222 protein-coding genes, 2 tRNA genes and 3 pseudogenes (2 of these 227 running past the window's edge) are annotated in these 226750 nt (G+C 62.7%); 86 read left to right on the top strand and 141 right to left on the bottom strand.

Features of this window, described 5'->3' with window-relative positions:
- From KF794_04445 to KF794_04430, 4 genes are all read right to left on the bottom strand, one after another.
- Positions 1 to 477: the 5' portion of an aquaporin family protein gene (locus KF794_04445; GenBank protein ID QYK45949.1), read on the bottom strand. It extends 186 nt beyond the left edge of the window; only the first 477 of its 663 coding nucleotides appear in the window; the start codon lies at positions 475 to 477; its stop codon lies off the left edge, out of view.
- On the bottom strand, positions 474 to 998 hold the full coding sequence (locus KF794_04440; GenBank protein QYK45948.1) for an arsenate reductase ArsC: 525 nt from the start codon (positions 996 to 998) through the stop codon (positions 474 to 476). The genes KF794_04445 and KF794_04440 overlap by 4 nt, the downstream gene beginning before the upstream one ends.
- Positions 991 to 1350, bottom strand: coding sequence for a winged helix-turn-helix transcriptional regulator (locus KF794_04435; protein QYK46588.1), 360 nt, complete (start codon positions 1348 to 1350; stop codon positions 991 to 993). Before KF794_04435 ends, KF794_04440 begins: the two co-directional genes overlap by 8 nt.
- Before the next feature lie 158 nt (positions 1351 to 1508).
- Positions 1509 to 2738, bottom strand: a complete 1230-nt coding sequence (locus KF794_04430) for an alpha/beta fold hydrolase (GenBank protein QYK45947.1) — start codon at positions 2736 to 2738, stop codon at positions 1509 to 1511.
- Between the two features lie 116 nt (positions 2739 to 2854).
- Here KF794_04430 and KF794_04425 point away from each other — a divergent pair, with 116 nt between their 5' ends.
- Positions 2855 to 3487 carry a TetR/AcrR family transcriptional regulator gene (locus KF794_04425; GenBank protein QYK45946.1) on the top strand — a complete coding sequence of 211 codons (633 nt, stop codon included), beginning with the start codon at positions 2855 to 2857 and terminating at the stop codon, positions 3485 to 3487.
- 272 nt (positions 3488 to 3759) lie between these two features.
- Here the strand turns inward: KF794_04425 and KF794_04420 are convergent, their stop codons facing one another.
- Both KF794_04420 and KF794_04415 read right to left on the bottom strand, forming a co-directional pair.
- Positions 3760 to 4194 (bottom strand): hypothetical protein, encoded by a 435-nt coding sequence (locus KF794_04420; GenBank protein QYK45945.1) that lies wholly within the window; start codon positions 4192 to 4194, stop codon positions 3760 to 3762.
- 107 nt (positions 4195 to 4301) lie between these two features.
- Positions 4302 to 4550: a hypothetical protein gene (locus KF794_04415; protein ID QYK45944.1), complete on the bottom strand. Its 249-nt coding sequence runs from the start codon at positions 4548 to 4550 to the stop codon at positions 4302 to 4304.
- Positions 4551 to 4680: 130 nt separating this feature from the next.
- Here KF794_04415 and KF794_04410 point away from each other — a divergent pair, with 130 nt between their 5' ends.
- Positions 4681 to 6102 (top strand): MFS transporter, encoded by a 1422-nt coding sequence (locus KF794_04410; protein ID QYK45943.1) that lies wholly within the window; start codon positions 4681 to 4683, stop codon positions 6100 to 6102.
- Positions 6103 to 6118: 16 nt separating this feature from the next.
- Here the strand turns inward: KF794_04410 and KF794_04405 are convergent, their stop codons facing one another.
- From KF794_04405 to KF794_04390, 4 genes are all read right to left on the bottom strand, one after another.
- The gene (locus KF794_04405; protein ID QYK45942.1) at positions 6119 to 6802 is read right to left on the bottom strand and encodes an RlmE family RNA methyltransferase; all 684 of its coding nucleotides are present in this window, start codon (positions 6800 to 6802) and stop codon (positions 6119 to 6121) included.
- A complete protein-coding gene (locus tag KF794_04400; GenBank protein QYK45941.1) occupies positions 6799 to 7887 on the bottom strand; it encodes a Ppx/GppA family phosphatase in 1089 nt (362 codons plus the stop codon). Before KF794_04400 ends, KF794_04405 begins: the two co-directional genes overlap by 4 nt.
- Positions 7888 to 8030: 143 nt before the next feature.
- Positions 8031 to 8624, bottom strand: coding sequence for a pyridoxamine 5'-phosphate oxidase family protein (locus tag KF794_04395; protein ID QYK45940.1), 594 nt, complete (start codon positions 8622 to 8624; stop codon positions 8031 to 8033).
- 72 nt (positions 8625 to 8696) lie between these two features.
- A complete protein-coding gene (locus KF794_04390) occupies positions 8697 to 8870 on the bottom strand; it encodes a hypothetical protein (GenBank protein ID QYK45939.1) in 174 nt (57 codons plus the stop codon).
- Between the two features lie 278 nt (positions 8871 to 9148).
- Between KF794_04390 and KF794_04385 the strand changes: the two genes are divergently transcribed.
- The 4 genes from KF794_04385 to KF794_04370 all read left to right on the top strand — a co-directional run bounded on the left by KF794_04385 (position 9149) and on the right by KF794_04370 (position 11385).
- The gene (locus KF794_04385; protein QYK45938.1) at positions 9149 to 10231 is read left to right on the top strand and encodes an AI-2E family transporter; all 1083 of its coding nucleotides are present in this window, start codon (positions 9149 to 9151) and stop codon (positions 10229 to 10231) included.
- 97 nt (positions 10232 to 10328) lie between these two features.
- Entirely contained in the window at positions 10329 to 10664 is a 336-nt protein-coding gene (locus tag KF794_04380; GenBank protein ID QYK45937.1) for a DUF883 family protein, read from the top strand.
- A gap of 41 nt (positions 10665 to 10705) precedes the next feature.
- Positions 10706 to 11170: a hypothetical protein gene (locus tag KF794_04375; protein QYK45936.1), complete on the top strand. Its 465-nt coding sequence runs from the start codon at positions 10706 to 10708 to the stop codon at positions 11168 to 11170.
- 141 nt (positions 11171 to 11311) lie between these two features.
- Positions 11312 to 11385: transfer RNA gene (locus KF794_04370), tRNA-Gln, on the top strand.
- On the opposite strand, the gene KF794_04365 is transcribed toward KF794_04370, so the two are convergent.
- From KF794_04365 to KF794_04295, 15 genes are all read right to left on the bottom strand, one after another.
- Entirely contained in the window at positions 11371 to 12945 is a 1575-nt protein-coding gene (locus KF794_04365) for a recombinase family protein (GenBank protein ID QYK45935.1), read from the bottom strand. The two genes, KF794_04370 and KF794_04365, sit on opposite strands and share 15 nt — an antisense overlap.
- A 116-nt stretch (positions 12946 to 13061) precedes the next feature.
- On the bottom strand, positions 13062 to 14888 hold the full coding sequence (cadA, locus tag KF794_04360) for a cadmium-translocating P-type ATPase (GenBank protein ID QYK45934.1): 1827 nt from the start codon (positions 14886 to 14888) through the stop codon (positions 13062 to 13064).
- A gap of 58 nt (positions 14889 to 14946) precedes the next feature.
- Entirely contained in the window at positions 14947 to 15399 is a 453-nt protein-coding gene (locus KF794_04355) for a tryptophan-rich sensory protein (GenBank protein ID QYK45933.1), read from the bottom strand.
- Positions 15400 to 15418: 19 nt separating this feature from the next.
- Positions 15419 to 17131, bottom strand: a complete 1713-nt coding sequence (locus tag KF794_04350) for a restriction endonuclease subunit S (GenBank protein ID QYK45932.1) — start codon at positions 17129 to 17131, stop codon at positions 15419 to 15421.
- Positions 17128 to 18585 carry an SAM-dependent DNA methyltransferase gene (locus tag KF794_04345; protein QYK45931.1) on the bottom strand — a complete coding sequence of 486 codons (1458 nt, stop codon included), beginning with the start codon at positions 18583 to 18585 and terminating at the stop codon, positions 17128 to 17130. The genes KF794_04350 and KF794_04345 overlap by 4 nt, the downstream gene beginning before the upstream one ends.
- 3 nt (positions 18586 to 18588) lie before the next feature.
- Positions 18589 to 21024, bottom strand: a complete 2436-nt coding sequence (locus tag KF794_04340; GenBank protein QYK45930.1) for a DEAD/DEAH box helicase family protein — start codon at positions 21022 to 21024, stop codon at positions 18589 to 18591.
- Positions 21025 to 21347: 323 nt separating this feature from the next.
- Positions 21348 to 22019 (bottom strand): hypothetical protein, encoded by a 672-nt coding sequence (locus KF794_04335; protein QYK45929.1) that lies wholly within the window; start codon positions 22017 to 22019, stop codon positions 21348 to 21350.
- The gene (locus KF794_04330; GenBank protein QYK45928.1) at positions 22019 to 22522 is read right to left on the bottom strand and encodes a hypothetical protein; all 504 of its coding nucleotides are present in this window, start codon (positions 22520 to 22522) and stop codon (positions 22019 to 22021) included. Before KF794_04330 ends, KF794_04335 begins: the two co-directional genes overlap by 1 nt.
- Positions 22519 to 24471 (bottom strand): hypothetical protein, encoded by a 1953-nt coding sequence (locus KF794_04325; GenBank protein QYK45927.1) that lies wholly within the window; start codon positions 24469 to 24471, stop codon positions 22519 to 22521. The genes KF794_04330 and KF794_04325 overlap by 4 nt, the downstream gene beginning before the upstream one ends.
- Positions 24468 to 25364 carry a toprim domain-containing protein gene (locus tag KF794_04320; protein ID QYK45926.1) on the bottom strand — a complete coding sequence of 299 codons (897 nt, stop codon included), beginning with the start codon at positions 25362 to 25364 and terminating at the stop codon, positions 24468 to 24470. Before KF794_04320 ends, KF794_04325 begins: the two co-directional genes overlap by 4 nt.
- Positions 25361 to 25594: a hypothetical protein gene (locus KF794_04315; GenBank protein QYK45925.1), complete on the bottom strand. Its 234-nt coding sequence runs from the start codon at positions 25592 to 25594 to the stop codon at positions 25361 to 25363. Before KF794_04315 ends, KF794_04320 begins: the two co-directional genes overlap by 4 nt.
- Before the next feature lie 138 nt (positions 25595 to 25732).
- Complete coding sequence (locus KF794_04310; protein ID QYK45924.1) at positions 25733 to 25954, bottom strand: hypothetical protein; 222 nt, start codon at positions 25952 to 25954, stop codon at positions 25733 to 25735.
- Positions 25947 to 26213 (bottom strand): hypothetical protein, encoded by a 267-nt coding sequence (locus tag KF794_04305; GenBank protein ID QYK45923.1) that lies wholly within the window; start codon positions 26211 to 26213, stop codon positions 25947 to 25949. The genes KF794_04310 and KF794_04305 overlap by 8 nt, the downstream gene beginning before the upstream one ends.
- Before the next feature lie 24 nt (positions 26214 to 26237).
- Positions 26238 to 27014, bottom strand: a complete 777-nt coding sequence (locus KF794_04300) for an ImmA/IrrE family metallo-endopeptidase (GenBank protein QYK46587.1) — start codon at positions 27012 to 27014, stop codon at positions 26238 to 26240.
- A 45-nt stretch (positions 27015 to 27059) separates the two neighbouring features.
- Positions 27060 to 27413, bottom strand: a complete 354-nt coding sequence (locus KF794_04295) for a helix-turn-helix domain-containing protein (protein ID QYK46586.1) — start codon at positions 27411 to 27413, stop codon at positions 27060 to 27062.
- Between the two features lie 309 nt (positions 27414 to 27722).
- Here KF794_04295 and KF794_04290 point away from each other — a divergent pair, with 309 nt between their 5' ends.
- A complete protein-coding gene (locus KF794_04290) occupies positions 27723 to 28985 on the top strand; it encodes an FAD-binding oxidoreductase (GenBank protein ID QYK45922.1) in 1263 nt (420 codons plus the stop codon).
- Positions 28986 to 28988: 3 nt separating this feature from the next.
- Here KF794_04290 and KF794_04285 read toward each other — a convergent pair whose 3' ends face one another.
- Entirely contained in the window at positions 28989 to 30806 is a 1818-nt protein-coding gene (locus KF794_04285) for an alpha-keto acid decarboxylase family protein (GenBank protein ID QYK45921.1), read from the bottom strand.
- A 98-nt stretch (positions 30807 to 30904) separates the two neighbouring features.
- On the opposite strand from KF794_04285, the gene KF794_04280 reads away from it, so the two are divergent.
- Positions 30905 to 31165 (top strand): hypothetical protein, encoded by a 261-nt coding sequence (locus KF794_04280; protein QYK45920.1) that lies wholly within the window; start codon positions 30905 to 30907, stop codon positions 31163 to 31165.
- Positions 31166 to 31171: 6 nt separating this feature from the next.
- Here the strand turns inward: KF794_04280 and KF794_04275 are convergent, their stop codons facing one another.
- The 7 genes from KF794_04275 to KF794_04245 all read right to left on the bottom strand — a co-directional run bounded on the left by KF794_04275 (position 31172) and on the right by KF794_04245 (position 39406).
- Positions 31172 to 32581 (bottom strand): MBOAT family protein, encoded by a 1410-nt coding sequence (locus KF794_04275; GenBank protein ID QYK45919.1) that lies wholly within the window; start codon positions 32579 to 32581, stop codon positions 31172 to 31174.
- Positions 32562 to 34118, bottom strand: coding sequence for a lipolytic protein G-D-S-L family (locus KF794_04270; GenBank protein ID QYK45918.1), 1557 nt, complete (start codon positions 34116 to 34118; stop codon positions 32562 to 32564). The genes KF794_04275 and KF794_04270 overlap by 20 nt, the downstream gene beginning before the upstream one ends.
- 35 nt (positions 34119 to 34153) lie before the next feature.
- Positions 34154 to 34957: a DUF459 domain-containing protein gene (locus KF794_04265; GenBank protein ID QYK45917.1), complete on the bottom strand. Its 804-nt coding sequence runs from the start codon at positions 34955 to 34957 to the stop codon at positions 34154 to 34156.
- A gap of 4 nt (positions 34958 to 34961) precedes the next feature.
- Positions 34962 to 35609 carry a hypothetical protein gene (locus tag KF794_04260; GenBank protein ID QYK45916.1) on the bottom strand — a complete coding sequence of 216 codons (648 nt, stop codon included), beginning with the start codon at positions 35607 to 35609 and terminating at the stop codon, positions 34962 to 34964.
- Positions 35610 to 35958: 349 nt separating this feature from the next.
- Complete coding sequence (locus KF794_04255; GenBank protein ID QYK45915.1) at positions 35959 to 37158, bottom strand: CoA transferase; 1200 nt, start codon at positions 37156 to 37158, stop codon at positions 35959 to 35961.
- 14 nt (positions 37159 to 37172) lie between these two features.
- The gene (gene bioB / locus KF794_04250) at positions 37173 to 38168 is read right to left on the bottom strand and encodes a biotin synthase BioB (protein ID QYK45914.1); all 996 of its coding nucleotides are present in this window, start codon (positions 38166 to 38168) and stop codon (positions 37173 to 37175) included.
- A gap of 20 nt (positions 38169 to 38188) precedes the next feature.
- Positions 38189 to 39406 (bottom strand): acyl-CoA dehydrogenase, encoded by a 1218-nt coding sequence (locus KF794_04245; GenBank protein QYK45913.1) that lies wholly within the window; start codon positions 39404 to 39406, stop codon positions 38189 to 38191.
- 156 nt (positions 39407 to 39562) lie between these two features.
- Between KF794_04245 and KF794_04240 the strand changes: the two genes are divergently transcribed.
- On the top strand, positions 39563 to 40930 hold the full coding sequence (locus KF794_04240; protein ID QYK45912.1) for a flagellar biosynthesis protein FlgA: 1368 nt from the start codon (positions 39563 to 39565) through the stop codon (positions 40928 to 40930).
- On the opposite strand, the gene KF794_04235 is transcribed toward KF794_04240, so the two are convergent.
- The 7 genes from KF794_04235 to KF794_04205 all read right to left on the bottom strand — a co-directional run bounded on the left by KF794_04235 (position 40931) and on the right by KF794_04205 (position 49869).
- Positions 40931 to 44065, bottom strand: a complete 3135-nt coding sequence (locus KF794_04235; protein ID QYK45911.1) for an efflux RND transporter permease subunit — start codon at positions 44063 to 44065, stop codon at positions 40931 to 40933.
- A 2-nt stretch (positions 44066 to 44067) separates the two neighbouring features.
- Positions 44068 to 45222: an efflux RND transporter periplasmic adaptor subunit gene (locus KF794_04230; GenBank protein QYK45910.1), complete on the bottom strand. Its 1155-nt coding sequence runs from the start codon at positions 45220 to 45222 to the stop codon at positions 44068 to 44070.
- A 209-nt stretch (positions 45223 to 45431) separates the two neighbouring features.
- Complete coding sequence (locus KF794_04225) at positions 45432 to 46001, bottom strand: urease accessory protein UreE (protein QYK45909.1); 570 nt, start codon at positions 45999 to 46001, stop codon at positions 45432 to 45434.
- A gap of 92 nt (positions 46002 to 46093) precedes the next feature.
- Entirely contained in the window at positions 46094 to 46282 is a 189-nt protein-coding gene (locus KF794_04220; protein ID QYK45908.1) for an AbrB/MazE/SpoVT family DNA-binding domain-containing protein, read from the bottom strand.
- A 52-nt stretch (positions 46283 to 46334) separates the two neighbouring features.
- The gene (locus KF794_04215; protein QYK45907.1) at positions 46335 to 47486 is read right to left on the bottom strand and encodes an aminotransferase; all 1152 of its coding nucleotides are present in this window, start codon (positions 47484 to 47486) and stop codon (positions 46335 to 46337) included.
- A gap of 38 nt (positions 47487 to 47524) precedes the next feature.
- On the bottom strand, positions 47525 to 47956 hold the full coding sequence (locus KF794_04210; protein ID QYK45906.1) for an OsmC family peroxiredoxin: 432 nt from the start codon (positions 47954 to 47956) through the stop codon (positions 47525 to 47527).
- A 23-nt stretch (positions 47957 to 47979) separates the two neighbouring features.
- The gene (locus KF794_04205) at positions 47980 to 49869 is read right to left on the bottom strand and encodes a potassium/proton antiporter (GenBank protein QYK45905.1); all 1890 of its coding nucleotides are present in this window, start codon (positions 49867 to 49869) and stop codon (positions 47980 to 47982) included.
- Between the two features lie 486 nt (positions 49870 to 50355).
- Between KF794_04205 and KF794_04200 the strand changes: the two genes are divergently transcribed.
- The 6 genes from KF794_04200 to KF794_04175 are packed head-to-tail and all read left to right on the top strand — an operon-like array spanning position 50356 to position 55649.
- Positions 50356 to 50637 (top strand): acyl carrier protein, encoded by a 282-nt coding sequence (locus KF794_04200; GenBank protein QYK45904.1) that lies wholly within the window; start codon positions 50356 to 50358, stop codon positions 50635 to 50637.
- 10 nt (positions 50638 to 50647) lie between these two features.
- The gene (locus tag KF794_04195; protein ID QYK45903.1) at positions 50648 to 51112 is read left to right on the top strand and encodes a beta-hydroxyacyl-ACP dehydratase; all 465 of its coding nucleotides are present in this window, start codon (positions 50648 to 50650) and stop codon (positions 51110 to 51112) included.
- A 4-nt stretch (positions 51113 to 51116) separates the two neighbouring features.
- Complete coding sequence (locus tag KF794_04190; GenBank protein QYK45902.1) at positions 51117 to 52307, top strand: beta-ketoacyl-ACP synthase; 1191 nt, start codon at positions 51117 to 51119, stop codon at positions 52305 to 52307.
- A 10-nt stretch (positions 52308 to 52317) separates the two neighbouring features.
- The gene (locus KF794_04185) at positions 52318 to 53598 is read left to right on the top strand and encodes a beta-ketoacyl-ACP synthase (protein ID QYK45901.1); all 1281 of its coding nucleotides are present in this window, start codon (positions 52318 to 52320) and stop codon (positions 53596 to 53598) included.
- 33 nt (positions 53599 to 53631) lie between these two features.
- The gene (locus KF794_04180; GenBank protein QYK45900.1) at positions 53632 to 54654 is read left to right on the top strand and encodes a zinc-binding dehydrogenase; all 1023 of its coding nucleotides are present in this window, start codon (positions 53632 to 53634) and stop codon (positions 54652 to 54654) included.
- Entirely contained in the window at positions 54654 to 55649 is a 996-nt protein-coding gene (locus tag KF794_04175; GenBank protein QYK45899.1) for a lipid A biosynthesis lauroyl acyltransferase, read from the top strand. Before KF794_04180 ends, KF794_04175 begins: the two co-directional genes overlap by 1 nt.
- Positions 55650 to 55661: 12 nt before the next feature.
- Here the strand turns inward: KF794_04175 and KF794_04170 are convergent, their stop codons facing one another.
- From KF794_04170 to KF794_04155, 4 genes are all read right to left on the bottom strand, one after another.
- Complete coding sequence (locus tag KF794_04170) at positions 55662 to 56765, bottom strand: polyamine ABC transporter substrate-binding protein (protein ID QYK45898.1); 1104 nt, start codon at positions 56763 to 56765, stop codon at positions 55662 to 55664.
- 82 nt (positions 56766 to 56847) lie between these two features.
- Positions 56848 to 57171, bottom strand: a complete 324-nt coding sequence (locus tag KF794_04165; protein QYK45897.1) for a rhodanese-like domain-containing protein — start codon at positions 57169 to 57171, stop codon at positions 56848 to 56850.
- A 62-nt stretch (positions 57172 to 57233) separates the two neighbouring features.
- Positions 57234 to 58070 carry a flagellar motor protein MotB gene (locus KF794_04160; protein ID QYK45896.1) on the bottom strand — a complete coding sequence of 279 codons (837 nt, stop codon included), beginning with the start codon at positions 58068 to 58070 and terminating at the stop codon, positions 57234 to 57236.
- 29 nt (positions 58071 to 58099) lie between these two features.
- Entirely contained in the window at positions 58100 to 58870 is a 771-nt protein-coding gene (locus tag KF794_04155; GenBank protein ID QYK45895.1) for a MotA/TolQ/ExbB proton channel family protein, read from the bottom strand.
- Between the two features lie 223 nt (positions 58871 to 59093).
- Here KF794_04155 and KF794_04150 point away from each other — a divergent pair, with 223 nt between their 5' ends.
- Together KF794_04150 and KF794_04145 are read left to right on the top strand one after the other, a co-directional pair.
- Positions 59094 to 60590: a CoA-acylating methylmalonate-semialdehyde dehydrogenase gene (locus tag KF794_04150; GenBank protein ID QYK45894.1), complete on the top strand. Its 1497-nt coding sequence runs from the start codon at positions 59094 to 59096 to the stop codon at positions 60588 to 60590.
- 122 nt (positions 60591 to 60712) lie between these two features.
- Positions 60713 to 61354, top strand: coding sequence for a glutathione S-transferase C-terminal domain-containing protein (locus tag KF794_04145; protein QYK45893.1), 642 nt, complete (start codon positions 60713 to 60715; stop codon positions 61352 to 61354).
- A 58-nt stretch (positions 61355 to 61412) separates the two neighbouring features.
- Here KF794_04145 and KF794_04140 read toward each other — a convergent pair whose 3' ends face one another.
- The 5 genes from KF794_04140 to KF794_04120 form a co-directional block, all read right to left on the bottom strand.
- The gene (locus KF794_04140; GenBank protein QYK45892.1) at positions 61413 to 62189 is read right to left on the bottom strand and encodes an SDR family NAD(P)-dependent oxidoreductase; all 777 of its coding nucleotides are present in this window, start codon (positions 62187 to 62189) and stop codon (positions 61413 to 61415) included.
- Between the two features lie 53 nt (positions 62190 to 62242).
- Entirely contained in the window at positions 62243 to 62971 is a 729-nt protein-coding gene (locus KF794_04135) for an SDR family oxidoreductase (protein QYK45891.1), read from the bottom strand.
- Between the two features lie 83 nt (positions 62972 to 63054).
- The gene (locus tag KF794_04130; protein ID QYK45890.1) at positions 63055 to 64101 is read right to left on the bottom strand and encodes a TRAP transporter substrate-binding protein; all 1047 of its coding nucleotides are present in this window, start codon (positions 64099 to 64101) and stop codon (positions 63055 to 63057) included.
- A gap of 106 nt (positions 64102 to 64207) precedes the next feature.
- Entirely contained in the window at positions 64208 to 65617 is a 1410-nt protein-coding gene (locus tag KF794_04125; GenBank protein ID QYK45889.1) for a TRAP transporter large permease, read from the bottom strand.
- Complete coding sequence (locus KF794_04120) at positions 65604 to 66140, bottom strand: TRAP transporter small permease (GenBank protein QYK45888.1); 537 nt, start codon at positions 66138 to 66140, stop codon at positions 65604 to 65606. Before KF794_04120 ends, KF794_04125 begins: the two co-directional genes overlap by 14 nt.
- A gap of 278 nt (positions 66141 to 66418) precedes the next feature.
- On the opposite strand from KF794_04120, the gene KF794_04115 reads away from it, so the two are divergent.
- Positions 66419 to 66634, top strand: a complete 216-nt coding sequence (locus tag KF794_04115; protein QYK45887.1) for a hypothetical protein — start codon at positions 66419 to 66421, stop codon at positions 66632 to 66634.
- Here KF794_04115 and pssA read toward each other — a convergent pair.
- Entirely contained in the window at positions 66631 to 67482 is an 852-nt protein-coding gene (gene pssA / locus KF794_04110) for a CDP-diacylglycerol--serine O-phosphatidyltransferase (protein QYK45886.1), read from the bottom strand. The genes KF794_04115 and pssA overlap by 4 nt on opposite strands.
- Positions 67483 to 67537: 55 nt before the next feature.
- Positions 67538 to 68236, bottom strand: a complete 699-nt coding sequence (locus KF794_04105) for a phosphatidylserine decarboxylase (protein ID QYK45885.1) — start codon at positions 68234 to 68236, stop codon at positions 67538 to 67540.
- Positions 68237 to 68356: 120 nt separating this feature from the next.
- Between KF794_04105 and KF794_04100 the strand changes: the two genes are divergently transcribed.
- On the top strand, positions 68357 to 69379 hold the full coding sequence (locus KF794_04100) for an FkbM family methyltransferase (protein QYK45884.1): 1023 nt from the start codon (positions 68357 to 68359) through the stop codon (positions 69377 to 69379).
- Between the two features lie 12 nt (positions 69380 to 69391).
- Here KF794_04100 and KF794_04095 read toward each other — a convergent pair whose 3' ends face one another.
- Positions 69392 to 71338, bottom strand: a complete 1947-nt coding sequence (locus KF794_04095) for an ABC transporter ATP-binding protein/permease (protein ID QYK45883.1) — start codon at positions 71336 to 71338, stop codon at positions 69392 to 69394.
- 196 nt (positions 71339 to 71534) lie between these two features.
- On the opposite strand from KF794_04095, the gene KF794_04090 reads away from it, so the two are divergent.
- Both KF794_04090 and KF794_04085 read left to right on the top strand, forming a co-directional pair.
- Positions 71535 to 72077 carry a hypothetical protein gene (locus KF794_04090; GenBank protein ID QYK45882.1) on the top strand — a complete coding sequence of 181 codons (543 nt, stop codon included), beginning with the start codon at positions 71535 to 71537 and terminating at the stop codon, positions 72075 to 72077.
- Positions 72078 to 72118: 41 nt separating this feature from the next.
- Positions 72119 to 72733, top strand: coding sequence for a TIGR00730 family Rossman fold protein (locus KF794_04085; GenBank protein QYK45881.1), 615 nt, complete (start codon positions 72119 to 72121; stop codon positions 72731 to 72733).
- 12 nt (positions 72734 to 72745) lie between these two features.
- On the opposite strand, the gene cimA is transcribed toward KF794_04085, so the two are convergent.
- The 3 genes from cimA to cysS form a co-directional block, all read right to left on the bottom strand.
- The gene (cimA, locus tag KF794_04080; protein ID QYK46585.1) at positions 72746 to 74341 is read right to left on the bottom strand and encodes a citramalate synthase; all 1596 of its coding nucleotides are present in this window, start codon (positions 74339 to 74341) and stop codon (positions 72746 to 72748) included.
- Positions 74342 to 74620: 279 nt separating this feature from the next.
- Positions 74621 to 74836 (bottom strand): hypothetical protein, encoded by a 216-nt coding sequence (locus tag KF794_04075; GenBank protein QYK45880.1) that lies wholly within the window; start codon positions 74834 to 74836, stop codon positions 74621 to 74623.
- Complete coding sequence (gene cysS / locus KF794_04070; GenBank protein QYK45879.1) at positions 74833 to 76248, bottom strand: cysteine--tRNA ligase; 1416 nt, start codon at positions 76246 to 76248, stop codon at positions 74833 to 74835. Before cysS ends, KF794_04075 begins: the two co-directional genes overlap by 4 nt.
- A 363-nt stretch (positions 76249 to 76611) precedes the next feature.
- Here cysS and KF794_04065 point away from each other — a divergent pair, with 363 nt between their 5' ends.
- A complete protein-coding gene (locus KF794_04065; protein ID QYK45878.1) occupies positions 76612 to 76917 on the top strand; it encodes a hypothetical protein in 306 nt (101 codons plus the stop codon).
- A gap of 136 nt (positions 76918 to 77053) precedes the next feature.
- On the opposite strand, the gene KF794_04060 is transcribed toward KF794_04065, so the two are convergent.
- The 7 genes from KF794_04060 to hmgA all read right to left on the bottom strand — a co-directional run bounded on the left by KF794_04060 (position 77054) and on the right by hmgA (position 83489).
- Positions 77054 to 77914 carry a TorF family putative porin gene (locus KF794_04060; protein QYK45877.1) on the bottom strand — a complete coding sequence of 287 codons (861 nt, stop codon included), beginning with the start codon at positions 77912 to 77914 and terminating at the stop codon, positions 77054 to 77056.
- Between the two features lie 303 nt (positions 77915 to 78217).
- Complete coding sequence (locus tag KF794_04055) at positions 78218 to 78412, bottom strand: DUF2783 domain-containing protein (protein ID QYK45876.1); 195 nt, start codon at positions 78410 to 78412, stop codon at positions 78218 to 78220.
- Between the two features lie 12 nt (positions 78413 to 78424).
- Positions 78425 to 80029, bottom strand: a complete 1605-nt coding sequence (locus tag KF794_04050) for an FAD-dependent oxidoreductase (protein QYK45875.1) — start codon at positions 80027 to 80029, stop codon at positions 78425 to 78427.
- A 40-nt stretch (positions 80030 to 80069) separates the two neighbouring features.
- The gene (locus tag KF794_04045; GenBank protein QYK45874.1) at positions 80070 to 80537 is read right to left on the bottom strand and encodes a hypothetical protein; all 468 of its coding nucleotides are present in this window, start codon (positions 80535 to 80537) and stop codon (positions 80070 to 80072) included.
- A gap of 158 nt (positions 80538 to 80695) precedes the next feature.
- Positions 80696 to 81157, bottom strand: coding sequence for a hypothetical protein (locus KF794_04040; GenBank protein QYK45873.1), 462 nt, complete (start codon positions 81155 to 81157; stop codon positions 80696 to 80698).
- A complete protein-coding gene (locus KF794_04035; GenBank protein ID QYK45872.1) occupies positions 81154 to 82101 on the bottom strand; it encodes an MBL fold metallo-hydrolase in 948 nt (315 codons plus the stop codon). The genes KF794_04040 and KF794_04035 overlap by 4 nt, the downstream gene beginning before the upstream one ends.
- Before the next feature lie 14 nt (positions 82102 to 82115).
- The gene (gene hmgA / locus KF794_04030; GenBank protein ID QYK45871.1) at positions 82116 to 83489 is read right to left on the bottom strand and encodes a homogentisate 1,2-dioxygenase; all 1374 of its coding nucleotides are present in this window, start codon (positions 83487 to 83489) and stop codon (positions 82116 to 82118) included.
- 104 nt (positions 83490 to 83593) lie between these two features.
- Between hmgA and KF794_04025 the strand changes: the two genes are divergently transcribed.
- The 5 genes from KF794_04025 (at position 83594) to KF794_04005 (ending at position 88014) form a co-directional block, all read left to right on the top strand.
- Positions 83594 to 84073 (top strand): MarR family transcriptional regulator, encoded by a 480-nt coding sequence (locus KF794_04025; protein QYK45870.1) that lies wholly within the window; start codon positions 83594 to 83596, stop codon positions 84071 to 84073.
- Positions 84074 to 84136: 63 nt separating this feature from the next.
- Entirely contained in the window at positions 84137 to 85375 is a 1239-nt protein-coding gene (locus tag KF794_04020) for a DUF3419 family protein (GenBank protein QYK45869.1), read from the top strand.
- Positions 85372 to 86013 (top strand): class I SAM-dependent methyltransferase, encoded by a 642-nt coding sequence (locus KF794_04015; protein QYK45868.1) that lies wholly within the window; start codon positions 85372 to 85374, stop codon positions 86011 to 86013. The genes KF794_04020 and KF794_04015 overlap by 4 nt, the downstream gene beginning before the upstream one ends.
- Before the next feature lie 51 nt (positions 86014 to 86064).
- The gene (locus KF794_04010; GenBank protein ID QYK45867.1) at positions 86065 to 86706 is read left to right on the top strand and encodes an FMN-binding negative transcriptional regulator; all 642 of its coding nucleotides are present in this window, start codon (positions 86065 to 86067) and stop codon (positions 86704 to 86706) included.
- Positions 86707 to 86790: 84 nt separating this feature from the next.
- Positions 86791 to 88014, top strand: a complete 1224-nt coding sequence (locus KF794_04005) for a DUF2865 domain-containing protein (protein QYK45866.1) — start codon at positions 86791 to 86793, stop codon at positions 88012 to 88014.
- Between the two features lie 6 nt (positions 88015 to 88020).
- Here KF794_04005 and KF794_04000 read toward each other — a convergent pair whose 3' ends face one another.
- Positions 88021 to 89367 carry a glutamate--tRNA ligase gene (locus tag KF794_04000; GenBank protein ID QYK45865.1) on the bottom strand — a complete coding sequence of 449 codons (1347 nt, stop codon included), beginning with the start codon at positions 89365 to 89367 and terminating at the stop codon, positions 88021 to 88023.
- 188 nt (positions 89368 to 89555) lie between these two features.
- Between KF794_04000 and KF794_03995 the strand changes: the two genes are divergently transcribed.
- A complete protein-coding gene (locus KF794_03995; GenBank protein QYK45864.1) occupies positions 89556 to 90074 on the top strand; it encodes a pilus assembly protein in 519 nt (172 codons plus the stop codon).
- Between the two features lie 2 nt (positions 90075 to 90076).
- Complete coding sequence (locus KF794_03990) at positions 90077 to 91756, top strand: hypothetical protein (protein QYK45863.1); 1680 nt, start codon at positions 90077 to 90079, stop codon at positions 91754 to 91756.
- On the opposite strand, the gene KF794_03985 is transcribed toward KF794_03990, so the two are convergent.
- Positions 91757 to 93496, bottom strand: coding sequence for an NAD+ synthase (locus KF794_03985; protein ID QYK45862.1), 1740 nt, complete (start codon positions 93494 to 93496; stop codon positions 91757 to 91759).
- A gap of 97 nt (positions 93497 to 93593) precedes the next feature.
- On the opposite strand from KF794_03985, the gene KF794_03980 reads away from it, so the two are divergent.
- Positions 93594 to 94148, top strand: coding sequence for a hypothetical protein (locus tag KF794_03980; protein ID QYK45861.1), 555 nt, complete (start codon positions 93594 to 93596; stop codon positions 94146 to 94148).
- Positions 94149 to 94197: 49 nt separating this feature from the next.
- On the opposite strand, the gene KF794_03975 is transcribed toward KF794_03980, so the two are convergent.
- Positions 94198 to 95583, bottom strand: coding sequence for a 3-deoxy-7-phosphoheptulonate synthase class II (locus KF794_03975; GenBank protein ID QYK45860.1), 1386 nt, complete (start codon positions 95581 to 95583; stop codon positions 94198 to 94200).
- Positions 95584 to 95783: 200 nt separating this feature from the next.
- On the opposite strand from KF794_03975, the gene KF794_03970 reads away from it, so the two are divergent.
- The gene (locus tag KF794_03970; protein QYK45859.1) at positions 95784 to 96650 is read left to right on the top strand and encodes an alpha/beta fold hydrolase; all 867 of its coding nucleotides are present in this window, start codon (positions 95784 to 95786) and stop codon (positions 96648 to 96650) included.
- A gap of 164 nt (positions 96651 to 96814) precedes the next feature.
- Positions 96815 to 97786 carry an AraC family transcriptional regulator gene (locus tag KF794_03965; protein QYK45858.1) on the top strand — a complete coding sequence of 324 codons (972 nt, stop codon included), beginning with the start codon at positions 96815 to 96817 and terminating at the stop codon, positions 97784 to 97786.
- On the opposite strand, the gene KF794_03960 is transcribed toward KF794_03965, so the two are convergent.
- From KF794_03960 to rpiA, 6 genes are all read right to left on the bottom strand, one after another.
- A complete protein-coding gene (locus tag KF794_03960; GenBank protein ID QYK45857.1) occupies positions 97783 to 98496 on the bottom strand; it encodes a porin family protein in 714 nt (237 codons plus the stop codon). The two genes, KF794_03965 and KF794_03960, sit on opposite strands and share 4 nt — an antisense overlap.
- A gap of 1 nt (position 98497) precedes the next feature.
- Positions 98498 to 99172 (bottom strand): porin family protein, encoded by a 675-nt coding sequence (locus KF794_03955; GenBank protein QYK45856.1) that lies wholly within the window; start codon positions 99170 to 99172, stop codon positions 98498 to 98500.
- A 145-nt stretch (positions 99173 to 99317) separates the two neighbouring features.
- Positions 99318 to 100658: an FAD-dependent oxidoreductase gene (locus KF794_03950; protein QYK45855.1), complete on the bottom strand. Its 1341-nt coding sequence runs from the start codon at positions 100656 to 100658 to the stop codon at positions 99318 to 99320.
- 19 nt (positions 100659 to 100677) lie between these two features.
- The gene (gor, locus tag KF794_03945) at positions 100678 to 102036 is read right to left on the bottom strand and encodes a glutathione-disulfide reductase (protein QYK45854.1); all 1359 of its coding nucleotides are present in this window, start codon (positions 102034 to 102036) and stop codon (positions 100678 to 100680) included.
- Positions 102037 to 102134: 98 nt separating this feature from the next.
- Positions 102135 to 102635, bottom strand: coding sequence for a DUF2059 domain-containing protein (locus KF794_03940; protein ID QYK45853.1), 501 nt, complete (start codon positions 102633 to 102635; stop codon positions 102135 to 102137).
- 22 nt (positions 102636 to 102657) lie between these two features.
- Entirely contained in the window at positions 102658 to 103356 is a 699-nt protein-coding gene (gene rpiA / locus KF794_03935) for a ribose-5-phosphate isomerase RpiA (protein ID QYK45852.1), read from the bottom strand.
- Positions 103357 to 103445: 89 nt separating this feature from the next.
- Here rpiA and gph point away from each other — a divergent pair, with 89 nt between their 5' ends.
- Complete coding sequence (gene gph, locus KF794_03930; GenBank protein QYK45851.1) at positions 103446 to 104129, top strand: phosphoglycolate phosphatase; 684 nt, start codon at positions 103446 to 103448, stop codon at positions 104127 to 104129.
- A 37-nt stretch (positions 104130 to 104166) separates the two neighbouring features.
- A tRNA-Val gene (locus KF794_03925) sits at positions 104167 to 104241 on the top strand.
- 66 nt (positions 104242 to 104307) lie between these two features.
- Here the strand turns inward: KF794_03925 and KF794_03920 are convergent.
- Entirely contained in the window at positions 104308 to 105543 is a 1236-nt protein-coding gene (locus KF794_03920; GenBank protein ID QYK45850.1) for a Tad domain-containing protein, read from the bottom strand.
- A gap of 651 nt (positions 105544 to 106194) precedes the next feature.
- Here KF794_03920 and KF794_03915 point away from each other — a divergent pair.
- Positions 106195 to 106785, top strand: coding sequence for a L,D-transpeptidase (locus tag KF794_03915; GenBank protein ID QYK45849.1), 591 nt, complete (start codon positions 106195 to 106197; stop codon positions 106783 to 106785).
- A 61-nt stretch (positions 106786 to 106846) separates the two neighbouring features.
- On the opposite strand, the gene KF794_03910 is transcribed toward KF794_03915, so the two are convergent.
- Positions 106847 to 107242 carry a DUF971 domain-containing protein gene (locus KF794_03910; GenBank protein ID QYK45848.1) on the bottom strand — a complete coding sequence of 132 codons (396 nt, stop codon included), beginning with the start codon at positions 107240 to 107242 and terminating at the stop codon, positions 106847 to 106849.
- Positions 107243 to 107394: 152 nt separating this feature from the next.
- Between KF794_03910 and moaA the strand changes: the two genes are divergently transcribed.
- The 4 genes from moaA to KF794_03890 all read left to right on the top strand — a co-directional run bounded on the left by moaA (position 107395) and on the right by KF794_03890 (position 112300).
- Positions 107395 to 108432, top strand: coding sequence for a GTP 3',8-cyclase MoaA (gene moaA, locus KF794_03905; GenBank protein QYK45847.1), 1038 nt, complete (start codon positions 107395 to 107397; stop codon positions 108430 to 108432).
- A 34-nt stretch (positions 108433 to 108466) separates the two neighbouring features.
- Positions 108467 to 109396 carry a DMT family transporter gene (locus KF794_03900; protein ID QYK45846.1) on the top strand — a complete coding sequence of 310 codons (930 nt, stop codon included), beginning with the start codon at positions 108467 to 108469 and terminating at the stop codon, positions 109394 to 109396.
- A gap of 211 nt (positions 109397 to 109607) precedes the next feature.
- The gene (locus KF794_03895; protein ID QYK45845.1) at positions 109608 to 110195 is read left to right on the top strand and encodes a TRAP transporter small permease subunit; all 588 of its coding nucleotides are present in this window, start codon (positions 109608 to 109610) and stop codon (positions 110193 to 110195) included.
- Between the two features lie 26 nt (positions 110196 to 110221).
- Positions 110222 to 112300, top strand: a complete 2079-nt coding sequence (locus KF794_03890) for a TRAP transporter large permease subunit (protein ID QYK45844.1) — start codon at positions 110222 to 110224, stop codon at positions 112298 to 112300.
- Positions 112301 to 112361: 61 nt separating this feature from the next.
- Here the strand turns inward: KF794_03890 and KF794_03885 are convergent, their stop codons facing one another.
- The 3 genes from KF794_03885 to KF794_03875 all read right to left on the bottom strand — a co-directional run bounded on the left by KF794_03885 (position 112362) and on the right by KF794_03875 (position 115784).
- Positions 112362 to 113447, bottom strand: coding sequence for a TRAP transporter substrate-binding protein (locus tag KF794_03885; protein ID QYK45843.1), 1086 nt, complete (start codon positions 113445 to 113447; stop codon positions 112362 to 112364).
- A gap of 190 nt (positions 113448 to 113637) precedes the next feature.
- The gene (locus KF794_03880) at positions 113638 to 114723 is read right to left on the bottom strand and encodes a TRAP transporter substrate-binding protein (protein QYK45842.1); all 1086 of its coding nucleotides are present in this window, start codon (positions 114721 to 114723) and stop codon (positions 113638 to 113640) included.
- Between the two features lie 197 nt (positions 114724 to 114920).
- On the bottom strand, positions 114921 to 115784 hold the full coding sequence (locus KF794_03875) for a hypothetical protein (protein ID QYK45841.1): 864 nt from the start codon (positions 115782 to 115784) through the stop codon (positions 114921 to 114923).
- A 90-nt stretch (positions 115785 to 115874) separates the two neighbouring features.
- Here KF794_03875 and KF794_03870 point away from each other — a divergent pair, with 90 nt between their 5' ends.
- Positions 115875 to 116537, top strand: a complete 663-nt coding sequence (locus tag KF794_03870; GenBank protein QYK45840.1) for a Fe2+-dependent dioxygenase — start codon at positions 115875 to 115877, stop codon at positions 116535 to 116537.
- Between the two features lie 6 nt (positions 116538 to 116543).
- Here the strand turns inward: KF794_03870 and apbC are convergent, their stop codons facing one another.
- From apbC to KF794_03855, 3 genes are all read right to left on the bottom strand, one after another.
- On the bottom strand, positions 116544 to 117674 hold the full coding sequence (gene apbC, locus KF794_03865; GenBank protein ID QYK45839.1) for an iron-sulfur cluster carrier protein ApbC: 1131 nt from the start codon (positions 117672 to 117674) through the stop codon (positions 116544 to 116546).
- 65 nt (positions 117675 to 117739) lie between these two features.
- The gene (locus tag KF794_03860) at positions 117740 to 118534 is read right to left on the bottom strand and encodes an enoyl-CoA hydratase/isomerase family protein (protein ID QYK45838.1); all 795 of its coding nucleotides are present in this window, start codon (positions 118532 to 118534) and stop codon (positions 117740 to 117742) included.
- A gap of 5 nt (positions 118535 to 118539) precedes the next feature.
- The gene (locus KF794_03855) at positions 118540 to 119151 is read right to left on the bottom strand and encodes a glutathione S-transferase (protein QYK45837.1); all 612 of its coding nucleotides are present in this window, start codon (positions 119149 to 119151) and stop codon (positions 118540 to 118542) included.
- A 247-nt stretch (positions 119152 to 119398) separates the two neighbouring features.
- On the opposite strand from KF794_03855, the gene KF794_03850 reads away from it, so the two are divergent.
- From KF794_03850 to KF794_03840, 3 genes are read left to right on the top strand one after another with little or no spacing between them, the layout of a single operon-like run.
- The gene (locus tag KF794_03850; GenBank protein QYK45836.1) at positions 119399 to 120958 is read left to right on the top strand and encodes a HAMP domain-containing histidine kinase; all 1560 of its coding nucleotides are present in this window, start codon (positions 119399 to 119401) and stop codon (positions 120956 to 120958) included.
- A gap of 45 nt (positions 120959 to 121003) precedes the next feature.
- Positions 121004 to 121732, top strand: coding sequence for a hypothetical protein (locus tag KF794_03845; protein ID QYK45835.1), 729 nt, complete (start codon positions 121004 to 121006; stop codon positions 121730 to 121732).
- The gene (locus KF794_03840; protein QYK45834.1) at positions 121668 to 122468 is read left to right on the top strand and encodes a TIGR02281 family clan AA aspartic protease; all 801 of its coding nucleotides are present in this window, start codon (positions 121668 to 121670) and stop codon (positions 122466 to 122468) included. The genes KF794_03845 and KF794_03840 overlap by 65 nt, the downstream gene beginning before the upstream one ends.
- Positions 122469 to 122474: 6 nt before the next feature.
- Here KF794_03840 and KF794_03835 read toward each other — a convergent pair whose 3' ends face one another.
- Together KF794_03835 and dusA are read right to left on the bottom strand one after the other, a co-directional pair.
- Positions 122475 to 123317 carry a sulfite exporter TauE/SafE family protein gene (locus KF794_03835; GenBank protein QYK45833.1) on the bottom strand — a complete coding sequence of 281 codons (843 nt, stop codon included), beginning with the start codon at positions 123315 to 123317 and terminating at the stop codon, positions 122475 to 122477.
- A complete protein-coding gene (gene dusA / locus KF794_03830; protein ID QYK46584.1) occupies positions 123314 to 124294 on the bottom strand; it encodes a tRNA dihydrouridine(20/20a) synthase DusA in 981 nt (326 codons plus the stop codon). The genes KF794_03835 and dusA overlap by 4 nt, the downstream gene beginning before the upstream one ends.
- 160 nt (positions 124295 to 124454) lie before the next feature.
- Between dusA and KF794_03825 the strand changes: the two genes are divergently transcribed.
- Positions 124455 to 125069 (top strand): glutathione S-transferase family protein, encoded by a 615-nt coding sequence (locus tag KF794_03825; protein QYK45832.1) that lies wholly within the window; start codon positions 124455 to 124457, stop codon positions 125067 to 125069.
- 33 nt (positions 125070 to 125102) lie between these two features.
- Here the strand turns inward: KF794_03825 and KF794_03820 are convergent, their stop codons facing one another.
- Positions 125103 to 125540 (bottom strand): helix-turn-helix transcriptional regulator, encoded by a 438-nt coding sequence (locus KF794_03820; GenBank protein ID QYK45831.1) that lies wholly within the window; start codon positions 125538 to 125540, stop codon positions 125103 to 125105.
- A 165-nt stretch (positions 125541 to 125705) separates the two neighbouring features.
- Here KF794_03820 and KF794_03815 point away from each other — a divergent pair, with 165 nt between their 5' ends.
- The 6 genes from KF794_03815 (at position 125706) to KF794_03790 (ending at position 134925) form a co-directional block, all read left to right on the top strand.
- A complete protein-coding gene (locus KF794_03815) occupies positions 125706 to 126596 on the top strand; it encodes an SDR family oxidoreductase (GenBank protein ID QYK45830.1) in 891 nt (296 codons plus the stop codon).
- Positions 126597 to 126731: 135 nt separating this feature from the next.
- The gene (locus KF794_03810; protein ID QYK45829.1) at positions 126732 to 127091 is read left to right on the top strand and encodes a YbaN family protein; all 360 of its coding nucleotides are present in this window, start codon (positions 126732 to 126734) and stop codon (positions 127089 to 127091) included.
- A gap of 102 nt (positions 127092 to 127193) precedes the next feature.
- Positions 127194 to 128156, top strand: a complete 963-nt coding sequence (locus KF794_03805; protein ID QYK45828.1) for a nitronate monooxygenase — start codon at positions 127194 to 127196, stop codon at positions 128154 to 128156.
- A gap of 36 nt (positions 128157 to 128192) precedes the next feature.
- Positions 128193 to 129731 carry an acyl--CoA ligase gene (locus KF794_03800; protein QYK46583.1) on the top strand — a complete coding sequence of 513 codons (1539 nt, stop codon included), beginning with the start codon at positions 128193 to 128195 and terminating at the stop codon, positions 129729 to 129731.
- A 104-nt stretch (positions 129732 to 129835) separates the two neighbouring features.
- Positions 129836 to 132466: an aminopeptidase N gene (gene pepN, locus KF794_03795; GenBank protein QYK45827.1), complete on the top strand. Its 2631-nt coding sequence runs from the start codon at positions 129836 to 129838 to the stop codon at positions 132464 to 132466.
- A 194-nt stretch (positions 132467 to 132660) separates the two neighbouring features.
- A complete protein-coding gene (locus tag KF794_03790) occupies positions 132661 to 134925 on the top strand; it encodes a PAS domain-containing protein (protein QYK45826.1) in 2265 nt (754 codons plus the stop codon).
- On the opposite strand, the gene KF794_03785 is transcribed toward KF794_03790, so the two are convergent.
- From KF794_03785 to KF794_03685, 21 genes and pseudogenes are all read right to left on the bottom strand, one after another.
- Positions 134922 to 137897, bottom strand: a complete 2976-nt coding sequence (locus KF794_03785) for a bifunctional [glutamine synthetase] adenylyltransferase/[glutamine synthetase]-adenylyl-L-tyrosine phosphorylase (GenBank protein ID QYK45825.1) — start codon at positions 137895 to 137897, stop codon at positions 134922 to 134924. The two genes, KF794_03790 and KF794_03785, sit on opposite strands and share 4 nt — an antisense overlap.
- Positions 137894 to 139291 (bottom strand): HAMP domain-containing protein, encoded by a 1398-nt coding sequence (locus tag KF794_03780; GenBank protein QYK45824.1) that lies wholly within the window; start codon positions 139289 to 139291, stop codon positions 137894 to 137896. Before KF794_03780 ends, KF794_03785 begins: the two co-directional genes overlap by 4 nt.
- Positions 139288 to 139959 (bottom strand): response regulator transcription factor, encoded by a 672-nt coding sequence (locus tag KF794_03775; protein ID QYK45823.1) that lies wholly within the window; start codon positions 139957 to 139959, stop codon positions 139288 to 139290. The genes KF794_03780 and KF794_03775 overlap by 4 nt, the downstream gene beginning before the upstream one ends.
- 145 nt (positions 139960 to 140104) lie before the next feature.
- Entirely contained in the window at positions 140105 to 141676 is a 1572-nt protein-coding gene (locus tag KF794_03770) for a Do family serine endopeptidase (GenBank protein QYK45822.1), read from the bottom strand.
- Positions 141677 to 141768: 92 nt separating this feature from the next.
- Positions 141769 to 142230, bottom strand: a complete 462-nt coding sequence (locus tag KF794_03765) for a cytochrome c-type biogenesis protein CcmH (GenBank protein ID QYK45821.1) — start codon at positions 142228 to 142230, stop codon at positions 141769 to 141771.
- A gap of 3 nt (positions 142231 to 142233) precedes the next feature.
- Positions 142234 to 144225: a heme lyase CcmF/NrfE family subunit gene (locus KF794_03760; protein QYK45820.1), complete on the bottom strand. Its 1992-nt coding sequence runs from the start codon at positions 144223 to 144225 to the stop codon at positions 142234 to 142236.
- Positions 144222 to 144668 carry a cytochrome c maturation protein CcmE gene (ccmE, locus tag KF794_03755; protein ID QYK45819.1) on the bottom strand — a complete coding sequence of 149 codons (447 nt, stop codon included), beginning with the start codon at positions 144666 to 144668 and terminating at the stop codon, positions 144222 to 144224. The genes KF794_03760 and ccmE overlap by 4 nt, the downstream gene beginning before the upstream one ends.
- Position 144669: 1 nt before the next feature.
- Positions 144670 to 145503, bottom strand: a complete 834-nt coding sequence (gene ccmI / locus KF794_03750; GenBank protein QYK45818.1) for a c-type cytochrome biogenesis protein CcmI — start codon at positions 145501 to 145503, stop codon at positions 144670 to 144672.
- A 77-nt stretch (positions 145504 to 145580) separates the two neighbouring features.
- Positions 145581 to 146054 carry a hypothetical protein gene (locus tag KF794_03745; protein QYK45817.1) on the bottom strand — a complete coding sequence of 158 codons (474 nt, stop codon included), beginning with the start codon at positions 146052 to 146054 and terminating at the stop codon, positions 145581 to 145583.
- Between the two features lie 88 nt (positions 146055 to 146142).
- Complete coding sequence (locus KF794_03740; protein ID QYK45816.1) at positions 146143 to 147522, bottom strand: HAMP domain-containing histidine kinase; 1380 nt, start codon at positions 147520 to 147522, stop codon at positions 146143 to 146145.
- On the bottom strand, positions 147512 to 148186 hold the full coding sequence (locus KF794_03735) for a response regulator transcription factor (protein ID QYK45815.1): 675 nt from the start codon (positions 148184 to 148186) through the stop codon (positions 147512 to 147514). The genes KF794_03740 and KF794_03735 overlap by 11 nt, the downstream gene beginning before the upstream one ends.
- Positions 148187 to 148316: 130 nt before the next feature.
- Entirely contained in the window at positions 148317 to 148994 is a 678-nt protein-coding gene (locus tag KF794_03730; GenBank protein QYK45814.1) for a nitroreductase, read from the bottom strand.
- Positions 148995 to 149043: 49 nt separating this feature from the next.
- Entirely contained in the window at positions 149044 to 149286 is a 243-nt protein-coding gene (locus KF794_03725) for a hypothetical protein (GenBank protein QYK45813.1), read from the bottom strand.
- Positions 149283 to 149510, bottom strand: a complete 228-nt coding sequence (locus KF794_03720; GenBank protein ID QYK45812.1) for a hypothetical protein — start codon at positions 149508 to 149510, stop codon at positions 149283 to 149285. Before KF794_03720 ends, KF794_03725 begins: the two co-directional genes overlap by 4 nt.
- Entirely contained in the window at positions 149503 to 149946 is a 444-nt protein-coding gene (locus tag KF794_03715; protein ID QYK45811.1) for a hypothetical protein, read from the bottom strand. The genes KF794_03720 and KF794_03715 overlap by 8 nt, the downstream gene beginning before the upstream one ends.
- Positions 149947 to 150075: 129 nt before the next feature.
- Entirely contained in the window at positions 150076 to 150705 is a 630-nt protein-coding gene (locus KF794_03710) for an SH3 domain-containing protein (GenBank protein ID QYK45810.1), read from the bottom strand.
- Positions 150680 to 150913 (bottom strand): annotated as a pseudogene (locus KF794_03705) (phage major tail protein, TP901-1 family). The gene KF794_03710 and the pseudogene KF794_03705 overlap by 26 nt, the downstream one beginning before the upstream one ends.
- Positions 150914 to 150924: 11 nt before the next feature.
- The gene (locus KF794_03700) at positions 150925 to 151335 is read right to left on the bottom strand and encodes a DUF3168 domain-containing protein (protein QYK45809.1); all 411 of its coding nucleotides are present in this window, start codon (positions 151333 to 151335) and stop codon (positions 150925 to 150927) included.
- A gap of 3 nt (positions 151336 to 151338) precedes the next feature.
- Positions 151339 to 151680 carry a hypothetical protein gene (locus tag KF794_03695; protein QYK45808.1) on the bottom strand — a complete coding sequence of 114 codons (342 nt, stop codon included), beginning with the start codon at positions 151678 to 151680 and terminating at the stop codon, positions 151339 to 151341.
- Positions 151677 to 152000: a phage head closure protein gene (locus KF794_03690; GenBank protein QYK45807.1), complete on the bottom strand. Its 324-nt coding sequence runs from the start codon at positions 151998 to 152000 to the stop codon at positions 151677 to 151679. The genes KF794_03695 and KF794_03690 overlap by 4 nt, the downstream gene beginning before the upstream one ends.
- Complete coding sequence (locus KF794_03685; protein QYK45806.1) at positions 151997 to 152557, bottom strand: head-tail connector protein; 561 nt, start codon at positions 152555 to 152557, stop codon at positions 151997 to 151999. Before KF794_03685 ends, KF794_03690 begins: the two co-directional genes overlap by 4 nt.
- Before the next feature lie 62 nt (positions 152558 to 152619).
- Here KF794_03685 and KF794_03680 point away from each other — a divergent pair, with 62 nt between their 5' ends.
- Complete coding sequence (locus KF794_03680) at positions 152620 to 153405, top strand: trypsin-like serine protease (GenBank protein QYK45805.1); 786 nt, start codon at positions 152620 to 152622, stop codon at positions 153403 to 153405.
- A gap of 58 nt (positions 153406 to 153463) precedes the next feature.
- Entirely contained in the window at positions 153464 to 154186 is a 723-nt protein-coding gene (locus KF794_03675) for a trypsin-like serine protease (GenBank protein ID QYK45804.1), read from the top strand.
- On the opposite strand, the gene KF794_03670 is transcribed toward KF794_03675, so the two are convergent.
- From KF794_03670 to KF794_03625, 10 genes are all read right to left on the bottom strand, one after another.
- A complete protein-coding gene (locus tag KF794_03670; GenBank protein QYK45803.1) occupies positions 154173 to 155438 on the bottom strand; it encodes a phage major capsid protein in 1266 nt (421 codons plus the stop codon). The two genes, KF794_03675 and KF794_03670, sit on opposite strands and share 14 nt — an antisense overlap.
- 3 nt (positions 155439 to 155441) lie before the next feature.
- On the bottom strand, positions 155442 to 155987 hold the full coding sequence (locus KF794_03665) for an HK97 family phage prohead protease (GenBank protein QYK45802.1): 546 nt from the start codon (positions 155985 to 155987) through the stop codon (positions 155442 to 155444).
- A 161-nt stretch (positions 155988 to 156148) separates the two neighbouring features.
- Positions 156149 to 156331, bottom strand: a complete 183-nt coding sequence (locus KF794_03660; GenBank protein ID QYK45801.1) for a hypothetical protein — start codon at positions 156329 to 156331, stop codon at positions 156149 to 156151.
- Positions 156332 to 156349: 18 nt separating this feature from the next.
- The gene (locus KF794_03655; GenBank protein QYK45800.1) at positions 156350 to 156727 is read right to left on the bottom strand and encodes a hypothetical protein; all 378 of its coding nucleotides are present in this window, start codon (positions 156725 to 156727) and stop codon (positions 156350 to 156352) included.
- 616 nt (positions 156728 to 157343) lie between these two features.
- Positions 157344 to 157589: a hypothetical protein gene (locus KF794_03650; GenBank protein ID QYK45799.1), complete on the bottom strand. Its 246-nt coding sequence runs from the start codon at positions 157587 to 157589 to the stop codon at positions 157344 to 157346.
- Between the two features lie 8 nt (positions 157590 to 157597).
- A complete protein-coding gene (locus tag KF794_03645) occupies positions 157598 to 159361 on the bottom strand; it encodes a phage portal protein (GenBank protein QYK45798.1) in 1764 nt (587 codons plus the stop codon).
- A gap of 14 nt (positions 159362 to 159375) precedes the next feature.
- A complete protein-coding gene (locus KF794_03640) occupies positions 159376 to 160689 on the bottom strand; it encodes a DNA-packaging protein (protein QYK45797.1) in 1314 nt (437 codons plus the stop codon).
- Entirely contained in the window at positions 160643 to 161185 is a 543-nt protein-coding gene (locus KF794_03635; GenBank protein QYK45796.1) for a hypothetical protein, read from the bottom strand. Before KF794_03635 ends, KF794_03640 begins: the two co-directional genes overlap by 47 nt.
- Before the next feature lie 141 nt (positions 161186 to 161326).
- Positions 161327 to 161854 (bottom strand): YcgN family cysteine cluster protein, encoded by a 528-nt coding sequence (locus KF794_03630; protein ID QYK45795.1) that lies wholly within the window; start codon positions 161852 to 161854, stop codon positions 161327 to 161329.
- A 23-nt stretch (positions 161855 to 161877) separates the two neighbouring features.
- Positions 161878 to 162969 carry a hypothetical protein gene (locus tag KF794_03625; protein ID QYK45794.1) on the bottom strand — a complete coding sequence of 364 codons (1092 nt, stop codon included), beginning with the start codon at positions 162967 to 162969 and terminating at the stop codon, positions 161878 to 161880.
- A gap of 380 nt (positions 162970 to 163349) precedes the next feature.
- Between KF794_03625 and KF794_03620 the strand changes: the two genes are divergently transcribed.
- The 3 genes from KF794_03620 (at position 163350) to KF794_03610 (ending at position 166681) form a co-directional block, all read left to right on the top strand.
- Positions 163350 to 165491, top strand: a complete 2142-nt coding sequence (locus KF794_03620) for a PBP1A family penicillin-binding protein (GenBank protein ID QYK46582.1) — start codon at positions 163350 to 163352, stop codon at positions 165489 to 165491.
- 78 nt (positions 165492 to 165569) lie between these two features.
- The gene (locus KF794_03615; GenBank protein QYK45793.1) at positions 165570 to 166142 is read left to right on the top strand and encodes a DUF1214 domain-containing protein; all 573 of its coding nucleotides are present in this window, start codon (positions 165570 to 165572) and stop codon (positions 166140 to 166142) included.
- Complete coding sequence (locus tag KF794_03610; protein ID QYK45792.1) at positions 166139 to 166681, top strand: DUF1254 domain-containing protein; 543 nt, start codon at positions 166139 to 166141, stop codon at positions 166679 to 166681. The genes KF794_03615 and KF794_03610 overlap by 4 nt, the downstream gene beginning before the upstream one ends.
- Before the next feature lie 3 nt (positions 166682 to 166684).
- On the opposite strand, the gene KF794_03605 is transcribed toward KF794_03610, so the two are convergent.
- The 5 genes from KF794_03605 to KF794_03585 all read right to left on the bottom strand — a co-directional run bounded on the left by KF794_03605 (position 166685) and on the right by KF794_03585 (position 170554).
- Positions 166685 to 167440, bottom strand: coding sequence for a hypothetical protein (locus KF794_03605; GenBank protein ID QYK45791.1), 756 nt, complete (start codon positions 167438 to 167440; stop codon positions 166685 to 166687).
- On the bottom strand, positions 167440 to 167640 hold the full coding sequence (locus KF794_03600; GenBank protein QYK45790.1) for a hypothetical protein: 201 nt from the start codon (positions 167638 to 167640) through the stop codon (positions 167440 to 167442). Before KF794_03600 ends, KF794_03605 begins: the two co-directional genes overlap by 1 nt.
- A gap of 104 nt (positions 167641 to 167744) precedes the next feature.
- Positions 167745 to 168092 carry a DUF1491 family protein gene (locus KF794_03595; GenBank protein ID QYK45789.1) on the bottom strand — a complete coding sequence of 116 codons (348 nt, stop codon included), beginning with the start codon at positions 168090 to 168092 and terminating at the stop codon, positions 167745 to 167747.
- Positions 168093 to 168102: 10 nt separating this feature from the next.
- Positions 168103 to 168822, bottom strand: a complete 720-nt coding sequence (locus KF794_03590) for a peptidoglycan-binding protein (protein ID QYK45788.1) — start codon at positions 168820 to 168822, stop codon at positions 168103 to 168105.
- Positions 168823 to 168826: 4 nt separating this feature from the next.
- Positions 168827 to 170554, bottom strand: coding sequence for a PAS domain S-box protein (locus tag KF794_03585; GenBank protein ID QYK46581.1), 1728 nt, complete (start codon positions 170552 to 170554; stop codon positions 168827 to 168829).
- 400 nt (positions 170555 to 170954) lie between these two features.
- Between KF794_03585 and KF794_03580 the strand changes: the two genes are divergently transcribed.
- Both KF794_03580 and KF794_03575 read left to right on the top strand, forming a co-directional pair.
- Positions 170955 to 171350 carry a DUF5330 domain-containing protein gene (locus tag KF794_03580; protein ID QYK45787.1) on the top strand — a complete coding sequence of 132 codons (396 nt, stop codon included), beginning with the start codon at positions 170955 to 170957 and terminating at the stop codon, positions 171348 to 171350.
- A gap of 47 nt (positions 171351 to 171397) precedes the next feature.
- Positions 171398 to 171823 (top strand): SufE family protein, encoded by a 426-nt coding sequence (locus tag KF794_03575; GenBank protein QYK45786.1) that lies wholly within the window; start codon positions 171398 to 171400, stop codon positions 171821 to 171823.
- Here the strand turns inward: KF794_03575 and KF794_03570 are convergent.
- Both KF794_03570 and KF794_03565 read right to left on the bottom strand, forming a co-directional pair.
- Positions 171820 to 172419: a DNA replication protein gene (locus KF794_03570; protein ID QYK45785.1), complete on the bottom strand. Its 600-nt coding sequence runs from the start codon at positions 172417 to 172419 to the stop codon at positions 171820 to 171822. The genes KF794_03575 and KF794_03570 overlap by 4 nt on opposite strands.
- A gap of 1 nt (position 172420) precedes the next feature.
- Positions 172421 to 172648 carry a hypothetical protein gene (locus KF794_03565; GenBank protein ID QYK45784.1) on the bottom strand — a complete coding sequence of 76 codons (228 nt, stop codon included), beginning with the start codon at positions 172646 to 172648 and terminating at the stop codon, positions 172421 to 172423.
- Positions 172649 to 173005: 357 nt separating this feature from the next.
- On the opposite strand from KF794_03565, the gene KF794_03560 reads away from it, so the two are divergent.
- From KF794_03560 to KF794_03545, 4 genes are all read left to right on the top strand, one after another.
- Entirely contained in the window at positions 173006 to 173269 is a 264-nt protein-coding gene (locus KF794_03560; protein ID QYK45783.1) for a hypothetical protein, read from the top strand.
- Between the two features lie 103 nt (positions 173270 to 173372).
- A complete protein-coding gene (msrB, locus tag KF794_03555; protein QYK45782.1) occupies positions 173373 to 173804 on the top strand; it encodes a peptide-methionine (R)-S-oxide reductase MsrB in 432 nt (143 codons plus the stop codon).
- On the top strand, positions 173794 to 175914 hold the full coding sequence (locus tag KF794_03550; GenBank protein ID QYK45781.1) for a S9 family peptidase: 2121 nt from the start codon (positions 173794 to 173796) through the stop codon (positions 175912 to 175914). The genes msrB and KF794_03550 overlap by 11 nt, the downstream gene beginning before the upstream one ends.
- Entirely contained in the window at positions 175911 to 176816 is a 906-nt protein-coding gene (locus KF794_03545; GenBank protein ID QYK45780.1) for a DMT family transporter, read from the top strand. Before KF794_03550 ends, KF794_03545 begins: the two co-directional genes overlap by 4 nt.
- On the opposite strand, the gene KF794_03540 is transcribed toward KF794_03545, so the two are convergent.
- Entirely contained in the window at positions 176813 to 177892 is a 1080-nt protein-coding gene (locus KF794_03540; GenBank protein ID QYK45779.1) for a hypothetical protein, read from the bottom strand. The genes KF794_03545 and KF794_03540 overlap by 4 nt on opposite strands.
- A gap of 173 nt (positions 177893 to 178065) precedes the next feature.
- On the opposite strand from KF794_03540, the gene KF794_03535 reads away from it, so the two are divergent.
- The 3 genes from KF794_03535 to KF794_03525 all read left to right on the top strand — a co-directional run bounded on the left by KF794_03535 (position 178066) and on the right by KF794_03525 (position 181288).
- Positions 178066 to 178668: a superoxide dismutase gene (locus tag KF794_03535; GenBank protein QYK45778.1), complete on the top strand. Its 603-nt coding sequence runs from the start codon at positions 178066 to 178068 to the stop codon at positions 178666 to 178668.
- 269 nt (positions 178669 to 178937) lie between these two features.
- Positions 178938 to 180614: a glycosyltransferase family 39 protein gene (locus KF794_03530; GenBank protein ID QYK45777.1), complete on the top strand. Its 1677-nt coding sequence runs from the start codon at positions 178938 to 178940 to the stop codon at positions 180612 to 180614.
- 8 nt (positions 180615 to 180622) lie between these two features.
- Positions 180623 to 181288, top strand: a complete 666-nt coding sequence (locus KF794_03525; protein QYK45776.1) for a haloacid dehalogenase type II — start codon at positions 180623 to 180625, stop codon at positions 181286 to 181288.
- Between the two features lie 3 nt (positions 181289 to 181291).
- Here the strand turns inward: KF794_03525 and KF794_03520 are convergent, their stop codons facing one another.
- The 3 genes from KF794_03520 to KF794_03510 form a co-directional block, all read right to left on the bottom strand.
- On the bottom strand, positions 181292 to 182674 hold the full coding sequence (locus KF794_03520) for a M20/M25/M40 family metallo-hydrolase (GenBank protein QYK45775.1): 1383 nt from the start codon (positions 182672 to 182674) through the stop codon (positions 181292 to 181294).
- 58 nt (positions 182675 to 182732) lie between these two features.
- Complete coding sequence (locus KF794_03515) at positions 182733 to 183200, bottom strand: hypothetical protein (protein QYK45774.1); 468 nt, start codon at positions 183198 to 183200, stop codon at positions 182733 to 182735.
- Positions 183201 to 183332: 132 nt separating this feature from the next.
- Positions 183333 to 184904 (bottom strand): DUF853 domain-containing protein, encoded by a 1572-nt coding sequence (locus KF794_03510; protein ID QYK45773.1) that lies wholly within the window; start codon positions 184902 to 184904, stop codon positions 183333 to 183335.
- A gap of 401 nt (positions 184905 to 185305) precedes the next feature.
- Here KF794_03510 and KF794_03505 point away from each other — a divergent pair, with 401 nt between their 5' ends.
- From KF794_03505 to KF794_03485, 5 genes are all read left to right on the top strand, one after another.
- The gene (locus KF794_03505; protein QYK46580.1) at positions 185306 to 185707 is read left to right on the top strand and encodes a DUF4332 domain-containing protein; all 402 of its coding nucleotides are present in this window, start codon (positions 185306 to 185308) and stop codon (positions 185705 to 185707) included.
- Between the two features lie 69 nt (positions 185708 to 185776).
- On the top strand, positions 185777 to 186616 hold the full coding sequence (gene folP, locus KF794_03500; protein ID QYK45772.1) for a dihydropteroate synthase: 840 nt from the start codon (positions 185777 to 185779) through the stop codon (positions 186614 to 186616).
- Positions 186613 to 186981, top strand: a complete 369-nt coding sequence (gene folB, locus KF794_03495) for a dihydroneopterin aldolase (protein QYK45771.1) — start codon at positions 186613 to 186615, stop codon at positions 186979 to 186981. The genes folP and folB overlap by 4 nt, the downstream gene beginning before the upstream one ends.
- Complete coding sequence (gene folK / locus KF794_03490; GenBank protein ID QYK45770.1) at positions 186974 to 187456, top strand: 2-amino-4-hydroxy-6-hydroxymethyldihydropteridine diphosphokinase; 483 nt, start codon at positions 186974 to 186976, stop codon at positions 187454 to 187456. Before folB ends, folK begins: the two co-directional genes overlap by 8 nt.
- Before the next feature lie 74 nt (positions 187457 to 187530).
- Positions 187531 to 189363 (top strand): methylmalonyl-CoA mutase small subunit, encoded by a 1833-nt coding sequence (locus KF794_03485; GenBank protein QYK45769.1) that lies wholly within the window; start codon positions 187531 to 187533, stop codon positions 189361 to 189363.
- 1 nt (position 189364) lies between these two features.
- Here KF794_03485 and KF794_03480 read toward each other — a convergent pair whose 3' ends face one another.
- A complete protein-coding gene (locus KF794_03480) occupies positions 189365 to 190255 on the bottom strand; it encodes a DUF817 domain-containing protein (GenBank protein ID QYK45768.1) in 891 nt (296 codons plus the stop codon).
- A 70-nt stretch (positions 190256 to 190325) separates the two neighbouring features.
- Between KF794_03480 and scpA the strand changes: the two genes are divergently transcribed.
- The 5 genes from scpA to KF794_03455 all read left to right on the top strand — a co-directional run bounded on the left by scpA (position 190326) and on the right by KF794_03455 (position 196370).
- Positions 190326 to 192485, top strand: coding sequence for a methylmalonyl-CoA mutase (gene scpA / locus KF794_03475; protein QYK45767.1), 2160 nt, complete (start codon positions 190326 to 190328; stop codon positions 192483 to 192485).
- Positions 192486 to 192489: 4 nt separating this feature from the next.
- Complete coding sequence (locus tag KF794_03470; GenBank protein QYK45766.1) at positions 192490 to 193260, top strand: class I SAM-dependent methyltransferase; 771 nt, start codon at positions 192490 to 192492, stop codon at positions 193258 to 193260.
- Between the two features lie 9 nt (positions 193261 to 193269).
- Entirely contained in the window at positions 193270 to 194265 is a 996-nt protein-coding gene (gene meaB, locus KF794_03465) for a methylmalonyl Co-A mutase-associated GTPase MeaB (protein QYK45765.1), read from the top strand.
- A complete protein-coding gene (locus tag KF794_03460) occupies positions 194265 to 194933 on the top strand; it encodes a pyroglutamyl-peptidase I (protein ID QYK45764.1) in 669 nt (222 codons plus the stop codon). The genes meaB and KF794_03460 overlap by 1 nt, the downstream gene beginning before the upstream one ends.
- 75 nt (positions 194934 to 195008) lie before the next feature.
- Positions 195009 to 196370 carry a TIGR03808 family TAT-translocated repetitive protein gene (locus KF794_03455; GenBank protein ID QYK45763.1) on the top strand — a complete coding sequence of 454 codons (1362 nt, stop codon included), beginning with the start codon at positions 195009 to 195011 and terminating at the stop codon, positions 196368 to 196370.
- Here the strand turns inward: KF794_03455 and KF794_03450 are convergent, their stop codons facing one another.
- From KF794_03450 to mdoH, 8 genes and pseudogenes are all read right to left on the bottom strand, one after another.
- Positions 196371 to 197729, bottom strand: a complete 1359-nt coding sequence (locus KF794_03450) for an amidase (GenBank protein ID QYK45762.1) — start codon at positions 197727 to 197729, stop codon at positions 196371 to 196373.
- A gap of 284 nt (positions 197730 to 198013) precedes the next feature.
- Positions 198014 to 199657, bottom strand: a pseudogene (locus tag KF794_03445) (TRAP transporter large permease subunit).
- A gap of 29 nt (positions 199658 to 199686) precedes the next feature.
- Positions 199687 to 200403, bottom strand: coding sequence for a TRAP transporter small permease subunit (locus KF794_03440; protein QYK46579.1), 717 nt, complete (start codon positions 200401 to 200403; stop codon positions 199687 to 199689).
- Positions 200404 to 200789: 386 nt separating this feature from the next.
- The gene (dctP, locus tag KF794_03435; GenBank protein ID QYK45761.1) at positions 200790 to 201923 is read right to left on the bottom strand and encodes a TRAP transporter substrate-binding protein DctP; all 1134 of its coding nucleotides are present in this window, start codon (positions 201921 to 201923) and stop codon (positions 200790 to 200792) included.
- Between the two features lie 300 nt (positions 201924 to 202223).
- Positions 202224 to 202865, bottom strand: coding sequence for a protocatechuate 3,4-dioxygenase subunit alpha (gene pcaG, locus KF794_03430; GenBank protein ID QYK45760.1), 642 nt, complete (start codon positions 202863 to 202865; stop codon positions 202224 to 202226).
- Positions 202799 to 203503 carry a protocatechuate 3,4-dioxygenase subunit beta gene (pcaH, locus tag KF794_03425; GenBank protein QYK45759.1) on the bottom strand — a complete coding sequence of 235 codons (705 nt, stop codon included), beginning with the start codon at positions 203501 to 203503 and terminating at the stop codon, positions 202799 to 202801. The genes pcaG and pcaH overlap by 67 nt, the downstream gene beginning before the upstream one ends.
- A gap of 88 nt (positions 203504 to 203591) precedes the next feature.
- Entirely contained in the window at positions 203592 to 204368 is a 777-nt protein-coding gene (locus KF794_03420) for an FkbM family methyltransferase (protein QYK45758.1), read from the bottom strand.
- Between the two features lie 6 nt (positions 204369 to 204374).
- Positions 204375 to 206228, bottom strand: coding sequence for a glucans biosynthesis glucosyltransferase MdoH (mdoH, locus tag KF794_03415; protein ID QYK45757.1), 1854 nt, complete (start codon positions 206226 to 206228; stop codon positions 204375 to 204377).
- Positions 206229 to 206347: 119 nt separating this feature from the next.
- Here mdoH and KF794_03410 point away from each other — a divergent pair, with 119 nt between their 5' ends.
- Genes KF794_03410 through KF794_03395 form a run of 4 tightly spaced genes read left to right on the top strand, consistent with a single transcriptional unit; the run spans position 206348 to position 209674 of the window.
- A complete protein-coding gene (locus KF794_03410; GenBank protein ID QYK45756.1) occupies positions 206348 to 207343 on the top strand; it encodes a zinc-binding alcohol dehydrogenase in 996 nt (331 codons plus the stop codon).
- Between the two features lie 30 nt (positions 207344 to 207373).
- Entirely contained in the window at positions 207374 to 207772 is a 399-nt protein-coding gene (locus tag KF794_03405; protein QYK45755.1) for a 6-carboxytetrahydropterin synthase, read from the top strand.
- Positions 207773 to 207776: 4 nt separating this feature from the next.
- Entirely contained in the window at positions 207777 to 208835 is a 1059-nt protein-coding gene (locus tag KF794_03400; protein QYK45754.1) for a glycosyltransferase family 4 protein, read from the top strand.
- Complete coding sequence (locus tag KF794_03395) at positions 208832 to 209674, top strand: hypothetical protein (GenBank protein ID QYK45753.1); 843 nt, start codon at positions 208832 to 208834, stop codon at positions 209672 to 209674. Before KF794_03400 ends, KF794_03395 begins: the two co-directional genes overlap by 4 nt.
- A 9-nt stretch (positions 209675 to 209683) precedes the next feature.
- Here KF794_03395 and KF794_03390 read toward each other — a convergent pair whose 3' ends face one another.
- Complete coding sequence (locus KF794_03390) at positions 209684 to 210226, bottom strand: cytochrome b (protein ID QYK45752.1); 543 nt, start codon at positions 210224 to 210226, stop codon at positions 209684 to 209686.
- Between the two features lie 226 nt (positions 210227 to 210452).
- On the opposite strand from KF794_03390, the gene KF794_03385 reads away from it, so the two are divergent.
- From KF794_03385 to KF794_03365, 5 genes are all read left to right on the top strand, one after another.
- Positions 210453 to 210674: a hypothetical protein gene (locus KF794_03385; protein ID QYK45751.1), complete on the top strand. Its 222-nt coding sequence runs from the start codon at positions 210453 to 210455 to the stop codon at positions 210672 to 210674.
- Positions 210675 to 210856: 182 nt separating this feature from the next.
- Positions 210857 to 212038, top strand: a complete 1182-nt coding sequence (locus KF794_03380; protein ID QYK45750.1) for an acyl-CoA dehydrogenase family protein — start codon at positions 210857 to 210859, stop codon at positions 212036 to 212038.
- Between the two features lie 29 nt (positions 212039 to 212067).
- Entirely contained in the window at positions 212068 to 213177 is a 1110-nt protein-coding gene (locus tag KF794_03375) for an acyl-CoA dehydrogenase (GenBank protein QYK46578.1), read from the top strand.
- A 35-nt stretch (positions 213178 to 213212) separates the two neighbouring features.
- Positions 213213 to 214139 (top strand): SDR family NAD(P)-dependent oxidoreductase, encoded by a 927-nt coding sequence (locus KF794_03370; GenBank protein ID QYK45749.1) that lies wholly within the window; start codon positions 213213 to 213215, stop codon positions 214137 to 214139.
- 36 nt (positions 214140 to 214175) lie between these two features.
- Complete coding sequence (locus KF794_03365) at positions 214176 to 216038, top strand: acetyl-CoA hydrolase (protein QYK45748.1); 1863 nt, start codon at positions 214176 to 214178, stop codon at positions 216036 to 216038.
- On the opposite strand, the gene KF794_03360 is transcribed toward KF794_03365, so the two are convergent.
- Entirely contained in the window at positions 216035 to 217399 is a 1365-nt protein-coding gene (locus KF794_03360) for a hypothetical protein (protein QYK45747.1), read from the bottom strand. The genes KF794_03365 and KF794_03360 overlap by 4 nt on opposite strands.
- Positions 217400 to 217505: 106 nt before the next feature.
- Between KF794_03360 and KF794_03355 the strand changes: the two genes are divergently transcribed.
- Both KF794_03355 and KF794_03350 read left to right on the top strand, forming a co-directional pair.
- On the top strand, positions 217506 to 219002 hold the full coding sequence (locus tag KF794_03355; protein ID QYK45746.1) for a 1-acyl-sn-glycerol-3-phosphate acyltransferase: 1497 nt from the start codon (positions 217506 to 217508) through the stop codon (positions 219000 to 219002).
- A 224-nt stretch (positions 219003 to 219226) separates the two neighbouring features.
- Positions 219227 to 221308 (top strand): annotated as a pseudogene (locus tag KF794_03350) (TonB-dependent receptor).
- A 234-nt stretch (positions 221309 to 221542) separates the two neighbouring features.
- On the opposite strand, the gene KF794_03345 reads toward KF794_03350, so the two are convergent.
- The 6 genes from KF794_03345 to KF794_03320 are packed head-to-tail and all read right to left on the bottom strand — an operon-like array spanning position 221543 to position 225531.
- On the bottom strand, positions 221543 to 221908 hold the full coding sequence (locus KF794_03345) for a LysR family transcriptional regulator (GenBank protein ID QYK45745.1): 366 nt from the start codon (positions 221906 to 221908) through the stop codon (positions 221543 to 221545).
- Between the two features lie 7 nt (positions 221909 to 221915).
- Complete coding sequence (locus KF794_03340) at positions 221916 to 223154, bottom strand: TIGR03862 family flavoprotein (protein ID QYK45744.1); 1239 nt, start codon at positions 223152 to 223154, stop codon at positions 221916 to 221918.
- Between the two features lie 6 nt (positions 223155 to 223160).
- Positions 223161 to 223430 (bottom strand): GIY-YIG nuclease family protein, encoded by a 270-nt coding sequence (locus KF794_03335; protein QYK45743.1) that lies wholly within the window; start codon positions 223428 to 223430, stop codon positions 223161 to 223163.
- An 8-nt stretch (positions 223431 to 223438) separates the two neighbouring features.
- Positions 223439 to 223939: an NUDIX hydrolase gene (locus KF794_03330; protein QYK45742.1), complete on the bottom strand. Its 501-nt coding sequence runs from the start codon at positions 223937 to 223939 to the stop codon at positions 223439 to 223441.
- Positions 223867 to 224871 (bottom strand): inorganic phosphate transporter, encoded by a 1005-nt coding sequence (locus tag KF794_03325; GenBank protein ID QYK45741.1) that lies wholly within the window; start codon positions 224869 to 224871, stop codon positions 223867 to 223869. The genes KF794_03330 and KF794_03325 overlap by 73 nt, the downstream gene beginning before the upstream one ends.
- Before the next feature lie 12 nt (positions 224872 to 224883).
- Entirely contained in the window at positions 224884 to 225531 is a 648-nt protein-coding gene (locus KF794_03320) for a DUF47 domain-containing protein (GenBank protein QYK45740.1), read from the bottom strand.
- A 179-nt stretch (positions 225532 to 225710) separates the two neighbouring features.
- Between KF794_03320 and KF794_03315 the strand changes: the two genes are divergently transcribed.
- Positions 225711 to 226750 carry the 5' portion of an MASE1 domain-containing protein gene (locus KF794_03315; protein ID QYK45739.1) on the top strand. Its footprint extends 604 nt past the window's final position, so only the first 1040 of its 1644 coding nucleotides appear in the window; the start codon lies at positions 225711 to 225713; the stop codon falls past the right edge of the window.

Here is a 226750-nt window from a genome sequence, read left to right as displayed (position 1 = left end):
GCCGGTGATGTAGAGCGCCACCGCCGCTGGAATCCGCGTCGCATCCCTGTCCTTCAAACCGAAGATCGTCAGCACAAGACCAAACGTTGCCACGGCCTCGCCAAGCGCCGTTCCAAACGCCACGCGGTTCGTTGTCGAGACCTGAAGAACCGGAAGATCGAACATCGCATGCGCCAGCGCCACGCCGAAGATCATTCCCGCGGTTTGCGAGACGATAAATAGTAAACAATTCCGCCAAGGCAGTTCGCCCTGCCCTGCGAACGCAATACTGACGGCAGGATTGAAATGCGCTCCCGACAACCGCGCAAACAACGATATGATAACAAAGAGGATACAGCCGGTAGCAATGGCGTTTGCGAGTAGCGCAATCGCGACATTGCCGCCGGAAAGATTTTGCGCGGCGATGCCGGAGCCGATTACGGTCGCGGCGAGAAAGGCGCTGCCGGTAAACTCCGCCGCAAGCGCGCGCAGCTTCACGTCGCACTCATTGCTTTTTCGGTCGCGCCCTCTTCGCGGCCGATCGCGCGCAGCCGCGCCTTCAGCGTCATCGTATCCAGCCCGCGAATGGGCAGCGCCGCGAACAGTTGGATGCGGCGATACAGCAGCCGATAGGCTTCCTGAAACGCGAGCGCGACTTCGAGTTCGCTTCCCTTCACCGCGGAAGGATCGGCCACGCCCCAATGCGCGGTCAGCGGTTTTCCCGGCCAGACCGGGCAAACCTCTCCCGCCGCGTCGTCGCAGACGGTGAAGATGAAGTCGATTTCGGGCGCGCCCGGCTTCGCGAATTCGTCCCACGATTTCGAGCGGAAGTTGCTCGTATCGTAGCCGAGCTTGTTCAGCAGATTGAGCGTATTCGGATTGATCGCGCCGCGCGGCTGGCTGCCCGCGCTGTAGGCCACGAATTTGCCGGCGCCGATCCTGTTCATGATCGCTTCCGCGATCACCGAGCGCGCCGAATTGTGCGTGCACAGAAACAATACGTTGTAAGGCTTATCCACGCAGACGCTCCGTTTTCCGCGCGGGCGCGCAGGTGGCGCCCGCAAATACTTCGCCGCAAATTTTCGGGCGGCCGCCGCAACAGCCCTTGGCGAGATAATTGACCAGACCGCGCAGGCCGGAAATGTCGGCGGAGTAGATCACTTCCCGTCCTGCCTTTTCGGAATCGACCAACCCTGCGCGTTCGAGAATGGCGAGGTGCGTGGACATGGTGTTGTGAGGCACCTTGCAGTGCCGCGCGACCTCGCCCGCGTTCCTCCCCTTCGGCGAGCAATTCACCAGATACCGGAACGCGGTCAGCCGCGTGTCCTGCGCCAGCGCGGAGAAACCTTCGATTACCGCTTTCTTGTCCATAATTCTCGACATATCGACTTATTACGACAGGCAGATGACTGCGACAAGTGTGGGTGGCACTTGGTTTCGTGACCGAGGCACCCCCACGCGAGGATGGCTTAAGACAAAATAAAACAGGCTTCGCGATGAAGCGAAGCCTGTCTGTTTTCCGCTCCGGTTCACGAAGCGAAGATTTCATCCATCCAGCCGACGCTTTCCTGTACGAGACGCAGGCGATTATTGACCTGCACATGTCCGTCCGCGCCGGAAGCGGCATCGAGCAGCACGAAACGCTTGCGCTCCGATAGAATGTCGCGGTGCCAGCCTCTCGCCTGCGCCGCGAACACCGGCGAGTCGCCGCCGCCAAGAACAGAAAGAAACGGCACGCTTACCAGCTTCGGGTCCGCATTCATCCCGGACGAAAGCTGCAGGAAATCCTGCGCCATCTTCGCTCCGATCTTCCAGAACGTAACCTGACGGCTGCGGGTCGCGGCTTGCGAAGGCGTTTGCTTCTCACTCATCGCCGACTGTGCCGAGAGAGAGAACAGTTGCGCCGGGCTTGGGAACGGCGTGCTCGCGATCACGGTTGCGAAACGCTTTTCGTAGCCGGCTGCGCGTGCCGCGAAGTATCCGCCGAGGCTCATGCCGATCATCGCAATGCGTCCCGGCTTCGCACCGAAGCGCTCGATCAGGAGATCGACGGTCGCAGAAACCGGCTTCTCGGCTTCCACTTCCCAATGCAAGCCTTCAGCCTGCGTGATGCCCTGCCCAGGCAGGTCGACGAGCGCGACCGAATAGCCGCGGTCGAAAAAGCTGCGGCCAACCGTCAGGAACAGATCTTCCATGCACGTGTCCGCACCGCCAACGACCAGCACGACCGGCGCCGACTTGTTCGGGTTCTGATAGAACACGCCCGGCAACTGCTTGCCCTTGTACGGCACCTGAAAGAACGACGCAGGCAATTCAAGTTCTGCCATCGCCGCGCCAAATGCGGCCTTGTGTTTCGCGAACAGCGACTTGAACACATCGGTCGGGCCAGCGAACTGCCAGGCAGAGCGGTAGCTTGCGAAGGCCTTGAGCCTCGTCTCGGCGGCCGCGCGCTTCCATCCGCGCACCTTCCACTCGTCTGCCTGCTTATTCAGGAGATCGCCGTAATTCGAGAAAGCCTGCACCCAACTATCGGCATCGCCGTCCTTGATCTGCGAAGCCACGTAGAACGCCTGTCCGATATCCAGCCCGCCGGTTGGTCCCCAGCCCAGCGCCGCCACGAAAAACAAATCCATATCCGGATCATCGAAGCGGTATTTGGTCCCCAGCCGCTGATCGGGGCGCTTTTCTTCTTTCGTCTGTGCATTAGCGGTGGCGGCAACCAGCGCAACGGCAGCAACACTCGCACTACTCAACAACATCGTCGTCTATTCATTTTCCCCTCCATTTCCCGCCGTCAGCCCGATTGCCGAACGCCGCTGACGCTGTAATATGAGCAATACTCATGTTTTAATACTCGCGTTTCCGGAGGCACCGAATGCCGAAAAAAAGCAAAGCAAATCAGGCTATTACTCGTCGAAAGCCGCAACAAAAACGCTCGCTGGAGAAGATCGAACTCATATTGGAAGCCGCCATGCGCCTCATCGAAAGAGCGGGAAGTGTGGAAGCCCTGACCACAAACGCGATCGCAGAGAAGGCCGGCGTGAGCATCGGCACGCTGTATCAGTACTTCGATGACAAGCAGGCCATTCTTAAAGAACTGATCGACCGCGAAATGGGCGGTCTTGGTGCGCGAGTGATGGAAGCAATCAAAACAGCGCCGCCCGATGTTCTCGGCGGACGGATTCCAGCGCTGGTAAGCGCCGTGCTGAGCAGCTACGGCGGCCGCCGGGACGTTCATCGAATTCTGCTGGAGTATTCACTCTCGCGCGGACCGGGCACGCGGCTCAACGCGCTCATTCAAATGATGACGGCGATGCTCGCGTCGCAGGGAGTTACTACCAAGAACGCGCCGATCAAAGTTCGGCAGGCAGATGCTTTCGTGCTGACCTATGCGTTTCACGGCGTGATGCGTGGCTTCATTGCTGGAGGAACCCACAACATCCAACGTCACGAAGTGGAAGAAGCGCTTACAAGAATGATGGTGAGCTTTGTAAAGTCGGCCGCGTGACCAAGGCTGCGGCTGCGGTGATGGCGGCATTTGCCGAGAATGCGGAATGCTGCTTGCTGTTTGAAAAACTATCGCGACAGAGCCGCGCGTTCAGGCACATGCATGGGCGGCGGAAACCAGCGGAGGAACTGCCCGGCTCCCGGCCTCTCGTCGTGAAGAAATTGTCCCGGTTCGCACAGCCACTGGCGAGGGGTAGAAAGAAGTCGCCCTGTTTCGATCCGGTCAAAATGCCGGATTCTTACGGCGCAAATCCCTAAGTTTGACGAGGCGGCTCAGAACAGCGTGTTGCTGCCGGAGAAATGATGCGCGTAGACCCAGATCATGAATCCGATCGCGATGTAGCCGATCACGTTGCAAATGCGGCGATAGCGCCTGCTCTCCTCCGCGAACGCGGCTTTGAACGAAGGCTCGGCAATGCTGTCGAGCGCTTCCGATCCATAGGACTGAACGAGGAGCGTGTATTTTTCTGCGAGCGTATAGAGGCCGGGGAATTGCCGGTGCAGCTTTCGCGCGTAATAGAGCGCGCTGGCAAACGTCTGCACCAGAATTACGGAGAACAGCGCAAGCAACTGGATGCCACCATGTTGCCAGCCGCGTTGCGCCCAGAACACCAGCCAGATCAGCAGGCCAGCCGTTGCGAGCGCGATCAGGATTTGCCCCGGAATGAGGTAGCTCTTGCGCGGAACGGTGGGTATCTGGGCTTGCATGCGCAAACCCTAGCGCCGTCCCCCGTTACACAGAAATCACGCCCGCGAGAGGCTAATCACACGGGCGCGACCTGAGTTCCGCCGGGAGTTCCGCTGTAAGGCGTGGCTTACGGCTGCCAGCCCGGCGGAGGGCCATGGCGCTTCACGGCATCCACCATCTCCTGATGGCGGCGGGAATCGTTGCGGACCGCGATGGCGACGATGGCGATGGCCGAAGGGATCAGCCAGACCGCCGGCGAGAAGAAGCCGAAGAAGAAGCAGATTGGCCAGATGACCGCCGTAAAGATCGCGGCAAAAGGCTGCCCGTTGAACAGGAGCGCCAGCGGCGGAAGGAAAAATGCGATCACATAGATCATCTAAGGGAGCCTCCTCTGCCCCGCGCTAACACATAGGGGGTACTGACGGTTCCGCAAGGCAGCATCACGCAAGCGGGGATGACGCAGCCACCAAGCAAGGCTATCCCTTGCCGCCGGAATCGCCCCACCCATGCGCCGCCAGATCCTCGTTCCGCTGATCGTCGCCACCGCGCTCTTCATGGAGAACGTGGACGCGACCGTGATCGCCACCGCGCTCCCCGCCATCTCGCGCGACCTGCAGGTGGACCCCATCGCGCTGAAGCTGGCGCTGACCTCCTACCTGCTCTCGCTCGCGGTGTTCATCCCCATTTCCGGCTGGATGGCGGACAAGTTCGGCGCGCGCACGGTGTTCCGCGCGGCTATCGTGGTCTTCACGCTCGGTTCGCTGGCTTGTGGCTTCGCGGCCGGCCTGCCCGACCTGGTGCTGTACCGGGTCATTCAGGGCATGGGCGGCGCGATGATGACGCCGGTCGGGCGGCTGGTGATCCTGCGCCTGATCCCGAAGCACGAACTGGTTTCCGCGCTGGCATGGCTCGTGGTGCCTGCGCTGATCGGGCCGATGGTAGGCCCGCCGCTCGGCGGCTTCATCGCCACCTATTTCCACTGGCGCTGGATTTTCTGGATCAACATTCCCATCGGCATCATCGGCTTCTGGCTTGCGACGAAATACATCGAGGATATCCGCGAGGACAACGTGCCGCCGCTGGACGTCAAAGGCTTCATCCTGTCGGGACTTGGTTTGTCGGGCCTCGCCTTCGGGCTGACCACGGTGGGACAGGAGCTGCTGCCGGTGTGGTTTTCGCTGAGCCTTTTGTTCGGCGGCGCGGTCATCATGTATTTCTATGTGCGCCATGCGAGGAACGCGCCCGCTCCTGTCCTCGATCTGAAGTTGCTTTCGGTGCCGACGTTCCGGGCCAGCGTAGTCGGCGGGTCGCTGTTCCGCATCGGCATCGGCGCGATCCCCTTCCTGTTGCCCTTGATGTTCCAGATCGGATTCGGGTTCTCGCCGCTGCAATCCGGTTTGCTTACCTTCGCGGGCGCTGCGGGCGCTATTCTAATGCGCGCGAGCGCCGCGCCGGTGTTGCGGCGCTTCGGCATCAAGCGCGTGCTGCTGGTCAATACCGTGATCGCGTCGGCCTTCATCGCGTCGAGCGCGCTGTTCACGCCGACAACGCCATTCGCCGTCATCATCGCGGTTTTGCTGTTCGGCGGTTTCTTCCGCTCGCTGCAATTCACGAGCCTGAACTCGCTCGCCTTCGCCGACATCGGCTCCAGCACCATGAGTCAGGCAACCAGTTTCACCAGCGTCGCGCAGCAAATTTCGGTTTCGGCGGGTGTCGCGGTCGGGGCCATCGTGCTGGAATCGATGCGGCTCTGGCGCGGCACGAACGAAATCCTTGCAAGCGATTTCGTGCCTGCGTTCCTCGTCGTTGCGGCGATTTCATGCACGGCGATCTTCGCGCTGCTAAGGTTGCCGATGGATGCGGGCGCGTCGCTCGTCGCCGCGCCGCCGCCCGCCGCGGAAGACAGCGAGCGCGGGCCGCAGGTCTGATTATTTCTTATTCCGATTACTTCGCGCCGCGAAAGCCGGTCGCCAGCACGTAAAGTTCGGCGGAGTCTTTCCGGCTTGCAGGCGGCTTGATGTGCTTCACGCTTGCGAAGTCGCGCTTCAGCATCGTGAGCAGATCGCCTTCGGTGCCGCCTTGTAAAACCTTCGCAAGAAATGCGCCTCCCGGCGCCAGCACTTCCTTGGCGAACTCCGCCGCGGCCTCGACCAATGCGATGATCTTCAGGTGATCGGTCTTGCGGTGACCAGTCGTATTCGCGGCCATGTCGGAGAGCACGAGATCGGCTTCGCCGCCGAGCATTTCCTTCAAGCGATCCGGCGCGTCCTCATCAAGAAAATCGAGCTGCGCGAATTCAACTCCCGCAATCGGCTCGATGTCGAGAAGGTCGATGGCGACGACCTTGCCTTTCCCATCGGCGCTTCCCGTCTTCTCCGCCGCGATCTGCGCCCAGCCACCGGGCGCCGCGCCGAGATCGACCACGCGCAATCCGCGCTTCAGGAGCTTGTGCTTCTCGTCGATCTCAAGAAGTTTGTATGCAGCGCGCGAGCGGAAGCCTTCCGCGCGCGCCTTTCGCACATAAGGATCGTTGAGTTGGCGCTCCAGCCAGCCGCGCGAGGAATGAGAACGGCCGCTGCGTGCGCGCACGCGAATGCGGCCCCGGTCCGGCGTCTTCTCGCGGGTCATGCGCGGCTCCATACGCCGTCGGCGCGCATCAGTTCGACCAGCATCCCTTCGCGCAGGCCGCGGTCGGCCACGCGCAGGCGTTCACACGGAAACACGCGCCGGATCGCTTCGAGGATCGCGCAACCCGCGAGCACAAGGTCCGCGCGCTGCACGCCTATGCAGGGATTATCGACACGCTCCTGATAAGTCGTCGCGCAAAGACGCCGCATCACCACCGTCACTTCCGATTCAGTCATCCACATACCATCGACGCGGCGGCGATCGTAGCGCGGCAGGTCGAGATGCAGGCCGGCAAGCGTGGTCACGGTGCCGGACGTGCCGAGGAGATAAAGGCCGTCGCGCGAAACGTCGCCCGCGCTTGCCTTGAAGCGCTCGACCAAGGGCATCACTTCTTCGACCATCGCCTCGAATACTTCCGGCGGCACCGTTTCGCCGCCATGTCTTTCGGCCAGCGTCACCACGCCGAGCTGTAACGAATCCCACGCCCGCACCGGCGCGACCGGCGGGCCGCCATCCAGATCGTCCGCCTTGCCGAGCCATGCCAGTTCCGACGAGCCGCCGCCGATGTCGAACAGGATCGCACCGGAAGCATGGCGGTCGAGTAGCGGCGCGCAGGAATTGGCGGCAAGCTTCGCTTCCGTTTCGCGGTTGACGATTTCGAGCGACAGCCCGGTTTCCCGTTGCACGCGATTCAGAAATTCCTGGCCGTTCACGGCAGCGCGACAGGCTTCGGTGGCAATGAGGCGCGTACGGGTGACATTGCGGACAGAGAGCTTCGCGGCGCAAATCTTCAGCGCGGCAATCGCGCGTTCGATTGCCGGCGCCGCGAGCGTGCCAGTGCGCGACAGCCCTTCGCCGAGCCGCACGATCCTCGAAAACGCATCGACCACGCGAAAGGAATCGCCGGTCGGCTGCGCAATCAGCAGGCGGCAGTTGTTGGTGCCGAGATCGAGCGCGCCATAAAACGCATCGCGCCGCGGCTGGATTTGCGCGGAACGTCTGCGGCCGCGTCTGCGGCGGCGCCTGCGGCCGGATTTCGCCGGCTGTTGCGGTCCGGGCGCGCTTTCGCGCGGCTGGTCCGCCATGACTGGCCTTTCCCCGCCATGCCGGAGCGCGCGAACGCGCTCGACGGCAAGAAGCGGTATCCGAATTATACGTTGCCGCCAGTCTACGGCACGACGCGCGGGCCGCGCAAATCACGTCCGCGCAACTGCAATGCGGTATAAATTTACGCCGTCGGATGACGCGGCGGAACGAAATCCTTGAACTCCGGAAATGTCTTCCAGACCGGCTCCTCGGGGATCACACCCGCCACCGGCGTATACTTGGAAGGCGCTTCCAGCTTCATCGCCGGAATGTAGCGCGGGCAATTGGGGAAGATCGCCGTGGCGCTGACGCGGACGATCAACTGCGCTCCGGCAGTATGAGTGAGCAAAGGATCGTCGCGCTTGACGGAGGCCGTGCCGTTTACCCGCAGCCGCCGCGGCTTCTCAAGGTCGATGAACAGCAACGCGATATTCGGATTGGCGTCGATGTTGCCGAGGCTCTTGAACATGCCGTTGCCGTCGTAGTCGGGAAATACCAGTTCGTTCTTCCCGGTCACGCGCACGAAGCCACGGGGGCCACCCTTGAACGAGCAATCGGGCCTGCCCTCCGCATCGGCGGTGGCGATGAAAAACATGAACACGCTTTCGATATACGAACGGTCGTCGTCGCTGAATTCAGTGCGTACGAGTTCTTCCAGCCGGTCTGCAATGCCCCGGCTGCCGAAACGATCCTGCAATGCGCGATTGGCTTCGTGGTAAAGGATTGAGTCAGACATGGCTGCCCCCGCTCCAAGCCTGCACCCTTATAGCGCATCGGAATGGAGCGGGCTATCAGCCGTTTCGATTGGCTAGATAATGATCGGACCCGCGGTAAGCGCCCGCAGCAAATAGAGAATACCGATAATGATGACGATGATACGGATGATCTGCTTCGCGCGCCCGTCTACCGGAAGCATGTTCACGAGATAAAGGACCAGAATAACGATCAGGAATGTAACGAGAATGTTGATCAGCAACGCCATCGGCGAACTCCCAGCTTAATGCGGCGCGCAAGATCGCGCCCCCGCTCCGGAACAAGAACGTTCGATGCGCGTCATTGGTTCCAGCATGGCGAAGGGATGACGGATGTGAATGACCAGTAATCCTAAGCCGGCCCGTCAAAGGCGCTTCCCCGAAAAACGCCGTCTATCCGGTAATGCCGTCCAGAACCATTAACCGGAACGGCCTCTTTTCCTCCCGGCTTGCCTGCGCCACGATACAAGCCGATACCGTCTGCACTGCCCTCACCGGACCCCCGTTCATGGACGACCATACCGCCGAAGACGATCTTGGGATCATTTCGCAGGGCACGGGCATGCGCACGAAGCTGGCGCAAATCGCCGTCATTGGAATCTTCGTGATCCTGGCCGCCGCGATCCTGAGCTATGCGCGCGGCATCTTTCTTCCCGTCGTGCTGGCGCTTGTCATCGGGACCATTCTCGGCCCGATCACCAACCTCGCAAAACGCGCGAACATTCCGCATACGGCCAGTGCCGCGCTGCTGGTGCTCGGCACGGTCGGCTTGCTGTCCTGGGCTGTCGTGCTGCTGGCCGATCCGGTACGCGACTGGATCGCGCGTGCGCCTGAGATCGGCGCGAACCTTCGCGAAAAGCTCACCATCTTCGATACGCCGCTCGAAGCGCTGAACCGCCTGCGCGAGTCTTTCGGCGCGCAGCCCACGCAAGGCCCGAAGGGACTGGCGCTCGACCTCAACATGAGCCTGCTGCAACCGGCATTTTCAGCGCTGACCCCCGCGGTCGGGCAGCTTTTGATATTTTTCGGCACGCTGTTTTTCTTTCTCGCGCATCGCAACCGGCTGAAAGAATCGATCATCCGTTTCGGTGCAAACCGGGACTCGCGCCGCCGCGTGCTGCGTATCTGGAACGAGGTGGAAACCAGCCTCGCCGCCTACATAGCAACGGTTGCCGCGATCAACTTCACTGTCGGCGTCATCGTCGCCATCGTCTGCGCGGTGATCGGGCTGCCCAGTCCGCTGGTCTGGGGCGTGCTCGCATTCCTGCTTAACTTCGTGCCGTATATCGGCCCCGCCACCATGATCGTGACACTGCTCGGCGTCGGGCTGGTGTCGTTCCCATCCTTCTATCAGGCGCTGGTGGCACCACTGGTTTTCATCGGCCTGTCCACCATCGAAGGACAGTTCGTGACGCCGACCATTCTCGGTGCGCGGCTGACGCTGAACCCGCTTTTCATCTTCCTCTCCATCGCCTTCTGGGCATGGCTCTGGGGACCATTCGGCGCACTGCTGGCGGTGCCCCTTCTCATCGTGGCGATGGTGGTGCTCAACCAGTTCGCCCCGAAAGACGAAATGAAGCTGCCCGGCTGAGGGAACTTTTCGCGGCTCCCGCGGTTTAGCTCTCGATCATTCCATCCAGCAGGACGCGGCGGGGTAATGCCTCGCGCGCATGACGAGGGCTTTTCTCATGGCGACAGTGCAACCTTCCACGAACGGCTCGCACACCAAGGAAACTCTGGACCGCGAGATGCAGGGACTGAAAGACGATCTCAGCAAGCTGACCGCGCAGGTTTCGGATCTGCTTTCCAACTCCGGCTCCGCTGCATGGCGGCGCGCCAAACGCGCGGCCGACGGCGTAATCGCCGATGCCAGCGGTAAGGGTCAGGAAGCGGTCGACGCGGTGCGCGACGTGACCACGACGGTCGGCGATGCGCTGGAAGATGCCGTCTACAAGCGTCCTGTGACTACGCTCGCTATGGCGGCTGGCATCGGCTTCCTGATTGGCGCGATCTGGCGGCGATAAACGACACGATTTCCGAAGGCGCAGATTTCGGGAGGGCATCCGTGTTTTCCGGATTGATCGAAGACTTCAAGACTCGGCTCGACCTGACCCTGCACGCCATGATCGCCGGTGCGATCATGGCGTTCGCGGGGGTGGCTGCCTTCGTATGCGGCCTTGTCGTCCTGTTCCTGTGGACGATGCAGACCTACGGAGTCATGCAGGCGTGGGGCGCTATTGCAGCCGTACTCGGCGTAATCGCTTTCATCGCGCTGCTGTTTCTGCTGTCCGCTTCGCGGAAGCGCCGCCGCCTCGCGCTGGTGGAAAAAGCCGAACGCGAAAAGAAGGAGCGCGCGCAGCCGGACTGGTGGCAGGACCCCGCCACGCTGCTCACCGCATTTCAGGTGGCGCGCACCATCGGCTTCAAGCGGATGCTTCCGCTGCTTGCAATCGGCGCGGCGGCCATCGGCTTCCTCGCTACCCGCGAAGGAGCCACGGAAGAAAAGCCCGACCTTCAGCCTGCCGAATAGCAAAGCCGTATCCCCATACGCCCGCCCACGGCGCGGTTGCCCCCGGCAAAAGCCTCGGCTAGAACAACGGCGCGCTGCTTCGCGGGCCGTGGCCGATGTGAAAAAGCGTAAGCTTTTCAGGCACTTCGCTTGAAGCACCGTTGGGGGATAGTTCAACGGTAGAACTGCGGACTCTGACTCCGTCAATCTAGGTTCGAATCCTAGTCCCCCAGCCAAATCTCACTTTTCGTCGATCTGGCCTTCTCGCCCGCCTCGACGCGGGCAGCGGCAGTTGCCGTTTCCGCAAGCATGTCAAACGGTTGGCGGAAAGTGGCGACCACTTCGCCATCCTCCCAGGTGCAGTTCGATAGCAGGAAATTGAGCAGGCGGCGTTTTTCGCGTGGCTTTTGCTTTGCGAACAGCCTTTGCGCGTTGCGGGCGAGTTCGAGAAGCGCGACGCCTTCGTCCAGATAGGATTTATCGGCGTTCTGGTGGCGTTCGATCTCGCGCTGGCAGCGCGCCTGCTCCTCGCGCCACTGGTTCGACATTCGATCGTAAAAGGCCGTGTCCACCAGCCCGTCGAGCTTATCGACATACATGGCATGAATGCGCTCATCGAGCCGCTTGTATTCGGCCTGATGCCGCCTGATAGCCTCCTCATGCTCGCGGCGCTCGTCGGCGTGGCTCGCGTGCAATGCCTCTTGCACCCATTCCAGCACCTCGTCGTCGAACCGCAGCCGCCCGAGCAATTCTGTGAACTGCGCTTCGAGCGCTTCCTCGCGCACATGCTTGCGGCGGCAGGAGGCCGGGTTGCCCTGGCACTTATCCGCATAGCCGGTGCAATGATAATAGACGTAGCGCTGCTTCTTGATCTCGCCGACCACAGCGCAGCCGCAAGCATGGCAGGCGATCAGGCCCGAGAAGGCGAAGTCATGCCGGCCGCGCTTGGCCTTCCTGGCGAAGCGGCCGTCGAGCACGCCCTGCACGCGCTCCCATAGTTCGACCGGCACCAGCGCCTCGTGCTTGCCCTGAATGAGCTTGCCGTTCCATTCGAACCAGCCGGTATAAAGCCGGTTGCGCAGGATGGTGTGAACCGTGCTCACCGGCACCTTGGCGCCGCTCTTGGGATAGGTGAGGCCCGCCGCGTGCGCCTTGCCGGCCGCTTCCTTCAGCGAAATGTCGCCGCGCGCGTACCATTCGAACAGCTTGCCGATGAGCGGTGCGATCGCGGGATCGGTGGCGATGATCTTCTTGCCGTCCGGGCCGGTGACGTTGCGATAGCCGAGCGGAGTCTTGGTCGGCCAGATGCCCTGTTCGGCCTTCTCCTGCATACCCTTGCGGGCTTCCTCGGACAGGTTGTCGATGTAGTTCTTCGCCATCAGCACCTTGATGCCGTGCATGAACTTTTCCGAGGACCGCGACTCGCGAGACAGCACCACGCCTTCCTTTGGAAAGTGCATTTCCACGTCGAGTTCATCGACCGTCACCCAGTCTTTGAGGTTGCGATAAAGCCGGTCGGTCTTTTCGACCAGCATCACGCGGACGGACGGGTGCGCCTTCAGATAGGCGACCATCTCGCCGAAGGCGGCGCGGCCGGTCTGCTTCGCGGTTTCAACGTCGATGTATTCCTGCGCCACCGCGAAGCCGTTCGTCGCCGCGTATTCCTTGAGCAGCTTCAACTGCGCCGGGATCGAGAAGCCTTCCTTCTCCTGTTCCTTGGAGGAGACGCGGGCATAGATCACCGCCTGCTTGCGGGCGGGATCGGCGGCAGGTGCGGTTTTCGCGGCTCTTTTCATGTCGTTTAGTGTAACCTAAACACAATCGGATCGCAAGCATTCAGCGTGGTGGAATCATTGCGCCCTTGGCCGCACGGATCAAGCCGGGAACCGGACCGATCGCGAAGCTGTCCCGACTATCGCAAGGCCCGAAGGGCGTTCAGTATCACGGCCACGTCGATCGCTTCCTGAAAAAGAGCGCCCTGCACGGGCGGCAAATAGCCGAACGCCGCGACGATCATACCTGCGATGGAAAGCCCCAAGCCAATGAACACGCTTTGAAGGGCGATGGCGCGCGTTCGCCGGGCAATATTGAGCGCCGTGGCGAGCGGATAGAGTTCATCCACCAGAAGCACGACGCTTGCGGCTTCGGAAGACGCAGCCGCGCCGCGCGCGCCCAAGGCAACGCCAACCTCGGCGGTGGCAAGCGCTGGCGCATCGTTGACGCCGTCGCCCACCATCATGACGGGCCGCGTTGCCGCTTCGCGACGGACCGCGATCACTTTGCCTTCCGGTGTCAGATCACCAAGGATTTCGTCAACGCCAAGGGACCGACCGACCGTTTGGGCGATGCGGTCCATATCCCCTGACGCCAGCACGATCCGCTCAATTCCCGCCGCCCGGAGCGCATCGAGCGTAGCGCGCGCATCCTCGCGCAACTGATCCTGAAGCAGGATGACGCCCGCGACCGCGCCATCGACGGCCACCGCCACGAACTGCACGCCGTCATGATCCTCCATCTCATGGAGCATCGCATGGGCGCTGGTGCTTCGATTGCGCACATAGGTGTCGCCACCAATCGCGACGCGCCGCCCGCCCACCGTTCCCTCGATGCCCTTGCCGGGAAGTTCGGCGATGTTCGAGGGGGGCAGAAGCGTAAGGCCGGCGTCGGTCGCCGCCTGAATGAGCGATGTCGCCATGACGTGCGCCGACGCCTGATCGAGGCTCGCGGCGAGGCCGAGCACGTCATGCTCGGTGAACCCTTCGCCCGTTCTGATGTTGGTGATCGTGGGGCGCCCCTGTGTCACCGTTCCCGTCTTGTCCAGGATCGCCGTTCGCACATGCGCCAGCGCTTCAAGGGCAGCGCCATCCTTCACCAGCGCTCCCAATTTCGCGGTTCGTGAAATTCCCGAGATGATGGCGACGGGGACGGCAAGGATCAGCGGGCATGGCGTCGCGACGACGAGCACGGCCAAGGCGCGGATCGGATCATCGCTGAGGAGCCATGCGGCACCCGCCAGCGACACCGTGAGCGCCAGGAACCACATCGCGTAGCGATCGGCGAGCCGCGCCATCGGCGACTTGCTGGCTTGCGCCGCCTCGACGAGGCGAACGATCCCCGCATACGTGCTTTCGGCGGCGGGTCGGCTGGCGATCAGGTCGAAGGCGGCGCCAACAAGCGTAGAGCCGCTCATCACTTCGCCGCCGGGCGAAAGGCTCTTGGGGATCGACTCGCCGGTCAGCGCCGAAAGATCGAGCACCGCGACGCCACCGGCGACGTGGCCATCCACCGGAACGACATCGCCCTGCCGGACCAGCAGCCGGTCGCCCTGGCGAATGTTCGCGATCGGCACTTCTTCGAGGGTATGGTCGCGATAGCGCATGGCGGTGAAGGCGACGCGGCCAAGCAGAGCCGTCATTTCGCGGCGCGCCCGTCCTTCCGCGAAGGATTCGAGCAACTGGCCGCCCGCATACATCAACGCGACGACGTTGCCGGCGAGGCTTTCCCCGAAGACGAGTGCCGCAGACATCGACAGCGCCGCAACGACATCGAGCCCGACATCGCCGCGGCGCAACGATGCGATGATCTGGCCGAACAGGGCGAGCAGAACCGGAAGGGTCCCGAGCGTCCAGGCGAGATGGGATGATCGGGCTTCGCCACGCCACCAGAACCAGCCGCCGAGCGCGAGGCCGAGCAGCGCGATTCCGACGAGCACGCGCGGCGCAAAGCGCCGATAGGCCACTCCAAGGGTCAATCGTGGCTGAACGCGCTCTGCATCTGTTGCTCGGGTCTCCGCCACCTCAGTTCAACATCCAGATCGAGCCGTTCAGCAGCGAGGCGAACGCCACCCAGGCGGCGTAGGGCACGAACAACCACGCCGCTCCGCGATCCAGCCGCCACGCGGCGGCGATGAAGGCGAGAATGGCGGCGAGCATCAGCAGGATGACGACGAGCGCGAGCCCGAGTTGGTGAGCGCCGAAGAACACCGGCGTCCACAGGAAGTTCAGCGCCATCTGCGCCCACCACAGCTTCATCGGCCAGCCGGAACGGTCGCGCTGCCAGACACGCCAGCCGGCGATGGCGATAAGGACATAGAGCACCGTCCACACCGGCCCGAACAGCCAGGCGGGCGGGTTGAAGGACGGCTTGACGAGCCCGGCATACCAGCCGCCCGGCACGGTCAGCCCGCCGAGCGCGAGGCCGCCGCCGAGCACGAGTACGAGGAACAGGATCAGCGAGACATAGCGGTTCATGGCCTGGGGTTTCCTTCCATCATTCCGCCGCCTCCAATTCGCGATCCTCGGCCGGCGCCAGCGCCTCGGCGAGCAGCGCGTCGAGCAGGCGGCGGCTTGTGGCGGCGGTGGCGGTGAGGCTCGCTTCGAGCCGGCCGCACAGACCCATCAGTTCATCGACCTTGGCGACGATGCGGTGCTGTTCGGCAAGCGGCGGGAGAGGAAAGGGCGAATGGGCGAAATACTCGGTTGGCACGCGCTTCTGGCCGGCCGTGCCCGTCATCTTCGGGATGCCGGCTTCGATGAAATGCGGGCTCTTGAGGAACAGCAGAATGTAATCCTGATCGACGAACAGCGGGCGGACAATATGCAACTCGGTCGTGCCGGCGCCGATTCCGCCAGTCAGCTTTCGGAACACGGTCGATTTGCCGTTCTCGAAGCACGGCGTGATCTTGGCCAGGCCAACGTCACCCTCGGTAAAGTGTGTGTATCCCTTTTTGATCTCGCCCCATCGGCGAACCTCGTGCTGGTTCGCCGCACCGTACTCGACAGCGATCAGCGGCATAGGCACGAAGGAAGCTTCGAGCGTATCGGGCGCTTCGTTGCGTGGGCTCAAAATTCCGATCTCGGCAAGCTGCGACCAACGCCAATTCGACGGGATCGCGAACGGTGCTTCCGATTGAGCCGGGATCGCTTTTTGCTTCCTGATCTCCCCCGCCTTGACCAGCCGCGCCTTTTCCTTCGCGATCCGCTTCAGCAATTCCGCCGCCGGCTCGTCGTTCGCGTCCTGCGGCACCAGCTTCCCCCGCACGGCAAGGTTGAGGATTGTTTGGCGCAGGCGCTTGATCTGGTCGGGGCGCGTGGTGAGGGCGGGCAGCGCGTCGAGGGCGAAGCGGGCGTCGTCTTGGAATGTTTCGGGATCGGGAGCGTTGAGGCTGGCGAGGCTCGCCGCCGCCAGCCGGTCGCGCGTTGCCTCGCGGTCCACCCGCGCCGCCTCCAGTCGGTCGCACAGGCCCATCAATTCATCGACCTTGGCGACGATGCGGTGTTGCTCGGCGAGGGGTGGAAGAGGAAATGGCGTCCAAACAATTTTCACTTTCGAAATGTTTGGTTGTGCACCGCCTTCGCTCGCCGAATGGAATTGCTTGCGCTGTGACAGCAGAAACAAAAACAGGAACTGATTGGATATGCCCTCAAATGGGGTGCAGCCGCAAACCGCCTGATTTGTGACGGCAATTTCGGCCAAAATGGCTACCTTGCCTATTGTTGCGCCATACATCGCGATTAGCACGTCGCCGGGATTGTTTATGCGAAATGATCCCTTTTCAATCGCAAGCGGAGTGACAGTTTCCTCGGAGCCAGCCAAGGCCCGCTTGTCGTTCAGTTCGCCAGATTTCAGCCAGGTGATGCCACCACCATAGAAATCCAAATTGTCCCGCGGTGGCGTAGAGCCAGAACCCCAATCAGCGATTGATCCGAGGCGGGTCCATTTCCAGTTCGAAGGGATTAAATATGGTGCGTCTGCGGGGCCAACGGGGCCAACTTCTAGTCTTCGCGCTTCGCCGGTCTTAACGAGCCGCGCCTTTTCCTTCGCGATCCGCTTCAGCAGTTCCGACGCCGGTTCGTCGCCCGCGTCCTGCGGCACGAGCTTGCCGCGCACGGCCAGATCGAGAATGAAACGGCGCAGCCTCGCAATCGCGTCGGGCGCGTCGGCGATCTGCTCGTAATGCGCCAGCAGGCGTTCGGCATTCATCGGGCCAGCGCCTCGGCGAGGATCGCCTTCAACTGATCGCGATAGGTGGCCGTCTCCTTTTCCGCGCGTGCGAGGTCTTTCAGCAGCGTTTCCGGGTCGCCGTGATCGTCCGCCACCGCGTGCGGGTTCTTGATGTCGAGATTGTAGCCGCGCGCCTTCACATCCTCGGCCTTGACGCGCCACGCCTGCGGCGTCTCCTCGCGGCCAATCCGATCCTTGCCGCCCCACCACTCGATGCAGCCCTGAAAATGCTCCAGCCGGATCGGCCTGGTCATCGAATAGGCTTTCTGGCCCTCGGGCACGCGGTGCTCATAGAACCAGATGTCGCGCGTCGGCGTGCCCTTCTCGAAGAACAGCAGGTTGGTGCCGATCGAGGCATAGGGCTTGAACACCGAATTGGGCAAACGAACGATGGTGTGGAGGTTGCACTCCTCCATCAGATGTTCCTTGAGCCGCGTCTTGACGCCCTCGCCGAACAGCGTGCCGTCCGGCAGCACCACGGCGGCGCGGCCATCGGTCTTGAGCAGCCGCACGATCAGCGCCAGGAACAAGTCGGCGGTTTCCTTGGTGCGGAAGGTCGGAAAATTGTTCTCGATGCCGTCCTCCTCCTTGCCGCCGAAGGGCGGATTGGTGACGACGATATCGACGCGTTCGTCCTTGCTCCACGAAATCAGCGGCCGGGCCAGCGTGTTGTCGTGCTTGACGAAGCTCGGGTCCTCGATGCCGTGCAACAGCATGTTGGTGACGCACAGCATGTGCGGAAGCTGCTTCTTCTCCACCGCGCGCAGGCTCGCCTGCATGGTCTCGCGCTGCTTCGGCGTGCGGACATAGCCCTTGGCTTCCATGTGGCGGATGGCGCAGGTGAGAAACCCGCCCGTGCCGCAGGCGGGATCGAACAGGATTTCGCCGGGATGCGGATCGATGCGATCGACCATGAAGGCGGTCACGGCGCGCGGCGTATAGTACTCGCCGGCATTCCCGGCCGATTGCAGGTCGTTGAGCAACTGCTCGTAGAACTCGCCGAAGTGCCGCCGCTCGTCGAGATTGTTGAAATCGACCTGATTGATCTTGTTCACCACCTGCCGCAGCAACTGGCCGGATTTCATGTAGTTGTAGGCGTCCTCGAACACGTCGCGCACCACGCGGCGGCGGTCGCCCGGCTTGGCGGAAACCTGCAATCCCTTCAGCGCCGGAAACAGCTCGTCGTTGACGAAATCGAGCAACGCTTGCCCGGTGATGCCTTCCGGGTCCGCCGCCCAGTTGCGCCACTGGAAACGCTCGGGGATCGGCGAGCGATAGCCGTCCTTGGTGATTTCGAGTTCCTGATCCTGATCGTCGATGATCTTGAGGAAGAACAGCCAGGTGAGCTGACTGATGCGCTGCGCATCGCCATCCACGCCCACGTCCTGGCGCATGATGTCCTGAATGGATTTGACGGTGGTGCGGACGATCATGGCTCAAGCGGTCTCCTGATAGAGCGCGTCCTGCATCTCGTGGACGGCCTTTTCGAAACCCTCCTTGCCGCCGAACGCCTTGATGAGTTGCAAGGGCGTGCCCATGGCGGTGAAGGGCGTCACCTTCAGCACGTTGGCGTCGTCGAGATTGAGCACGCCCTCGTCGCGATACTTCTCCAGCAGCGCATCGAGCACGGCGCGGGCTTGCGGCCCGTATTTGGTGAACACGTCGCGCTTCCTGACGTTCTCGGCCCGCTCGCGACGGGTGAGCGGCTTCTTGTCGAAGGCGACGTGGCAAATCAGATCGAAGGGATCAAGGTTCTTGCCGAGTTCGTCCGCCACGGCGTCGAGCGCCAGGCCCTCGGCTTCCAGTTCCTCGATGATCGCCTGCTTGCGCTCCGCCGATTTCCAGCGCTTGAGGAAATCGTCCAGGCTGGCGAAGCGCTTCTTCAGCGCCGTCTTGGTGAAGTCGCGCAGGGATTCGGTGACGAGCTTGCCGTTCTCGTCGAGATATTCGACGCGCTCGGCGAGGATGCGGGCGCCGACGCCATCGACATAAATCTTTCGGATCGGGCCACCGGGCGGCAGCGGCAGGCCCGGCTGATCGACCACCGTTTCGTCGTCGCCGGGTTTCGGCGGGATGGTGTCGTCGCCCTGCGCCGCGTCGTCGGGCGGCGTGATCGGGTCGCCTTCGCCCGGCTCGTAAATCTGCACCGGATCGCCGTCGAAATCCGGGTCGGCGAAATGGCTGGTCGCGCCGCGAAAGTCGATCAGCGTGAAGAAGAACTTCTTGGTGTCTTCGTGGACGCGCGTGCCGCGCCCGACGATCTGCTTGAACTCGGTCATCGAGCCTACCGCGCGATCGAGTACGATCAGCTGGCAGGTCTGCGCATCGACGCCAGTCGAGAGAAGCCGCGAGGTTGTCACCAGCACGGGATATTTCGATTCCGGGTCGATGAAGTTGCCGAGCTGGTCCTGGCCTTCCTTGTCGCTGCCGGTGATGCGCATGACATAGCGCGCGTTTTCCGCGACCAGGTCGGCGTTCTCGTTGACCAGCGCTTGCCGCATCCGCGCCGCGTGTTCCTCATCGACGCAGAACACGATGGTCTTCTGGAAGCGGTCGCCGCTCTCCTTCAGGAACTCGGTGATCTTCTTGGCGGTCAGCACCGTGCGGTCATCGAGCACGATGTTCCGGTCGAAATCCTTCGTGTTGTAGATGCGGTCCTCGACCTCGTTGCCGTCGCGGTCGAGCTGGCCGAGTTCCGGGCGATAGCCTTCCACGTCGCGGTCGATGTGAACCTTGATGACCTTGTAGGGCGCGAGGAAGCCGTCGCTGATCCCCTGCTTCAGCGAATAGGTGAAGACCGGCTCGCCAAAATAATCGGTGTTGGAGACGTATTCGGTTTCCTTCGGCGTGGCGGTGAGGCCGATCTGCGTCGCGCCGGAAAAGTGCGTCAGGATTTCCCGCCAGGCCGAATCCTCGGCCGCGCTGCCGCGATGGCATTCGTCGATCACGATCAGGTCGAAGAAGCCGGCCGAGAACTCGCGATAGAGCTTCTGCCGCTCCTCCGGCCCGGTGATCGCCTGATAGAGCCCGAGATAGACCTCAAAGGCGGTGTCGATGCGCCGCTTCCGGTCGAGCGCCAGCGTCAGATCGACCGTGGTGCCGTCCTGCCGCTCGATCGTCTTGGCATTTGTCGAAAGCTTCGCCATCGCAGCGCCGAACGGGCGGAAGTCATTGACCATCGTCTGGTCGATCAGCACGTTGCGGTCGGCGAGGAACAGGATTCGCTTCTTGCGGCCCGCCTTCCACAGGCGCCAGATGATCTGAAACGCGGTGTAGGTCTTGCCGGTGCCGGTCGCCATCACCAGCAGCACGCGGTCGCGGCCCTTGGCGATGGCCTCGATCGCGCCGTTGACGGCGTTCACCTGATAATAGCGCGGCGCCTTGCCGCTGCCGTCGTCAAAATAGTCCTGAAGCACGATCTGTTCGGCTTCGGCGTCGAGGCCCTTCCAGGCGCGATAGCGCGCCCACAGATCGGCGGGTGACGGGAAGGCGTCGAGCCCGAGATTGGTTTCGATCGGGACGCTCCGGCCGGTGCGGTCGTGGAACACGAAGCCGTCGCCGTTCGAGGAAAACACGAACGGGATATCCAGCGTCGCGGCGTAGTCGAGGCCCTGCTGGATGCCGTGGCCGACCGCATGCGTGTTGTCCTTGGCCTCGATCAGCGCGATCGGGATATTCGGCTTGTAGTAGAGAACGAAGTCGGCCTTCTTGGCCTTGCCGCGCGTCACCAGCTTGCCGCGCACGATGATCCTACCCTTGGTGAAATAGACCTCCTCCCGAACCTGCACCATCTCGTCCCAGCCGGCGCGCTTGACGGCCGGCAGGATGAACTTCGTGCAGATATCGCGTTCGGTGAGGCTCCGTTTATCCATCGTCGCGGGCGAATCCTTCAATCGTTCAAGTCAAAATTGAGTACTGGCACGGATGCGCACCGTTTGCATCCGGGTGCGAACCCGCGAACCCAGGGGTGCGCACCCGGTTCGCACCCCTGCCGCTGGCGGCGGGACGCGCTTTTGCCGCCCGCATGCGTATTGCGCCGGAAAGAACCTATGGCCGCCCCCCCGGTCGCCCGAGGGTTTAATCCGTCTCGTCGGCTGCGTCGGCGAGCCCTTTCATGGCGCGGATCAGCGCCGCGACCTCGCGCCGGCTCGCGACCGCCTCGGCGGTATAGCGGCCGTGCTTTAGCGCGTTCCTGTTACCCTTCGGCGCGCCCGGCGACAGGCCGCCGTGCAGCCGGCAGCGACCGTTCGGCATCGCCGGCGACCGGCACCGGCTCCCGTTCCGCGTCCGCGCGCCGCATCGTGGGCTGCGGTGCATGGGCAATTGCTTTTGCATGGGGTTGATCCTCTGATTTCGCGCGATCCCCACCCCCCGCCGGCTCGACCACGCCCACCATGGCTTGCCCACCGGAATGGACGTGGACGTGCTCAACCGTGACCTTCTGCTGGCCCTTGCCGCGGTGGCGGTTGAGGGCTTCGAGCAGCGTGGCGAAGCTGCGGGAAAGTTTATTGGCCTGGGCGAGGTTCTCGCGCCGGCCCTCGAAGGTCTGTTCGCCGATCATGGCGCGGCGGTAGCATTCCATCGCGGCGTTGTGGGCGGCGATCAGTTGGGCCGCCATCATGCCTTCCAGCTCGTCCTTCGGCCCGATGCCGACCAGCGCCGCAACCGTGGCGCTCAATTGCTTGTCACGTTCTTCCGGGCTTGAGTTCTTCAGCCACAGCGCCTGCACGGCCTGATTGGCAAGAATGTTGTTCCAATGGTCGGAACGCGAGCCGCCGATGTTCTTCAGCGTTCCCTTCAGATCGTCGGGATCGTTGGCGACCACCGTTGATGGCTTGTTTTCCTTGGCAGTCTTTTTTCCGGTCATCAATGTGCCCTCGGTTGGTCGATTCCCATCGTCGCCAGTGCGGCAATTGCCTCGGCTTTGCGCGCGGCGTGCCATGCCGGCCAGCAGCGCGAATGCAGCCAGGCATGTCCCGTCGGTTCGATGCCGAACGGCAGCAGCTTGTCGTGAGCGTGTTCGCTTCCACCACAGCCCAGGCAGCGGCCGGACGGCGAGCGCACCGGATTGCGGTTGAGCCATTCGACCACACAGCACTCGAAGGCGCGGGCCTCTGCTGACGAGCGCGGCAGCCCGCCCTCAAACTCGGCGATTGCCGCCCGTTCGTCGAACAACGTCCACCAGTCCTCGCCCGACCATCCGTCGTTGCCGGTGCGCAGCAGCGCCATCACGCCCGCCTTGTGACGCGAAAGCAGGTCCAGCACGGCGGCATCCGGCGCGGCGTCGGCGTCGAGCGTGAGGGCATCGCCATCGACGCCGATCCGAACGCCGGCATTGCGGGCCGCCTTGAGGGCTTGGACGGCGCTCATAGCCGCGCCCTCCAGCCCGTGTTTTCGGGTGCGGATTGAGGCGGGCAATTTGCGTCCGCACCGTCCGCATCGGTCTCGCCGTTGGATTTCAACGGGTTGCTGCGGACGATCGGGCCGTTGCCACTCCTCGAACCGTCCGCATTGCCGCCGACCGTCTGCAAGCCTTGGGATGCAAAGCCCTTGGCGGGAATAAGCTTCGGCTGATTGGCGGACGGTGCGGACGATGCGGACGGTCGCGCCCCTCCGGTTTCTGACGCGGATAATGGCCCGGTGGTGATGCGGATGATCCGCGTCCGCGCACGGCCTTCGCGCTCGAAGCCGATGTCGATGCTGACCTTGCGCAGGAAGGTTGCGGCCCGGCGCAAGCGGCCCGCCAGCGCCCGAGGACTATCGGGCCAGGTCTTCGACTTGGCGACGCGCTCGCCCGCCATTTCGGCAAGGGCGCCCAGGAGCTCCGAGGCAGTTCCCGTCCACTCCGTCCGCGTGGTCATCACAGCGCGCACGGCGGCGGCGATCGGATCGGCGTCGATCACGCCGTCCACCGCCTCGTCGCGATTGCCACAATAGGCCGACCAGAATGTGCCGGCGGGCCACAATGCTGTCTCGCAGGCCGTCGCCCACAGCGCGAAATCCGCCATGCGCGGCAGCCTGTCGAGCCGCGTTTGCGGCAGCATCGCCAGACCCTGCGCCACCGCGTCAAGCAGCGCGCCAAGGATACGCGGGCGTTCGGCGTCGAACGCCGCCCACAATTCCTGCTCGGGCCGGCGGCGTTCCTCCGGGATGGGCTCCAGCGTGAGAAACAGAGCGCGGTCGGCGAGGTCCGGCCGCGTCACGATGTCCTCGATGCCATTGAGGATCACCGGCCGGGCCGCGTCGAACAGCACTTCATCCTGATCGGAATAGAGCTGGCGCACCGCGAAGCCGCCACCGGTGGCAAGGCGGCATAGCGTGTCGGATATCCATGCCGGCAGGCCCGACACATTATCGAAGGCCAACACATGGCCGTTGCTGGCGGCGATGAACAGATCGCGATCCTCGCGCGGCAAGGCGCGCAGCGGCGCGGTGTTGGGATCTAGCAGTGCCCGCAGGATCGCAGAAAAGGTGGACTTCGCCGAACCCTGCTCGCCCGACAGCACGATCACCGGATAAGGCCCGCGATTGCGTAAGCAGGCCAGTGCCCAGGCGACCACCAGCACGAAATCGGCGCCGGAGCGGACATTGAGGAACGATCGCAGCGCCTCGACCGAACCGCCGGCAATCGGCGCCGGCAATCCCTGCATCCCGGCGGCGCGGCGGAAGCGCACCGGCGGATTGTCGATCACGCGCCAGCCGGCGGCATCGATCTCTACCGCCCGCCATACCTCGTCGCCGAGGTCGAGATAGAGACGGCCATCGAGTCCGCCGATGCGGATATGGACCTGCCGTTCCGGCGCATCGAAATGCGCTTTCGCCTCGATCACGTTGAGCGCGGATTGCAGCGCCTCCGAACTCGGTGCCCCGCCCGTCGCCTCGAAGAAACGGCGTGCAAGCCAGCGGCGGAAGCCCTTGGCGCGGATCGGCCAGGTTTCGCGATGGCCGTTGATGTCGAGGTCGGCGAAGCCGGTGCCATCTGGCGCATGGAACAGTTCGGCGGTCTGCGCGAGTTCGATCAGGATGTCGGCCTGCGTCGGGCCGCGCCCGCCCGTTTCGCCGCTTTCCTCGGCGATCGCATCATCGAGCACCGTCACCCGGCATCCGGCCTTCTTTAATTGCGCCCGCAGCGCCTCGAAGGCGGCGCGGTTGTCCCGCTTGAGCGTCGCAAGGCATTCGAGCACGTCTGGCGCGAAGGCGGCGCCGGGATCGGTGCCCGTCCGTTCGACGATGCTCTCGAGCGGGTCGCGCACTTCCTCGGCGGCATCGATGGCGGCGCAGATCGGATCGTCATTGTCGCCATTGTCCAGCGTGCTCATCGCGCGGCCTCCTTGATGCGAGGTGCGGGACGCATCAGCAGATCGTTGAAGTCCGTACCCTGCGGCGCGCGGGCAATACGCACACGCCGGCCTTCCCGCTTCCAACGCCAAGCGCAATCCCGCGCCGACGCTTCGCCGGGTTCATCGCCATCGGCCAGCACGATCACCTCTTGGACCTCGCGCGGCAGGTCGAGGGTGCGAAGGCCCGATGCCGAAAGCGCCGACCATGCCGGACGGCCGCTTGCCTGCATGGCGGTGAGGCAGGTCTCGATGCCTTCGCCGACCATCAGCACATCGTGCGGTTCGGCGAGATGCACCGCGCCGCCCCGGCACGGCCCGAGCATCATCTTCACCGGATCGACCGGCGCCTTTCCCTTGCCGTCGCGGGCAAGGAAGGTGCGGTGAATGCCGATCGGTTTGCCGTTATCGCCGTGCGTCACCAGCGCCACCATCGCCGGCCACACGCCGCCCCAAGGATGCTTCAGCCCGCCATGGAAGCGGACCGACGGAGGAATCGGAACGGTGAGACCACGCGACCGGAGATAGGTCTCCACCGGCGTCCCCTCGGCCGATTGCGAGCCGCGCCAAATGGCAAGCGCCGCTTCCGTTCGCTTGATGGCATCGCAATCGGGTTCGGCTGGCCGCGGTCGATCGGGCTTGCGGGAAAAGCGGGTCGGCTGTCGCGCGTCCGCGTCCCAGGCGCCGCGCGCGCGAAGCGCGGCGATCACGTCGCGCTGATCGCATCCGGCATGGCATCGCACGAGCACCTTGCCGTCGCCGGCGTCGGCGATCGAGAGGCTCGGCGTGCGGTCGTCATGCGCCGGACAACGCGCCATCCAGGCGGCGCCGGCCTTGCGCCCGCCGAGGGCCTTGGCGATGCTTTCAGCGGTCATTGGCGCACCTCGCAGTCGTGCGACTTGGAGGGCGCCCGGTTGTCGTTGGCCGCGCGCCTTTCGGCGTGTGACCACTCGGCAAGAACGGCGAAGAAGCCGGTCACGTTCTCGGTGATCTGCCGGGCGTCCTCGTCGGTGAGGTCGCGGCCGAGGCGTGGTTGCCAGACTTGCCGGGTGCGGGCGATCTGCCTGCCCGCATCATTGTCGTTTGCAGCGTCGAGACGTTTCATTCCGAAGACCTCACGGCCGGCTTTTCTTGCCGCTCCGTGCTCCTGGCCTCCGGTCTCGGATTCCCACCGATAACGCTGGACCTAAAGTGATCTGCATCTTCGGCGTCCCCGTCGCAGGGATCGCCGTCTAAGCCGCCCTCAGTGCGGCACTTCCTCCGCCGGGATCGTGAACTTGTGGCTTTTGCCGGCTTCAACAACGAGGTCGCGCCGATTGCCCTTTCCGATAGCGCTGGAAATCGCGCACCGGAAATGGCCGTGTCGGAGACCATCGAGAACAATCTGCGAAATCCGGTCGAGCGCTTCGCGCAATTGAGGACCGGCGGCTTCATCGCAATTGGACCGGGGAAAATTCTCAGCCATTGTGCAGCAGCCCTTTCATGTCCTTGATGGTAGCGGCGAATGCCTGCGGGCGAACGCGGGCGGCGTCGCCGTAGAACGCCATCACGTCGTCGCGCCGGCTTGGCCGATCCTGAAACACGAAGACCTTGCGCCGACCCTCGGCCCGCAGGTCGAGCAGCTCGTAGCCGGCGCAGCGCAGGAAACAGGCGAGATAGAAGTCGCGGGTTTCGAACGCGGCGTGCCGTCCTTCGTCCGGCCAGATCGCTTGTTCAGTTGACACTTGACGATCTCCGCAAAAAAAGGTTCACAACACGCCCTTCAACGATTGTTGCTTCGGCTCGGCTCGAAGCAGCAGCCCGAGCTTTTCGAGCCGGATACGCATGGCCGCGCGCGAGACACCGAACCGGCGTGCCATTGGCTCCGCGACGCTCTCGAAAAGTGCGTCGTCCACCGCCTCGATTTCGCCTCGCCCTTGTTCGTGAATCAACGTCCCCGCGCGCAACATGACTTTTTCGTTTGGGCGCAGGTCTGACAACAGAAGCGGCGTGGTCCGGCCGAGGCGATCCTGCCATTCCGCGTGCACCAGGCGGCGCGGCATCAGCAGGCAAGACGCATAGAAATCCGCCTGCCACTCCACCCGCTCCTTGGCCTGACTGGAGCGGCAGACGACGGTCGGCTTCGGAACGTCGGCGAACAGCGCCTCCTGATCGCGGTCGGACCGGACGAGACCGCGATGCAACCGCCAATGTCCACCGCCCTCGTGCGCAAGGGTGAAGCGGTAACGGCCCTCCATGGCAGGACGCTCCTCTGGATCGAGGCTTTCGTCGATGACGATTCTGCCGGTGTCGAGCCAGATCGCGCCGAAGAGGTCGGGGTCGAGCCCGAGCCCGCTGCGCGGAACGTTAAGCAGCCGGTGCAGATCGTCGAACTCGACACGGAGCTTGAGGTGCTTCTCGACGATGTCCTCGATCGGGATCGGCGCCTTTATCACGACGCCCCTCGCGTGGGCGTACTGCGCGAGCAGGTCTTCGGCATCGCGTTCGATAGCGTCGTCGGGCATGTAAGGAACTCGAAGGGTCATCGGCGTTTCATCCTCATCTGCATCGGGCACGGGCTTCAGCCGCGCCTATTTTTCCTTCGCCCTCTGCGCCTGCCGCGCAAGGCGGGCCATATCGTCGGCCGTCAGCCCCTTCGCCGCCCGCAGGAAATCGGCCATTTCCCGAGGGCGCTCGCGAATGATGTCGGTCAACTCGGACGCGACCCGGCCCGCCAGCGCCAGCAGCTCGTCCGCGTCCTGCCCGATGATCCCCGCGATCTTCCTCACCTTGTCTTCCGCCGGCGGCGGGAACTCGTCCCGCTCCACCTTCGACAGATAGGTCGGGCTCACCCCGATCTTCTTCGCCATCTCCCTTAGCCCGATTTCCTTCGCCTCCCGCTCGCGGCGGATGAACGCCCCGAATTTCTCCCTCCCGGCCTTCATGGTTTCGCGCTCCGTCGTCTGTTTAGGTGTCACTTTACACTCGATTCGCCAAGCGCTGTCAACCAAAGACTAAACAGCGGTCCACGGATATTCACGCCGCCAGGCGAGCGTCCCGGATTTCTTCGAGAACGCGCCGGAAATCCGGTTCCGGGGCGAGGCACATGGTTCTATAAGTGTTCAGGAACGGCAACCAGCTTCCTCTCCGGGATTTGACCGTAGATCCATCCGCGCGGGCTTGGCGCGCGAGTGGACGCGCGACATGCTGCGAACGGGAAGGTTTTAGCGATGTCCGCCGGCTTTAATCTCAAAATGAACCGCCGCAGATTTTTGCTCGGCAGCGTTGCCTCGCTCGGTCTGATCACAGCGCCTGCAATCATTAAGCGCGCAAGCGCGCAGGAGACCGATAAAATTCTGGGCGGAAAAATCCGCCCCACTCCCGATTTCCGCAAACTGCGCGAAGACGCCCGCTTTGTATTCGGCGACCGCCCTCACCGCACCGGTGGCGTGCGGCTTGGGCAGGACATGAATTTCTTTGCCGCATCGGGCGGCAAACGCTTTCTCATTCACAACTACGGGCACGGCGGCGGCGGCATCACGTTGAGCTGGGGCTGCGCGAGGGTCGTTCGCACCGAGCATGTCGAGAGAATTCTGGAGCAATGGAACCAGCCGGATGTCCAGCCCGCCATCGCCGTCATCGGCTGCGGGGTGATCGGACTAACCGTCGCGCATGAACTGGTGAAGAACCTTCGTCCAGACCTGCGCGCGCGATGGCCGATGCTGAAAATCTCGATGTACGCGAAGGAAACGAAATCGAGCGAGACCGTTTCCTATGTTGCGGGTGGGCAGTTCGAGCCGTCCGGCATCTATTCAGAATTCCTGAAAGACCCGGCGCAAAAGACGCGCCTGTTTCAATATATGCGCGCCTCCCACGAGTGGATTAAAAGTCTCTCGCTGTCTCCCGTACTGATGGCAAACTACGGCGTTGCAGAGCGCTCGAACTATACGCTCATCAACCACCGCCTGAACGGGTTCGACCTCGGCACGCCGCGCGATGTAGTACCCGCACCGCTATCCGGCATCCTTCCTTTCGAAGAACTGGCGAAGCGCAAAAAGCGCGGCTGGGAATACAAGACCTGGCTGCTCAACCCGAAAATCATGCTGCCGAAACTGCAGATGGATTTATCCGAAGCAGGCGTCGTGCGGGTGCAGCGCGAGTTCTCCGCGCAGCAGCCGGTGGAGAAACTCGGCGAGAACATCATCATAAACTGTACGGGACTTGGCGCGGGCACACTGTTCGGCGACAAGGCAGTCTATCCGCGCCGCGGCTATCTCGCCGTCCTCGACAACAAGCCGGAATGGAATCTCGACTTTTTCTGGAGCGGCGGCTGCGGCCCGCGGACGTCCTATGTTTTCGGGCGGCACGACGATCTTATCGTCGGCGGCACCTACGAAGCGCATGAGAACGCCTGCACGGGAACGCCGCAGGAGGGATGCACAACCCGCATCGGCAACCGGATGCTCGATGTCGTGCAACGCATCTTCGCGGGCAACACGCAGGAATGCGGCGTCTAGCGGCTACGCGCGCAACTCCGGCGGCAGGTCTTTCCGCTTCAGCTTGACCGCGATGAAGGCCGGTCCCTGCGCAGCCTTCGCGCCCCGCAACGCTTCCTTGAAGGAATCGACACTATTCACTTCCCACACCGCGTTGATGCCGAACGAGCGCGCGAGATCGGCATACTTCCACGGCTGCAACGACAGGTAGGAAGGCGGCCGCGAGGCCGGGTTGTTGAAATACGAGCGGTCGATCAGGAATTGCTCGATGCCATAGAAGCCGTTGTCGAGGACGATCACGACCGAGCGGATGTTACGAAGCGCCATCGTGGAGAGGCTTTGCGCGGTCATCTGAAAGCCGCCGTCGCCGCAAATCACCAGCGGCCGCCGATTCTCCTGTGCAACCCCGGCCCCTACCGCCGCCGCCACCGAATAGCCGATCGACTGCCAGACGGCATTGCAGAACATGCCGCCCGCGCCTTTGATGTCCATGTCGGCGGCCGGATACATGCTGAGGCTTGTGTCGGTGATGGTGACGAAACTGTCGTCCAGAAAATCGCTGACCGAACGCATGACTTCTTCGTAGGTCATTGCCGTCTCGTTCGACGGCGGCGAAGGCGGGCTTTTCATTCCGGCACGACGCTGATCAAACGACAGGCCGGAGAGACGGTTCTGGCCGATCCATGCGGACCAGCCCGGATTCGGCGTCCAGCTTGCGCGGTTAAGCTCCTCCACCAAGGCCTTGAACGAAACGCCCTTGAAGTTGTCGTTCCGTACATTCACCTCGCCGTCGAAGACACGCGCGACCTTCGTGCGCAACGACGATAACAACGCGAGATGCTGCACGCCGAACACGCAACCTAGCGCCAGCAAACGATCCGACTTCTCGACGACATTCATCACGTTCGGCGGCGCATAGCGGCTGTCATAGACTCCGACAAAATTGGGCGTGTTCTCCGCGATCACTGACTTCGCCAGCATGGTGGTCGAATAAGGAATGCCCAGCTTCTTCATCAGCGCCGCGGTTTGCTCGATGGCGCCATAGCGCTGCACCTCAACGCCGAGCAGCACCGCGGGACGTTCCGCGCCGCGCAGGAAAGCGAGGATTTTCTGCGCAGCATCGCCTTCCGCGCCGGAAGGTGAAATTGCCGTTTCTGCCGGGGTAACCGGCGCCATGATGTTCGCACGCCAGAGGTTGCGCGGGATCTCGATATAGACCGGGCGCTTTTTGCGCACCGCCGTCGTCAGCGCGCGGTCGATAATATCGGCCGCCTCGGAAGCATTGTTAGCGCGGCCGGCAAAGGCCGTAACTTCGCTGAAAATCTTCAGATCAGTGTCCACCTTGCCACCGCAGTGGGAAAACATGAACCCTTGCTTGAAGATACCGAGGTCGTAGTCGCTGGGACCGCCGTTGACGATCACGACCGGACTGCGCTCGACATTCGCACCGGCAATCGCATTGACGAGGCTGAGCGTGCCGACACCGTAGGTGACTGCAACGACGCCGAGGCCGTTCTCGCGCACTCTCGCATAGGCGTCCGCCGCGTAACCCGCTTCAAGGTCGGTCGCCGTCAGCACCGCGTTCACCTTGTGATGCACGGCACCTTCGAATACCGGATCGCAGGTGCGGCCCGGCACCCCGAACAACGTATCGGCGCCCAGCGCTTTCACACGGCGCAGGAAATAATCGGTGAGTTGCATTGCAGCCCGCGGACCGGGTTGCGCCTGCGCCGGCGTGGCCGCCAGCGTCGCTGCGCCGATGCCGTTCGCGGCCGCGACCAGCCCCGCCGATACCTGCAATACCTGCCGCCGCGAAACGTCGCCGGACTTTCTGGACTTCATGTGGTTCTCCCTGGCGCGCGAGCCTAGGAGACGCGCAGGCTTGTCCGCAATATGCTACGAAGGTTAGGCATTTCACGTTTCCGGCACTTCGATTCATCATGCAAAACGACGCCACCCAGACGCCACCGCGCCGCCCGCTTCGCACCGTAGCCATCATCCTGTATGCGACGCTGGCCTTGCTGTGGCTCGCGATCCCGCAAAGCGTCAGCAACTTCACCCGCGAATCCCTGCCCGGCTGGGCACGCGACATCGCCGTACCGGTTGCGGAAGCGGTGGAAACGGGTTCGCGCGCTCTTGGAATCCCGGCGGCTTATGAATCGCTGCGCGAAACCTTCCTGCGCAGCTTCGACAAGAAGTAGCGCCGCCTAGAACTGGAAATAGATGAACGGCGGCACGCCATCGGGCGCGGCTACGGCGATCAGGTAAATTACCAGCACCGGCACCACGATTTTCACCGGCAGCGGCGCGCGGTCGTACCAGTTCTCCAGCCGTTCGCGGAACACGGGGCTGACGATCTGCGTCAGCGCGCCGAACACGAACATCAACGCCACCAGCGGCGTGATCGTCGCCGCGAAGCTGCCGAACGAGAACATCGTGCAGAAATAATCGAGCGCAGCGCCGAACGTCTGCGAACGGAAGAATATCCAGGTGAAGCAGACGAAGTGGAACGTGATCAGCCATGCAAGCCAGCGCGGAAGGCGTGTTTCCGATCCCTTCCCGGTCAGGTGAAGGATGCGCTCCAGCACCAGCATCGCGCCATGCAGCGCGCCCCAGATCACGAAGTTCCAGCTTGCCCCATGCCACAGCCCACCGAGCAGCATCGTAACCATGATGGCCGCATAGGTTTGCGCGCTAGTGCCACGGCTTCCGCCGAGAGGAATGAAAAGATAATCGCGCAGCCAGCTTGAGAGCGTGATGTGCCAGCGCCTCCAGAAATCCTGCAACGACAAGGCACGGTATGGCTGGTTGAAGTTTTGCGGAAACTGATAGCCGAGCAGATTGGCGATGCCGATGGCGATGTCGGTGTAGGCGCTGAAGTCGCAGTAGATTTGCAGCGCATAGCCATACATCGCGATCCAGAGATCGATGCTCGATTGCCCGGCCGGATTCTGGAACGCGTTATCGACGAAATCGGTCGAGAGGTAATTCGCAACGATGACCTTCTTGAACAGGCCGCTCAGGATCAGAAAGACGCTGAACCCAAGCCGGATGCTCTCCGGATCGGAAACCCGCGCGGTCTGCGAAAGAAAGTCCTTTGCGCGCACGATCGGTCCGGCGACGAGATGCGGAAAGAAGCTGATGTAGAGTAGAATATCGACCAGCGATTTCGTCGGCTTCAGTTCGCGCCGGTATACGTCGATCAGGTAGGACAGCGCGTGGAAGGTGATGAACGAGATCGCAACGGGAAGCGCGATTTCCAGAAATCTCGGCTGCACCTGTACGCCGATTTTCACGAGTGCGTTGACCGTCTCGGCCACGAAGAAATTGTAATATTTGAAAACGCCGAGCAGCGTCAGGTTGGCGATGACGCCGAAGATCAGCAGCGCCTTGCGCCGCCTGCCGTCGGGAAGCGGCCCCATCCAGAGCGCCAGCAAATAGTTGCCGAGCGACGAACCGAACAGGATGAAAAGATAATTCGGATTCCATGCCGCGTAGAACAGGTAGCTTGCGGCGACGAGAAACCACTTCTTCGGATCGTTATGCCGGTTGAGAAGCCAGGTGACTGCGAAGACGACCGCGAAGAAAACCGCAAAATCAATGGTTGGAAACAACATCGTTGGCTTTGCGGACTTGCTCGATCAGCGGCTCCAGCGCCTTCAGGAACTGCACGGCGCTACGGCGATAACCTTCGAGCGTGAAGTGGACGCGGTCCTTTGCGAGTAGCGGCGGCGAGGCATTGGCCCAGCGATCCGCCGCACATTCGGACGGCATGATCGAGGCCCAGTTCCAGTAAACGAGGCCATGACGCTTGGCAATAATCTCCTGGATTTCGCGCACCTTGTTGAGCTGCGGCGGCGTCTTCCACTGGTTGCAGCCGTTCTTCTCGCTGGCCTCGGCCACCGGGGGCGCCTGCTTCTTCTCGCCGTCCGCTTTCTTCTCAGGGGTATCCTTCGTATCGCCGTTGGTTTTGGCGTTCTTCTCAGGGTCCTTCTTCGGCCCGCGCGCAGCATCGGGCGGGGCCACGATCACGATTTTCGCATCCGGAAGCGCGCGGCGAATTTTATTCAGCGCGCGCTCGTAGCTGCGCTCATACACGGCCGGGTCGAGGCCATCGTTGAAGCCTTCGTTGGTGCCGAAGGCCAGCACCACGATCTGTGGATCAAGCCGTTTCAATTCGTTGTCCAGAATCGCGTCGTCGAACTTGTTGACGATATCGACCGTCGCACCCGGAAAACCGACATTGTTATAGGAAAGCCCGAACTGCCGGTTATGCACCGCGACGCTGGAGAGGTTCACCTTGCCCTCGCCTTTCGTGGTGATGGTGATTTCCCGCACGCGGTCGGTCGCGGCACGTTCCGGCATGAGCTGGATCACGACCGGCTCGATCGCCTCGCCGGAAAGCGAGACTTCGGATTGCAATACGCCGTCGAGGCGGATTTCGATGGTGCCGCCTTTCGGCTGGCGCAAGGCCTGAATCTCGATGCGGTCGAAGTTGAACGGCCGCTCCGACGAGAAGGTTAGCGTCTCGCCCGCCTCCTCCGCGCTGGCGTTGAAACCGGACAGCCAGAACTTCGCGGCGTTGCTGGTGCGTTGCAGGCTCTCGTAGGTCCAGCCGGACGACGCCTTGATCACGAATGCCGACGAGCGCACGCCGATATGTGGACGGCCCGCGCTCATGTAGCCCGCGCCGCCGTCGCCGTACTTCGCCTGCAACAGGCGGCGCAGCTCGCCGGTCAGGAAATCCGCCGCGGTGTGGCTGTCTCCGATTTGCAGGATGACGATGCCCTTGCGCTGTGCGAGGCCGCGCGGTTTCTGCGCCGGTCCCTTGCGCGGCATGGTCTGCGGATCGAGTTCGCGCGGCGGCAAGGTCTGCACCTGCGGCTCGTCGGGTTCCTGCGGTTTGTCTGCGCTGTCCATTTTCGGTTCGGGATCGGCGGGCACTTCGTCCGGTTTCGCTGGATCGGGAAGCTTTGCTTCTTCCTTGAACGGCTGTTCGACGCGCGTGCTGGTGCGTGGCACGACCGGCACGACATATTCTTCGGGCACGGAAAAAACCGCGAGGATGATGCCCGTCGCGAAGGCGGCAATCGTCGCGAGAATCAGAAAGTTGCGCGGGCTTCTTTTCCGCGCGCGTTTTCTTTTCTTCCGCATGCCGTTCCGTTCGTGCAGTGCGGTGGCAGCCGCACCTAGTTGGATTTGGTCTCGTTCTTCACCTCGGCCTTGGCCGGGCAAAGCTTATCCAGATCGACGCCACGCTGACGGAGACTCTCGACAATCTTCGGATACAGGTACAGGCCGACCATGTCGTATCCGGCAGGAGTAAAATGCGTGCCGTCGGAAGTGCGCAGCGCAATCAGCGCGCCCTTCTCGTCAGGGCCATAAGTGGAAAAGGTGTCCTCGCCTTCCCGCTTCAGACGCCACGGTTCGACATAGCGAACCGAAGGATCGTTCAACGCGGAAATCACGGCGGCATAGTGACCGTTCTTTTCCTTCGCTTCCTGATCCGCTTTCTCGTCGCGCAATACCGGAATGCCGACCCAGAGCACGTTCGCCTTCATCGCGGTCGCGCTTTTCAGCATCTTGCTGATCTTCTCGCGATACGTCTCAGGCCATTCCTTGGAATAGATCTGCGCGTTGCCGCCGTCCGGATCGTAGATCGGATTGCGGTCGTTGAGGCCAACCGTCACGACGACCAGATCGGGGCGATAACGGCTGCCGATGCCAAGCAGCTCGCGCGGCCAGTGGAACTTGTCGAGGCGTGTGAGGCCCGTGCCGTTACGGCCGAAGCGCTCGGTATCGAGCCGCTCTTTCAAGCAGGAATTGCGCGCGATGTGGCGCGTCACGCCCTGCCATAAACCATCCGCCATGGAGTCGCCGACGAAGGCGATGCGAACCTGCTCCGGCTTCTGCGCGAATGACGAAACGGTTCCCGCGCCGAGCGCGAGCAACCCGAAAACGGAAATAGCGGCGAAAGTTCTGGAGAATTTCATCGGCTCAATCGGGTACGAAGCGATCCACGAAGCGGTCGTGCACCGGCCAGCGGAAATCGAGGAAGAAGCGCGACGTATCGCGGTGCGAACGGTTGGCATACTGAACCGGCGCATTGCCGGCCTGCACGATCTGTTGCTCGCGCCGGTTCTCGCGTTCGCGCGGCTGCACGGCTGCCAGCGGCGGCTGGGTGCCCGTATCGAAGCGCGCGGTCTGCGACGCGCGCGCCCACATATTCTTGTATCCCTGCATCGTGAAATGCACGCCGTCCTTCGCGCGCAATCCGGGTCCGCAGATATCCTCGCCGCGCATGCTGACATAGGTCACGCCCGCGGCGGCGAGGCGCTCGCGCAGCATGGCGTCGAGTTCACGCGCGTTGCGGTCCCATGCCTTCTCCACGCACGGCGGACCGATCCAGACCAGCGTCACGCGCGCAGCGCGCGCTGCCTGCAATACGTTGTCGATGCTTTTTTCGAGTCCCTTCACGGGGCCTACGGCATCGTTGGTGCCGAGGCTCATGAACGCGACGGTGCCGGGGCTGAGCTGGCGGATCTGTTCGATCACCCGGCTGCCGCGGATCGAAACCGAATTGGCCGCGAGATTGCGCAGGCCTGACGCCATCGAGATGCCGACGCCGAGACTATCGCCGATCACGACGCCGCTCGCCGCGTGCGCGGCTGGCGCAACAAAAAAAAGGCCCGCAAGGGCAAAAGGAAACAGCGAGCGGGACAACGCCAAGACGGCCACCAGACAAAAGCGCGAGGGACAAATCTATCCTCGGAAATCGTGCTTAACAAAGGGTAAGCCTGCGGCATTTCCGGGTGGCAAAGCGCTGCGATTTCGCGCTTTTTCGGCGCTTGCCGCGCCGTTCGCAATCCGATTCAAGCGAAATTCGGGCAAAGATTCCGCGAAGTAAAAATCGTGAGTCTTTTGAATCGCTTGGCGAGAATCGCTGCGTGAGGCGGACTTGCGGTTCAGATTCAGGTTGAAGCGGAACTTGCTGTCACGTCCGCGTCGGACGGAACGCGGGTTTGCCTGCCGCGAGCGCGGTCCTGATCTCGTCCGTATGCACGCCGTGACGCGGCGACGGACGGTCATAATGCAGCGGCGTTCCCGACATGGTGATCGGGGTACGCACGCCGGGGATCGAGCCATCCTTCGCAACATCGTCCGGCAAGTCGTTGCGCATCTTGCGGGCGATCACGTGCGGATCGGCGAAGACTTCGTCGATGGAACGGATCGGCCCGGCAGGCACGCCCGCCTGCTCCAGCGCAGCCAGGAGGTCGGCGCGCGTGCGCAGCCTCGTCTTCGCGGTGAGCGCGGGAATGAGCGTGGCGCGATTTTTATTGCGCTCGCCGTTCGAGACGTAACGCGGATCGTCGCGCACTTCGGGCAGCCCAAGCACGTCGCAGAAATGCTTGAACTGCCCGTCGTTTCCGACCGCGATAATCATGTAGCCGTCGGCGGTTTCGAATGCCTGATAAGGCACGACATTCGGATGCGCGTTGCCCATGCGCTTCGGCGCCTTGCCGGAAACGAGATAGTTGAGCGCCTGATTGGCGAGCACGCTGGTCTGCACGTCCATCAGACTCATGTCGATGTGCTGGCCTTCACCCGTGCGCGTGCGCGCAAACAACGCGGCAAGTATCGCGGACGCCGCATAGGTGCCGGTGAATACATCCACATAGGCGACGCCGGTGCGCATCGGTTCACGGTCCGGCTCGCCGGTGATGTCCATGATGCCGCCCATCGCCTGAATGATGAGATCGTAACCGGGGCGGCTGGCATACGGCCCGTCCTGTCCGAAGCCGGTGACGGAGCAATAGACGATCTTCGGATTGATCTTCTTCACGCTCTCGTAGTCGAGGCCGTATTTTTTCAGGTCACCGACCTTGTAATTTTCGAGAACGACGTCCGCTTCCCTGATCAGCGCGATGACGAAATCGACGTCTTCTTTTTTCGTGAAGTCGGCCAGCACCGAGCGCTTGCCGCGATTGATCGCGTGATAGTAGGCGGCCGAAAGATTCTCGCCGTTTTTGCCTTCGACGTAAGGCGGACCCCAGGTGCGCGTCTCGTCGCCCTGCCCCGGACGCTCGACCTTGATGACGTCGGCACCCATGTCGGACAAAATCTGCCCGGCCCACGGACCCGCAAGCACGCGCGCAAGCTCAAGCACCTTGATGCCGTCGAGAGGGCCAGCCATGGCAGGACGTTATTCTATTCCGCCATCGGGCGCATGCCGAGCTTGTTCAGGAGCTTCATGTCGCGGTCCTGATCCGGGTTCGGCGTGGTGAGCAGCTTCGGGCCGTAGAACATCGAGTTCGCACCGGCGAGGAAGCAAAGTGCCTGCGTCTGCTCGTTCATGTAGTCGCGGCCCGCGGAGAGGCGCACGACGGACGCGGGCATGGTGATGCGCGCAACCGCGATCATGCGCACGAAATCGAACGGGTCCATCTGCTGGCCCTTCGAAACCGGCGTACCTTCGACCTGCATCAGCAGATTGATCGGCACGCTTTCGGGGTGTTCGGGCAAGTTCGCCAGCGTCTCGATCATGCCGACGCGGTCTTCGGTGGTTTCGCCCATGCCGATGATGCCGCCGCAGCAGACATTGATGCCCGCCTCGCGCACCGCGGACAGCGTATCGAGGCGATCCTGATAGGTCCGCGTGGTGATGATCTGCTCGTAATATTCCGGCGAGGTGTCGATGTTGTGGTTGTAGTAGTCGAGACCGGATTCCTTCAGGCGCAAGGCCTGCGCCGGCGTCAGCATGCCGAGCGTGACGCAGCTTTCCATGCCGAGCGCCTTCACGCCCTCGATCATCATGCAGACGGCTTCGAGATCGCGGTCCTTCGGCGAACGCCATGCCGCGCCCATGCAGAAGCGCTGCGCACCGGCCGCCTTCGCCGCGCGGGCGTCGGCCAGCACCTGCTCGACCTGCATCAGCTTGCTCGCCTTGATCCCGGCCTCGTAGCTCGCGCTCTGCGAACAATAGGCGCAGTCTTCCGGGCAACCGCCGGTCTTGATCGAGAGCAGCGTCGAAATCTGGATTTCGTTCGGGTCGAAACGCAGGCGATGGATGCGTTGCGCTTCGTGGACGAGGTCCATGAACGGCATCTCGTAGATCGCGCGGATTTCCGCGCGGGTCCAGTCGTGACGGATTTCGCCGTAGGCTTTCCGGGCAGCGGAAACGATCTGGGTATCGATGACGTTCATGGCGTGCTCTCGGAAAGCCCTTAAAAGAATGCGTTGAGGCCGGTAATCGCGCGTCCCATGATCAAGGCGTGGACGTCGTGGGTACCTTCATAGGTATTCACGGTTTCCAGGTTCATCGCGTGGCGCATGACGTGATACTCGGCGGTGATGCCGTTTCCGCCATGCATGTCGCGTGCCATGCGGGCGATGTCGAGCGCCTTGCCGCAGTTGTTGCGCTTCACGATCGAAACGGCTTCAGGCGGGCAGCGGTTCTCGTCAATCAGGCGCGTGACGCGGAGCGCGGCCTGCAAGCCAAGCGCGATCTCGCTCTGCATGTTGGCGAGCTTCAACTGCACGATCTGGTTCTGGGCGAGCGGGCGATTGAACTGCTTGCGGTCCATCGTGTACTGGCGCGCGGCGGCGAAGCAGGCTTCGGCCGCGCCCATCGCACCCCAGGCGATGCCGAGGCGCGCGCGGGTCAGGCAGCCGAACGGGCCTTTCAGGCCGGAGACGTTCGGCAGGATTGCATCCTCGCCGACCTCGACGCCTTCCATCACGATTTCGCCGGTAATGGATGCGCGCAGCGAGAGCTTGCCCTCGATCTTCGGCGCGGACAGACCCTTCATCCCTTTTTCGAGGATGAAGCCGCGGATACGCCCGCCGTCGGAGTCGAGCTTCGCCCAAACGACGAAAACATCCGCGACCGGCGCGTTGGTGATCCAGAGCTTGTTGCCTGTGAGCTTGTAGCCCTTCGCGGTTTTCTCGGCGCGGGTACGCATGCCGCCGGGATCGGAGCCGTGGTCCGGCTCGGTGAGGCCGAAGCAGCCGATCCACTCGCCGCTCGCGAGCTTCGGCAGATACTTCATGCGCTGTTCTTCGGAGCCGTAGGCATAGATCGGATACATGACGAGCGAGGACTGCACGCTCATCGAGGAGCGATAGCCGCTGTCGACGCGCTCGATCTCGCGCACCGCCACGCCATAGCTGACGTAGTTGAGGCCCGCGCCGCCGTATTTCTCCGGCAAGGTCGAACCTAGCAGGCCGAGTTCGCCCATCTCGCGCACGACTTCGGGGTCGAACTTCTCCTTGAGGAAGGCTTCCGTCACGCGCGGCATCAGCTTCGACTGCGCGTAGCTCTTCGCGCTGTCGCGGACCATGCGTTCGTCGTCGCTAAGCTGGCTCTCGATGTCGAACGGGTCTTCCCAGTGGGGGGAGACGGCATCGGCGGGCGCGGGTTGCTTGGCGAGCGGCTTGTTCATGGCGCATTTCCTGATCGGCGGACGTTCAGACTACTTCCATGCGTATAAACCGCTGCGCCCATGTCCGCCAGCGGCTTGCCCGGACTGCACTTTTCCGGGCAAAACGAGGCCAACCACACAGCGGAACCAATCCGCGCAACATCAGGGAGTTTCGAGATGAATCTGGGCCGGATGCTCAAAGCCCGCGCTGCGGAAGGAAGGCCCGTGCGGGCGGGCCTGATCGGCGCAGGCAAGTTCGGCTCCATGTTCCTCGCGCAAGCGCGCACGACGCCGGGGCTGCATGTGCTCGGCATCGCCGACCTCTCCGGCGCGCGGGCGCGTGAAGCGCTCCAGCGTACCGGCTGGGACGAAGCACAGATCGCGCGCGATTTTTCCGATGCGCTGAAATCCGGCAAGACCGCCATCACCGAAGATGCGATGGCGCTGATCAACGCCGAGGGTCTCGACGTGGTGCTCGATGTCACCGGCAGCCCGGCCGCCGCGATTCGTCACTGCCTTGCTGCGTTCAAGGCCAAACGCCACGTGGTGAATGTCACCGTCGAAGCCGACGTGCTGGCAGGTCCGCTGCTCGCACAACGCGCGAAGCAGGCAGGCGTGGTCTACGCCCTCGCCTATGGCGACCAGCCCGCCCTCGTTTGCGAAATGGTGGACTGGGCGGAGGCCTGCGGCTTCCGCGTCGTCTCGGCCGGCAAGGGCACGAAGTATCTGCCGGAATATCCGCAATCGACGCCGGACACGGTCTGGAATTACTACGGCCTCACTGCCGAACAGGCGGCGGCGGCCGGCATGAACTCGCAGATGTTCAATTCGTTTCTCGACGGCACCAAATCCGCGATCGAGATGGCCGCGATCTCCAACGCAACCGGATTGAAAGCGCCTAGCCGCGGCCTCGCTTTCCCGCCCTGCGGCGCGGACGAATTGCCGAAGCACCTGATTCCGGCGGCGGCCGGAGGCGTGCTGGAAGAAAGCGGCATCGTCGAAGTGGTGTCGTCGCTGAACCGCGACGGCTCTCCGGTGGAACGCGACCTGCGCTGGGGCGTGTATGTCGTGTTCGAAGCGGGCGCGGACGATGCCCGCGCCGAATACACGCGCCGCTGCTTCGCGGAATACGGCATGATCACCGACAAGTCGGGACGCTACTCCGCGCTCTATCGTCCGTATCACATGATCGGACTTGAACTCGGCATCTCGGTCGCGGCGGCTGCACTGCGCGGCGAAGCGACCGGAACCGCGGATGCGTTCCGCTCCGACGTCGTGGCGGTCGCGAAGCGCCCGCTTGCCGCCGGTGAAGTGCTGGATGGCGAAGGCGGCTACACGGTGTACGGCAAGATCGTGCGCGCAGAGGATTCGCTTCGCGCCAATGCATTGCCCATAGGCCTCGCGCACAAGGTGAAGCTGAACAAGCCGGTAGCGGCTGGCGCCGCCGTGCTCTGGAGCGACGTGGCGATTGCCGAAGACGATACGGTGAAATTCCGCCGCGAGATGGAGCAGGCATTCGCGCCGGGAAAGTCCGCGGCCGCGTAACTACTCAGCGGCGACCGGGCGTTCCTGATCGCCGCGCTTCGGCACGTCCGGCTCTTTCTCGTTGATCTTCGCCGCGATCTTCTGATCGTACTTGTCGAGATACATATAGATCACGGGCGTGATGTAGAGGGTGAGCAACTGCGAGAGCAGTAGCCCGCCGACGACCGCGACGCCGAGCGGCTGGCGCAACTCCGCACCCTCGCCCGCGCCGAGCGCGATGGGCAGCGTGCCAAAGATGGCGGCCATTGTCGTCATCATGATCGGGCGGAAGCGAAGCAGCGCGGCTTCGCGGATCGCTTCGTAGGCATCCATGCCGTGTCGCCGCCGCTCGATGGCGAAGTCGATCATCATGATCGCGTTCTTCTTCACGATCCCGACCAGCAGCACGATGCCGATGATGGCGATGACCGAAAGGTCCATGCCGAACAGGAGTAGCGTCAGCAACGCGCCGATGCCTGCGGACGGCAGACCCGAAAGAATCGTAACCGGGTGGATGAAGCTCTCGTAGAGAATGCCGAGCACGATATAGATCACGAGGATCGCAGTCAGGATCAGCAACGGCTGGCTGGACAGCGAGTCACGGAAGGCCTGCGCCGTACCCTGGAATCCGGTGGAAACGCTGGCCGGCAGATTTGAATCGCGCTCGATCTGCTGGATCGCCTGCACCGCTTCGGAGAGCGCGACGCCCGGCGCAAGGTTGAAGGAGATCGTCACCGCCGGCTGCTGCTGCTGATGCGCGATCTGGAGCGGGCCTACCGAACGGCGGATGGTCGCAATCGCTTCGAGCGGCACGAGTTGCCCCGTCGCAGCACGGAGATAGACCTTCGAGAGGTCCGCCTCACCGCGCTGGAAGCGGCGCTGCGCCTCGATGATGACCTGATACTGGTTGTTCGCGGTGTAGAGCGTCGCAACCTGCCGCGTGCCGTACTGGCTGTAGAGCACGCTACGGATCTGGTCGTCACCGATGCCGAGCGCACGCGCCTTGTCGCGGTCGATGTCGATGGAAAGCTGCGGATTGGTGATCTGCAAATCGGAGGTGACGTCGCGCAACATCGACAGTTGGGAAATCTTTTCCTCAAGCTGCGGCGCGATCTGGTACAGCGCGTCGGTATCCGAACTCTGCACGGTATATTGGTAAAGCGATTTCGCGATGGTGCCGCCGACCGAAATATTCTGCACCGGCTGGAAGAACACCTGCACGCCCGGCACCTGCCCCGCGGTGCGCCGCAGCCGCTGGATGATCTGGTTCGCGCTTTCCGTTCGCTCATGCCGCGGCTTCAATGCGACGAACAAGCGGCCCGTATTCGTGGTGCGGCTGATGCCGGTCGCGCCCGCCGTGGAAACGACATAGGCGACGTCCTTGTCCTGACGGATGATCGCGGCAACCTGCTGCTGGCGCTCGGACATCGCTTCGAACGAGGTGTCGGTCGCCGCTTCCACCGTGGAAGAAATGAAGCCGGTGTCCTCGATCGGGAAGAAGCCTTTCGGCACCCAGGTATAAAGACCGATCACGATGAACAGCGTGGCAAAGGTCGCCATCAGAGTCGCCGGGCGATGGCGCAGCACCCAATCGAGCGTGCGCTTGTATTGCGCCAGCAACCAGTCGAAGCCCGCTTCCGAATACTGGAGCAGCTTCATCGGCTTCTTGTTGTGATCGACCGGCTTCAGCACGCGGGCGCAAAGCATCGGCGTCAGCGTCAGCGAAACGAAACCGGAAATCAGGATCGCGACCGAGATCGTCACCGCGAATTCACGGAACACGCGGCCCACGACGCCGCCCATGAACAGAACCGGGATAAAGACGCAGACCAGCGAAACCGTCATCGAGACGATGGTGAAGCCGATCTCGCGCGTACCGATAACCGCCGCCTTGAACGGCGGCATGCCGTTCTCGATGTAGCGGTATATGTTTTCGAGCACGACGATGGCGTCGTCGACCACGAAGCCGACGCACAATACCAGCGCCAGCAGCGTCATGTTGTTGATCGAATAGCCGAGCAGATACATCGCCGCGAAGGTGCCGATGATCGAAAGCGGCAGAGCCAGCGCAGGTACCAGCGTCGCGCGTCCTGAGCGCAGGAACAGGAAGATCACCAGCACAACGAGAACCACCGCCTCCAGCAGCGTGCGCTGCACGGCGGAAACCGAATTGCGAATGGATACCGAGCGGTCCATCAGCGTTTCGATGGCGATTGCGCCCGGCACGGCCGCACGGAATTCCGGCAATCGTTTCTTCACCAAGTCCACGACGTCGATGGTGTTGGCGTCGGGCTGCCGGTAGATCGCAAGGTTGATCGAGCGCGTGGAGTTGTACCAACCCGCGATGCGCTCGTTCTCGACCCCGTTCTCGACGATGGCGACATCGGAAAGCTTGACCGGCGCACCGTTGCGCCACGCCACGATCAGATCGCGATATTTCGCGGCGTCCGCCTGTTGCGATCCCATGTCGAGGGTAAGCGTCTGTTTGGGGCCTTCGAGCACGCCGATCGGCGTAATCGACGTCGAAGCTGCAATCGCAGCCTGCACGTCGGTCAGGGAAATGCCGCGCAAAGCTATCGCATCGGGGTCGATGCGGATGCGCAGCGCATACTTCTGCCCGCCGAAGATATTGACCTGTGCGACGCCGGGGATCTGCGAAATCTGCTGCGCGATGACCGTCTCGCCGTATTCGTTCACCACCGAGAGCGGAAGCGTGTCGGACACCAGCGACAGGAACAGCACCGGCGCGTCCGCAGGGTTCACCTTGCGGAAGCTCGGCGGCGTGCGCATTTCCACCGGCAGGTTACGTTGCGCGACCGAAAGCGCGGACTGCACGTCGAGCGCCGCCGCGTCGATGTCGCGGTTCAGATCGAATTGAATCGTGATCGAGGTCGAGCCGGTAGTGCTCGACGAACTCATGGTGGTGATGCCGGCGATGGTTGCGAGCTGGCGTTCGATCGGAGTGGCCACCGTTGCGGCCATCACTTCAGGGTTCGCGCCGGGCAACGTCGCGGTGATGTTGATTGTCGGGAAATCGACGCGCGGCAGCGCGGAAACAGGCAGCAGACGATAGCCGAACACGCCAGCCATGATGATCGACGCCATCAGCAGCGTGGTCAGCACCGGGCGGCGTATGCACAGCTCGTAGAATGTCATGCTCAGCTACCTGCCGGCTTCTTGATATCGACGCGCGAACCGTCTCGCAGCGAAAGCTGTCCGTCGGTGACGACGGTCTCGTCTCCATTCAAGCCCTCGGTCAGTGCCGCAAATCCGTCCTGTGTGCGCAGGACCTTCACGTTACGGACCCTCGCGACATTGTTCTCGATCACGAAAACGAAATTGCCGCGCTGGCCGACCTGAATTGCTTCGGCCGGCACAACCACGAGGTTGGGATCGGTTTTGAGCGTAACGCGAACGCTGGCCAGCGTGCCGGGCCAAAGCCGCTCGTCGGCATTCTCGAAGGTGGCGCGAACCAGAATGGTGCCGGTCTGCGAGTCCACCGCGTTCTCGATGAACGCAACGCGGCCACCGCTCAAGGAATATTCGTTTTGCAATGCGACCTCGACGGCCGCTTTTTCGCCCGCAGCGCGCAGATCGGGAATGAAGCGCTCAGGCACGCCGAAGGCGACATAAATCGGAGAAAGCTGATTGATGGTGGCGAGCGGCGTACCGGCATCGGCGGAACGGACAATCGCACCCTGCCTGACGTTGGCGACGCTCATGCGGCCCGACACCGGCGCCTTCACGTCGTAGTAGGTGCGCATCACGCGCAGATTTTGCAGATTGGCTTCGTCCTGCGCGACGGTCGCCTTCAGCACGGCTACATTGGTTTTGGCGTCGGCCTCTTGCACTTGCGACAGCGTGCCCTTCGCGGCGAGACCAATGATGCGCTCGCGGTCACGCTCGGCTTTTTCGAGTTGCGCCTTGTCGCGCAGCAAAGTCGCTTCCGCCTGCTGAATCTGGGCGTCGATGGCGCGGGCGTCGAGCGTGAAGAGGAGATCGCCCTCGTTCACCTTCGCGCCATCGGTGAAGTGAACCTTCAATACCTGACTGTCCACACGCGAGCGGATCGAAACGGTGACAAGCGGCTGTACCGTGCCAAGCGATTCGACGCGATACGGGACGTCCATGCGCTTGGCCTGCGCGGCGCTAATCGAGATTGCGGCAGGGCCTTTTTTCTTTTGTTGCGCGGAAGACCCCGTTCCACCGCCGAAACTCCACCATCCGCCGATCAGCAAAATAGCGGCAGCGCCTGCGATCCAGAGGACGCGGCGTTTGGGCATCGAGAAATTCGTCGGCAGGGCAGACTTCATTGCGGTGTCCGGCGGGCATAAACGCGCGCATTTCTAACATTCTAATCAAGCTAACGGGATTAACTTGCAGTAATTGTTACCCGCGCATGACGGTCTTTACCGGCTGAAATGGCAAATAGATCAGCAAGTTAAGCAAAGTTGCGCGCGACGGCAAAGTTGCCAATTCTTCTTGCGCTGCAATCCGGCCCCGGAATGCCGGAAATCAGGTCTCAGCCTTTTTGGCCGTGGCCGTGATTATGACCGTGGGCGTGGTCATGGCTGTGGCCATCGTGACCGTGATCATGGCCGCAACCACAGTCCGGTCCATGCTCGTGATGATGGTGATGGCCATGACCATGATCGTGGTGGTGGTGACCGCCACCCCCGATCGGATCGAAAGGCGCCACAACCGGGGTAAGCGAAGCGCCCATCTGGGTCAGTGCCTGCTCGACCGATGACTCGCGCGCGACCCGGATGGTGGACCCGGAGAATTCGACCGCGATATGCGCGTTGCCCAAGGCATAGGCTAACAGCGAGAGGGTCTGGGCGTCGGGAGCGGTTGCTTCGACCAGTTGTTCCGCAGCCGCCACGACGCGAACGATGCGCCCGTCTTCCAGTTTGATGCCGTCGCCATCGCGCAGGACGCCTTCGTCACCAGCGTCCAGCATGAAAACGGTGTCGCCGTTTGCCCGCATCGCGACACGGCGCAGGCCGCGCCCGTCATGGGGCAATTCGATGGTGTCGGTTTCGCTGGCCCGGTCCCAATGGCCGGAGGCCAGCACTTCCTTCGCGCGGATCATCTGCCGTCATTCCTGTCCGGCAGCCTTCCAAGCATGGAACGGGAGCGCGCGGCAAATGACGGGAGCGCGCGGCACGATTGCGGTGGCGGAGCCTAGTTTTCGACGGCCTGCTGCGGCAAGCGCAACCGCTTTCGCAACAGGACGCGGCCGTCCTCCTGCAGCGTGAAATCGATTTCGTCGCCGGAATTGAGGTCCCACAACCGCCGCAGCACGACGGGAAGCGTGATCTGCCCCTTGCTGGTGAGCGTCGAGCGCGCGCGATAGCTGATCTTGTGAGCCATAGCCCTCTCCTTACGGAAGTAAGGAGACTGGAAGGTTATGGTTAAAGAAGGCTTAACGCTTCGAGGCGACGCGCAATCGTTCGATCGCGCCATCGAGCGTCGCGTCGCGCTTCGCAAAGCAGAAGCGCACCACGCTCGTCACCGGGTCTTCCGCGTAGAACGCCGAGACCGGAATCGCGGCCACCTTGTTCTCCGTCACCAGCCGCTGGCAGAAATCGCTGTCCCGCTCGTTGATGCCGAGCGCGGCCAGATCGACATTCATGAAGTATGTGCCCTGGCTTTCCAGCGGATCGAAGCCGACGGTCTTCAGCCCGGCCGTGAAGCGGTCGCGGGAGCGCGCGAGTTCGCGGCGCATGCCGAGAAAATAATCGTCTTCCTTGCCGAGACCATAGGCCACTGCCGTTTGCAGGTTCGGCGGCGTGGTGAAGGTGATGAACTGGTGCGCCTTGGAGAGTCCGCGCATCAGCGCGGGCGCGGCGCAGACGAAGCCGACTTTCCATCCCGTCAGGCAGAATATTTTTCCGGCGGAGCCGATCTTCACGGTGCGCTCGCGCATGCCCGGCACGCTGAGCATCGAGATGTGCTTGCGCCCGTCGAACACGACGTGCTCCCACACTTCGTCGCAGATCGCGACGGCGTCGTATTCCTCGCAGAAGCGCGCGAGCAGTTGCAGGTCTTCCATGCCGTACACGATGCCTGCGGGATTGTGCGGATTGTTGAACAGTACGGCTTTGGTCTTCTTCGTGAACACACGCTTCAGGGCGTCTTCGGTGATGCGCCAGTGCGGCGGCTCAAGGCGCACCAGTTTCGGAATCCCGCCCGCGCGTTTCACCATCGGCAGGTAGGAATCGTAGAGCGGCTGGAACAACACGACTTCGTCGCCCGGCTCGATCAATGTGAGGATCGCGCCGGTGAGCGCCTCGGTCGCGCCGGACGTGACCATGATCTCGGATTCGGGATCGAGCGTTACGTCCTGCCAGTGCGCGTAGTGTCTTGCGACCGCGGCACGCAGCTCCGGCAGACCCATCATCGGGGGATACTGGTTCCAGCCGGAGACGACCGCTTCGGCCGCCTTCCGCCGCACGTCTTCCGGTCCTGGGTCGTCGGGAAAACCCTGCCCTAGATTAATAGCGTCATGCTCGCGGGCGAGCCGCGACATGACCTCGAATACCGTGACCGGCAAGTTGGCAAAAACGGGATGCATCGGCGGTCGTTATGCGGCTGGTCGCCCGGAAAACAGATTCAGACTTTGGTTTCGACTTCGAGGCTGATCTGCGTACCGGCCAGCGCCTTCGAGACCGGGCAATTCACCTTCGCGCCTTCGGCGGCTTCCCTGATCTTTGCCGCATCGGCACCCGGCGCATCAACCACGGTTTTCAACTTGATGCCGGTGATGTTCGCGCCCTTCTCGCCGAGAATCACCTCGACTTCCGCATCGGTGTGGATGGACTTCTGGTCGATGCCGGCGCGCATCAGTGCGAAGCCGAGCGCCATTGTGTAGCAGCCTGCATGCGCCGCGCCGATCAGTTCTTCCGGCGTGGTCTGCGACGTGCCGCCTTCGAAGCGCGCCTTCGAACTGTAAGGGGATGCTTTCAGCACGCCCGACTTCGTGTCGATCGTGCCGGTGCCGTCCTTCGGCGAACCTTCCCAATGGGCGCTGGCGTAGCTTTTCATTTCTGCCTCCTGTCGTGTTTATTTCATTTGCCCTGCTGGTTGCGTGCAACTTTGCGCGCGAACCGTTTGGGATAACCTAGCAGGCGGCGCAGCGAACGCGAACGGATGGGTGCGAACCCGCCTTGCGGTTCCTGCACGAAATCGAGACGCGCTTCCGTAACCCTGTCGTCGTCGAGTTCGCGCACCACGAGCCGCGCCAGGCCGAGATCGATCTTGTTGCCGGGCCGCGGCGAGTCCTCGAAACGCTGCGCAAACAATTCTGCAATCGTCATGTCGCGCTCGCCGGGCTGCACGTTAAGCCCGTACATATCCGCGACCGCGCCCATGCGGATATCGCCCTTGAACGGAAACGCGGCGGAAGTTTCCTCGTCGATATAGCCCTCGTTCGGCGCGAACAGGCGGTCGAGCCGTTCGACGCGCTGCGGTGGCGCGAGGAAGTAGCCGTAATCTCCGACACGAAGCGCGCCCGCTTCCGTCGGCGAAAGTATCGCTTTATTGCGGATGATGAGAACGGGCCGCGCCCATGCCGGCCAAGTGCCGTGACCGACCACGGGGCTGCCTTCGACAATCGGATAGCCGACGAGTTCCTCGTCGAGCTGACCGGGCAAGTCGATTTCGATGCGCTTCACCGAAGGCGCCGGATCGTCGAGCGCGACACCGAGCCTTCTTCCAACACTGGAAAGCGACCAGCCCTGCACGATCAGCGAAACGACGACGACCACGAACGCGATGCCGAAAATCTCATCGGCTTCCGGTACGCCGGAGAGTTTCGGGATCGCCGCGAGAAAAATCGAAACCGCGCCGCGCAATCCGACCCATGAAATGAAAATCTTCTCGAGTTGCGCAAAGCGGAAAGGCGAAAGGCACAGCCATACCGCGATGGGACGCGCGAGAACGATGATGAATACCGCGATCAGCAGCGCCTTCCAGAGATACGGCACCAGTGCGCTCGGCGTCACCAGCAAGCCGAGCATGATGAACATGACGATCTGACAAAGCCAGGTCAGCGTATCGTGGAACGTCGTGATGGACGCGAACGCGCGCACCGGACGATTGCCGAGCACGATGCCGGCCAGATAGACGGCGAGGAAACCGGAGCCGCCAGCCGACACAGTCAGCGCATAAATAAAAACCGCGCTTGCGACGACAAGGAGCGGATGCAGACCCGACGGCAGCGAGATGCGGTTCAACGCCAGCGAGATGGCGAACCCGCCGGCGACGCCAAGCAAACCACCTACCGCTGCTTCTTTCAGAACCGTGAGCACGACACGCGAAAAGCCGTATTGCGCGGCCTCCGGCTGCTGGCTTGCGATGATCGCCTGTACCAGCAGGATGGTCATGAATACGGCGACCGGATCGTTGGTGCCGGATTCCATTTCCAGTGTCGCCGCGACCCGGCGCTTCAGTTGCTGGCCGCCCGCGCGCAGGAGGAAGAAAACTGCCGCCGCGTCGGTAGAGGCGACCACCGCACCGACCAGCAGGCTTTCGCGCCAACCCCAGCCGAACAGAAGCCACGTCAGAATCCCGACCAGAATGGCCGTGATGATGACGCCTACGGTAGCCAGCGTCATCGCAGGATAGAGCGCTCCCCGGAAGCTCGCGAAGCGCGTGCGCAACCCGCCGTCGAACAGCACGATGGCAAGCGCCGCAGAACCGACAACATAGGTCGAGGCGAAATCGTCGAACTTGATCCCGCCCGGCCCGTCTTCGCCTGCGAGCACGCCGATCAGCAGGAAGACCAGCAGCAACGGTGCGCCGAGCCGGGTCGCGATCAGGCTGGAAAATACACCGATCACCGCCAGCGCTGCACCAATCAGCAGCAAGGCGTTGGCATAGGTGAGCGAAAACGTAGTCACGGCGCGGACAAACCCCTTCACGGGCGGGGCTGGGCCACTCCCGGCGATGCTTCTCATTCCTATTATGAGAAACCGCTAAACGTTCGTCTCTGAATATCTGCGTAGAATCAGGACGAATTTAGCGAATATGATGCCCTGAATGCGTTATCTGCTCGCCTGCAGCAGCCGTCAGCGCATCGTCTGGTCTCGAACGGTATCTCGCTCCCTCAAGACCCACGCCGGCGACAGGCAGTTGGCTGGACGACGGCGTGGCAATCCGTTTGCCGACTCGTTCGGCTCTCTCCGGCGGCGATGTGTATGGGCAGGCTTTCCAAGGATCGTGGGCGGGAATCGATCCCTGCCGGTGCCGCATCCCTGCGCCGCGGACGGCTGTTTTCCCTTACGGAATGCCGGTTTGTGCCTATTTCATCCTCGGCCCCGGCATTGAAAGGGGGTGCCCTGTCCGCTATACGGACCCGCGAAAAACGGGGTTGCGCATAGCCGCCATTCCCGGCCAAGAAATCCCTTCCCGCCGCTTTATCCGGCCTCGCGCGGAGCCAGTTCATGTCCTCGACCTTCGACACGGTCGCCAACATCATCGCCGAAACCTGCGACATCCCGCGCGACCAGATCACGCCGGATAGCCACGTCTCCAAGGACCTCGGCATCGACAGCCTCGACTTCCTCGATATCGCCTTCGCCATCGACAAGAAGTTCGGCATCAAGATGCCGATCGAACAATGGACCGCCGAGGTGAACGAGGGGAAAGTCGCGGACGAGCAGTATTTCGTCCTGAAGAACCTCGCCGAGCGCATCGACGGACTCGTCGCCGCCAAGAGCGCCTGAGGCGTTCCATATGCGGCTCGAATATTTCGAGCTTGTCGACCGGATCGAACAGCTCGACCTCGAACAGGGCCGGATACTCGCGCGCGGCAACGTGCCCGCGGCCAGCCCCGTGTTCGAAGGACACTTCCCCGGCCATCCGCTGGTGCCGGGCGTCATGCTGATCGAGTTCATGGCGCAGGCTTCCGGCTGGCTGCTGCTCGCCAAGCTCAAGTTCGAACGCATGGCTTTCCTCGCCGCGGCGAAGGAAGCCAAGTTCCGCGACTTCGTGCAGCCTTCCGTGACGTTGATTGCCGAAGCGAATGTCGAGCACGATGGCTCCGGCTACGGCATCACCAAATGCAAGATCCGCCGCGAGGACGGCTCGGCGGTCGCGGATGCCACCATCACGCTGCGCTACATGCCGTTCCCCTCACCCGATTTCTCCAGGCTGATGCTTGCGCGCGCGCAGCAGATCGGCCTGCCGCTGCCGGCATAAGCTCATGGACAATTCTCGCGACACGATCATCACCGGCATTGGCCTCCTCACTTCGCTTGGCGAAGGCGCGGAGACGCATCTCACACGTTTCGTTTCCGGCGACGTGCCGGTCACCGATTTCAAGACTTATCCGACGTTCCTCATCCATCCGCTTGGACCGGTGGATTTCGACAAGCAGATTCCGAAGAAGGGCGACCAGCGGCAGATGGAGCCGTGGCAACGGATCGGCACCTACACCGCCGGCCTGGCGCTGACCGACGCCGGCGTCGCGGGCAATAAAGAAATCCTGCAACGGATGGACATGATCGTCGCGGCCGCGGGCGGCGAGCGCGACATCAACGTCGACGCCTCGATCTCCGGCGAGTTGCGCACCGCCAACAATCCGGGCGCGAAGCTGAACGAGCGGCTGCAAACCGAATTGCGCCCCACGCTATTCCTCGCGCAGCTCTCGAACCTGCTCGCGGGCAATATCTCCATCGTGCACGGCGTCACGGGTTCTTCGCGCACCTTCATGGGCGAGGAAAGCTCCGGCATCGAGGCGGTGCGGGTCGCAACCGCGCGCATCGGCGCGGGCACCAGCGACATCGCGCTTGTCGGCGGCGCGTATAACGCGGCGCGGCCCGACATGATCGCGCTCTGGGAATATGCGGGACTGAATTATCGCGACGAGTTCAAGCCGGTTTTCGCTTCAGACCGCAAGCCGGGCATGGCGACCGCGAGCGGCGGCGCATTCCTCGTGCTCGAATCCCGCGCCCACGCGGAAGCGCGCGGCGCGAAAATGATCGCCAAAATCTCGCTGGTTAAATCAGCGCGGGCAAAGCGCGCCAATGCAGGCGCGGTCAGCCAGTCCATCGGCAGCCTCATCGACGAGGCGAAGGCGAAAGCGCCCTCGCCCGCCGCGATCTTCTCCACCGCCAGCGGCGTCGAACCGGCGACCGGCGAAGAAGCGAAAGCATTGCAGGCCGCGCAGCTTCCCGTGCGCGCAGTGGCAAGCCGTATCGGACACCTGTTCGAGCCGTCTTTCCCGTTCGGCCTCGCCTTCGGCGCACTCGCGGTCCAGAGCGGCAAGCTGCCGAAAGCCTTCGACGGCGTGGAGTTGGAAGCCTCCGGGGCGGATGGGGTAAAGTCGGTGATCGTCTCTACGGTCGGTCACTGGAGCGGCGAAGGCGTCGGCATCGTCGAAGCCGCCGGATAAGAGGTTCGCGATGGCAAACCAGTTCAAGGATTCGATGGGCCGCCCGATCGTGGTGGTGACCGGCATGGGCGTCGTCACCTCGCTCGGACAGGGCAAGGAAGACAACTGGAAGAAGCTCACTTCCGGCGTCTCCGGGATTCACCGCATCACCCGCTTTCCGATCGACGGACTGAAGACCACGATTTCCGGCACGGTCGATTTCCTGTTCGACCGGCCCGTGGCCGCGCCCGAACTCTCCGAGCGCCTCGCGGCGCTGGCCGCCGAAGAAGCGGTGGCGCAGTCCGGCATCGGCGCGAAAGCCGATTTTCCGGGTCCGCTATTCTGCGCCGTGCCGCCGGTCGAGATCGAATGGCCGCAGCGGAATGCCATCGCCGCGGAAGCCGATCCGGCGGCGGCGTTCACGCCCGAACTCGCGCTGGAAATCTCCGGCCGCTCGAGGCATCCGGAATGGCACGAGATGTTTCTGTTCGGAACGGTTGCGGACCGCATCGCTGACCGCTTCGGCACGAAGGGCCTGCCGATTTCCGTCTCGACCGCCTGCGCATCCGGCGGCACTGCGATTCAACTCGGCGCGGAAGCGATCCGCCGCGGCGACTGCGAAGCCGCACTCGCGCTCGGCACCGACGGCTCGGTGCATGCGGAGTCGTTGATCCGTTTCTCCCTGCTCTCCGCGCTCTCGACGCAGAACGAAAACCCAACGCAGGCATCCAAACCGTTCTCGAAGAACCGCGACGGCTTCGTGATCGCCGAAGGTGCTGGCGCGCTGGTGCTGGAAAGCCTCGAACACGCGACCAAGCGCGGCGCGAAGATTCTCGGCGTGGTTGCGGGCTTTGGCGAAGTTTCCGACAGCTTCCATCGCACCCGCTCCAGCCCCGACGGCAAGCCGATCATCGCCTGCATCAACAACGCGCTGAAAGACGCCGGCATCGGCGCAGGCGACATCGACTACATCAACGCCCACGGCACCTCGACGCCGGAAAACGACAAGATGGAAACGCTGGGCGTGACGGAAGTGTTCGGCAAGGACACGAAGATTCCGATCTCCTCCAACAAGTCGATGATCGGCCATACTCTCTCCGCCGCCGGCGCGGTCGAAGCAGTGTTCTCGCTGCTCACGCTCGCGCACCAGCGCATCCCGCCGACCATCAACTACACCGTGCCCGATCCGTTGATCCCGCTCGACGTGGTGCCGAACACGGCGCGCGACGCGAAGGTGACGCGCGTGCTCTCCAACTCGTTCGGTTTCGGCGGACAGAACGTCAGCATCGTGCTGACCGGCGAACCGGCGTAAACCGCGCCGGGCCGAAGCAGGGAATTGTCAGCAATGCGCGCGTTGCGTTTGTTCGGGGACCGCAAGCTCGAAATTTCCGAGATCGACCCGCCTGCCCCGCCCGCGCCGGGCCAAGTGCAGGTGCGCACCCACGCGGTCGCGCTCAATCACATCGACGTCTGGGGCTGGCGCGGCATGGCTTTCGCCAAGCGCAAGATGCCGCTCGTGGTCGGCGCGGAAGCCTCCGGCGAAATTGCCGCGATTGGTGAAGGCGTAACCGGCTTTAAGGTCGGCGATCCGGTCGTGCCTTACGGCGCGATGACCTGCAATCATTGCAAGGCGTGCGTTGAGGGCCGCGACAATCTTTGCGAGAACGTCGCGGGCGTCGCGGGCTTTCACATCGACGGCTTCGCACAGGATCTCTACAACTGGCCGGCGCGGCTGGTGGTGAAAGTGCCTGCCGGCGTTTCTCCCGCGGATGCTTCCTGCGCGCCCCTCACCTTCGCAACCGTCGAGCACATGCTGTTCGACAACGCGAAGCTGCAATCCGGCGAGACGGTATTGGTGCAGGCGGGCGGCTCCGGCATCGGCTCCGCCGCGATCCGGCTGGCGAAGGACATCGGCGCGGTGGTCTACACCACGGTCGGCGACGACGAGAAAGCAGCGAAAGCAAAAGCGCTCGGCGCGGATGAAGTCATCAACTACAAGACCGACCGCTTCGAAGGCGCGGTGCGCAAACTGACCAAGAAAAAAGGCGTCGATGTCGTGTTCGAGCACACCGGCGCGGAAACATGGAACGGCTCGCTGCTCTCCATGAAGAAAGGCGGCCGCCTCGTCACCTGCGGTTCGACCTCCGGCCCGACGGTGCAGATGAACCTGATGATGCTGTTCCAGCAGCAATACAAAATCTTCGGTTCGTTCGGCTTCGCGATCCGCAATGTCGGCGAGGGCCTTGCGAAAATGGCGCGCGGCGTGAAGCCGGTCATCGACACCGAACTGCCACTCGCGGAATTCGAGAAGGGGCTGGAGCGCCTCGAAAGCCGTCGCGTATTCGGCAAGATCGTCGTGCGCTTCTGATGATGCGCCGGCTGTTTCCTTACGGCTTCCGGCACTGGTGGAAGTACAATCCTTATATCCGCGGTATGAAGCGCACGATCGGCTTCGTGCTGCTGCCGATCACTTGGCCGCTCGGCCTGATTTGGCGGCTTGTAGTCAAGGGCTTCGTCCTTTCGCTCATCTTCATCCTGCAAAAGATCGGGCCGGATCGTTCCGCCGATGCCGCCGCGTGGATCGCGCGCAAGATCGGCCCGCGCATCCGCGTCGCCAAACTCGGCCGCGCGAACCTGCGCGCCGCCTACCCGGAAAAAACGGACGAAGAGATCGAGAAAATCCTGACCGGCGTGTTCGATAATTTGGGGCGTGTCGCAGGAGAATTCGTCCATCTCGGCAAATTGTGGGACTGGGACGAGAACGCCGAACGCGGCGGGCGCATCACGATTTCCAAGGAAGTATCGGAGCGATTCCTCGCGCTGCGCGAGCGCGACAAGGCGGCGGTCGTCTTCACCGGGCATCTCGCGAACTGGGAACTATGCGCGGTTGCGGCTGCGGCACACGGCCTGAAATCCTCCGTCGTATTCCGCCCGCCGAACAACCAGATTTTCGAGGAAATCATCGAGCGCACGCGCTCCGGCGTGATGGGCGAGATGATCCGCTCCGAACGACAATCGGTATTCACGATGGCCGGCGTGCTGGAACGCGGCCGCATCCTCGGCGTGCTGGTGGACCAGTATTTCCAGGGTGTGCCGATCAAGTTTTTCGGGCGGCAAACGCGCGCCAATCCGCTTGCCGCGCGGCTCGCCCGCCAGTTCGATTGCCCGGTGTACGGCGCGCGCGTCATCCGCCTGCCGGAAGGGCGCTTCGCGCTCGACCTGACCGAGCCGCTCGACCTGCCCCGCGACAAGGACGGCAAGATCGACGTGGACGCGGCGACGCAGACGATCAACGCGGTCGTCGAAGGCTGGATCCGCGAATATCCGGAGCAATGGCTCTGGCTGCACCGCCGCTGGCGGTGACTGCGTTCTCGCCTAGCGCCCGGTCTTCACCCGCGTCCAGATGCGCGTCACCGTCCGCTGCAACTGCGGCGGATACGGCGTCACCGTGTAGAGGCGGCTGAACACATCCTGCGTGGGATAGATCGCAGGGTTGCCCAGAATCTCCTTATCGACATCCTTCTGCGACGCGAGGTTGCCGTTGGCATAGGCGACCTGATTGGTGTTACGCGCGGCAATCTCCGGGCGCATCATGAAGTTGATGAAGACATGCGCGGCCTCGGCGTTCGGCGCATCCTTCGGGATCGAGAAGGAATCGAACCAGATCTGCGCGCCCTCTTTCGGCACCACGTAGGCGATATTGACGAGCGGCCTCTTGGTCTTCTCCGCCGCTTCCTTCGCACGGGCCTGCGCCTGGAAGATGTCGCCGGACCAGCCGATTACGAAACAGATTTCGCCGTTGGCGAGCGCGTTCAAATATTCGGACGAATGGAATTTCTGGATATAGGGACGGACCTTGAGCAGCAGCTCGCCTGCCTTCTCGATGTCGGCGGCGTTCTTCGAATCCGGGTCGAGACCGAGATATTTCAGCGCGGCGGGAATGAGTTCTTCCGCAGTGTCGAGCACATGCACGCCGCAGTCTTTCAGCTTTGCAATGTTTTCCGGATTGAAGAAGATTTCCCAACTGTCGATCGGCTTGTCGCCGAGACGCTTCTTCACCTGATCGACGTTGTAGCCGATGCCGGTGGTGCCCCACATATAGTTCACGGCGTATTCGTTGCCGGGATCGTAGGCAGCGAGGCGCTTGGTGATCTCCGGCCACGCATGTTGCAGGTTCGGGATTTTCGACTTGTCGATCTTCTGGAATACGCCGGTCGCGATCAGGCGGCGCAACACGGTCGAACCGGGCACCACCACGTCATAGCCGGTGCGGCCGGCGAGCAGTTTCGCTTCCACCACTTCGTTGGAATCGAAGGTGTCGTAGCGCACCTTGATGCCGGTTTCCTTCGTGAATTCTTCCAGCACCTTCGGGTCGATGTAATCCGACCAGTTGTAGATGTTGACGGCCTTCTCCTGCGCCGAAGCGGCAAACGCACCGGCGAGCAAAAGCGCGAACACTTTCAGCGAACGAAGAAACATCGAAGACACCCGGAGATCGAGGTTACGGCCGCGAGCGAAACTAGTCGGCAATGGCGGCGCGCTCAACAACCTTTCCGGCGTCTCAACCCTTTTCGGTGTCGAGGCCGGCGGCCTTCCACGCGAGAATGCCGCCTGCGAGATGCTTGTTGTATGGCAGGCCCGCCGCCTGCGCCGCTTCCGAGGCGATCACCGAGCGGCGGCCGGAGCGGCAGGAAAACACCAGCGTCTTTCCGGCAGGATCGGGCAACGCCGCGGGGTCGAATACCGAAAGCGGAAAATCGACCGCGCCGGGGATGCGCTCGGCGGCAAGCTCGTTCGGTTCCCGCACATCTACCAGCAGGATCGAGCCGTTCTCGATACCGGCCTTCACTTGTTCGGGGGAAAGGTCTTCTACGTTCCCGGCCATGCCGCGCGCTCCACGCAAGGCCGCGAGCAATGCGGCGGCGGCGGCGGAAGGTCAAGCAGACTTTAGGGGCGCAGGTTCGGCGGTGCGGCCGGGGCTTCCTTCAGGAGCGTGATGGTCACGCGGCGGTTCGCGGCCATGTACGGATCTTCGGGAAACAGCGGGTCGCTGTCGGCGCGGCCCGCGACCATGAAGACCTGCTGCGTGCGCACGCCCGCGCCCTGCAAAATCTGGCGCACCACATTGGCGCGGTCGGCGGAGAGATCGAAGGAAGTGTAGTCGCCGCGCGGCGGCACTTTCTGCGCGGCGGTGTGCCCGGAAATGACGATCCGGTGCGGCATGGCGCGGATCGCTTCCGCGATCTTCACCAGCAGCTTGCGGGTGCGCTCGTACGGTTCCTTGGAGCCGTCCGGGAACATCGAGCGCCCGTCCTGATCGACGATCTCGACATTGAGACCCTCTTTGGTCTCGGTGAACATGATGTGCTTGGAGAGTTCGCTGATCTCCGGCAGATCCTGCAAAGCCTGCCGCAGCGATGCGGCAGCGAGCGCGAACTGACGGTCGCGGATCGCGCGCAGGCCGGAAATCAGATCGTTGTCCTGCTCGTCGCGCGAAGGACGCTCGCTGGTTTCATCGGGACGCAGGTTGGTCTTGGCGTTCAGCAGCTTCGTGCGCAACGGCAAGCCATCGACTTCGACGATACCGGAGTAACGCGACTCGCGCTGCGTGCCGAAGGCATCGCGCATCGAGCCGGTCATCAGTTTCATTTTCTCCTTATCCATCGTCGAGTAGGCCGCGATCATGACGAAGAACGCCATCATGAGCGCCATCAGGTCCGCGAAGGTTACGAACCAGCCGTGACCGCCGCCGTGGCCGCCGCCATGTCTACGCTTGACCGCCATTTCGGTACCTGCCCCTCACCCTGCCCGGATCAGGCGGGCACAGCTTCCGGCTGGTGATGGTGACGCTCCGGCAGATAGGCAACGAGCATCTCGCGCACGATTGCCGGACTCTTGGCTTCGCGGATCATGAGCACGCCGTCGATGATCAGCGTCCGGTTCGTCTCCTCGTCATGGAGCTTGACCTGCAACTTATCGGCAATCGGCAGACAGACAAGGTTTGCGAGCACCGCACCGTAAAGCGTCGCGAGCAGCGCAATCGCCATATAGGGTCCGAGCTTCGAGGGATCGGACATATTTGCGAACATCTGCACCATGCCGATCAGCGTACCGACCATGCCGAAAGCAGGCGCGCAGTCGCCGATCGCGCGGTAAATCTTCTGGCCTTCATCCAGATGCATGAAAAAGGTCTCGCGCTCGCGTTCCATCGCGTCGCGGATGAACGACGAGTCGTAACCGTCAGCTACGTAGCGCACGCCCTTTGCCAGAAACGGGTCTTCAATTTCTTCCCTTTCGAGACCCAGCGGTCCGGCCTTGCGAGCAACTTCGGCAAGGCGGGCGATCTCGTCGACGAGTTCGAGCTGCGTCATGCGCCGCATCGTGAAGGCGTATTTTGCGCCGAGCGGCAGGCCGTGCAGGATCGAGGAAAGCGGAAAACGAATGAGTGTCGCGGCGGCCGAACCGCCGAAGATCACGATGGCTGCGTGAGAATCGACGAACGTGCCGAGATCGCCACCCATGAGGATCAGCGCGACGACGATAATCGACCCGAAAATCAGGCCGAGGCCCGTTGCCAAATCCATAGGGTTCTCCCTTTACGCGTGCAGCCTGTCCTTGGCCGCTTTACTCTGGGTTCCGATAGTTAGCCGGGCGCGCCTAAGAAGGGGTTAAGTGCCGGAATTTGCTGGGCCAATGCATTGTCGTCTGCGCCCTTTCGCACGTTCGCGGGCTACGCTAGGAGAACCCTAACGACCGGTTAAAAACGTCAATGAGCTGCGGAAAACGCGGCACTTTTGGAGGAGTACGATGCGCGAAGTTGGTCATTTCATCGGCGGCAAGCACACCAAGGGGACATCCGGTCGCACCGGCGACGTGTTCCAGCCCATGACGGGCGACATCATCGCGAAGGTCGCGCTGGCCAATAAAGCCGACGTCCGCGCCGCGGTCGAAAACGCCAAGGCCGCACAGCCCGGCTGGGCCGCCACCAACCCGCAGCGCCGCGCCCGCGTCATGTTCAAATTCCTCGAACTGATCGCGAAGGAAACCGACACGCTTGCCGACATGCTGGCGCGCGAGCACGGCAAGACCGTCGCCGACGCCAAGGGCGATATCCAGCGCGGCGTCGAGGTGGTCGAATTCGCCTGCGGCATCCCGCATCTGCTGAAGGGCGAATACACCGACGGCGCGGGTCCGAGCATCGACATCTATTCCATGCGCCAGCCGCTCGGCGTCGTCGCCGGCATCACGCCCTTCAACTTTCCGGCGATGATCCCGATGTGGAAGTTCGCCCCGGCAATCGCCTGCGGCAATGCTTTCATCCTGAAGCCGTCCGAGCGCGATCCGGGCGTGCCGATGCGCCTCGCCGAGCTGATGCTTGAAGCGGGCCTGCCGGCCGGCGTGCTGAACGTCGTCAACGGCGACAAGGAAGCGGTGGACGCGATCCTCGACGACCCGGACATCCGCGCCATCGGCTTCGTCGGCTCCACGCCGATTGCGGAATACATCTACACGCGCGGCACCGCGAGCGGTAAGCGCGTGCAGTGCTTCGGCGGCGCGAAGAACCACATGATCGTCATGCCGGACGCGGACATGGACCAGGCGGTCGATGCGCTGATCGGCGCAGGCTACGGCTCGGCGGGCGAACGCTGCATGGCGATTTCGGTCGCCGTGCCGGTCGGCAAGGACACGGCCGACAAGCTGGTCGAGTGTCTCATCCCGCGCGTCGAGAGCCTCAAGATCGGCCCGTCCACCGATGCGGGCGCGGACATTCCGCCGCTGGTGACGCGCGCGCATCTGGAGAAGGTGAAGAATTACGTCGAGATCGGCGTCAAGGAAGGCGCGAAGCTGAAAGTCGACGGCCGCAACTTCAAAATGCAGGGCTACGAAAAAGGCTTCTATATGGGCGGCTGCCTGTTCGACGAAGTGACTCCGGACATGCGCATCTACAAGGAAGAAATCTTCGGGCCGGTGCTCTCGGTGGTACGCGCGAACAACTACGACGAAGGCCTCAAGCTCGCGAACGACCATGAGTTCGGCAACGGCGTTGCGATCTTCACCCGCGACGGCGACGCGGCGCGCGATTTCGCTAGCAAGGTGAACGTCGGCATGGTCGGCATCAACTTCGCGATCCCGGTGCCGCTCGCCTATCACACCTTCGGCGGCTGGAAGCGTTCGGGCTTCGGCGACCTGAACCAGCACGGGCCGGACTCGGTCCGCTTCTATACGAAGACGAAAACGGTAACTGCGCGCTGGCCGAGCGGCATCAAGGGTGGCGCGGAATTCACTATCCCGACCATGAAGTGACGTTGAAGCGCCTAACGCTTCAATGTGGTCCTGGCTTGGCGTAACGAAGGCCGGGATCGTCCTGTTGCCGATAACAATCCCGGATAGCGGCTTTGCCGCTTCCGGGACGACAAGGAAAGCAAATGGCCGAATACAAGCTCCATTGCTTCGCGCAGTCCGGCAACTCCTACAAGGTCGCGCTTTATCTCAACCTGATCGGCGCGGACTGGGAGCCGGTTGCGGTCGATTTCTTCACCGGCGAAACGCGCTCGCCGGAGTTCCGTGCGAACGTCAACGAGATGGGCGAAGCCCCCGTGCTCGAGCACAAAGGCAGGAAGCTCACGCAGTCAGGCGTGATCCTGACCTATCTCTCGGACCTCACCGGCAAGTTCAAGCCGCAGGACGAAGACGAGAAACTGGAAGCGCTGCGCTGGATTCTGTTCGACAATCACAAGGTGACGAACTTCCTCGCGACGCACCGTTTCTTTCGCAATTTCTTCAAGGACCCCAACCCGGCACTCATCGAGTTCCTGCGTGGCCGCGCCGTGTCGAACCTGAAGATCGTAGACCTTCATCTCGCAAAGCAGCCGTTCCTGACCGGCAAGAACCCGACCATCGCCGACATATCGGTGCTCGGTTATCTCTATTATCCCGACGAGGAACACGGCTTCGAAATCGAGAAGGAGTTTCCCGCCGTTCACGCATGGCGCGAGAAATTCAGGGCGATGCCCGGCTGGAAACACCCCTACGATCTGATGCCGCAGCCGCCTTCTTTCAAGAAGTAACAGCCCATAAAAAAACCCGCGAGCAAAACTCGCGGGTTTTTTGTGTTTGCGGCAGAGACTACGCGTCGCGCTTGATCGCGAACGGTCCCCACGCCTGCATCGAAGCCATTGCCTCGATACGGTTGATGTTGACGTGGCGCGGCATGGTGCAAACGAAGAAAATCTGCTCCGCGATGTCGTCGGCAACCATCGGCTTCACGCCCTTGTAAACCGCGTCGGCCTTCGCCTTGTCGCCCTTGAAGCGCACGACCGAGAATTCGGTTTCGGCAAGGCCCGGTTCGACCGAAGTCACGCGCACGTTCTTGCCGAGCAAATCGCTGCGCAGGTTCAAAGCGAAGCGCGTCACGAAAGCCTTGGTCGCGCCGTAGACGTTTCCGCCCGGATAGGAATAATTCGCGGCAACCGAACTGACCACGACCACATGGCCTTCGTCGCGCTCGACCATGCCGGGCAGCGTGTTGCGGATGGTGTAGACGAGACCATTCACGTTCATCGCGATCATCTGGTCCCAGTCTTCGATCTTCGCCTCCTGCGCCGGCTCAAGACCGATCGCGCCGCCTGCATTGGCGACCACGACGTTGACCTTCTTGAAAGCGTCGGGGAGTGAGTTGAGCGCCGCGATGGTCGCCTTGTTGTCGGTGACGTCGAAGTTCAGCGTATGGCAGTTCGCCCCCAGTTCCTTCTTCAAGGCGTCGAGGCGATCCTGACGGCGTCCGGTGCCGATCACCTTCGCGCCGGCTTGCGCGAAGCGCCGCGCCGTCGCGGCGCCGAAGCCGGAGGTCGCGCCGGTGATGAGCACGGTCAGGGTTTTGGGGTCGAGCATCTGCGAAGCCATGAATTCCTCTCCTGCGAATAGCAGCGGTTCTATTCCGCCTGTTCGTTTCTGGATCAGCGCGCGGTCAGGCCGCCATCGATCGGGATTTCCGCGCCGGTGATGAAAGCGCTTTCGTCACTTAGCAGAAAAACCGCGAGGTTCGCTACCTCTTCCGGCTGTGCAAAGCGCGAGAGCGGTACATCCGCGGTCATGCGTTCGCGGGCGGCATCGCGAGACTTCGCGTTTGCAAGCAGGGCCTCGACCATTGCGCCCTCGACAAAGGTGGGATGCACGGAGTTCGAGCGTACCGGAGGCTTCAAGCGCGCGCCGTGAAGCGCCACCGATTTCGAGAGCAGCCGCACCGCGCCCTTGGATGCGTTGTAGGACGCGAGATTGTGCCCGGCGACAAGGCCGGAAACGGAAGACAGGTTCACGATGGAGCCGCCTCGGACCTTCAGGAGCGGCATTGCGTATTTGCAGCCAAGATATGTGCCGTCCACGTTCACCGCCATCGTGCGCCGGTATTGCGCATAGTCCTCGCTTTCGATGGTGCCGAGCGAAGCGATGCCTGCGGAATTCACGAGGCCGTCGAGGCGGCCGTGCTTTTTTGCGACGGCTTCCGCCACGCTTTTCCATTCGCTTTCCGAAGTCACGTCGAGCGCGAAATCCTGTCCCTTGTGCGAGGCGAGATCGGTGCGGATCGCGATGCCGCCCTCTTCTTCCACGCGCTTCGCAACCGTGCCGCCGATGGTTCCTGCGGCGCCGGTGATCAGCACGATCCTGTCTTTCATTCTTGCGGCCATGACATTTCCTTCAGGGCTTCCTTCAAAGCAAAAGACCCGCCGCGATCATGCGGCGGGTCTCGAGCTTTGGAAAGGCGAAGTTTTTATTCCTTCACCGGACCGGCGTATTTTGCGACCAGCGTTTCGACGTCCTTGAGGAGCGTATCGGCGTCGATGCCCTTGCCCTTCAGTTCGGCGACCCACGCGGCGATGACCGGCTTGGCGGCATCCTTCCAGCGCTTGGTTTCCTTCGAGTCGAGCACAACAATCGCGTTGTTCCGCTTCTTTGCGAACTCAAGGCCCGGAATGTCGCCTTCATCCATCACGCGGCCGACCCAACGCGACGCGGCAGCGCCGGAGTTGTCGTCGATGACTTTCTTGAGGTTGGCCGGCAGGCTGTCGTACTTCGCCTTGTTCATCACGAAAACGAACGCGGCGACGTAAAGCGAGCGGTTGCCCGAGAAGGTCGTGTGCGTGTTGACCAGTTCGGCGACGCGCAGCGGCGTGGTGACTTCCCACGGCACCACGGTGCCGTCGATCACGCCCTTGGCGAGCGCGTCCGGCATCGCCGGGACCGGCATGCCGACCGGGGTCGCGCCGAGTGCTTCGATCAGCTTGTTCACGACGCGCGACGGACCGCGTAGCTTGAGACCTTTCATGTCCTCGAGCTTGCGGACGCCGTTACCCTTGACGTGAAGCACGCCTGCGCCATGCGTATGCACGGCGAGAACCTTCACGTCCTTGAACTCGTCTTTCAGGTGCTTCTCGTAATATTCCCACGCAGCCTGGCTGGTCTGCTCGGCGTTGCCGGCAATGAATGGCAGTTCAAGCGCTTCGATGCGCGGGAAGCGTCCCGGCGTGTAACCGGGCAGCGTCCATACGATGTCGACAACACCGTCCTTGGCCTGATCGAACAGTTGCGGCGGCGTGCCGCCGAGCTGCATCGAGGGATAAAGCTCGACCTTGATCTGACCCTTCGAATCTTCCTCGATTTTCTTCGCCCACGGCGCGATGAAGTTGCGCGGTACCGGAGCCTGCGCAGGCAGGAACTGGTGGATGCGCAGCGTGATCTGCTGGGCTTCGACGGGAGCGGACGTAAACGACGCAGCCAATACGATCGCGGCGGCGCTTAGCTTTTTCATGTAGTTCATCAGTTCTCCTCCAGAGGTCAGTTTGTTGAAATCCGCTTCTTGGGAGCGGTGCGCCGCAGGAACCGGCGAAATTTCGGCGAAATGGAAACCAAGGTCAATCGCTCTCCTATTTCACGAAGCGAAGCGCGAAAATGGTCAGGATCGGGAAATACAAGAGCAGGATCGCGCGGAATACGTCCGAGATCAGGAACGGTACGATGCCGCGATAAATCTCTCCGATCGGCACGTTGCGCGCGATGTTGGCGACGACATAGACCGTCAGCCCCACGGGCGGCGCGATCAGACCGATGGAGATCACGACCAGCATCAGGATGCCGAACCAGATCACGCGCTCGTCGCTGGTCATGTCCCAGAGTTCGAGCGCCCTGATGGTCGGCAGAACCACCGGCAGGAACAGGAGCATCATCGCCAGTTCGTCCAGCACGCAGGTCAGCAGCACGAAGACGATAAGGAAGCCGCCTATGATGAGCAGCGGATGCGTGCCGAGATTGCTCGCCCACTCCGCCAGATCGGCCGGAACCTGCGTCAGCGCCAGCGTGGTGTTCAGCATCGCGGCGCCAAGCAGCATCGTGTAGATCATCGCGGAAGCCTGCGCCGCGGGCAGCACGCATTTGACGATCGTGCGCCAGCCGATGCGCGCGCGAACGATGGCAAGCAATAGCGTGGCGCTCGTCCCAATGGCCGCACCTTCAGTCGCGGTGAACCAGCCGATATAAATGCCGGTGAACATCAGAATGAAAATCGCAGCAATCGGCCACGCTTCCAGCGTCGCCGACATGCGCTCCTTCTTCTGATCGCTGGCGTCGATCTGCGGCGCGGGTGCGTGCTCCGGGTACAGGCGCACATAGATGCCAATCGCGATCATGAAGAAAACCGCGGCGATGACGCCGGGGACCACGGCCGCCGCGAACAGCTTGATGATGCTCTGTTCCGCGAGGAAGGCATAAATAATGAGAATGAAGGAAGGCGGCACCAGAATGCCGAGCGTACCGCCGGCCGCCAGCGTTCCGGTCGCGAGGCGATCGGAGTAATTCAGCCGCTTCATCTCCGGCAGCACGACCTGACTCATGGTCGCGGCAGTGGCGACCGAAGAACCACTGATCGCACCGAATGCGGCGCAGGCGACGATGGCGGCCTGCGCGACGCCGCCGCGCATGTGGCCGACCCAGGCATTGGCCGCACGGAACAGGTTTCTCGAAAAACCCGCGGCGGAAGCGAACTGCCCCATCATCAGGAACAGCGGGATGACGGACAGATCGTATTTGGAGAACGTACTCCAGCTCAGCGACTTCAAGTAATTAAAGAGCGTCGGCGCGAGCGGGATCGTAAAATAGTCCACGAGCGAAGACGTATTCCAGTTCAGTTTCTGGATTGCCTGCGCGACGATCGCGTAATCGCGGATGTACCAGTAACCGGCAGCGCCGGCAGCGAACATCGCGGCACCGAGCGGAATCCGGATCGCGATCAGCAGCATCATGCCGCCGATGATGAACCCCGCGAGTTCAGCTTTGTTCATGTTCGACCCGCTGCGAGATTCCTACCCAGCCGAGCGCCTGTCCAAGCGCAGTCAACGCCGCAAGCATCATGCCGGGGATCATGCCGGCATAACCGGCCCAGATCGGGAAGCCGAGCAACATGCTGGTTTCGCCGTTCAGTTTCAGTTCGTGCGCACCGACCGCCGCGCGCCACACGACGAGGAAGAACATCAGCGCCATCACGAAAGCGCCGATGCGATACATGATGTTTTGCGCCCGCTTCCCCGCGCGCAGCGTAAAGACATCGACGAAGATGTGTCCGGCAGTGATCTGGCAATAAGCGAGAAACAACGTTCCCGCGATCGCGATGCCGATTTCTACGAGTTCGAAATCGCCGAGGATCGGACGGCCGAAAACGGCGCGGCGGACGATGCTGAAAGCAGACATCAGTCCGATCACCGCGACCACGATGCCGCCGGCATAGGCAAACGTCACTGCGAGCCGGTGAAACGGCGCATGCAGCCAGCCGCCGCTCGCAACTAGTTCTCTGGAATCGTCGCTCATCTCCCCGCCCGGACTGTCGTCCCGCGCATCTTTTTTGTGCGCTCTCCGGAGCCGTCCCGCTTCCCCACGACACGGCCATCCTTTGCCGAATCCGATACCGCGCAGGTACCGCGATTGGCAACGGAGCGGGCGCCCCCGCAGCCGCATTAATCGCAGACGTTCAATGCTTTGGACGTTTTATCCTAGTCCGGAACTTTTGCGTTTACGGGTTGTTAAGGAAATCGGCAGAGCATTTTCGCACCTGCGAACAAGCGCCTTGGCCGGAAGTTGGACAGAAAATGACGCTTCCCGAATTGCCGCTGATCGAATCCTCGCCGCCACTGGTCCCCGCCGGTCCTTTCGGACTTGCCGGGAAGATGCAGACGCTCCTGCAAGCCCTGAAACCCCGTACTGATGCGGAGGCGCTACGCCTCCTGCGCGCGAACTTCCCGCACAGCTCGCTCAGCGAGCGCATGAACGCGCTTTCCAGCCGACAGCGGAAACCGCCGCGCTAGTTCAGGCGGTCGGGCCGGTTCTCTATGTCTTCCTGCGGAGCAATGACAGCTTCGCCACCAATTACATGCGCCTTCTCAAGCCGCTTGTAGTGGAAGTATGCGAGCGGAATGGTCGTGAGATAGCCGAGCACGATCACGGTCAGCAGTTCCCACGGATAGCTCAGCAGCGTCGCGACGAAGAGCACCGCCAACACCAGGATCGGCAGCACATATTCCCGCGGCACACGGGCGCCGAGCTTCTTGCCGGACCAGGTCGGAATGGTCGAGACCATCAGAAGCGCGATACCGAGCGCATAGACCAGATAAAGCGACGGGCTGAACGAGAAGCGCGGCACGCCCAGCATTTCCAGATAGACCGGCAACAACACCACGATCGCAGCGGCCGGCGCGGGTATGCCGACGAAGAAATTGCCGGCAAATGCCGGGCGGTTTGGGTCGTCCAGCATGACGTTGAAACGTGCGAGACGCAGCGCCGCGCAAAGCGCGAAAACCAGCATCACGATCCAGCCGAGGGTTTTCAGCGGGCCGAGGCCCCAGAAGAACAGGATCAGCGCGGGTGCGCAGCCGAAGTTCATGAAGTCGGCCAGCGAATCCAGTTCCGCGCCGAACCGCGACTGGCTTTGCAGATAGCGCGCGAGGCGGCCGTCCACGCCGTCGAGGATCGCGGCCAGCACGATGCCTGCAATCGCAAGATCCATGCGGCCTTCGATGGCCATGCGGATCGCGGTCAGGCCGAGACACAGCGCCAGCAGCGTGACGAGGTTCGGCAGCAGCGCGCGGATCGGGATGCGGCGGAATTTGCGGCGCGGATGCTCGCCGCCCGGCTCGAAGGGAGGAAAGAGGCTCATGGCGCTAGAATAGCACCCCGATCGGGGCGGTTTGAAGCCGGGCTGGACGAGGTGGTTAAGCGGCGCGGAAGGTCGGTTCCGGGGCCGTCGCGGCCAGATCGGCGATGATGGTCTCCCCGCCCAGCGCGTACTGCCCCGCCGCGACCAGCGGCTTGGTTCCGGCCGGCAGATAGATGTCCACGCGGGAGCCGAAGCGGATCAGCCCGATACGCTCGCCGGCGGCGACAAGCTGGCCTTCCTTCGCGAAACAAACGATGCGCCGTGCGATCAGCCCCGCGATCTGCACCACGCCGTAACGGCCCGAAGGCGTGCGGATGACGAAGCCGTTGCGTTCGTTGTCCTCGCTCGCCTTGTCGAGATCGGCGTTCAGGAACTTGCCCTTGCGATAGACGATGCGCTCGATCTCGCCCGAAACCGGGCTGCGGTTCACGTGCACGTCGAACACGCTCATGAAGATCGAGACGCGCGGCACGGAAGCAGCGCCCAGTCCCAGTTCTACCGGTGGCACCGCCAGTGCGACCTGCGAAATCCGCCCGTCCGCGGGGGCCACGATCAGGCCGTCGCGCACCGGCGTCACGCGCGTGGGGTCGCGGAAGAAATAGATGCACCACAGCGTGTGGATCACGCCGATCCAGCCCAGCGGACGCCAGATAATGAAAAGCACCAGCGCGGCCAGCGCGAAAACCCCGATAAAGAAATAGCCTTCGGGATGGATGGGCGCGATCTGTTTGCGGATGGAATCGGCGATGGACATGCTTGAGACCAGATTTGAAACGCCAGTAGAGCGGTCACGGGCCGCGCGTCAACGGGCCAGTTCGTAGCCCTACTTCCGGCCGTTCTGTGGCATAGAGACTGACGGAATTCCGGAGCCAATATGCTTTCCTATGCCCAGCATTTCGAGGACGTCTATCTCGCCCGCTGCTTCCGCGGGAAGAAGGATGGTTTCTACATCGACGTCGGGGCGGGACACCCGGTGGTCGATAACGTCTCCTTCGCGTTTTACCTGCAAGGCTGGCACGGCATCGCGGTGGAGCCGAACCCGAAGCTCGCGCAACTCACGCGCAGCGTTCGTCCGCGCGACATCGTCGCGGAAACGCTGGTCGGCGCGCAGCCGGGAGAAGCCACCTTCTATCTGGTGGACGATTTCCACGGCCTCTCCACCATGATCGGAGAGAACGCAGCCGCGGCGGAAGCGAATTACGGCAAGCGCTCCGAGACGCGCACCCTTCCCGTCACGACCCTTGCCGCGCTCTGCGCACAGCACAAGCCGAAGGAAGTCGATTTCCTGAAGATCGACGTCGAGGGTGCGGAGAAGGACGTGCTCGCGGGCGCGGACTGGAAGAATTACCGGCCCAAGGTCATCGTGATCGAAGCGACCATGCCCGCTTCTCCCGAACCGAACTGGAGTGGCTGGGAGCCGCTGGTGCTTTCGCAGCGCTATCGCTTCGCGTTCTTCGACGGATTGAACCGTTATTATCTCGCGGAAGAAGCGGCGGCGCTCGCCTTGCATTTCGAAGCGCCGGTCAATCCGTTCGACAAGGCGGTGCAGCTCAGCCGCTTCCGCGGCGCGCTGGAAGACGGCTCGCATCCCGACCACAAGCTGGCGGCCCTCGCCGCGCGCAGCTTCCTCACGCGGATGCCGCTGATCGACCGCAAACTGCTGGTCGAACTTCTCACCGCCGACCTGAATCCGGCCGCACTGGCGCACCCCGCGAGCGATCAGGATCTGCTCGCGATTTTCGACCGGCTACTGGGGCGCGAACCTTCACCGGAAGAACTTGCGCAGGCGAAAAGCGCCGCGAAAGGCAAGACGTTGCGCGAGGCCTATGACGCGATTGCGGGTCTCGACGCGGTGCGCGCCGCAATGGGCAGGATTTCCGGCAGCTACGCCTGGTAGCTCGACCGGCGATTACTCGGCCGCCTGCGGCGGCGTGGAAACGCCGGCGGCGGGCGGTTCCGGGATATCCTTCACGGGCGGTTCGGCGTTCGGCTTCACGCGCGGCGTTACTTCGTCGGCAACCTCGCGCAGCTTCTCGCGCGCCTCGTCCGCCTCGCGCTGGCGGTTCCACATTCCGGCATAGAGGCCACCCTTCGCGAGCAGCTGCGCATGCGTGCCGCGCTCCACGATCTGTCCCGCTTCGAGGACGATGATCTCGTCGGCGTTGATGACGGTGGAAAGCCGGTGCGCGATGACCAGCGTGGTGCGCCCGCGCGCGACGCGCTCCAGTGCGTCCTGAATTTCTTTTTCCGTATAGGAGTCGAGCGCGGAGGTCGCCTCGTCCAGCAGGAGAATGGGCGGCGCCTTCAGGATGGTGCGGGCAATCGCGACGCGCTGCTTCTCGCCGCCGGAGAGTTTCAGGCCGCGCTCGCCGACTTCCGTATTGTAGCCTTGCGGCAATACGCGGATGAAGTCGTCGATCTGCGCCAGCGCCGCCGCTTCCTCGATCTCGGCGTCGGTCGCATCCCAGCGGCCATAGCGGATGTTGTAGCGGATGGTGTCGTTGAACAGCACGGTGTCCTGCGGGACCATGCCGATGGCCGCGCGCAGCGAGCGCTGCTGCACGTCGCGGATATCCTGTCCGTCGATGGTGATGCGGCCGCCGTTCACGTCGTAGAAGCGAAATATCAGCCGCGAGATGGTGGACTTGCCCGCGCCGGACGGCCCGACGACCGCGATGGTTTTCCCGGCCGGCACCTCGAAGGAAATGCCCTTCAGGATTTCGCGCTCCGGCTCGTAGCTGAAGCGCACGTCCTCGAAGCGAAGCGTGCCGTTCGTCACCTGCAACGGCTTCGCGCCCGGCTTGTCACCCACCTCCGGATTGCGCGAAAGGATGCCGAACATCTGCTCGATGTCGATCACCGCCTGCTTGATCTCGCGATACAGCATGCCCATGAAATTCATCGGGATATAAAGCTGGATCAGCATGGCGTTGATCATGACGAAATCGCCGACCGTGCGCCGCCCCGCCTGAATGTCGTAGACGCACATCACCATCATGACCGTGAGGCCGATGGTGAAGATCGCCGCCTGCCCCGCGTTCAGCACGGCGAGCGAGGTATAGGTCTGCACGCCCGCCTTCTCGTAGCGTGCGATCGACGTATCGTAGCGCTCGGCCTCGCGCTTCTCGGCGACAAAATATTTTACGGTCTCGTAGTTGAGGAGGCTGTCCACCGCCTTCGCGGTCGCGTCGGTGTCAGACTCGTTCATCCGCTTGCGGATGCCGATGCGCCACTCGGTCGCCCGATACGTGTACGCCATGAAACAGATCATGGTAACGACCACAACGGCCGCATAACGCCAGTCGAAGGCGATCAGGAGAATGGCGGTAACCAGCGCGAGTTCGATGAAGGTCGGCGCGAGTTGCAGCACCACGAGCCGCACCAGTTCCTCGATGCCGTTGCGCGCGCGTTCCAGAATTCGCGTCAGGCCGCCAGTCTTGCGCTCCAGGTGAAAGCGCAGCGACAGCGCGTGCATATGCTCGAAGGTGCGTTGCGCGAGGCGGCGCACTGCATGCAGCGCGACCTTCGCAAACAGTCCGTCGCGGAGCTGCGTCAGCAACGCCACCGAAACCCGCACGCCGCCATAGAGCACCACCAGCGCGGCCGGCGCGGAGAGAATCGCGAAGATGCCGGTCATCTCCAGCGGCTTGCCGCCCGAAACCGCGACCAGCGCATCCGTCGCCCACTTGAAGGTGAACGGCATCAGCACCGTGATCAGTTTCGCGACGAGCAACAGCGCGAAGGCGAAGAACACGCGGCGCTTCAGGTCGGGGCGACGCGAGGGCCACATGTGCGGCCACAGACTGACGATGGTGCCGAGCAGCGTGGGGCGGGTGGGAGAGATTTTATCGTTCATTTTTGCCTGAGGCGGCGGGCGATGCCCGCGGCCGTGGGTGTATTCCTCGCGAAATGAGGCTTCAGCGTGCCCACCGCGGCGGCAACATAGTCCGGACCGGGGATTGGGCCAAACGTCGCAATTCCTGCATTTCCGTTCGGCATAGTGCGTTGCAGTGCTATGTAGGTATTCCTCCCCCGTTCTGCGAGCCTGTTCCATGCGACGTATCCTGCTGCCACTTTTCGCCCTTGCCTGCCTCGCCCTGCCCGCATCGGCGGGTGCGCAAACCCTCAGCGCGCGCGGCGCGAACGGCGCGCAGGTCGCGGTGGAAGCGGCCGATGGTGAAAAGGGCGTGCAACTCACGATCACGGCCGGGAACCGCGAACCGCAGGTATTCGACGGCGTGGGCGACGCGCTGGTGCCGCTCCGCGCCGGCGGGCGCAGCGGGCCGATCCTCGCCATCGACGTGGACCGCGACGGCGTGGACGAGATTTTCGTCCGCACGTCCTCGCAGAACCGCACCGGCATCCTGATCGTGTTCCGCTGGGACGCGATGACCGAGCAATATACGCCGGTCAGCTTCACCGAGGACACCGGCACTCCGAGGCCCTATCTGCTCGTTCACCTGTCGCAGCCGGTTTCGGTGAACGGCAACGTGGTCGAGGCCAATAACGACAGCACCGATGGCGCGCGCAAGCGACTGCGCGTGCTGCGCTACCAGTGGAACGGCCGCGGCTTCGACTATTCCGGCTCCAACTGACCGCCTTGACGCGGCCCGAATGGGCCGCCACATCCGCGCGCATGGCTGAAATCAAGACCGTCTGCGTTTACTGCGGCTCCTCCACCGGCTTCGATCCGAAATATGCCGAGGCTGCGCGTGCGCTCGGCCGCGCGCTGGCGGAGGCGAAGATCGCGCTCGTCTTCGGCGGCGGCGGGCGCGGGCTGATGGGCGAACTCTCCCGCGCCGCGCGCGCCGGTGGCGGGCATGTCACCGGCATCGTCCCGAAGTTTCTGGTCGAGTCCGAACAGGCCGCGATGGCCAACGCGACCGAGATGATCGTGGTCGAGGACATGCACGTCCGCAAACGCACGATGTTCGAGCGCGCCGACGCCTTCGTCGCACTCCCCGGCGCCATCGGCACGCTGGAAGAACTGATCGAGCAGATGACATGGGCGCAGATCGGCCAGCACGAAAAACCGATGCTGCTCCTGAACCTCGACGGCTACTGGGACCCGCTGCTGAAACTGTTCGACCGTTTCTGCGAGGCGGGCTTCCTGCGCCGGGAATGGATCGAGAAACTGATCGTGGCCGCGAAGCCGGAAGAAATCGTCCCGGCGCTGCGCGCGGCCATCGCCGCCATCCCGCGCCGGACGCTCGACGAAAAAGGCGCGGAAACCGTCACCGAAAAGATGTGACGGCGTTGCCGCTCAGGCGGGCGCGTTGCTTTTCAGGAGTTTCCACGTAATCGAGTCGAGCAGCGCCTGAAACGAGGCGTCGATGATGTTCGGCGAGACGCCGACCGTGGTCCACTGCTCGCCATTCTCGTCGGTGGATTCGATCAGCACCCGCGTCACCGCGCCGGTGCCCCCATCGAGGATACGAACGCGGAAGTCGGTCAGCTTCAGGCCGGAAATATAGGACTGGTACTTGCCGAGGTCTTTCCGGAGCGCGACGTCGAGTGCGTTCACCGGGCCGTTGCCCTCGCCCGCCGAGATCATGGTCTCGCCGTCGATGCGCACCTTCACGGTCGCTTCCGCCACGGTGACGAGTTCGCCGCGCGCATTGTAGCGGCGCTCGACGTTCACGCTGAAGCGTTCGACGTCGAAATATTCCGGCACCTTGCCGAGCATCCGGCGCGCGAGCAGCGCGAAGGAGGCATCGGCGGACTCGTAGGAGTAGCCCATCGCCTCACGGCGCTTCACTTCCTCCAGAAGATAGCTGAGGCGCGGATCGTTCTTGTCGGCGGCGATGCCGATGCGCTCCAGTTCGGCCAGCACGTTCGACTTGCCGGCCTGATCGGACACCATGACCTTGCGGCGGTTGCCGACCGACTCCGGCGAAACGTGCTCGTAGGTGGTCGGGTCCTTCAGGATCGCGGAAGCGTGGATGCCCGCTTTCGTCGCAAAGGCATTCTCGCCGACATAGGGCGCATATTTGTCGGGCGCGCGGTTCAGGATTTCATCCACCGTATGCGCGCAACTGCGGAGCGTCGTGAGTTGCTCCGGCTTTACGCCGATGTCGAACTTCTCCACGAAGTCTTTCTTCAGCAGCAGCGTCGGGATGATCGAGCACAGGTTGGCATTGCCCGTGCGCTCGCCGAGGCCATTCAGCGTGCCCTGGATCTGGCGCGCGCCCGCACGCACGGCTGCGAACGAGTTCGCCACCGCCTGTTCGGTGTCGTTATGCGCATGGATGCCGACATGGTCGCCCGGAATATGCTTCACCACTTCCGCGACGATGGTTTCGACTTCGTGCGGCAGCGTTCCGCCGTTGGTGTCGCACAGCACGACCCAGCGTGCGCCGGATTCGTAAGCCGCCTTCGCGCAGGCGAGCGCGTATTCCTTATTGTCCTTGTAGCCATCGAAGAAGTGTTCGCAGTCGATCAGCGCCTCGCGGCCGGAAGCGACAATCGCTTTCACGGAATCGCGGATGCTTTCGAGGTTTTCTTCCGGCTGGATTTCAAGCGCTACCCGCACCTGAAACGCGGAGGACTTCGCAACGAGACAGACCGCATCGGATTTCGCCGCCAGCGTGCCGCTGAGCGCGGGATCGTTCGACACGGAGCGGCCCGCGCGCTTGGTCATGCCGAAAGCGGTGAGCTTCGCATTGGTATTGTGCGCCTCCGAGAACAGCGCGGTATCGCTCGGATTTGCGCCGGGAATGCCCGCCTCGATGTAATCGACGCCCAGTTCGTCGAGCATCCGCGTGACGCGGAGCTTGTCGCCGATGGTGAAATCGACGCCGTGCATCTGCGCGCCGTCGCGCAGCGTGGTGTCGAACAAATAGAGCCGTTCGCGGGTCATAGCCATCTACCGAATACGCCGAAGTAATAAAGTGCGAGGATCGCGGCTGCCGCCATGACGGCGAATTTCAGCACGACATAGTAGGTGCGGTGCTCCGGAAACGGAGGCTTGTCCTGTTCCTTCATCGGCTCACCTTTCGATTACGATTCAAGCGCTTCGCGCCGGATTTCAGCATTTGCTGCGCAGCGAAAAACGCTTTGTTTTCAATAGATTGCATATGAGCGCAACAGATCAGATTCCGGTTCAGGCATTTGCAGTGGCGATTCCGTTTCATAGCGATCACCTGTTGCAATCCGGCTGCGACAGCGGACAGAGCTTGATGTTCTTCGTCGCGTTGTCGATCGAGTTTTTCACATCGCGTTCGATGCGGAATTGCGTCTCTCGCGCATTGCGCTGATCGGCCTTCGACTGGATACGCCACGCACCGGCAACGCCGATCGCTACGAGTAGCGCAACGATGGTCAGCGTGCCGTTTCTGGTTTTCCAGAAATTCATCGCGCGATCTCCCAGGTCGTGGTGCCGTCCTTGTTGTCCTTGATGACGACGCCCATGGCTTTCAGTTCGTCGCGAATGCGGTCGGACTCAGCGAAGTTCTTCGATTTGCGCGCTTCAAGTCTAGCCGCAATCAAAGCATCGACGCCTGCTCGATCAACTTGAGATTCTTCGCCTCGCACCCACTTCGCGTAAGATCGAACATCGATTCCAACCGCAAGAAGCGCTTGATCAATTGCGTCGTCATTATCTAAATCGTGAATTCTTGAGAGCACTAACGGCGTATTTAAGTCGTCAGCCAAAGCCTCAAGTATTTCTGACGTCGGCGTAGACGATGGATTTCGTTCCCGAGTCGGGAGACCTTGCAAAGCAAAATCAAATTGTTTGATCCGTTTACTAAGTCGCATCAATGCCCTTTCACTTTCCGCGAGCGCGGCGACGGTCCAATCGATCGGCGAACGATAGTGAGTGCGAAGCATGGCAAACCGTAGAACTTGGCCTGACCAGTTCCTGCCTCCAAATTTCTCGGTTCGTAGCAACTCGTTGATTGTCACGAAATTCCCGAGCGACTTCGACATCTTCTCGCCTTCGACCTGCAGGAAGCCGTTGTGCATCCATGTCTTCGCCATCAGCGGCGCATGGAATGCGCAACGCGACTGCGCGATTTCGTTCTCATGATGCGGGAAGACGAGGTCGATACCGCCGCCGTGAATGTCGAAGGTCTCGCCGAGATGCTTCCACGACATCGCGGAGCATTCGATGTGCCAGCCGGGGCGGCCCGGCGTCTTGATGCCGGACGGCGAAGGCCACGCCGGCTCGCCGGGTTTCGACGGCTTCCACAATACGAAGTCCATCGGGTTGCGCTTGTAGGGTGCGACCTCGACGCGCGCGCCTGCTTCCATCTCGTCGAGCGTGCGGCGCGCGAGCTTGCCGTAGTCGTGCATCTTGCCGACCTCGAACAGCACATGGTCCTGCTCGACATAGGCGAAGCCGCCCTGCACCAGCCGCTCGATGATGTCGCGCATCTGCGCGATGTGTTCGGTCGCGCGCGGCTCCACGTCGGGACGCAGGCAGCCCAGCGCATCGACGTCTTCATGAAACTGGCGTTCGGTCTTCTCGGTGACGAGGCGGATCGCGTCGTTCAGCGGCAGGTCGGGATATTCCTCGGCCGCGCGCGCGTTGATCTTGTCGTCCACGTCCGTGATGTTGCGGACATACTTCACCTTGTCCGCGCCGTAGCGGTGGCGCAGCAGCCGGTAGAGCACGTCGAACACGATCACGGGCCGCGCGTTGCCGATATGGGCGAAGTCGTAGACCGTAGGGCCGCAGACATACATGCGGACCCCGCGCGCGGGATCGAGCGGAGCGAACGGCTCCTTCTCCTTGGTCAGCGTATTGTAGAGCCGAAGCTCCATAGCAATCTCCGTCCCGCGGACCGGAACGTTCGACTCTCAGTTTTTCGAGAATAAACGGCCGTCCGCGCCTGCTGTCAGGAGCGAATAATCTCGCGGCAAATGCCGAAGAAAACGTTGTGGGCCGTGGTCATGGGCGGGACCATGCTTGCGCGGCGGGGGGCCGTCAAGGGGTTGGGCTGGCCAGTGTTGCCGCGCGGACTCACCATGCCGCTTGCGGCATTGGACAAGCCGGTTTCGCGTTGACCCGTCCGGCCATGGCGCGTACCCCGGCCCGGAAACAACGTTAACGGCTCATCAACCCGACAGGCGCACTCTTTGCAGCGGAGACCCACGAGGCCTCCGGGGGATACGGGATTCACGCCGATGCTACGCCAGACCGCCTTTGCCGCATGCCTGCTCGCCTGCGCGACCGCCGCGCATGCGGAAACGCGCACCTTCGTGCTCGACAGTTCCGAGGGCTACGGCATCGACCGCTGCCTCTCGCGCGGCGAATCCTGCGGCCAGGCCATGGCGACGGCGCTGTGCCAGTCCCATCAGTATGTGAAAGCCGTGGACTTCGGCCGCATGGACCCGACCGAAATCACCGGCACCGTCCCGGCGGGCATGAAAGCCAGCGTATGCGAAGGCAAGAACTGTCCCGAGCAGGTTGCCATCACCTGCACGCGCTAAAACTGCGCCAGCATCCAGAAAGGTCGAGGCCGGCTTAGTCCGGCCTTTTTATTTGCGCGCACGCGAATGCGAGCCAAAAGAAAACGGGCGGTGCTTTTGGCACCGCCCGCTAACTCAAATCTCTTTCGGAGAAGTCTTACTTCACCTTCGAGAGCAGCGTGTCGAACGACACCTTCACGATGAAGGCTTCCGAGCAGTAGGTCTGCGAAGCGCGGTTCGTAGCGCCCGGGATGCCGAGGACAGCGGCACACGAAGCGGTGCTGTGATCGGTGTCGTGATAACGGAAGTCGATGGTGATCGCCTTGTAGGTCAGCGCGAAGCCAGCGTTCCAGTAGGTGTAGGACGGATCGACCAGGTGGAAGCCCGGCACGAAGTTGATGTCCCAGTAGCCGACTTCACCGGAGATGAACGAACCCCAGTTGCCCGACGTCCACGGCGTGACCCACTTCAGGGTGGCCGAGGTGTAGAGGGCGTCGACATCCGTACCAGCGAACAGGCTCTGGTTCAGGAGGTCCGGAGTGTAGAACAGGTTCACGCCGAAGGTCAGGTCCGGAGTAACCGCATAAGCGGCCTTCACGTAGACTTCCTGGAAGTCGGTGTTGAAGGTCTCTTGCGGATACCAGTAGTACCAGTAACCGACGTCGAGCGAGAACTTGCCCCAGGTGTTACGCCAGCCGGCGTAGAAGTCGATTTCCGATGCGGGATCGGAAAGGCCGACGTCGCCGCTCAGGTCGACGCCGCTGCCGGCGACACCAGCGTAAAGCTGGCCGACAACGCCGTTGTACTGCACTTCGAAATAGGCACCGCCGGTCGGGCTACGGTCCGACTGCGAGATGCCGCGGAAGTTGTAGTCGGATCCAATCCAGCCGCCGATCGCAACGTCCCAAACCGGAGCCGGAGCCGCCTTCAGGATCGGCGCCTTCACCGGAATGTCCGCCGCCACAGCAGCGCCGGTCAGGAGCGCAAGCGCTACGCCGGTTCCCAGGATTTTCTTCATCTTGTTACCCCTCATCGTGTGACCCCGAATTCTCATTGACTGCCTGGCTCTTGGTCCGGCCGGAGATGGGTCAAGTAATCCCCGGGCAAGCCGTACCCCGTATTTCGAGTGTCAAAATCCAATATTTGCAGGGGTTTTCGCAACGTTACCGCTTAGGCAACGTGCCTAATCGTTATGCAAAGGGGGGGGTTGAAAACACGGATTTCCGTAGGCGTTGCAGAATTGACACATCCTAAAGTACCCCCAGCCCCGCCAAAGACCGCGAATAGCTCCGTTGCGGCCTGCCACGCGCCGGAATTCGCCTCAGGAAGCCTGCTTTGCGAGGGCAATCGCGGAGCGGAGAATCGCCAGATCGCCGATATGGTTCGCGAGAATCAACGCAAGACGTGCGTTGAAGGCGGCACTTTCCGTTTCGCTCAGGTCGCGATGCGCATCGACCATCGCTTCGTAGGCGGCATCGGGATTCGGAAATCGCGATTCAGTGTTCAGATCGGGCATGGAATCGCTCCTTCAGTTCAATCCTCTGGCTTTGACAACGGCCGCGCGCACGCGTGCGGCATCGAACACGCGCATTCGCGCGCAAAGATGCTGATCGGGACGAAGGACATAGGTTGCGCCGGGCGTTGCATCGAAGCGCGTGGCGAATAAACCCTGCGCGTCGATCAGATCTTCGCCGATCACCGTGAGCCTGACGCCTTCCGGCACTTCTGGACGCGCGCCGTTTTGCACGTACAGCACTTCGAATTCGCCGCCGAGATTGCGGAGCAGGAACGAAGGCTTGCCTTGTGCAAGCACCGGCGCATCCGGCACCGGATGACCAAGCACCGCGCTGCCGCCAAAGTGCTCGCGATCCTCCGTCGAGAGCAAGGAATCGTAGCGGCTCGCGACTGAGAGCCTTCCTGAATTGACCATGCGGCGCGCGAAGTTCGCATGCGGTGCAAGCTGGAGCACGGCGTTGCGCAATACGCGCTCGGCAGCGGTGCGCGGTGCAATGAAATCGGTCGAACGGGTCGAGTGGCCGATGTTCTCGTCCGCCGCCTGCCCGCGTTCGGTCTCATAACTTTCCAGAAGCGAAGCAGGCGCTTCGCCTTTCATAACCAGCGCGAGTTTCCAGCACAGGTTTTCCGCGTCCTGAATCCCGGAATTCGCGCCGCGCGCGCCGAACGGCGACACCTGATGCGCGCTGTCACCCGCAAAAATTACCCGGCCGTGCACGAAGCGCGCGAGCCGTGCGCAGTTGAAACGATAGACCGAAACCCATTCCAGCTCGAAGGCGCGCTCACCGAGCATCCGCTTCAGGCGCGGCAGCACCCGCTCCGGCTTTTTCTCCGTTTCCGGGTCGGCGTCGGGACCGAGTTGCAGGTCGATGCGCCAGACGTTGTCGGGCTGACGATGCAGCAGCGCGGACTGGCCGGAATGAAACGGCGGATCGAACCAGAACCAGCGCTCGGTGGGGTAATCCGCCGCCATCTTCACGTCGGCAATGAGGAAACGTTCCTCGAAAGTGTGCCCTTCGAATTTCAGGCCGAGACAATCGCGCACCTTGGAGCGCGCACCGTCACAGGCGAGACACCAGTCCGCATCAAGTTTGTATTCGCCGTCCGGCGTTTCGATGGTGAGACGCACGAAATCGTTGTGGCGTTCGACGCCCGTGACGCGATTGCGCCAGCGCAGGTCGATCTGCGGCAATTCCTGCGCGCGCTCGACCAGATAGCCTTCGAGATAATACTGCTGGATGTTGATGAAGGCCGGTTTGCCGTGGCCCGGTTCGGGCAGCAGATCGAACGAATAGACCTGCTTCTCGCCCAGAAACACCTTGCCAAGTTGCCAGGTCACGCCCTTCTCGACGAGGCGGTCGCCGAGATCGAGCCGGTCCATGATTTCGAGCGAGCGTTTCGAGAAGCAGATCGCGCGCGAGCCTTCGCCGATGCGGTCGGCGTCGTCGAGAATGACAGCCGGGATGCAGCGCTTCGCAAGGTCGAGTGCGGCAGTCAGCCCGACCGGACCCGCGCCGACGATCACGACCGGACGGCGCACCGGTGCCGACGCATCCTGATCGGGCGAGCGGCGATAGCCGAACTGATAGACGGATTTCTTTTCGTTACCCGCGCTCATGACGGCGCACCCTCGGCGGGCGCCGCGCGCGAAGCGGCGGTTACGGCTTGAAGTCGAGCTTGGCGTCCACGCCCTTGCGGGTCTTCTCGTCGCACGGACCCTTGTCGGTCCATTCTTTCTGCACCTGCGCGACCACGATCGAGTTGATGAGTCCGATCAGCGCGATCTGGCGATCGGACTTCTTCACCGTCTTGCGAAGGTGCTCGGTTAGCGGATCGAAATTCCGCTTCTTCCAGTCGAGGCCGCAATAAGCCGCCAGACCGTTCACGGCGCCATTGCTGATGAACCAGCTGGTTTCCGTCAGCGAGAGCGGCGGGTTTTTCTTTTCCGCTTCGGTGGCAGGCGCGCACTGGGTAGTCGCGCCGCATTGCGCTTTCTGGATGTTCGAAAGTGCGGTCTGCAATACCTGCATCACGACGCCTTCCTTTGAAGGCGGCGGCGCCTTTTGTTGCGCCACTACCGGGGTAACGGCGGCGGCAAAGATCAGGGCGGACAGCAGGGCACGCATCGTCGTCTCCACGAATCAGGCTCGGCAGCGACCACATTTCATGCCGCCACCGGGCGGTCCATAGCGGGAAAAAAGCAAATCGCTGCGAACCGCGCTTCGTAGTGCGGAAATTGGGAAGAATTTGTGTCGCGGGAACCGAGCGCATCGCCGCAGGCCCGCTACAATTTGAAGTCGAGTTGCGCTTCGATGCGTTTCTTCAGTTCGTCGCTGCACGGCTCTTTGGCGGCGAAGGCTTTTGCCGCCTGCTCCTGCATGATGCCGTGAATGAGGGCAATCAACGCCATCTGCCGCTCGTTCTTCTTCACGGTATCGCGCCAGTAACGCATCATCGGCAGGAAATTACGCCGCTGCCAGTCTGCATTGCAGTGCTGGCCGAATGCGCTGAACACGGCCCTGCTCATCACGCGCCGCGTTTCTTCGACGGTCAGCGGCGGGTTTTTCTTTTCTTCTTCGGTTGCGGGCGCGCAAGGCTTCCTGTCTTCGCAGATCGCGCGCGGCAACGCGGAGAGCGCCACTTGCTGTATCCGCTTCACGAGTTCATCGCTGACCGGCGGCGTGGATTGCGCAAATGCCGGCCGCGCGGCGAAGACGATGAGAAGCGCCAGAAACAGATTTCTCATGCCTGCAATGCCGCCCACATCTCGCGGTCGCGCGCGGCGGTCCAGATCACCGGATGGTCGATGCCGCGCGCTTCGTCATAGGCGCGCGAGACGTTGAAGGGCATACAGTGTTCGTAGATCGCGAAGCTCGAATATTTCGCATCCATCGCGGCGCGCGCGGCGGTCCAGGCGTCTTTCAGCGAACCGCCCTTCGCCGCGACCGGCGCGACGCTGCCATAGAGGTCCGCGAGAAAAGCGCGGGTGAGCTTGATGCCGTCGTTCACCTGCGCCGAAGTTTTCAGTGCCGCGCCACGCCCCGGCACCAGCGCCGCCGCGTTGTACGCCGCGAGATTGTCGAGCGTGCGCGGCCAATCTTTCAGGTGCGCGTCACCGCAATAGCAAGCAGAGTGGTACTCGACGAGATCGCCGGAGAAAACCACATTGGCATCAGGCACATAGGCGATGACATCGCCTGCCGTATGCGCGCGGCCGAGATGATTGATCCGCACCTCGCGGTTGCCGAGCCAGACCGTGATTTCATCGGGGAACGTGATCGTTGGCCAGGTCAGGCCGGGGATGGATTCCTGCGCGCGGAACAGGCGCGGAAAACGGCCGATCTCCGAGTCCATATCCTGTTGCCCGCGCTCGACGATGAGGCCGCGGGTGGCATCGGACGCGAGGATTGCCTTCGCGTTGTAGGCGGAAGCGCCCAGCACGCGCACCGCGTGATAATGCGTGAGCAGGACATGCGTGATCGGCTTGTCGGTGACCTGCCTCACGCGGGCGATGACATCCTTTGCCATCACCGGCGTCGCCTGCGCGTCGATCACCATGACGCCGTCGTCACCGACGATGATGCCGGAATTCGGATCGCCTTCCGCGGTGAAGGCGTAGAGATCGCGGCCGATCTCCTCGAACGTGACTTTCTTCTCCGACAGGTCGCCGGTGGACGCGAAATTCGCCATTGCTTTTTCTTTTCTTATTTCGGTTCGCGGCGGTTCGGATCGAAGTGTTTTTTCAGCCCGGTCCAGCAGTCGATGTAATTGTCCTGCAGCGCGGGCGTGGTCGCCGCGTATTTCGTGACGCGCTGGCGGAAGCGGGTTTCGAACATAAAGGCCAGCGTGTTCGCGAGCTTCACGGGCTTCAGCTCGACATTACTGTTGTGCTCGAATGCATCGACGTCGGGGCCGTGCGGCAGCATGGTGTTGTGCAGACTGATGCCGCCGGGGACGAAACCTTCGGGCTTCGCGTCATAGACGCCGTACACGAGGCCCATGAACTCCGACATGATGTTGCGGTGATACCACGGCGGCCGGAACGTATTTTCGGCGACGCCCCAGCGCTCCGGGAAAATCACGAAGTCGATGTTGGCGGTGCCCGGCGTTTCGGACGGCGACGTCATCACCGTGAAGATCGACGGATCGGGATGATCGAAGCTGATCGCGCCGACCGGCGAGAAGTAACGGAGATTGTATTTGTAGGGATAGTAGTTGCCGTGCCACGCCGCGACATCGAGCGGCGAATGGCCGGTTTCGGTCTTATACATTTCGCCGCCCCACTTCACATAGAGCGTATGCGGCGCTTCGATATCCTCGTAGGCGGCGACCGGCGTGTGGAAGTCGCGCGGATTGGCGAGGCAGTTCGCGCCGATGGGTCCGCGGTCGGGCAACGTGAACGCACCGCCGTAGTTTTCGCAAACATAGGCGCGCGCAGGACCGCCGAGCAGTTCGACGCGGAAGATCACGCCGCGCGGGATGATGCAGATTTCGCCCGGCTCGATGTCGATGATACCGAACTCGGTGCGGAAGCGCAGCGCGCCATCCTGCGCGACGATCAGAAACTCGCCGTCGGCGTTGAAGAAATGCTCGCGCTCCATCGAGGCGTTCACGAACAGCATGTGCGCGGCCATACCGTTCATCGACTCGCAGTCGCCCGCGACCGTGATGGTGCAAAGGCCGTTGACGAAAGTGGTCTTCTCCTTCGGGATCGGCAGCGGCGACCAGCGCAACTGCCCGATCGGCATTTCGGTATCGTCGCGCTCCGGCGCGGTGCGGATATTGCCGCGCCCGATGCGCGTGAAACGCGCGGTGTGCTTCACGCCCGGACGCACGCGGTAGAGCCATGAGCGCTGGTTGGTGGCCTGCGGCGCGGTGAACGGGGAGCCGGACAACTGCTCGGCATAGAGGCCGTAATTCACCTTCTGCGGCGAGTTGCGGCCGATGGGCAGCGCGCCGGGCAGCGCTTCGGTCTCGAAGGTATTGCCGAAACCGGACATGTAACCGGGAAGAATCGCGCTTTGCGGCACGGCGGTGCTGCGCGTTTCTACGGGTGCGGTTCTGCGATCGCTCGCCATTCGCCTACTCCCTCGCGCGGAATTCTCCGCGTCTGTTATGATTATTTTGCGCGCGCGGTTGCCGCGCGTTGCCATTCATGGCAATTTAGTTACACATGAAACCAATGTCAAACCGCGCCCCTTCGGCGCTCCAGCTCGAGAAGTTCCTGCCCTACCGGCTGGTGGTGGCGGCGGCCCTCGTCAGCCAGGCGACCGCGCGCACCTACGCCACCAAGTACGGCATCGGCATCGCGGAGTGGCGCGTGATCGCGCAGCTCGGCGAATTCGGCACCATGACCGCGAAGCAGATCGGCGCGCGCAGCCATATGCACAAGACCAAAGTCTCGCGCGCGGTGGCGACCCTGACAAGAAAGAAAATGCTGACGCGCCGCGCGAACCGCGAGGACAAGCGCGAGGCTTTCCTCTCGCTCAGCGACGAAGGCAGCGAAGTCTACCGCTCCATCTCCCCTGCGGCGCTGGCGCTCTCGAACCGCATGTTCGGCGAAGTCTCGGCGGAAGACCGCGACGCCTTCGAGCGCGTGCTCGATACCGTCACCGCGCGCGCGGCGGTGCTGGCGGATACGGCGGTCGAAGTTCCCGACTAGCTGTAATCAAACTGACATTGGCCCGTTGCTAACTGCCGCCGACTCGAATGGCGGGAGATTCAGGTGGCGACGAAACGCGAATCGCGCGGCAAACTGAAGAACGCGGTCGGCTACGGCCGTTCCCTCTCGCCGCGAAACCTCGCGAACCGCCTGTTCGCCAAGCTGTTCGAGGGCCTCGTCTACCCGCAAATCTGGGAAGACCCGGAAGTGGACATGGCGGCGCTGGCGATCACGCCGGACTGTCATGTCGTGACGATTGCGTCCGGCGGCTGCAACGTCCTCTCCTACCTGACGGCAGACCCGAAGAAGATCACTGCGCTCGACCTCAATCCGGCGCATATCGCGCTGAACCGGCTGAAGGTCGCGGCGGCGGGCAACCTGCCCGACTGGCATTCGTTCTACCGCTTCTTCGGCAACGCCAACGACCTCGCCAACGCAGATGCCTACTGGCAAACGCTGCGGCCTCATCTCGACGAAACCACGCGGCAATACTGGGAGAAGCGCCGCTACGGCATTGGCCAACGGCGCATCGAAGTTTTCGGACGAAACTTCTATCGGCACGGCCTGCTGGGACGTTGCATCGGCTTCGGCCACCTCGTCGCGCGCGCATACGGCGCCGATCCGCGCAAGCTGTTGCGCGCGAAGACGCTGGAAGAACAGCGCAACTTCTTCACCGAGACGCTCGCGCCGCTGTTCGACCGCCGCCTGATCCGTTGGGCCTTTGCACAACGCTATTCGCTGTTCGGTCTCGGCATTCCGCCGGCGCAATACGAAGCGCTCGCGGCAGCCGGCGGCGGAAACGTCGCGGCGGTCGTTTACGAGCGGCTGGAGCGCCTCTCCTGCGGCTTCGACCTGCGCGACAACTATTTCGCGTGGCAGGCGTTCGGACGCGGCTATGCACCCGAAGGCGAAGGCCCGCTGCCGCCCTATCTGCGCCGTGACTTCTTCGAGATCGTCCGCTCGCGCGCGAAGCGCGTCGAGATCGAGCACCGCTCCTTCACCGAATATCTCGAACAACAACCCGGCGCTTCGCGCGATCGCTACATCCTGCTCGATGCGCAGGACTGGATGACCGACGCGCAACTGAACGCGCTCTGGCGCGAGATCACGCGCACCGCGAAGCCCGGCGCGCGCGTGATCTTCCGTACCGCCGCGCAGGAGAGCCTGCTGCCCGGACGCGTCGCACCGGAAATTCTCTCAAATTGGCATTACGAAGCCGAGCTCTCGCGCGTATTCGCGGCGCGCGACCGTTCCGCGATCTATGGTGGCTTCCACCTCTACCGGCTGCTGCCGAAAGCATGAGCGAAGCCGCCGCAGCGATGGACCGGATGTATCGCGGCCAGCGGCACATCTACGACGCCACGCGCAAATTTTATCTGCTTGGCCGCGACCGGCTGATTACGAAGCTCGCGCCCGCGCCCGGACAAAGCGTGCTCGAAATCGGCTGCGGAACGGGACGCAATCTCATCCTTGCCGCGCGCCGCTACCCGGACGCGCGCTTTTTCGGCATCGACGTTTCGGAAGAAATGCTGGCCACCGCCCGCGCGCACATCGCGCGCGCCGGATTGCAGGATCGTATCCGTCTCGCGCAAGGCGACGCCACGAGCTTCGATCCGTTGGCCCTGTTCGGCGAAAGCGGGTTCGAGCGTGTGTTCTTCTCCTACACTCTCTCGATGATCCCGCCGTGGCAGGCGGCCATCGAACACGCACTGACGCTGCTCAACGAAAGCGGCGAATTGCACATCGTCGATTTTGGCGATCAGGCGCGACTGCCGCGCGCCTTCCGCGCGCTGCTGCGCAAATGGCTGACACTGTTCCACGTCACGCCGCGCGACGAACTGGACGGCGTACTGGAAAAACTCGCCACGGCAAACGCGGTGCGCCTGCAAGCCGTTCCGCTCTATGGCGGCTATGCGCAATCGGCGGTGCTGCGCGCATAAACATATGGCCGCAAGGATGCTAAAAGGCACCGGCAAACCCGGAGCCTTGCCGTGCTTTACAACCCGCCAGCCTTTCGCGAGTCCGACACTACTGCCCTGCAAGCGCAGATGGCGGCGTCCGGCCTCGCCACACTGATCTCGGTCGGCTCACAGGGACCGATCGTCAGCAACCTGCCGCTGGTGTTCGACGCGGCGGCGGGCGCGCACGGCACGCTGACCGGCCATCTCGCGCGCGGCAATCCGCAGTGGAAGGAAAGCAACCTCGGCGTGCCTGCGCTCGCGCTCTTCAACGGAAACGACGCCTATGTCTCGCCGTCCTGGTATCCATCCAAGCAGGAGCACGGCAAGGTAGTTCCGACCTGGAACTACTCGTTGATCGCCGCGCGCGGCCGCCTCGAAATCTTCGAAGACGCGGAGACGCTGCGCGAGAACGTCGAAAAAATCACCCGGCGCTTCGAGGGGCGATTCGAACATCCGTGGGAAGTCGCGGACGCGCCGGAAGATTTCATTGCGCGGCAACTGAAAGGAATCGTCGGCGTCCGCCTCGTGATCGAGAGCGTCGAGGGCAAGGCGAAGCTCAGCCAGAACCGCACGCCCGCTGACCAAAAGAGCGTGATGGAAGCGCTCGGCGGTTCCGGAAATCCCGCGGACCAGGCGGTTGCCGCCGCCATGAAAGCCCGCCAGCCCGGCTGAAGGGCGCACGGCCGGTTAGCCACCATCTTTCGGTCACGTTATTCTGTGCTTTAGCAGCGAATCCTGCGTAAAACGGCGGCATAAATGACCCCTGAGCGGCGTATCGGCCTTGTGCTTGCGACCCTGGTGGCCCTGACGGGTGCCGTGGTCTCGCAGCCGTTGCCGCCGGGCAATATTCCGAACGCGCCTCCGGGGCCGCCGCCTCCGCCGTTCCAGCAACAGTTTCCGCCGCGCACACAGCAATACCCGCCGCCGGCTAACGCGAACCCGGTCTGTGCGCGGCTGGAGTCCTCGCTCCAGCAACTCAACAGCAACAGCGGCGGCAATCCTGACGTGGTGAGCCGCTACGAAGACGCGATCATCCGCCAGCGGCAGGAACTCGATCAGGCCATCGCGCAGTCGCGCCGCCTCGGCTGCGACCGCCGCGGCTTCTTCATCTTCGGCGGCGGCAATCGCCCGGAACAATGCAACGCGCTGGAGCCGCAGATCGACCGGATGCGCTCCAACCTCGACCGCATGCAGGCCGAGCTTTCGCAGGTGCGCGGCTCCAATTCGGACGGCAATTACACGCGCGATCTCCAGCGCCGCCAGATCCTCGCCTCGCTCGCGCAGAACAACTGCGGCCCGCAATACCGTAACGTGCAAATCCAGCCGCAGCGTCCGCGCGGGTTCCTCGAACAACTGTTCGGCAACAACGACGAAAGTCCTGACGTGAATCCGAACACGATGCAGGAAGGCGGCGGCTACCGCACCGTCTGCGTCCGCATGTGCGACGGTTTCTACTTCCCGATCAGCTTCGCCACCACGCAGGCGCGCTTCGGCGACGACGAGGCGTTGTGCAAGCGCCAGTGCCCGGCGGCGGATGTCGCGCTGTTCTATTACGGCAATCCGGGTCAGGACATTCAGCAGGCGCAGTCGCTCGGCGGGCAAAGCTACGCGCAGCTTCCGAACGCCTTCAAGTACCGTAACGAGTTCAACCCGTCGTGCTCCTGCCGCGGGCCGGGCCAGAGCTGGGCCGACGCGCTCGGACAGGACCAGACCATCCAGCGCGGCGACATCATCGTCACCGAGCAGCAGTCGAAGCGGCTGTCGCAGCCGAAGACGCTGCCGCAGCAGAACCAGACGAAAGCCAATCCGCAGAAAAACCTCAGCCCGCTGTTCTCTCCGAACCAGAGCCAGTTCGAGACGCCGCCGTCGCAGGAAAATCCGCAGACGCAGAACGAGCAGCAGCAGACGCAACAGCCCGCCAACCCGAACCAGAAGCGCCGCGTGCGCGTGGTCGGCCCGCAGTTCTACCCGGTGCGCTGACGCTTATCAGCCCGCTTCTCCGCGCAGACGCGCGGATGCTTTCGCATAACCGATAAAGGGCAACAGCGCGCGCAATTCCGGGCCGTGCTCGCGGCCGGTGAGCGCGAGGCGTAGCGGATGAAACAGCGCCTTGCCCTTGCGTTCGCCGTCCGCCTTCAGCGCGGCGAGCCACTTGTCCCAGATGTCGTCACCCCACGGCTCAGGCGGAAGCAGTGTTTGGGCTTTCGTGCAGAAAGCGCGGTCTTCCTCCGCAATCGCGGGTGCGATGGTGCCGTTCGCAACGCCCCACCATTCTTTCGCGTCCGATAGTTTCGCGAGGTTGCCGCGCACCGCGAGCCAGAATTTCTCGCCGCCGCCCACGTCCTGCTCTTGCAGCCTTGCCTGCGCGTTCGCGAACGGCATGGCGTGCAGGGTCTTCGCGGTCAGCGCATCGAGATCGGCGGGATCGAAGCGCGCGGGGCCGTGCGAGATTTTCGAGAAGTCCACTTTCGCGGCGAGTGCGTCGAGATTTTCCACCGGCTCGACCGGAAAGGAAGTCCCGATCAGCACCGCGACGGCAGCGACCGCCATCGCCTCCTGCCCCGCTTCGCGGAGCGATTGCAGCGAGAGCGAGCCGAGGCGCTTTGAAAGCCCCTCGCCGCCCGGCAACGTGAGCAGGTTGTGATGCGCGAAGGCGGGCGCGCTGCCGCCGAGGGCCGCGAACATATCGAGCTGCGCCGCCGTATTCGTGATGTGGTCCTCGCCGCGAATGACGTGGGTGACATTCATGTCGATGTCATCGACCACCGACGCCAACGAATAGAGCCAGGTGCCGTCGGCGCGGCTCACCACAGGATCGGACAGCGAGGCGGTATCGACCGAGATTTTTCCGCGCACCAGATCGTCCCACGACACGACGCGATGTTCGAGCTTGAAGCGCCAGTAAGGCTTGCGGCCTTCACTCTCCAGCTTGTCGCGTTCCTCATCTGTAAGCGCGAGCGCGGCGCGGTCGTAGACCGGCGGCAGGCCGCGCCCTAACTGGCGCTTGCGCTTGCGGTCCAGTTCTTCTTCGGTCTCGTAACAGGGATAGAGGCGGCCGGCGGCGCGCAGCTTCTCCGACGCCGCCTCGTAGCGCGCGATGCGCGCGGACTGTTTTTCGATCTTGTCCGGATTGATGCCAAGCCATGCGAGGTCGATTCCGATGGCCTGCGCGAAGCGCTCCTCAGCGCGCGCGCGGTCGGTATCGTCGAGGCGCAGGATGAACGTACCGCCCTCGCGCCGGGCATAGAGCGCGTTCAGCAAGGCCGTGCGGGCATTGCCCAGATGGATCAGGCCGGTCGGGGACGGCGCGAAGCGGACGACGGGTCGGGACATCGGATCTTGTCTGGATTTTCCGGAATCGAAGCTGCGGCGAAGGCTTAGCCGGGGGCGGCGCGGCCCGCCACTATGCAGGGATACGGGCCATGGCTACCGGCGGCTTAATACACGCATAGGTAGAGATTATCGTATCACTTAACCAGAACGATAGCCGCGGCCGGTATGGTCTGCACGAACAGAAGTTCATGCTTCAGGTGCCGGACGTGCGCGCTTCGGGAAAGATCAGCTTCTCCATCAGGAATTTCTGCGCGCTACCTTGGCGGCGCCCGGCGTGGCGTATGCGGCTCGTGCCGCGCCTGCTGCGGGACCGCTCCGGGGTCTCGGCCATCGAGTTCGCCATCGTCGGGCCGCTCTTTTTCATCGTGCTACTTGGCATCCTGATCTTCGCGATCTACTTCGGCACCGTGCACAGCGTGCAGCAGATCGCGGCGGAAGCAGCGCGCGCGACCGTGCAGGGCATCACCGCCGCCGAGCGCGCCGAACTCGCGCAGAACCATGTGAAGGCGATCGTCGGCAGCTATCCGCTGCTCGATCCGCAATATCTCAGCGTAGAGGCGAACACCTCCGCCAGCGACCCCAACCTCTTCAACGTGTCCATTGTGTACGACGCTTCGCGATCCATCGTTTTTGCGTTTGAAGGCCTGATCCCCATGCCTCCCAAAACGATCTCTCGAAGCGCTGTCGTCCGGCGGGGCGGCTACTGACAATGCCCCGCCGGTTCGGTTTCCGCGCCTTCGCGCGCGACGAGAGCGGCGCCATCGCCATCAGTGGCGCGGTGTTCGCGATCTGCGGCCTCGCCGCGCTCGCCATCGGCGTCGATATGGCTTCCGTCTATGTCGAGAAGCGCCGCGCACAGGGCGCGACCGATCTCGCGGCGATTGCCGCCGCGCGCGATCCCGACAAGGCGGTGCTGGCGGCAGCGGCAACGCTCGTTGACAACAAGGTCTATGACGTGCGCGACATCCGCATCACGCGCGGCGTCTATACCGCGAACCCCGCCATTCCCGTCTCGCAACGCTTCGTGCCGAATGCGACACCTGCCAACGCGGTGATGGTGGAAGTGGTGAGCCGCGCGAAGGTTTATTTTGGAAAAAGTTTCTTTCCGGAGTCCTCGCTGGAAGTGGTGACGCGCGCGACTGCGGTATCGACCTCGCAGGCGGCGTTCACGGTCGGCTCGCGGCTGCTCTCGCTCGACGGCGGAATCCTGAACGCGGTCCTGAACGGCCTGCTCGGCGGCAACGTCTCGCTGACCGTCATGGATTACAACGCGCTTGCCGGGTACAACGTCGACCTGTTCAAATTCTCGAACGCGCTCGGCACTTCCGTGGTCGGACAGGCCGGGACTTATGAGCAGCTTGCAAATGCCAATGTCACGGTCGGGAAAATCCTCGACGTGCTGATCGACGTCGCGCGTAACAACGGCGGCGGCGCGCAGGTCGATTTCGCGCTGAAGAAGATCAAGAACAACAGCAACGCGAACAACGTTTCGCTCAGCGTGAAGAAGCTGCTCGACTTCGGCCAGAGCGCTTCGCTCGACTTCGGTCAGGGTCAGGCCGCGCTGAACGCGAAGGCATCGGCGCTATCCATCCTGCAAGCGTCGGCGGAAGTCGCGAACGGCGTCCATCAGGCGGATATTTCCACCGCGCTGAACGTCGCGGGACTGGCCAGCGCGACGCTCGGCATCACCATCGGCGAGCGCCCGCAATCCTCGCCGTGGATCCGCTTCGGCGACAAAGGCATCGAGGTCTACACCGCGCAGACGCGCATCCGGCTGGTCGCGGAAGTGAACGGTCTCGGCCTGCTGCTCGGCCTGCGCATCCGCCTCCCCGTTTATATTGACATCGCCGCCGCGCGCGCCCGCCTGGCCGACATGACTTGCGGCGCGGACCCGCAGAACGACATGCGCGTGACGCTGGCGGTGAAGCCTGCTGTCATCAACGCGTGGATCGGCGAGCCGGTCAGTGCGCAAGGCTGGAAGGCGATCAACACACCGCCGAACATGGCGGCCGCGAACATAATCTCTTCCATGCTGGTGAACGTGACGGGCAGCGCGAACGCCGCGATCACGAACCTGAACGACACCAATGTCACGTTCCGCTACGCAGACATCAACAGCGTGACACCAAAGAATGTGAAGACGACCGACTTCACGCAATCGCTGGTCGCCTCGCTCGCAGGCAGCCTGTCGCTCGGTATTTCCGTCGGGCCGCTCTCCCTGCTCACGCCCGCCATACTCGGTCCCGCGATCCGCGCCGCGCTAACGCCGGTTGCAGGCATCGTGGACGGGTTGCTCAACACTGTGCTGAAGACGCTCGGCATCGGGCTCGGCGAAGCGGATGTATGGGTGAACGGCGTGCGCTGCGACGGTGCAGCGCTGGTGCGATAGTCAGAAATCAATCACTTCATTCCGTGCCGCCACCGCGCCTTGCGATAGCGCCTTGTCCGGCTCGGCGGGCTTCTCGCCGGAGTCGCGGAAGCGGTTGGTGATCGGATAGCGGCGGTCGCGGCCAAACGAGCGCAGCGTCACCTTCACGCCGGGCGCGGCCTGACGGCGCTTGTATTCGGCGATGTCGAGCATGCGCGCGACTTTCAGCACCGTCTCCTTCGCAAAACCCGCGGCGACGATTTCGGACACCGGTTCCTCGCGCTCCACCAGCCGCTCAAGGATGCCGTCGAGTATGTCGTAGGGCGGCAGCGTGTCCTGATCCTTCTGGTTCTCGCGAAGCTCGGCGGACGGCGGCTTGGTGATGATGTTCGGCGGAATGACTTCGCCGTCCGGGCCAAGCGCATCTTCCGGCTTCCAGCGATTACGCAGTTCGGCGAGACGGAACACTTCCGTTTTGTAAAGATCCTTGATCGGATTGTAGCCGCCGTTCATGTCGCCATAGAGCGTGGCGTAGCCCACCGACATTTCCGACTTGTTGCCGGTCGTCACCACCATCGGCCCGAACTTGTTGGAGATCGACATGAGGATGGTGCCGCGCGCGCGCGACTGAATGTTTTCTTCGGTGGTGTCGCGCTTCTTGCCCTTGAACATGCCGGCGAGCGACTTTTCGATGCCTTCTACGGCGTCGGAGATCGGCACCACGTCGTATTTCACGCCGAGCGCATTGGCGCATTGCGCGGCGTCGTTCAGCGACTCACTGGAAGTGAAACGGTACGGCAGCATCACGCAATGCACGCGCTTCGCGCCGAGCGCATCTACCGCCATCGCGGCGCAAAGCGCGGAGTCGATGCCACCGGACAAGCCGAGCACCACGCCCGGAAATCCGTTCTTGTTCACGTAGTCGCGCAGACCCAGCACGCAGGCGCTGTAATCCGCGGCATCGCCCGCGATGTCCGGCGTGACGGTGCCGTTCTCGCAGCGCCAGCTTCCGTCCTTGCGGCTCCATGTAGTGAGAACGACGCTCTCGCGGAATTCCGGAAGCTGGAACGCGAGCGAGCGGTCGGCATGCAGCGCGAAGGACGCGCCGTCGAACACCAGTTCGTCCTGCCCGCAAACCTGATTGACATAGACGAACGGCAAGCCACTTTCGGTGACGCGTGCGACCGCAAGCGAAAGGCGCACGTCCTGCTTGGTGCGGTCATACGGAGAGCCGTTCGGCACCACGATCATCTCGGCGCCGGTTTCGGAGAGGCACTCGACCACATCCGGCGTCCAGACATCCTCGCAGATCGGCACGCCGAGGCGCACGCCGCGAAAATCCATCGGACCCGGCAACGGACCGGCGGCGAACACGCGCTTCTCGTCGAACACGCCATAGTTCGGCAGGTCGTTCTTGTAGCGAACCGCCGTTATCCTGCCGCCGTCGAGCAGGCACACGGCGTTATAGAGCTTGCCGTCCTCGCGCCACGGCGTGCCGAGCAGCATGGCCGGGCCGCCATCGGCTGTTTCGCGCGCGAGCGCTTCGACCTCGGTGCGGCACGCGGCCTGAAACGCCGTTTTCAACACAAGGTCTTCGGGCGGATAGCCGGCGATGAAAAGTTCGGGGAAGACGGCGAGATGGGCGCCGCCTGCGGCGGCTTCCTTGCGCGCGGCACGCACCTTCGCGGCGTTGCCGGGAATGTCGCCGACCGCCGGATTTAGCTGCGCAATCGCAATGACAAGGCGGTCACGGCTGTTCATGACAAGGGTCTAACGTCCGCGGGAACCGGGGGCAATGCTGGCTTCCGTCGCGGCTCCCATGCGATAGAATACGCGGAATCCAAAGGGAGGCGGCGGAATGGCCAAGCGTAAGTACCAGACCCAGCGCGAAGCGGGAATCATCCTCGCGGTTTGCGGCGTCATTTCGGGATTGCTGTCGGCCTCGATCGACGTGGACTTCCTCAGCCTGTTCGATGTCCCGATGCTGCCTGCGGTCTTCTTCGGCATCGTGATCGCGCTCGGCATCTATTCGTGGGAAGCGCGCCATCCCGCGCCTATCGTAATCGCGCTGATCGGCGTCGCGATTGCGTGGTGGGTCGCGGTGAAGACCGGCACGACCATTTACGAGGGCCTCGAAAAATCGCGGGCGACATTCGCCTATGCAGGCATCCTCGCGGGCCTCGTCGGCGCGCTGTTGGTGAGCATCACGCTCTGGATCACCAGCGAGGATTTCCGCTCGCTTCGCAACCTCATCACCACTGCCGTGTTCGGCGCAGTCGCCGGTGCGCTACTCGCATTCAGTTCGTCGAGCGCGACGCCTGCGGGATTGGTGCCACTGTTCGTGATCTGGCAGGCGGGCATTGCCGGTATCGTCGGCTACGCGCTCGCATTCCGGCCGCAGCCGAGTTCGTAACCGCGCGCGAGATAAAAAAAATGGCCGGGCATGCCCGGCCATTTTTATTTCAGAAGCCCGCAACAGCGGAGATCGGCCTCGCCCGCTCGACCCGCTCTTTCTTGAGCAGGTCGGCCACCAGGAACGCCATCTCGATCGCCTGCTCCGCGTTGAGGCGCGGGTCGCAATGCGTGTGATAGCGGTCGCCGAGGTCGGTGTCGGAAATCGCGCGCGCGCCGCCGGTACATTCGGTGACGTTCTGGCCGGTCATCTCCAGATGGATGCCGCCCGCGTGCGTGCCTTCCGCGGCATGCACGGCGAAGAACTCGCGCACTTCCTGCAGGATCAAATCGAACGGGCGGGTCTTGTAGCCGCCTGCGCTGACCGTATTGCCGTGCATCGGATCACAGGACCACACCACCTTGCGGCCATCCTGCTTCACCGCGCGAACGAGACGCGGCAGATGTTCGCCGACCTTGCCCGCGCCGAAGCGCGCGATCAGCGTGATGCGGCCCGCTTCGCGATCCGCGTCGAGGATGTCGAGGAGCTTGAGCAGGCCTTCCGGCGTGGTCGAAGGACCACACTTGATGCCGACCGGATTCTTGATGCCGCGGCAGAACTCGACGTGCGCGTGATCCGGCTGGCGGGTGCGGTCGCCGATCCAGACCATGTGGCCTGAGGTGTCGTACCAGTCGCCGGACGTGGAATCGACGCGGGTCAGCGCCTGTTCGTAGCCGAGCAGCAACGCTTCGTGCGAGGTGTAGAAATCGGTCGTGCGCATTTCCGGATGCACTTCCGGGTCGATGCCGCAGGCGCGCATGAAGTCCAGCGTCTCGGTGAGGCGAGTCGCCAGCGCTTCGTAGCGATGCGACTGCGGGCTGTCCTTCACGAAGCCGAGCATCCACTGATGCGCGTTCGAGATGTTGGCGTAACCGCCGGTCGCGAACGCGCGCAGCAGGTTCAGCGTCGCCGCCGACTGGCGGTACGCTTCCAGCTGGCGCTTCGGATCGGGGATGCGCGCATCGTCGGTGAAATCGGGACCGTTGATGATGTCGCCGCGATAGCTCGGCAGTTCCTTGCCGTTCTGCTTCTCGGTCGGGGACGAGCGCGGCTTCGCGAACTGGCCGGCGATGCGGCCCACCTTCACCACCGGCGAAGCGGCGGCGAACGTCAGCACCACGGCCATCTGGAGGAAGACGCGGAAGAAGTCGCGGATGTTGTCCGCGCGATGTTCGGCGAAGCTCTCGGCGCAATCGCCGCCCTGGAGCAGAAAAGCGTCACCGGATGCCACGGCAGCGAGCTGTCGCTTCAGCGCCCGCGCCTCGCCTGCAAAAACCAGCGGCGGAAAGCTCGCAAGCTGCTTCTCAACCTGTTCAAGTGCCTTCTGGTCCGGGTAATCGGGGACCTGCACGATCGGCTTCTTGCGCCAGGAATCCGGGCTCCAACGCTCTTTCATCACGCATACTCCTGCACGGGGCTTGCTCATTGCTTCGGCCCCGAGGGCCGGGGTTATAGCGGGCGTAGCCGTACGATGCCAGTTTTGCGATCCGGGCGGCCTTGCGGCCAGTCAAACTTACGTCGGGGTCCGTAGCGTCGGCGTTAACCAGCTTGAAGGCCCCGGTTTCGCGTGGACAATGCCGCGCGAAGGACAGGCCGATGACGACCCCGACGCTCGAGAACCGCACCGAATTCAAGGCCGTGGACGGCTATCCGCTGGCCGCAACCGTATTCGAACCTTCGCAGCCATTTCGCGCCGTGGTGCTGGTCGCAGCCGCAACCGCGGTGCCGCGCGGCTACTATTCGAGGTTCGCGCGCTATCTCGCGGAACAAGGCTTCAAGGTCATCACCTTCGACTATCGCGGCATCGGCGGTTCGCGTCCGAAGGAAGGCCTGCGCGGCTTTCCGGCGAAGATGCGCGACTGGGCCGCGCTCGATCTCGTCGCGGCGGTCGATTACGCGAGCACCCTCGCAAGCCGGAAGCCGCTCGTCTATGTCGGCCACTCTTTCGGCGGACAAGCGCTCGGACAATTACCGAACAATCACAAAGTGAGCCGCGCGTTATTTGCGGCATCGCAGATCGGCTACTGGAAGCTGTTTCCCGCGCCGGAAAAATATCGCGTGTGGTTCATGCTTCGCGTACTCGGCCCGCTCGCCTACACGATCTTCGGTTATGTGCCAGGCAAGCTCGGCATGGGCGAAGACTTGCCGAAAGGCGTGTTCCGCGAATGGGCGGGCTGGTGCATGAAGCCGCGCTATCTCTATGACGACGAGACGCTGGAAGCGCGCAAGTATTTTCCAAACTATCACGGCGCGCTGCGCGCGATTGGCATGAGCGATGACGACTGGGCGCCGCCCGTCACCGTCGCAGGACTTATCGCGGGCTATACCGGCACAAAGCCTGAGCACATCACCGTCACGCCGGAGTCGGCGGGCCAGAAGAAGATCGGCCACTTCGGATACTTCCGCGAACCGTCGCGCGAGCCGCTCTGGCGCGAAGCGGCGGAGTGGCTGGCGCGAAGCTAGTTTCCGCGCGGCATACAACGCACCGTTTGGACAGCACCGAAACCGGATCAGGACTGCAGCGAAATCGGCACGGTCTTTCACGCCGCTGTGAACGGCTGCCAATAATTTGACGTTGCCGGTAACTCAAAACTCTCTAGCCTGCCTTCCAGATTGGAGTGCAGCTTTTGACCGACGATATTTTTTCGCTTCGCATTTCAACTAACGAGTTTACCGGCCGCGATCGCCTCGAAGCATTCCGGGAGAACTTCGGAAAAGCAATCTTGCGCGTCGAGATGGAGCCGGCCAGTCACGAAGCGTTCCACGCCGACATGATGCTGCATGCGCTGCCCGCTTTCGGCATGGCGACCGGCTCCATATCTCCTGTTTGCAACCATCATACCCCTGCCCTGATCGACAACGACGACGTCGTCATCGTGTTTCTGGAAAGGGGTAACGCCACGTTCGAGCGCGAGGGACACACGACCGACGTACGCGAGGGCGAAGCGGTCGTCACGGAGAACGGTGCCGTTGCGCGGTTCTGCGGACACACCACGACGCATCTCACCAATTTGCGATTCAGCCGGGAGAAGCTGGTGCCGCTGCTGGGCGGCCGTTTTCCCGACGCTGTGCGCCAGCCGAAACTTGCAGGCAGCGAAGCACTCGCCCTGCTCAAGCATTACGCCACGCTTGTCCATGACGGACTTCAGGCGACATCCACGCAAACAAGACAATTCGTGGTGGATCACCTGTACGAACTGGCCGCGCACGCAATCGGAGCCGGCTACAGCACGAGAACGGCTGCCGAGCGGCACGGGCTTCGGGCCGCCCGCCTGTACGCGATAAAAACCGCGATTTTAAAGAACCTCGGCAACCGCGCACTGAGCGCGGCATCGGTCGCCGAGCAGCAAGGGATTACGTCGCGTTACGTGCAACTGCTGTTCGAGAGCGAAGGCACTACCTTCTCCGAGTTCCTGCTTGCGCAACGGCTGAAACGCGCGCACCGCCTGCTCAGCGATCCCGCTTTTGGGAAACAAAGCATCAGCGAGATCGCATTCGAAGTCGGCTTCAACGACCTCTCCTACTTCAACCGCACTTTCCGCCGCGCCTACGGCGCGACACCTTCCGATGTTCGTCAGGCGGCGAAGAAATCCGATTAGGGAGCGGCGAAGCGGTAATTCAGCCCGATGCGAACAATGCTGCCGGTGCTATTGGTCTTGAAATAACAATCCCCGGTCACGCAACTGTTGTTGGTCGCAACATTCTCCGCGCCCAGACTGTAATAGACATACTCCGTCTTCAGCGACCAATGCGCGTTGAGCGCCCATTCCACGCCCGCGCCAACAGTCCAGCCCCATTGCGCACCCGTGAAATTGGACTCCCACTGCGCGTTGTTGAGGCTGACCTTGTTGTTCAGGTCGGCGACAATCGCGCCGCCAGTGAAATAGAAAAGCGTATTGTGCGAAGCGACGCCGAGACGTCCGCGCAAGGTCGCGGCGAACGACGAGTCCGTACCAATATAATCCGGGTACGAAGACCATTGCCCGCTTCCCTTCATCCCCAGATAACCGAGATCGGCTTCCAGACCCCAGACCAGCGCGCCGCGCTGGACATTGAAACCACCCTGAACGCCGCCGGTGAAGCCATTCGCCTTATTGGAAAAGCGCTCGCCGATATTGCGCCAGGGGAAACCGGCGCTGTCGCCGATATCCGTGCCTTCGTTCGTGCTCCACGCATAGCCTGCGTAACCACCGACATAGACGCCATTCCAATTGATGGCGGACTGCGCGCCTGCGGGCGAAACGCAGAGCGCCGACATGGTCAGCGCTGCTGCGAGGATCGAATGTTTCATGATGTTCGTGACCGGCATTTTAATTTCCACCAAACCGGTAATTCAGGCCGAGCCGGACAATGTGCGTGCGCGCATTGCTGGTGTCGTACTGGAAAGGACCGGGAATTGAGTAAGAGGGTGCGGGCAAATCGACGAAGAGATATTCGAGCTTCGCGGTCCAACGGCCGGACAGCGCGCCTTCAAATCCCGCGCCCAGCGTCCAGCCGAGTTCGTATTGCTTCGCGCCGAAGTGATCGCCGGGAACGTTGAAGCCGGACGAGACTGCGCCGTAGGCAAGTCCGCCGGTGCCGTAGAGCAGGACATTGTTCATCAGGAAACCGGCACGGGCGCGGAACGTGAAAAGGTGATCGACCTTCGCGTAGCAAGTGCCGACCTGGTTTGCCGTACAGGCCGGTGCAATGTTGACCGCTTCGCCGCGAATGCTGGTGACCGAATAATCGCCTTCCAGCCCGGCCACCCACACACCGCTCTGCCAGTTTACACCGAGCGTCGCGCCGCCCAGAATTCCATCGCCGCTGAATTGACCGGAAGTCGCAGCGGCCGCGGGCACGGTCTGCTCGATGTTTACGAGCCTGCCCCAGCCGACATGCGCGCCGGCATAGACGCCGTTCCAGTCGACAGGCTGCGCGCCAGCAGCCGAGCACGGCAAAAGCAGTGCCGCCGCGACAGCGCCTGCGAAAACAAACCTATTCATAAAATCCCCACCGGCGATTCAGCTCTTGCGGGGATACTCGTCCTCGGCGGCGCGTTACGCTTGGACGGTACGGAACTAAGTTCCGGACTGAGGCGAACTTTGCAGGGATTTCCCGCCGTGTTGCCCGGCAGTTACATATAAAAGATCACTTGAGCCGCTTGATCACCGCGTTCGCGACTTCCGCGCCGACCAGCACCGCGCCGCCGCAGGTCTGCGCGAACTCGCCAGCCACCGCTTCGCCTGCAAAATAAACCTTGTCAGCAAGCGGGCGCTTCAGCGCGGCACGCGCGGAGAAGTGTCCCGGCAGCGCCGCCGAATACGCGCCGCGTATCCACGGATTGCGCGGCCATTGCGTGAAGTCGGCTTTCACGATGTGGCTGCTCGCCTTCTCGCCGAAGACGCGGTTCAGCGCGGAAGACGCAAAATCCACCGCCGCATCGCGGCCCTGCGCGGTCAGATTCCACGCGAAGTCACCGCCGACGAAACCGATCATCATCGGGAATTCAAACGGGTGGCAGATGAAATAGATGTCCTGCTTGCCGGGCTGTTCCAGCAGGATGTCCTCGAACGGTTTCAGGCCAAAGCGCTCGCCGTCCAGGAGCAGCGGGATCTTTGCAAGCAGCGCCATCGGGATATTGTGGATCGCGGTCTCTTTCCATTCCGGAAGCACCGGGTCCCACTTGATGTAGCCCGATTGCAACGCGCCGGTGGAGCAAGTGACGATCGCGTACTTCGCGCTCACCGTGCCCTTTGGCGTTTCCAGTTGCACGCCCTGCCTGCTGTATTTGATCCTGTTCACCGGCGTCTCCAGCGAGACCGGCACGCTTTCCCCGAACTTTGCGACCACCGCGCCGAAGCCTTCCTTCACCAGATAATTCGGCTCCAGTTCGGCCTGATCGTCGTAGTCGCGGATCGAGAGGTTGTTGAAATCGACCGCCATGTCCATCGGACCCATCGCGGTCGCGGTCGCCTGCTCCACCTTCGAACGGATGGGGCGGATTTCTGAAACGGCGCCGTCGCGGCGTTTCGCTTCCTTGGAATTCGCCTCGACGATCTCCTGGGTCAGCTTCTTGATGCTCTTGGTATCGGAGTCGGAAAATTTCTCGCGCCCATACCAGACATGATCCAGCGCATCGTCGTGCTGTTGCAGCGTGAAGCCGTTTTCCTTCGCGACCGGGAGCATCGGGTTGCGGTCTGCGGAATGAATCCATGCGCAGCCGCGGTCGAATGCAATGCCGGGAAATGTCGTGGTGTCGGTGTTGGCGCGGCCGCCCTTGCGGTCGTCCGCTTCCAGCACGACGAAGGTTTTGCCCGCCGCCGCGAGCGTACGCGCCGCCGACAGACCGGCAGGACCGGAGCCGACAATCGCGACATCGGGATTGGTGGGAAAACCCTGCGCGAAGGAAATCCTGCTCGCAAACGGAGAGAACGCGGTCGCGCCCAATCCGGCAAGAATGTCGCGCCGCGACGGATTGCGGAAATTCATCAGTTCCCCCGAACCGTTGTCAATTCTTGATCTTGTTACGCAACGTCACCAGTTCTTCGGACGCAGTCGGATGCAGCGCGACCGTATTGTCGAAATCGCGTTTCGTCGCGCCCATCTTCACGGCGATTGCCGCCATCTGCACCATTTCCGCCGCGCCTTCGCCGACGACATGCACGCCGAGCACCTTTTCGGTTTTCTGCTCGACGACAAGTTTCATCAAAATCGCGGTGTCGCGGCCCGATAGCGTCGCCTTCATCGGCTTGAAGCGCGTGCGGTAGATGTCGATGGCGACCCCGGCGGCGCGCGCGCTCGTCTCGCTCATGCCCACGGTGCCGATCTCCGGTTCGGAGAACACCGCGCTCGGTATGTTGCGGTAATCGAGATGCCACGGGTTGTTGCCGAACAGCGTATCGGCGACCGCGTGGCCTTCGCGGATCGCAACCGGCGTGAGCGCGACGCGTGCGGTAACGTCGCCGATGGCATAGATCGAAGGCACATTCGTGCGCGAGTTCTCGTCGACTGCGACAGCACCGGCTGCGCTCAGTTTCACGCCCGCGGCTTCAAGACCGAGGTTGTTCGTATTCGGCGCACGGCCGACCGCAAGCATCACCTGGTCGGCTTCGATCGCCGCGCCGTCGGAAAGAAACGCGCAGCGATGCGTCTTGTGTTCTTCGATTTTCCTGATCGTCTCGTTCAGGCGAACATCGATCCCGCGCGCAACCATCTCGCTGCGCAAATGCGCGCGCACATCGTCGTCGAAGCCGCGCAGGATTTCGTTGCCCCGGTGAACCAGCGTCACCTTGCTTCCCAGCGCCGAGAACAGGCACGCGAATTCCACGGCGATATAGCCGCCGCCCTGAATCACGATCCGGCGCGGCAGTTCTTCGAGGTGAAACGCCTCGTTCGAGGTGATCGCCAGTTCCTTGCCCGGAATGTCGAGCGTGGTGGGATGCCCGCCGGTCGCAACGATGATGTAGCGTGCGCGAAGCGCAGCGCCGGTTTTCAGGAGGCGTACCGTATGCGCATCCTCGACCACCGCGCGGCTGTCGATGATCTCCGCGCCCGCGCCGCCCACATTCTTGCGGTAGGCTGCTTCGAGGCGCGCGATTTCCTTGTCCTTGTTCGCGATCAGCGTGGGCCAGTCGAACTTCGCGCCCTCCACGGTCCAGCCGAAGCCCGCGGCATCCTCGAATTCGTGGGCGAAGCGGCTGGCATAGACGAGGAGTTTCTTCGGCACGCAGCCGCGGATCACGCAGGTGCCGCCCATGCGGTATTCCTCGGCGATGGCGACCTTCGCGCCGTGGGTCGCGGCAATGCGCGCGGCGCGCACACCGCCCGAACCGCCACCAATTACAAACAGGTCGTAGTCGAAATCCACGCGGCTCCCCCTGCAATGCGGCTTCGGGTTGTAGCGATAAAAAAAGCCGGGCGGAACTCTCGTTCGCCCGGCTTCTTGTTCAAAAAAAAGTCAGCCACTCAGATATTGTGGCCCTTCTTCTTCATTTCCGCCTTCACGCGGTCGACGAGCTGTTGCGAAACCTGCCCGCTCCACTGCTGCGTCTTGTTGAATGCGTCCTGCATGATGTTGGCCAGTTCGCTGTTCACCTTGCGGCCGATTGGCGAGTTATAGAAGGCGAGCAATTCCTTCAGCTCGGCCTCGCTGAACTTGGCGGCGTAGGCCTGCGCGACGATGTCGGCGATTTCTTCCTTGCGCTTGTCGAATTCCGGAATCAGCGCCTGCATGACACCGGCCAGCTCCTGCGAGAGATCCGGGTTGGTCTGCGCGAAGGTGGTGTAGGTCTGCTGGAAGATCACACCCATCACGCGGTCAAAGGTCCGGGCCGCGCCGGAAACATCGACCGCCTCGCGCGCAAGTTTCAGGTGCGCAGGCGACTGGGCGCTCGCGGCAACCGGGAATGCAACGACGGCGAGCAAAACTGCGCCCGCCCGGATGGCGCGCATGGCAACGGAAATCATCTGGTTCTCCTTCCGAGAATAGTCAGGGCCGCTCCACGATGCGCACGCCCCCGCTTCCAGCGAGGATTGCACGGCGGGCAAGCCCTATGAACAGGCCGTGTTCCACGACGCCGGGTATTTGCGCAAGCCCCCGCGCAAGGGATTGCGCGTCCGGGATTCGTCCGAAACCGGCGTCCACGATCAGGTGTCCCTGATCCGTGACGAAAACATGGCCATCGGCTTTTTTGCGGACTTTCAGTTCCCCGGCGCAACCGGCCGCCTTCGCTACTGCGGTAATGGCAAGCATGGTGGCCTTGAGGCCGAAGTCGATGACCTCGATGGGCAGCGGAAAACGGCCCAACGTTTCTACCGCTTTGGTCTCATCCGCGATCACGATCATGTCACGTGACGCGGATGCGACGATTTTTTCGCGGAGGAGCGCGCCGCCGCCACCCTTGATGAGGGTGAGCGCGGCATCGAGTTCGTCGGCGCCGTCGATGGTCAGGTCCAGTTCGGGAATTTCGTCGAGGGTCGCGAGCGGCACGCCGAGCCGCTCCGCCTGCGCGCGGGTCGCCTCCGAGGTCGGCACGCCTACCGTCTCGAAGCCCGCCTTCACCTTCTCCGCCAGAAGATCGACGAAGATCGCCGCGGTGGAGCCGGTGCCGAGACCGAGCTTCATGCCGGGTTTTACGAAATCGAGGGCGCGCTTCGCCGCCTCGCGCTTCAGCGCATTCTGATCCATCGCGCCCATCCGTGATTGTACGGCTGCGGTCCTATCATGCGGGGGAAACGCTCGCCACCGTCCGCACTTTCGGATACTTCTGTACGCCCATGCCGCGCCCCACCATTGCCTTCGATCTCGACGGAACGCTGGTCGATACCGCGCCGGATCTTCTGCGCGCACTCGAAGCCGCGTTGCAATCCGAAGGACTGCACGCGCCGGACGATGAACAGGCGCGCAACTTCATTGGCGGCGGCGCGCGGGCGATGATCGAGCGGGCGCTGGCCGCGCATCGCATCAACTTCGGAAAGGAAAAAGTGGACGAGATGTTCCGCGTTTTCCTGCTCCACTACGAAGCGCATATCGCGGACAATTCGAAGCCGTTTCCCGGCGTGGCAGCGGCGCTCGCGAAGGTCGCTGAGACCGGCGCTATCCTCGCCGTCTGCACCAACAAGCCGGAAAAGTATGCGATCAAGCTGCTCGACGCGCTCTCGCTGCGTGCGCCCTTCGCCTATGTCGCGGGCGGCGATACCTTTGCATACCGCAAGCCCGACCCGCGCCACCTGCTGGACGCCATCGAGCGCGCAGGCGGCAACCCCGATCATGCGCTCCTCGTCGGAGACTCCGAGACAGACGTAATCACGGCGCGGGCCGCCGAAATCCCGATGATCGCGGTGTCGTTCGGCTATACCGATATTCCGCCGGCGGCGTTGGGAGCCGACGTGCTGATCCATAAATACGAGGAATTGCCGGGAGCGGTGGCGGCTATTTTGGCGCATCCGCGCCTTGCTTGACCGCTCTATTCCCGTTCCGTACATCGTCGCGGCAGGCGGGCGCGTAGCTCAGCGGTAGAGCACTCCCTTCACACGGGAGGGGTCACAGGTTCAATCCCTGTCGCGCCCACCATTTTCACGGTCCAGCAGCATTGCCATTGGTGGAAGCGCCAAACGAAAGCTGCAATTTCAAACACCGCTACCTTATCAGCCTTACGCCGCCTTCGCCGCTTCCCACACTGATGCTCTTCTCGGAGCTTTCGACGCTCCAGTTCATCACATTCAGAATCAACGACGAAAACACCATCGTGACCTTTTCGGTTTTCACGTTGGAAACCGAGTTGATGATGACGTCGCGGCTGGGGAGATACATCAAGCCCTGAAAACTGGAACCGCTGGTGCCGTTGATCGGCAGGTTGGTATTGGAGAGTCCGGGCGGCTCGAAGAACAGGATGTTGGCGTAGGTGCCGGTTGCCGGTGCGTTGAGCTTGGCGTTGACGTTGCCGTTGAAGGTGATCGTCGCATTCTGATCGACCAGATAGAACGTGACGCCCTCGCCTTTGACGGTCCAGCTTGAATTGAAGGTCATGCCGCCGCTCTTGATGATGTAGAGGCCCGGATTCAGCGTCAGCGATCCGCTGCCGTTGAAGTTCGTCCAGCCGCAATAGACGCCCGGATTGATCGTCACCGTTCCGGGATTGAATACCTGATTGTTGTAGTTGCACGGACCGGGGGTAACCTTAGGCAACGCGTTGACGAAGGGGTCCGCGACCGCGTCGCAACTGGTTTCCAACGGAAGGCTTCCGCCGCCGTTCTTGATAACGAAATCGCCCTTCACGCAGATTCGCTTGACGTTCAGAGTGACGCCCGCATTGAAGATCGCCGCCGGCATTGCTTTCGAATGAACATGAATTTCGCAATCCGGCGCGACAAGATTCGCTCCCGAGTTCACCAGGAACGATTGGCTCTGCACCGGATCGGCGAGCAAGATACAAACCTTGGAGCTGTTGCCGGATGCGATAGCCGGCGAAGTTACCTTCACCGCGATGGATTGAACTCCCAATATCGCGGTGAACGATGTGGTGGACGCGCCATTCGCCTCGCCGCTCAGAATTCCGGTGCCCGGATTGAAGGTGAAGCTGGCAGTGGGTGCCGTGCCCCATAGATTTGATACCTGCGCCTGAAAGAATTTCTGCGCGAGCGCTATTTTCGCTTCGGCCGAAGGCTCCCGCACGCCTGCAAGTACGCTGTTGTCCAGCGCAGACTGCATACCGGACCGCAACTGGTTCGCCTTGGAATAATCGAAGGCCGCGCCGACCGCTGCAACGAGCGGCACGAGAGAAAGCGCGAAGATTACCGCGATATTTCCTTTTGCACTTTCGCTGAACTCTTCGAGCTTGCACTTCAGAACGTAGAACGGTTTTGTCAAACGCACGCAAAATCTCCTCGTCACGCAACCATGTGTTTGACTTCGAACCGTATAAAATCGCGTAAATCTTTTTCGCGAAGCGCCGCGCAACCGTAGGCAATTTCGTCGCAGCCTTTGCAGCGTCCGGTTCTCGAAACGAATTTGATAAATGACATGCGCGCCGCTTCCTCTGCGCCATGCGATGCAATTCGGAATATTCGGCGGACCAGCGTACCGTTTTGCTTATTCGATTACCGGAAAAGCAGGCTCATGCTTTGTTCGAATGCAAACGGCTCAGCGAAAATCATCAACCACGTTTTCTTCCCGTCATGGGGAAAACGAGCCTTGGAAAAATTTAATCCTGCCATCGAAAAGCGGACGCACATCGCTGCACTCGACTTTTGGCCATAGCCACAACCGCTGGTTATGCTGGCCGCTGGGGCCGGGATGAGCCGATCGCGGGCGCGGCATGACGGGGGCTGCCTACGAGGGGTGCCGCTGGTTCAATTCCTGTCGCACCCACCATTTTTCTGCGGCTCCCGAAAAGTTTTGCCCCCGCTGCCGTGATGCCGTTGTCATGCAGTGCCCGCAGGCTGCGCGTGTGCACCGCACCGCAGGAATACCGGTTGCAGCGGCATGCTATTTGTGGCGTCTAGCGGCCAACGGAGGATTCTGGATATGCGCTTCAAGTTTGCCGTTTTTGCCTTGCTGGCGATTTTCATTCTGCCGGCTTCCGCGCAGGTCGACATGCGCGACCCGGTCACGGGCCAGTGGATTTCCGGCCGCAAGAACCAGAACATCGCACCGCCACGCAGTGGCGGCTTCCTCTCGATCTTCGGCGGCACGACCTCGATCGACACGAAGTATGCGCCCGGCAGCATCGTAATCATCACGAAGAAGCGCAAACTCTATTACGTGACCGCACCCGGCAGCGCGATCGAATACAACATCGGCGTCGGCCGCGTCGGCTTCACCTGGTCCGGGACGCATCGCGTATCCGCGAAGAAGGAATGGCCGACCTGGACGCCGCCGGCGCAGATGCATGCGCGCCAGCGGGGCCTGCCGAAACAGATGAAAGGCGGACCGGACAATCCGCTCGGCGCGCGCGCTATCTATCTCGGCTCGACGCTCTATCGCATCCACGGCTCGAACGATCCGGATTCGATCGGTCAGGCGGACTCCTCCGGCTGCTTCCGCATGCACAACGAGGACGTGATCGACCTCTACAGCCGCGTCGCCATCGGCGCGACGGTTTACGTCATCAACTGACGCATCTCCACAGGATGAAAGAAAAGGGCCGGAGATTTTCCGGCCCTTTTGCTTTGGCGGTTCAGTGCTTGTGTTTGGGTGGCGCTGCGCCGGAATCCCGCGACAGGCCTTTCGCCGCGAGTTCCTCGAGATAGCGCGCGAAACGCGGCTGCTGGTCGCTGCCGAGTTCGTGCAGATATTTCCAGGTGAAGATTCCGGTCGAGTGCAGATCGTCGAATACGAGCCGCACTGCGTAATTCCCTACCGGATGCACTTCGAGGATACGGACATTGCGCTTGCCCGGCACAGTCTGGCGCTCGTCCGGGCTGTGGCCCTGCACTTCCGCGCTCGGACTTTCGACGCGCAGATATTCCGCCGGCAGCGTGAACGACCTGCCGTCGTCAAAAGTCACCGCAATGCCGCTGCGGTCGCCAAGCAGCCGGATTTCCGTCGGCCAAGGAAGATTATTGTCGGTCATCAATGTCTCCGGCGGCGAACCTACCTATATGCATGGGTACGGCAAGCCATGCCGCGTTGCGGCTTTACGCGCACGATAATCTTGGCCAAAGTCACTGGGAATCTGCGGGAAATGCTCAAAATCGTAAGAAAACCCGCCAAAAAAGCCGCCCGATGAACGATTTTCGTCCGATTCCGGGGAATTCCTCGACTTCCCCCGCGCTGGTAGACCCTTTTGGGCGCCAGATCAGCTATCTGCGCGTGTCGGTTACGGACCGCTGCGACTTCCGCTGCGTCTATTGCATGTCCGAGCACATGACGTTCCTCCCCAAACCGGACCTGCTGACGCTGGAGGAACTCGACCGCATCTGCACGGCGTTCGTGGACCGCGGGGTAGAGAAGCTGCGCATCACCGGCGGCGAGCCGCTGGTGCGGCGCGACATCATGACCTTGTTCCGCTCGCTCTCGCGCCATCTCGACAGCGGCAGGCTGCATGAATTGACGCTGACCACCAACGGCTCGCAACTCGCGCGCTTCGCGAAAGAGCTGGCGGGCTACGGCATCAAGCGCATCAACGTCTCGCTCGACACCCTCGACCCAGCCAAGTTCAAGGCGCTGACGCGCTGGGGCGACCTCTCGAAGGTGCTGGCCGGAATCGACGCCGCGCAGGAAGCCGGCATCCACATCAAGATCAACGCGGTCGCGCTGAAAGACGACAACGAGCACGAAATTCCCGCGCTGATCGAATGGGCGCACGGCCGCGGCATGTGCATTTCCCTTATCGAAGTGATGCCGCTCGGCGATGTCGGCGCGGAGCGCGTCGATCAATACCTGCCGCTGTCGCTGGTACGCGCGCGCCTCGCCGAAAAATTCACGATGGAAGAGACCGATTACCGCACCGGCGGTCCTTCGCGGTACGTCCGCCTGAAGGAAACCGGCGGCAAGCTCGGCTTCATCACGCCGCTGACCCATAACTTCTGCGAAGGCTGCAACCGGGTGCGCCTCACCTGCACCGGCACGCTTTATATGTGTCTCGGCCAGGAAGATGCCGCCGACCTGCGCTCGCCGATGCGCGCCTCGTCCTCGAACGACCTGCTCTACACGGCAATCGAGAACGCCATCGCGCGCAAGCCGAAGGGGCATGACTTCGTCATCGACCGCCGCACCAAGCAACCCGCCGTTCGCCGCCACATGAGCCATACCGGCGGCTAAGCGCCCTGCCCGGCGGCCAAACAAGTTTTCATTCGTGACCCAGCAAACGGACGCCCATCCGCTCTCCGCGAACATGCGGAGCATTTTCTACATGATCTGCGCGTCGGCCTCGTTCGCGGGGAACGACATCTGCAACAAGGTCGCGGTCCAGTATCTTCCGGTTCCCGAGATCCTCACCATCCGCGGCATCTTCGCGTCGATCTTCGCCTTCGCTCTGGTCTGCGCGGTTCACGGCGCGCGAACGCTGCCGACAATCACGAACCGTTATGTCGTGATCCGCAGCATTATCGAGTCGCTGGTCGGGCCGGTGCTGATCACCGCGTACTTTTTTCTGCCGGTTGCGACCGTCACCTCGATCATGCAGTTCGGACCATTCGTCGGCATGATCGTTGGCGTCTGGCTGTTTCGCGAGCAAGTGGGCTGGCGGCGCTGGCTGGCGGCCATCGCTGCGTTCTGCGGCGTTATGCTGATCATCAAACCCGGCGGCGCCGGCTTTCAACCGGTCGCTTTCATCGTGCTGATTGCCACGCTGCTTACGGTGTTGCGCGACATGCAATCGCGCAAGATCGGCGCGAGCGCGCCGCCGTTCGTGGTGTCGCTTGCGACTTCACTGGTCGGCATCGTGATTGCACTCATCCTTGCACCACTGATGCGGCCATTCGCCATCGGTCCCTGGGGAGAGTGGGTCTGGCCCGCGGCCTATCCGCTGGCCGTGACCATCGCGTCGTCAGCGTTTCTGGTCAGCGCGCACGCCTTCGCGTTTCTGGCGTTCCGTTCGGGCGACATGGCTGTGGTTTCGCCGTTTCGCTATTTCAATCTGCTGTTCGCTGTGATCGGCGGCATCTTCGTATTCGCAGAGTGGCCGGACCGTATCTCAATTCTTGGCATGTTACTGGTTGTTACGGCCGGGATTTATCTCCTGCATCGCGAGCGGACGCGCGCGAAGAAGCCTGCCGCCACGTAGACGTTGCCGCAGGACCTGAGGCGTAAATACCCGGCCCGCCGAGGATAAAGTCCGCGTAAACAGTTCCATACGAAACGGCTTCCCGTGGGCCTGTCCGGGGGCAGCTTGATCGAAGGTATTGTTTGGTTATGGTGCCCGGAAACCGGACGGGTTAAGGACAGGCCCAAAAAACGCCGCCTTATCAGTCCGGCCAGTCAGGGGGGAAGTTGTCGTGCGCGCATTACTTGCGATCAGCCGTGCTATTGACGCTGTAAACACCTATCTCGGCCGCGCCGTTTCGTGGCTCATCGTGCTCGCCATCACCGTTTCCACGATTAACGCGATCATCCGCAAGCTGCTGAACCAATCCTCGAACGCCTGGCTCGAACTTCAGTGGTACCTGTTCGCCGCGGTGTTCCTGCTCTGCGCGTCATGGACGCTGATTTCCAACGAACATATTCGCATCGACATCATCAACAACACGTTCTCGAAGCGCGTGCGCAACTGGATCGACATGATCGGCCACGTCTTCGCGCTGGTTCCATTCTGCATCGTGATGATCTGGACCTCGATCCCGTTCTTCCTCGCCTCTTACCGTCTTGGCGAACGCTCGTTCAGCGCGGGCGGCCTGCCGCAATGGCCGGCCAAGATGCTCATTCCGGTCGCCTTCACGATCCTGCTGGTGCAGGCGTTCTCCGAGATCATCAAACGCGCCGCGATCATGAAGGGCGTTATTCCCGATCCGTATGACGGCCCGCAGCTCAGCGCCGCGGAAGCCGAGGCGGAAAGACTGCTTCAGGCAGCAAACGAAAAGCCCTGAGTCGAGCCAGCCCGGAGCCAATTGAAATGACCGCCTTCCTCATTCACAACATGGCGCCGATCATGTTCGGCACACTCGTCGTGTGCCTGCTGATCGGTTACCCGGCCACCTTCACGCTGGCCGCCGTGGGCCTGTTCTTCGGCGTAATCGGCATCGAACTCGGCCTGTTCGCGCCGAACTTCCTGCAAGCGCTTCCCGAGCGCGTCTACGGCACGATGAACAACGACACGCTGCTGGCGATTCCGTTCTTCACCTTCATGGGACTGGTGCTGGAGCGAAGCGGCATGGCGGAAGATCTGCTCGACACCATCGGTCAGGTGTTCGGACCGATCCGCGGCGGTCTCGCTTATGCGGTGATCTTCGTCGGCGCGCTGCTGGCAGCGACCACCGGAGTCGTCGCAGCATCCGTGATCTCGATGGGCCTGATCTCGCTCCCGATCATGCTGCGCTACGGCTACGACCGGCGGCTGGCTTCCGGCGTGATCGCGGCCTCCGGCACGCTTGCGCAGATCATTCCCCCGTCGCTGGTGCTGATCGTGATGGCCGACCAGCTCGGCCGCTCGGTCGGCGACATGTACGAGGGCGCGTTCATTCCGGGCCTCGTACTCTCCTCGCTTTATGCAGGCTATGTATTTCTAGTCACAATGATCTTCCCGCATCGCGCGCCCGGCCTGCCGCCGGAAGCGCAAACCCTGAAGGAAGACGGCGAAAAACGCCCGCTGCGCACGGCGACGAACTTCCTCGGTCTGACGATCGCGGTGCCGTTGCTGACATTCATCATGGTCGCACTGTTCCTGTTCGTGATCACGGCCGCGGTCGGCGGTCTGTTCAACACGAACGCGATCTCGAACGCCATCGCGCTCCCGGCACCGTTCGGAAGCTATCTGACCGCGCTGGATTTCATCGCCCTCGCCGCCGCGTTCTACATGCTTTATCGCGGCGTGCGTAACGCAAACTTCCATACGCAGCCGCACGCGAACCTTGCGCTGCTTGCCGTCGTCAGCGGCGCGGTCGGCGTGATCATCATGCGCCGCTTCGACTCGAAGGGCGCGGATTTCGTCGTGCTCTCGATGTTCATTTCCATCATCTTTGCGTTCCTCGTGTCGATCGGGGACCGCTGGCGCGGCTTCGCAGGCGTGCTCGGCTCGCTCGTGGCGATGGTGGTGGCAGCCTATCTGTTCATCCTCGACCCTGTTCCGGTCGCGCCGGGCTATCTCGCGCAATTCCATGTGCTGCTGCGCGCGCTGACTGCAATCGGCGGCGGATTGGCGGCATTCCTTGCGGTTGGTTTCGTTCTCGGCTCGGTACCCGTGCTGCGCGGACCGCTGCTGTCCGAAATGTCGCGTCAGGTGACATCGGTCATGGTGCCGCCGCTGGCGCTCATCTTCCTCGTGCTCGGCACGATCTTCATCGGCCTCGCGACGCCGACCGAAGGCGGCGCGATGGGTGCCGCGGGCGCGGTCATTCTTGCAATCATGAAAGGCCGCCTCAATTTCAACCTGCTGAAACAGGCGACCCATTCCACCGCGAAGCTATCCGCGTTCGTGTTGTTCATCCTGATCGGCGCGCGCGTGTTCTCGCTGACGTTCTACGGGGTGGACGGTCACAAGTGGGTGGAAGAACTGCTGGTTTCGTTGCCCGGCGGCCAGATCGGCTTCCTGATCGTCGTCAACGCCATCGTGTTCATTCTCGCCTTCTTCCTCGACTTCTTCGAACTGGCGTTCATCGTCGTGCCGCTGCTCGGCCCGGCGGCGGAACGGCTCGGCATCGACCTGATCTGGTTCGGCATCATCCTCGGCGTCAACATGCAGACCTCGTTCATGCATCCGCCGTTCGGTTTCGCGCTGTTCTACCTGCGTTCGGTTGCGCCGAAGGAATCCTATGTCGACCGCATCAGCGGGCAGATGACGGCAGGCGTCACCACCGGCCAGATTTACTGGGGCGCGGTGCCGTTCGTCGTGATCCAGTGCATCATGGTGCTGCTGGTGATCCTGTTCCCGCAGATGGTGCTGCACTACAAGGGAACCGCCACCGGCATCGATCCCAGCAAGGTGAAGATCGAGATTCAGTTGCCCGACGATCAGCCTCCGCTGAAGCTGGACTGACCGGAAATAAAAAAAACCCCGGAGCATCGCTCCGGGGTTTCTCTTTTGTAGCCCGCGGCCGTTACGAACGGCGCGCGCGGATCTGGAAACCGTCGAACGAATATTCGGCGACCTGCCACCAGAAATACTGCTCATTGCGGAACGCCATGTACGAGTCGTGGATCTTCTTGAAGTTCTCGTTCTTCGCAGAAGTCTCCGTGTACACCTCGTTGGCGGCCTTGTAGCAGGTCTCCATGATCGCCGTGGAGAACGGCTGCAGCTTGGCACCGCCCGCGACCAGACGGCGGAGCGCGCCGGGGTTGCCGGCGTCGTACTTCGCCATCATGTGGGTGTTCGCGGTTTGCGCGGCGTTCTCGAGGATGGCTTTATAAGCCTTCGGCAGTGCGTTGTACTTCTCGAGGTTCACCATCGCGTGGAGCATCGGGCCGCCTTCCCACCAGCCGGGGTAGTAATAGAACGGTGCGACCTTCGCGAAGCCGAGCTTCTCGTCGTCATAAGGTCCGACCCACTCGGCGGCGTCGATCGTGCCGCGTTCCAGCGCCTGATAGATTTCGCCGCCTGCGATCTGCTGCGGCACAACGCCGAGCTTCGCGAGCACCTGACCGGCGAAACCGCCGATACGCATCTTCAGACCCTTCAGGTCGTTGACCGTCTTGATCTCCTTGCGGAACCAGCCGCCCATCTGACAGCCGGTGTTACCCGCCATGAAGCCGATCGCGTTGTGCTTGGCGAAGAAGCCATTGAGCAGGTCGTTGCCGCCGCCATACAGGCACCAGGCATCCATCATGCGCTGGTTGAGGCCGAACGGTACCGCGGTAGCAAACGCAAACGTCGGATCCTTGCCGACGTAGTAGTAGTTGGCGGTGTGGCACATTTCGACGGTGCCGTTCGTGACCGCGTCGAGCGCCTGAAGGCCCGGCACGATTTCGCCCGCCGCAAATACCTGAATCTGGAATTTGCCGTCGGTCGCCTCGTTCACCGCCTTCGCGAGCACTTCGGCCGCGCCGTAGATGGTATCGAGCGCCTTCGGAAAGCTGGAAGTCAGACGCCACTTAATTTCGGGCGCGGATTGCGCGATAGCCGGCGAAGCTACCGTGGCGGCGGCTACCGAGCCGCCGGCAAGTTGCAAAAACTTACGACGTTTCATTGAGCATTCCCCCTTAACCTGGAAAGGTTTTTTCGTTGCTGACGGCAGGGTCTCTGGTCCCGGCCATCTGGGGGAAGCATGGCCGACTGTTTCGCGAAAATCCAGCCAAGCATCAAACTGGTTATGCCGCATAGCAAAAACGCCGCGATCTTTCGACCGCGGCGTCTTTTCGTTTGCTTTTATGCGCTGATTACGCGCGGAAATTACGAACCATGAAGCTGTCGAAGGAGTATTCGGCGACCTGCCACCAGAAATACTCCTCGTTACGAAACTTCTGCATCAGGTCGATGTACTTCTTGAAGTTCTCGTTCTTGGCGGAGATTTCCGCCCAGAGTTCGTTCGTGGCCTTGAGGCATGCGGACAGGATTTCGTTCGAGAACGGACGAAGCTGTGCTTTCGCCGCGATCAGGCGGCGAAGCGCCTGCGGGTTCAGCACGTCGTAGCGCGCCTGCATCCAGGTGTTCGCGTACGCAGCGGCGTTCACCAACGCGGCCTGATAGTGCTTCGGCAGTGCGTTGTACTTCTCAAGATTGAAGAACGCGTGCGTGGTCGGACCGCCTTCCCAGAAACCGGGGTAGTAGTAGAACGGCGCGACCTTCGCGAAGCCGAGCTTCTCGTCGTCATAGGGACCGACCCATTCGGCGGCGTCGATCGTGCCGCGCTCCAGCGCCTGATAGATTTCGCCGCCCGCGATCTGCTGCGGCACGACGCCGAGTTTCGCGAGCACCTGACCGGCGATGCCGCCGATGCGGAACTTCAGACCCTTGAGATCTTCGACGGTCTTGATCTCCTTACGGAACCAGCCGCCCATTTGCGTGCCGGTGTTGCCGAGCGGCAGCGCGTTCACGCCGTAGTTCTTGTAGAACTCGTTCCAGGCTTCGGTGCCTTCGTTGCCCGAGAGCCAGGCGTTCTGCTGGCGCGCGTTCAGTCCGAACGGAACGGACGCAGCGATCGCGAACGTCGGATCCTTGCCGACATAGTAATAGGAGACGGTGTGGCAAGCTTCGACGGTGCCGTTCTGGGTGGCATCGAGCGCCTGCAGCGCCGGAACGATTTCGCCGCCGGCGAATACCTGGACCTGGAACTTGCCGTCGGTGGCTTCCGACAGACGCTTGGCGAAAACTTCGCCACCGCCATAGATGGTGTCGAGCGCCTTCGGGAAGCTCGACGTCATGCGCCATTTAATTTCGGGGTTCGACTGCGCAATAGCGGGCGCGGCAACTGCGCTGGCGGCGATACCGGCGCCTGCGGCCTTCAAAAACTGACGACGTTTCACTTCGGTTTTCCTCCTGACAAAACGGAATGCGGCTGCATCCCGCCCGGCGGAAGGCGGTAGCACGGTTTCCGCCGGAAAAACGGGCATAGCTATGCGTGTTTGCGGGAACTTGTATGCGAGCTATGCCGATGCGGTCATTCGGAACCGACGAAAGTTCAACCGCCCCGTAAATTGCCGCTACGGCAGCTTCGCGCGTTTTATTTCAGTTTCGCGGCGGCGATCCGGGCGGCCGAGGCCGAGGCCAGAAATGCGGCGTTCTGGACCGGCTGCCCGCCGGGACGCTTGACCCCCGGATAGGCGCGTTCTGCGAGCTGCAGCGCACTCGCGATTGCCTTGGCCGCGGCCGGATCGGCCTTTTCCAGTTCACCCCGTATTTTTCCGTATTCGCTCCGGGCAACCAGCGCGAAACCAAGGCCATCGAGATAGGGTTCGAGCTTCGGGTCTTTCAGGGCCACCGCATATTGCGAAGCGGCGCGGTCCAGCATGTCGGCGATCACTTGCGCCTTCAACGCGAGTGGAGAAAGCGGAGATTTCGGCGCAGCCCTTTCCGCTTGCGCGATGGCTTCGAGCACATCGTCCACCGCCTTTTTCACTTCAGCGGATGGCGCCTTGCGCGCGGCAGCGGCAATGGCCGCCTCGATCTTCGTGCCGAGACCGGTGACGCCGCGTTTCTTGAATACGTCTTCCAGCACCGCGAAGATTTCGGAATGGCCGTGCGCGAACATTTCCGTACCGGCCTGCTGCTCATTACCCTGATAGACGGCAAAGCCCGCCTGAAAATGCGCGGCAATCACTTGCAGGGCGATGTTGTATTTCACCGCATCCTTGTCCGCGGCTTCCGCATCGACGCCCGCCTCGCCGCCTTCGTTCTCGCCGCCCTGCCCTTGCGGGGCAGCCTGCGCGAATTGAACGCGATCACGCTGCTGCCACTGCGGCGTAGCATCCGGGCTGGTGAGGCTAGTGCCGTCGAGCAGTGCGCGCGGATTGCTTTCCGCTGCCGATGGCGTTGCGCCCGCGACCAATGCGACGCCGACACCGAGCCAGATTTTGCTGCGTTTCATCTGCGCCTCTCTTTCGGAGAATCCGGCTTCACCTTAAACTCCGGGCGCATAGACGGTCCATGTGCCCCACGAAGTTTTTAATCGCTCCAGATGCAACTCGCCATCGCCAATGTCCTCAGCGCCGAAGAAGCCGCCGAAGTCCGCGCGGCGCTCGCAAACGTGCGCTTCCTCGACGGGCGCGCCACCGCGGGTTTTGCCGCCCGCGAAGTGAAAGACAACAGACAAGCGGATTCCCTCGACCGCAACGTCAAGGCAATCCAGCAGATGACCGGCGACCGCATCGCGGCTAACGAATTGTTCTCGCTCGCCGCGCGGCCGAAACAGATCACTCCGGTCGTGTTCTCGAAATACGAACAGGGCATGCGCTACGGCAGCCATGTCGACGACGCGCTGATGCGCGGAATGCGCAGCGACGTTTCCTTCACGCTGTTCCTGTCGCCGATGGAATCCTATGAAGGCGGCGAACTCGTGATCGAAACGGCTTCGGGAGAAGACGCGATCAAGCTGGAAGCCGGTTCCATGGTGGTCTATCCGGCGACGACGCTGCACCGTGTGAACGAGGTAACGCGCGGCGAGCGGCTGGCCGCGGTTGGATGGGTGCGCAGCTTCATCCGCGACGCGGCGAAGCGCGAACTGTTGTTCGACCTCGATACAGCGCGCAAGCGCCTGTTCGCGCGCGACGGCAAGAGCGAAGACTACGACCTGCTCTCGAAGTCTTCCGCCAACCTGCTGCGGATGTGGGCGGAAGACTAGACCGCTTCAGTTTTCGATTACGATTTTCGGCGCTGCGCGCTTCGCGCCGCCGCCTTCGAGCGCACCCCGCACGCGGGCCGCGATCTCTTTGTATATCTTCGCGTGCGGGCTGTCGGGCTGTGTGGCGACAATGGGCTTGCCCGCATCCGACGCTTCGCGGATTTGCAACTCCAGCGGCACCTCGCCGAGGAACTGCACATTCCAGCGGTCGGCCTCGTGCCGTGCACCGCCGTGGCTGAAGATATCCGAACGCTCGCCGCACTTCGGGCAGAGGAAGTAGCTCATGTTCTCGACAATGCCGAGCACCGGTACATCGACGCGGCGGAACATGGCAATGCCGCGGCGCGCGTCGATCAGTGCGAGATCCTGCGGCGTCGAAACAATCACTGCGCCTGCCAGCGGCACCTGTTGCGCGAGCGTGAGCTGCGCGTCGCCGGTGCCCGGAGGCATGTCGACGACGATGACGTCGAGCGGCCCCCAATCCACCTCGCGCAGCATCTGCGTGATCGCGGACTGCACCATCGGTCCGCGCCAGATCATCGGCGTATCTTCATCGACAAGGAAGCCGATCGACATGACCTTGAGGCCGTAAGCCTCCATCGGCTTTAGCGTGCGGCCGCCGACCATTTCCGGCTTGCCTTTCAGCGCGAGCAGCCGCGGCATTGACGGACCGTAGATATCGGCGTCGAGGATGCCGACTTTCAATCCGAGCGATTGCAGGCCGAGCGCGAGATTGACTGCTGTGGTGGATTTACCGACGCCGCCCTTGCCGGAAGCGACCGCGATGATCGCCTTCACGCCGGGCACGCCCTGCACCGCCTGATGCGCGCCACGCGGACCGCCTTGCGGCGCGGGTCCGCGCTGCGGCGCCGCGGCGGGCGCGGAACCGGCCTTACGTTCCGCAGTCAGTGCGATCAGCACGGAAGCGACGCCCGGAACAGCCTTGATGATTTCCTCTGCGCGTTTGCGTACGCCTTCCCAAGCCTGCGCTTCGGAAGCGTCGACGGTGAGCGATGCGAATACCTTGCCGCTGGTGACGACGAGGCCGGAAAGCTTGCCGGACGAAACGATGTCCTTGCCGTCAGGACCCTTGACTTGCATCAATTCGGCGCGGATTTGTTCTGGCGTTGCGGTCATTCTTGTACTCCCGCGCGGGAGATAGCATTTCCCGCCGGGTCCGTCTCGCGGCTACTTGCTCTTGTTTACTTGCCCTCGAAGCGGGGCAGCCGCTTCTCGCGGAACGCCTTTACGCCTTCCATGAAATCATCCGAGCGGCCGGCCTGACGCTGCGCGTCGCGCTCGATTTCGAGTTGCGCCGCCAGATCGTTGCCGCCGCTCGCCATCAGCGCCTGTTTGGCAAGGCGATAGGCCAGCGTCGGGCCTGCGGCGAGGATGGCCGCGTGCTTCGCGACTTCGCCGCTGAAAATATCGTCGTCGAAAACCTTCCACGCCATGCCCATGCGCTCGCAGTCTTCCGCCGGGATGCGGTCGGCGAACAGCGCCATGCCGAGCGCGCGCTTGAGGCCCACGAGTCGCGGCAGGAACCAGGTTCCGCCGGCGTCCGGCACCAATCCGATCCGCGCAAAGGCCTGCTGCAAATACGCGGAGCGCGCCATCAGGATGATATCGCAGGCAAGCGCGAGGTTCGCGCCCGCGCCGGCGGCGGGACCGTTCACCGCGGCGATAGTCGGCACCGGAAACGATGCCAGCCGCAACACCAGCGGATTGTAGTGCTTGCCGAGCGCTTCCCCGGCATCGAGTTTCGAGGGGTCGTCCACGTTACGCTCGGTGAGATCCTGTCCCGAGCAGAATGCGCGGCCGTCACCGGTGAGGACGAGGCAGCGCACATTACCGTCCGCCTCGACACGATCGAGCGCATCGCGGATTTCCGGATGCATCCCGGCATTGATGGCGTTCAGCCGGTCCGGGCGTGCAAGCGCGAGCGTTGCGACCGAACCCGCGACTTCAAACCGGATGTTTTCGTATTTCGCGCTCATGCGGCTTACGCTTTCGCGCTGGGACGCGAGGAAACGGAGGCGTGCCAGCGCGCGAGGTTCTTCATCTCTGGCGTGATGGAAAGTTTGATGACCCGCATGAAATCAACCGTGCAGAGCGCGGTGATGTCGGCAACGGTGAAGCGGTTGCCTGCGACGTATTCGCGTTTTCCCAATTCGGAATCGAGGAAACCGACGAAGTCCGCCGCCTTGTCCCTGCACGCGGTAGCCCAGTCCGGTACCTGCGGTTTTTCGCGTTGCGCCATTGCCGGGCTGCCGTGCCGGAAGGATTGGGACACCGGTCCGTAGAAATGCAGTTCCAGCCGCCGGTTCCACATCTCCACCAGCGCGCTTTCCAGTGCATCCTTGCCGAACAGGTTCGGTTCGGGATGGAGCTTCTCGAAGTAAAGACAGATCGCGACCGACTCGGAGATGAATGTTCCGTCGTCCAGTTCCAGCACCGGCACGCGCTGCATCGGGTTCTTGGCGGTGAACGCCTCTCCGAACTGTTCGAGGCCGCCGAGATCGACCTCCTGCTTTGGTACGTCGATGCCTTTTTCGGCCAGAAAGATACGAACGCGGCGCGGATTGGGCGCGCGGCTCATGTCATACAATTTCATGCGGTCGGCCTCCCTCGAAAAGTGGAACACGCGGACAGGAACCGTTCAAGCGCTAGGAAAGTATGGGTGATCCGCAATTTACTTTTCGTTAACCATGTGCATCAGCCCCACATTAACCACCCGCGCGCGATGGTGAGCGCGCAGGTTTGCGGGACTTCGGGCAATCGCAGGTTTCGTTGACCAGCACGCGCGCTACATCCTCGTGGTGCCGCGGCGGCGGGCTTCTCTGGAACGGTATTGCGTAGACATGGCGTATAACGCCCGCGGGGACGAACAGGCGGCCGATGCCGCACGGGCCGCACATGAGCGGCGGCTGCGGCTGAACCGCAGCGTTCGCGATGCGCGCGACGTCCTCACCTCGACCTCAGGCGTAAAACCGGCCTTCGACTACGAACTGCTGCGCCTTTACGCCGAGCACCGCATTGGCGCGTCGCTCGCACTCTTTATGTTGATCTCGCTGGTCGGCATCGCCTCGTCGCTATGGACTGGCGGTCTCGGCGCCGTCATCTGGACGATGATCGCGCTGACCATCCACTCGCTGAACGTTGCTGCGTGCCGCCGCTTCCTCGACTCGCCCGCCGATCCGGCGCTGATGCAGCGCTACCGCATCCTGTTCACGATGTTCGACCTGATCTTCGGTGTGTCGTGGGTCTTGATCGTTAACGTGCTGGTTGGTCTTGGCGCGCAGGGTTCCGGCGACTTCTCGCTATTCGCAATGTTGTTGGTCGTCGCGGTGTTCTCGATGCTCGCGGCGAGCATCCCGAGCGCGGTCTATGCCGCCACCCTGCCCGTCGCGGGCGTGGTGACGCTGCATTACCTCCTGCGCGGTACGCCGCAGGATGTGGTGCTCGCCATTCTGACCATCGGCGCGGAAGCCTATTTCGTGATGGTCGCGGGCCGCCTGCACATCGCGGCCGTTTCCGCGTTGGAAGCGCGCGCGCAGCTCGACACGCTGATCGGCGAACTCGAACAGTCGAAGGCGAAATCGGACGAGGCCGCCCGCCGCGCCGAAGCCGCCAACCTCGCGAAGTCTCGCTTCCTCGCGCAGATGTCTCACGAATTGCGGACGCCGCTGAACGCGATCCTCGGCTTCTCGGAAGTGATGAAGGACGAAGTGCTCGGCGCCCATTCGGTGCCCGCCTACAAGGAATATGCCGCCGACATCCACGACTCCGGCGGGCATCTCCTGAACCTCATCAACGAAATCCTCGACCTCTCGCGCATCGAGGCGGGGCGCTACGAACTGAACGAAGAGCCGGTGAACGTGGTCTTCATCGCGGAAGACTGCCACCACATGACCAAGATGCGCGCGGGTGTTCGCGGCATCACCATCCACGCATTGTACGAGCCGGACCTGCCCAAGCTCTGGGCCGACGAACGCGCGCTGCGCCAGATCTGCCTCAACCTGCTCTCGAACGCGATCAAGTTCACGCCGCAGGGCGGCGAAGTTTTCGTCAAGGTCGGCTGGACTGCGTCCGGTGGCCAATACATCAGCGTGCGCGATACCGGACCCGGTATTCCGGAAGAAGAAATCCCAGTGGTGCTGGCTTCGTTCGGCCAGGGTTCCAACGCCATCAAGAGCGCCGAACAGGGCGCTGGCCTCGGCCTGCCTATCGTGAAGGGTCTGGTCGATCTTCACGGCGGTACTTTCACGCTGCGTTCGAAGCTGCGCGAAGGCACCGAAGTGCTCGTCACCTTCCCTGCCGAGCGTGTCATGGCCGCGCTGGCTCCGGTCACCGACGAGGCACCGTTGCAGCCGAAATACGAGCAAAAGCCCGCTCGCACGGCCGCCGCCTCGCGGGCATAATAGTCCGTGCCCGATTCCGGAAACGAGGGCGGAGTCCGCACCGGCATGATACCGACACTCAACGATCTTCTCGCTTGGCTGCGCAACGAAACCGCGCTTCCCGTCCCCGCGCCGGAAACGGAAGAAAACCCAGCCATGCCGAACCCCGCTGCGGCTTCCGTCGCAGGCGCCATCCTCGGTCTTTGCGGCGCGCTGGCGCTCCTGCTTTGCTGGCTCTTGTGGCTGCCTTCGCTCGCGATTGCTGCTGGCACCGTCGCTGCGCTCGCGATTGCGGGCGGCATGAAGAAGGAAGGCGGCATGGTGCGCGCGGGGGACAAGCTCTCGTTCGCCGGCGGCGGCAATGCGCTGCTGATCGTGTTGCTGCTGTTCGAGACCGCCGCGCTTGATGGCCTCATTGTTTATCACGCACCGAGTGCCGCGCTCGCGGTGATCACCGCGGTAATGCTCGGCTTGACCGTGACGGTGGCTTTCCGCTCGACCCAGCCCGCCCGCAACATCATCGAGCCGGGCGAAGCGTTCGCCGGCGAGAAAGGCGGCCCGCTGCAAGGCCTGCTGATCGGCGCAGTCGTGCTGGCAATCGTACTGCTGCTGCCTGCCTATCGCATCGGCCCGACCGCTGCCGCGCTGATCGCGGCGCTCGCGGCCTTCACCATTGTCGCCGCGGTAGCGCGCAAGCAAAGCGAAAGCGACGTGCCGGATTTTTCGGCGCTTGCCGGAAAGGCGGCGGAAATCGCCGTGCTGGTTTTCGTGCTCGCGCTGCTGCGCAGTTCGTGAGGCCGTCTTGCGTTCGGAAAAATTGCTCTGGCTTGTTATTCTTGGGCTATGTGCCGCCGTCGGCGTGCTCATCTATCGCCATGACGAAGGCAGCGTAGCCTCGCTCGATGCCAATTCGTTCGCGAGCCTCGTCTATCTGCTGGCGCTGCTGGCGCTGGTGGGCGGCGGGGCTTACGGAATGTTCTATGGCGGATTTCAGGAGAGCCTGCGCTCGCTTGCACGCACCGCCGCGCTCTGGATCGCCATCATCGGTTTTTTCGCTTTGATGTACGTCTATCGTGCCGATCTTGGCCGCGCTTTCGATAGTGTTTTCTCGGCGCAGGATCCGATCGCGCGCGAGATCGTCACCGGGTCGATCAACCGTATGATCCGGGTCGAACGCGACACCAACGGCGAGTTCAACGTGCGCGTGAATATCAACAACGCGCCGGTCAAGATGCTGGTTGATACGGGCGCTTCCAGCGTGGTGCTGACGGTGGAAGCCGCGCGCGCCGCCGGACTGCCGGTCGATCTCCTGAAATACGACGTCACCATCGACACCGCGAAAGGCCGCAGCTTCGCAGCCGCCGTCGTGCTCGACGAAATCCGCATCGGCAACATCATCGAGCGCCGCGTGCCCGCGCTGATCGCACGGCCGGGCCAATTGCGCACCAGCCTGCTCGGCATGAGCTTCCTGATGCGGCTGGAATCTTTCGAGGTGCGCGGACAGCAGCTGGTGCTGAACGGCCGCCGCTGACGGCGGTCAGAACCAGCCCATCAGACTCGCGAAGAAGCGGATCGCGACGACCATCAGAAAGACGCCGAACGCGACTTCCAGCCTGCGCCGCGGCCAGGCATGGGCCATCCTCGCGCCATAGGGTGCGGCAAGCACACTCATCGGCGCGAACACCGCGACCGCGAGCAGCGACACATAACCGATAGACAGGGGCGGCATCAGCGCCTGCTGGGGCCAGCCCGCGATCATGTAACCGATCACGCCGGGAATCGAGATCAGCACGCCGACGCCTGCGGACGTCGAAACCGCGCGATGGATCGAGACGCCATAGAGCGTCAGAAACAATACCGCGTAAGCGCCACCGCCAATTCCCATGAGGGCGGAGACGACGCCAATCGCAAGCCCGACCGCGGCGGTCACGCCCTTGCCCGGCAACAGGTCGGCGATGCGCCAGCTTTCGCGGCCGAAGAACAGCTTGAGCGCCATCAGCGTCGCGAAGACAACGAAGATGAGTTTGAAAACCGTCGCGCTCGCGAAGTAGGCGATGAACGATCCGATCACGACACCGGCGATGATCGGCAGCGCCCAGATTTTCAGAACCTCGTCATCTACCATGCCCTTGGCGCGATGCGCGAAGTAGGAGCGGATCGAGGTCGGCACGATCAGCGCAAGCGCGGTACCGACGCAAAGCTGCATGCGCACTTCGTCCGCGACGCCGAGCGCCTTGAACACTTCATACATGACCGGAACGGAGATGGCCGCGCCGCCGATGCCGAGAAGACCGGCAAAGATGCCGGTCAACGTACCGGCAATGAGGATCGCGCCGACCAGAACCGCGAGTTCGCCCGCGGGTATTCCAAGGATTGTCATGCGGCGCTTTGTGCCGGGATTTCCGATGAAATGAAAGCCAGCGCCTCGCGCAGTACCCATGCATTTGCGCCGGGCTTCACCGCTTCGGTCGCGAGGTGACGGCGGTAAAGCCGTGCGCCGGGCTTGCCGCGGAACGCACCGAGCAGATGCTTCGTGATGTCGTGCAGGCGTACGCCGTTTGCCAGTTCGCGCTCGATATAAGGGACGAGCTTCTCGAACGCCTCCCCGATATTCGCGACCGGCGCAGGCTCGCCGAAGAACGCGGGATCGACGCCGAGCAATAGCTCCGGCGCGTCATAGGCGGCGCGGCCGAGCATCACGCCGTCGACATGGGGAAGATGATCTTTCGCATCTACGAGAGAAGCGATGCCGCCATTGAGGATGACGGGATAGTTGCCCAGTCTTTTCTTCAGGCGAAACACACGGTCGTAATTCAGCGGCGGCACGTCGCGGTTCTCGCGCGGGCTTAGCCCCTGCAACCACGCCTTGCGCGCATGGACGATGAGGGCATCCGCGCCCGCCGCGACCATCGCATCGGCAAAGCCGTCGAGCGCTTCTTCCTCGTCCTGATCGTCGATGCCGATACGGCATTTCACGGTGACGGGAATTTTCACCGCGGCCTTCATCGCCGCAACGCCGTCGGCGACGCGCCGAGGCTCCGCCATCAGGCAAGCGCCGAAGAAGCCGCTTTTCACGCGGTCCGAAGGACAGCCGCAATTGAGGTTCACTTCGTCGTAGCCGAAATCTTCCGCGATCTTCGCGCTGGCCGCGATATCCTTCGCATCGGACCCCCCAAGCTGGATCGCGACCGGATGTTCCTGCGCATCGAAGCCGAGCAGCCGCTCGCGGTCTCCGTGCAGCACCGCGCCGGTCGTGATCATCTCCGTATAGAGCCGCGCGCGGCGCGACAGCAGCCGATGGAAGAACCGGCAATGCCGGTCGGTCCATTCCATCATCGGCGCAACGGAAAAACGCATCGCGTTCGCCAGATCGGGGCTGGTCTTCGTCATGGGCAAGCCAATGGCCCATAACGCGCTGCGCAGCAAGGGGCGCCGTTATTCCGGCGTTCTCCTCTCGTATTCCGGCCGCAGGACATTCGTGTTCAAGTCGATCTCACCGAAAAAGGAGACCGGAAGAATGAAATTGTATTACGCGCCCGGAACATGCGCCCTCGCCTGCTGGATCGCGCTGAAATGGGCGGGAGCGGAATTCGAGGCCGTTAAGGCCGACTATGCATCGGCTGAGTTCAAGCGCGTGAACCCGCTCGCGATGGTACCGGCACTCGACATCGGCGGAGCACGTGCGATGACGCAGGTGGATGCCATCATGCATTACATCATCGAGCGCTATCCCGACGCGAGGCTCGGCGCCGACGACGACATCAACGGCCGTTTCGAATTCAACGAGACCATGGCTTTCCTGACCGGCGACTTCCATCCGGCGTTCTGGCCGTTCTTTTCGCCGCAGCGCTACACCGTCAGCAAGGAGCAGACTGCGCTCGACGATGTCCGCACCGCATCGCACGCCCGCATCGCCCGCGTGATGGACCACCTCGAAGGCATGATCGGAAACGGCGAGCACGTTTACCGCAACCGCCGTACGCTGGCCGATCCCTATGCATTCATCATGGCGCGCTGGACCGCACGGCTGCCGAAAACGTGGCGCGACTATCCGAACATCAGCCGCCTGTTCGCGAACATGGAGAAAGACGAAGCGGTGCAGGAAGTGTTGCGTCTCTCCGCGGCGCGTTGATCGTGAGCGGCGCGTAAGCCGTACAGATACGGCTTACGCCGCGTCTGCTTTCCTGTCGAAGTGCTCGCGCGCGGCGACAATCCTGCCGTAATGGGTTTCCGCCCAACGCACGAGTGCGCCGACCGGCTCCAGCAGCGAATGGCCCAGCGGCGTCAGCCGGTATTCGACGCTCGGCGGCTGCGTGGGGAACACGGTGCGGGTGATGAGGCCGTTGCGTTGCAGATCGCGCAAGGTTTGCGTCAGCATCCGCTGCGAGATGTCGGGGATGAGCCTGCGCAGTTCGCCGAAGCGGTACGCCTTCTCGGAAAGCGCGAGCAGCATCAGCGTGCTCCACTTGTCGCCGATCTGGTCGAGCACCTGCCGCACCGGACATTCGCCGAGATTCTGCCCGGAGATATTCTGCTCGCGCAGCACGTCCTGAATTTTCCGCGACGGCTTGGTTTGCCGCGATGCCTTGGGCTGCCGTTTCATGCTGGCTCTCTTGTCATAGCGAAGCTCTTGGTGAAGCTCTTGCCGGTTCCCTGGAAGTAACCAGCGCCCTGCAAACTGCCTTCTTTACGGGGCGCTATCGATCTCTCATGTAGTTATGGTCTCAAAAAGAGACCATATCACGATTTGTACATGGGAAGCACGACGATGGCAAACCAGCCCACTCTCCTCGTCACCGGCGCAAGCGGCCAGCTCGGCCGCCGCGCGGTGGAAATTCTGCTCGAACCCAAGGCCGGAAACGTAATCGCGGGCACACGCGATCCCGCGAAGATTGCCGATCTCGCGGCCAAGGGAGCGGAAGTACGCAGGGTGGATTTCGACGACCCGTCGCTTGCAGACAGCTTCAAGGGCGTGGACCGCTTGCTCCTGATCTCGACCGACGCCCTCGACACGCCGGGCAAGCGCCTGAAGCAGCACAAGGCGGCGATAGAAGCCGCGAAGAAGGCCGGGGTGAAGCACATCGTCTACACATCGATGCCGAAACCGGAACCGGGTTCGCCGATCACCTTCGCGCCCGATCACTACGGCACTGAGGTAGCGCTTGCGGAAAGCGGCATCGGCTGGACCGTGCTGCGCAACGCCTGGTACCAGGAAAATCTCCTCCATTCGCTCCCGCAGGCGCTCGCATCCGGCAAATGGTTTTCGGCGGCAGGCGACGGCAAGGTCGCGCATGTCGCACGCGAAGATGCGGCGTTTGCCGCGGCGGCCGCGCTCGCAGCACCCCCGAACGGCAATGCACGCTACGACATCACCGGCGCGCAACCGTTGACGACTTCGGAAATCGCGAAGCTCGCATCCGAAGCGACCGGCAAGCCAGTCGAGGTCGTCAACGTCAGCGACGAGCAGTTGACGCAGGGCATGATCGCGGCGGGAATGCCCACCTTCCTCGCGCCGGTGTTCGCGAGCTTCGACACGAATACGCGCGCGGGAAATGCCGCGCTCGCAACCGGCGACGTGCAAAAGCTCACTGGTCGCACGCCGCGTTCGCTGCAGCAGTTTTTCGCCGCCAACAAAGATGCGCTGCTGCAAGCGCATTGAACGAAGCAAAGGTTATGGGACGGCCGTTCTTCGGCCGTCCTTTTACTTCGTAAGCCGCGCGGCAAATCGTCTTGCTTGTCCTGCGCGAGCGTGCCGATTTTCAGCCGCTGTGCGAGGATGTGCTATCTGCATGCAATGCGGCGCGTCTATTTTATCATTGGGTTCTTCTTCGTTGCGCTCGGTTTTGTCGGCGCGTTCCTGCCGTTGCTCCCCACCACGCCATTCCTGATCCTTGCCGCCGCCTGCTTCGCCCGCTCCTCGCCGCGGTTCGAGCACTGGCTTCTGACCCACAAACGCTTCGGCCCGATGCTGCGCAACTGGCGCGAACGCGGCGCGATCTCATGGCGCGCGAAACTGACGGCGCTTGCCGGATCGAGCCTGGGGATGGTCCTGTTCTGGGTCTTCCATCGGCCCGAACCGCTGTTGATGGCGGCGGTGGCCGTGCTGGTCTTTGCGGGAATCGCCTACGTATTCACGCGACCATCTGCCGGTTAGCTGCGCAATACCTGTTCCAGCCGCCCGTCCTTGACGCCCTCCCGATAGCGCGAAAATGTCGTTTCCAAAGCCGCTGTCCGAACGGCAACAAAGGAAACGCCAGTGCCCGTCCCCCTTCAGTTCCAGGGCCGCCTGACCATCCCCGCGGTGGCGGCGCCCATGTTCCTCGTCTCCAATCCCGATCTCGTGGTGGAATGTTGCAAGGCCGGGATCGTCGGCACCTTCCCGGCGCTGAACCAGCGCTCCAGCGCGGGCTACGAGGAATGGCTGGTCGAGATCAACGAGCGCCTCGCCAAGCACGAACGCGACACTGGCAAGAAGACCGCGCCGTTCGGCGTGAACCTGATCGTTCACAAGAGCAATCCGCGCGTCGAACCGGACCTCGAAATTTCCCGCAAGCATAAAGTGCCGCTCATCATCACCTCGCTCGGCGCGGTGAAGGAACTGGTCGGCGCGGTGCAGGGTTACGGCGGCCTCGTCTTCCATGACGTCATCAACCTGCGCCATGCGCGCAAGGCGGCGGAAGCGGGCGTAGACGGGCTGATCGGCGTCTGCGCCGGCGCGGGCGGCCACGCGGGGCTGCTGTCGCCGTTCGCACTGATTCCGGAAATCCGGAAATTCTTTGCCAAAACGATTTTGCTTTCCGGCGTGATGTCCACCGGCCGCCACATCGCTGCGGCGAAGCTGATCGGCGCGGACCTCGCCTATCTCGGCACGCGCTTCATTGCGACCAAGGAAAGCAAAGCAGACGACCGGTTCAAGAGCATGATCGTCGATACCAATGCGTCCGACATCGTTTACACCGCGGCGATTTCCGGCGTACACGGCAACTTCCTGATGCCGTCGATTGCCGCGCACGGCGGAAAAATCGATCTAGACTCCTCGCACAAGATGAGCATCGAGCACGAAGGCCGCGCTTGGAAGGACGTATGGTCCGCCGGTCAAGGCGTCGGCTCCATCGACGACGTGCCGACGACCGCCGAGCTTTGCGCGCGGCTGATCAAGGAATACCGCGACGCGCTGGAAGAACTCGCCGACGAGCGCGCATCCATCGCCGCACAGTAACAGAGTAAAGCGATGAATCCCGAAACCTGGCTCGATATTCCGTTCCTGACGCTGTCCGATCTCGTTCGCGACCACGCGAAAGAGCGGAGCAAACATCCCGCCGTGATTCAGGATGAGCGCCGCCTCGATTACGCGGCACTCAATGCATACATGGACCGCATCGCGGCGACCATGCAGCGCGACGGGCTGAAGGCGAAGGATGCCATCGCGATCTGCGCTTCTACCTCCGTCGATTACCTCGCGGTTTTTCTGGCCGCGCTCCGCTGCGGGATCGCAGTCGCGCCACTTGCGCCCTCTTCCACGCCGGAAACCATCGCGACCATGATCGCGGATTCCAACGCGAAACTGTTTTTCCTAGACGCGGCCGTCGCCGCCGAACTGAAGAACGTCGAAAGCGCAATCCGCGCGCGCCGCATTTCCCTCGACGACTCTTCCGCGGGCGAGCCGTATTCAACGTGGCTGGCACCGGAAGGCGCAAAACCCGCACATGCGGATATCGACCCCGCCTCCGCCTTCAACATCATCTATTCGTCGGGCACCACCGGCACGCCGAAAGGCATCGTGCAATCCCACGCCATGCGCTGGGGTCAGGTGCAGCGCGCCGCGATCATCGGTTACACGCCGGACGCGGTGACGATGGTGTCCACGCCGCTCTACTCGAACACCACGCTGGTCAGCGTATTTCCCACGCTCGCGATGGGCGGCACGCTCGTCATGATGGCGAAGTTCGATGTCGAGAAGTTTCTGCACCTCTCGCAGCAGTATCGCGCCAGCCACGCGATGCTGGTTCCGGTGCAGTATCGCCGCATCATGGCGCATCCCGGCTTCGACAGCTTCGATCTCTCCGCTTACGCGAAGGGCATGAAGTTCTCGACCAGCGCGCCATTCGCAGCCGACGTGAAGGCCGACGTGGTGAGGCGCTGGCCCGGCGGCTTGCGCGAATATTACGGCCTCACCGAAGGCGGCGGCACCTGCATGCTCGCGGCGGATGTCTACCCGCACAAGCTGCATACGGTCGGTCAGCCGCTCCCCGGACACGACATGCGCCTGATCGACGAGAACGGCGAGGAAGTCGGCCCCGGCGAAATCGGCGAAGTGGTCGGCCATTCGCCGATCATGATGAACGGCTACCACAACAATCCGGAAAAGAGCCGCGAGGCGGAGTGGTTCGACAAGACCGGCAAGCGCTTCATCCGCACCGGCGATGTCGGCCGCTTCGACGAGGACGGCTTCCTCACGCTTATGGACCGCAAGAAGGACATGATCATATCGGGCGGCTTCAACATCTATCCGAGCGACATCGAGGCGCTGATGGTGCAGCACCCGGCAGTGCTGGAAGCGGCCGTGGTGGGCGTTCCCTCGATCAAGTGGGGCGAGACGCCGGTCGCTTTCGTCGTGCTGAAACAAGGCGCAGCGGCGGCCGCCAGCGATATCCAGCAATGGACCAACCAGCTCGTCGGCAAGACGCAGCGGCTCGCGCTGGTGCAGGTCGTGCCCTCGCTGCCGCGAAGCGCCATCGGCAAGGTGCTGAAGCGCGAGTTGCGCGATACCGTGCGCCTCGCGGAGAGCGCCTGAAGGCCGCACCGCGCAAGCACGCAGTTGTCATCAAAGCCGCATAATTCGCGCTTTTCCTCCGTCCCCGCAGCGACTAAACCTCGCTGCCTTACGGAGATTCCAAGATGCGCGATGCCGAACCGCAAGCTGTCCGCCTTGCCGATTACCGCCCTTCCGACTGGCTGATCGACAAGGTCGATCTCGACTTCAATCTGGAGCCGAAGGCAACGCGCGTGCGCGCGAAGCTTGCGCTGCGCCGGAACCCGAAGGGGCAGAGGAACGCGGCGCTCTCGCTCGATGGCGACGAACTGAAGCTCGTTTCGCTCAAGGTGAACGGCCGCGCACTGAAGGCGGGCGATTACGAAGCGTCCCCTTCCCGCCTGACCATCGCGAAGCCCGCGGGCAACGAATTCACGCTGGAGATCGAAACCGAAATCGACCCGTCAGCCAACACCAAGCTGATGGGGCTGTTCCGCTCCAACAAGACCTATTGCACGCAATGCGAGGCGGAAGGCTTCCGCCGCATCACCTATTTCCTCGACCGGCCCGACGTGCTCTCGGTCTATACGGTGCGCATCGAGGCGGACAAGGACGACGCGCCGATGCTGCTCTCGAACGGCAATCCGGTCGAGGCGTTCGGCATCAAGGGCACCAACCGCCACTACGCGATCTGGCACGATCCGTTTCCGAAGCCTTCGTATCTGTTCGCGCTGGTCGGCGGGAAACTCGATTACATCGAGGAGCCTTACAAAACCTCGTCCGGCCGCAAGGTGATGCTGCGCATCTTCGTCGAGCCGGGGAAAACCGGCCTCGCGGGCTACGCAATGGACTCGCTTAAGCGCTCCATGCGCTGGGACGAAAAAGTTTTCGGCTGCGAATACGACCTCGACGTGTTCCACATCGTCGCCGTGTCCGACTTCAACATGGGCGCGATGGAGAACAAGGGCCTCAACATCTTCAACGACAAGTACGTGCTCGCCTCGCCCGACACCGCGACCGACATGGACTTCGCGAACATCGAGGCCATCGTCGCGCACGAATACTTCCACAACTGGACCGGCGACCGCATCACCTGCCGCGACTGGTTCCAGCTTTGCCTGAAGGAAGGCCTCACCGTTTTCCGCGATCAGGAGTTCACCGCCGACGAACGCTCGCGGCCGGTCGAGCGTATCCGCGACGTGCGCAACCTGCGCAGTTACCAGTTCGCGGAAGACGCCGGTCCGCTCGCGCATCCGGTGCGGCCGGACACCTATCGCGAGATCAACAACTTCTACACCGTGACCGTGTACGAGAAGGGCGCGGAAGTCGTGCGCATGCTGAAAACGCTGCTCGGCCCGAAGGGTTTTCGCAAAGGCATGGACCTTTACCTGAAGCGCCATGACGGTGACGCGGCGACCATCGAAGATTTCCTCAAGTGCTTCGCAGACGCCAACAAGGCCGACCTCGCGCAGTTCGCGCGCTGGTACAGCCAGGCCGGCACGCCGGAGCTTGCGGTGCGCGGCACGCACGATCCGAAAGCGAAAACCTTCACGCTCGAAATCGAGCAGATGACGCCGCCGACGCCGGGCCAGAGCGCCAAGCGCCCGATGACGATTCCGCTGAAGCTCGGCCTCATCGGCCGCAACGGCCACGACCTTCCGCTGAAAGACGCGAAGGGCAAGCCGGTGCAGAACGATCTCATCGTGCTGAACGAGAAGGCGCAGACCTTCGTATTCAGCGAAGTCGGCGAGATGCCCGCGGTTTCGCTCAACCGCGGTTTCTCCGCGCCGGTGAAAATCTCCAGCAACTTCGGCCGAGAGAACCTGAGCTTCCTCGCGCGCCACGACAGCGATGCTTTCAACCGCTACGAAGCCATTGAGCAACTCGCGACGCAGGAGCTGGTCGCACGCGCGCGCGGCGGTAATACCGACAGTGCTGCGCTGATCGAAGCGCTCGGTGGTGTGCTTTCCGATACTTCGCTCGACGACGCATTCATCGCACAGACGCTCTCGTTTCCCGACGAAGCCGACATCGCGCAGGCGGTCGGCAAGGACGTCGATCCGGGTGCGATCCTGAACGGACGCAATGCGCTGTTGCGCGAAACCGGCCGCGCCCTCGCCCCGAAACTCGCCGCGCATTACGAACGGCTCAGCGCCTCCGGTCCCTATTCGCCGGATGCGGCGAATGCGGGCCGCCGCTCGCTGCGCAACGCCTGCCTCAGCCTGCTGGTCGCGACCGGCGAGCAAAGCGAAATCCGCCGCGCTTCCGCGCAATTCGAGCAGGCGGGCAACATGACCGACCGCACCGCGGCGCTCACGATCCTTTCGCTGCGGCAAACGAACGAACGCGAAGGCGCGCTCGCCGCGTTCGAGCAGCGCTATCGCGACGACCCGCTGGTGCTGGACAAGTGGTTCGCGATTCAGGCCCGCATTGCGGAAGAGGGAACGCTGGAGCGCGTGAAGAAGCTCACGCAGCATCCCGCCTTCTCGATGACCAACCCGAACCGGGTGCGCGCGCTGATCGGCACTTTCGCCGCCGGAAATCCCTCGCAGTTCAATCGGATAGACGGCGCGGGCTACGCCTATATTGCCGACACGGTTCTCGGTTTGGACTCAAAGAACCCGCAGGTCGCGGCCCGCATGCTGTCGTCGTTCAAGAGCTGGCGCGCGCTGGAGCCGCAACGCCGCGCGCTTGCCGAACGGGAACTTCGCAGGATCGCGGGCACGGCCGGTCTCTCCGCCGACGTCGCAGACATCGCGAACCGCTCGCTCGCCTGACGCAAACGGACTCAATCGTTAACGCCGGCCGCTTCGCGCGCGCCGGCGTTCGCTTTTTTCGACTCGGGACAACGATTTTGCGGTCGTTGACTCTAGACAAATCACCCGCACTTCGATTCTTATGAAAGTCGATTCGGAGAGATGCGGCAGTCCCTCCAGATCAATGTTTTGGGGCTAATCCGGGGAGGCCAGCGATGGCGCGTGTCCACGCGGCCAACGCTTCTGCACATTCTATTCGCGGTCTCGCCCGCTCGCTGACGCATCCCAATTACAGGCGTCTGGTGGACGCCGAACCGTTGCTGCGGCGCGTTGTTCCCTTCCTCATCATTGCTTTCATCGTCACCGTCGTGATCGGTGCGTCGGTGCAGATAATCGAGCATCGCCGCGAGGCGATTGCGGATGCACGCAACGCGATTGCGATGTATTCGCTCGCGGCCGGTGAAGAACTCTCGCGCGTTCTCGCCGCGAAGGAAGCGCCGACGGAAACCGAGAAGGCGCTGCGCATCGCCATCCCTGCCCTCGCGACGCAATCCGGCCGCCAGTTCCTGGTGACCGATCCGGGCGGCAAGATCATCGCCGCCGAACCCGCCAACCCGGCGCTGCTCGGCAAGACGCTGCTGCAACTGTTCGGCCCGTCGCAAGCGCTCACGACCTTCGCCGAGCGCGCGGGCGTGGTCGAACTCGAAGTTTCCGGCGGCATGACCGTCTACGCCACGGTGCGAAACCTGCGCGACGGCACCGGACAGATCGCCATCGTGCAGCCCCGCGCCAACGCCTTGCAGGGCTGGTGGCGCGACACGCGCCTCACCGTCACGCTGGTTTCGACCACCAGCGTCGTGCTGCTCATGCTGGGTTTCGCGTTCCACTGGCAATCGTCGCGGGCGCGCGAGGCCGACCAGATTTACGACCGCGTACGCGAACGCATCGACACCGCGCTTTCGCGCGGCCATGCGGGCCTGTGGGACTGGGATCTCGCGCGCGGCCACATCTTCTGGTCGGACTCGATGTTCGAAATCCTCGGCTTCAAGCCGCGCGACGAACTGCTCTCGTTTGGAGAAATCGACGCGCTCGTCCATCCCGACGACGGCAGCCTGTTCGAACTCGCCTCCAATCTCGCGGATGCGATGGACGGCGCGGTGGACCGCGCGTTCCGCATGCGCCACGCCAACGGAAGCTGGGTGTGGCTGCGCGCGCGCGCCGAACTGATCCACGAAACTGCCGGCAAGGGGCCGCATCTCATCGGCATCGCCGTGGACATTACGGAAGAAAAGCGGTTGCAGGTTCGCACCGCCACTTCCGACATGCGGCTGCGCGAAGCAGTCGACACCATCTCGCAAGCCTTCGTGCTGTGGGATGCCGACAACCGGCTGGTGCTCTCCAACGCGAAATTCCAGGAACAGCATGGCCTGACCGAAAGCGTGCTGGAGCCGGGCACTTCCTACGACGCGATCGCAAAGGCGATGAAGAACCCGGTGGTGCAGGATTCGATTTCGCAATCCGACCACGGCACCAGTGCGCAGCTTACCGATGGCCGCTGGGTACAGATCAACGAACGCCGCATGAAAGACGGCGGCCTCGTCTCCATCGGCGTAGATATCACCAACATCAAGCAGCACGAAGAAAAGCTGGTGGAGAGCGAGCGCAACCTGATCGCGAAGAACGCGGACCTGCGCAACTCGCAACAGACGCTCGAATATCAGGCGCAGCAGCTCGCCGAACTCGCGCAGAAATATTCCGACGAAAAGACCCGCGCCGAGGAAGCCAGCCAGGCGAAATCCGAATTCCTCGCCAACATGAGCCACGAACTGCGCACGCCGCTGAACGCGATCATCGGATTTTCCGAGATCATGGAATCCGGCATGTTCGGCTCGCTCGGCTCCGAGAAATACCACGAATATTGCCGCGACATCCGCGAGAGCGGCCGCTACCTGCTCGACGTCATCAACGACATCCTCGACATGGCGAAGATCGAGGCGGGCCGGATGCCGTTCGAACTGGAAAGCGTGCGGCTCGAAGACATCGTGCCGGAAGCGATGCGCGTGATGTCGGTGAAGGCGAACGAGAAGCGCCTCGCCTGCCGCACCGAAATTTCAGAAGGCCTTATGCTTCGCGCCGATCGCCGTGCGGTGAAACAGATCCTGCTCAACCTCGTTTCCAATGCCATCAAGTTCACACCGGACGGCGGGCATATCCGCGTCACTGCGCGTTCCTCTGGTAAAGCGGCATTCATCGTGATCGAGGACTCCGGCATCGGCATTCCGCGCGACGCGCTGCGCAGGCTGGGCCGTCCGTTCGAGCAGGTTGAAAGCCAGCTTACCAAGACGCAGGCCGGTTCCGGGCTTGGCCTCGCCATCGCAAAATCGCTGACCGAATTGCACGGCGGGCGCATGCGCATCCGCTCCATCGAGAACGTCGGCACCACCGTTTTCCTGCGGATGCCCGCGGCCGACGCCGCCTAATACTCCGCTGCTTCGTTCAGAATTCGCAGGAAAGACGCGCGCACCGCGGCCTGCGTTTCCGCGAGATGCGCGTTCAGCGTCGTGAAATCCGGCAGGCCGGAAGCGCGCGTGAGTAGCGCCAGCAAGCCGGGCGGCGCCTTCGCGGGATCGAGCACGCCGTTGACGCAAAGGCGCAGCACCTGCGTCAGGTTGTGATAGAGCACGACCGCCTCGCCCAGCAGTTCGCCGTCCGCCTTGCCGAGCAGGTTCTTCTTGCGCGCGGCCTCGATCACGCGCGCCGTGCGTGTATCGAGCAGGTCGGGATGCTGCTCCGCGTAAACCAGCACGAGAAACTGCGCGAGAAACTCGACGTCGATCAGGCCGCCGGCGGCGTTCTTGATGTCCCAGCGTTCGCCCTCGCCGCGCTCGGTGGCGATGGCCTGCCGCATTTCCAGCACGTCGCGCGCAACCGTGACCGGATCGCGTTCGTTGCGCAAAACTTCGAGCATCGCCTTTTCGACCTTGCGTTTGAACGGAGCGGAGGACGAGATCACACGCGCGCGCGTCAGCGCCATGTGCTCCCATGTCCACGCCTCGCCGGTCTGGTACGAAACGAAACCGCTCAGGGAAGTCGCGACCGGGCCGGAACGGCCCGACGGACGCAGGCGCAAGTCCACGTCGTAGAGCTTGCCCATGTTGGTCGGAATGGTCAGCGCGTTGATGATGCGCTGGGTCAGGCGCGCGAAATACTGCGCACCGTAGAGCGGGCGTTTGCCGTCCGATTCCGGTTTACCCTCGTCGAATTCATAGAGCAGCATCAGGTCGAGGTCGGACCCTGCCGTCATCTCGCGGCTGCCGAGCTTGCCGAGCGCAATCACGGCGGTTTCGGCCTTCGCGATGTTGCCGTGCGCTTCCGCGAAACGGCGCATCACTTCGCCATGCAGCGCGCGGATGATGACATCCGCCAGCGTCGCGTAGGCTTCGCCGGCCTGACTTGCGGAAAGCGCGCCGGAAAGAATCCGCACGCCGATCAACACCAGTTGCTCGCGCCCGAACGAACGGGTGCGATCCAGAAAATCTTCCTCGCTCGCCGCCTGCTTCAGCAAATCCTGCAAGCGGCGATTCAGCAATTCCTCGGATGGAATCGTCGCGAAGAATGCAGGATCGAGCAAACCGTCGAGCAGCGACGGTGCCTGCGCGATCATGTCGCGAAGCCGCGGCGACGTGCCGAGAATCGTCGCGATCAGCCGCAGCAGGTCGGGATGCGTGCGCAATGCCGCGAGCAGACGCTCGCCGCCCGGCAGCCGCGAGAGAAACTGGTCGCAGGCAAGCAGCGCGGCATCGGCATCGCCGGTGCGCGAAAGCGCGTCGAGCAGCGCGGGAAGAATGGCCTGAAATTCCGCGCGCGAAGATTCCGTTTGCAGCGCGCGGTATTCGCCCTTCATCCATTGACGGATGAGATGGCTTGCCGCGAGCGGCTCCTTGAATCCCATCTTGGCGAGCGTATCGAGCGTTTCGCGGTCGTCGCGTTCCGGCGGGAATTCCAGCTTGCCGAGCACGGCGGCAAGCGGCGGCGCGTCCTCGAACAGATGCGCGTAATGGCCCTGCACCCGTTGCAGGCGCAGCGTGATCGCCTTCGCGAACTCAGCCGTATCCTTCGCGCCGAGAAACAGCGCGAAGCGCTCCAGCGCCGCTTCGTCATCGGGCAACACATGGGTCTGCTCGTCCGCGATCATTTGCAGGCGATGCTCGACGCGGCGCAGGTATTGATAGGCCTCGTTCAGCTCGTCGCGCGTCGCGCCGTCGATCCACTGCTCGCTGGCAAGCTGCGCGAGCATTTCGAGCGTCCGCTTGCCGCGCAGCGCGGGCACCCGGCCACCTGCGATAAGCTGTTGCGTCTGCACGAAAAACTCGATTTCGCGGATGCCACCCCGGCCCAGCTTGATGTTGTGGCCCACGACCGCAATCTCGTCGTGGCCGCGAAAGGCATGGATTTGCCGCTTCATCGCGTGCACTTCGGCAATCGCCGCGTGATCGAGATAGCGCCGCCACACGAAAGGCGAGAGGTTTTTCAGGAAACGCTCGCCGGCTTCAATATCGCCCGCGATTGGCCGCGCCTTGATGTACGCCGCGCGCTCCCACGTCTGTCCCTCGCGCTCATAATAATCGAGACCGGCATCGGTGGAGATCGCAGCCTGCGTCGAGCCGGGATCGGGACGCAGGCGCAGATCGACGCGGAAAACGTAACCGTCCTCGGTACGATCATGCACCAGACGAAGCAGGCTTTTCGTCATGCTGACGAAGAAGGGCGCAGGCTCGACGCCTTCCGCGAGCGGCGCGGTCTTCTCGTAGAAGACGATGAGGTCGATGTCGCTGGAATAGTTCAGTTCGCCAGCGCCATGCTTGCCCATCGCGAGCACGATGTAGCCGGAGCCTTTGCCGGGATTATCCGCGTCCGGCAGCTTCATCTTTCCGGCGCTGGCGGCAACGCGCAGCAGCCTGTCCACCGCGAGTTGCACGGCCGTATCCGCGAGCTTGGTCAACGCGCCGGTTACGTCGTCCAGCGGCCACACGCCGCCGATGTCGGCGAGCGCGGTCAGCAGCGCGCCTTCGCGCTTCATCCTGCGCAGCGCACGCTGCGCTGCCTGATCGTCTTCGGCAGCCAGCATTTCGTCGCGAGCCGCCGTGAGAATGTCCGCGAGGCTTTGCTCCGGGGCTTCCCGCAACAGCCGTAGCAACACATCCGGCGCGGCCGTAATCAGCCCCCACAAGTACGGCGAACCTTCCGCGATGCCTTCGAGCAGGCGCGGCGCTTTCGTATTCGTGCCGAGGAGTTTTTCCAGCGGCCCGCGTGTCTTCGCCTGCGTTTCCTGCAACAGCGCGGCAAGCGTCTTCTTCGCGGCGGAGCTGTTCGCCACGCGCGGCGTTTCGCGGATGCGGGAAACGAGAGGGCCTTGGGCGGTTCCGTCTTCGGCGGCGGGAGTGGGCGTCATGCCCCCCTAGTGTGGCCCGGCTGCGCCGGAATCGCGAGCGTCACTTTCAAGCCCGGCGCGTTGTCCTCAAGGCGCAGTTCGCCGTGGTGGAGCCGCGCAACCGCCTGTGCCAGCGAAAGCCCCAGCCCCGCACCGGGACGCGATCGGCTGGCTTCGAGGCGCACGAAGCGCTCCAGCGCGCGGGCGCGGTCGGCTTCCGCAATGCCGGGGCCGCGGTCGGCCACGCTCAGTTCGATGCGGTCGCCGCTGCGCACGGCGCGAATCGCGATCTCGCCGCCACTCGCGCCATGCTTGATGGCGTTGTCGACAAGATTGGCGAGCGCCTGGCTGATGAGTTCGCGGCTGCCGCGTAGAGGCAGCGATGCACCGTTCTCCACGCTGAGCTTTAGCCCGCTCTCCTCCGCGACCGGCTCGTAGAGTTCGGCGACCCCGTTCGCGATTTCCGCCGCGTCGAAATCGGTCATTGCTTTGCGCACCTCGCCCGCTTCCGCGCGCGAAATCATCAGGAGCGCGTCGAAAGTGCGGATCAATCCGTCCGCCTCCTCGATGGAGCTTTCCAGCGCCTTGCGCAGATCGGCTTCGCTGGTGCGGGTGCGGAGCGCTTCTTCCGCGCGGTTGCGCATGCGCGTCAGCGGCGTTTTCAGGTCGTGCGCGATGTTGTCGGAGACATGCTTCAGCCCGCCCATCAGGCTTTCGATGCGGCCGAGCATCGCGTTCAGGCTGTTGGCGAGGCGATCGAACTCGTCGCCGCTCCCCGTTACCGCGAGGCGTCCGCCGAGATTGCCCATCATGATCTGGTCGGAGGTCGCGGTCATGGAGTCGATGCGCTTCATCACGCGGCGCGTGACGAAGAGTCCCCCCGCGACGCCGAGCACGACGATCAGGAGAAACGCCCAGCGCGCGGGGTTCGATAGAATCTGGCGGAGCTTTTCGCGCTCCTCGATGTCGCGGCCGACCAGCATCCGGAATCCGCCGGGCAGGATCGAAACCCGCACCAGCGCGCGGCTGTCGTGCGGCCCGCTCGCCGGTTCGTCGGTGCGGCGATAGGAGATTTCCGACCAGCCGGGCTTATTCAACGTCGCATTGTCGATGTCGGTGACGTTGCCGGCCAGCACGGCACCGTTGAAAGACGTAATCAGATAGAGATTCGAGCCGGGTTGCAGCGCGCGCGCCTCGATAGTGTCGATCAGCCGCCGGATGCCGCCGACCTGATACTGCTCGTCGAGGCCGCGTACTTCCGCGTCGATGGTCTCGGTGATCTGCGAAACGATCAGCGCCTGCGTATGGCGGCCGAGATAGGCGATGACACCGCCCGCGAACAATGCGAACACGATGAGATAGACCGCGACGATCTTGAACGCGGTCGTGCGGAACAGTTTTCCGAGCGCGTTCACGAGCGGATCATGTAGCCTGCGCCGCGCACGGTTTGCAGCAGCGGCTTGGCGAAACCCTTGTCGATCTTCGCGCGAAGGCGCGAGATATGCACGTCGATCACGTTGGTCTGCGGATCGAAGTGATAATCCCAGACGTTCTCAAGCAGCATCGTGCGCGTCACCACCTGCCCGGCATGGCGCATGAGATATTCGAGCAGGCGGAATTCGCGCGGCTGCAACGGGATTTCCTCCCCGCCGCGCGTGACGCTGTGGGAAAGCCGGTCGAGTTCGAGGTCGCCCACGCGATAAACCGTCTCCGCGCTGTTCGGCGCGCGGCGGCGCGCCAGCACTTCGACGCGCGCCAGCAGTTCGGAGAATGCGTAGGGCTTGGAGAGATAGTCGTCGCCGCCAGCGCGCAGGCCCGTGACGCGGTCATCCACCTGGCCGAGCGCGGACAGGATCAGTACGGGCGTCGATTGCCCGCGCGTGCGCAGTTCGGAGACGAGCGAAAGCCCGTCGCGCTTCGGCAACATGCGGTCCACCACCAGCACGTCGAACGAATCCTCCAGCGCCAGCGCAAGGCCAGTCTCGCCGTCGTTCGCGACTTCGGCGACATGACCCGCTTCACGCAGGGCTTTCTTCAGGTAGTCCGCTGCTTCGCGGTCGTCTTCGACGACAAGCACGCGCATTGCCGTGCCTTGCTCCGATTCAAAAAACTCCGCCCCTTCTATTCCTCAAAAAAATTGGGGCGGAAAGCTCGAAAGCTCTCCGCCCCCGGATGCCTGCGGTCGGTAGGGGGCGATGGGGGTTACACCGCCGCAGACGCCCGAACTGTCAGCCTTTGCCGGCTGGTAACGTCACGAAACGGGTGCCCTGCTGTGACTTCACTTTCAGCAGGATCACGGTCTTGCCCTCGCCACGCGCCTTCTTGATCGCGTCGTCGAGGTCGGAAACCTTGTTGGCGGCCTGGCCGGAGATTTCGAGGATCACGTCGCCGGTACGCAGGCCGCGTTCGCCGGCCGGACCCTGTCCGTCCACATCGACCACGACGATGCCGGTGCCACCGGACCCGTCCACCTCGCTGGCGGGAGCCAGCGCAATGCCGAGTTGCGCAAGCAGGCCTTCGCGTTCGCGGCCCATCTTATCGGTCTGCTTCTCGCCGCCGCGATCCATGCGGCCGTCGCGGTCGTCGTCGCGGTTACGCGGACCCTTCTGCCGCTTCTGCAGACGCGGGTCGAGCGTGGCCTGATCCGGCAGACGCGCGAGCTTCACCTCGAGATCGACCGGCTTGTTGTCGCGGATCACCTTGATCTTGACGGTCGCGTCGGGACGGAAGCTCGCGATCTTGCGCTGCAATTCACGTACCGTCTTGATCGGCGTGCCATCCACATCGACGATGAGGTCGCCCGACTTCACGCCCGCAAGCGCGGCGGGAAGGCCCGGCTGCACTTCGCCGACCAGCGCGCCCTCGGTCTGCTTCAGGCCGAAGGTTTCCGCGAGTTCGGGAGTCACGGCCTGGATCTGCACGCCGAGATAGCCACGGTTCACCGTGCCGTTCTCGCGGAGCGCGGCGACCACGGTCTGCACCGTATCGGCGGGAATCGCGAAGGCGATGCCGATGTTGCCGCCGGTCGGCGAAACGATCGCCGTGTTCACGCCGATCACTTCGCCGGCGAGGTTAAAGGTCGGGCCGCCGGAGTTGCCGCGGTTCACCGCGGCGTCGATCTGGATGAAGTCGTCATAGGTGCCGGCGCCGATGTCGCGGCCGCGCGCGGAGACGATGCCCGCGGTCACGGTGCCCCCTAAGCCGAACGGATTGCCGACCGCGAGCACCCAGTCGCCGACGCGCGGCGGCTGGCTGCCGAGCTTCACCCACGGGAAGTCGGTGCGGCCATCGACTTTGAGCAGCGCGAGATCGGTGCGCGGGTCGGTGCCGATCACCTTCGCGGTGTAGGTCTTCATGTCGTCGGTCTGGATTTCGACGACGTTCGCCTTGTCGATGACGTGGTTGTTGGTGACGATGTAGCCGTCAGCCGAAATGAAGAAACCGGAACCCTGACCCTGCGAGCGGCGGCTACGCGGCGGGCGGTTCGGCGCCTGATCGCCAAAGAAGCGGCGGAAGAAACGCTCCATGTTCGGCGGGATGTCGCCGGAGTCGTCGTCCGCAGTCGCCTGCGGCGCTTCGCTCTTGGTGCGTACGCTCACGACCGCGGGCTTCACCTTCTCGACCACGTCGGCAAAGGAGTGCATCCCGGCCGGGCGGTCGGTGGTGATCTGCGCGCGGACCGGCGCGATAAAAGAGGCATTGGGGGAGAATTGGGTAAAGGCGACGGCGGCGGTAACGGCGCCGATCGCGATGCCCGCCAGAAGGGACCGGCGTTTCGCCGGGTTGTGGCTGAGGGACATGTGGCTTGCTCCGAATCTTGAGGCCCGTGGGGAACGGGCAGTTTCGAAGCAGAAGGTAGGAAGGTTCGCCTTACGGCGATGTCACTGCGACATTACTTTTTTGTAAGGTCGGATAACCCTTGCAAACGCTGCTTTTCCGCGTCGCTTAGCGGGATTTCCGCAGGCGCGGCCGGGCGCCGGAAAAAGCGCAACAAAATCAGCCCGCCAAACAGCAGGACCAGCAGAGGCGTCGCCCAGAGCAGGAACGTGGAGCGGTCTTTTTCCGGTTGCAGCAGGACGAACTTGCCGTAACGCGCAATCAGGAATTCGCGGATCTGCTGGTCGCTGTCCCCTGCCTTCAGCCGCTCGCGCACAAGAATTCTTAGATCTCTTGCAAGCGGCGCATCCGAATCGTCGATGGACTGGTTCTGACAAACCATGCAGCGCAATGTTTGCGAAAGCGCGCGGGCGCGCGCTTCGAGCGCGGGATCGCTCAGCACTTCATCAGGCAACACGGCGAAAGCGGGCGAAGCGAAGACGAACAGCGCGACGATGATGAAAACGAACCGGCGCATCGTTTATCCTGCCGGCACGGGAGCAGCCGCGCGTTTGCGCGCCGCTTTCGGTACGCCGATGCGCAGACGGCGGTCGGAGAGCGAGAACGCGCCTGCAATTCCCATCACCAGCGCGCCGAGCCAGATCAGCAGCACCAGCGGTTTCCAGTAGACACGCACCGCAATCGCGCTGTCGCCAACCGGATCGCCGGGGCTGATGTAAAGCTGTCCGAGGCCGAAGGTCTTGATACCCGCCTCGGTCGTCTGCTGGCGGCGGACGACGAAGGTGCGTTTCGCGGGTTCGAGGGTTGCAACCTGCACGCCGTCGCGACGCACGTCGAATTGCAGCACGACATCGGTGAAGTTCGCGCCCTTGCGCTCGCCAATCTGGCGGAAGTGCAGATCGAAGTCCGCAATCTGGATGCGGTCGCCCGGCTTCACCGCCGCAACCTTCTCCGCGCTCCAGCCACCTTCCGCGGCAACGCCGAGCAGCGAAAGCCCGATGCCGATATGCGCAAGCGTGGTGCCGAACGCCGCGCGCGGCAGGCCGCGAAGGCGCGCGAAACTTTCACCAAGGCTCGCGCGGAACAAGGCGATGCGCTCCGCCAGTTCGACCAGCGCACCGGCAATCGCGAACAGCGCAATCGCAAGCGCGATCATCGCGTAAGGAGAGCCGCTGTCCGCCGCATAGAGCGCGGCCATCACGACAAAGCCGGTCAGGAGCGCCGCGGTACCAAGGCGCTGCGCAACGCCCGCGAGGTCGCCGCGCTTCCACGCAAGCAACGGCCCGGCCGGCATCAGGAGAACGAGGAAGAGCGCGAGCGGACCCGCGGTCGCGTTGAAGAACGGCGCGCCCACGGAAATCTTCTCGCCGGTAATCACTTCCAGCATGAGCGGATAGAGCGTGCCGACGAACACCGTCGCGGTGATGGCGGACAGGAAAAGATTGTTCAGGAGCAGCGCGCCTTCGCGCGAAACCGGCGCGAAGATGCCGCCGGGCTTCAGTTGGTTCGCGCGCCAGGCAAACAGCGCCAGCGAACCGCCGATGAAGAAAATCAGGATGCCGAGGATGAAAACGCCGCGCGACGGATCGCTGGCAAACGTATGTACCGAGGTCAGCACGCCGGAGCGCACGAGGAAGGTACCGAGCAACGACAGCGAGAACGCGAGGATCGCGAGCATTACGGTCCAGACTTTCAGCGCGTCGCGCTTCTCCATCACCAGCGCGGAGTGCAGCAGCGCGGTCGCCGCCAGCCACGGCATCAGCGAAGCGTTCTCGACCGGATCCCAGAACCAGTAGCCGCCCCAGCCGAGTTCGTAATAGGCCCAGTACGAACCCATTGCGATGCCGAGCGTGAGAAACACCCACGCGGCCAGCGTCCAAGGCCGCACCCAGCGCGCCCATGCCGCGTCAATGCGCCCTTCAAGGAGCGCCGCGACGGCAAACGCAAAAGAGACCGAGCAGCCGACATAGCCGAGGTAAAGCAGCGGCGGATGCAGCGCGAGGCCGACGTCCTGCAAAATCGGATTCAGCCCCTGCCCTTCGCCCTGGATGTAATTTTCGTCGCCACGCAGAAACGGATTCGAGGTCAGCAGCACGAACAGCAGAAACACAGTCGCAATCAGCGCCTGTACGCCGAGCACGTTCGTCCGCAACCGTGGCGGCAGCCCGCCGCCGAACAGCGCGATCAACGCCGAGAACAGGGCCAGCACCAGCACCCACAGCAGCATCGAGCCTTCGTGATTGCCCCAGACGCCGGAGATTTTATAGAGCAGCGGCTTGGCCGAATGGGAATTGGCGTAGACGTTCAGCACCGAGAAGTCGGAAGAAACGTAGAGCGCGACCAGCCCCGCGAATGCGCCGCCGATCAGTACGAACACAGCCAGCGACGCGACCGGCGCGACCGCCATCAGCCGCGCGTCATTCGCCTGCGCACCCCACAGCGCGAGCACGGTCTGCACCGCGCTCAGCGCCAGCGCCAGAGTCAGCGCAAGGTGCGAGAGTTCGGCGATCATTTCTTCTCGCCCGTTTCGTTATGCTTCCAAAGGCCTTTGTCTTTCAGCGCATCGACAACTTCGCGCGGCACATAGTTTTCGTCGTGCTTGGCGAGGATGTTGTTCGCAAGAAACACGCCGTTCTCCAGCAGACCCTCCGCGACCACGCCCTGCTTCTCGCGGAACAGGTCGGGCGGGATACCTTCGAAGCGCACTGGCACATCCGCAGCGCCATCCGTCACCAGAAAGCTGATCTTCAAACCGTCGCGCTTGAGCGAGCCTTCCTTCACCAGCCCGCCGATGCGGAAGCGCTTGCCCGCCGGCGGCGCTTTCTGCGACAGCTCGCTCGGACTGACGAAGAACGTGATCGAGTCACGCAGCGCGGAGAGCGTAAGGCCGACCGCAAGCGCGAGCACGATGCCGCCAACGGCGATCATGGTCAGGCGGCGTTGTTTGCGGGTCATTCTATTTCTCGCCTCCGGTTCGTTGCAGCGCGCGGGCGGCGGGAATACGCCAGGGATCGTTCGGCGGCGCCTTCTCGATGACGCGCATCCAGCGCTCGCGCGCGCTCGCGCGGTCGCCTTCCTGCTCGGCGGCAATGCCGTAGTAATAAAGTGCGGCAGGGAAATCCGGGTCTTTCGCCAACGCACGCTCGAAAGCCGCGCGCGCCTGCGGCGTCACCGTGCCGTTCGCGGTTGCCGTCAGCACTTCGCCGTAAGCGGTTTCGCGCGCAGGCGAAGAACCGAGCAGGCGAAGCGCGTTCTCATGTGCGGCAATCGAATCTTCGTAGCGGCCGATGCGCGCGTACACGCCCGCCAGCAATTCCCACCCCTGCCCGTTCTGCGGCGCTTGCGCGATGCGCGCTTCGAGACGCGCGACCAGCAGGCCGATGTCCTGTTGTTCCAGAGGAATTGCGAGACGCTCGGCCAGCGGCATGTCGGGCCGCTCCGGCGAACCGTTCTGCAAGTAAAGAGAAAGCGCGATGACGGGAATGACGAGCAGCGCGAGCAGCGAAGCAATCCGCCGGCGGCGCAGCGACGCCGCATCGGATGCGCCCGGCTCCGTTCGCGCGGAAGCCGCGAGCAAGCGCCGCGCGACTTCCGTATGCATGGCATCCGCTTCCGTGCCTGCGAGCAAACCGCGCGCGCGGTCGCGCTCGATCTCGGCAAGCTGATCGCGATAGATCGCGGCATCGCCGTCTGCGGCGGCCACGGCAAACGCGGGCTTTCGCGAAAGCGGCCACAGCACTGCCAGAACGGCCGCGGCCGTCATGCCCGCGAGCGAAATCCAGAAAAACATCGAGGTCACCCGGCAGCCGTCCTAGAGGCGGACAGCGGCGGGGTCAAAGGTTGCAGGGGTTAGGCGTTGTCGCAGGCCTAGCCGCGAACCGGCGTCCAGCTTCCGTCGGGATTGCGGCACGCAATACCGCGGCCCGTGCGCGGCTGGCCGTTGATATAGACGGTGTGGGTGTATTCGCGGCAACGCGCATAGCTTTGATAGGCATAGGGCGGACCCGCGACGATGGTGCCGTAGGCGCCGCGTTCGCCACGCCAGCTTACCGGCGCGCCGGGGCCTTCGGCTTCGAGCGCGCGGAGTTCGGCGTCATAGGCGCGGCGGCGGTCTTCCTCGTCCAGCGCATTGCCGATAACGCCGCCGATCAGGCCACCGGTAACGGCACCAGCGACCACTGCACCGGGTCCCTGACCCGTGGCTGCGCCAAACAGAGCGCCGGACAACGCACCGACAAAGATGCCGTCCTGCGTGCGCGGGCCTGCTTCGCCCGAGCAACCGGCGAGCAGAAGCGCCGCGCCGAAAACACCTGCGATGGCTTTGGTCGAGACAGGCCGCATGGGAACCCCCGGTTTACGCAATACGTTGGCGGACGAACCGCACTAATACGGTGACGTAAAAGCCTTAACAATCCGGCGAAAGGGTGGCTTACGCCCGCACCGCGGGGAGTAGCAGCGCCGCCCGCAGGCCGCCGAGCGGCGAATTCCCCAGTTCGAGGCTGCCGCCATAGAGCTTGGCCAGATCGAGGACGATGGAAAGACCGAGTCCGGTACCCGGCTTGCTTTCGTCGAGCCGACGCCCGCGCCGCAGCACTTCCTCGCGTTCGTTCGGCGCCAGTCCCGGCCCGTCGTCGTCTACTTGCAGCCGGAAAAAAGTGTTCCCCGCGCCGCGCTGCGACGGCTGCGCATAGAGTTCGATGTCGATGCGCGAGTTGGCCCACTTGCAGGCGTTGTCGACGAGATTGCCGAGCATCTCCTCGAGGTCCTGCTGTTCGCCGCGGAACTTCACCGGCTCGTCGGTTCGGGTATGGATGCTGACGCCGCGCTCGCGATGGATCTTCTCCATCGTACGCGCGATGGTCGCGACCACCGGACCCACATCGATGGTGCTACTGAACACCGCCGTGCGCGCCGCGATGCGCGCGCGCTCCAGATGGCGCGTCACCTGATCGCGCATGATGTTCAGTTGCTCGCGGATTTTATCGCCGCCTGGCTCCTGCATGTGTCCCGCTTCGTTCATCAGCACCGAGAGCGGAGTTTTCAGCGCATGGGCGAGATTGCCGACATGGGTACGTGCGCGCTCGACGATTTCGCGGTTCGATTCCAGCAGCGCGTTCACCTCGCGCGCCAGCGGATCGATCTCGCGTGGAAAATCTCCGGCGAGGCGTTCCGCGCGGCCGGAACGGATTTCGGAGAGCGCCCCGGAAATACGCGACAGCGGACGCAGGCCATAGCGCACCTGAAAGCCGACCGTGAGAATGAAGGCGAGCGCAAGCAGCGCAAAGGTGATGAACAGCGCGTAGTTGAACTCCGCGGCCTCTTCGTCGATCTCGACGGAGTCGCCTGATACGGTGATGAGGAAACGCCCGTCGTCACCGATGTCGAGCAGGCGCTCGACCACGCGCAGGCGCTGCCCGTCAGGTCCATTCATATAACCCTGACGCAAGCCGTCCTTGCGCTGCTTCACGTTCTGCGCGAGCAGCGTGACCAGCCCTTCATCCGGTGTGGAGCGCGATAGTTTGGTTTCGCTGCTCTCGCCGAGCCGCAGGATTTGCCAGTACCAGCCCGAATTCGGAATCAGGAACAGCGGCTCGCCGAGTGTTTCCGGCTCGGATAGCGGCGGCCGCGGATTGTTCGCGACTTCGGCGACGATGTTGCGCAGATACAGATTCAGGCGGCGGTCGAACGCGCGTTCCACGCTGTTGCGATAGAGCGTCGAGAGCAGAATCCCGATCACCACGAGAAAGACGACGCTGACCGCGGTCGCGGACAGGAACAGGCGGCGCGCGAGAGAGGAATTACCGCCCATCGGCCGCCGGCGGCGTCAGCAGATAGCCAAGCCCGCGCACGGTCTGGATCACGTCGATCCCCAACTTGCGGCGCAGGCGGCCAACGAACACTTCGATCGTGTTGGAGTCGCGGTCGAAATCCTGATCGTAGAGATGCTCGACCAGTTCGGTGCGCGACACCACGCGCCCGGTGTGATGCATGAGATAGGACAGCAGCCGGTACTCATGCGAGGTCAGCCGCACCGGATTGCCGTTCACCGAAACGCGGCCGGAACGAGTATCCAGCCGCACCGGGCCGCATGAGATTTCGTTGGTGGAGTGGCCGGTCGAGCGGCGCAGCAGCGCGCGGATGCGCGCCAGCACCTCCTCCAGATGAAACGGCTTCGCGACGTAATCGTCGGCGCCGGCGTCGAAGCCCTGCACCTTGTCGGACCAGCGGTCGCGCGCGGTGAGAATCAAAACCGGCATGGCGCGGCCGTTGCGCCGCCACGACTCCAGAATCGAAATGCCATCCATCTTCGGCAGACCGAGATCGAGCACCACCGCGTCATACGGCTCGCTCTCGCCGAGAAAGTGCCCCTCCTCGCCGTCGGCGGCGGAATCGACCGCGTAGCCCGCATCCGTCAGCGCGGTGACGAGCTGGCGGTTCAGGTCGGGATCGTCTTCGACGACAAGCAAACGCATGACGGTTCTCTTGACGGCTATCTTGGCGGCTATCTCGGCGACTCAAAGCCCGGAAATTCGGGCGGGAGTGTGCCATTGCGCTCGCGCGAAGTCACAGGTCCGCGAAGTTCAGGGTAAAGGGTGCAAAGCCCTAGGATTCGAAGCCCTGAAACGTCGCAAAGCCGTCCAACGGTTCGCGCGGCGAGCGCCACTGGTTAATGGGTGCGGTCTCGTCGGCATAGCCGAGCGCGACACCGCAAAAGAGCATGACTTCGGGGGGAAGTTCGAGGAAGCGGGACACGGTCTTGTGCCAGAAGGTCCAGGCTTCCTGCGCGCAGGTGTGGAGGCCATGGCCCCGCGCGAGCAGCAGCACATTCTGGATGTGCATGCCGAGATCCTGCCATTGCGGCGGACCCATGGTGCGGTCGAGCGAAAAGAAGATGCCGCACGGCGCGCCGAAGAACTCGAAGTTGCGGGCAAACTGCCGATAGCGGCCCGGCCGGTCTTCGCGCGGAATTTCGATGGATTGATAGAGCAGCTCGCCGACCTTGAAGCGGCGTTCCTTGTAAGGCTGCTTCAGCGGCGCGGGATAGACTTCGTATTCGCTGCCCTCCGCGAGCGGCAATTCGTTCAGCCGCGGACGGATCAGCGCTTTCAGTTCTTCAAGCCGCTTGTCCGCGAGCACGTGTACGATCCACGGCTGCAAGTTGCCGCCCGACGGCGCGCGCGATGCGCTGGTTAAAATCTCGCGGACGATTTTTTCGGGAACCGGCTTGGGAAGAAACGCCCGGCAGGAATAGCGGCTCTCGACCGCCTCGCGGATGTGCATTGAAGAAGCCCTGTTGGTCGGGCTTCTTATAATGATGTGCGGGCGCTTGTCAGCGTCCGTCGCGACATACCCGCGCCTGATCCCTGAGGCTGAGCCATTCCGAGAGCGCCTCGTCGGTGCGGGGCGAGCCGGGCGACGCGAGGCGCTCGGCGCGCAGCGCGCGTTGCCAGGCGGCCGGGCGTTCCACGATCGCCGGGCAGACCGTAACCGCCGTGGTGCGCTCCACTGGCTCGCCCATGCACAGCCGCGCGCCCAGCACGATCACTTCCAGTCCGAGACAGAGCGGATTCATGCGCTGCCCTCCTCCAGCCGCGCGAGCACGTCGGCGCGGGTGGCAAACGTTGTTGCAATTTCCGCCATCGCTTCCTTCTTTCGTAGCGCTTCGAGCGCGTGATCGAGTTCGGAGCGAAGGCGGCCGGTCTCGACATCGCCCTGCGATTTCCGCTCCGCCTTGATCCAGCCGAGGATGAGCTTCGCCAGAAACGAGACGACGAAACTGCCGAGCGCCTCAAGCATCGGCGGATTGCAGTTGCGGCAGCTTGGCGAGGATTTTTTCCGCGAGCGATTCCGGCGTGATGCCGAAGTGACGGATGGCATCCGGCACCGCCTGCAAGACGTAGTTCACGGCTTCCGCCAGCACGACGCTTTTCAGGTCGAGCTTCCTGCCGCTCGCCGCACCGCCGATCTTGCCGAGCAACAAGCCCGCGCCGTTGGTGGGCGCGGTTTGCAAAGCGTCGCGATGCGATGCGTCGATATCGAGGTTAAATTTCCGCCGCAGCAATTCCGCTAGCCAGCCGACGATGGCGGTTGCGATCACCGAGACCACGGCGAGCAGATACGGCTGCAGGACATTATAAATGCCTTCGATGGCCACTTCGGTCTGCGCGAATGCGGGCGTTGCGGCGAGAACGAAAAACGCGGCCGCAAGGCCGCGCGAGAAGAAGCGCTTCATTTTTTACCTGTTTGGGAGGGCGCCATCCTTCGAGATGCGAGCCTACGGCTCGCTCCTCAGGATGAGCGATTTACAAACCCCATGGTGAGAAGCGATGCGCAGCATCGCGTCTCGAACCATGAGACCAACTCAATCCAGCCTCACGAACCCGCCATGCACATAGCCGGTCGCGCCGAATGGCGTAACGATGCGAAGCCATCCGCTCAGCTTGTCCGCTTCCTGCACGTCGATGCGCGTGCCGTGAGGAATGGCTCCCTTCACCGCGAACTGGATGCCCGGCCCGCCGCGCAGGTTGAGCGAATCCGCGACCACTGTGGCATCCGCGGCAAACGAAGGCTTCGACGGCGCGGGCATCTGCTTCGGTTCCGGCTGCGCGGCAACAGGCGGTGGCAATTCGCCGGCTTCGCCGCGCACGATTGCCTGCATGTGTTCCAGCGGAAACAGCGGATTGGTGTCGGTCTTGCGCCCCGGACAGATGTGAAAATGTCCGAGCACGGTGTTGATCGCCGGATACGCGGCTTTCAACGCAGCATGCAGCGCCGCGCTCGCGGCGATCTGCTTGTCCGAATATGCGAGCCAGTAATGGTCGCCGTGCTGCGGCGTCGCAACGCGTGCAACCCTGAACTCCGCGTTCTTGTTGGTGTCGATCACGCAGACACCGGAATAAACACCCTCGCCCACCTTGCGCAGATAGCCGGGGTTGTCGTGCTCGATGCCGATGGAGAAACCGCTGGCGCACGATCGAGTCCGAAGCGGCATCCTTGAAAATGCCGCTCGCAGACAGCGAAGCGCGCCGCACGCCCGCTCCGCTCAGCAGCTCGCGCCAGCGTCCCGCGGATTCCGCGTGCGTCACGTCAACGGTCTGCGCGTTGAAGCTGAGCGTCTTGGTGCGCAGTCCCGCGACGGTGACGAAGCCTTCGCCGCCGTCGATTTTCAGCAGAATGTCTTTTCCCTTTTGCGCGGGCATTTTGTTCTCCTTCAGGATTCCGGTTCGGTCAGCGCGCGCAGGCGCACGATGCCGTGATAGGTGCGCCCGTCCGCTTCGCGCCGAACATCGGCGGTGACGAAGCGCAGGTTCGCGAGATGATGACCGGAAGGCGCTAGCGGCGCGTCGATCAGCGCCTGCAACACCGCACCGGAAATCAGGTGCGCTTCACGGTGCCCGCCTTGCCTCGACCACACATGCAGCGTCAGCGCGTGTTCGTTGCCGTCTTCGGTCGCGGTCGAACCATCGGACACGACTGCCTCGCCGAGCGTGACATACGGCAGCGCCGCCTCGCGCGGCGGTTCGTCGTAAATCTTCGCGCCGCCGAGCAGCGCGGCGAGCGGGCTATCGTTCTTCAGCGCGCCATAGATCGCGGCGCGCAAGGCGGCGGCGGATTGCGGCATGGACTACTTTCGCAAACGAAACGTTGAAACAGCGCGGGCGACAGCGAGTTTCGCTGCCGCCCGCATCGGCTCCAGCGCCGGAGGGAGGGACGGCGCGAGCCAAGGCGAAGGCGTTTGTTCGAGCGTGCCGAATTCGCGCGCGGCAAGTCCGGCGTCGTCACTGCCGACGCGGCGACGCAGCCCTTCGGCTGCAACCTGCAAACCCGCGATGCCAGAATGGCGCGCGATCTCCTCGCGCAACGCTCCCGCTGCGGCCTCCGCCGCCGCGTGTGCCATGCCATCCGGCAAGGCTCGCAGCGTTCCGCGAATCCGGTCCGCACCGAGAAGTTTTCCGCGCAGTTTCACGGGCGCTCCTCGGCAACAAGGCACTCGATCCAGCGGCCGCGCTCGTCGGGATCGCGCACCGCGCGCACGACGAAGTGACGCGTGCCGAGCACGAAGCGATGCGAGAGCGTGATGTCGCTCCGGTAACGAAGCAGGACTTTGTGCGACAGCAAACCAAGCCGCTTGTCCGCGACTTCCTGTTCGCGCGATGAAAGCGGCTCGATGGCGGCCCAGACATTGCCGAGCGGCTCCCAGGTGCGGGTCACGCCGCCTGCGCCGTCCTCGATTTCGTCCGCGACCTGCAACGCGAGCCGGTGACGCAGTTCTCCCGGCGCGTTCACAGCGACACCACGCGATGGGGCGCAAGCAAAGCGCTGACGGCAGGCGGCAAACCGTCATCGCCGGAAGCGTCGCGGTTTTCATAGGCGCGCGTCAGCAGCAGGCGAATGGCCTGCTTGAAATCGGCGGGGACATCGGCTGCCGCGCCGTAGCCCGCTTCGATGTCGATCTCGATACCGGCTGCGAGCTGGCCGGGATGCACCACACGGCCTGCATCGAATACAATCTCGCCCGGCGCGGACGCCGCATTGAGCATGAACAGGTCCGTGTCGAGCGTTTCCGCCTCGCCTGCCATGTTGCGCACGCGCGCCGCGACGAGCGCACGCAACGGCGTAACCGGCGCGGATATTTTTCCGGACACGGGCCAGCGGTCGAGCACGATGCGCCAGCGCTGCGTCATCAGCGCGCGGCGCGTCTGCGTCTCGGCCTGTATCCGGGCTGACGAGAGCAGCGACTGGACCAGCGCATCCTCATCGTCATGGGAAATGCGAAGCCAGGCTTTCGCTTCCGCAAGGGAAAGCGGCTCGGCGGCGGGCGGCAGGATCAGTATGGCGGGCATCGGTTATTCCGGGCGTTGACAATCGCGTTCGGGCCGCGCACTTCCTCCGGCGCGGATCACACATGCTTCGTTTTCTGGTCTCGATCGCGGCGCTGGCCGCGCTGGTCCTGCCCTCGCGCGCCATCGTCGGTGGCGGCGAAGGCACGATTGCGCGCCCGCATACGGTGATGATCATTTCGCGCGGCGGCGAAGTCTGTTCCGCGACCGCGATTGCGCGCGACATCGTGATCACCGCGGCGCATTGCGTGGCGCGCGGCAGCGGCTATTCGATTTCCTATTCGGGCGGACTCATTCCGGTGAGCCGGATCGTGGTTCACCCCGGTTTCCGCAAGGACTCGTTCGAGACGCGCAAGCCTTCGCCCGATCTCGCGATCCTGAAACTCTCCTCGCCGCTCCCTTATTATATAAAGCCGGTGCGGCTCGCCGCAGACGCAAAGCTCCCCACCGCAGGCACGTTGTTTTACATCGCCGGCTGGGGCCTGAACGGCGAAGGCAACCACGGCAGCGTCGGCACGTTGCGCGTCGCGCAGCTTCCCTCCGTCGGCAATACCGGCGGCATCATGGTGCGGCTCTCGCCGGGTCCGGGCGGCGATCCGCGCGGCTCCTGCGAAGGCGACTCCGGCGGCAGCGTCTATCGCCTGGAAGACGGCGAGCTGGTGCTGCACGGCGTGATCGGCTGGGCGCTCGGCCCGCGCGGGCGCATGGGCTGCGGCGGCGTCACCGGCGCGACACTGGTCGGCATCCAGCACCGCTGGATCCGGGAAACTATGCGAGAACTCTCGCCCGCAAATCCCGCAGGCGAAAAAGTAAAAGCCACGAAGAAGAAATCGAGAGAACCGGCCAGATAACGGGTGCTTCCGTTTCTCCTCGCTTTCGTTATTCTTCGCGCTGCCGGGAATTAAGAATATGCGCCGCCAGCCTCTCCGTTTCGCATTTCTCGCCGCCGTGTTCTGTTTCGCGGGCGCGCCCGCGAACGCCATCGTGAACGGCGTCGTTTCCGAACTCGCCCCGCACATGGTGCAGGTGATCGGCAACGGCAAAACACCGAATTGTTCCGGCGTCGCCATCGACCGCAAGCACGTTCTCACCGCGCAGCATTGCGGCGCGTGGGCCGTGGTCGCGGAAGGAAAGCGCATCCTGTCCGCGCGTCCCGCGCAAATGGCGCGGCTCGACGACGGCAAGATCGTCAAGGTCAGCGGCGACGTCGTGATCCTCGCGCTGCGCAGCGCACTCCCCGACTCCATCGTTCCCATCGCCATCGGCGAAGCGAACGAACAGGACGGTTTCATCATCGCCGGGTTCGGCGCCGTCACCGAAGCGGAGCGCGGCAAGCTCGGCCCGCTGCATGAAGCGCGTGTCGTATTGCAGAAGCCGCTGCTGCTGGTCGATCCGTTCCGCGAAGGAAACCTGAGCGCAAGCGCATGCTACGGCGACTCCGGCGGTGCCGTGGTGCAAGGCGGCGTACTCGTCGGCATCATCGTGCGCGTCTCGCATCCCGACGACGACAAGGTGTGCGGCCACCTTACGCATTACACGCCGGTCGCGGCGTACGAAGCCGCGTCGGCGGGAGCGAATGCGGCGGCGAACGCGAAACGCCGCCGCACCGCGCGCCGGATTACGCCGCGCTGAACTTCAGGAGCTTGATCGCGTCGAAGTCCTGCACGCCGCCGCCGACACGCCGGGTCACGTAGAATAGCACGTAGGGCTTCGACGAATACGGGTCGCGCAGCACGCGCACGCCCTGCCGGTCGATCACGAGATAACCGCGGCGGAAATCGCCGAAGGCGATCGAGTAGGAATCTTCCGCCATGTCCGGCATGTCTTCCGCTTCCGCGACCGGAAAGCCGAGCAGCGTCGCGGGCGAACCGGCCTGCGCCGGCGGTGCCCAGAGATAGTGGCCGTTCTCGTCTTTCAGCTTGCGGATCTCGCCCTGCGTGCGGCGGTTCATCACGAACGTGCCGTTCTGGCGGTATCCGGCCTTCAACGAATAAACGAGATCGACCAGCGGATCGGACGGATTGGTTTCAGGAAACTCGCCGTCGGCGCCGGTGATGGTGAAGCCGAGCTTGGTCCAGGCCCACGAAGATTCCGCGACCTTGTCGTACTGGAGAAAGCCTTTCGGCTTGTTGGTGCCGTCGCCGTTGACGAAGGCGGCGCCCTCCTGTTCCGCGAATACGGTATCGACTTCGGCTGCGATCCATTCGTCGATGTTGACGGCGGAGTCGTCGAGCAGTGTCTGCGTCGCGGCCGGCATCGCGTAGATTTCCGCGGTCGGGAATGCGAGCTCGGCCAGCGTCGGCGAAGTGGTCGGCGTCGAGCGCGCAGCGGTTTCGCCGACCCATCCCGTCGCCGCACCCGTGATCAGGAACGGCTTGCGATAGACGTTCGACGAAACCTGGCGATGACCGGAGATCGCGCGGATCGGCGAGATGCTGGCCAGCCTGCGCCCGATCTCGCGCTCGGTTTCCTCCGGCACGAGATAGCCGCCGTCCGCGCCCGCGTTGGTCGAGACGGCGAGCGCCTTGCCTTCGAGGCGCTTCAGGCCCGAAGACTCGCCGCTGCGCACATAGGCGTCGAATGCCGAGCGATGTTCGAGTTCGGCGCCGGTTGCGATCTTGCGGTCGAAGCCGAGCGCAGGACGGCGGCCACGCAGCACCAGTTCGTCGAGCACGCGCTTCTGCTCGTCGAGCGAGCGGTTGATGCGCGAGACTTTCTCTTCGTTCAGCACGTCGGCCGAACGGCGCTCGATGGAATCGAGCCGCACGTCGTTCTCATGCTTGAAGGCCTCGAACGAGCGCATGAAGTCGTCGAAGGCGGCGGCGACTTCGCCGCCCGCCGGAAGCGATTTGATTTCGGGCGAAGGATTCAAGAGTTGTTCCATGATTTACCTCGTGGACGGATGAAGAAGATCCGCCGCACGGCGGATGGTGGCAGCAAGATTGGCGTGGCCGTGCGGCCCGCGCTTTTGCGCACTCACGCGCGCCTGCGGATGCATCGGGAAGGTCACGACCGAAATTTCCCAAAGGTCGATTTTGGAAAGGCGGCGGATGCCCGTTTTTGGATGCGTGCGGCCTTCGACGGTACGGAAGCCGATGGAAAGGCCGTCGATTGCGCCCGCCCGCATCAGCGCGAGCACTTCCCGCCCCCGCGCGATTTCGTTGATAATTCTTCCGCGCACGAACAGGCCGCGCGTGTCCTCGCGCAGTTCCAGCCATACGCCGATCGGCTCGGCGGGGTCGTGCTGGAACAGCATCCGCACGCCATGCGGCCCGCGCTGCGCGATGCTTTCCGCAAACGCGCCGGGCAATATGAGATCGCGGCCGAGATCGGCAGTGTTGAAGCGCGCGCCATAGCCGGTGAAGACACCGCCGGCATCGACCGACTTGCAATCGAAGGCGAGGAACCGGCTTTCGTGGGCGGGAAAAATCATTCAGCGTCTCCGGTTCTTGCGCGCTGGTTTCGGCTTTGCGCGCGCCGTGCGTTTCTGCTTCGCCTGTTTCTTCGGTTCTGGCGCGGCAAGACGTTCCAGTTCGCGGACGAATTCGCGAAATACCGCCGGCGCTTCCGGCGCCAGGGATCGGATGCGTGGAGTCATTTTCTCAGCCTTTTGTTGAACCGCGCCAACTCGCGCACGAAGGCATCGAAGCGCGCATTCGCCGCGAACAATTCGCGCAGGCATAGCAACAGCAACGCGCTCGCCGCCGACGCCCACAGGAACAGCGCCAGATGCGCGAGGTCGCCGCGCTCCGTGAAGGTGCGGATGAGGTCTTGCAATGTCCGGAAACGGCGAAATTACTGGATGCGCGAGACGCAGATTTTCGAAACTTCATCCGAGCGCAGCTTCACCGCGCCGGACTGCCGGGTTTCGAGGAAGCGCTTCAACTCGCCCATGGTAAGCGCGTCGGCCAGACCCTGCACATAACAGTCGCAATATTTCTCGATGAGCGCGGCGGGCAGTTCCTTGTTCTCGCCGAAGGAACGCTGCCGCTCGATACAGGTGCGCAGGCCCCCTGCAAGGAAATCTTCGCGCTCCTTGCCGGAGAGCTTTTCGCTGTCGTTACCCGCGGGCCGCCGTCCGCTCATGAAGAAAGCCGCGAAGACGACGAACAGCGCAATCGCGAAATACGCGATCAGCCTGTTGCCGCCCAACCAGCTTTGGCTTCTCGCCATAACGGCCTCTTGGCAGCGAATCTGCCGCAAGATGCGATGTTAGCGCGGATCGTCGCGAGGGGAAGCCTCTGCCCGCCGCGAAGTTCGACCTGCGCATTACCGCCGACAATGACGAGCGACACTACGGTCTGCCGGTAGAACGCGCGGTTCGCTTCCGCGTAGTTGTAGCGGCACTATTCGATTCCGATTGTAACTCTTTCAGTGGCTACCGTTCCATCAGTCCAAACAGAAACCTTAGTTACGTCGGATGTGACCGGTATCTCGAAAATAGGAACGCCCAGGATAGTTTCTATCGTCAATTAGCCGGGCCTCGGCGCCGGACATTCGCCTCCACATTCTCCGGCAGCAACTCCTCATCTTCCTGTGTTGCGCCTCGCCCGGCAGCCCCACCGACCCACTGCCCGCCATCTGCGCTTTCCGCCAGAACGCGGGGCTGATCGGGATTGAATTTCGCGCGCAGCGCCGCGATGGATGAAGGCGCAAACGAAACCGGCAGCGGGTCGTAACCCGCAGCCGCGCACTTCTCGTCGTCGGTGAGAAAACTTGCCTCTCCGACGCACTTCCACAGCGCTTCGCACTGTAAGTCAGTATGGGTATTCGGCCGAAGGGAGCGGCTTTAAATACCTTGCTGTTCTTGCTTCTTTCTGAATGCCGAATAGGTTTCGAGCTGTTGGTCGTCGAGCATATAAAAATCACCCGATGGATCGGGCACGGGACGAGGCAAAAGATGAGGGGCGAAATAAGCCCCTACCAAGTTATCGAGAAAAGCTCTTTCCCTAAGAAATCGCTCTTTCCCCTTCACGGGTGCTTTAAAACGCACTCCGTTATGATAAATTTCAAATTCAAATTCTTCGTTCTGCATCGCATCACCTAGTTTCGCGGAAATGCAGATTGAATCCGAAAACCGTTCTTGGCCTGCAAATCCCTGATGACTACAACCCCTACACCGTAAGTATCGCGCATATAAGGCTGCGCGTGGAATCTGGACAGAAAAGCCTCATAGCCTGTAATTGAATTAAACTCCGCGGTAATCACTGCGATACGCTGCTCGCCTCTTGCTACTCTCTCTACTACATCCCGATTTTGAGCCAGCGTTGAGTTTACCAGTTTGGTCGCCGCCTCCAAAGACTTAAACGATCCAACACTGAGACCATCAAAAGTATCGCCTCGCTCTACGATTGCGAGCGCCTCTCTTTCCACGCGCTGCTTTAGATAAGACTCCCTCTTGTTTACATGCTCGCTAATCGCATGACCGCCGCGATCCTCTTCCTCCAGAAGATCGACGCGATAGGGATTCCGGTCATCGTCCGAAACAAGAACTATCGGACTGTTGCTTTCCCCCTCTCCCTCGCCACTGCCTCCCCCACCCGTCCACTGCCCGCCATCCGGATTGCCGGCCGGAACGCGCGGCTGATCGGGATTGAACTTCGCGCGTAGCGTCGAGACAAACGGCGCGAGCGAAACCGGCAGCGAGTCGTAGCCTGCGGCCGCGCGTTTCTCGTCTTCGGTGAGGAAGCTCGCATCGTTGATGCGCTTCCACAGCGCTTCGCGCTCCACGCTGAGCGCGGGAACCTGATCGAGATCGGGGACGAGGCGCACATCGTGGCCATACGCAGCACCCAGCCAGTTGCCGATCGCGGCGGCGATACGCGAGACCAGCGGCACCACCGTTTGCCGGTAGAACGCGCGGTTTGCTTCCGCGTAATTGGAATAGGTGTTGTCGCCGGGAATGCCAAGCAGCATCGGCGGCACGCCGAACGAGAGTGCAATCTCGCGCGCGGAAATATTCTTCGCCTCGACGAAATCCATGTCCTTCGGCGAAAGGCTCAAACCTTTCCAGTCGAGCCCGCCTTCCAGCAGCAGCGGACGGCCCGCGTTCGCCGCGCCCTGATAATGCGCCTCCAGTTCCGCTTTCAACCGCTCGAACTGCTCGTCGGAAAGATTGCCGCCCGCGGCCGAATAAACCAGCGCACCGGAAGGACGCGCGGCGTTGTCGAGCAGCGCCTTGTTCCATGCGCTCGCAGCGTTATGAACGTCGAGCGCTGCCTGCGATGCTTCCAGCGGCGACATGCCGTAGTGATCATCGAGCGGATTGAACAGCGTGAGGTGCAGCACTGGCGGCACCGGCGCTTCGTTCATCGCAAAGCGCACGGCCGATCCGCCCGCGCGATATTCATAAGCCTCCGGCCAGCCTTCCGCGCCCGGCACGACCTTCATGCGGTCGGGCCGCAGCACATGCAGCTCGCGGACTTCGTCGAGGATCGCGACCCGCTCGATATAGGCGTTGCCCGCAACCAGCAGATGCCCGGCGAGCTGCTCGATCAGGTCCACGCCGGTCTGGCGCGGGTTCGGCTTCGCAAGCAATTTCAGGAGCGGATGTTCGTCGTTCTCGCGGCCGCCCTGATAGACCAGCAGGGGAATGTTGGCGGCGGCTTCAGCGATCATGCGCACCGAACGGAACGCGACCGGATTGCGCGCATAGCCTTCGCGCGCGAGCGCATGATAGTCGCGCGGAGTCCAGCGCGGGCGGTTGCCGGAAAACAGCGCGACCAGCGCGCCGGTACGGCTGGCCTTGGCTTCGCTCGCGTGCGCGGGTTCGCGCCGCGCAAACGGATTGCGGAACGGCAAATGCATTTCTGCGTCCTGAATTAAAGCGTTCTCATTCGCGGCGTCGCGTCGCGCGGCATCAGCACCAGCGCGGTAACCGCCCAGACCAATGCGTCGAGCCGGTCCGGCGAGCGTCCGTTGCTCAGACCGTCCGCGCCGAAATCCGCCATCTCGTCTTCGAGTTGCGGAAAACTTCCCAGATGCGCGACGCGGCCCTGCTCGTAGAGCGCGGCTACAGGCTCTGCGCGCAGAAACTTGCCGCGCGTCGCGCGCACTTCCATCACCGGCACGCTGGCATCGGTTTCGCCCAGCACCGCGCGCGCCATCTCGCCGCCCTGGTTCACTTCGACAACGATGCGGTCGGCGCGCAGCCGCCGGTACAGCGCTATCGCGCGGCCCGCCCATTGCAACGGCGACAAGCCGCCCGCGCTTTCATCAGCGAGCACAAAAACCTTCCCGTCGTCGTCGAGGCCCGCCGCGACGATGCCGCAGGCATCCGCGCCAGCGCGCGACGAAGCCGGCGGATCGACCGCGACCACGATCCGCGCAAGCGGCGGATGGCTCTCCACCCTCGCCCGCTCGATGCGCTCGCGTGGAAACAGCGAATCCTCGCGCGCCTCGATCAGTTCGCCTTCGAGTTCCTGCCGGCCGAGGCGCGTGTTCGCGTAGCGCGCGACGATCTGTTCCAGAAACTGCGGCGCAAGCTGATAGGCATTGGCGCGCGTCGCCGCGCGCGCAACCTTCGTTGTGTCGTCGGCCAGCAATCGCCGCAGCAGCGGCACCGGACGCGGCGTCGTCGTAATCGCCTGCCGTGGATGCGCGCCAAGGCGCAATCCGAATTGCAGGTTGTCGAACGCGCTTTCCGCGCGCCGCCACTTGCAGATTTCGTCGCACCACGCCGCCTCGAATTGCGGGCCGCGCAAACTTTCCGGATCGTCGGCGGAGAAAGCATAAGCCACTGCGCCGTTCGCCCATTCCAGCCGCCGCCGCGTCGGCTCCCACACGGGCCGCTCGCAACGGCGATGCACCGAGAGCAACCCCGACACACCTTCGATCATCACCTCGCGTACGTCGGCGAGCGACTCGCCGACCAGTGCGATGTTGCGCGCGCGTTCGCCAAAGCGCCGACGCGCCAGCGCGATGCCGCGCACCCACTCCGCGCCGGCGCGTGTTTTTCCCGCGCCACGTCCGCCAAGGATGAGCCATGTGCGCCAGCCGCCTTCGGGCGGCAACTGATCGTCGCGCGCCCAGACTTCCCAGAACTTCAGCAGCGCTTCAAAACCACCAGCACCGAGGCCGCGCGTCAGTTCATCCAGCGTCCCGGCTTCGGCGCAGGCGATCAAGCCGTTCCGCAAGTTCGCTGCGGAATTCCTCGAGATCGCGGAATTCGTCTTCGCTTCCGTCGTCACCTTCGGCTTCTGTGTTCTCGTCGCGTTGCAGGGCCGCGACTTCGCGCAGCGTCTTCACCAGCGTCGCGAGCGTGCGCGCCGCGCGCTCGGCATCGGTCGAACGCAGCCGCGCGCCCTCGACGCGCGCCAGCACGGCTTCGATGGCGACGATCTCTCGCTCGACCGCCGCGCGCACGCGGCCGATCAGGGTTTCGTTCTCGGCAATGCGCAGCGCGGGTGCGGCGGCTTCGCGAATGGATTCAACCTCCACCTTCGCCGCCGCATCGTAATCTTTCATGCGCAGCTTGCGCCGCTTCCACCCCCACAGGTCCACGCGCCGCAGGAAGGTGGTGACGCCGAGACCGCAGAGCGAAGCAAGGTCGCGCACGGGGACATCGGTGCCCTCGTAGAGCTTGCGCACTTCGGCGATTTTTTCCGGCGGAATCGCGATGAATTTGGGCATCTGCACTCCGCGACGAAGCGCTGCCGGGCGGCGAAAAAGAAAAAGCGGCGTCGCCGCCGCTTCGATCCGCCCGCATTTCTCGAACGTGCCGCAAACCTACAAAGGCACCGGCACGCTGTCAAGTATTTATTCCTAGGAATCTTATCTTTTTGCGGCAGCTTTCTGCCTAGTGGGCTTCTCCGCCGACTTCGGCTCGACTTTCGGCCAGTTCACAATGTGCTGCTCGTAATCGCGCACGCGCACCTTGCCTTCCATGCCGCCGACACGCCCGCGCACGGAAATGCCCGCTTCGTGCACCGTCTCCGGGTCGCCGGAAACGAGTGGATGCCACCACGCCAGCCCGCGCCCTTCCGCAACACGACGGTAGCCGCAGGTTTTCGGCAACCACGCATATTCCTCGACCGCGCCCGGCGTGATCTTCAGGCAATCCTTCACGCGCTGCATGCGGTTTTCGTAATCGGAGCAGCGGCAGCTTACGCAATCGAGCAGGCGGCAGGCGATGTCGGTGTAGTAGACCTTGCCGGTGTCCTCGTCTTCGAGCTTTTCGAGGCAGCAGCGCCCGCATCCGTCGCAGAGCGACTCCCACTCGGCGGCGGACATTTCCTGCAAGGTCTTTTGCTGCCAGAACGGTTTCACGTCGGTCCCGAAGCTATTGCCGGTTCGTTTCATTGATTGGCCCGGAACGCAAGCGATCAGCGCCCGCGCGCGCCGCGCATGTCCCGCTCCGCCAGCGATTCGATCCAGCCGCGCAGGCCAAGCTGGTCCCCGAAGAAATAGAGTGCAAGCAGCGTGCAGGCCAGCACCGCGAAGACAAGCCCGACCAAATCGAGCTTGCCCTGCTCCCGCCGGAGCGGCTGCATGCGCTCCACCGGAATCACCTCGGTATAGAGCCGCGCGACCATGACCAGATAAAGCGGGCGCAGCAGGACGGCGACCACAGCCGACGAGACGAAGATCGGCAGCGCCATCAGCACGTAGAAATTATAAATCGCCTTCGGGCCGCCGAAACCGCCTGCGCTCATCGCGTAGGCGAGCGCGCCGAGATAGGCGAGCACGCCTACGCACCAGCAGACGAGGCTATAGCCCATGCGAATGCCGATGGCGCGTCCCGGCCGTGCGGCGAGCACCGCGACCGAGTCCTTCGCGGAATCGAGAAAGCCCTTGCCCGCCGTCAGTGCCGGGACGACGCCCATGGTGCCGATCTTCCATGCGTAATAGAGCAACTCATCCAGCGCGGTGCGGTTGTTGCGCTTGCGCGGCAGGCGGTCGAGGATCGCGTTCACCGTGATCCATGCGTCGATGGTGGTGAACAACCACAACCGCGGCAGGTTGCGGAAAGCAAGGTCGAGGCAGCGCGCAATCGTCGAAGGTTCGCCGGCGCTGCGCTGGTAATGGACCGAAGTGATCGCCGCGTTGCAAATCGCAATCGGATAGCTCGCGACCATCACCACGAGGAAGCTCCAGCCGGTCAGCACGAGGTTGAGCAGCGTGAAGCTCGCCTTGTTGTCCTTCTTGCGCACTTCCTCCCATACGCTGTCGGGAATCCAGTCGAGCACCTGCACCCAGACGAGATAGGAGGCTGCGATCACCAGCCACTGGAGGGCCGCGAAAAAGAGGATTTCCTTTTCCTCAAGGATCAGCCGGAAAGCGCCGCCAAGTTCGCCGGTGAAGGTCGAGAGGTTCTTTTCAGACAAGACCTCCGGCTTCTCGCCGGTTTTTTCAAACAGTCCTTTGGCTTCGTCGCGGGCGACGTTCAGGGCGGCGCGTTCGGCGGCAAAGGGCATGGCTTACCAGTTCCGGCGTGGTGAGAATTATCGCACTTTATCTAAGCGACGCACGAGGCTCCGAGCGCATCGCACAGTTCAGACAACAACAGCGCGTAATTCGCGCGCTCCTGACCGCCGGCCCACTTTGTCAGCGGGCATAAAACGCTCAACGGAATCGTTCTTCGGCCTTCCGTCTGTGTTTGTTCAAAATTGCACGCCCGCTTCTGCCCAGTAAAGCCATGTAATTGCTGCATTAACGTCGTTCACACGACCTGTCGCCCGATACCGCAGCCCCTGCTATAACCCCGCCTCCAGCACGCGCCTTTCAAGGTTTCCCCGTGGCCGAGACCCCCGCCCCGCCTCCGCAAAACGGCAAGCCGCCCCGCGAGCGGGTCCCGGTGCCGCGGCCGAAAGTCGGGCCGATCCGCAAGTTCTTCCTCGATCTCGACGCGCGGCTGAACCACGCGCTGTTCGCGTTCTGGATTTTCCTGCGCGCGAAATACGAAGGCTTCTCCGGCTTCATGGACCGCTTCCATGTCGCGGGGTTCAAGCGCCTCGTGGTCGAAGGCGCGAGCGAGGGCGCGAACCTCGGCACAGCGGGCGCGGTGCTACTGCTCGCGCTCGCGATCCCCGCGTTTCAGGAAACGCAGGACGACAACTGGCTGAAGCGCTCCGAACTCTCGGTGACCTTCCTCGACCGCTACGGCAACCGCATCGGCGAGCGCGGCATCAAGCATAACGACTCGGTGCCGCTCGAAGAATTCCCCGATCACCTGATCAAGGCGACGCTCGCAACCGAAGACCGCCGCTTCTACGAACACTACGGAATCGACATCCCCGGCACGTTGCGCGCGCTGACGACGAACTTCCGCGCCGGCGGCGTCGTGCAGGGCGGCTCCTCCATCACGCAGCAGCTCGCGAAGAACCTGTTTCTCACGAACGAGCGCACCATCGAGCGCAAGATCAAGGAAGCGTTCCTCGCGATCTGGCTGGAGACGCGGCTGAAGAAGGACGAGATCCTCAAGCTCTATCTCGACCGCGCCTATCTCGGCGGCGGCGCGTTCGGCGTGAATGCGGCCGCGCAGTATTATTTCAACAAGTCGGCCCGCGACATCAACCTCGCGGAAGCGGCGATGCTGGCCGGGCTGTTCAAGGCGCCCGCGCGCTATGCGCCGCACGTCAACTTGCCCGCCGCCCGCGCGCGCGCCTCCATCGTGCTCGACAACCTAGTCGAAGCCGGATTCCTGACCGAAGGCCAGGTGTTCGGCGCGCGGCGCAATCCGGCGCGGCCCATCGACCGGCGCGACGAGAACGTACCGAACTATTATCTCGACTGGGCGTATCGCGAAGTGCAGCAGATCGTGCAGACGCTTCCCGCCTCGGTACAGGAGCGGACGTTCGTCGTGCGCACCGCGTTCGACCCTGCCGTGCAGAAGATCGGCGACGTTACGCTGGAAGACAGCCTGCGCCAGTTCGGCCGCGATTATAATGCGCAGCAGGGCGCGCTGGTGATCCTCGAGGTCAACGGCGCGGTGCGCGCCATCATCGGCGGCCGCGACTATGGCGAGAGCCAGTTCAACCGCGCGACCGATGCGCTGCGCCAGCCCGGCTCCGCGTTCAAGCCGTTCGTTTACGCCACCGGCTTCATGAATGGTTTGACCGCGAAAACGCCGATCCTCGACGGCCCGATCTGTCTGGGGAACTGGTGCCCCCAAAACTATTCGCGCTCGTACTTCGGCACCATCCCAATTTCTCAAGCGCTGACGCTTTCGCTGAACACTCCTGCTGTGCGGGTTGCGGGTTTGGTGGGCCGCGCAAAGATCATCGAAACCGCACGCCGACTTGGCATGACGACCGAATTGAAGAACACCGCGCCGCTGCCGCTCGGCGCCGCGGAAGTGACGGTGATGGAGATGGCGCAAGCCTACGCGCACTTCGCGAGCGGCGGCAGAAAAGTCCGCGCGCACGCCGCGCTCGAAATCCGTTCGCTCACCGGCGAACTGATCTGGAGAGATACGACCGACCTCTCCCGTGCAGAACAGGTCTTGCCGACGAACGTAATCAACGAATTGAACCCGATCCTCGTCAACGTGGTCGAGAACGGCACCGCGCGCCGCGCGCTCCTCGACGGCCTCCTGGTCGGCGGCAAGACCGGCACCACGAACGCCTATCGCGACGCTTGGTTCGTCGGCTTCACCGGCAACTTCGTTTGCGCGGTCTGGTTCGGCAACGACGACTACCAGCCGCTGCGCAAGATGACCGGCGGCTCGCTGCCTGCCCTGCTCTTTCATAAGGTGATGACACAGGCGCATCAGGGCGTGACCCCGATCCCCATGCCGGGCTTGCCCAACCGCGCGCCACCAAAGCGAGATGGCCCGCAGGCCGCCACCACCACGACACCCGTACAGATAAACCGCCCGGCGACGCTCTCCCCGCGTGCGATCGACCAGTTGCTGAAACTGGAGCGCACGTTCCGGGCGGCCGGCGGCACCGCAGCCTTCATCCCCACCGAGCAACCGCGCACGGCAGTGGTGCGCTAATCCGAAATCACGCTGGAGCGGAATCGCGAGGCGTGTCATGCAACGCGAGTTCGCTCCCTACCCTTCGCGGTCCCAGCATTGCGCGCGCTTGTTTTCATCGTCGTTCTTGCGATCGGCTCGGCCAGCGGCCTCGGGCTGACGTGGCTGTTATCCGGGCGCGACAACGGCTTCGGCGCGGTGCGGATCGGCGCATGGCAGGCCTGGCCGAAAAGCGGAACGCTGGAAGCCGACCCATACGCGCGCGCGATCTTCGCGCGTTCCGGTGAACTGCCGGTCGCGCTGGCCGAAGGCATCGCGTTCTCCGCAACGAGCGACGACCGTGGCCGCGTGCTGGACGGGCGTTGCGTTACAAAGATCAAAGGCCGTTTTCTCACGGCGCGTTACTGGACCATCACCGTCTATGACGGGCGCGGCAGGCTGATCGAGAATCCGGCAGGCCGTTACGGTTTCACCAGCGCGGAAATCACGTTCAACACCGACGGCGAAACCGAGATCTGGCTCAGTCCGCGCGTGCAGCCCGGCAACTGGCTGCCCACCGGAGAGAACCAGCAAATCTCCGTCGTGGTCCGGCTCTACGATATTCCTTCCGGCATCACCGCGCGCGGCGAAGGCGCGGAAATGCCGAAGATCACGCAGGAGCGTTGCCCGTGAGACGCTACTGGCTACCCCTCGTCATCGGACTCGTGCTCGGCGGCGTAGTGCATATCGTTTCGATCTTCGCGCTGCCGCGTCTCGCGCAGAACGATGCCTTCACGCGCCTGTCGCGGCTCGGCGAACGTAATCAGGTGGTGCAGATCCCGGACCCGACGCCGTTCGCAGCCGTGCTGCCTCGGATGGACCCCTCTACCGTGCTCGCCGCCTGCGTATACGACCTGACGCGCGGGCCGCTTCAGCTTCGCGTTCCGGCGACGCCGGACCTGACATCGGTCGCGTTCTACACGCAGCAGGGCCGCGTGTTCTACGCGCTCAATGACCGCGCTGCGAACCGGCGCGCCATCGAACTACAGCTCATGACGTCGCTGCAACGCGCATCGCTGCCGCGCGACGAGGAAATCACCGCGGCCGACCGGCTGATCGTGGAGTCGCCGAGTTTGCAAGGGGTCGTGCTGATCCGCGCCTTCGTGCGCGAAGCGGGAGCGCGCGCGGACATCCGTGCGCTCCTCGCCAACGCGAGCTGCAAGCCTATCTAGGGATCAGTCCTTGACGATCTGGCCGTTGCGCGGCGGCGGCGCGAGCGCCACTTCCGTCGAAAGCACCGGAATCTTCGTGAGCCGTTCGTCCAGCGCGCGCAGTGCGCGCTCCGCATCTACGGCGGCCGGTGCTGGTTGCGTAATGAACAGGCGCTCCAGTGCATAACGATAGGCAAGCGAGCGCTCGCCAAACCGGCGGTAAACCCAGCCGATCACCATGCGGTTCTCGGCAATGCGCGCCATCGCGGTTTCGCGCTCCCGTCCGCTCAGCCGCGTAACACCGGCCAAGCTACGCTCGCGCGCGGTGTCCATGTCGACGACGCGCTTCGCGACGATGAAGAACGGCGCAATGCGGACGCTGTCGACGCGAATATCCTCCACCAGCCGCGCGTAGCGCGCGGTTGAGGAACGGTACGGCGTGCCGATCAGCGTATCGGCATATTTCTCGACCTCGAATTGCGGATCGTTGTTCGGATAGACCCGCGAGGTCTTCAGATCGGTGATCGAGAGAAACCACTTCTGCTTCGCGACCGGCGGCGAGATGATGCCATAGGCAAGATCGCGCAATGCCTGTTCGTCGTCCGTCAGCGGTGCGAGCGATACCGGCTCGCCGCGGTTGCTGGCCCGGAACAGCCCCACCACCGGCAGCGCTTCATCATGAACGAAGGAGGCATTGGGCCGGTCGAAATCGCCCAAGCGCGCGCAACCCGCGGCAAGCGCGGCGGCAAGGAAAAGAATGAGAAAACGAAAGAGCGGCATTACGCCGGCCGGCGCGCGCGGCGCTTTATCTTGCCGCTGGCGCGCGAGCGCGGTTTCGAACCCTGCTCTTTCGGCTGCGCCTCGCTCTCGCGTTCGACGCGGATGACGGGAAGAACGAGGATCGAGCCGCCTTCGCCCGCAATCGCGGCGCGCGGCAACGCTCTCGCCTTCTCCAACGGAAACCTGACTACCAGACCCATCGCGGCCTCCCGGCCTCACCACTGTCTACCTGGGCCAAGTAACGAACGGTTAGGGTTAACAGCCTGTTAACGCGCGATTTCCTCCATGCGGCGGAATGCGCCGGTCAGGCTTGCGCGAGGTTCAGGAAGTTGCGCCCGGCCCGGTCCTCAACCTCGACCAGCCACAGGTCGGGATCGAAGCCGACCTCGCGCTCGATGCGCTTCTCCACGTCCGCTTCCACAACGAAGCCTTTATCGAACGAGGAAATGAACAGGTGTTCGTTGGGGCGCGAACTCTCGAAAGCGCTCTGGGGCGCGGGCCCGAACAGGGCAGCCGAACCATCCAGCTTTGCGATCTTCACGAAAATGGCGCCTGCCTCGTCGGCGCCGCGGCGGCGCACGGCGGCAAACGCCCCTTCGATGTTGCAGCGGCGGACATAGGCTGCAACCCAGATTGCACTTTTCAGACGCACGGGGCGGAGTTTAGTCGATCGGCGCGCCGTTTACAGCCGCCAGCTTCGCAAAGACCGAATCCGACATCAGGCCCGTAACGGGGAGCTGCCAGTCGCGTTCGAAACGCTCGATCGCGGCCTTGGTGTCCTCGCTGAAGGTACCGCTCTGCCGCACCGGCCCGTAGCCCAGCCGCGCCAGCGTGCGCTGTAGCGCGAGCACGCGGAGCGAGCGCCGCTCGCCTTCCGGGGGCGTATTGATGGAGCCAGTGACGTCGTTGTTCTTCACCGGGGTATTGCGGATCTTGTCGAGCAGCGCATCGCTCGGCTCGAGCGTGTTCTGGCCCTGCCCCTTCTGGAAGTTCTTGATTGCCTGATCGGTGCGCGGACCCTGTACGCCGTCGATGGCGCCATCGTAATAGCCGCGCGCGGAAAGCTCTTTCTGAATGTTCTGCAAAAGGTCGTTCATGGTGCGCGCCGGGGCATTCTGCGGGCGCGGCTGCGGATTGGGCGCGGTCTTCGGCGCACCGTTGCGCGGCGCCGGGACCTCAAGCGTGGACGCGAGCGGCTCCTGAAAGCCCACCGCATTCACGACCACTGCACCCAACGCGGCGGTGACGATGGCCAGCGCCACCGTGTCCGAAACGCGGCGCGGCAACAACGCGGCAAGCGCGCGGCGAAACAGCGAACGGCTGCGCGGCGCGTCTTCGTAATCGTCGTATTCGTCCCGCGCGGCGGCGGCGCGTGCTTTCATGCGTTTAGGCACTTTTCTTCATTCCCCTTGAAGCGTCGGCTGCGGCGGAATTCCGCGCCGGAAATTTGGTCACCGAGTTCTTGCCCGCTACCGCGGCTGCTGGCTGGCAATCGAGCGGCATCCGCACGGTTACGCGCGTGCCCTTTTGCAGGCGGCTTTCGATGTGCACGCTGCCGCCGTGCAGTTTCACCAGGCCCATGACCACGGAAAGACCGAGGCCGGTGCCCTCATACATGCGGTCGTAAGTAGAGCGGCCCTGAAAGAAGGGATCGCCGAGGCGGGCAAGATCGGCTTCCGGAATGCCGATGCCGTTGTCGGTCACGGTCAATTCGAACTGGTCGCCATTCGCACGCGCTGCAAGGTCGATCTTGCCGCCGCGTTCCGTGAACTTGATGGCGTTGGAAACGAGGTTGATCACGACCTGCCACAAGGCGCGCGGATCGGCACTCAGTTCCGGCAGCTGATCCGGCAGATCGGTGAAAAGCTGAACCCCTGCCTGTTCGGCGCGCAGCGACATCATCTTGCGGCAGCTTTCGATCAGCGGGCGCACCGAGAACGGCTCCGCCACGATCTCGAAATGGCCCGCCTCGATCCGCGACATGTCGAGGATGCCGTTGACCACCGAAAGCAGATGCTCGCCGGAATCGCGGATCAGGCTCGCATATTCGCCGCGGCGGGCGAGATCGAGTTTCATTTCCTGTTCGCGCGCCAGCATCTCCGAGAAGCCGATAATGGCGTTCAGCGGCGTGCGCAATTCATGGCTGACGGTCGCGAGGAATTTGCTTTTCGCGTCGTTGGCTTTTTCCGCTTCGTTGCGGGCCTGTTCCACGGCCAGCGCATCGGCCTTGCGCGCGGAAATATCGCGCATCACGGAAACGACCTGCTGCGCTTGGCCCTCGATGGCGCGAGCGCGCATTTCGACCCAGGCGAAAACCGGGGCTGCGGACGTTTCGCAGAGCAGGCGGAATTCGACGGAAGCAGGCTCATTGCTGCGCGAAGCGTCCGAAAGCGCCGTGAGATAGGCCGGGCGGTCGGCGATATGCACGCGCTCGAACAGTTTGTGGCCGAGCAGTTGCGCGGCGGGCACGCCTGCCAGTTGCTCGATGGCCGGAGAGATGAACGTCACGGCGCCGTCGACTGCATGGCGCGCGATCACGTCGGACATATTCTGTGCGAGGAGCTTGTAGCGCGCTTCGCTCAGGCGGCGCACTTCGTTGCCGGTGCGGACGAAGGCGCTGTTCGCGAGCGCGATCATGCCCGCATAGACGGCGGCAGACAGCGTTCCAGCGAGCGTCAGCGCAGGGAGATCAAGGTCCGCGGCGGTATAGGCGGCGAGCCAGCCGTTCGCGCTCGCGGTAAAGAGGCCGAAGGCGGTCAGCGCGGCAAGGGAGATCGTCGCAACGATCAGGCGGCGCGACGCGGAAAGCGAAGCCTCCAGCGCGATCACGACGACCCATGGCGCGGCGAAGCTCGCAGCACCGCCCGTCATCACGGCGAGCGTCGCAACCAGACCCGCAAGCGCGAAGGCGGAAAGCAGGTGCGCGCGTTCGAACTGGCCGCTGCGCGAGAGATAAACCACCAGCAGGAAAGGCGCGAGCGCCCAGAGCAGCGCGGTCACTTCCAGCGCGCCGGCAGTACCGCGCGAAGCGAGATAGAGCGGCAGTAGCGCGAGCACGCTGAAGCCGGAGAAAATCTTGACCGCGAAGAACGCGCGGTGCCGCGCGGCCGTCAACGGGTCCTGGCGCGCGGACGGATGAACCAGCGCGTCGATAAAACCGCGAATGGAAGCGAATACTGAATTACGCAACGACAGCAGCGGCACGTTTCGGGCCGCCCCCTCTCCTGTTGCAGGCACAGTAGGTTTCGCCGCTTAGCGAACGCTAAACAGCGCGGCCGGGGGCGGGCCGGTTCACCACAAAAACCCTTGAAAAATCGGGGTTTTTGCAGCTTCCGGAGGATATGGTGAACGACTGGTTGCGATTTCGGGCGTCCTGCGCCCGCGCGCACATGGTTTCGGAATTCCTAGCGGAACTTGGAGGATGCCGCTCGAATGCCGAACAGTTTTTTGAACCGCGTCGTGTAGGTTCACTGCAACGGACCCGGAAAAGAGGTCCGCGGGGACTATCGGCGTCATGGGTTTTCTGTTTCGGCTGGCATTCTGGCTGATCATCGTGATCGCACTGCTGCCTTCGGATCCGAAGAACGATCCGAAAGCGCCGCAGGTGAGCACGTTCGAGGCGATCGGAGCGGCGACCACCGCGCTCTCCGATGCGCGCAGCTTTTGCCAACGCGAGCCGAAGGCCTGCGAGGTCGGCTCGCAGGCGCTGCATGTGTTCACGCAGAAGGCGCAGTACGGCGCGAAGATGCTCTACGAATATCTCTCCGCCGCGACCGGCGAGAATTCACCGCGCGCGGAAGTCACCACCGGCTCGACGCCGAAGGTGCAGCCCGGCCGCAATACGCTGACCGGACAGGATCTCATCCCGGTCTGGCAGCAGCCCCAGAAACAGAAGCTGGCCGGCTCGTAAGCGGGCAGTTTGTTGAGGTCCGCGCGGCATCGGCCTATATGGGCCGCATGAACGCGCGCATCAGCCAGATCATCGACGATTTCGACGTGCTGGATAGCTGGGACGACCGCTACCGCTACGTGATCGAACTCGGCCGCAAACTGCCGGAGCTTCCGGCCGCAGATCACAACGACAAGAATAAAGTGCAGGGCTGCACGTCGCAGGTATGGCTGACCAGCGAACGCAAGGACAGCCCTCATGGCCCCGTGCTCGATTTCCGTGGCGACAGCGACGCGCATATCGTGAAGGGACTGGTCGCCATCCTGCTCGCGCTCTATTCGGGCGAAACGGCGAAAAAGATTCTCGAAACCGATGCCAACGCGCTGTTCAAGCAACTCGGCCTTGGCGAGCACCTGACCCCGCAACGCTCCAACGGCTTCCGCTCGATGGTGGAGCGGATGCGCGCCGACGCGAAGGCCGCGCTCGGGACCTAAGGCTCGAAACTCATTTCCGGTCGCGCACCTTCCGCCTGCCACGCACGCATTTTTCCGCGTCCGCCAGAAATCTCCGTGACAATTCCATAGTGACGCGCGAGGCGATCCAGCCCCAGCGAAAGCACGACCTTCGATGCGCGGCGCGGCCAGCCACGTTCGCGCTCCACGGTTTCGAGGCCTTTCAGGAAACAGCAGACATCGAGCAGCACGCCAGAGAATTCCGGCCCCGCCGCATCGAGCGCGCGGCGCAGGCGCTGCTTCGCAGAAATCACCAGATCGGAAAACTCCAGCGGATCGCTCGCACCGAACCGCGTACCGGCGACGGGCGAGGCCCAGTTCGCGCCGAGGCGAGGCGACAAACCGGCGCGGGTGAAGTCCGCGCGGAATCGTTCTCCGGCCGCGAACTGCGCGGCGTCGATCATTGGCTTACCGGAAGAATCCTTTCGCCGCGCCAGCCATGCGAGCGGGCTTTCGGAGGCGTTGAAATGCGTCGCATCGGGTGCGATGCGGCGCGTCTCGTTGTTCGCGGCGTGAATGCCCTGATGCGTGGCGGATGGATTTGCCGCGTCAGCGCGGCGGCGCGTGCGTTTTGCCATGTCAGCGGCTCCGCTCGCCGGAAGCGATGCATGCTGCGCGCAGCAATGCCTCGAGTTCGTTAAGCTCCGCATCGAACGCGGCATCGTCCCGTTTTTCTTCCACGAGACGGCAAGCATGGGCCGCCGTGGTGCGGTCGCGCTCGAAATATTTTCCGACGACATGCAGCGGCAAACCGATTGCGGTGTGCGCGAGGTACATGCCGATCTGCCGCGATGCCGCCTTGCGCATGGAATGACGCCGGATTGCGCTCGCGCCGAGCCGCGATGCCAGCTCACATACAACCTGTAACGGCAAGGCAATGTCTTGCGCCTGTTGCGCGCGCGGATAACGCGCCGCCGCGAATACCGCCGTCCGATCCGTCCAATTCCGTTCCAACGCTCACTCCCGCCGATAGGAATATAAGCATAGAATAGCCAATGCGGCGAAAGCGGGGATGCGGGCCTGTGCATGAAAGAAATTTGCGGACCGATTCCGCCACGCGATTCAAAGCGTTGCGCGGAAAGATCGCCTTTTCTCAATAGGAATTTATCCCCGCAGGGACGGCGCTCCCGCAAGGTGGCGGCGGTTTATCGAAGGAGCCGCCCCATGCCCGTCAGGAAGAAGCCCGTCCTCGTCAAAGGCCCGGAGTTCGCTGCTATCCGCGCATTCCGTACAGAGAACCGGGACGAACAATTAAAGCGCGAGCTTGCATTTCTGGGCGCGGGGCATCGCCCGATTGCCCAACTCGCGGGCGCGCTCAGGGCAGCGCGCCGCGGCGCGCGCTCCGGCAAGGGCTACGATCTGGCCCGTCATTTCGCGCTGGTCCGGCTGCTGCGGCGGCCATATCCTGAAATTCCGGGGCCGGCGTGAAGAACCCGGCTGTGCCCGCCGGCTCTCGCTCTTGTGTACGGCACTTGCCTTGCGAGCCTGCGGCCGCAGGCATACCTCTGGCGCAGAAAAGCGGAGACAGCCGATGTCCGAAACCACCACCAGCCGCCCGAAGATCATGAAGTCCGATGCCGAATGGCAGAAGGAACTCACCCCCGAGCAGTATCACATCATGCGCAAGCACGGCACCGAACCGGCATGGTCGGGGCCGCACCTGAACGAGAAAAGCAAGGGCACCTACAACTGCGCCGGTTGCGGCGCGCCGCTGTTCTCTTCGGATACGAAATACGATTCCGGTTCCGGCTGGCCGAGCTTCTACGCACCGATCGACAAGGAAGCCGTCAGCGCGCATCAGGACAACTCCTATTTCATGCGCCGCACCGAGATCCGCTGCGCGACTTGCGAGGCGCATCTCGGCCACGTATTCCCGGACGGACCGAATCCGACCGGACAACGCTTCTGCATGAACGGCCATGCGCTGAAGCTCAAAAAGGCAGACGACAAGGATGGCAAATAACGCGCGCTGGAATCGTGCCGCGCTTGGCGAAGCGCCGAAAGCAGAACGCAAGCCGCATCAGCAGATCGTCCACGGGCTTACGCTCGTGGACGATTTCGCATGGTTGCGCGACGATAACTGGCAGGAAGTGATCCGCGATCCGGGCAAGCTGGACCCGGAAATCCGCGCCTACCTCGAAGCCGAGAACGCCTACTTCGAAAAAGCCTTCAAGCCCTACGACGCGCTGAAGCAGACGCTGATCAAGGAAATGCGCGGACGCATCAAGGAGGATGACTCCTCGGTGCCTTCGCGCGATGGGCCATACGCCTATTTCTCGCGCTATCGCGAAGGCGGCCAGCATCCGCTGATCTGCCGCCAGCCGGCCGCAGGCGGCGCGGAAGAAACGCTGCTCGACGGCGACGCGCTCGCGAAAGGCAAAGCCTATTTCCAGCTTGGCGGTGCGTGGCATTCGCCCGACCACAAGCTGATGGCATGGTCGTCGGACGATAAAGGCTCCGAACTCTACGCCATGCGCGTGCGCGACCTGGCGACGGAAAAAGACCTCGACGATCTCGTACCGGAAGCGGCGGGCGGCGCGGTGTGGCTCGCGGACGGCAGCGGCTTCTATTACGCGAAGCTCGATGCCGAACACCGGCCGCAGCAGGTCTACCTGCACAAGCTCGGCGACAAGACCGAACAGGACCGGCTGGTCTACAGCGAAACCGACAAGGGCTTTTTCGTAAACGTCGGCAAATTGCAGGCGGGCCGCTTCGCCCTGATCTCGACGGGCGATCACGATACTTCGGAAGTGCACCTGCTCGATTTGCATGACGCGAACGCGAAACCGCGCATGGTCGAACCGCGCACGGTCGGCCTGCGCTATGACGTCGAGCATCACCCCGCGGACGATACGCTTTATCTCCTGACCAACGCCGACGGCGCGGAAGATTTCAAGATCGTCACGACAAAGCTCGCGACGCCAGGACGAGCGCACTGGCGCGACCTGATCCCGTATCGCCAGGGTACGATGATCATCGACCTTTCGTTGCTGAAAGACTGGATGGTTCGGTTGGAGCGCAACGAAGGCCTGCCGCGCATCGTCGTTCGCGCGTTGCCCGGCGGCGAGGAACACACCATCTCGTTCGACGAGGAAGCCTACTCGCTCGGCAACTCGTCGGGCTACGAATTCGCGACCGACAACCTGCGCTTCACCTATTCGTCGATGACCACGCAGTCGGAAGTCTGGGACTACGACATGCGTGCGCGCACGCGCGTATTGCGCAAGCGGCAGGAAGTGCCGTCCGGACACGACGCCTCGCAATACGTCACGCGGCGCATCTTCGCGACGGCGAAGGACGGCGAACGCGTGCCGATTTCGCTGCTGCACCGGAAGGACACCAAGATCGACGGCACCGCGCCATGCCTGCTCTACGGCTACGGCTCCTATGGCATCCCGATGCCGGCCAGCTTTTCCACCGTGCGGCTGTCGCTGGTGGATCGCGGCTTCGTCTTCGCCATCGCGCATATCCGCGGCGGCACCGAGAAGGGCTGGCACTGGTATCTCGATGGCAAGCTAGCGAAAAAGGAAAACACCTTCACGGACTTCATCGCCTGCGCCGAACATCTGGTCGCGGAGAAGTTTGCGCGGCGCGACGGCATCGTCGCGCAGGGCGGCTCCGCGGGCGGCCTGCTGATGGGGGCGATCTCCAATCTTCGTCCCGACCTGTTCGCGGGCATCATCGCGGAAGTGCCGTTCGTCGATGCGGTCAACACCATGCTCGATGCAACGCTGCCGCTGACGCCGCCGGAATGGCCCGAATGGGGCAACCCGATCACGGACAAGGAAGTGCTGGAGCGGATGCTGCGCTACTCGCCCTATGACAACGTGGGCGCGAAAGCCTATCCCGCGATGCTTGCGCTTGCCGGCCTCACCGACCCGCGCGTCACCTACTGGGAACCGGCGAAGTGGATCGCGAAGCTGCGCCTTCTGAATACCAGCGATAATCCGGTCTTCATGAAGATGAACATGGACGCGGGCCACGGCGGCGCGGCGGGCCGCTTCGACCGGCTGGAGGAAGTCGCGCTGGCGTATGTGTTCGCGCTGGCGGTCGCCGGTAACGCAAACGCATGACCCGCGACCGGCTCGACGTCATCGCCGTAAGCGCGATGGTGACGCTCACCGCGCTCTGGGGTTTTCAGCAGGTTGCAATCAAGGTCACGAACGCGGCGGTGTCGCCCGTATTCCAGAGCGGGCTGCGCTGCGCGGGCGCGCTGGTTCTGCTGCTGGTCTGGTGCCGCGTGCGCAATATTGCGCTGTTCGAGCGCGACGGCACGCTGGTTCCGGGTTTGATCGCGGGCTTCCTGTTCGCGTCCGAGTTCGCGTTCATCTACTGGGCGCTGGTGTTCACCGATGTCGGCCGCAGCATCCTGTTTCTCTATTCCGCGCCGTTCGTGGTCGCGGCGGGAGCGCACTTTCTGTTTCCGAACGAACGGCTCGGGCGCGCGCAGGTCATCGGCCTGCTTTGTGCGTTTGCAGGTCTTGCGCTGGCGGTGAAGGACGGGCTTTCGCTGCCGTCATGGCGCGCGCTGATCGGCGACGGCATGATGCTGCTCGCCGGAATCCTCTGGGGCGTGACGACGCTCTACATAAAATCGACCAAGCTGATTAAAATTCATCCGGCGAAGACGCTGGCCTATCAGCTTGCCATGACCGCGCTGTTCATTCCCGCCGCGCTGCTGCTCGGCGAGAGCGGGATCACGAAATTCGACGGGCTGATTGCGGCCTCGCTCGCGTACCAGATCGTACTGGTCGCGTTCGCATCCTATCTCGCGTGGTTCGCGCTGATCCGGATGTATCCGGCAGCGACGCTCGCTGCCTTCACGTTCCTGTCGCCGCTGTTCGCAATGCTGTCGGGCGCGATCTTCCTGAACGAGAAGATCGGCCCGGCGCTATGGATCGCGCTCGCACTGGTCGCGTTCGGTATCTGGCTGGTGAACCGTCCGCGCGCGAAGGCGAACGTCACCGCCGCCTAGTGCGGGACGGGCGACTGGCCCTTGAAATCGACGTCGGCTTCCGCGCCGGAGCGCTTCACATGCTCCTGCAATTCGGCAACCGAGTTGAAGCGCACGGTGCCGACCGGCAATTCCGCCTCGATCGAGCCGTCGGCATAGAGCGTGTAAGCCATGCCGGCGATGATACCCGAACGCACGACTGCGCCGGGGTCGCCTTCCGGCGCCTGCGGCGGTTCTTCGCCACGGCGGCGGGCATCGTATTGCTGCATCGGCGCTTCGCGGCGGCGCGGGTCGGGAGTCGCGGCAGGGCCACGGGTAGGACGCATCGGCTGCGGCGCGGGCGGAGCACCTGCGGCGCGGGCGAAGCGCGGATCGTCGCCACGCTGCGGATCGCGCGACGGCGCACGCGGAATTTCGCCGCGCGGATCACGGGGCGCTCCGCGCTGCGCGCGCATATCCAGTTCCGGCGTCTCTTCCGGATCGAGTTCAGGTTCGGGACCGCCGAAACGGGCATCCCGTTTGGGCAAATTCGACTGCGGACCTCGGCGCGGCACTTCCCCGCCGGGGAAGCGCGAAGGCGGCGCGGCACGCTGCGGGACTTCCGCGCTGCGCGGCTCGCGTTCCATCGGACGCTCCGCCGGGCGCGCAGCACGAACGGGCTGTTCCGGCTCGCGGGGGGCAGCAGCGCGTGGCGCGGGAGCACGAGGACGCATTTCTTCCGCCAACAATTCTTCTTCAAACTCATTCGCGGTGTCGCGCACAGGTTCGCGGCCGCGATCGTCTTGCGGGCGGGCAGCGCTACGCGCACTGGCGCGTGGCAACGGCATCGGCGCGTCCTGCACCTCCGCATCGTTGTAGGAGGGACGGCCAGACATTCCGAAACCGGCTTCCTCGACCCGCTCGGCCACGTCACGAAGCGCGCGCAGGACCAATCCCAAGGCAGAAATGAGCAAACCACCGGCGAAAAGGGTCGCGCCCGTATGGATCAGGTCGCTGCCGAAGCCCAGCCCCGCCGCCCGTTCCGGCATTCCCGCAAAGACAATTCCGAGGGAAATGAGGGCCAGCGTCACGCCGCCCCATATCAATACTGCGGGCATACCCGGCTATACTCCCGATGAATGAACTACTTTTAGCCGTATCGCGTTAACCGATCCTACCAGAAGGCGGCTTTTCGGAGACCTGCGCGAACAACCACTACACGCTGCCGCAGGTTGTATGACAAGCCCCACCCTGATTATTTAGCCGCCGACACGAAGAGGAGAACCCCCGCATGACCTTCAAGCTGCCCGATCTGCCTTACGCTCACGATGCGCTGGCGCCCTACATGAGCAAGGAAACGCTCGAGTATCACCACGACAAGCACCACCTCGCTTACGTCAATAACGGAAACAACGCGCTGAAGGGCACGGAGTTCGAAGGCAAGAGCCTCGAGGAAATCGTGAAAGGTTCCTTCGGCAAGAACCCGGCGGTCTTCAATAACGCCGGCCAGCACTACAACCACCTTCATTTCTGGAAGTGGATGAAGCCGAACGGCGGCGGCAAGATTCCGGGCGAACTGGAAAAGAAGATCGTCGCCGACCTCGGCTCGGTCGATAAGATGAAAGAGGAATTCATCCAGGCCGGCGTCGGCCAGTTCGGCTCCGGCTGGTCCTGGCTCGCGGTCAAGGGCGGCAAGATCGTCGTGATGAAGACCCCCAACGGCGAAAGCCCGCTGGTGCATGGCGGCCTGCCGATCCTCGGTTGCGACGTCTGGGAGCACTCTTATTACATCGACTATCGCAACCGCCGGCCTGACTACCTCAAGGCCTTCGTCGAGAACCTAGTTAACTGGGAATACGTCGCCGAGATGTATGCCGCCGCCGCAAAGGCGTAATCGGCCACTTCTGTAGGCACCTGACAGAACTGCCGTCCCGGCGGGCACCGTCCGCCGGGACCTTTATTTTAGTTTCATGTTTCCGTTCTAGGGCTTGGCCTGCTGCACTGCACGGCTAGGGGCTTGCCGGAGTGCATACAATTTGCACGAATCCCGCCTTAATCGCCTATTACCTAGGCGAAGAGCGCGTTAGCCGGCCGCTTTGGTCACAACAGGTTTCGTCCGGCGCGAAACCAAAACGATAACGCAGACCTTACCTCCCAGAGATCATGCGCTACTCCATCCTTCAAAACCGCGGGCTGCCCGCCCCGGCCGATCTTCTTGCGCTCGTTACGCTCGCAATCGTAACCGCGGCCGCGATGTTCACCTTCAAGGACTACGGTCTCGGCTGGGACGACTACGCGCACTCGCACTACGGCGAAATTCTCTACTCCTATTACGCGAGCGGTTTCACCGACCGGCGCGCGATGGAGTTCTCCAACCTGTTCTACTACGGCGGCGGCTTCGACCTCGCCGCTTCCATCCTCGACCGTTTCGTTTCGACCGATCTGTTCGAAACGCGCCGCCTGATGGGCGCCATCGTCGGCATTACAGGTCTTGTGATCGTGTGGCGGCTTGCACGACGGGTTGCGGGACCGGTCGCTGGCTTTGCGGCAGTGCTGCTGCTTGCGATCACGCCGATCTGGTACGGCCACATGTTCATCAACGCGAAGGACATACCGTTCGCGGTTGCAATGGCGCTCGTACTGTTCATGCTGGTTCGCGCCTTCGAAGAATTTCCGAGGCCGCGCGCGTCAACCATCCTGCTGTTCGGCCTCTCGCTAGGCCTCCTCATCGGCACGCGCGTAATCGGCGCGCTGGTGTTCCTGTTCGCAGGCGTTGCACTGCTCGTCTATCTTTTCGCCGACGCCAAGGAACATGGGGTTAAAGACTCGATCTGGCGCGGCGTAAGCTTCGTCGGCTGGCTCGCCCTTTCTATTCCCGTCGCCTATGCGGTGATGGCTCTGGTCTGGCCGTGGTCGGTGCAGGCGCCGCTTAATCCACTTCGCGCCTTCGCGTACTTCTCCAATTTCTGGGAGAAGCCGTGGAAAGAACTGTTCGACGGCGCGCAGATCATGATTCCGGAAATGCCGCGCACCTATTTGCCGAAGCTTTGTCTCCTGAAGATTCCGGAGATCGTCGGCTTCTTCGCGCTGGCCGGCGCCGCCGGTGCAGTTGTTTCGCTCGTGCGCGGCCACGGCACGCCGGCGAAACGCGCCGCGTTGACGCTGCTCGTCGCGGCAGCGGTATTGCCGGTGCTGATCGTCGTGATGACGCGGCCGGTGCTTTATAACGGCATTCGCCACTTTATTTTCATCGTGCCGCCCTTCGTCGTGCTCGCAGGCGTCGCGGTTGCGTATGTGTTCGACAGGCTGGCTGCCTATCGCAGGCAGGCCGTGATCGCGGGCGTGGCTGCATTCGCCATCGGCGCAGGCATCACCGTGGTCGATCTGGTCCGTATCCATCCGTACCAGTATGCGCTGTTCAACCACGTTGCAGGCGGCGTACGCGGTGCATCCGACCGCTACATGATCGATTACTGGGGCCTCGGCTTCAAGGAAGCGTCCGAGACGCTGCTTGTTAAGATCGAAGAACTGAAATTGAAGAAACCCATCAACCGCAAATGGCGCGTGGCGGTCTGTGGTCCGGCCGCGGTGGTCGGTCTCGAACTCGGGGAGGATTTCGTCGCGACCAACGAAGCCAAGGGTGCGGACTTTGCCGTGTCGCTCGGCACCTTCTATTGCGCCGAACTGTTCGCACCGCTGATTACCGAAGTCAGCCGCGATCATGTGGTGTTCGCCCGCGTCTACGATCTGCGTAAGCTCAATTACAAGAGCGTCTACGCGGAAACGGGAGAGATCGAAACGCCGAAACCGCAGGCGACCATCCACACTTTCTGGCGCTAGCGGCACGCATGGCCGCAGGCGCCTATATCTTCGATGCCTACGGTACGCTATTCGACGTCCATGCTGCGATCGCCAAGTATGGCGACCGTATCGGCGAGAATGCAGCACGCCTTTCCGAACTCTGGCGCAGCAAACAACTCGAATACACCTGGACGCTGAGCGCGATGGACCGCTACGAGGATTTCGAGCGGTTGACGGAACGCGCACTCGATTTCGCCCTCGCCAAATTCCCCGAAGCCGACCCGGCGCTCAAGCCGGCCCTGCTTGCCGCCTACCGCGAACTGGACGCATTCCCCGATGCACGCGCGGCCCTGCAAAGCCTGAAAGCCGCGGGCGCAGTGACCGGCATTCTCTCCAACGGCTCACCGGAAATGCTGGATGCCGCGATTGGCGCAGCCAAGCTCGCACCGCTGCTCGACCATGTAATTTCTGTCGATGAAATCGGCATCTACAAGCCGCGCGGCGAGGTCTATGCGCTCGTTACCGAGGCACTCGAACTGGAGCCGGAAGACATCGCCTTCGTGTCGTCGAACCGTTGGGACGTGGCAGGCGCGGCCAATTTCGGGTTTACCGCGATCTGGGTAAATCGCGGCAAAGCGCCCGACGAATATCAGAACCTGGCTCCAGCTTTCATCGTGCCGGACCTGCAATCCCTGCCCGACCTCGATCTCTGAACATTAGCTGCGAAGCTTGTCGAGAATCCGCACCCAGCTTCGCGTTCCCTTATGGAACGACGAGAGATTATATTTTTCGTTCGGCGAATGGATGCGGTCGTCGTCGAGGCCGAAGCCGATGAGCAGCGAGTCCATGCCGAGATCGCGCTTGAAGCTGCCGACGATCGGGATTGAACCGCCCGACCCTTTCAATACCGCGGGCTTGCCCCACTCCTCGCCGAGCGCGGCGCTCGCCTTCTTCAGGTAAGGCGAATCGAGCGGCAGTTGCAGGGCCGGACTGCCGCCATGGGAAAGAAACTCTACCTTGCAATCGGCGGGAACCAGCGCGGTAACGAATTTACGGAACGCCTCGCGCAGCTTGGCGGGATCCTGACGGCCGACCAGCCGGAACGAAAACTTCGCGGAAGCCTGCGCGGGAATGACGGTCTTCGATCCCTGCCCGGTATATCCGCCGATGATGCCATTGATATCGCAGGTCGGGCGCGACCAGATTTGCTCGAGCACGTGCCTTCCGCTTTCGCCGGCAGGCAAGCCCAGACCCATCTCGCCCAGAAATTTCTTCTGGTCGAAGTCGAGCGCCTGCCATTGCGCGCGCACGCCTTGGTCCAGTTCGTCGACCCCTTCATAGAAACCGGGGACTGCGATGCGCCCCTGATCGTCGTGCACGGCGGCGATGATTTTTCCCAATACGCGGATCGGATTGATCGCAGCACCGCCGAACAGGCCAGAGTGAAGATCTCGGTCGGCACCGCGAATAATGACCTCTTCCAGCAGCAGACCGCGCAGCATGGTCGTGATCGCGGGCGTCGTCTCGTTCCACATGTCGGTGTCGCAGACGAGCGCAACGTCGGCGGCCAGTTCCTTTTTGTTCGCTTCGAGAAACGGCCCGAGCGAAGGGCTGCCGGTTTCTTCTTCACCTTCGAGGAGAATGGTGACCGGAAGCGGCAGCTTGCCTTCGGCATCGAGAAACGCGCGCAGCGCTTCCACGAAGGTCATCAACTGGCCTTTGTCGTCGGCAGAACCGCGGCCGACGATCTGCGTGGTGCCATTTGGCAGGGTGACAAGGCGAGGTTCGAAGGCCGGCGTCTTCCAGAGTTCGGCGGGATCGGCCGGCTGCACATCGTAGTGGCCATAGAACAGAACGCGAGGACCGGCACCGCCCTTCCTGCCGTGCGCCAGCACCATCGGGTGCCCTTTGGTTTCGCGCACGCTTGCTTCCAGCCCGAGCGTGGTCAGTTCACGCTGGAGCCAATCCGCCGCCGCGCGCACATTTTTCGAGAAGGCGAGATCGGTCGAAACGCTCTCGATCCGCATGAGCGCGAACAGCCGCTCCAGGCTCGCGTCGAGATTTTTGTCCGCCGCCGCCAGCACCGCATCCAGAGCCATGAGATTCCTCCGCTTTCGCGGACAGGCTAGCAATATGGGCCGCTTCTGAGAACGCCGCTCAACCTTGCGATGCTGCGACCGAGGGCGGCACCAGTTCCAATGCGGGCTTGGCCGCTTTCTTCTGCTCCTGTTCAGCCCGGCGTTTTACACGCCGCGCGATCTGCAACACATGCGCGACGCGGCGATAGAGAAGTCTGGTCGAAACCGGCTTCCCGAGTACCGCCGTATAGCCAGCGCGTGCCGCTTCACGGCGTTGCGCGGTAGATGCACCTGCAAGCAGCAAGATAGTGGCTGCGCCAGTGCCAGCGAAGGGATTAGGCAACACGGCGACATCGTCATTTGCAGCGAGGCTGCCGTGATCGATGATGTAGAGATCGGGCTGGCCCGAAACGAAACGCGCGGCTTCGGAGACCGCGGAAATCCCGGCGACGCCGGGGATCAGAGCATCAAGCTCCTTGCACAAATTATCCCGGCGCGCGGCATCGCTATCCAGCAACACAAGCCGGGCCGCCATTAAAGAACGCATCGGCCATACCCCCGGCCAATGTTCGCGCGGACAAAATCCCGCGCGGCCGAGGCCGCCCAAGGCCAATGTTATCAATCCGTCTCATGTTTGCAACCAGTGGATGCACAACCGGAGGCAGATTCGCCGGAAATTTTAGCGGCGAAGTATTCCCCCCAGCACGCCGCGTAAGATTGCGCGGCCGACGGTGTTGCCCATCGAACCCGCGATCTTCTTCCCGAACTCTCCGGCCACCGCACCGCCGATGCGGTTCGTGACGGAACGGGTCACCTCGCGCGCAACCTTCTGTCCGGTAGAGAGCTTTTCTCCCCGCTTGCGGTTGGTACCGAAGATGCCGCCGATCATGTCGCCGATGCCGCCCATGATGCCGCCGGAAGATTCTCCGCCCTCCTCTCCGGACTGCGTGTTGTTCCGGGTTTTGAGGTCGGTCTTCTTCTGGAGCATCTCGTAGGCGGACTCGCGATCGATCGCTTCGTCGTAGTCGCCCTTGACCGGGCTTTTGTTGATGATCGCCTTGCGCTGCGCATCCGTGACCGGACCGACATTACCGGCGGGCGGGCGGATCAGCGTGCGGTCCACCATCGCCGGCACGCCGTTGCCTTCGAGGAACGATGTCAGCGCCTCGCCCTTGCCGAGTTCAGTGATGACCCGCTCGGTATTCAGCTTCGGGTTCGGGCGGAAACTCTGTGCCGCGACTTTCACCGCTTTTTGCTCTTTCGGCGTATAAGCGCGAAGCGCGTGTTGCACGCGGTTGCCAAGCTGCGCCAGCACGGTTTCGGGGACGTCGGCTGGGTTCTGCGTCACGAAATAAACGCCGACGCCCTTGGAACGAATGAGCCGGACCACCTGCTCGATCTTGTCGAGCAGGACTTTCGGCGCCTCGTCGAACAGGAGATGTGCTTCGTCGAAGAAGAAGACCAGCTTCGGCTTTTCGGGGTCGCCGACTTCCGGCAATTCCTCGAACAATTCGGAGAGCAGCCAGAGCAGGAAGATTGCGTAAAGGCGCGGATTGTTCATCAGCTTGTCGGCCGCGAGTAGGCTAATGACGCCCTTGCCGCCCTTAGTGCGCATCAGATCGTCGATCTTAAGCGCCGGTTCGCCGAAGAACTTATCGCCGTTCTGGTTTTCGAGCACGAGGAGCGCGCGCTGGATGGTGCCGATGGTGGCTGAACTGACGTTGCCGTAGGTTTTGGTCAGTTCGGACGCATTGTCTGCAATGAAGGTCAGCATCGCGCGCAGATCCTTCAGGTCGAGGATCGGCAGTCCGTTCTCGTCGGCGACGCGGAAGCAGATATTGAGCACGCCTTCCTGCGTGTCGTTCAGATTCATCATGCGCGAAAGCAGCAACGGTCCCATCTCGCTGACGGTCGCGCGGATCGGATGGCCCTGCTCGCCGAACAAGTCCCAGAAAATGACGGGGAAATCGTCGGGTTCGTACTTGAGATCGATTTCCTTCGCGCGCTTGAGCACCCAGTCCTTACCTTCGCCGGGCTGCGACACACCGGAAAGATCGCCCTTGATGTCGGCAGCGAACACCGGAACGCCCGCGCGCGAGAAACCTTCCGCCAGCGCCTGTAAGGTTACGGTCTTGCCGGTGCCGGTTGCGCCGGTGACGAGGCCGTGGCGGTTCGCCAGACCGAGCGTCAGGTATTGCGGCTTGGCCGCCAGGCCGACGAAAATCTTGTCACCGGTATCTGCATTCGCCATGTCGTCGCTCCCTGCTGCGTGCGCGCACTGCGAAGATATAGTGCGCCTGCCGTCCCGTTCCAACCGCCCGCCAACTACCAAACAAAGTAACAGTCAACATGATTTCCGGAAAAAAATCTTTTGACAGGGCGCACCGGATGCCCGACGAAAAAATTGGAAAGTCCGGTCGTAAAGAGAAGGAAGTGGGGCTGACATGATCGGGATGGCGAGTCGTTCTTTTACCCGCCGGTACCTGTCGAGCGACCTCTTCCTTGCAGCGCAAAAATTATTTGCCTTGCGTTGCCCGTCCGAAAATTCCGCCTGATTGCAACCTGCCTGCCCCGCTGCGGTGACCTTCTCATCGCGCGCCGGAGTAAATTGCCGTGAAGAGCAAGCGCCCGTCATCCTATCCCATCCGTGAAATGGCCGGGATTGATGCGATCCGCGCGCAGAAGCTGCGTGCCTTCCGGATCAGGACGACCACGCGCTATCTCGAAAAGGCAAAAACACCGAGGGGACGCAAGGCCCTCGCCGATCTGATGGAGATTTCCGCCTCCGAAATCCTCCGTCTGGCCAACAAGGCCGACCTCATGCGCATCAAAGGCATCGGCGACGACTACACCGAACTGCTGTTTGCAGCGGGCGTGGACACGGTTCGCGAATTGCGTCTGCGCAAGCCCTCGCAGCTCGCGCAGAAGATGGTTGTTGCGAACGAAACCGCGGCGACCAAAGGCAAAAAGCTCGTCCGCCTGTTGCCTAGCGAGAAGACGATCCAGCGCTGGATCGAACGGGCGAAGACCCTTCCCCTTCAAATCTCCTATTGAGGCCACTGCGCACGCGTCACCACCCGCCTCTTGCTTGCGTTTTCGGGGTACGGGGGGTCTATTCGCCGGATGCTGACAAAATCCCCTAACCGGACGTTCCGCGCGCGCGGCCGCAAGCTCGAATTGCGCCGCCGTCCACTGGTGATGGGTATTCTAAACGTCACGCCCGACTCGTTTTCCGATGGCGGCTCCTATCGCAACGCCGATGACGCGGTCTCCGCTGCTATCAAGATGATCGCGGAAGGCGCCGACATCATCGACGTGGGCGGCGAATCCACCCGGCCAGGGCATCAGCCCGTCGACTCCCGGACCGAACTGGAGCGCGTGCTGCCCGTGATCGAGATGCTGGCCGCCAAAACAGAAGCGACGATCTCCATCGACACATCGAAAGCGGCCATCGCCACACAAGCGCTCGCCGCAGGCGCGCATATCGTGAACGATGTATGGGGCCTTTCGCGTGATCCCGGCATGGCGGAAGCGGTTGCTCGCGCGGAGGCTGGCGTCATCATCATGCACAACCGCGAAAGCACCGACGGCACGCTCGATATTTTCGCGGAGATGGATGGTTTTTTCGAAGAAGCCGTTGCGAAAGTAACGACTGCAGGAGCTGCAGCAGATACGATCATGCTCGATCCGGGTATCGGTTTCGGCAAAACGCTTGAACAAAACCTCGCCATCGTCGGCGATCTGAAGCGGCTTAACAAATCCGGCTATCCGGTGCTGCTCGGCGCATCGCGGAAATCCTTCATCGGCAAGGTATCGCCGAGCGAACCGAGCGAGCGCATCGGCGGAAGCATTGTCACCACCGTGCTCGCGGCGCAGGCCGGAGTCTCCGTAGTGCGCGTGCACGATGTGAGCGCGCATGTGCAGGCGCTCAAAGTACTCGAAGCGACGGACCGGCAGACATGAAAGGCATCATCGACATCGCGGGCCTCGTGCTGTTTGCACGCCACGGCGTCGGCGCGGAGGAAACGCGGCTCGGCCAGCGCTTCATTCTCGACATCACGCTGGAGACCGATGTTGGCGAAGCCGTCAAACACGACCGGCTCGCGGATACGGTGGATTACGGCGAGGTCGTCGCCGTCGCGAGTTCGGTTTTTCGCGGAAAGAACTTCTACCTGATCGAGGCGGCAGCGGCGCATGTCGCGGCTGGAATCCTCGCCCACTTTCCGGCAGTGAAGAACGTGCGGGTCACGGTGAAGAAACCGGAAGCGCCGATCGACGCCGAGTTCGATTACGTCGCGACCACGGTGGAGCGCAAGCGCGATGCCTGATGCCTATATCGGGCTAGGCTCCAATCTCGGCGATCGAGCCGCATTGCTGGAAGAAGCGCGCAATGCGATTGCGAAGCAATGCGGAACCATCACGGCTGCATCTTCGGTCTATGAAACCGCGCCGTGGGGTCCGGTGGCGCAGGACGATTATCTCAATCAGGCTGTGCGTATCCAAACCTCGCTTGCGCCCGGCATGCTGCTGACACGCCTGCGCTGGATCGAGGCCGCGCTCGGCCGTAACCGCGAACAGGAAGTCCGCTACGGCCCGCGCACGATGGATCTCGACATTCTTTATTATGAGGGCGCGGCCCTCGACACGCCGGAGCTGACCCTGCCCCACCCGCGCATTCTGGAGCGGGCCTTCGTGCTGGTGCCGCTTGCGGAAATCGCTCCCGATCTCGAAATCAGCGGCAAACGCGTGGCGACAGCCCTCGCAGCAATCGACCCCGGTACCGTGCGCCCTTACGCCGAGTAGCGGCGATCTGCCGTTTGGCGTGCGAAAGCGCGCGTGGCATGGTCGTCCGGTACATATATTCCTTGCGTGTCTCCATGTCCGAACTTCCGCTCGCATCCGAATTCCCTGCCGCCTCCCGCGAAGAATGGCGCAAGCTCGTCGATGGCGTCCTGAAGGGCGCCGATTTCGACAAGCGTCTGGTTTCGAAAACCTATGACGGCATCGCGATCCAGCCGCTTTACGAACGCGCGAAGGGAACCGCGCGCGTGCCCGGCCGCATCGACGGAGAGCCTTGGGCCGTCGTGCAACGGATCGAACTCCGCGACGCGAAGCAGGCGAACAAACAGGCGCTGCACGACCTCGAAAACGGCGCGACGGGAATAAAGCTCGTTTTCCCCGGTGCAATCGGCGACTACGGCTTCGCCCTGCCCGCCACCAAAGAAGCACTATCGCAAGCGCTTGAGAATTTCTGGCTGGACGCAGCAGAGATCGAACTAGACATCGGTCCGCTCTCGCAAGACGTGCCGCTATGGCTTGCGGAAATCGCGAAAGAACGCAGCGCGGAACCGGCGAAATGCAATTTCCGCTTTGGCCTCGATCCGCTCGGCGCCATCGCCTTGCATGGCTGCAGCCGGGCGCCATGGAAGGAAATCGCGCCGCAGTTCGCTGCGCAGATCGCCGCTCTTGCAAAGCAGGGTTTCAAGGGCGGTTTCGCCGCCGCCGACGGGCGCATCGTGCATGCGAGCGGCGGCTCGGAAGCGCAGGAACTCGCGTTCGTGCTGGCTTGCGGCGTCGAATACATGCGCGCACTCGAAGCGGCAGGACTTTCGCTCGACGATGCACGGAACGCACTTTTCTTCCGACTGGCCGCCGACGCCGACCAGTTTCTCACGATTGCGAAACTTCGCGCGCTACGAAAACTCTGGGCGCGCATCGAGGAAGCATCCTCGCTGGTGCCGAAGCCGATTTTCATTTCCACCGAGACGGCGTGGCGGATGCTGACCAGACGCGATCCGAACGTGAATATGCTGCGCGCGACGATGGCGGTCGCGGCTGCCGGATTCGGCGGCGCGAACTCGATTTCCGTGCTGCCGCATACCGCGGCGCTCGGCCTGCCCGGCGAGTTCGCGCGGCGCATCGCGCGCAACACGCAACTGATCCTGCTCGAAGAGTCCAACCTTCATCGTGCGGGGGATCCTGCGGCGGGAAGCGGCTCCATCGAGACGCTGACGGAAGAATTGTGCCAGAGCGCATGGAAATTGTTTCAGGAAATCGAAGCTGCGGGTGGCATCGCCGCTGCACTTGAGAAGGGTCTGCTCCAGAAGAAGGTTACAGAGACGCGCGCCTCGCGCCTCGCCAACATCGCCCGGCGCAAAGACCCGCTGACTGGCACGTCCGAGTTTCCGAATATCGCGGAAGGCAAGGAAGGCGTGGCGGACACGAACCCGCAATTTGCCGAACTGCCCTTCCCGCAGGTTGCGGAGGCGATGCCGCGGATGCGGCTTTCGGAAGGGTTCGAGGCCCTTCGCGACGCGGCGGAAAAGATGAACCCTGCGCCGAAGGTTTTCCTTGCCAATCTCGGCAAGCCGGTTGACTTCACCGCGCGCACGACCTTCGCGCGCAATTTCTTCGAGGCAGGCGGCATCGCGGCCGTGCCGAGCGAGAATCTTTCTTCAGCGGAGGAAGCTGTGAAGGCCTTCGCAGCATCCGGCGCGAAGATTGCCTGCATCTGTTCGTCGGACGAAATCTACGGAACGCAGGCGGAAGCCACGGCACTGGCATTGAAGCAAGCCGGCGCGGCTGCCATCTGGCTCGCCGGACGCGGCGGCGAAAAAGAAGCTGCCTATAAGAGTGCCGGGATCACCGGCTTCGCATTCGCGGGCTGCGACGTGATTGCGGCACTCAAGACGGCACAAAGCGCCATTTAACTCAGCGCACGCCATTCCTCGGCTGGTTCACGAACGCCACCAGCGCATAGCTCAGGAACAAGAGCAGGAACCACGAACCGAATTTCGCGAACGACACCGCCTGCCAGCCAGTGAGCTGATGCGGGTAAAGCCAGGTCTTCGTGATCGTGCCGACATTCTCCGCGACCCACACGAATAACGCGACCAGAAACGCGGCCAATAGCAGCGGCATTGGACGATGCGCATGCCAGACCTTGTAGTAGATCATCGTCCGTCCAAACAACAGGAACGCGAACGCGAACAGGAAATAGCGAAAATCATAGATGTAATGATGCGCGTAGAAGTTCAGGTAGATCGCACCGGCGAGCAAATACACAGTCCATAGCGGCGGGTGGCGCGTGAACCTGAAATCGAAAAGGTGCCAGACGCGCGCGATATAGCTGCCAATGCTCGCATACATGAACCCGGAGAAGAGCGGCACGCCGCCAATCTTGAAAAAACCGGCCTCCGGATAAATCCACGAACCCACGCCGGTCTTGAATACTTCCATGATCGTGCCGACGACATGGAAAATGAAGATCACCTTCGCTTCGTTCCATGTCTCCAGCTTGAAAACGAGCATGCCGATCTGGATGGCAAGCGCCGCAAGAAACAGGAAATCGTAGCGTGCGAGCGTGGCACCACGGGGATACCACAGCGTCGTCGCGATGATCAGCGCGACCATCAAGCCGCCGAACAGGCAAGCCCATGCCTGCTTAATGCCGAAGCGCACGAACTCGTAGGTCCACGCACGTAAACGCCCGCCGCTTTCGGCCCAGCGGCCGATGGCGGCTTCCGCGCCGATGAAACGCGCGAGCGGCGCCCAGGCCGCCGCGGCGCTCGGTCTTGCATTGTCAGGTTGCGGCTTGTGCACGTAAACGACTGGAATATAAGAGATTATTGCGGTGCGTGATTATCCTGCGCGACGGGGTATAAATAAGGCCATGAGCAAGCTGCCGGACTTCTCCAAGGTTCAATTTCGCGAGAGCGCGCTGAGTGCGCAGGCTGGCGCAGCAGAGCCGTGGCTGACGCCGGAAGGCATCCCGGTAAAGTCCGCCTACGACGAACGCGATCTCGCCGGCATCGACTTCCTGAACACGTGGCCGGGCATCGCGCCGTACCTGCGCGGCCCCTACCCGACCATGTACGTCACGCAGCCGTGGACGATCCGCCAGTATGCCGGTTTCTCGACGGCGGAAGATTCCAACGCCTTCTACCGGCGCAATCTCGCGGCCGGACAGAAGGGTCTCTCCATTGCGTTCGATCTGGCGACGCATCGCGGCTATGACTCCGATCATCCGCGCGTCACCGGCGACGTCGGCATGGCGGGTGTCGCGATCGACTCCATTCTCGACATGCGCACCCTGTTCGCGGGCATCCCGCTCGAGCAGATGAGCGTGTCGATGACCATGAACGGCGCGGTGCTTCCCGTTCTCTCGCTTTTCATCGTTGCGGGCGAAGAACAGGGCGTACCCGCCTCGAAACTTTCAGGGACCATCCAGAACGACATCCTGAAGGAGTTCATGGTCCGCAATACCTACATCTATCCGCCCGCGCCCTCGATGCGGATCATCTCGGACATCTTCGGCTACACGTCGCAGAACATGCCGAAGTTCAACTCGATCTCAATTTCCGGCTATCACATGCAGGAAGCGGGCGCGACGCAAGATCTCGAACTTGCCTACACGCTCGCGGATGGCGTGGAATATGTTCGCGCGGGCATTGCCGCGGGTCTCGACATCGACAAGTTCGCGCCTCGCCTCTCTTTCTTCTGGGCGATCGGCATGAACTTCTTCATGGAGATCGCGAAGATGCGCGCGGCTCGCCTGCTCTGGGCGAAGCTGATCAAGCCGTTCAACCCGAAGGACACACGCTCGCTCTCGCTGCGCACGCATTGCCAAACTTCCGGCTGGTCGCTGACCGCACAGGACGTCTTCAACAACGTGGTGCGCACTTCCGTCGAAGCAATGGCGGCGACACAGGGCCATACGCAATCGCTGCACACCAATGCGCTTGACGAAGCGTTGGCGCTGCCGACCGATTTCTCCGCACGCATCGCGCGCAACACGCAGCTCTTTCTCCAGCAGGAAAGCGGCACCACGCGCATCGCCGATCCGTGGGGCGGCTCCTATTACGTCGAGAAACTCACCTACGAACTCGCAAAGAAGGCGTGGGACCACATTCAGGAGGTCGAGAACCTCGGCGGCATGGCGAAAGCCATCGAAGCCGGGATTCCGAAGTTGCGCATCGAGGAAGCCGCCGCGAAGACACAGGCGCGCATCGACGCGGGCATGCAGGCCGTGATCGGCGTCAACAAGTACAAGCCGGAAAGCGAAGCCGAAATTGAAGTGCTGAAAGTCGATAACTCGGCGGTGCGCAAGCGCCAGATCGAGAAGTTGGAGCGGCTTCGCGCGGAACGCGACGAGAAGGTGCTGGCGCAGAAACTCGAAGCGCTTACCAATGCGGCTTCGAGTGGCACGGGCAACCTGCTCGCGCTCGGTGTCGATGCCGCGCGCGCGAAAGCGACCGTCGGCGAAATCTCGATGGCGCTGGAAAAGGTCTGGGGCCGGCATCGTGCGGAAATCCGTGCGATTACAGGCGTTTACAAGCGGGAGGTCGGGAATATGTCCGACGCAGTCGTCCGCGTACAGAAACTGGTTGAGAAGTTCGAGGCCGACGAAGGCCGCCGCCCGCGTATCCTGGTGGCGAAGGTCGGACAGGACGGCCACGACCGCGGCCAGAAGGTGATCGCTTCCGCCTTCGCCGACCTCGGCTTCGACGTGGACATCGGTCCGCTGTTCGCAACACCCGCGGAAGCCGCACGGCAGGCAGTCGAGAACGACGTGCATGTCGTCGGCATTTCTTCGCTCGCGGCCGGACACCTCACGCTGGTTCCCGAACTGAAAGCTGCGCTGAAGAAGGAAGGCCGCGAGGACATCATGATCGTCGTCGGTGGCGTCATTCCTCCGCAGGACTACGCGGAAGTGAAGGCAGCAGGCGCGGAAGCGATCTTCCCGCCGGGCACCGTGATCGCGGAAGCGGCGGAAGACCTGCTGCGCTCGCTCTCGTTGAAACTCGGCCACGATCGGGCGGCAGCGGAATAATTCTTTGCTGGCACCCTTTAAATCCGGAATTGCCGCGGCCGACGCCTACATCGGGCAGCACTACTTCTCCGTACCAGGCATGTCCTCGCGTTTCGCGGCGGCGGTCGGCGCAGCCACGATGCGCATTCAATCCGAGCAAGGAATTGCCGGACACTTCGTCGAGATAGGTGCTTTCGCGGGCCGCTATTTCATCGCGCTTTCGCATGCACTGACCGGCGATGAGCGGGCGATCGGTTTCGATACGTTTCATTGGCCCAGCCCGAAGGTAAAGACCGCGCTGGAAGACAACATCGCGAAATACGGCGTTCCCGGCCGCTCGATCATCGTTGCCGCCGATAGCCTGAAATTGAGCGCGAAAGAGATTCTGGCGCTCGCGACCGGCAAGAAAGTACTATTCTTTCATGTCGACGGCGAACATACGCCAGAGCATCTCGCAAATGATATGTCGCTTGCAACGCAAACCCTCGACGAGCGCGGCGTGATTTGCCTCGACGACATGCTGCACGCGGGTTATCCGACGCTTCCGGTCATCGTGCATGAATTTCTCAAGCGCGAGCCGTCGTTGCGTGTGTTCTGCATTATCGACCGCGAAGACATCGCCGCGCAGACGAAATACATGATCTGCCGCGAGCCTATGTTCGATTTCTATATCGGGCAGCTCCTGAAGGCTTTCCCGGACAATGTATGGCCGCTGGGCGCGGACTTCCGCTACGAGAAGAAGGCTCTGGTGCTTTCACCCGACCCGAAACTCCCCAATTTCGACGATCTGCTGTAAACAGCGGCTATGCCGAAGGCTCCGCGCATCTCCCCAGACATTGCCGAACTTGCCCGCAAGCTACAGGCGCATGACCGGGCGGCGCTGGCGCGTGCGATCACGCTGGTCGAATCGAAGAAAACCGAGCATCGCGCGAAAGCGCAGGAGCTTCTGCGCGAACTGCTCCCCGAAACGGGCAAGGCGATTCGCATCGGCATTTCCGGCGTACCCGGCGTCGGCAAATCGACTTCGATCGACACGCTCGGCTCGCATTTGACGGCGGCCGGTCATCGCGTCGCAGTGCTCGCAGTCGATCCTTCCTCAACGAAAAGCGGCGGCTCCATCCTCGGCGACAAGACGCGAATGCAGCATCTCTCCGCCGACGAAAGCGCTTTCATCCGGCCTTCGCCATCGGCGGGAACGCTCGGCGGCGTCGCCGCGCGCACGCGCGAGTCGATGCTTCTATGCGAGGCGGCAGGTTACGACGTCATACTCGTCGAGACGGTCGGAATCGGCCAGTCGGAAGTCGCGGTCGCAAGCATGACCGATGTGTTTCTGGTGCTGATGCTGCCGGGCGCGGGCGACGAATTGCAGGGCATCAAGAAAGGCATTCTGGAAGTCGCGGACATCATCGCCGTCAACAAGGCGGACGGCGACAACCTTCCCCGCGCGCGCGCGGCGGCCAGCGCGCTCAAGGCTGCGATCCATATTTTCTCATCGGACCAGAACGAAGCCGCGCCGGTGCTCACCTATTCTGCGCTGACCGGCAACGGCATCGGCGCATTGTGGGAGAGCGTGCTCGCTCACCGCGAGCGCCAGCAGAAAACCGGGCGGCTCGCGGATAAGCGCCGCACGCAGGAAATCAAGTGGATGTGGACGCTGGTGGAAGAACATTTCCAGGAGCGCATCCGTTCGAATGCGAGGGTACGCGCGCGCATCCCGGCGCTCGAAAAGGCAGTCGCAGAAGGAAAATTACCGCCGCAACTCGCCGCCGACGAACTGGCGAAGCTGATCGGCCTCGACTGATGTCCGCAGTCCGCCCGTTGCGCATCGCAATCGCGGGCTTCGGGCCATTTCCGGGTGTGGCGAAAAATCCCTCCGCCGAAATCGTGCGGCAACTCTTGCGCATGCAGCGCTTCCGCAACTCCGGTATTCGCCTCTCCGGCGCGATTTTTCCGACTGCCTACGAAGCCGCCGAAAAGGAGCTTCTAACGCTTCTGAAATCAGGACCCGATGCCGTTGTCCTGTTCGGGGTTGCCGGACGCCGCCGCGAAGTGTGCATCGAGACGACCGCACGCAATGCAGTCTCGGTTCTCGCTCCCGATAATGCGAGGTTCGTTCCAGCCAAACGCGCCTTGATGGAGAAAGGTTCGCGGACGCTGCCGTTGCGCGCACCTGCGCGTCGGCTTTTGCAGGCGGCCAAATCCGCAGGCGTTCGCGCACGGCTTTCGCGCGATGCAGGCAGCTATCTCTGCAATGCTTCGTTCTACCGCGCGCTCCACGAAACCCGCGCGCAAGAAAAGCCTCCGCTGGTCGTATTCATTCATATCCCGATGCCGCGCGCGAACCGGCCGCCGCGAAGGCCGCGAAGGCGGTTACGGCGTCTACCGGCTCTCTTGCCGCTCTTCTCAGCACTGGTACGCGCGGCCGCCGCAATCCTCGCCGCCAGTATTTCCGCCGCCCGCCGCCGTTAACCGTATCAATTCGGCACGGGGAAAGCGGCCCGCTTCTTGAAATGCACCTTGCTCATTTCCTGATTGGGGACGGGCATGGATTTCGACCGCCGCATGGTACTGGCCGGACTGACCGCAGCGGGCACCTTCGCTCCGCTGAACTCGCAGGCTAGCGCCTCGCCGCAGGCACTCGGCGGTCTCGGTGCGGACGTCACCAAGCTGGGGGTCGCGGCCAATGCTTCGCACGACCAGTCGCGCGCCTTGCAGGACGCCATCAACGCCGCGGCGGGTGCGCGTATTCCGCTCGTATTCCCGCCCGGCGTTTATCGCGCGGGCGACCTGATGCTCCCGGCGGGCGCGCACCTCGTGGGCGTGCCAGGCGCTTCCAGAATCGTGCTCGGTTACGGCGCATCGCTATTCGCAAGTTCGCGCGCCGACCAGATCACCCTCACCGGCCTCGTATTCGACGGCGCGTCGAAGCCGCTGCCGGAGCGGCGCGGACTAATCACCATCCGGCAGGCCCGCGACTTCACCATGCGCGATTGCGCCATGATCGGTGTCAGCGGCACCGCGCTGGTGCTGGAGAATGTTTCCGGCGAGATCAGCAACAGCACCTTCACCGGGCCTACCAAGGCCGCGATCTTCTCGCTGGACGCCACCGGCCTCGTGATCCGCAACAACGTCATCCGCAGCGCAGGCAATAACGGCATCATGATCTGGCGCTCGGAAAAGGGCGACGACGGCACCATTGTCAGCGGCAACCGCATCGAGGACATCTATGCGCGCGACGGCGGCAGCGGCCAGAACGGCAACGGCATCAGCCTGTTCCGCGCAGGCAACGTCATTGTCAGCGACAACCGGATCCGTAACTGCACCTTCAGCGCCGTGCGCGGCAACGCCGCGTCCAACATGCAGGTGCGCGGCAATACGGTGAGTTCGCTCGGCGAAGTCGCGATCTATTCGGAGTTCGATTTCGAAGGCTCGGTGATCGCCAACAACGTCGTAGACGGCGCGGCACTCGGCGTTTCGATCACGAACTTCAAGGAAGGCGGGCGGCTCGCGGTGTGTCAGGGAAACCTGATCCGCAACCTCGTGGTGCGCGGCAAGCCGTTCGTCGATCAGGAGGCGCGCGGCATCGGCATCGCCGTGGAAGCCGATACCGTCGTTTCCGGCAACGTGGTCGAGAAAGCGCCGGTCGCGGGCATCTGGCTCGGCTGGAAGGAATGGCTGCGCGATGTCGCGGTCACCGGCAACCTCGTTCGTAATTCGCGCATCGGAATCGCGGTGCAGGTATCGAAGGGCGCTGGCGCTGCGCTGATCGCCGACAACATGATCAGCGGCACGTCGCATGGCGCGATCGTCGGCATGGACGGCCTGCTGCGCGTATCGGAAGACTTGCAGCGCGAAAACCCGTCGCGCTACGCGCAACTCACCCTGAACGGCAACCGCGTCCAGTAATCAGGACGCGATTTCGGCTTCCTGATCTTCGCTGAGCCGCGCCAGCAACCACTTGGCCGTACGCAGCAAGCGGCCATCGCGGCCCGCCGGACCCACGAGCTGCACGCCCAGCGGCAGGCCGCCCTCGCCTTCGAGAAGCGGCAACGAGATCGCGGGCAAACCTGTCAGGGTCCAGAGCGAGCAGAACGCGGGATCGCCGGTATTCTCCAGCCCTTTCGGCGCGACACCGGCGGCTGAAGGCGTGAGAACCGCGTCGTAGTATTCGAAGAAGTCCGAAAGCCCGGCTGTGTATTGCCGCGACTGCGACAGCGCTTCGAGATAACGCACCGCCGAAACCCGGCGGCCTTCGGCCAGAAAATCGCGCAACGTCTTGCTCGCGGTTTCGCCGCCCCGCCGCACGATCTTCGAATGATGATGCGCCATGTCGACCGACATAATCGCGCGCAGGTCGTCCCACGCCGGGCCGTAAACCGGCGCATGCAGCTCCACGCGCTGCACGGTTTCGCCGAGGGACTCGACCAGTTGCTCGAAAGCCTGTGCCGTGGTCGCATCGGCGCGATCCCACGCGGGCGTGCGAACGTAAGCAATCCGCGGCGTCACGGGCGGCGTCTCTGCCGCGCCGGCGGTGAAATTCGGCAAGGCATAAGGCTTGGTATCGGGGTCAGCTTCGTCGTGCCCCGCGATGACATCGAGCAGAAGCGCGAGGTCGCCCAGCGAACGCGCGAAGCCGCCGACGTGATCGAGTGCGCGCGAATGGCTCAGGATACCGGCGCGCGAAATCAGGCCGTGGCTCGGCTTCATGCCGAACACGCCGCAATAAGCGGCCGGCCGAATGACCGAGCCGTTGGTCTGCGTGCCGAGCGCGAGCGGAAGCATTCCGGCCGCAACCGCGGCCGCGGAGCCGGAAGACGAACCGCCGGGCGTGCGTTCGAAATCGTGCGGATTACGGGTCTTGCCGGGATGATAGAAGGCGAATTCGGTGGTGACGGTCTTGCCGAAAATGACCGCTCCAGCCGCGCGAAGCTTCGCGACCACGGTCGCGTCGCGATACGGGCGGCGGTTCGCGAACAGCGCGGAGCCGTTCTCGGTCGGATAATCGGAAGTGTCGATGCAATCCTTGATGCCGACCGGGACACCGTGGAGCGGACCCAGCGCATTGCCGTTCGCCCGGTATTCGTCGAGCGCGCGCGCCTGGTTCAACGCATGTTCACGGTCGAAATGCGCGAAAGCCTGCACCTTCGGTTCGGCCGCATCGTAGCGTTCGATGCAGGCTGCGGTGTATTGCTCTGCGGAAATATCTCCGGCGGCGATCTTATCCGCCGCTTCCACCGCAGTCAGTTCAAAGAGATGTTCGCTCAAAGGGTTGGTTCCCGGCTGTTATGCCGGGAACCATACCACGTTTAGAGCCAGAGATTGAGTGCGCCGGATAAAATCAGCGTGAAAGCCAGCGCAATTCCGGAGGTGAAAAACAGCGCCACGTAAGGCTCCATTTCGGTGCCTACGTAGCGATGCATTTTTCCGCCTGCGGGCAATGCCGCCCAGAAAGAGCCGGCGATTACCACGAAGACGACCAAGCCCGAAACGAACAGGTAGACCGGGTTCAGACCCGCCGCGAAGCCTTCCACCGTGGTCTTGCCGCCCGGATAAAGATAGTTCGGCAGGCCGAGACCGATTTGCGGGAAGGCGTAGAGCATCACCATCGAGACGATGACGACCAGCATGTAAGGCAGCACGCCGCGGAAGATGTCGTTGATGTTGACCCAGCTCGGCGCGACGCCCTTGAGATAGAACGGCGCCATAGCGACCGGCGGCGACAGGAACGACGTCTGGATATTCAACGCGACCAGCAGTCCGAAAAACAGCGGATCTATATCGAACGTCTTCAGAAGCGGAAGGAAGATCGGCATGAAGATGACGATGATTTCCGTCCACTCCAGCGGCCAGCCCAGCACGAAGATGATCACCTGCGCGAGCACCATGAAGCCGGTCTGGTTCAGGTTCATCCAGAGCACGAATTTCTCAATCGGGCCGTGACCGCCGAGATAGGCGAAGACCGCCGAGAAAATGAACGAGCCGATGAAGAGCCAGCACACCATCGCGGTGGTGCGGGCGGTCAGGTAGACCGAGTCGCTTACAGCCGAGAAACCGAAACGGTTGTACGGGATCAACGGCAGCACGACGAGCACAGTGAGCAGCAGGAAGCTGATGGCGAAGGTACGGAACGGAATGAAGAGGAATAGCCCGATCAGCAAAGCACCGACGACGATGCCATAAATCGAGACCAGCCATCGCTTCCATGCGACGTCGTAATTCGCGCCGTAGAGCAGTGCGAGGATGAGGGCGCCGAGCGAACCCATCGCCGCCGCTTCCGATGGCGTAGCGATACCGAGCACGATGGTACCGAGCGCGGAGGCGATCAGGGCGAAGAGAGGAAGAAACGAACTGATGAGCGTGAAATAGACGCCAGGCCAACGCCACGCGATATATGCATTCGCGATACCGAAATTGATGAAACCCGTGATCCAGACGGCACCCAGATCGTGAAACCAGATCAACGCGGCCACGAACGCTGCATAAATCAACGACGGAAACGGCGACCGGAAAAATTTCACTGTGGCAGGCGAAAGCTCTTTGTCGATGTCCGAAGGGTTCTCTTTCAATTTTGGCGCGAGTTTCGGATTGAGTAACGCGAGCACGATCGTCAACAGCATATAGAGACCTGCCAACATAATGCCGGGGAAAAACGCACCGGCATACAACTTCACGACTGAAACACCCGCCGTCGCGCCGTAAAGAATGAGCATGACGCTCGGCGGAATCAGAATGCCGAGACAGCCGCCCGCGCAAACTACGGCGGCCGAAATCTTCACGTCGTAACCCGCGCGCAGCATAGCCGGGAACGCCAGTAGGCCCATCAGCGTCACCACCGCGCCGACGATGCCGGTCGCGGTCGCGAAGATTGCGCAGGTCGCAAGCGTCGCCAAGGCCAGCGACGCAGGCACGGGCCCTGCCGCAAGTTGTAGCGAGCGGAACAGACGATCGAGCACGTTCGCCCGCTCGATCACGTAGCCCATGAAGACGAACAACGGGATCGAGATCAGCACGTCGTTGGTCATCACCGAATAGGTGCGTTGCACGACGAGGGAGAAAACGAGATCGCCCATCGCGTAGTAACCGAAGAACACGCCAAGCGCCATCAAGGTAAAGGCGATCGGGAAGCCCAACATGATGAACGCAACGAACAGGACGAGCATGATTACGCCGAGTTCGGCGTTGCCGATGCCCATCGAAGCCAGGAGGGAAGAAAGAGAAAACATCAAACGGCTCCCTTACGCTGGCCGAGTTCTTCGAGGTCTTTAATGGTCTGGTACTCGCCCTGCTCCGCCTTCTGGAGCATTTGCTGGTCGAGTTCCTGCACGTCGTGCAGGCGCTGTGGCCACTTGCCGTCACGGACCGCGATAATGCAGCGCATGAATTCGACGATACCCTGCATGAGCATCAGCACCCCGGTAATCGGGATCAACGTCTTGAAGTGATAGACCGGCGGCCCGTTCGGACTGGCCGACGAACGCTCCTTCATGATCCAGGCAAGCTCGGCGAAGGAATAGCCCGAGTAAATGAGCGCGAGAATGCCGGGGAAGAAGAAGAGCACATAAAGCGCGAGGTCCATGCCCGCCTGACGGCGCACCGGCCACGCGCGATAAATGAAGTCGCCGCGCACATGGCTGTTGCGCGAAAGCGTGTAGGCGCCTGCCAGCATGAACAGCGCGCCATAGAGAATGTAGCTCGCATCGAACGCCCATTCGGTCGGTGCGCCGAGCACATAGCGCATGAAAACTTCATAGGACGTGATGAAGGTGAGCAGCAGAATCGCCCAACCCACCGTCTTGCCGACAAACGTGCTGATCGCGTCGACGACGCGAAGCCCGACTTCGTGCTGCGAGTCGGTCTGCAAGGTGGCGGCAACACCGCCTGCCGCGCAGAAGGTAACCGCGAGCACGACGATCCACTTCAGACCGAAAATCGGCAGCATCGCGAGCGCGGCGCCGATCATCAGCACTGCGCCAATCGAAGGCCTTCTCGACGAGATCAAACCGCCGATGATCGCCAGAACGGGAACAAGCGTGCCGGTAACGTGGAAGAACGCCTTGAACGAAGAAAATGCAGCGCTGTAATCGGGGCCATAGAACCTGACGCCTGCCCATAAACCCAGCGCACCACCAACCACGCCGAGAATAAGCGTAAGATTTTTCATGGCCGTCCTCCCTCCACGCACCCGTAACTTTACGAGTGCGGGCGTCATAGCAGTTTACGCGAATGGTGCGTGAGCGGTTTTATTATGCAGCGTTTACGCCACGCGCACCCATAGAGAAACCCGCGCGGAGATTGTCCGCGCGGGTTCCATTCATCATATCGGGATTAGCCTGCGAGCTTTTTGAAGCCGGCGTCGAGCGCGACGGAGTCGAGGTTGTTCGTGCTCAGGTACGGATAGATCTTCTTGACCCATGCGCGCTGAGACGCGATTACCTTCGCGAAGAACGGCTCCTTCGACTGCTCCGCGATCACCTTCGTCCACGCATCGAGCTGCGCGTTCAGAACCGCAGGCGGCGTCTTCACGACGTTCACACCACGCTTCTTGATGGCTTCGAGGTCGGTCGAGTAGCGATCATAGGCCTTGTAGATCTGCTCCGAAGACGAAGCGTGCGCCGCGTAACGCAGCACCTGCTGCAGTTCCTTCGGCAACGCCTCAACCTTCTGCTTGTTGAAGATGACTTCGAAGGCTTCCATCTGCTGGTGATGGCTGCCGAGCATGAAGTACTTCGCAACATCCGGGAAACCGAGCAGGATGTCGGACGACGGGTTGTTGAACTCAGCGGAGTCGAGCAGGCCACGGTCCATCGCCGGGACGATTTCGCCGCCCGGAAGAATGGTCACAGCCGCGCCCATTTCCTTGAACACGTCGGCCGAGAGACCAACGGTGCGGTATTTCATGCCCTTGAAGTCGTCGCCGGTCTTCATTTCCTTCTTGAACCAGCCAAGCGGCTGGGTCGGCATCGGGAAATAGAGATAGCCGGTGAGGTTCAGCTTGAGCGTGTCGTTGACCAGCTCCTTGTAGAGCGCTTCACCACCGCCGTTGTAGAACCAGGCAAGGAAGCCGTTCGCGTCCCAGCCGAAAGACGGCGGCGTGCCGAACAGCGAGTAAGCCTTGTGCTTGCCGTACCAGTAGGCGCAAACGCCGTGGCCGGCTTCGAGAACGCCCGAATGCACCGCGTCCGCGAGTTGGAAGGCGGGAACGACAGCGCCCGCTGCGAGAACGTCGAGCTTCAGACGGCCACCCGAAAGGTTGTTCACGACGTTTGCGTAATCGACAGCAAACTCGTGGAAGATGTCCTTGGTCGGCCAGGTCGACTGATATTTCCAGGTCTGGGTCTGCGCGCGCGAAATTTGCGGCATCGCGATCGTCGCAGCCGCAGCGACACCGGTCAGACCGGCGGTTTTCAGAAATTTCCGGCGGCCAGCTACAGGCGCGCCCGAACCTTTTTTGGTCGGCATCGAGTTAATCCTCCCTGAGATCGACTTTCCGTCACGGAAAGCCGAGACGCGGTTCTTCGCCGCGCTGAATTAAGCACGCCAAGGGCGCGCATATTGATTTTGCAAAAATGTCGGGATACAGCGCAAGCGTATTGTTATCTTGCGTCGCAACATGACCCCGGTGCCGACTGAGAGCGGTTGAAAAAATTTCAACTGGCGTCGCTGAAAATGACAACTGACTGCGAGAATGAACGCAGTTGCAGCGCACTTTGCAAAAAATCGCGACGAATTGGCGCTGATGCAGCCCCCTCCGCGGCAAGACTAATAATCGAAGAATACGGTCTCGCGTTCGCCTTGCAGCACGATGTCGAGCGAATAAACCGAAGAATTAGTTTTACGCGCAATCAATGTCGTGCGCCGCTGCTCTGGAACCAATCCAAGTACTGGATCGTTCGCATTGTGCGCTTCGTCATCGAAATAAATCCGCGTGAGAAGTTGTTTGAGCATCCCACGCGCGAACACCATCGTGACGAGGTGCGGAGCCTGTAGCGAGTTGCCGGGTCCGGGCACCGCTCCCGGCTTCACCGTGTAAAAACGGAACACGCCGTTCTTGTCGGTCGCGCAGCGGCCGAAGCCATGAAATGCCGGATCGGCGGCCTTGTCCTGCGTGTCTTCGGGATGATCGTATTTTCCGGCAGCGTTCGCCTGCCAGATTTCGATCATCGCATCGGGAACCGGCATGCCATCGCCGTCCAGTACGCGGCCTTCGACAATGATGCGCTCGCCGAGCGCATTCCCTTCGACAAGATTCTCGCCGCCTTCATACGGCAAACCGAAATGGAAAAATGGTCCGACGGTCTGCGACGGCGTCTGGCCAAACTTCGTCTTGCTCAAACTCAATGCTCCATCGGTGTCGCGTTGCGTCCGCGCAGCACGATATCGAACTGGAAACCGAGCGCCCATTCCGGAACGGTGGTGTTCAGATCGAAACGGCTCACCATCCGCTCGCGCGCCTTCTCGTCGGGAATGCCGTTGTAAACCGGATCGTACGGAATCAACGGGTCGCCCGGAAAGTACATCTGCGTCACAAGCCGATTGATGAAGCTCGGGCCAAACATCGAGAAATGGATGTGCGCGGGACGCCATGCATTCGGATGATTGCGCCAAGGATAAGCGCCGGGCTTGATCGTCGTGAACGAGTAACGGCCTTCCGCGTCCGTCACCGCGCGGCCCGCACCGGTGAAGTTCGGGTCCAGCGGCGCAGGGTGCTGATCGCCTTGATGCACATAACGTCCGGTCGAATTCGCCTGCCAGATTTCCACTAGGGTGTGCGGAACCGCACGGCCGTTTTCGTCCAGTACACGACCGGAAACGATGATGCGTTCGCCAAGCGGTTCGCCCGCGTGTTGCCGGGTGAGATCGGAATCCACCGGCAACACTTTGCCGTGTCCATAGACCGGCCCGGTTACTTCGGAGAGCGTGTGCGGAAGAATGACCAACGGCTGCTTCGGCGCGCGCAGCACGGTCGAGGCATAGGGCGGATAATACGAGGGCGGCTGCGCGCTCTTGTCCTCGCGACGATACGGAATCACATCGGCCATGTTTCCTCCCCGCCTTGCAAACGCGGAACCCGCTTTTTGAAGCGTACAATATTCGGGAGGAAGATTCCGGCCAGTCCCCGTTGCGGGATCAGCTTGAAGGATTGCTGGCGAGCGCTCCGGCATCAAGGCAAGCGTAAATATCGCCGGAGTTGGCCTCCGCCGGTAATGCCTCGATCCATCCCGCCATCGCATCCGCCGAGATTGCGTTCGCGTGTGCGAATTGCTGGCTCTCTCCCAGCGCGGCATTGAAAGAATAGGTGGCCATGCCCGCGAGGCGTTTGATCGCGCGCAAAGCGACGTCGCGCTGGATCGTGGTGAATTCCAACGACAGCGCGGGCAACGGCTGCGTCAGACCGGCCAGCACCTCGTCCTCGAAACCCTCGACATCGATCTTCACGAAGGCCGGCTTGCCGTGCGCCTCGATCAGCTTGTCGAGCGTGGTGACCGGAACGGAAATGATTCTGTCCCAGCGCTGCCCTTCCCAGCCCGGCGCGCCGTCCGCAGACTTGATGAAATCGTCGGAAGCAGTGGCGACGGTCGGGTTGCGGGTATTGAGTTTCAATTCGAGCGTGCCTTCCTTCGCGCCGACCGCGGCGCGCACCAGCGTCACCCTCGGATTACGCCCGTAGAAAAATTGCAGCACGCGCGCGAGCGGCGGCTGCGGCTCCGCGGCGACGACCTTCGCGCCGACACGCAGGAAAGACGCGACGCGGTCGCCAACATGGGAGCCGATGTCGTAGGCGATGTCGCCTTCTTTCAGGAAGCGGCGGTAGATCGCATCCATCGCATGATGGCGCGGACGGTCGCCGTAATAGATACGGAGCGAGCGAAGAATCGCCCGCCCCGTTGTCAGCCATTCGAACATGGAAGTTTACGCAGCAGCCGGGGCCTGCACCGCGCGGATTTCTTCCGGCATGTCCAGTTCTTCCGGCATCACGCAATAGTGGTTGCGCTCCGCCCAAGCACCGAGCCACGGCAGCGAGCTGAACACCGCGAAGGGTGCGGCGAGGATCAGTCCCGCCACGAACGGCACGAACCAGATCGCCGCGAACGGGGAGAACCAGAGCACGAACAGGAAGATCGCGGCACCGAACAGCGTATGCGGCCAGAAGGTGCGCATCGCCGCCTTCCACGGGACGCGATAGCCGTCGCGCTGCTGGCCATCCCAGCGGGTTTTGCGGCCGAACAGCGCCGCGACCATGAAGTAGCTGGCTGCGAACATCTGCAACGGTGCGTGCAGGAAGGTGAAGACCATGTCCATCGCGCCGCTGGCGAACAGCTTGAACGCGCCGCCATAGCGTTTCACCGAGCGAAGTGCGGCGTCGAACACGCCGAGCACTCGCGGAGAAATATAAAGAGCGATGAACAGCGCATAGAAGAAGAACGCCGACCAGTACGGGAACTGTCCGCCCGCGGGCGCGAGCGCGACACCGATTGCGGCGACGATCGCGAACAGGCAAACCGCGCCCATGCCGACGAACATCTGGATCGCAAGCAACATCTGCATCCAGCTCGTCGGCTGCAGGCCCGGCATGTTGTTCAGCAACTTCGTGTACTGAAGGTTGCCGTTCGCCCAGCGTACGTCGCGCGCCTCGAAGTCGAGCAGCGTCGGCGGAGTTTCCTCGAACGAGCCGACCTCTTCCGGAATCACGCGCACCTCAAATCCGGCACGGCGCATCATCATCGACTCGATGTGATCGTGCGAGAGGATGTGCCCGCCGAACGGCGGCTTGCCGGGAAGCAGCGGCAGCTTGCAGTAGTCACGGAACGGCTGAATGCGGATCGTGGTGTTGTGACCCCAGAACGGCCCGCACTCCGCATGCCACCAGGCATAGCCTGAAGTGTAGGCGCGCATGCCGCCGCGCATGCCGAACTGGAACACGCGCGCGAAGAAACTCTTCGACGGCATGCCGACGATGAGGCTCTGGAGAATACCGAGGCGCGGATTGGCCTGATGGATACGGACCATGCGGACGATGGTTTCGCCGGTCATGATCGAATCCGCATCGAGCGGAATCATCAGCTCGTATTCGTTGCCCCAGCGCTCGCAGAAGTCGCGGACGTTACCGGCCTTGTAGCCTTCGTTGTGATCGCGGCGGCGATAGACCAGCTTCGACGGGCCGGGGAAATCCTTGGCCCATGCGGCAGCGGCCGCCTCTTCCAGCGGGAAGACTTCCGGGCGGTTCGAATCGGAGAGCACGAAGAAGTCGAACTTGTCGGCCTGCCCGGTGCGGTCGAGGCTCTGCTTGATGACACGAAGCCGGGCAAATGCACGGGCCGGGTCTTCGTTGCGAACCGTCATCAGGATCGCGGTCTTCGCGAATACCGGGTCCGCGTCGGTCGCCTTGCCGATGACCGGAACGATCAAGGGCAGCGGATCCTTCACGAAATTCATGATGAAGAAGCCGATCACCGAATTCCAGAAGCCGGTGACGATCCACGGCGCGTAGACGAGGAAGCACGCGACCAGAACGGCATCGAGGAAGCCGAAGCCATCATAGGAAAGAATGTGCACGAGCCACGCGGCCATGCCGAACAGCGTCGCGGTGACGAGCGCGGCGTAGATCATGCGCCGCCGGGCAATTGCCCGGACCGACTGGGTGCCGGTCGGCGTCATCTCTTCGGTATGGGTGGAAGCGATACCGGCCGCCGTGGCGGTGGCCGCATCATGATTAACGCCGAGGGCCGGTTTGGCCGCTTCGGCGGAACTGGAATTCATCGACATGGAAGGAAGGTCCGTCCCCTGCTTGCGCCTTAGCGCCTTCTCGCCGACAACCGGTACAAATCCGTGGCGAAACTTGGCGAATTGGTAGCGCGTCCTAAAATTGTTGCGAAGGGCTTCCGGTGACAGACGACCAAAAACTTAAGCCGAATACGCAGGTTCGCGCGCTCTGGTACGTCGCGCCCGGCAAGGCGGAGTTACGTTCCGCAACACTGAGTGATCGGACGGAAGGCTCGGTTCTGGTCCGTACGCTCTATTCCGGCATCAGCCGAGGCACGGAACGGCTGGTTTTCGAGGGCCGCGTCCCGGAAGCCGAATGGTCGCGCATGAAAGCGCCGGCACAGGAAGGCGAATTTCCGTTCCCCGTTAAGTATGGCTATGCCGCCGTCGGCACGGTCGAGGACGGACCGGCTGCGCTCAAGGGCCGCAACGTGTTTGCCCTCTACCCCCATCAGGACCGCTTCGTGCTTCCGGCCGAAAAGGTCGTCGCGATACCGGACAGCGTTCCCGCCCGGCGAGCGACGCTTGCCGCCAACATGGAAACCGCACTGAACATCCTTTGGGACGGAAGCGCACAGGCGGCCGACCGGATCGTGGTGATCGGCGGGGGAATCCTCGGCTTGCTGGTTACTTCGCTCGCCTGCCGCCTGCCGGGCGCCAGCGTTACCTTGGTCGACGTCGATCCGGAACGGGAGAAAGTCGCGAAAAAGCTCGGCGCGGCTTTCGCCCTGCCCGGCGAGGCTCCGGGAGATGCGGACCTCGTGATCCACACTTCCGCAACGGCCGATGGCTTGACCCTCGCTCTGAAGCTGGCGGGCATCGAGGCGACCGTGGTGGAGGCAAGCTGGTTCGGCAGCGGCGCAGTGAGCGTGCCGCTCGGCGACAGCTTCCATTCGCGGCGGCTGAAGCTGGTTTCCAGCCAGGTCGGCCACGTTTGTCCGACCCGCGCCCGGCGCTGGAGTACGGGGCGGCGGCTGGAAGCGGCTATCAACCTGCTCGCCGACGACCGGCTGGACGCGCTGCTTGGCGAGGAAGTGCCGTTTGCCGAACTTCCGCAGCAATTACCCCGCCTGTTAGCGCGAACCGCGTCCGGTTTCGGCGCGCTGGTGCGTTACTAAGTCATCACTTTAAGGAAAGAGCTACACGCCATGTATGGCCTCGAAGTCCGCGACCACATCATGATTGCCCACTCCTTCAAGGGAGAGTTCTTCGGGCCTGCCCAGCGCGTTCATGGCGCGACCTTCGTTTGCGACGTCGCGTTCTTCCGCGAAAAGCTCGGACCGAACGAGGTCGTGGTCGACATCGGCGCGGCCAGCGATGCGCTGAAAGCGACGCTTGCCGTCATCAACTACCGCAACCTCGACGAGGTGCCGGAATTCAAAGGCAAGCAGACCACCACCGAATTTCTCGCGCGCTATGTGTTCGAGCAGATGAAAGCGGCGCTCAAGGCCGGCAAGCTCGGCGCGGACAGCGAAGGCATTTCCAGGATTAAAGTGACCATGCACGAGTCGCATGTAGCGCGCGGCTGGTACGAGGCCGCGGTCTGACTTCATGCGCGACGTCGTCTTCGTCATTCCGGGCGATCTGAATACACCGACCGGCGGCTATCGCTACGACAAGCGGGTGATGGAAGAACTTCCATCCCTCGGCTGGCGGGTAAAGCATGTCGCCCTGCCCGGCGATTATCCTTCGCCTTCGGAGCGGACGCTCGCGGATACGGCGAAACTTTTTGCTTCGTTCGGCGCAGACGAACTGATCGTGGTGGACGGCCTCGCGCTCGGCGCAATCCCGCGCGAGACGCTTTCCCATTTGAAAGCGCGCTTGATTGCGCTTTGCCATCATCCGCTGGCGTTCGAAACGGGGTTGTCTATCGAACGCATCGACTACCTGCACCGCACCGAGCGCGAAGCGCTCGCGCGCGCGGTTGCGACGATCGCGACCAGCCGCTCGACCGCCGTACTGCTTGCGCGCGAATTCAACGTGAAAGCCGAGGACATCACCGTTGCGGAACCGGGCACCGAGCCTTCCGCGCGCGCGAAGGGCGATGCTTCGCCGCCGCGCCTGCTCTCGGTCGGCGCGATCACGCGGCGCAAGGGTCACGACACACTGGCAAAGGCGCTTTCCAAAATCCGCGATCTCGAATGGGAATGGCGCATCGCGGGCAGTATCGACCGCGATGCGGTTGCGATGCAGACGCTAGAGAACGAAATCGAAGCGGGGAAAATAGCGGAACGCACCGCCCTGCTCGGCCCGCTCGACGATGCCGGGCTTGAAAAAGAATATTCGAGTGCCTCGCTGTTCGTGCTGCCCTCGCACTTCGAGGGCTACGGCATGGCCTTCACGGAGGCGCTTGCACGTGGGCTTCCCGTAGTCGCGGGTTCCGGCGGCGCGCTGGTGGAAACCGTGCCGCGTGACGCGGGTGTGTTCGTCACCCCCGGAAACGTTGGCGAACTTGCGCTCACGCTGCGCAGGCTCCTGACCACGCCCGCCGAGGTCGCGAAACGCGCCGACGCCGCGTGGGATTACGCGAAGAAACTGCCGCGCTGGTCCGACACGGCGAAACTCATCGCGGGCGCGCTGGAACGCGCAAGCGCAAAGGCTGCCGCATGAGCTTTTCCGCTACATGGCTTCGTTTGCGCGAGCCGGTCGATCACCGCTCGCGCGACAAGCGGCTACTCGAAAATGCTGGCGCTTATCTCGCAAGCAGAAAAGAGCCGGTGATCTACGACCTTGGCGCAGGTGCCGGATCGAACTTGCGCGGCACCGCGCTCGCTCTGCCTGCACGGCAGCGCTGGGTGCTGGTCGATTACGACGCCGATCTCCTTTCCGCTTCGCTCGACTTCATCAGCGAATGGGCCGAAAAGTCTCGGCCTACCGCGGCGGGCCTCGAAATCGAAAAGAACGGAAAACACATTCGTATTGAAGTGAAGCGCGCCGACCTCGCGGCGAACCCCGCGCCGTGGGGCGAGACGAAACCCGACCTCGTCACTTCCGCCGCGCTGTTCGATCTGGTTTCGGAAAGCTGGATCGGGCGTTTCTGTGAAATGCTCGCAAAAGACAGACTACCGCTCTACACGACGCTGGTACACGACGAGACCGCGCAATGGTCGCCCGCGCATGAAGCCGATGCGCAGATGACGGCAGCGTTCGAGCGCGACTTCGGCAAAGAAAAAGGCTTCGGCCCTTCCGCCGGAAATAAAGCCATTGGCCTGATGGCAGAGAAACTGAAAACGCTCGGCTACGATGTTGCGCTTACAGACAGTCCGTGGCGACTCGACGGTTCAGACCAAGCACTGATTGCCGAACTCGCGGACGGTTGGGCCAACGCGGTACGCGACACGAACAGCGTGCCGGAAGCGGTCATCCAGTCATGGCTGACGGCTCGCAAAGCGCGCGACACTACCTGCATCGTCGGTCACAAGGACTTGCTGGCACTGCCGCCGGAATAACTTTCGGCGTTAGCTTCCCGGCAACATCCGCTGCAACACGCCGTCCTTGCGGATGACGTAGTGGAACAGTCCTGCGCCGATATGCGCACAGGCGAGCAGACCCACCGCAAATCCCATCAGCTTGTGGCGCGCGAAGATGAAGTTCGAGATTTCCTCGTTCTTCGCGAAGAAAGGCTGAATCTCGAACAAGCCGAAGAAAGGTGTCACCGCGCCGTAATACATGTTGGCGATCGCCCCTGAGATCGGCGTCAGGAACAGCAGGATATAAAGCGCCCAATGCGTGAGCTTGCCGGCGATGCGATAGAAAGCCGGAATGTCCGGCCCCGGCGGCGCGCCATGTACGATCCGGTAGATCAGCCGGATCGTCATCAGGACCAGAATGAGCACGCCGAGCGATTTGTGGAAGTTGTAGAGGTTGAAGGGCGCGTTCTCGATCTCGCCCATCACGATCCCGACCGGAATGACCGTCAGCACGAGCAGCGCGACGATCCAGTGCAGGGATTTTGCGAAACCGGAATAGCCCTCAACCGGGTATTTCGAGATGGCGCTCATATATATTCTCCGGACAAACCGCTGGGGGCGGCGAGAACAACAGCGCTACTTTAGCATGGTTCCAGGCGGGGTGGACGGCCCCAGCTTCCCTGCGGCTGCGTACAACGGCAGGGTTTGACGGACCCGGCGCTCGCCGGATCGTTACCGCGCCGCACTAAAACTGTTACTGGCCGCCCGAAAAGAGCGCGCTATAGTCGCCGGGCCATTCAATCCGGGGGACTGAGAGATGTTCAAGTATCTGGCGATCGGCCTCGTCGCGGCCGGCACCTTCATGTTTGCGACTTCCAATGACGCCCATGCCTATCGTTGCCGCGCGGACAGCCCGCAGGCTTACGGCTGGGGCTATCACTCCAACTCGCTGCGCTATGCGCGCGACCGCGCTCTTTACGAATGCGCAGTCCGCACCCCGCGCGGCTATACCTGCTACATCACGAGCTGCAGGCGCTGACGTAACGTCATCTGCGCTTTACGCCGGTCCGCAACCGCGGGCCGGCGTTTGCATTTCAAGTACCGAGCAGCGGAACGCCGCGCGGCCATTGCGCTTTCGCGTTCCCTCGGCCATCACCTTGCGATACCAAACATGAACCGCGAAGCCGGTACCGGCACAGCGCGGTCCGCGGGGTGAACGCCATGTCTCTCGAAGATTTCCGTCGCGAAACACGCGCATGGCTGGAGCAGAATTGTCCGCCGGGCATGCGCAAACCCTCGCGTGGCGAGCCGGACATCTGCTGGGGCGGACGCAACTGGCAATTCCAGTCCGAAGACCAGAAGATCTGGCTGGAACGGATGGCGGCGCGCGGCTGGACCGTGCCGATGTGGCCGAAGGAATACGGCGGCGGCGGGCTTTCACGCGAGGAAGAAAAAATCCTCCGCGAGGAAATGCGCGCGATCAACGCGCGCTCGCCGCTGGAAAGCTTCGGCATCTGGATGCTCGGCCCGGCACTCCTGCAATTCGGCAACGAAGCGCAGAAGAAGGAACATCTGCCGAAAATCGCGCGCGGCGAAATCCGCTGGTGTCAGGGCTATTCCGAGCCGGGCGCAGGCTCTGACCTCGCATCGCTGCAAACGCGCGCCGAGGACAAGGGCGATCATTACCTCGTCAATGGCCAGAAAATCTGGACATCCTATGCGGACAAGGCGGACTGGATTTTCTGTCTCGTGCGTACAGACCCGGCCGCGCCGAAGCACAAAGGCATTTCCTTCGTGCTGTTCGACATGGCAACGCCCGGCGTTTCGACCAAACCAATTCTTCTTATCTCCGGCAAATCCCCGTTCTGCGAGACATTCTTCGACAACGTGAAGGTGCCGAAGCAAAATCTGGTCGGCACCGAGAACGACGGCTGGACGATTGCGAAATACCTGCTCACCCACGAGCGCGCTTCCATCGGCGGCGGACTGGCCATCGCCGCGCTGCGCTCGTTGCCCGCTGCGGCGGTGAAAGCCATCGGCAAGGATGCGGCGGGACGCCTCAACGATCCGTTCGTGCGGCAGGAAATCGTCCGCGCCGAAATCGACGGCCGCGCATTGTTCGCGACCATCGACCGCTACAAGGCGGAAGCCAAGGCCGGACAGGGCGTCGGTGCGAAATCCGCGATCCTGAAATACGCGGGCACCGAACTGAACAAGCGCCGCTATGAAACCTTCATGACCATCGCCGGCATCGACGGACTGGAGTGGGAAGGCGCGCGTTCGGAAGACGGCACGCTTGCCCGCGAATGGCTTCGCACCAAGGCGAATTCCATCGAAGGCGGCACGTCCGAAATCATGCTTGGCATCGTCGCCAAGCGCATCCTCGATCTGCCGGGAGCCTGACCATGATCGCGCTCGACGAAGACCGCATCATGCTGCGCGACTCCGCGCGCGGCTTCCTCGCGGAGAAATCGCCTGTAAGCGCGCTGCGCCGCCTGCGCGACACGAAAGATAAAGACGGCTTCGACCGCGACCTCTGGCGCGGCATGAAGGACATGGGCTGGACCGGCATCCTGATCGACGAAGCAAATGGCGGCTCGGACTTCGGCCATGTCGGCATGGCGCTGGTCTGCGAGGAGATGGGCCGGACGCTGACCGCCTCCCCGTTCCTCTCGACCGCGGTGATGGCGGCGACCGCAATCCGCCGCGGCGGCAACGACGAGCAGAAGAAGAAATGGTTGCCTGCGATCTCGGACGCGAAGGCGATCATCGCGCTGGCCGTGGACGAAGGCCGCAAGCACGCGCCGGAAGGCATCGCGCTAAAGGCGGAGATGGCGGGCAACGCCTTCAAGCTGAACGGCGAGAAAAGTTTCGTGGTGGACGGGCATGTCGCGGACAGCATCCTCGTCGCGGCGCGCGTCGAAGGCGAACCGGGCAACAAGGAAGGCATCGCGCTGTTCCTGGTCGATGCGAAATCTCCCGGCATCACCATCGAGCGCGTGACGAGCGTGGATAGCGGCAACAATGCGCGCATCCGCTTCGACAACGTGAATGCCACCGGCGCCGACGCGCTCGGCGAGACCGGCAAGGCTTACGGCCTGCTTGAGAATGCGCTGAACGCGGGCCGCGCCGGCGTCTCCGCGGAAATGCTCGGCATCGCGGGCGAGAGCTTCGAACGCACGGTTGCTTATCTCAAGGAACGCAAGCAGTTCGGCAAGGCGATCGGCGAATTCCAGGCGTTGCAACACCGCGCCGCGCATCTGTTCGGCGAGATCGAGTTGCTGCGTTCGCTCGTGCTCGCGGCCTGCGTCGCGCTCGACAAGAATCCCGACGGCGCCGGCACGGCGGTGAGTGCCGCGAAGTTCAAAGCCTGCGAAACGGCGAAGCTCGCGGTTTCCGAAGCGGTGCAGATGTTCGGCGGCATGGGCATGACCGACGAAATCGACGCAGGGCTGTTCATGAAACGCGCGCGCGTCACGCAGGAGTTTCTCGGCGACGCTTATTTCCACGCCGACCGCTTCGCACTCAGCCAGAAATTCTGATTTCCTTCTCCAAACAGCAGTAACAGGTACATCCCATGACCATCCGCTACGACAATCGGGTCGCTATCGTCACCGGCGCAGGCAACGGCATCGGCCGTTCGCATGCGCTTGCCCTCGCCGAACGCGGCGCCAAGGTCGTCGTCAACGATCTCGGCGGTGCGCGCGACGGATCGGGCGGTTCGCTCAGCGCTGCCGAGAAAGTGGTCGAGGAGATCAAGGCGAAGGGCGGAGACGCCATCGCCAACGGCGCGAACGTCGCTAAATATAATGAAGTCGAGGCGATGATCGCCGACGCGAAGAAGAAGTGGGGCCGCGTCGATATCCTCGTCAACAACGCCGGTATCCTGCGCGACAAGACCTTCCACAAGATGGAACTGGACGATTTCCGCCTCGTCCTCGAGGTCCACCTGATGGGTTCGGTGAACTGCTGCAAAGCGGCGTGGGAAATCATGCGCGAGCAGAATTACGGGCGCATCGTGCTGACTTCTTCCTCGTCGGGCCTGTACGGCAACTTCGGACAGGCAAACTACGGCGCGGCGAAAGCCGGCATGGTCGGCTTGATGAACGTGCTCCACCACGAAGGGCAGAAGTTCAACATTCGCGTGAACACACTCTCGCCCACCGCGGCGACGCGCATGACCGAAGAATTGCTGCCGCCGAACGTGCTTCAGCTCATGCAGCCGGAAGCGATCACGCCTGCCGTGCTTTATATGGTGAGCGAGGACGCGCCGTCGCGGACCATCATGGGCGCGGGCGCAGGCGTGTACGCGGTGGTGCGCGTCGTTGAGACGCAGGGCGTCTACCTCGCTCCGGAGGAGCGCACGCCGGAAACAATTGCCGCGAAATTCGCGGAGATTTCCGACATCAAGACCGCGCAAATCCTCGAAGGCGCGTTCCACCAGACGCAGAAATATGTCGCGATGGCCGCGAAAGCCAACGGGATCGACTTGTCGAAAAAATAACACGCCGGTTTCGTGCGGCGGAGCTAGACTTCGCCCATGAACAGGACAGCGACTCGAAAGACCGAGCACTTCTCCGATGCGGCGGCGCTCGCTTCCGCGCTCGCCGCGCGCAGCGGCAGGAAGATGGTGCTCGCGCTGCCGCTCGGCCTCGGCAAAGCGAACACGGTCGCGAACGCGATCTACGATTTTGCGTCGAACGAGCCGGCACAACAGCTTTCCATCTTCACCGCGCTGACGTTGCAACGGCCGCAGGTTTCGGGACTGGAAGCGGCGTTCATCAATCCGGTGCTGGACCGGCTGTTCAAGGACTACCCCGACCTGCACTACGCCCGCGCGCTGCGCAGCGGAACGGTGCCTGCGAATATCGACGTCAGCGAGTTCTTCCTGCTGGCGGGTCGCTGGCTCGGCGTGGCAGCCGTCCAGCAGAATTACATCTCCGCGAACTACACGCATGCGGGACGCTATGTGCTGGAGCGCGGCATCAACGTGATTGCGCAACTGGTCGCGAAGCGCGTGGTGAACGGCGAGACGCGCTACTCGCTCTCCTGCAACACCGATCTGACCCTCGATCTCTTGCAGGCGCGCGCGGAAGGCCGCGCGGATTTCGCGCTGGTGGCGGAAGTGAACAGCGAATTGCCGTTCATGCCCGGCGACGGCGACCTGCCGGAAAGCGCGTTCGATTTCGTATACGAAAACAGGGCCACCGACTTTCCGCTGTTCGCCGTGCCGAAATCGCCGGTGCCCCTCACCGCCTATGCCATCGGCCTGAACGCCTCGACGCTGGTGGCCGATGGCGGCACACTGCAAATCGGGATCGGCGCGGAAGGCGACGCCGCCGCCCATGCGCTGGTGCTGCGCCAGCGCGATAACGCGGCGTATCGCGAGACGATTGCGCGATTGTTGCCGTTCGAAACTTCTCCTCCGCGTGAACTCGGCACGTTCGACGCCGGTTTGTACGCCGCCACGGAAATGTTCGTGGACTCGTTCCTGCCCCTGATCGACGCCGGCGTGGTGAAGCGCGAAGTCGATGGCGCGCTGCTGCAAGGCGGATTCTTCCTCGGGCCGAAGGATTTCTACCGCCGCCTGCGCGAGATGGGCGACGGCGAGCGCGCGAAACTTCAGATGAAAGCGATCTCCTACGTCAACCAGCTCTACGGCGATGAGGCGAAGAAACGTGCGGCGCGCGTGAAGGCGCGCTTCATCAACAACGGCATGATGGCAACGATGCTCGGCGCCATCGTCTCGGACGGGCTGGACGACGGCAAGGTCGTGAGCGGCGTCGGCGGCCAGTATAATTTCGTGGCGCAGGCTTTTGCGCTCGACGACGCGCGCTCGATCATCTGCGTGAATGCGACGCGCACTTCGAGCGGCAGTACCAGTTCCAACATCATCTGGAACTACGGCCACACCACCATCCCGCGTCACCTGCGCGATATCGTCGTTACCGAATATGGCATCGCGGACCTTCGGGGAAAATCCGACGCGCAGGTCGTAGCGGCGATGCTTTCAATCGCGGATTCCCGCTTCCAACCGGAATTGCTGCGCAAGGCGAAAGACGTGGGGAAGATCGCGAGGAACTACGAAATCCCCGCCGCTCATCGCAATAACACGCCAGAACGCATTATCCTTGCGCTCTCATCCGCGAAAGAGCGCGGGCTGTTGCCCGACTTCCCATTCGGCACGGATTTTAACGAGACCGAGCAGCGGCTGGTCCCTGCGTTGCAAACGCTGAAAACCGCGTCCGCTTCGCCGCTCACACTCCTGCGACTCGCGATGCGCGGTTTCTCCGCGAAGGAAAACGAAAAAATGCGCGAAGCGCTGACACGCGTACAACTCGACGCACCGACTGACCTTCGCGGAAAGCTCTACCGCATGTTGCTGAAAGGCGCGCTTGTTTAGGTGCGCGTCATAATTTCGCGAAAGCGTGTGACCGGCGCGGGGTTGCGGATCATGGTCAGCGGCATGGAGAAATGCCCGCGATCCCACACAAAGCGGTTCTCCGCAGGCACGCCCCAGGAATCGATCAGGCTCAGTCCGCTCGCGTAAGGCGTAACCTTGTCGCGCAGGCCGAGTACGGTGACGATCCGGTCCGGCCTTACGGCCGCTTCCCGCGCGGGATCGAGCAGGCCGAGCGCGTTCTCGATGCGCTCGCGATTCCAGCCACTCGCTTCGGCATCCACTGTAACGCCGAGCAGACCTGCCATCGAGCCGCCGAAAGTGGCGTCGGTCATGCGTCCCGAATGGGTGATGAGGAATAGCCCCTCTGCGCGCGGCTGCCCGCTCGCGGCGTGACGGTCGGCAGCGAATTGTGCGATCAGCGCGCCAAGGCTGGTGCCGCCATAAGCCAACGGGCCTTGCGAGTTTTTGCGCGCCCAGTTGGCGAGCACCGCCCATTCCTGCGCCGCGCCGCCGAACACATCGAACAGGCCGCCGGGCATCCGGTGCATCATCGGCTCGCCGCCGAAGCTGCCGCGCGGACGGCGGCGGCCATGCCACGGCGCAACGGGACGAATGACACGGAAACCTTCCGCGCGCAGCGTGCGCGCTTCGTCGATCAGTCCGCGCCAGTGATCGAACTCGATGCAGATGCCGTGGCCGAAAATCACGGTCGGCGGGTTCTTCACGCCGCGGGGCTCCAGCACACGCGCATAGACCGTATCGCCGAGCCATGGCGACGGACTTTGAAAGCAGAGCCAGAAATCCGTCCCCGCGCTGCGTTCGACCCTGCGCGATTCTTCGACAGGGACCGAAGCGGGATTGCCCGGCATCTCGCGCAGCTTCTCGAACTGTGCGCCATATACGGCCGCGACTTCCTCCGGACTTTGGGTCGCGAACCGGATCTGCGGCGGCTCGCGGCGAAGCAGGAAACCGAACGCGCGGCGCGTCATGTTGTAGTCGTGGCTGGCATTGAAACGCGCGCTTTCGATTTCGCGCAAACGCTCCGCATCGACCGCCTGCCCGCCGAAAAACGCTTCCTGCCATTCCGCCTCGCGGCTGTCCGCGATTGCGCGCGCTTTCGCGGCGTGTTCGAGCGCGGCAGCAAGTTTCTTTTCGTCGTTTGTGCGGCGCGGCAAGCGCGTCGCTTCATAGAACTTGTCGGTGGATAGCCCGGCCTGTTCGGCCGCTGCCCAGAGCAGCGAAGACGGCACGAAGATCCTGCGCAGCACCCACGAACTGATGGGGTCGAACCAGGGCCAGCCGAGGGCGTAGCCTTTCAGCTTGCGCGACCAGTTGCGCGAAGGCCGGGGTTTGTATTGCATGGGCGGTTCGTGACCGGAGCGTGACAGAAAAACGGATCGCCGGAGAATTGCGGCGCTTCATAGCGGATTGCGTACCCGCCGTCTCGCGGGGAAGTGGGGCTGAATTATGTGGTCTGAAGTCACGCTGCCGCTGTGGCTGGTCATTATCGCCGCGCTGCTGGCGGCGCTCGCCTTCCTCGACCGGCTCCTGATTCCAAGCGTGCGCTGGGCGCTGCGGCGGCGGGCCAACAAGGCGATCAGCGAACTCAACACCCGGCTCCGGCTCCAGATCAAACCGTTCAAGCTGACCAAGCGCCAGGTATTGATGGACCGGCTGGTATACGACCCGGAAGTGCTCCACACCATCGACGAGTATGCGCGCGACAACAAAATGCCGCGCGAAGTCGTCATGGAGAAGGTGAAGAAATACGCGGGCGAGATCGTGCCCTCGTTCAGTGCCTATGCCTATTTCCGTATCGGCACGCGGATCGCGAAGCGGATTTCGGAATCGCTCTACCGTGTGCGCATCGGTATCCGCAACGAGGACTCCTTTGCGAAGGTCGATCCCGACTCTTCCGTCGTGTTCGTCATCAATCACCGTTCCAACATGGACTACGTGCTAGTGACCTATGTCGCAGCCACCTCGTCTGCGCTGAGTTACGCGGTCGGCGAATGGGCGCAGATCTGGGGACTGCGCAACCTCATCCGCTCGATGGGCGCCTACTTCATCCGTCGCGACTCACGCGATGCGCTCTACCGGAAAGTTCTTTCGCGCTATGTTCACATGGCGACTGCTTCCGGCGTGGTGCAGGCGATCTTCCCCGAAGGCGGCCTGAGCCGCGATGGCAAGTTGCGCCCGCCGAAGTTCGGCCTGCTCAGCTACATGGTGGCGGCGTTCGATCCCAAGGGGCCGAAGGATGTCGTGTTCGTTCCAGTCGGCGTGAACTACGACCGCGTGCTGGAAGACCGGATGCTCACCAGCGCCGCAAACACCGAGCCGGGCAAGAAGCCGGTATTCGGCTTCAACCTGTTCACGTTCCTCAAGCACTTCCTCAATGCGATTTGGCTCGCATTCCGCGGACGCTGGTACCGGCTCGGTTATACCTGCGTCAGTTTCGGCGAGCCGTTCTCGCTGAAGAAATATGTGGCGGAGCAGAAGATTGATTTCCGCGACCTGCCCGAAGATACGCGTCACGCCGAAATCGAGAAGCTGGGCCTGAAGCTGATGGACGCGGTGGGCCGCGTGGTGCCCGCCCTTCCCGTTTCGCTGGTTTCGACTGCGCTGCTGGACGCCAACCCGGCTGCGCTTTCCCTGTTCGAGATCAAGGCGCGCGTCGCGCGGCTGATCGACGAACTGGAGTCGAACGGTGCCTACGTCCACATTCCGCGTGCCGACCGTGACTATGCCATCGAAGTCGGCCTGCGCATGCTGCGGCTGCGCCATCTCGTGCTGGAAGACGACGGCAGCTTCCGCGTGAACCCGAACGACGTTCATGTCGTGCGCTACTACGCGAACGCGATTGCGCACCTGCTGCCGGACGCTTCCGCGGCAGGCGAGTTTTCTCCGCTTCCGGTGCAGGAAAAAGAGAAGACGCTGGTCGAAGTGGTACAGCCCGCGACCTGAAGACGTCTCACAACTACGAATCCTCGTAGCTAGCGGCGCCAACCCACTCGCCCAGTGCGTAGCGAAAGCGCGACGATTTGTGCGTCCCGAAGCATAGACTCGCTATATTTCCCAAGATATAACGTAAATAACGCGTCAATCCGGGCTGGGATGCGCGTTTCAAGGCTCGAGGGAGCCGGTCAGCAAAAAACTAGGCAAGGCAAAAGCCTGTGACCGGGGGCGTTATGCGCGTTTCTCTCTCAGCGATTCTTCTATCCACTACGGCTATCTGTTGCTCTCAGCCTGCATTCGCGCAGAGCAATGAAGTGTTCAATCTCGGCACCATCACGATTACTGCGAGCCAACCCGGCTCGACCGTTTCTCCTACAGGCGTCACGGTTTCCAGCGAGCAGCTATACGTGCGCAATGCCGTCACGCTTGACGATGCGCTCGCCAACATTCCCGGCGTGAACGCGACGATGGACAGCAACGCGCGCCGCAACGAGCGTGATATTTTCGTACGCGGCTTCGGCCGCTGGCAGGTACCCCTCACCGTCGATGGTGTCCGGGTCTATCTGCCCGCCGATAACCGGCTCGACTACAACCGATTCATCACGCCAGATCTCGCCGAGATTCAGGTCGAGAAAGGTTATGCCTCGGTGCTCAATGGTCCTGGGGGCATGGGCGGCTGGATCAACCTGGTCACGCGAAAGCCGACAAAGCCCTTCGAGGGCGAAGTCACCGCAGGCATGAACCTGGATAACCGCGGCAATTTCAATGGCTGGCAGACATACGCGCGACTCGGCACATTGCAGGAACGCTATTACCTGCAAGGCAGCATCGCGGTGGTCGATCAGGACTACTGGACGCTATCGCGCAAGTATCAGCCGGTTCCGGGCAGCCTCGAAGACGGCGGCCGCCGCATTAATTCGGATTCGAGCGACTGGCGGGCCAACTTCAAGCTCGGCTTCACGCCGAACGACACCGACGAATACGTCTTCAACTACATCAAGCAGGAAGGCGAAAAAGGCGCGCCGCTCCATGTGCGCAATAACCCTCCCGTTCCTGCGAACGGATTCTGGCGTTGGCCATACTGGAACATCCAGAACGTCAGCTTCCACTCCAATACGAAAATCGGCGAAGTGTCTTACGTAAAGACCAAGCTTTACTACAACACGTTCGACAACCTGCTCTCGGCCTACGACAACATCACCTACACGACGCAGAGCGCTAACGGCCGCTTCGACAGCTATTACAACGACACCGCCTATGGTGCGAGCATCGAGGCTGGAACACAGATCATTCCGAGAAATACGCTGAAGACGGCGTTCCACATCCGCTACGACACGCACAAGGAATACAACGACAACCGTCCGACCGATCCGGTCAACAGGAACATCGAACCGGTACAGACGCAGAAAGAGCAGACCTGGTCGATCGCGGCCGAGAATACGTTCCACGTCAACCGCGACTTGGACTGGATCGCCGGCGTCAGCTACGACCAGAACAAGCTGCAGCGCGTCGAGGAATATTCGACCGTGCTCGGTCTTTATAATTATCCGCTCGGTGGGAGCGATGCGTTCAACTGGCAGTCGATGCTGGTCTGGCGCTACTCAACGGCGGGACAAGTGCACGCCAGCGTTTCGTAGCGCAGCCGCTTCCCTACCTTGTTCGAGCGGTTCAGCACGCGCTTCGGCACGGCACTTCCCAACCCGGACCTCGGGCCTGAACGCTCCACCAATTACGAACTCGGCTGGAAATATCGCTTCAACCCGGACACCAAGATCGAAACCGCGGTGTTCTACAGCGACATGAAGAATTTCATTCAGTCCGTTCGCCTGCCAACGCCGCCGAACCCGGCCAACACCACGCAGTTCCAGAACGTCGGCGATGGTTATTTCTACGGGTTTGAGATTTCCGGCGAGACCCGCATCACCGGCGATCTGCAATTTGGGGCGAACTATACGTTTATCCGGCGCGAGATCACCGATACCGTGAACACCACATTCCGTCCGACCGGCGTGCCGCAACACAAGGCCTATATGTTCCTCAACTATCAGGCCCTTTCGCAGCTCGAAATCATTCCGAGCGTGGAAATCGCGAGCAGCCGCTGGACCGAAGTGGTGCAGAATCCGGCGCCTGCTGTCGGCGCCTATTACCTGACGGGTTCGTACATGCTGGTGAACCTGACTGCGAGATACCGGATCCGCCATAACGCGGACATCACGGCCGGCGTCCGCAACATGTTCGACAAGCATTTCGAACTGGCGGACGGCCTGCCCGAACAGGGCCGGACATTCTTCGCGAAGATGCGCGCGACGTTCTAGCCTTCACATCCCTTACCGGGTACGGGCGGCGCGAGGTAATCCTCGCGCCGCTTCGCTTTCGCAGCTTGCCTAGCCTGCAAGAAACGACAACGCAAAATCCATTTGCGCAACCCGTTATATTCTGCTATACATATCGCTACTGGCTGAGAGAGTGGTTTCCCTCCGCTGGACGCTATCCGGAGCATCGCTTGGCGCGTGCCGTCAGCGACCTCCGGATATTTCATTTTGCAGAAGCTATTTCTTCTTGGACGAAGGCGCGGCGTCGACCAGCTTGTCGAATGCAAGCAGCGTGCTTTCGGTCGCGGACGCGGCCTTGGTTTCAAGCTGTTTGAACAGCCTGATCACTTCGCGTCCGGTATCGGTGAGCTTCGCGCCGCCGCCCTGCTCGCCGCCGGTTTCGGTACTGATGACGGGCTGGTTGAAGGTTTTGTTGAAGGCGTCGATCAGCAGCCAGGCTTTCCGGTAGGACATGCCGAGCCGGCGCGCCGCCGCCGAGATCGAGCCTGTCTCCGCAATCGCCTCCAGCAGAATGATCTTGCCCGGTCCGATGCGCGGACCCGACGCCAGATCGAAACGGATTGAAATTCTTCGCTCGGCCATTTCCGCTTTATCGCATGCCGCGCAGCCAGCGCACAGCGCCCTGCCCCGCGGCGAAACCGGTCGCAAAACACCCCTGCAACAGATAGCCGCCGGTCGGCGCTTCCCAGTCGAGCATTTCGCCGGCCGCGAATACGCCCGGCATTCCGCGAAGCATGTAGTTTTCGTCGAGACCCGCAAACCCGACCCCGCCCGCGGTCGAGATCGCATCTGCCACCGGCATCATGCCGGTCAGGAGAAGCGGAACAGCATGGATGAACGAAGCCAGTGTCTTTGCGTCCATGTCCTGCACGCGAAGGGATTGCTGCGCGGCCGCTTCATGGAGCAGCGCGATTCCGGCCGGGGTCAGTTGCACGCTCTTGCGAAGGAAATTGGAGAAAGACTGTTTGCCGCGCGGCGCAGCCAGGCGTTTTTCAAGGTCCTCGGCAGAAAGGTCCGGACGGAGGGAAATTTCCAGCGTTGCGCTGCCCTTTAAAAGTATCTCTTCACGTAACGCGGATGAGATCGCGTAAATCGCGCCGCCTTCCAGCCCTTCTTTGGTAATCATCGCTTCGCCGCGAACAGCTTTTCTCGCGCCGCGCAGCGCAACCCGCTTCAGCGGCGTGCCCTCGAAGCGCTCGCGAAAAGCAGGCGACCACCCAATCTTGAAGCCGCAATTCGCGGGAAGCAGCGGCGAAACTTCCACGCCCGCTCCCTGCAGTATGGCTTGCCACGATCCATCCGAGCCAAGCCTCGGCCAGCTCGCGCCGCCGAGCGCCAGCACGACCGCATCCGCTTGTGCTGTTGCTTTCCCCGCCGTCGTGTCGAACAGAAGCTCGCCATCGCTCCAGCCCAGCCAGCGGTGGCGGAACCGGAAAGCGACGCCCGCCGCATCGAGACGGCGCAGCCACGCGCGCAAGAGCGGCGAGGACTTGAAGGCTTCGGGGAAAACACGACCGCTGGAACCAGCGAAAGTTTTCTGTCCCAGCTTCTCGCTCCATGCGCGCAACATCTCCGGCGTGAAACGCTCGATTGCCGGGCGCAGCGCGGTTGTGCGAGCGCCGTAACGCGCAACGAAGGATTCGAAGTCTTCTGTGTGCGTGAGATTCAGTCCGCCTCGGCCCGCGAGCAGAAACTTTCGCCCCGGCGACGGCATGCGCTCGTAGACCGTTACCGCAACACCTGCATCCGCCAGTTGCTCGGCCGCCATCAATCCGGCGGGACCGGCGCCGATCACGACGGTGTTGCGTACAGGTTCTTGCGTCGTCATCTCGCTTCAACAAACCTGGCTGGAAAAAACAAGACCGCCGCTCAGGCGTTTGCGAAACCGGCGGTCTCTTTTCAGATACCACTCCCGGCTCATCGCCGCACGGCGGTCGAGGTGCCATTCGACATAGAGCAGCGTCCAGCTTCGCCCGCGCGTCGAGCGCGCGCCGGTGCCGCCGTTGTGGCGCTTCACGCGCTTCGCAATGTCGTTGGTCCAGCCGACATAGGTACGGATGCCGTGGCGGTCGGCGCAGCCAAGCACATAGACAAAACAGGTCATCGCCGCGCCTATTTGATCAGCGCGCGCAGCTTCTTGATGATGTCGCGCAGTTCCGGTTCCTGCACTGCGTTCGCCGCGTCATCGACCCCGAACCATTTCGTCTCGCGTTCTTTTTTCTCCGGCCAGGTCGGCATCTGTTGTTCGACTTCAAGCGTGAAGGTGGCGACGTCGCAAGTAATCACGGAGCCGTCGGAACGCTTCTTGTCGTAGCGATAGCTGCCGACCGGTTCCTCGGAAATGCGCCCTACCAGCCCGGCTTCTTCCATCGCTTCCAGCGCGGCAAGGTTGCCCGGCGTCACGCCCTTAATCGGCCAGCCTTTCGGAATGATCCAGCGCCGGGTTTCGCGTGAAGTCACCAGCATCACCTCGACCGCACCGCCTCGTTTACGGCGAAACGGAAGTGCCGCGTATTGCTGGGCTTTCGCGCGATCGGGACTCAACTGAACAACCCCGTCAGCAGATAAACCAGCGACGCAATAGCAGCGGAAGCAGGCAAGGTAATGACCCATGCGACCACGATGTTGCTTGCGATGTTCCAGCGCACCGCGGATACGCGCCGCGCCGCGCCGACACCGACAATGGAACCCGTGATGGTGTGGGTCGTGGAAACCGGAATTCCCAACCCCGTCGCCGTGAACAGCGTGATCGCGCCGCCGGTCTCCGCGCAAAAGCCCTGCATTGGCGTAAGCCGCGTGATCTTCGAACCCATCGTATGAACGATGCGCCAGCCGCCCATGAGCGTGCCAAGGCCCATGAAGAACTGACAGGTGATGACCACCCAGAACGGCACATAGAAATCCTTGCCGAGATGGCCGGTCGAGAACAGCAGCACGGCGATGATGCCCATGGTCTTTTGCGCGTCGTTGCCGCCGTGGCCGAGCGAATAGAGCGAAGCCGAAACGAATTGCAGATGGCGAAAGGTGCCATCCACCGCGCGCGGGTGCGCGCGCACGAAGATCCATGACACGACCAGAACCAGCACCAGCGCAAGGAAGAACCCGGTCATCGGCGAAAGCACGATGGCGGCGGAAGTTTTCAGGACGCCGGCCCACACGATTGCAACGCTGCCCGCCTTCGTTACCGCTGCACCGAGCAGACCGCCGATCAGCGCATGCGAACTGCTGGATGGGATTCCGGCCCACCAGGTGATCACGTTCCACGTAATCGCGCCCATCAGCGCACCGAAGATCACGCGCTCGTCCACGATTCCGGCCGCGACAATCCCAGTGCCAACGGTGTTCGCGACGTGCAGGCCGAAGAAAAGAAACGCGATGAAGTTGAAGAACGCGGCCCAGATCACCGCGTATTTTGGCCGCAACACGCGAGTCGAAACGATAGTCGCAATCGAGTTGGCAGCGTCGTGCAGGCCGTTCAGAAAATCGAACAGCAACGCGACCGCGATCAAGCCGATCAGGATGTAGAGACTGGTGCTGGCGTCCATTTCTTCCGCCCGTCACAGGTGATCGGTGACGAGAGCACTGATTTCGTTCGCAACGTCTTCCAGACGATCCACCACCTTCTCCAGATGGTCGTACACCTCGCCGCCGACGATGAAATTCATCGCGTTGCCATTGCGGCTGGCGAGGAACAGCGCCTTGCGGCCTGCATCGTGGAGGTGGTCCGATTTTTCCTCGAGGTGGACGATCTTCTCGGTCATTGCATGCAACTGGCTGCTGTTCTTGCCGAGCGCGCTGAGCAACGGCACCGCCTGCTCGACCAGCCTGGCCGCTTCCAGAATGATCTCGCCCATCTGCTGCATCTGCGGGTCGAACGCACGGACTTCGTAGAGCGTGATGATCTTCGCGGTCTTGTTCATCTGGTCGATGGCGTCGTCCATAGACGTGATGAGGTCCTGAATGTCGGAGCGGTCGAACGGCGTGATGAAAGTGCGGCGGACCGCCTTCAAAACCTGCCGCGTGATTTCATCGGCATCGTTCTCGCGGTCGAACACGATCTTGCAATAATGCTCGACCTTGTCCCCGCCCTGCAAAAGCAGTTCGCGCAGCGCTTCCGCGCCGGCAACGGTGACTTTCGCGTGGCTGGAGAACATTTCGAAGAACTGTTCTTCCTTCGGCATCAACGCCTGAAACCAGCGCATCATTGGACTGCTCACATAAAAAGGAATCGCGGACTGTCATTTTACAGGAACGGCAAGGGCCTCCGCGTCACGCCGCAGCGCTATCCCCGTCCGTAAGCAGCCTAGAAACGGGTTCGCCTACGCTTCACGGGTGCGCTAGGCTGTCGGGACAAAGAGAGAAAAAACCTATTAATATCAAATACATGACGACCAGCGAAGCCCGAGCCAGCCTGACGCTGCCCGGTTTCGGATTGCGGCAGGCGGCGCTCGTTGCCGGCGCAACCGCAATCTATCTCGCGCTGGAGTGGATCAGCTACCTGCACGAGTATCGCGGCGTGCCGATCACGGCATGGAATCCGGGTGTCGGATTCCTGTTCGGCCTGATCGTCGCCGCCGGCCCGCGCTATGCGATCAGCCTGTTCGCGGGCGTAGTGATCGCGGAGATATTCGTGCTTCGCACCAGCGTCGGCTGGCCGATCCTGCTCGGCATCGCCGCTATCTATGCGAGCGTATTTGCATTCGCGGCGCATCTGATGCGAACGCGCCTGATGATCGACACGGGCTTGCAGCGGCTTCGCGACGTGCTGTTGCTGCTCTCTTCCGGTTTCATCACGACGCTTGCAGTCGTCATTCTGGTCTGCGGGCTGTTGCTGCTCGACTCCGAGATTAGCTGGCGGGATATTCCCCGCGCTTTCGTTCCGTTCATGGTCGGCGACATGATCGGGATCGCAGTTGCCGCCCCGCTTGTGCTGCGGCTGGTGACGCAGCGCATCGAGATCGACTCGGAATTGTTCGCGGAGTTCGCGCTCTACACCGCGCTTTCGCTCGGCGCGCTCTGGATCGTGGCGGAGAACGGCTTTCCGGGGGGGCTGAAATATTTCTACCTGCTGCTGATTCCCGTACTCACCGCCTCGATCCGGCATGGCCTTGACGGCGCGTGCGCAGCGCTCGCGATCGCGCAGGTCGGACTGGTCGCGGTTTCGCAATACTACGGCGCCGATGACCGCTCTTTCACCGAGATGCAGCTCCTGATGCTGGCGCTCACCACCGCCGGGCTGATCGTCGGCGTGACGGTCAGCGAACGCGAGAACGCCTTGCATGATGCCGAAGAAGCACGGCGGCTCCTGAAAGAGAAACAGGACGAGGCGGCGCAGGCTGCGCGCTTCAATCTGGTCAGCGGCATGGCCACAGTCCTTGCGCATGAAATCAACCAACCGATGACAGCTACACGCGCGCTGGTGCG

It is taken from the genome of Xanthobacteraceae bacterium (assembly GCA_019454205.1).
GTDB lineage: Bacteria > Pseudomonadota > Alphaproteobacteria > Rhizobiales > Xanthobacteraceae.
This window is presented reverse-complemented; position numbering and strand designations above follow the sequence as displayed.

What these genes read in the sequence shown, in the direction of transcription:
- gph (QYK45851.1), top strand. Translation starts at nt 103,446, where the DNA reads ATGCCGCGCCCCACCATTGCCTTCGATCTCGACGGAACGCTGGTCGAT.
- KF794_04140 (QYK45892.1), bottom strand. Translation starts at nt 62,189, where the DNA reads ATGGCTTCGCAGATGCTCGACCCCAAAACCCTGACCGTGCTCATCACC.
- KF794_04335 (QYK45929.1), bottom strand. Translation starts at nt 22,019, where the DNA reads ATGACCGGAAAAAAGACTGCCAAGGAAAACAAGCCATCAACGGTGGTC.
- KF794_03560 (QYK45783.1), top strand. Translation starts at nt 173,006, where the DNA reads ATGCCCGTCAGGAAGAAGCCCGTCCTCGTCAAAGGCCCGGAGTTCGCT.
- KF794_03785 (QYK45825.1), bottom strand. Translation starts at nt 137,897, where the DNA reads ATGACGCCCACTCCCGCCGCCGAAGACGGAACCGCCCAAGGCCCTCTC.
- KF794_04395 (QYK45940.1), bottom strand. Translation starts at nt 8,624, where the DNA reads ATGTCTGACTCAATCCTTTACCACGAAGCCAATCGCGCATTGCAGGAT.
- KF794_03370 (QYK45749.1), top strand. Translation starts at nt 213,213, where the DNA reads ATGACCATCCGCTACGACAATCGGGTCGCTATCGTCACCGGCGCAGGC.
- KF794_04350 (QYK45932.1), bottom strand. Translation starts at nt 17,131, where the DNA reads ATGAATGCCGAACGCCTGCTGGCGCATTACGAGCAGATCGCCGACGCG.
- ccmI (QYK45818.1), bottom strand. Translation starts at nt 145,503, where the DNA reads ATGTTTTTCTGGATTTCGCTCGCGGGCATGACGGCCGCGGCCGTTCTG.
- cimA (QYK46585.1), bottom strand. Translation starts at nt 74,341, where the DNA reads ATGACCCGCGAACGGCTCTATTTGTTCGACACCACGCTGCGCGACGGC.
- KF794_03870 (QYK45840.1), top strand. Translation starts at nt 115,875, where the DNA reads ATGCAACTCGCCATCGCCAATGTCCTCAGCGCCGAAGAAGCCGCCGAA.
- apbC (QYK45839.1), bottom strand. Translation starts at nt 117,674, where the DNA reads ATGACCGCAACGCCAGAACAAATCCGCGCCGAATTGATGCAAGTCAAG.
- KF794_04135 (QYK45891.1), bottom strand. Translation starts at nt 62,971, where the DNA reads ATGGCCGCAAGAATGAAAGACAGGATCGTGCTGATCACCGGCGCCGCA.
- KF794_03990 (QYK45863.1), top strand. Translation starts at nt 90,077, where the DNA reads ATGCCCCGCCGGTTCGGTTTCCGCGCCTTCGCGCGCGACGAGAGCGGC.
- KF794_03515 (QYK45774.1), bottom strand. Translation starts at nt 183,200, where the DNA reads ATGCGTTCTTTAATGGCGGCCCGGCTTGTGTTGCTGGATAGCGATGCC.
- pepN (QYK45827.1), top strand. Translation starts at nt 129,836, where the DNA reads ATGCGCGATGCCGAACCGCAAGCTGTCCGCCTTGCCGATTACCGCCCT.
- KF794_04205 (QYK45905.1), bottom strand. Translation starts at nt 49,869, where the DNA reads ATGAGAAGCATCGCCGGGAGTGGCCCAGCCCCGCCCGTGAAGGGGTTT.
- KF794_03955 (QYK45856.1), bottom strand. Translation starts at nt 99,172, where the DNA reads ATGAATAGGTTTGTTTTCGCAGGCGCTGTCGCGGCGGCACTGCTTTTG.
- KF794_03645 (QYK45798.1), bottom strand. Translation starts at nt 159,361, where the DNA reads ATGCATTTGCCGTTCCGCAATCCGTTTGCGCGGCGCGAACCCGCGCAC.
- KF794_04420 (QYK45945.1), bottom strand. Translation starts at nt 4,194, where the DNA reads ATGCAAGCCCAGATACCCACCGTTCCGCGCAAGAGCTACCTCATTCCG.
- KF794_04210 (QYK45906.1), bottom strand. Translation starts at nt 47,956, where the DNA reads ATGAAAAGCTACGCCAGCGCCCATTGGGAAGGTTCGCCGAAGGACGGC.
- dusA (QYK46584.1), bottom strand. Translation starts at nt 124,294, where the DNA reads ATGCGTTTTTCCGTTGCGCCGATGATGGAATGGACCGACCGGCATTGC.
- KF794_03580 (QYK45787.1), top strand. Translation starts at nt 170,955, where the DNA reads ATGGGTTTTCTGTTTCGGCTGGCATTCTGGCTGATCATCGTGATCGCA.
- ccmE (QYK45819.1), bottom strand. Translation starts at nt 144,668, where the DNA reads ATGACCCGCAAACAACGCCGCCTGACCATGATCGCCGTTGGCGGCATC.
- KF794_04000 (QYK45865.1), bottom strand. Translation starts at nt 89,367, where the DNA reads ATGTCCCGACCCGTCGTCCGCTTCGCGCCGTCCCCGACCGGCCTGATC.
- KF794_04290 (QYK45922.1), top strand. Translation starts at nt 27,723, where the DNA reads ATGAACCGCCGCAGATTTTTGCTCGGCAGCGTTGCCTCGCTCGGTCTG.
- KF794_04130 (QYK45890.1), bottom strand. Translation starts at nt 64,101, where the DNA reads ATGAACTACATGAAAAAGCTAAGCGCCGCCGCGATCGTATTGGCTGCG.
- KF794_04415 (QYK45944.1), bottom strand. Translation starts at nt 4,550, where the DNA reads ATGATCTATGTGATCGCATTTTTCCTTCCGCCGCTGGCGCTCCTGTTC.
- KF794_03815 (QYK45830.1), top strand. Translation starts at nt 125,706, where the DNA reads ATGGCAAACCAGCCCACTCTCCTCGTCACCGGCGCAAGCGGCCAGCTC.
- KF794_04265 (QYK45917.1), bottom strand. Translation starts at nt 34,957, where the DNA reads ATGAAATTCTCCAGAACTTTCGCCGCTATTTCCGTTTTCGGGTTGCTC.
- KF794_03720 (QYK45812.1), bottom strand. Translation starts at nt 149,510, where the DNA reads ATGCTTGAGGCGCTCGGCAGTTTCGTCGTCTCGTTTCTGGCGAAGCTC.
- KF794_04015 (QYK45868.1), top strand. Translation starts at nt 85,372, where the DNA reads ATGAGCGAAGCCGCCGCAGCGATGGACCGGATGTATCGCGGCCAGCGG.
- KF794_04200 (QYK45904.1), top strand. Translation starts at nt 50,356, where the DNA reads ATGTCCTCGACCTTCGACACGGTCGCCAACATCATCGCCGAAACCTGC.
- KF794_04065 (QYK45878.1), top strand. Translation starts at nt 76,612, where the DNA reads ATGCTACGCCAGACCGCCTTTGCCGCATGCCTGCTCGCCTGCGCGACC.
- KF794_03980 (QYK45861.1), top strand. Translation starts at nt 93,594, where the DNA reads ATGGCCAAGCGTAAGTACCAGACCCAGCGCGAAGCGGGAATCATCCTC.
- KF794_03455 (QYK45763.1), top strand. Translation starts at nt 195,009, where the DNA reads ATGGATTTCGACCGCCGCATGGTACTGGCCGGACTGACCGCAGCGGGC.
- KF794_03995 (QYK45864.1), top strand. Translation starts at nt 89,556, where the DNA reads ATGCTTCAGGTGCCGGACGTGCGCGCTTCGGGAAAGATCAGCTTCTCC.
- KF794_03940 (QYK45853.1), bottom strand. Translation starts at nt 102,635, where the DNA reads ATGATTTCCGTTGCCATGCGCGCCATCCGGGCGGGCGCAGTTTTGCTC.
- KF794_03485 (QYK45769.1), top strand. Translation starts at nt 187,531, where the DNA reads ATGTCCGAACTTCCGCTCGCATCCGAATTCCCTGCCGCCTCCCGCGAA.
- KF794_04310 (QYK45924.1), bottom strand. Translation starts at nt 25,954, where the DNA reads ATGGCTGAGAATTTTCCCCGGTCCAATTGCGATGAAGCCGCCGGTCCT.
- KF794_03550 (QYK45781.1), top strand. Translation starts at nt 173,794, where the DNA reads ATGGCAAATAACGCGCGCTGGAATCGTGCCGCGCTTGGCGAAGCGCCG.
- KF794_04280 (QYK45920.1), top strand. Translation starts at nt 30,905, where the DNA reads ATGCAAAACGACGCCACCCAGACGCCACCGCGCCGCCCGCTTCGCACC.
- KF794_04295 (QYK46586.1), bottom strand. Translation starts at nt 27,413, where the DNA reads ATGAAGGCCGGGAGGGAGAAATTCGGGGCGTTCATCCGCCGCGAGCGG.
- dctP (QYK45761.1), bottom strand. Translation starts at nt 201,923, where the DNA reads ATGCCGACCAAAAAAGGTTCGGGCGCGCCTGTAGCTGGCCGCCGGAAA.
- KF794_04220 (QYK45908.1), bottom strand. Translation starts at nt 46,282, where the DNA reads ATGGCTCACAAGATCAGCTATCGCGCGCGCTCGACGCTCACCAGCAAG.
- KF794_03680 (QYK45805.1), top strand. Translation starts at nt 152,620, where the DNA reads ATGCTTCGTTTTCTGGTCTCGATCGCGGCGCTGGCCGCGCTGGTCCTG.
- KF794_03590 (QYK45788.1), bottom strand. Translation starts at nt 168,822, where the DNA reads ATGAAAGCACGCGCCGCCGCCGCGCGGGACGAATACGACGATTACGAA.
- pssA (QYK45886.1), bottom strand. Translation starts at nt 67,482, where the DNA reads ATGAGCCTCTTTCCTCCCTTCGAGCCGGGCGGCGAGCATCCGCGCCGC.
- KF794_04175 (QYK45899.1), top strand. Translation starts at nt 54,654, where the DNA reads ATGATGCGCCGGCTGTTTCCTTACGGCTTCCGGCACTGGTGGAAGTAC.
- KF794_04245 (QYK45913.1), bottom strand. Translation starts at nt 39,406, where the DNA reads ATGAACAAGCCGCTCGCCAAGCAACCCGCGCCCGCCGATGCCGTCTCC.
- KF794_03355 (QYK45746.1), top strand. Translation starts at nt 217,506, where the DNA reads ATGTGGTCTGAAGTCACGCTGCCGCTGTGGCTGGTCATTATCGCCGCG.
- KF794_04075 (QYK45880.1), bottom strand. Translation starts at nt 74,836, where the DNA reads ATGAATTTCTGGAAAACCAGAAACGGCACGCTGACCATCGTTGCGCTA.
- KF794_04270 (QYK45918.1), bottom strand. Translation starts at nt 34,118, where the DNA reads ATGCGGAAGAAAAGAAAACGCGCGCGGAAAAGAAGCCCGCGCAACTTT.
- KF794_03875 (QYK45841.1), bottom strand. Translation starts at nt 115,784, where the DNA reads ATGAAACGCAGCAAAATCTGGCTCGGTGTCGGCGTCGCATTGGTCGCG.
- KF794_04185 (QYK45901.1), top strand. Translation starts at nt 52,318, where the DNA reads ATGGCAAACCAGTTCAAGGATTCGATGGGCCGCCCGATCGTGGTGGTG.
- KF794_03335 (QYK45743.1), bottom strand. Translation starts at nt 223,430, where the DNA reads ATGACCTGTTTTGTCTATGTGCTTGGCTGCGCCGACCGCCACGGCATC.
- KF794_03405 (QYK45755.1), top strand. Translation starts at nt 207,374, where the DNA reads ATGTATGGCCTCGAAGTCCGCGACCACATCATGATTGCCCACTCCTTC.
- KF794_04240 (QYK45912.1), top strand. Translation starts at nt 39,563, where the DNA reads ATGAATCTGGGCCGGATGCTCAAAGCCCGCGCTGCGGAAGGAAGGCCC.
- KF794_04390 (QYK45939.1), bottom strand. Translation starts at nt 8,870, where the DNA reads ATGGCGTTGCTGATCAACATTCTCGTTACATTCCTGATCGTTATTCTG.
- KF794_03320 (QYK45740.1), bottom strand. Translation starts at nt 225,531, where the DNA reads ATGATGCGCTGGTTTCAGGCGTTGATGCCGAAGGAAGAACAGTTCTTC.
- KF794_03855 (QYK45837.1), bottom strand. Translation starts at nt 119,151, where the DNA reads ATGAAATTGTATGACATGAGCCGCGCGCCCAATCCGCGCCGCGTTCGT.
- KF794_04090 (QYK45882.1), top strand. Translation starts at nt 71,535, where the DNA reads ATGCGACGTATCCTGCTGCCACTTTTCGCCCTTGCCTGCCTCGCCCTG.
- KF794_04425 (QYK45946.1), top strand. Translation starts at nt 2,855, where the DNA reads ATGCCGAAAAAAAGCAAAGCAAATCAGGCTATTACTCGTCGAAAGCCG.
- KF794_03735 (QYK45815.1), bottom strand. Translation starts at nt 148,186, where the DNA reads ATGCGTTTGCTTGTCGTCGAAGACGATCCCGACCTGAACCGCCAGCTC.
- KF794_03570 (QYK45785.1), bottom strand. Translation starts at nt 172,419, where the DNA reads ATGGCAAAACGCACGCGCCGCCGCGCTGACGCGGCAAATCCATCCGCC.
- KF794_04410 (QYK45943.1), top strand. Translation starts at nt 4,681, where the DNA reads ATGCGCCGCCAGATCCTCGTTCCGCTGATCGTCGCCACCGCGCTCTTC.
- KF794_03420 (QYK45758.1), bottom strand. Translation starts at nt 204,368, where the DNA reads ATGTTCGAATGGCTGACAACGGGGCGGGCGATTCTTCGCTCGCTCCGT.
- KF794_04060 (QYK45877.1), bottom strand. Translation starts at nt 77,914, where the DNA reads ATGAAGAAAATCCTGGGAACCGGCGTAGCGCTTGCGCTCCTGACCGGC.
- mdoH (QYK45757.1), bottom strand. Translation starts at nt 206,228, where the DNA reads ATGTCGATGAATTCCAGTTCCGCCGAAGCGGCCAAACCGGCCCTCGGC.
- KF794_03845 (QYK45835.1), top strand. Translation starts at nt 121,004, where the DNA reads ATGATACCGACACTCAACGATCTTCTCGCTTGGCTGCGCAACGAAACC.
- KF794_03400 (QYK45754.1), top strand. Translation starts at nt 207,777, where the DNA reads ATGCGCGACGTCGTCTTCGTCATTCCGGGCGATCTGAATACACCGACC.
- KF794_04285 (QYK45921.1), bottom strand. Translation starts at nt 30,806, where the DNA reads ATGAAGTCCAGAAAGTCCGGCGACGTTTCGCGGCGGCAGGTATTGCAG.
- KF794_04230 (QYK45910.1), bottom strand. Translation starts at nt 45,222, where the DNA reads ATGAAGTCTGCCCTGCCGACGAATTTCTCGATGCCCAAACGCCGCGTC.
- KF794_03460 (QYK45764.1), top strand. Translation starts at nt 194,265, where the DNA reads ATGTCCGCAGTCCGCCCGTTGCGCATCGCAATCGCGGGCTTCGGGCCA.
- KF794_04355 (QYK45933.1), bottom strand. Translation starts at nt 15,399, where the DNA reads ATGAACCGCTATGTCTCGCTGATCCTGTTCCTCGTACTCGTGCTCGGC.
- KF794_03395 (QYK45753.1), top strand. Translation starts at nt 208,832, where the DNA reads ATGAGCTTTTCCGCTACATGGCTTCGTTTGCGCGAGCCGGTCGATCAC.
- KF794_03390 (QYK45752.1), bottom strand. Translation starts at nt 210,226, where the DNA reads ATGAGCGCCATCTCGAAATACCCGGTTGAGGGCTATTCCGGTTTCGCA.
- KF794_04330 (QYK45928.1), bottom strand. Translation starts at nt 22,522, where the DNA reads ATGAGCGCCGTCCAAGCCCTCAAGGCGGCCCGCAATGCCGGCGTTCGG.
- KF794_03545 (QYK45780.1), top strand. Translation starts at nt 175,911, where the DNA reads ATGACCCGCGACCGGCTCGACGTCATCGCCGTAAGCGCGATGGTGACG.
- KF794_04150 (QYK45894.1), top strand. Translation starts at nt 59,094, where the DNA reads ATGCGCGAAGTTGGTCATTTCATCGGCGGCAAGCACACCAAGGGGACA.
- KF794_04005 (QYK45866.1), top strand. Translation starts at nt 86,791, where the DNA reads ATGACCCCTGAGCGGCGTATCGGCCTTGTGCTTGCGACCCTGGTGGCC.
- KF794_03745 (QYK45817.1), bottom strand. Translation starts at nt 146,054, where the DNA reads ATGCGGCCTGTCTCGACCAAAGCCATCGCAGGTGTTTTCGGCGCGGCG.
- KF794_04105 (QYK45885.1), bottom strand. Translation starts at nt 68,236, where the DNA reads ATGTCCATCGCCGATTCCATCCGCAAACAGATCGCGCCCATCCATCCC.
- KF794_03910 (QYK45848.1), bottom strand. Translation starts at nt 107,242, where the DNA reads ATGACCGACAATAATCTTCCTTGGCCGACGGAAATCCGGCTGCTTGGC.
- KF794_03375 (QYK46578.1), top strand. Translation starts at nt 212,068, where the DNA reads ATGCTGCGCGACTCCGCGCGCGGCTTCCTCGCGGAGAAATCGCCTGTA.
- KF794_04275 (QYK45919.1), bottom strand. Translation starts at nt 32,581, where the DNA reads ATGTTGTTTCCAACCATTGATTTTGCGGTTTTCTTCGCGGTCGTCTTC.
- KF794_04180 (QYK45900.1), top strand. Translation starts at nt 53,632, where the DNA reads ATGCGCGCGTTGCGTTTGTTCGGGGACCGCAAGCTCGAAATTTCCGAG.
- moaA (QYK45847.1), top strand. Translation starts at nt 107,395, where the DNA reads ATGAACGATTTTCGTCCGATTCCGGGGAATTCCTCGACTTCCCCCGCG.
- KF794_04320 (QYK45926.1), bottom strand. Translation starts at nt 25,364, where the DNA reads ATGACCGCTGAAAGCATCGCCAAGGCCCTCGGCGGGCGCAAGGCCGGC.
- KF794_03635 (QYK45796.1), bottom strand. Translation starts at nt 161,185, where the DNA reads ATGCCCAAATTCATCGCGATTCCGCCGGAAAAAATCGCCGAAGTGCGC.
- KF794_04125 (QYK45889.1), bottom strand. Translation starts at nt 65,617, where the DNA reads ATGAACAAAGCTGAACTCGCGGGGTTCATCATCGGCGGCATGATGCTG.
- hmgA (QYK45871.1), bottom strand. Translation starts at nt 83,489, where the DNA reads ATGGCGAGCGATCGCAGAACCGCACCCGTAGAAACGCGCAGCACCGCC.
- KF794_03505 (QYK46580.1), top strand. Translation starts at nt 185,306, where the DNA reads ATGGCCGGGATTGATGCGATCCGCGCGCAGAAGCTGCGTGCCTTCCGG.
- KF794_04195 (QYK45903.1), top strand. Translation starts at nt 50,648, where the DNA reads ATGCGGCTCGAATATTTCGAGCTTGTCGACCGGATCGAACAGCTCGAC.
- KF794_04025 (QYK45870.1), top strand. Translation starts at nt 83,594, where the DNA reads ATGTCAAACCGCGCCCCTTCGGCGCTCCAGCTCGAGAAGTTCCTGCCC.
- KF794_03605 (QYK45791.1), bottom strand. Translation starts at nt 167,440, where the DNA reads ATGCCGCTCTTTCGTTTTCTCATTCTTTTCCTTGCCGCCGCGCTTGCC.
- KF794_03330 (QYK45742.1), bottom strand. Translation starts at nt 223,939, where the DNA reads ATGGGTCATTACCTTGCCTGCTTCCGCTGCTATTGCGTCGCTGGTTTA.
- KF794_04120 (QYK45888.1), bottom strand. Translation starts at nt 66,140, where the DNA reads ATGAGCGACGATTCCAGAGAACTAGTTGCGAGCGGCGGCTGGCTGCAT.
- pcaG (QYK45760.1), bottom strand. Translation starts at nt 202,865, where the DNA reads ATGGGCGCTCGGTTTCCAGTTCGATATCGTGCTGCGCGGACGCAACGC.
- KF794_03360 (QYK45747.1), bottom strand. Translation starts at nt 217,399, where the DNA reads ATGCAATACAAACCCCGGCCTTCGCGCAACTGGTCGCGCAAGCTGAAA.
- KF794_04145 (QYK45893.1), top strand. Translation starts at nt 60,713, where the DNA reads ATGGCCGAATACAAGCTCCATTGCTTCGCGCAGTCCGGCAACTCCTAC.
- KF794_03650 (QYK45799.1), bottom strand. Translation starts at nt 157,589, where the DNA reads ATGCAGAACGAAGAATTTGAATTTGAAATTTATCATAACGGAGTGCGT.
- KF794_04340 (QYK45930.1), bottom strand. Translation starts at nt 21,024, where the DNA reads ATGGATAAACGGAGCCTCACCGAACGCGATATCTGCACGAAGTTCATC.
- KF794_03970 (QYK45859.1), top strand. Translation starts at nt 95,784, where the DNA reads ATGACGACCCCGACGCTCGAGAACCGCACCGAATTCAAGGCCGTGGAC.
- msrB (QYK45782.1), top strand. Translation starts at nt 173,373, where the DNA reads ATGTCCGAAACCACCACCAGCCGCCCGAAGATCATGAAGTCCGATGCC.
- KF794_03345 (QYK45745.1), bottom strand. Translation starts at nt 221,908, where the DNA reads ATGGCCGAGCGAAGAATTTCAATCCGTTTCGATCTGGCGTCGGGTCCG.
- KF794_03665 (QYK45802.1), bottom strand. Translation starts at nt 155,987, where the DNA reads ATGATTTTTCCCGCCCACGAAAGCCGGTTCCTCGCCTTCGATTGCAAG.
- KF794_04435 (QYK46588.1), bottom strand. Translation starts at nt 1,350, where the DNA reads ATGGACAAGAAAGCGGTAATCGAAGGTTTCTCCGCGCTGGCGCAGGAC.
- KF794_03575 (QYK45786.1), top strand. Translation starts at nt 171,398, where the DNA reads ATGAACGCGCGCATCAGCCAGATCATCGACGATTTCGACGTGCTGGAT.
- KF794_03365 (QYK45748.1), top strand. Translation starts at nt 214,176, where the DNA reads ATGAACAGGACAGCGACTCGAAAGACCGAGCACTTCTCCGATGCGGCG.
- KF794_04225 (QYK45909.1), bottom strand. Translation starts at nt 46,001, where the DNA reads ATGATCCGCGCGAAGGAAGTGCTGGCCTCCGGCCATTGGGACCGGGCC.
- KF794_04300 (QYK46587.1), bottom strand. Translation starts at nt 27,014, where the DNA reads ATGACCCTTCGAGTTCCTTACATGCCCGACGACGCTATCGAACGCGAT.
- KF794_03565 (QYK45784.1), bottom strand. Translation starts at nt 172,648, where the DNA reads ATGCGCAAGGCGGCATCGCGGCAGATCGGCATGTACCTCGCGCACACC.
- KF794_04100 (QYK45884.1), top strand. Translation starts at nt 68,357, where the DNA reads ATGCTTTCCTATGCCCAGCATTTCGAGGACGTCTATCTCGCCCGCTGC.
- KF794_03730 (QYK45814.1), bottom strand. Translation starts at nt 148,994, where the DNA reads ATGCACATCCGCGAGGCGGTCGAGAGCCGCTATTCCTGCCGGGCGTTT.
- KF794_04170 (QYK45898.1), bottom strand. Translation starts at nt 56,765, where the DNA reads ATGTTTCTTCGTTCGCTGAAAGTGTTCGCGCTTTTGCTCGCCGGTGCG.
- KF794_04385 (QYK45938.1), top strand. Translation starts at nt 9,149, where the DNA reads ATGGACGACCATACCGCCGAAGACGATCTTGGGATCATTTCGCAGGGC.
- folP (QYK45772.1), top strand. Translation starts at nt 185,777, where the DNA reads ATGCTGACAAAATCCCCTAACCGGACGTTCCGCGCGCGCGGCCGCAAG.
- KF794_03890 (QYK45844.1), top strand. Translation starts at nt 110,222, where the DNA reads ATGACCGCCTTCCTCATTCACAACATGGCGCCGATCATGTTCGGCACA.
- KF794_03790 (QYK45826.1), top strand. Translation starts at nt 132,661, where the DNA reads ATGGCGCGTGTCCACGCGGCCAACGCTTCTGCACATTCTATTCGCGGT.
- KF794_03625 (QYK45794.1), bottom strand. Translation starts at nt 162,969, where the DNA reads ATGCCCTTTGCCGCCGAACGCGCCGCCCTGAACGTCGCCCGCGACGAA.
- KF794_03885 (QYK45843.1), bottom strand. Translation starts at nt 113,447, where the DNA reads ATGAAACGTCGTAAGTTTTTGCAACTTGCCGGCGGCTCGGTAGCCGCC.
- cysS (QYK45879.1), bottom strand. Translation starts at nt 76,248, where the DNA reads ATGGAGCTTCGGCTCTACAATACGCTGACCAAGGAGAAGGAGCCGTTC.
- KF794_03950 (QYK45855.1), bottom strand. Translation starts at nt 100,658, where the DNA reads ATGAATTTCCGCAATCCGTCGCGGCGCGACATTCTTGCCGGATTGGGC.
- KF794_03710 (QYK45810.1), bottom strand. Translation starts at nt 150,705, where the DNA reads ATGCCGCTTCGGACTCGATCGTGCGCCAGCGGTTTCTCCATCGGCATC.
- KF794_03685 (QYK45806.1), bottom strand. Translation starts at nt 152,557, where the DNA reads ATGCCCGCCATACTGATCCTGCCGCCCGCCGCCGAGCCGCTTTCCCTT.
- KF794_03770 (QYK45822.1), bottom strand. Translation starts at nt 141,676, where the DNA reads ATGTCCCTCAGCCACAACCCGGCGAAACGCCGGTCCCTTCTGGCGGGC.
- KF794_04365 (QYK45935.1), bottom strand. Translation starts at nt 12,945, where the DNA reads ATGAAAAGAGCCGCGAAAACCGCACCTGCCGCCGATCCCGCCCGCAAG.
- KF794_03725 (QYK45813.1), bottom strand. Translation starts at nt 149,286, where the DNA reads ATGAATCCGCTCTGTCTCGGACTGGAAGTGATCGTGCTGGGCGCGCGG.
- meaB (QYK45765.1), top strand. Translation starts at nt 193,270, where the DNA reads ATGCCGAAGGCTCCGCGCATCTCCCCAGACATTGCCGAACTTGCCCGC.
- scpA (QYK45767.1), top strand. Translation starts at nt 190,326, where the DNA reads ATGAGCAAGCTGCCGGACTTCTCCAAGGTTCAATTTCGCGAGAGCGCG.
- KF794_03510 (QYK45773.1), bottom strand. Translation starts at nt 184,904, where the DNA reads ATGGCGAATGCAGATACCGGTGACAAGATTTTCGTCGGCCTGGCGGCC.
- KF794_03700 (QYK45809.1), bottom strand. Translation starts at nt 151,335, where the DNA reads ATGCCGCAATCCGCCGCCGCCTTGCGCGCCGCGATCTATGGCGCGCTG.
- KF794_03675 (QYK45804.1), top strand. Translation starts at nt 153,464, where the DNA reads ATGCGCCGCCAGCCTCTCCGTTTCGCATTTCTCGCCGCCGTGTTCTGT.
- KF794_04165 (QYK45897.1), bottom strand. Translation starts at nt 57,171, where the DNA reads ATGGCCGGGAACGTAGAAGACCTTTCCCCCGAACAAGTGAAGGCCGGT.
- KF794_03520 (QYK45775.1), bottom strand. Translation starts at nt 182,674, where the DNA reads ATGGCTCTGGATGCGGTGCTGGCGGCGGCGGACAAAAATCTCGACGCG.
- KF794_03960 (QYK45857.1), bottom strand. Translation starts at nt 98,496, where the DNA reads ATGCCGGTCACGAACATCATGAAACATTCGATCCTCGCAGCAGCGCTG.
- KF794_04345 (QYK45931.1), bottom strand. Translation starts at nt 18,585, where the DNA reads ATGATCGTCCGCACCACCGTCAAATCCATTCAGGACATCATGCGCCAG.
- KF794_03325 (QYK45741.1), bottom strand. Translation starts at nt 224,871, where the DNA reads ATGGACGCCAGCACCAGTCTCTACATCCTGATCGGCTTGATCGCGGTC.
- KF794_04095 (QYK45883.1), bottom strand. Translation starts at nt 71,338, where the DNA reads ATGAACGATAAAATCTCTCCCACCCGCCCCACGCTGCTCGGCACCATC.
- folK (QYK45770.1), top strand. Translation starts at nt 186,974, where the DNA reads ATGCCTGATGCCTATATCGGGCTAGGCTCCAATCTCGGCGATCGAGCC.
- KF794_03525 (QYK45776.1), top strand. Translation starts at nt 180,623, where the DNA reads ATGGCCGCAGGCGCCTATATCTTCGATGCCTACGGTACGCTATTCGAC.
- KF794_04405 (QYK45942.1), bottom strand. Translation starts at nt 6,802, where the DNA reads ATGACCCGCGAGAAGACGCCGGACCGGGGCCGCATTCGCGTGCGCGCA.
- KF794_03760 (QYK45820.1), bottom strand. Translation starts at nt 144,225, where the DNA reads ATGATCGCCGAACTCTCGCACCTTGCGCTGACTCTGGCGCTGGCGCTG.
- rpiA (QYK45852.1), bottom strand. Translation starts at nt 103,356, where the DNA reads ATGGATCAGAATGCGCTGAAGCGCGAGGCGGCGAAGCGCGCCCTCGAT.
- KF794_04040 (QYK45873.1), bottom strand. Translation starts at nt 81,157, where the DNA reads ATGAGAAATCTGTTTCTGGCGCTTCTCATCGTCTTCGCCGCGCGGCCG.
- KF794_03835 (QYK45833.1), bottom strand. Translation starts at nt 123,317, where the DNA reads ATGACAATCCTTGGAATACCCGCGGGCGAACTCGCGGTTCTGGTCGGC.
- KF794_03340 (QYK45744.1), bottom strand. Translation starts at nt 223,154, where the DNA reads ATGACGACGCAAGAACCTGTACGCAACACCGTCGTGATCGGCGCCGGT.
- KF794_03540 (QYK45779.1), bottom strand. Translation starts at nt 177,892, where the DNA reads ATGCCCGCAGTATTGATATGGGGCGGCGTGACGCTGGCCCTCATTTCC.
- KF794_04035 (QYK45872.1), bottom strand. Translation starts at nt 82,101, where the DNA reads ATGGCGAATTTCGCGTCCACCGGCGACCTGTCGGAGAAGAAAGTCACG.
- KF794_04085 (QYK45881.1), top strand. Translation starts at nt 72,119, where the DNA reads ATGGCTGAAATCAAGACCGTCTGCGTTTACTGCGGCTCCTCCACCGGC.
- KF794_03715 (QYK45811.1), bottom strand. Translation starts at nt 149,946, where the DNA reads ATGAAGCGCTTCTTCTCGCGCGGCCTTGCGGCCGCGTTTTTCGTTCTC.
- KF794_03600 (QYK45790.1), bottom strand. Translation starts at nt 167,640, where the DNA reads ATGGGTCTGGTAGTCAGGTTTCCGTTGGAGAAGGCGAGAGCGTTGCCG.
- KF794_04255 (QYK45915.1), bottom strand. Translation starts at nt 37,158, where the DNA reads ATGGCTGGCCCTCTCGACGGCATCAAGGTGCTTGAGCTTGCGCGCGTG.
- KF794_03820 (QYK45831.1), bottom strand. Translation starts at nt 125,540, where the DNA reads ATGAAACGGCAGCCCAAGGCATCGCGGCAAACCAAGCCGTCGCGGAAA.
- KF794_03385 (QYK45751.1), top strand. Translation starts at nt 210,453, where the DNA reads ATGTTCAAGTATCTGGCGATCGGCCTCGTCGCGGCCGGCACCTTCATG.
- KF794_04235 (QYK45911.1), bottom strand. Translation starts at nt 44,065, where the DNA reads ATGACATTCTACGAGCTGTGCATACGCCGCCCGGTGCTGACCACGCTG.
- KF794_04160 (QYK45896.1), bottom strand. Translation starts at nt 58,070, where the DNA reads ATGGCGGTCAAGCGTAGACATGGCGGCGGCCACGGCGGCGGTCACGGC.
- KF794_03765 (QYK45821.1), bottom strand. Translation starts at nt 142,230, where the DNA reads ATGCGCCGGTTCGTTTTCATCATCGTCGCGCTGTTCGTCTTCGCTTCG.
- KF794_04115 (QYK45887.1), top strand. Translation starts at nt 66,419, where the DNA reads ATGACGCTTCCCGAATTGCCGCTGATCGAATCCTCGCCGCCACTGGTC.
- KF794_04045 (QYK45874.1), bottom strand. Translation starts at nt 80,537, where the DNA reads ATGCGTGCCCTGCTGTCCGCCCTGATCTTTGCCGCCGCCGTTACCCCG.
- KF794_03380 (QYK45750.1), top strand. Translation starts at nt 210,857, where the DNA reads ATGTCTCTCGAAGATTTCCGTCGCGAAACACGCGCATGGCTGGAGCAG.
- KF794_03775 (QYK45823.1), bottom strand. Translation starts at nt 139,959, where the DNA reads ATGCGCGTGCTTGTCGTCGAAGACGACCGCGAAGCAGCGGACTACCTG.
- KF794_03915 (QYK45849.1), top strand. Translation starts at nt 106,195, where the DNA reads ATGCGCTTCAAGTTTGCCGTTTTTGCCTTGCTGGCGATTTTCATTCTG.
- KF794_04190 (QYK45902.1), top strand. Translation starts at nt 51,117, where the DNA reads ATGGACAATTCTCGCGACACGATCATCACCGGCATTGGCCTCCTCACT.
- KF794_04325 (QYK45927.1), bottom strand. Translation starts at nt 24,471, where the DNA reads ATGAGCACGCTGGACAATGGCGACAATGACGATCCGATCTGCGCCGCC.
- bioB (QYK45914.1), bottom strand. Translation starts at nt 38,168, where the DNA reads ATGAACGTCATCGATACCCAGATCGTTTCCGCTGCCCGGAAAGCCTAC.
- KF794_04055 (QYK45876.1), bottom strand. Translation starts at nt 78,412, where the DNA reads ATGCCCGATCTGAACACTGAATCGCGATTTCCGAATCCCGATGCCGCC.
- pcaH (QYK45759.1), bottom strand. Translation starts at nt 203,503, where the DNA reads ATGGCCGATGTGATTCCGTATCGTCGCGAGGACAAGAGCGCGCAGCCG.
- KF794_03535 (QYK45778.1), top strand. Translation starts at nt 178,066, where the DNA reads ATGACCTTCAAGCTGCCCGATCTGCCTTACGCTCACGATGCGCTGGCG.
- KF794_04215 (QYK45907.1), bottom strand. Translation starts at nt 47,486, where the DNA reads ATGCATCCCGTTTTTGCCAACTTGCCGGTCACGGTATTCGAGGTCATG.
- KF794_03630 (QYK45795.1), bottom strand. Translation starts at nt 161,854, where the DNA reads ATGAAACGAACCGGCAATAGCTTCGGGACCGACGTGAAACCGTTCTGG.
- folB (QYK45771.1), top strand. Translation starts at nt 186,613, where the DNA reads ATGAAAGGCATCATCGACATCGCGGGCCTCGTGCTGTTTGCACGCCAC.
- KF794_03975 (QYK45860.1), bottom strand. Translation starts at nt 95,583, where the DNA reads ATGAAAGAGCGTTGGAGCCCGGATTCCTGGCGCAAGAAGCCGATCGTG.
- KF794_03810 (QYK45829.1), top strand. Translation starts at nt 126,732, where the DNA reads ATGCGGCGCGTCTATTTTATCATTGGGTTCTTCTTCGTTGCGCTCGGT.
- KF794_04430 (QYK45947.1), bottom strand. Translation starts at nt 2,738, where the DNA reads ATGTTGTTGAGTAGTGCGAGTGTTGCTGCCGTTGCGCTGGTTGCCGCC.
- KF794_03740 (QYK45816.1), bottom strand. Translation starts at nt 147,522, where the DNA reads ATGGGCGGTAATTCCTCTCTCGCGCGCCGCCTGTTCCTGTCCGCGACC.
- KF794_03850 (QYK45836.1), top strand. Translation starts at nt 119,399, where the DNA reads ATGGCGTATAACGCCCGCGGGGACGAACAGGCGGCCGATGCCGCACGG.
- KF794_03860 (QYK45838.1), bottom strand. Translation starts at nt 118,534, where the DNA reads ATGAGCGCGAAATACGAAAACATCCGGTTTGAAGTCGCGGGTTCGGTC.
- KF794_04155 (QYK45895.1), bottom strand. Translation starts at nt 58,870, where the DNA reads ATGGATTTGGCAACGGGCCTCGGCCTGATTTTCGGGTCGATTATCGTC.
- KF794_04380 (QYK45937.1), top strand. Translation starts at nt 10,329, where the DNA reads ATGGCGACAGTGCAACCTTCCACGAACGGCTCGCACACCAAGGAAACT.
- KF794_03440 (QYK46579.1), bottom strand. Translation starts at nt 200,403, where the DNA reads ATGCTGCCGATTTTCGGTCTGAAGTGGATCGTCGTGCTCGCGGTTACC.
- KF794_03670 (QYK45803.1), bottom strand. Translation starts at nt 155,438, where the DNA reads ATGGAACAACTCTTGAATCCTTCGCCCGAAATCAAATCGCTTCCGGCG.
- KF794_03985 (QYK45862.1), bottom strand. Translation starts at nt 93,496, where the DNA reads ATGAACAGCCGTGACCGCCTTGTCATTGCGATTGCGCAGCTAAATCCG.
- KF794_04400 (QYK45941.1), bottom strand. Translation starts at nt 7,887, where the DNA reads ATGGCGGACCAGCCGCGCGAAAGCGCGCCCGGACCGCAACAGCCGGCG.
- KF794_04050 (QYK45875.1), bottom strand. Translation starts at nt 80,029, where the DNA reads ATGAGCGCGGGTAACGAAAAGAAATCCGTCTATCAGTTCGGCTATCGC.
- KF794_04315 (QYK45925.1), bottom strand. Translation starts at nt 25,594, where the DNA reads ATGAAACGTCTCGACGCTGCAAACGACAATGATGCGGGCAGGCAGATC.
- KF794_03655 (QYK45800.1), bottom strand. Translation starts at nt 156,727, where the DNA reads ATGGCGAGAAGCCAAAGCTGGTTGGGCGGCAACAGGCTGATCGCGTAT.
- KF794_03530 (QYK45777.1), top strand. Translation starts at nt 178,938, where the DNA reads ATGCGCTACTCCATCCTTCAAAACCGCGGGCTGCCCGCCCCGGCCGAT.
- KF794_03825 (QYK45832.1), top strand. Translation starts at nt 124,455, where the DNA reads ATGAAATTGTATTACGCGCCCGGAACATGCGCCCTCGCCTGCTGGATC.